This window comes from Paraburkholderia sp. IW21, assembly GCF_041321145.1.
In the GTDB taxonomy this organism is placed as follows: Bacteria; Pseudomonadota; Gammaproteobacteria; order Burkholderiales; family Burkholderiaceae; genus Paraburkholderia.
Window position 1 is genome coordinate 57,672 of sequence record NZ_JBGGWA010000007.1, and the last position, 230,686, is coordinate 288,357.

Here is a 230,686-nt window from a genome sequence, read left to right on the forward strand (position 1 = left end):
CGCGGCCGGATTCGGCGAGCGATGCGAGCCATTCAGGCCAGCCTTCGTTGTCGCGCGCTTCGGCCTCGGTGATGCAGGCGAGGCCCGTCAGCGCTTCGTGCATTTCGTCGGTGCCGCGCGCCTGCGGCCATGCCTCGTCGCGCACGCTGTCGATTGCGTCGGCATCGAGCGCGCCGAGGTCGTCGGCGCTGGAGGGATCGGTCCAGCGCCGGTTCAGCACGGCTTGCGTGCGGCGTTCTTCGATCGGTGCGTCGTCGAGATAGGCGTAAGGCTTTGCGTTGAGGATTTCGGCGGCAAGCGGCGAAGGTGCGGGCAGGTCGCGGGCGATCAGTTGCACGTCGCCCTGTTCGATACGACGCAGCAAGGCAACCCAGCGTTCGCTGTCCATCGCCTCGTGCAGGCAATCGTCGACAGTTTGATCCACTAACGGATGATGCGGCAGTTCGCGCTCGCCGACGATGTTCTCGAGACACGCGGCCTGCTCGGGAAACACGCTCGCCAGCAAATCTTCGCTACGCATGCGCTGCAATTGCGGCGGGGTCTTGCGCCCGCCGGTGTAGCGCGGCAGCCCAAGCGAAGTGGTCGCATTCCAGCGCCAGCGCACGCCGAAGAGCGGCGCATCGAGCACTGCCTGAATCAGCAGACGTTCGGCGCTGTTCGAATGCAGATAACGCCACACTTCGTCGAGCACGAACGAATGGCTGCCGGTCAGCGACAGCACGATCGCGTCTTCGGTGGCGGCGGCCTGCAGTTCGTAGTTGAAGGTTCGGCAAAAACGCTTGCGCAACGCGAGGCCCCACGCGCGGTTCACGCGGCTGCCAAACGGTGCATGGATCACGAGTTGCGTGCCGCCGGATTCGTCGAAGAAACGCTCCATCACGAGCGTGTTCTGCGTCGGCAGGACGCTGAGGGCGGCGCGGGCGCGCGCGAGATAGTCGACGATCTGGCGGCCGGCGGCTTCGTCGAGATGGAGGGTGTCGATGAGCCAGTCGATTGCGCGCTGGATGCGCACGGTCATGACTTCGGAATCGGTCATGATTTCTGCTGCAGGCACTTCGGCGACAGTCGATGATGCCGCGCTCCGTGCGGCGCGCGATTTGGCCACCGCAGGTAATGCTGCCGGTTTGGATTTGCCTCGCGGCGACGGCGGCATGCTGAGCGAAACGACCGCATCCGCATCTTTCCCGTCGAGCAGGCGTCCAATCTGCTCACGCAAGCGCGCGACGCCGAACGACAGTTCATCGCTGCGCCCCGGTGCTTCGCCGAGCCAGAACGGAATATTCGGCGGTTGCCCTTGCGCGTCTTCGACCCGTACGCGGCCGCTCTCGATCCGCAGAATCCGGTACGACGCATTGCCGAGTTGAAACACATCGCCTGCCAGGCTCTCGACGGCGAAATCCTCGTTAACGGTACCGATATTGATCGCCTGCGGTTCAAGGACCACCGCATAGTCGGCGTTCTCGGGAATCGTGCCGCCCGAGGTCACGGCCACCAGTTTGCCGCCGCGCCGGCCGCGCAAGGTACCGCTGACCACGTCGCGGTGGATATAGGCACCACGCGGACCGTTGCGGCTCGTATAGCCTTCGGCGAGCATGCGCAGCACGGCGTCGTATTGCTCGCGTTCCAGGGCGGCGTAGGGCGCGGCGCGTCGAATCATGTCGAACAACGCGTCTTCGCCCCATTCGGCGCTCGATACTTCGGCGACGATCTGCTGCGCCAGCACGTCGAGCGGCGCGCGTGGAATGCGCAACGCGTCGAGTTCGCCGCGCCGCACGCAATCGAGCAGCGCCGCGCATTCGATCAGATCGTCGCGCGAAGCCGGAAAGAGCCGTCCCTTCGGCATGCCGCCGACATGGTGGCCCGAGCGTCCGACGCGCTGCAGGAAGGGCGCGATCGCGCGCGGCGAACCCATCTGGCAGACGAGATCGACATCCCCGATATCGATGCCCAGTTCCAGCGAAGCCGTGGCGATCAGTACGCGCAGCTCGCCGCGTTTCAGGCGCTGCTCGGCGTCGAAACGATGTTCTTTGGCGAGACTGCCGTGATGCGCGGCGACCACCTCCTTGCCGAGCCGCTCGGTCAGATGACGCGCGGCACGCTCGGCCATGCGGCGCGTATTGACGAAAATCAGCGTGGTGCGATGCATCGCGATCAGTTCCGCGAGACGATCGTAGACGCGCTCCCACACTTCGTTGGGCATGACCGCTTCGAGCGGCACGGGCGGAATCTCCAGCGCGAGATCGCGTTCGCGGATGTGACCCACGTCGATGATCGCGCAGTCCGCGGGCATGCCGCTATCGATGCTCGCACCGCCCACCAGAAAGCGCGCGACCGCACTGACCGGCTTTTGCGTGGCCGACAGCCCGATACGCGGCAAACGCCGTTGACACAGTGTGTCGAGCCGTTCGAGGCTGAGCGTGAGATGGCTGCCGCGCTTGCTGCCGGCAAGCGCATGAATTTCATCGACGATCACCGTGCGCACCGTCGACAGCATGCGGCGGCCGGAATCGGAGCCGAGCAGCACGTAAAGCGACTCCGGCGTGGTCACGAGAATATGCGGTGCGCGTTTTTTCAACGCGTTGCGTTCCTGCTGTGTGGTGTCGCCGGTACGCACGGCGGTGCGTATATCGAGCGGTGGCAGGCCGCGTGCTTCGAGTTCTGCTGCGATGCCTTGCAACGGCAGTTGCAGATTGAGGCGGATGTCGTTCGAGAGCGCCTTCAGCGGCGAGACGTAGACCACCAGGGTTTCGTCGGGCAAAACACCGCCGTGGGCGAGGCCTTGCTGGACGAGTTCGTCGAGCGCCGACAGGAACGCGGTGAGTGTCTTGCCCGAACCGGTGGGCGCGGCCACCAGGGTCGAGCGGCCACGGCGAATCGGCGGCCAGGCGGCCACCTGGGCATCCGTGGCGGCGGGAAAGGTTTTAAGGAACCAGCCGGCGACCGCGGGATGGAAGTCATCCAGCGCGGCGGCCGTGAATGGACCTGAAACCGAAGAACCAGAAGCCGCGCCCAGGGCGGCTGCGGAAGTCGAGGCCGAAGTCATGCTTGCGTAGATGGGGGCGCGACGTGCCATATCCAGAGGGCGGCGCAAGCCGGCCTGTTGCGAGGATCAGCAATCAGTCTGGCAGGTTTTCACGGGCTGTGCCGAGGGTTGCGCATTGAAGTTTGCGCAACCCTCGGTGGCAATTTTTGCCGGCGCGGCGCGCAGCCCGCGGTGCAGGAAACTACCAGACCCACCGCACGCCTGCGTCGCCCGTTACCGTTCTCTGATGCGCGCCGCCCAGATTCGTGACCCAGCCGAGCGTCGCAAACACACTGCCGGCCGCGCTGAATTGACCGACCACGCCCGCGCCGAATTGCGCAGCGGTTTGCCCGACGTTGCCGGGAATCACCGTGCCGCCGCCGAAGGTGACTTTATCGTCGGAGCCGAACGAGCGTAGGACGCTGACCCGCAGATAGGGCCGCCATGCCGTCTGGAAAGCATCGAACCGGCCTTGCAGACGCGCGCCGATTCGTCCAACGAAAGTATTGCCGCTGTTGAAGCCGACGCTCGACACGCCGTCGTTGAACTCAGACAGCGCGAGGTGTTGCCACACGAGTTGCGCTTGGGGTTCGAGCGTGAGCCCCGCACCGAGCGGAATCGGCAAGCCGCCTTCGAGCGAGCCGGTCACCGCGTTGCCGTGCGTCGTCGCGCCGATGCCGTCGCGCGAGCGCGGATCGACGGTCAACGAGCTGCCCATCAGCACGGCGTCGGTGTACCAGCCGCTCGGGCCGATATGCGTCCAGTAGCCGCCCAGGCTGTATGCATTGACCGCGAGGTGGCCGACGGCGAGATTGGGCATGCCGAGCGCGAAGCCGTCGACGTCGCCGGTCGCCCGGGCGAAGCCGACGAACAGACCGTAGTGATTGCGCTGGCCGCTCGCGCCGTGATCGGCGTAAAGATCTTGACCGGCCTCGATGCCATAGACCGAGCCGTCGAATTGCGGACTCGCCGCGCCGTCCTGACCCGACACGCTATGCCCGCCCCACACGCGGCCCCATGCGGCAGGCAGTTTGCCGCTGTCGTTCAACAAGGCCTGATCGCCTTGCCGGTCATGAAACGTGTCGATTTGCATCAAGCCGAGTTCACGCGCGACGCCCGGCGCCGCGGCATAGACCGGCACTTCGACGCGATACAGCGGCGTGGCGGCCGAGCCCGCAGGCGGTGCGGCAGGCAAAGGCGGCGTGCCCGCTGCCGCAACCGGCACGCCGGCCACGACTACGGGCAGTTCAGGCTCGCCCGGCGTGCCAGGCGTAGTGTTTGGCTCGCCTGGGATGGTGACAGGTGGTGTAGACGTCACCCCGGGCGGCAGCGGCGCGACCGTATTGCGCAGATACCAATTGTTCTTCGTACCGCTACTCACGCCGCCTTTGGCGAGATAGTAGGAGTACGCCCCGGCCTTCACCGGTGCGGCCAGTGTGAAGGCGCTCGGAGCCGTGGTCGCGCCGTTGGCCGCCTGAATCAGTTGAATACCATCCGCTACCGTTTGCGCGCCCTGGCCGCCGACGTTCGTGACTTGCAGGCGCGTCGAACCGCTGGCCGTTCCGCCGCTCAGCACGAGGCGATCGGAGGCCGCGCCGTCGCCGGCCACGACGGTGTTCAGTCCGATGCTGCCGTTCTGCCCGACATAGTTGCCCGTCACGTTCAGCCGGTTGCCCACGCCCGCATTGGCCGCGCCGCCGATCTGCACGAGCCCGGCATTCACCAGCGAGCCGTTGATCGAGAACGTGCCGTTGCCTTCGCCTGCGCGCGACGGCAAGGCATTCGCCACCGCGAGCGTGCCATAGTTGCTCACCGCGCCGGTTACGCTGCCATAGCCGCCGAGCGTCGCGCCAGAGGCAACGGTCGTGGCGCCGCTACCCGAGAGCGCGGCGTTGGCGTGGGCCGCGTCGCCGATCGCCAGGGTGCCCGCTGCGACGGTGGTTGGGCCGCTATAGGTGCTCACGCCTGTCATCAGCAAGCTGCCGCTGCCGGCTTTCGTCAAGGCGCCGGTTCCGCTCACTGCCTGTGTGAGCGTCGTATCGAACGATTGCGTATCGATCGTGCCGCCACCCGCTGCCAACGTGATCGCGCGCGTGCCGGCCAGGTCGAAGCTCGTATTCAATTGCAGCGTGCCGCTGTTGAACGTGAGCCCGCCCGTGTTCGCGCCGAGCGCATTGTCCGCGCTGACGGCGATCGCGCCTTGATCGATTGTCGTGCCGCCCGAGTAGGTGTTGCCGCTCGCCGCGGACGGCGCGAGCGTCAACACGCCGGCGCCGGTTTTATCGACTGCGCCCGTGCCGCTGATCGATCCCGCGTAGGTGCCCGCATTGTCTTGAGCAAACCGCACGAGCCCGTTGTCGGTCACGGTGGAGGGCAGGTTCTGGGCGTTCGCCTGCAAGGTCGCGCCGTTGTCGACGAGCGCCGTCGCCGTCGAGCCGAGTGTGCCGGTGAGATTGAGCGTGCCGGTCTGTACATGCGCGAGCGTGAAGGTGCCGCTACCGGTCCAGTTCCACAATGCGCCTTGCATCTGCAGGGTCTGAAAGTTGGTAAACGCATTCGACGCTGTGCCCGAGCCTTGCAAGATCACAGTATTCGATCCCGCTCCGCCGTCGGCCGCGCCGTTGATCACGGAGCCGGTTTGCAGAATCAGCGCATCGTTGCCGTTGCCCATCGTGATGGCCGTCCCGATGCCGCTCTGCACCAGCCCCGCGTTGATGATGGTGCTGTTGCCGTTGAGCGTGCGGATGCCGGAACCGTTCTGGCTGATGATGCTGCCGCCCGCGAGGTTCTGGATCGTCGCGAGGAAGCTCGATCCTGCCGTGTTCGAAAACACTGCATCCGAGCCGCTGCCGCTCGCGCTGATCGTGCCGCTGTTGATCAACTGATCGTTATTGCCTTGCAGATAAGCGGTCGGACTGGCCGCGCCCGTGGTGGACAGCGAGCCGCTGTTGTTGATGGTGCCGCTGCCGCCCAGAATGGACGCCGCGCGCGCGTTGCTGCCCGAGGTCGCCACCGTGCCGCTGTTGATCAGCGTGTTGTTCAGTTGGCCGACGTTCGTTTGCCCCCACGCGGCTGTCATGCCGTAAGCGCTCGGGCCGCTGGTGGTGATCGAGCCGCGATTGATCAGCGTGTTGCCGCTGCCGTTGGCGGCCATGCCGTCGTTGAATGCGCCGCTCGTGACGATGATCCCGCCGCTCGCGTTGGTGATCTGATTCGCATTGCCCACGCCGAGCAGGACCGCGCCGCGCGCCGTGCCGGTACCGCCGCCGCCCGTCAGCGTGACGTTGCCGCTGCTGTTGATCGTGCTGTTCTGATTCACGCTGAAAGCGACCGGATTGGCGCTGTGCACGAAACTGCCCGAGGCCGTGTTATCGGCGTTGATCGTCACGCCCGTACTGCCGTTTTGCGCGATGACGGCGGCGAGGCCGCTGCCGGTGCACGTGACTGTCGTATTGCTCGGCGGCGCGGTATTGGTGCACGCAGCCATTGCGGAAGGGGTCAGTGCTTTGGACAACAATACGACGCTGCCCAGGCCGATTCCAAACGTCTTCTTCATGCGCGCGGTCCTTAATGAAGGCATTACATTTTACGAGCGGAATGGTCCGACTTATACACGCCTTACGGCAACTTTCCAAATGGCCGAGCCGCGTCCTGCTGGATCTCGCCAACTGCAGTACTCTCTGTACGTCTTACCCATTCATGAATCCATGACGGAGTTTCAACGATGCGATACAACCAGTTGGGCCGTACCGGTGTGTTTGTTTCAGAGCTATGCCTGGGCACGATGACCTTCGGCGGTGGCGAGGGCATGTGGAAGCAGATCGGCGATCTGCAACAGGGGGACGCGGAACGGCTGGTCGGCCGGGCGCTCGACGCGGGTGTCAATTTCATCGACACGGCCGACGTCTATGCAGAGGGTGTGTCCGAGCAGATCACGGGCCAGGCGCTGAAGAATCTGAAAGTGCCGCGCGACAAGGTGGTGGTGGCGACCAAGGTATTTGGCCCGACCGCGGATGGGCAGAACGCGCGCGGCGCGTCGCGCTATCACATCATCGACGGGGTCAAGGCGAGTTTGAAGCGTCTGCAACTCGATCACGTCGATCTGTATCAGATCCACGGTTTCGACCCGGCCACGCCGATCGAAGAAACCGTGCGTGCGCTCGACACGCTGGTTCAGCATGGCCATGTGCGCTATGTCGGCGTGTCGAACTGGGCCGCGTGGCAGATCGTGAAGGCGCTGGGCATTTCCGAGCGCCTCGGGCTCGCGCGTTTCGAATCGCTGCAGGCTTATTACACGCTGGCGGGCCGCGACCTCGAACGCGAACTGGTGCCGATGCTGCACAGCGAAGGTCTTGGGCTGATGGTGTGGAGTCCGCTAGCGGGTGGCTTGCTGAGCGGCAAATATGGGCGCGAGCAGCAAGGCGAAGCAGGCAGCCGTCGCACGACGTTCGATTTTCCGCCGGTCAATCGCGAGCGCGCGTATGACTGTATCGACGTGATGCGTGGCATCGCCGAAGCGAAGCGCGTCTCGGTGGCGCAGGTCGCGCTCGCGTGGCTGCTGCATCAACGCGCGGTGACCAGCGTGATCGTCGGTGCAAAGAAAATCGAGCAACTCGACGACAACATCGCGGCCACCAGCGTGACCCTGACCGCCGACGAGCTCGCGAAGCTCGATCAGGTCAGCACGCTGCCGGCTGAATATCCGGGCTGGATGCTGGCACGTCAGGGCGAGGCGAGGCGCAAGCAGCTTGAAGAGGTGCGTCATCCGGCATGACGGTATGCAGCGCGCGGCCGATTGCGAACGCGAGACTGGCGGCGCTCGCCCGTGCTGCCCGTCTTGAATCGTCGGGTGAGGTCATCGAATGGGGCGGCCTGTTGCAGCATGACGGTCGCATTCCAGCGACTCCAATTCGCGATGGTTCGGATGCGCGAGGCATACGCGTGATTCGGCGCGACTCGCTAGCTTTCCCTGGTGCGCAGCCTGTGATACCAGTTCATCAAGGGCGTGGCCGAGACGCCGTGAATCACGACCGAAGCCGCGACGACTGCCAGCACCAGCGGCACCAACGGCTTGACATCAGGCGCCGCGCCATATTCGAGCGCGTAAGCCAGATAGTAAAACGAGCCGATCCCGCGTATGCCGAACCAGCTCATTAAACGCCGCTGCGCAGGCGTCGCGCTCGACCCCAGCAGCGATAACTCCACCGACGCCGGCCGCACGAGCACGAACAGCACGACGCTGAGCGCAACCGTCTGCCAGGTGATAAGCGGCACCTGTAGCGTGGCGAGCACATTGCCGACCATCGCCATGACCGCCACTTCGGCGATGCGTTCGAGCTCGATCGTGAAACCGAGCACGGACTCCGTCATATACGCGTGCGCTTTGCTGGGATCCGCCGCTGTCGCGTCGACGTCCTCCGAATCGACCGTGCCGATCGCTTTGCGAGCGGACTTGCCGCCGCTCGCGCGATGCTCGACGCGGCGCATCGCGACGCCCGCCGCGAACACGGCCAGGAAGCCATACGTGTGCACGAGTTGTGCGGCACCGAACGAGAGTTCGATCAGGCCCAGCGCGAAGAAGCCCTCCAGACCCAACGCCTGCGCATGGCGCGTGCGCAGCCACGCGACCGCATGGGTCGTGGCCCAGCCGAGCACGCCGCCGATCGCGATCGCGCCCGCCACGCCCCACACGATGCTGCCGGCAAGCTTCAACGTCAGCACGTCGCCGGCGTGAGCGGCGGGCGCCGCGCATATCGCGAGGCCCAGCATCGCGAAGGGCAGGGCGATGCCGTCGTTCAGGCCGCCTTCGCCGGAGAGCGCGAAGCGCAGCAGGTCGTGGTCGCCGGGGTTGTGCACCTGGACGTCGTGGGCGAGGACCGGATCGGTGGGCGCCAGGATCGCCGCGAGCAGCAGAGACGGTCCCCAGCCGAGATGCAATCCGTACACGCCGAACAGCGTCAGCAGGGGGATGGTCGCCAGCATGGCGAGGAAGCCGAGGCGCAGCGGCAAGGTCCAGAGCTTTTCGAATACGCCGAGCCGCAAACGCAGGCCGATGGCGAACAGCGAGACCAGCAGCGCGACTTCGGTGATCGTGCGCACCACATGCGCGTCGGCGACGATATCGAGGCGCAACAGGCCGATGCCCGGCGGCCCGAGCGCGTAGCCAATGGCGAGATAGAACATGGCGGCGCTAACGGGCAGCCGCCGCAGCGTCGTCGCCGCCACGCCCATGAATACGAGCACCGCGCCGACGATGAGAAACCACAGTGTTTCGTTCATGAGCATCCGGTGTAGGCCGGCATGTGAACGACGCATGCCCAGCCGGTTGAGGGGCGCGCGGCCGGACGCCTCACCTCAAGGCGCGCGTCCGAATGCTTCACGCAACTTGCGTTTGGCTTGTTGCAAAGTGTCCCGGCGTGTCTTGGGCAGATTCCTGCCGGCGCGATTGATGTAGAAATTCAGCATCGACATCGCCGACCGGAACGGCGTGCCCTTGCGGCGGCGGCTGTGGGTCGAAGACTGCTTCAGCGATTTCGCGATCGACTCCGCGCTGCCAGTTTTAAAAACGTCGTGTTCGATATCCATCGCGTCACTGGTTTCCATCACGTGATGCGACCATTTCTGCGAACGCTTCGCGCCGCTTTGGCTGGCGGCTTTCGCGCGATGCGCCGCGTGCGCCTGCGCGTGCCGCTGGCGCGGTGGACGTCCTGACTTGCCACGAGCAACGGGGCGCTTCGATTTGCGGGCGGTTTTTCTGGTTGCCATGATGCCGGCTCCTTACCTTATCGAGTCGTATTCTCGATGATTTTTGCCTACAGGTTCGTTGTACGGATAACGGAAAGCAACCGGCGTTCCTCCAATTTTTGAAACGGCTGGCGCAGCGGTCTAGGCGGGAGCGGGCGCTGGCTCGCGCGCCGTACGGGAACGGCGCGTAAAGGATACTGACCCGTTTGAAACTATTTCGTCTGCATGAACAAGGAGAACTGATGAATGTGCCGCGGGCATGAGACCTGGTGACCTCGCCACGCGACGACGCGTACGTAAGATCGCAAACGGCGGGAAGCCGTGCGAGGCATAGCCCTTGCTGCGTAATTGAGCAGCAGCGCGAGCAACCGTATTTGCTTCGATCGGCGGTGGCGAACGACATCACGTGACGCCATTGGCCTGACATCCTCACGCTGCGGGCGTGAGGCGCTGCTCATTCAACCAGGGAGACTTCAATGAAATATTCAAAGGCATTGCTGGTATCGGCATTCGTTGTCATGTCAGGCGCCGCGTTCGCGCAAGCGGGCGGCGGCAACGGTAACGGCGGGGGCGGTGGGACAGGGGGCTCCGGTAACGCGCATGGCGCGGCAACTGCCGGCCCGACGGCCGGGGGCGACCCGGTATCGGGTGCGATGAGTTCCGGTGCGCCGAAAATGCATCACATGTCGAAGTCAAAGGCGAAAAAGCCGATGAACGATATGACCAACACCCCGGGTTCGGAGTCAAGCAACGCGACCAAGGGCGGACAATAAGCGCTAACAGGCGCCAATGAGAAACGGTGAGGCCGCGCTCGTCTAAGCGAGGCGGTTTCACCTGACCAATCAGGAGGCAAGTGATGAAACTTCTATCCAGCCAGAGCGTGAGCAAGCAGGCACTGATTGTGACGACGATTGTGTTACTGACTGCGACTGCCGGTTGCAAGCGCGCGAATACCGACAATGCGGGCGCGAGTTCTGCGATGGGCAGCAGCGGTGTGATGAACGGCAACGCGGCTACCGGCAGCACTGCGGATACGAGCAGCGGTGCCGCTGCAGCCGCCGCAGGCACCGCAAGCATGCCGGCCGCGGCGTCTGGCGCGAGTCAGTGAAACCCGTAATCAGGTCGACGAACTAGGAGAAGAGCGCGCGGGCGTTTGCGCGCCGGCCTTGGCGCCGGTCTTCGCCGCAGCCTCTTTGCGCACCACGCGCGATTTTTTCAGCAGACGGGTCAGCGATCCGTTGATGCCGTCAGTCACCGTCGACTTACGGCCCTTGGCGCCGGCCTGCCGGGCCAGCTTTGCCGCGCGTTTCTCCGCATGGGCGAGCAACGCGGCAAACGCGACTTCATCCACCCTGAGTCCACGGCGCGCGTGGCCGGACGTCAAGCCTTGTAACTCGTCTGCCTCGAACGCGCTGATCACCACCGGGTGAATGTAGCAACGCCGACAAACCGCAGGCGTATTGCGAAGTAACGCCGCCACGTCCTTGACGGTCGCAACGACATGGCGGCGCGCTTCCGTCGCACTGGTGCACATCAGCCGCCGCAGGGCGGCCAAGGCATAGACGCTGCCGGCCCACGTCCGATAGTCCTTGGCGGTGAAGTCGGCATCGCTTGCGCGGCGCAGGTAATCGTTGATGTCGGCGGAGCCTACGGTGCGGCGCGTGCCGTCCTCGTCGAGATACTGGAACAGGTCGTGGCCCGGCAGTTCGGCACAGCGGCGCACGATGCGTTTGATGCGCGGATTGTCCACCGTCACGTCGTGCTCGATGCCGCTCTTACCGCGAAACTTGAAGCGCAACTGGCCGGCTTCGATCTTTACGTGCTTTTTGCGCAGCGTCGTCAGGCCGTACGACTGGTTCTCACGCGCGTATTCCACACTGCCGATGCGAATCAGCGTGGTATCGAGCAACTGCACGATCGCGGCGATGACTTTGTCGCATGGCATGCCCGGCAGTTTCAAGTCGCGTGCGACGCGCGCGCGGATTTTCGGCAACGCACGGCCGAACTCGGCCATGCGTTCGTACTTGTCGGCGTCGCGCGTCTCGCGCCAGCGTGGATGGTAACGGTATTGCTTGCGGCCCCGCGCGTCGCGGCCGGTCGCCTGGATGTGGCCGCGCGCGTCGGGGCAGATCCACACATCTTCGTAAGCGGGCGGGATGGCGAGTGTGTTGATGCGTTTGATTTCTTCTTCGTCGTCGATGCGCGCGCCGGCCACGTCGAAGTACGCGAAGCCGTCTTTTTCACGCTTGCGCGTGTAGCCCGGTTTCGCATCGTCGGCGTGCCGCAAGCCCGGCGGCATGGCGACGGGAGCCGCTTGCTTCGCGCTGTCGTCAGTGCGTTCGGCGCGGCGTTGCATCGGGTTGGTCGTGGCAGCCATCGTCGCAGGTAGAAGTTTCAAGGGGAGGCGCGGTTTGCGCCAATGTCCGGAGGCAAGCAAAGACGATGCCCAGTGATCCTGCGTGCCCTGCGTCTCCTGCGGGCGGAACGGTCCTTGCGAATAGTCGCTATGGGTACTGGATAAACCAAGGAGAGCGCCATGAGCAGCACGTTGAACCCCGATGAAGAGCCGCAACAGCAAGTGAAGCAAACCTCCGGCACGACGGGCGCGCTGGGCCCGAGCGATTCGTCCGATAGCGGCAGTGATGTCGCAGGGGCGAAGCGTCATGAATTCGATGTCGATTCCGAGCTGGACAACCATGCACTCGAAACCGGCGATACCGAACTTGGCAGCGACACCGATCGTTCCGGCACGGGCGAGCGGGCCGCCGCGGACGGCGACTCGACGCTGGTGGAAAGCGGCGATATCGAACCCGATCGAATCGTCGACCCCTTGGCTACCGACGACGACGGCCTCGACGACGACCCGCAGGGTCGGTAGGCGGCCGGTACGCATGGGCACGCCTTTTGCTGGTTAAGACATCAACATAGGGGCCAAATCGCGCAACTGCGCCGGTCCCTGCACTAACGTGAAGGAGAAATTGCATGGCTAACACGCTGAACGGTTGCAAGGTGGCGGTACTCGCAGTGGACGGTTTCGAGCAAGCCGAACTGGTCGAGCCGAAACGCGCGCTCGTCGAGGCGGGCGCAACGGTGCACGTCATTTCAGCGAAGCCCGGCAAGATCCAGGGTTTCAAGCACGTCGACAAGGGCGACACCGTTGAAGTCGATTCAACCTTCGATAAGGCATCCGTCGGCGACTACGACGCCGTGGTATTGCCAGGCGGTGTGGTGAACGGGGACGCGATCCGTCTGCTGCCGCAGGCGCAGGCCTTCGTCAAAGCCGCCGACAGCGCGAAGAAGCCGATCGCGGTGATCTGCCACGGCGGATGGTTGCTGGTATCGGCAGGGATCATCAAAGGACGCACGGTGACGAGCTGGCCGAGCCTGCAAGATGACATTCGCAACGCGGGCGGCACGTGGGTGGACAAGGAAGTGGTCGAGGACGGCAATCTGATCAGCAGCCGTAAGCCCGACGATATTCCGGCCTTCAACAAAACGCTGATTGCGCAATTGTCGAAGCGTAAGACTGACTAGGCGTGGCGGGATGAACGAGGCGCGCGGAGGCTGTTTTGAAATGCTGCGCCGCGTTGATCCAAGCCGCTTGGGTGGATAAGTCGATCAGGGAGAAAAGCATGAAAATCCGATATTCGCTACAAGTCATGACGGTGGCGCTGGGTCTAGGCGCTGCGTCGATCGGGGCGGTGCACGCGCAAGCCAGTGACGCCCCCGCCAGCGACGCGCCGATGAGCAGCCCGAAGCTTTCGCCGGCGGACCAGCAGTTCGTGCAGGACGCCTCCAAGTCAGACGCCACAGAAATCGCGGCAAGCAAAATCGCGCTCAAGAATTCGAGCGATCCGCACGTCAAGAAATTCGCGCAGCAAATGATCACTGACCATACGAAACTGTCGAAGGGCATGGCTGCGCTCGCGGCGAAGAAGGGGCTCGCCACGGCGCCGTCCGCCGATTCCGCGCTGGTCGGCAAACTGCAAACCCTCAAGGGCAAGGAATTCGATCAGGCCTATGTCGAGCAGATTGGGCTGGAGGCGCATCAGCGAGCGGTCGACCTGTTTCAGCAGGAAAGCCAGAGCGGCACCGATGCGCAACTGAAGGCCGCAGCCATGCACGCCTTGCCGACCATCAAACACCACCTTGCGATGGCGCAGCAACTCGCTGGCGCAATGAAGGGCTCGTCATGAATGCGACCCTGCCGCGGCCGGCCTATGAGGATTCCCTTATGCACATCACTTTTTCCGACGACCAGCCGTCCTTCGACGGCACGAATCTGACTGTGCGCTTCATGGCGCGTGTCGACGGCGAGCCGGTGGTGTGCGCGATCACCGCTGAGGCGCTGGAAGATCATTTCGGTGCGGATTCCGCACTGGAGGCGACGTTGATGGCTGCCTTCGACAAAGGTCGCAACCGCATCCGGTCGGTCTGCGCGGAAGCGCTCGACCAGAACGACGGTGCAGCCGTCGTGTTGCATAGCGGCCTGTTCAGAGTGGAAGGCATGGAACCCGGTCGCGACACCACTGCGTAGTCCCGTTACGTGGTGCCGCCTGCGCGTGCTGGTCAGCGCGACGCCAGGCGGTTGCCCGGGCCGCAAAACGCGACTCAACGACGCAAGGAGGCCTCATGTCACTCATCGTCGCAGCACGGTTTACGACTTTTCCGTTCAGACCCAGAGACGCAGCGCATCGCGTCGCGGCTGCGAGGCACGATCCGCGTGACCTTCGTCGCGCGTCGGTTCACAAGCCGCGGCTGTCAACCCGTCATGTTTGACGCCGCACGACGGCACGGCTTGCGCGCTCGCAGCCGGCGCATCGTGCTGTTCCATGTGCTCACGAATCTGCATCACGGTGGCCGATGTGACGATCGCGACCGCGACGAGAAGTTCTGCGCTCCTGATCTTCATGGTGATGCTCCCTGTCGTTGTTGCCCGCCTATTATTTTCAATTCCTTGCACGTCTTGCAGCGTGTTCATCCCATGCAGGATGCGGCGCGGGCGGAGAGTATTAAGCAACCACCGTGCCATTCATGGAAAGCCTCACGGGTGGGGCTTTCAGACCGATCGGCGGGTAGTTGGGCGAGCAACTTTTACGCGCGTTGGCAAGATTGCGAGTGCTTGGCGCGCTTCGCACAGCGGGTCCGCAATAGTGCGCACCAGGCACGGCTCGTGCGCATAGAGAGATGAACTCCTTGCCACATGAAAGCGTGTGGCGGCGGATTCACGATAACGAAACCCCTTGGAGGTATTGAATGGCTACGAACGTTGTTTCCGTGCTGAACGATCTGGTCGAAACGTCGAAGGATGGCGAGAAGGGCTTTCGCAAGGCGGCTGAAGATGCGCATGATGCGCAGTTGAAGACCATGTTTCTATCGCGTGCCGAAGACTGCACACGTGGTGCGCGTGAATTGCAGGATGCGGTTCAGGCAATGGGCGGCAAGCCCGAAACCGGTGGCACCGTGAGCGGTGCGTTGCATCGCGGCTGGGTCGACGTGAAGTCGGCCGTGTCGAATCGCAGCGACCATGAGATCCTGGCCGAATGCGAAAAGGGCGAGGACGTTGCGAAGAAGCGCTATCACGACGCGCTCGAAAAGGAATTGCCGCTGGACGTGCGCGCTATCGTTGAGCGTCAGTACCAGGGCGTGCTGCAAAACCACGATCGTGTGCGCGATTTGCGCGATCAGTATGCTGCGGCCAAGCGGTAAATGCCGGTGGGCGGCTGGCGTTCTGATGGACGCCGGTCGCCTGAAGCAGGAAAGCAGTGGAGAAGGAATGCAGTAGCGGGCCCGTGTACGGGTGCATCGCAAACCGCCGACGCAGGAAAAAGAAAAGCCGTCCGTTATGCGGGCGGCTTTCTTCATTGTCGTAGCACTCAAGTAGCACTAAAACGACGGAAAGGCCCGGCCGAAGCCGGCGCCTTTTATCGATCGTTGGATCTTATTCCGCAGTGACCTTCAGGTGGTTCCTCACGCTCGAAACGCCCTCTACGCCTTTCACGACTTCTCCAGCCGCAGCCTTGTCGTCAGCTGAAGGCACCGAGCCCGTCAGCCACACCACGCCCTTGCGTGTCTTCACGTGGATATGGGTCGACTTGACGTTCTTCGCGCTGAGCAGTTCGGCCTTGGCCTTGGTGGTGATCGTGCTGTCGTCGACGTGCTGGCTGATGGTTTCGGATGCTGCCGACGGGGCCGACGCGCTGGTTTGCGCCGTAGCGTTCAGTGCGAATGCGACACAAGCGATGCTACCTGCGGTCTTCAGAAGTTGGATGGTCTTCATGGTTTCTCCTTCGGGTGTTGATGAAATTGCGGTCTTGTTGCCTGCGGTCGATCGCGGTCGAAACCGCTGATGACTCACGTGGGGTCGTTGCCGCTACGGTTCCGTCAGGGCCCGTTATCGACACCGGACGACGGCTTAAGCATGCGGTTTCGTCTGCTGCGCTTCGTTCGCGCTTCTTCGATTCGCGTGCAAAGGCCGGCGGCCGTCCACATAGTGATCTCACGCAAGCGGTGTGCCCGCTACGCGCGGCCAGCGCCTCCGCGCCGCGCAAGCCTTTACGGCGCATGCCTTTAGCCTGAGGAATAAGGTGAGGCAAACATCGCTTGCACCGGTTGGCCGGCTGCGGAGCGGACCCCCGGAAATTGCCGGGGGCTTGTAAAAATGGCGCCCGCCGGGTGCGCAATTGGCGGGCCTGAAAAGGCAAAACTTAAAAAAAACAGCATGTTGGGCGCGTTGGTATGACAGTTGCTCTATAGAGGCCACACACCAATCCGCAGCTTTTAATGGGACCTCACTACAATGCCTTCAATTGAACTACGCACGAGGCAGTCTCTCGCACTCACGCCGCGTCTGCAGCAATCAGTGCGTCTGTTGCAGTTGTCGTCTCTGGAGTTCCAGCAGGAGTTGCGCACCGCGCTCGACACCAACCCGTTCCTCGAGTACGACTCCTCGGAAACGGAAGACGTGGCGCTCGCCACCGCTTCGTCAGGCGATGACGCAGGCGCGGCGCCCGCGACGGATACGGTGGCAACCGCCGAACCGGATTCGCTGCAGCCTGAAGCCGGCGGCAGCGACACGCTTGAGAGCGCAGGCCAGGACGACGTGCCCGGCGACTTTTCCGGCGATTACAGCAGCCGCAGTTCGACGCGCCAGAACGGCGACTCCGACAGCAGCGATCCTGCCGAATGGGCGCGCTCCCAACCCACCTTGCGCGAGCAGTTGCACGACTCGCTGCGTCTGTATCGACTCGACGACCGTGATCGCGCCGTGGCCCGCTTCATCATCGAGGCGCTCGACGACGACGGCTATTTGCGTCAGGAACTCGCCGAGCTCGCGGACAGCGTCGACCTCGAACCCGAACTGACCGAAGATGAGTTGCTGGTGGCACTGCGTCTCGTGCAATCGCTCGATCGTCCCGGTCTCGGCGCACGCTCGCTGTCGGAGTGTCTGTCGCTGCAAGTGAATGCCTTGCCCGCCGAGACGCCGGGACGCGAGGTGGCGCGGCAAATCGTCGATCATCATCTCGAACGCCTCGCGCGCCGCGAACAGGCTGAACTGCAAAAGCAGATCGGCTGCAGCGCGGAGGAACTGCGGGTGGCATGCGCGCTGGTGCGCAAGCTCGATCCGAAGCCGGGCAACTGCTACGGCCGTACCGAAGACAACTACGTGGTGCCGGATGTGATCGTGCGTCAGGCGCGCAACAAATGGGTGGTGACGATTAATCCGGCGGTGCAGCCGCGGGCTCGCATCCATCGCATGTATGCGGAGCTGTTCGCGCAGTCGGCCGGTACGAGCCGCTCGCCGCTCGCGCAGCAACTGCAGGAAGCGCGCTGGCTGATTCGCAATGCGCAGCAGCGTTTCGATACGATTCAACGCGTGGCCGAATGCATCGTCGCGCATCAGAAGGCCTTCTTCCAGTACGGCGAAATCGCGCTGAAGCCGATGGTGCTGCGCGATGTAGCCGACGAGCTGGGTCTGCATGAATCCACCATCTCGCGTGCGACGGGCAACAAATATATGGCCACGCCGCGCGGCATTTTCGAGTTCAAGCATTTCTTCCCGCGCGAGCTCGGCACGGAGAGTGGCGGCACCTGTTCGGCCGCGGCTGTGCGCGCGCTGCTCAAGGAGATGATCGCCGCGGAGAACACCCGCGACCCGCTCTCGGATGTGACGCTGGCCAGGATGCTGGCGGATCAGGGCGTGCTGGTGGCGCGGCGCACGGTGGCGAAATATCGGCATCTGATGAAGGTGCCGCCGGCGGAACTGCGCCGCCAGATTTAAGCGCGCCGCCCCCTTTGGGGCACGGGCTTCACTGAAGGGTCACGCGAGACTGGGCGTTCGCGCGACCCTTTTCCGTATCTGGACGTTTCGTGCGCGGGCCATTACATTGGCGGCTCAAGTCGAAACGGGGTGAGTCAATGAAGTACTCGAATCTGGTCGAGCGTTTGCAAGGCAGGCGCACGTCGGCGTGGGAAATCCATCGCGTCGCCCAACAAGCGTTTGCCGACGGCGAAGACGTGATCGTACTGAGCGTCGGCGACCCCGACTTCGCGACGCCCGCGCCGATCGTCGAACGCGCTATCGAGGCGTTGCGCGGCGGTGATACGCATTACAGCGCCGTGTCCGGCCGCGAGCCGTTGCGTGCGGCGATTGCCGACGAACATACGCGCTCGACCGGCCGTGCCGTGAGCGCGGCCAACGTGATCCTGACGGCGGGCGCGCAGAATGGCGTGTTCGCCACCTCGCTGTGTCTGCTGGAGGCGGGCGACGAAGTGATCGTCCCCGAGCCCATGTACCTGACGTACGAGGCTTGTGTGCGCGCTGCGGGCGCCACGCTCGTTCCGGTGCCCGTGGATCCCGAGCGGGCGTTCCACCTCGACTGTGAAGCGCTCGAAGCCGCCGTCACGCCGCGCACCCACGCCATTTTCCTTGCGACACCCTGCAATCCGACCGGCGTGGTGATGCCGCGCGCCGATCTCGAACGCATCGCGCGGCTTGCCTGCAAGCATGACCTATGGGTGCTGTCCGACGAGGTCTATGCGGACCTCACGTTCGAGCGCGAGCACGTGAGCATCGCTGCGATGCCGGGCATGGCGGAGCGCACGGTGACGCTCGGCAGCCTCTCGAAATCGCATGCAATGGCGGGTTGGCGCGTCGGCTGGGCGATCGGGCCTGCCGTGCTGATCGAGCATATGGGGCGGCTCGCGCTGGCGATGCTCTATGGCTTGCCGGGCTTCATCCAGCAGGCCGCATTGACGGCCCTGCGGAACAAGGCGCCGATCGTGGCCGAGATGCGCGAGATTTACCGCCGCCGCCGCGATGTTGTGTTCGAGCGCTTGCATCGCGTGCCGGGCTTGCGTTGCCTGCTGCCCGAAGCAGGCATGTTCATGATGGTCGACGTCAGCGGCACGGGGCTCGATACCGTCGACTTCACCTGGCAGCTGTTTCGCGCGAAAGGGGTGTCGCTGCTCGACGCTAGCGCATTCGGCGAGACTGCGAATGGTTTCGTGCGGCTGGGTTTCGTGGTCGACGAAGCGCGCCTGATCGACGCGTGCGATCGGATTGCCGCGTTCGTGGGCGGATTGAATCACGGAGTTTGATATCATCACTGTATAAACATACAGGTTTCATGAAAGCCCGTGGCGACAGATGCTCCGTCAGACGTTCGGTCTGATGCCCCTTATTACCTGCTGAACTTCGAGCGTGCGCTGGCGTGGCTCGCCGAGCGTTACGGCGACCTGCTGGACGCGCATGAACACGCTTTTCTGCGCGACTTCGCCGCTTTGCCGCAGCCTTCGCGCGCGTTGCTGGTCCGCATGCTGATGCGCAAGGGTGCGCTATTCCGCGCCAGCCGTCTGTCTTATGACGAGATCGGTTGCTCCTTGCAGGCTGCTGCGCCGCTGTCAGCGCTCGGCTGGGTCGACACCGAACCGGCCCTGACGCTGGACAATCTTTTCGCGCTCACCACGCGTCCTGAGTTGCTGCTGATCTTCGCGGACGCCGTCGCCTTGATCCCCGGCGCGAAAGGCTTGCGCAAACCCGACCTGCTCGAAACCCTGCGTCCGTTTTACGAAGGCGAGGGCGACGAATATGTCAGCGCCGCGCTTCCATTGTCCGCGTGGCACAGCCAAACCACCGATTGCGTCCTGCACGTCGTCATCGCGCCGCTTGGTGAGCGTCTGCGCCTGATGTTCTTCGGCAATCTGCAACAGAACTGGTCGGAGTTCGTGCTCGCCGATCTCGGCGTGTTCCAGTACGAGAAGGTTGCGTTCGCACCTTCGTCGCGGGCCTTCCAGTGCCGCGCGGACGTTGACGTCTACCTCGCGCTGCATGCGTGCCGTGAAGCGCTTGAATGGCTGCCTGGCGGCGAGCCGGCGTCGGAGTCCGAGTCGGAGGCGATCGATGAACTCGTCGCCTCCGTCGCCGCGATCGAAATCGCGAACCCGTGGCTCGAAACGCGTCGCGCGAAGCTGCTGTTCCGCATCGGGCAGTATTGCGAGCGTCGACAGAACTGGCCCGCCGCGCTTGCCGTTTATCAGGGGTGCGCGTGGCCCGGCGCGCGCCATCGGCGCTTGCGTGTGCTGGAGCGCAGCGAACGGTTCGACGAAGCCTTTGTCCTGGCCGCGCGAGCCGCCGCCACGCCTGAAAGCGAAGAGGAAGCGCAGCGCCTCGCGCGCATGCTGCCGCGTTTGCAGCGCAAGCGCGGCGAGCCGGCGGCGCGTGTGCCTGCCGCACGGCCGGTCGAGCGCGGCACGCTGGTGCTGCCACGGCCCGAGGCGCCACAACCGGTCGAGTACCTCGCCCGCGATCACCTGACGTGCGGCGAAGCGCCGGTCCATTACGTCGAAAACGCGCTAATCAACTCGCTGTTCGGTTTGCTGTGCTGGGAGCCGGTGTTCGCGGCGCTGCCCGGGGCGTTTTTCCATCCGTTCCAGCGCGGGCCGGCCGATCTGCATGCGCCGGATTTTTATTCCCGCCGTGCCGAACAATTCTGCGCGTGTCTGTCGCAACTCGACAGCAGCGCCTATCGCGAGACGATTTTGCGGCATCTGCAAAGCAAGTCCGGTCTGCAATCGCCGTTCGTGTTCTGGGGTGTGCTGACGCCCGAACTCGTCGCATTGGCGCTGGATTGCCTGCCTGCCGCGCATCTGAAGCTATGGTTCGAGCGGCTTTTGCGCGACATCCGCAGCAACCGCTCGGGCTTGCCGGATCTGATCCGTTTCTGGCCGGCCGAGCGTCGTTATGAGTTGATCGAAGTGAAGGGCCCCGGCGACCGCTTGCAGGACAACCAGATCCGCTGGCTCGCATACTGCGCGCAGCACGGTATGCCGGTGCGTGTGCTCGATGTGCAGTGGGCCGATGAAGACGTCGCCGTGACCGGCGCCCCGGCAGCGTTCACGCAAGAGGCTGCGGCTGACGCCAAACCGGAGGCCACCACAAGCGCTCCCGCCGAGACCGCTACAACCGCCGCAACCCAGGGCGCCGCATGACCTACGTGGTCGCCGTGCGGGCGATGTGCGAATTCACCGCCAGGCGCGGCGATCTCGATCTGCGCTTCACGCCCGCGCCTACCTCGCTGGAAGGCATGGTGGGTCACGTAACGGTCGCCGGGCGGCGCGCGAGCGGCTATGAAACCGAGATCACGCTGACCGGCACGCATCGCGGTTTGACCGTGCGTGGCCGCGCCGACGGTTTCGACCCGGCGGCGAACCGGCTGGAAGAAGTGAAGACCCATCGCGGCGATCTGGAACGGATGCCCGCCAATCACCGCACGCTGCACTGGGCGCAGGCGCTGGTGTACGGCCATCTGCTGTGCCGCGCACGCGGACTCGCCGAATTGACGGTAGCGCTGGTGTACTTCGATATCGGCAGTCAGAAGGAAACGTTGCTGACCGAAAAGCACAGCGCGCGTGAGTTGGAGACGTTCTTTATCGAGCAATGCGAGCGCTTTCTCAATTGGGCCGTGCAGGAGGAAGCGCATCGCGCCGCGCGCAACGCCGCGCTCGGCGCTTTGCAGTTTCCGCATGGACAGTTTCGCAGCGGGCAGCGCGAGTTGGCGGTGTCGGTGTATCGCGCGGCGCGTGACGGCAAGCCGTTGATGGCGCAGGCGCCTACCGGTATCGGTAAGACACTCGCAACGATTTTCCCGCTGCTCAAGGCGTGTGCGTCTGACCAGATCGATCGCGTGTTCTTCCTCACCGCGAAGACGCCCGGCCGCGCGCTTGCCCTCGATGCGATCGAGACGCTGCACCAAGGCGCCGCTGCTTCATCTTCAGCGCGGTTGCCGCTGCGAACGCTCGAACTGGTCGCGCGCGACAAAGCCTGTGAACATCCCGATAAGGCCTGCAACGGCGAGTCCTGTCCGCTCGCACGCGGCTTTTACGACCGGCTCGACGCGGCCCGCAGCATGGCGTTGGCAGGGGCGCGGCTCGATCGCGCGTCGGTTCGCGAAGCGGCGCTCAAGCACGACATTTGCCCGTACTATCTCGCGCAGGAACTGGCGCGCTGGTCCGACGTGGTGGTCGGCGATTACAACTACTACTACGACAGCAGCGCGATGCTATACGCGCTCACGCAGATCAATCAGTGGCGCGTCGGCGTGCTCGTGGACGAGGCGCACAATCTGCTCGAGCGCGCGCGCCGCATGTACACCGCGTCGCTCGATCAGGCGGCGTTTCGGCTCGCACGCAAGACCGCGCCGGCAACGTTGCGCAAGCCGCTTGAACGGCTGCAGCGCGAGTGGAACGCCGGCAAGCGCGCACAGACCGACACGTATCAGGTCTACGCCGACGTGCCCGGCAAGCTACTCTCGGCGGCGCAGAATCTGATCGGCGCCGTGACCGATCAACTCGCCGAAGCGCCGCTCTCAATCGACGAAGCATCGTTGCGGTTTTTCTTCGATGCGATGCATTTCGTCGCGCTGGCCGAGCAATTCGGCGAGCATTCGATCTTCGACATCACGCTCAGCGCCGATCGCTTCGCGCCGCGCGACAAAACCAGCTCGACGCTGTGCGTGCGCAACGTCATCCCCGCGCCGTTTCTCAAGCCGCGCTACGCCGCCGCGCGCACCACGGTGATGTTTTCCGGCACGCTCAATCCGCATCATTTCTATCGCGACACGCTCGGGTTGCCGGAGCAGACCACATGGCTCGACGTGGAGGGCCCGTTCCGCGCCGAGCAGTTGCATGTGCGTGTGGCAGGCAATGTGTCGACGCGCTGGCGTGACCGCGAACGTTCGCTGGTGCCGATCGTCGATCTGATCGCGAAGCAGTATGCGGCGCAGCCGGGCAACTATCTGGGTTTCTTGAGCAGCTTCGAGTATCTGCAGCGGGTTGTGGCGTTGATGCGCGAGCGCCATCCGGACCTGCCGGTCTGGGCGCAGGAACCCGGCATGGACGAAGCCGCGCGCGACGCGTTCCTCGTGCGCTTTCGCACCATGAACCGGGGCGTCGGTTTCGCGGTGCTGGGTGGCGCGTTCTCCGAAGGCATCGATCTGGTCGGTCAGCAACTGATCGGTGCTTTCATCGCCACGCTCGGCTTGCCGCAGATGAACGACGTCAACGAGCAGATGCGCCGCACAATGGACGCGAAGTTCGGCAACGGTTACGACTACATGTATCTGTACCCCGGTTTGCAGAAGGTCGTGCAGGCGGCCGGGCGCGTGATTCGCACGGAGCAGGACGTGGGCGTCGTGCATCTGATCGACGACCGGTACCGGCGGCCCGAAGTGCGGCGTTTGTTGCCGCGCTGGTGGCGGGTACAGTGAGCGCAGCGGCGTTTCGCACAGGTGACGACAGCAGCGACAATAACGGTGACAACAAAAACGACGGGAGCAGCCGTGCAGCGCATCGACTACCAGTTTTCGACGATATGGCGCCTCGATGCGCCGTTGCAGGCCGTATGGGCGGTCATCCACGATTCGGCGCACTGGCCTGAATGGTGGAAGAGCGTCGAACGGGTCGCGCAACTCGAAGCGGGCGACGCGGACGGTGTAGGCGCCGTGCAGCGTTATACATGGAAGGGACTGCTGCCGTACCGGCTCGTGTTCGATATGCGGGTCACGCGCATCGAGCCGCTGGTCGCGCTGGAAGGCGATGCGAGCGGCGATGTCGAAGGCAGCGGGCACTGGCGCTTCTCCACCGATGAGGCCGCTCACACGGTGGTCCGCTACGACTGGCGCGTGCATACGAACCGGGCGTGGATGAATGCGCTTGCGCCCGTCATGCGGCCGTTCTTCCAGTGGAACCACGACATGGTGATGCGTGAGGGCGGCCTCGCGCTCGCGCGGCGGCTCGATGCGCGGCTGATTGCGATGGACCACGGCTGAGGCGGCGCCCTCCGGCGCTCGTCTTCCGCAACGCCATCCCTTTAGCTCAAGGGTAGTCGACCTGCCTACCGCGAGGCGGACCGAAGGCGCTGTGCGGAAGGTCTACAAAAGGCGCGCCCCACGGTTTGTACTTCACGCATGCGGAGAAGCTGAACCAGGCGCTGCCGGCGCTCCTCGCGGCGCCTCGGGCTTAGGCTCGACAGGCGGTTGGCCTTTGGCAGGTGTGTCCGGCGCGTCGGCGTCGGCGGCTGTGTCGTCGGCGAGCGTGGCATCTTTGCGTGCCGCGCCGCCGCCGGTGCGATCGGCGGACTGCGGTGCGTCATGGCCCGTGGCGCCCGCCGGCGCCGTGCCGAAGGGCAGCGCACTCTCCGGATCCCACGTCAGCAGGTGCCGTTGCGGATTCAGAATCTCGATGCCGCGCGCGCTGAACTGGTCAACAATGCGCCGGTTGAATTCGCGCTGGACGCCCCAGCGCGCGCTGTCGCGGCACTGGATCTGGCCGGCCAGCGTCACTGCCGAGCCGTCCACCCCATCCACGCCCCAGAAGCTGAAGTCGGACAAAATGCCGGTTTTGAACTTCTCGTCCTCGCGCAGCGCGGCGCCGATTTCCTTCAGCGTATCGATGGCCAGATCGACGTCCTGGCCGAACACGATATTCACCTTCACGGCCGCATTGCCGAGCCCGCGATTGGTGTTGTTCACCGTCGAGACCGAACTGAACGGCACGGTGTACAGCGAACCGTCGCTGCCGCGCAGCCGCACCGTGCGGATCGACAGATACTCGACGGTGCCGGATACGCTCGCGAGCGTGACCCAGTCGCCGACCTGCATCGCGTTTTCCATCAACAGGAAGATGCCGGTAATGAAATCCTGCACCAGCTTTTGCGAACCGAAGCCGAGCGCCACGCCGAAGATGCTCGCACCGGCCAGCAGCGGGCCGATGTTCACGCCGAGTTCGCTCAGACCCGTGAGTACCACCACCAAGGCGATCACGCAGAAGAGCGCGCTGCGCAGCATCGGCAACAGCGTGCGCAGGCGCGCGGCGCGCACGAGGTCGCCGCTGGTGGTCCAGCGGTCCAGCCGCTGTTCGACCGACACGTTGACGCTTTCCCACACCAGCAATGCAATCACGGCGGCGACCCCGATCGTGACGATCGCTGAAGCCAGCCGATGGCCAACCGAGCCGCTACGGAACAGGTCGGCCACGTGGACGCCCCATACCTGCAACAGCGCCAGCGCGGTGACGATGCCGATGATCCACGAAACGGACCGCCGCAGCAGCGGGTAATAGCGGTAGGCATGCTGATGCACGAGCGACTTCGCCGCGTCGTCCTGAACATGGAAGAGCCGCGCCATCGCACCGAAGATCACGATCGAGACGACCCGTGCGCCCACCAGGATCGCCAGCGAAATGCCGCCGAGATGCAGCAGCGTGTGATAGCCGTTCTGCACGTCGAGTGCCCAGATGAACCACAGCGCCATGACGACGAACGCCGCGACCCATGCCCATGCGTCGGCGAGCGCCTTGCCGAACATTTCCAGCGATGCGCGCGCCGCAAAGCGCTTGCGGATCAATTCGCCGACCGGCTTCGCGCATTGCAGGATCAGGATCGAGATCATGACGTGGCCGGCGAGCGCGACCACCTTCATCAGCGCGAGATGCGCCGCGTCGTTCAACCCGAGCGACTGCGCGATCTCCGCGACCGCCGAACCGGCGCCGACCACGCTGACGATACGCACCATCCAGCGCTGCACGAAAACGGCCCACGCATCGCTCATGCGCAACAGACGCAGGCGCGGCGCGGTGGGTTGCAGGAAAAAGCCGCTGACGATCACGATCATTCGGCACAGCACGTAGATGTCGATCAGCGAGTCGAGGGCGCTGTCTTGCGGCGTGCCGTCGTCGGTGAAGATCGACATCAGCGCGCTTGCCGCGCCGACGAACACCGCCAGCGGCAACACGCGCAGCACCAGCGTCAGCAGCCCGCGTGGCAGACGCTGCAGCAGGGTCCAATGATGCACGGCGCTCTGCTTGCCTTTGACCTCGGTGGCTTTGCCGGTGGCGGTTGGGATTGCGGACGTGGCGGGCGTCGCTGTCTGCGTCGCTGCATCGGGCGAAACAGGCGAAACGGGCAGTGGCGGCGCTGCGTTGGGCGCATCGGCCGGTTGCGGCAGGACGTCGACGGGCAGATCGGCTGGCGGCGCGCTGTCTTCATCGCCACGCTCGCGGCGCGCGGCGAGCGCCGTGTACGCGCGGCGCAACAGGCGGCGTGCGAGCCATTCCAGCACGAGCGCGGGCAGCAGCGCGGCAAGCAGCGACCATGCAACATGGGCGAGCACGCTACGCGCTTGCGGGTTGGTCAATTGCCAGTTCCACCACGCGCGCACCGAAGCAACGTCGAGTAGCGCGGCGACCGACCCGCGCAGCGACATGCCGAGCTGCGCGGCCCAATGCGCGCCTTGTCGGGCGAGTTGCGAGGCGAGGCCGTTGGACTTGAAAGCGGCTGGAACGAGGGCGGCCACGCTGCTGGCCGGCGCCGGGGCTGACGCGCCTGACGCGGCCGCAGCGGCGGCGGGCGGCGCGCTCAGCGCGCCCGCTGCCGCGATTGCTGCGAGCGTGTCGCTGACTTGCGCGCGGCGTTTGGGGTCATTGAGGACGCTGAGGGCCTCGCGGGCCTGCTCGGGCGTCAGGGTAATCGCTGCACCGGATGCCCCTGACGCGGGAGCCGGATGCGCCGCGGCGGCGAAGGCCGGCGAAGCGCCAAGGATGAGAAGAACGAGAAACCAGGCGTGAAATATTTTGCGCATAAGGTGTAAGGCGGGGTACCAGGTGCGGACGGCTGTGCGTGACGCGTGGATCGGTTCGGCAGGACCCTGAACCGACACCGTTTTGGACGTACAAGTTCCTTCGGCGGCGGCTTCGGGTGGACGGGCGCGTCGGCTGGACTCGTGGCGACAGGTAGCAGAAAGCTTGCCTGTCAGACGGCACTGACACGCGCACGTCGATCGCGAGGTCCAGGAATTCGCCCGTCGACGTGGAACGTGACAGGGTACTACGCGCGGACGCAGCGGCGCGAGGCTGCGTAGGCATTGAGGCCCTGCGGCACGGAGGCAAAGGCGCGAAAGCGCAGAGCTCGGCGCCGCAAGGACACGCCGGTCCGGTAAGCCCTAGCCTGCCATCGCACCTGCCGCCGGCAAGCCAAGCGTGCCTTCGACCACCTCGGTGAAGGTTCGCTCTTCACGCAGAATGAAGCGCTTTGTCTGCGCGAGCCTGAAATTGTCCTGCGCTTCGGCATCGGCTCGTAGCCTCGCCCGATAGGCCTCATACGCCGCGAGGCTGTCGAACGCGATCAAGCCCCACGCGATGTCGTTGGTGCCTTCGTTGGGCAGGAAATAGCCGATCAGATGACCGCCGCAACGCGGAATAATGCGTCCCCAGTTGCGGGCGTATTCGTCGAAGGTGTCGCGTTGGAACGGATCGATCTGGTAGCGGATAAAGCAGGTAATCGCCATGTGCAAGCTCCCGGTTGGCTCAGATGCTCAAGCATCCGGGTGCCAGTATGGCGAACGTTCGATTGGAACGTTTCATGGGATTCTGAACTGTGATTGAGCAAGGCACGCTGCGTTCAATGGCCGTACCAAGGCGCTGCACACGAACGACGGGCCCGCTTTCCCGACGACATCGACAAAACGCCGCTCGGCGTGCGCGGCTAGACCAACGACGGCGCCTGCCGCTCCTCCTCTTCGCCGGCATCCGCGCCGCCGTTGGCGTTCGACGCGCGCCCGGCGGCCGGATCCTGATGCAGCCGGTTTGCGTGCATCAGGCGATACAGCGTGGCCCGCGAAATGCCGAGCTCGGCCGCGGCCTCGGACAATTTGTAGCCATGCCGCTGCAACGCGTGCTCGATCGCGTCTTTTTCGGCCTTGCTGCGGATTTCCGCCAGCGTCACGGCCGGCCCGTTCTCGGCTTCCGGCAAGCCCAGATCGCTTGCCGTAATAAAACGCCCCTCGCTCATCACCACGGCGCGACGCACGCAGTTGATCAGCTCTCGCACATTGCCCGGCCACGCGTAGTTCGACATGGCGACGATCGCGTCGCTCGACAGCCCGCGCAGTTTGCGCGCGCCGTCCTGCTTGTACATGCTGAGTGCATAGTTGGCGAGCAGCTTGACGTCGCCACCGCGCTCGCGCAGTGGCGGCTCGACGAGCCGTAGCACGCAGAGGCGGTGATACAGGTCGGAGCGGAACCGGCCGTCTTCGACCGCCTTGTCCAGATCGACGTGGGTTGCCGAAATCACCCGTACGTCGACCTTGATCGGCCCATTGCCGCCCAGCCGCTCGATGGTGCCTTCCTGCAGGAAGCGCAGCAGGACCGCCTGGCACTCATGCGGCATGTCGCCGATTTCATCCAGAAACAGGGTGCCTTCATGGGCGCTTTCGATCCGGCCGATCTTGCGCTGTAGCGCGCCGGTAAAGGCACCGCGCTCGTGGCCGAACAATTCGGCTTGCAGCAGGCTCGGCGGAATCGCCGCGCAATTGATCGCGACGAACGTTCGGGCGGCACGAGGCGACCGCTCATGAATTGCCCGGGCAGTGAGTTCCTTGCCGGTGCCGGATTCGCCGGCGACGAACACAGGCGCGTCGGTCACGCCGCATTTGTCGATGCGCCGGTACAACTGCTGCATGGCCTCGCATTGCCCGACCATGCCATGCCGCCCGAGCGTCGGTTCCGGAGCGACCGGCGCGTGACGCAGGCTCGACAACCCGTGCGCGTGGCCTAGCGCGAATACGAGCCGCTCGTTCAACCACGGCCGGGTAACGAAATCGAAGCAATAGTCGAGGATGAAGCGGCCGACCAGTTCGTTCTCCGCCTGGCCCGGTGCGATCTGGGCGACCCAGTTGGTTTCGACGCGCCGCATGCACGAGGCTAGCGCGGACAGATGCTGGGAGGTGCACTCACTGGGCAATTCGACGAGGCCGACCTTGATATTGCCACGCTCGATCATCCGTTCGGCGACCGCCGTGCTCCTGGCGTGTACTGCTTGCCAACCAGACGCCGCCAGAAAGCTGGCGAGATGCTGATCGGGTGAGTTCGATACATATAGAACGGTGCGTTCGGTGTCTACAAGCGTGCAAGTCGTATTCATTGTTACCCCCGGTTCGTTGCTGCTCTCACCACTACTGTTCGACGTACTGGACAGACCGGCAATGACACCTTCACGGTAGAAGCCATGGCGGGGACATGGAGCGCGCGGTGCGAGCCGCGCAATGTGACAGGTCGGACAGATGGCGGCGCGGCACCCAACGCCGGAACTGCCTACCGATTTCATCCTCGCATCACAAAACCCACAAAAGCTTTTTTACCTGGTTGGCCTGACACTGGCGCTCTATGGGGCGCATGGCTTAACGATAAGCGAAAGTGCTTTCGAGCGCCATACAAACAAATCTGGATTCAGAAACGTTTTGCCGGCCGCACCGCCCGCCTGCCGCTCAAAAATCGCCGGTCAACGCCTGTTATGCGCGGTGTCCCACACAGCAGGGCAATCCGCCATGTGGCAATCGCGTGACGGCTCATGCGTCTTCGCATCGTCATGTTTCAAGCTTGCGACAGATTGGGCAGCCCGCTGGCACGCTGCTTCGTGTCCCGAAACATCGGCATATTTGACCGGGCCGCGGCGTGAACCAAGGCGGGAAGCGGGCCGCGAGGTAACGTGTCAATACCGCAAGCAGGTACGTCCTTCCGAGGTGCGTCAGTGAGTCGGGCAATCGCGTCTCAGATACGAATCAACGTGTGACGCCGAGGGCCGCCCCGAGGCGCGCTGCAGGCGTAAATCACCGTGGAGCAAGGGTTTGAGGGCATCTGGCATAACCATTGCAATAACCCGGTCACAAGCGAATGCATTGCCGCCGGGCTCCAGAAGCACGGGGAGCCGCAGGTAGAACAAGCTGGCGGCAACACAAGCTTCGTAAGCGCGGCCGGGGAAGCCAAGGTGTCTTACGAGGGTGCGGCGGGGCCACTGAAAAACGGATGTCAAAAAAACGGGGTGGATGATCGATACGGGGTATCGGTCATCCATTACCGGACGACGTGAAGCGCTGACCTTGCCACTTTTTTCCGTCAAGCTGGACGGATTCGAAGTCGACGGTCATAGCAACAACGACAGGTACCTTGCTCGTGTCGGTTGCGAGCATGGGGTGCACAGAACAGGGAAGGGGCAGCGCACGGTCCAGGACCAGCCGGCGCGAAGAGGCGGGGAGGAATGGCCTGAGTCTCCATAGAGAGGCGCTCGTTACGAGGTGAACCAGGCGCCGCGTCCGCGAATTTGCGCGGGCGCGGCTCACCTGGTGCAGACCTTGAGAAGACCCGTTATTGGGGGTGTCATGAAAAAGATCAGCAAGCCGGCCCCGCTGCGGCTGGGCCGGCATACCTCGGCTCGAGGTTCCGGTATTTCTTATGAGCGTCATGTCGCGGCGCCACGTGCGGTGTTCGCCGCGCCGTCGGTCGATCTGCGGACGCTGGTGATCGCGGAGGCGATGAAGCGCAAGGCTCAGGCAGAGATTCAGCGCGACGTGCTGCGCGATGCGACGTATGAGATTCCGGTTTCCCCCGAGCGAGGCCACGACCGCGGTGCGGACATCCACCCGTCCGATCCCGACCACTACACGTGAACGCCGACTGTTATTGACGTGGCCTCGCCAACCGAATGGCTCACGCCGGTGGAACCCCGACATGATCGACATCGTCCTGATTTCGTCCAGCGCGGAACGAGCGCCGCACATCATCGCGCGCCTCGAAGAAAGCGGTGTGGCGTATCGGTTGAGTACCGCGTATGGCACGGCGCGGCAACTGCGCATGCACACCCTCGCGATCAGAAGTGCCGATCTGCTGATTGTCGACGATGTCGATCTGAGCGCGCGTGAGCTGGACGGCGTCGAGGAGGCGCTGGCCTGCACACCGAATTTGCATTGCATGCTGGTGACGCCGGCGCCGTCTGCTGCCTTGTTGAGCGCGGCGATGCGCGTCGGCGTGCGCCATGTGCTGTCGTGGCCGCTGGATGGCTACGAGATCGCCGCCGCGCTTATTCACATCGACGAAAAAAAAAGCGCGGGCCCGCGCTGTGCCGGACGCATCGTCTCGCTCGCGTCGTGCAAGGGCGGCAGCGGCACCACGCTGATTGCCGTGAATCTCGCCTATTCATTGGCCGCGCTGCGCAACAGGCGCGTACTGCTGATCGACCTGAGCCAGCAATTCGCCGATGCGAGTTTGCTCATGGCCGACAAGCCACCGCCTATGACACTCGCCGATCTGTGCTCGCAGATCGAACGTCTCGACGCCGCCTTGCTCGAATCATGCGTGATGCATGTACACGCGAACCTCGACGTGCTGGCGGGTGCCGGCGATCCGCTCAAGGCCGCCGAATTACTGCCGGCGCAACTGGAGCGCGTTATCACGTTGGTGCGCGAACGGTACGACGCGGTGCTGATCGACATTGGGCAAAGCCTCAATCCGCTGACCATCCTTGCCCTCGATCACAGCGATGCAATTTGCATGGTGGTGCGGCAGAACCTTCTTTACTTGCACGGCGGGCGCCGCATGCTCGATATTTTCAAGGAACTGGGCTATCCGGCCAGCAAGGTGCGCCTGGTGGTGAATCAATACGACAAGAACGCCTGGATCAACCTGACGACGCTCGAACAAACCCTTGGCGCGAAGGTCGCGCATCAGCTTCCGCGTGACGAAAAGCAGGTTAACGAGGCGCTTAACCGCGGCATACCGCTCGTCACCTCGGCCAGGGACAGCGCACTGGCACAAGGTATCAACCTGCTGGCCGACATGCTGTGGCCGCCTGTCGCCGAGCCCCGCAAAGGGGTTCTGGGCCGCCTGTTCGCGGCGCGGCCAAATGTGCCGCCGCAACTGAAGCCGGGGCGCTGAGCGAAGCCGGCTTGGTGATGCCGGGTGATTGCGGGTGGACTTTGACGGTGTATGGTGTGGTTCTACCTATGGCGTCAACGGTAAGACCTCCCGCCCGCCTGATTACTCTTAAGAGAGCTGCACGAGCGCAGCATCCGTCCATGCAAAACGATCGAGACCGTATCAACGACATGGCGTCGATCTTGTCCAATCCGATCCTCAACACGGATTCGTACAAGGCGTCGCACTACCTGCAATATCCGCCCGAAGCGTCCGCGATGTTTTCGTACATCGAGTCGCGCGGCGGACGCTATGACCGCACGCTGTTCTTCGGCTTGCAGATGCTGATCAAGGAGTATCTGTGCCGGCCCATTACGTCCGCGATGATCGATCAGGCGAAGACATTTTTCACGGCGCATGGCGAGCCGTTCAACGAAGCCGGCTGGCGCTATATCGTCGAACACTGCGACGGCTATCTGCCCGTGCGGATTCGCGCGGTGCCTGAAGGTTCGGTTGTGCCCACACACAATGTGCTGGTCACGGTCGAATGCGACGATCCACACGTGTTCTGGCTGGCTTCGTATCTGGAGACGATGCTGCTGCGCGTGTGGTATCCGATTACGGTGGCGACGCAGAGCTGGCATCTGCGCAAGACTATCCGTGCTTATCTGGAGAAGAGCAGCGACGACCTCGCGCAACTGCCGTTCAAGCTGCACGATTTCGGCGCACGCGGGGTGTCGAGTGCGGAGTCCGCGGCGATCGGCGGCTCGGCGCATCTCGTCAGTTTCATGGGCTCGGATACGGTGCTCGGTGTGGTTGCGGCGAACCACTACTACAACGAACCGATGGCGGCCTTCTCCGTGCCGGCAGCGGAGCACAGCACGATCACTTCATGGGGGCGAGCGCGCGAAACCGACGCGTTCCGCAACATGATTGAGAAGTTCGGCAAGCCGGGAGCCATTGTTTCGGTGGTGTCCGATTCCTACGACCTGTTCGCCGCGCTCGACGTATGGGGCACGGAACTGAAACAGGCGGTGCTCGATTCCGGCGGCACCCTGGTGGTCCGGCCTGATTCCGGCGATCCGCTGACGATCGTGCTGCAGACCATGCGGGCGCTCGAGGCGTCGTTCGGTTCGACGGTGAACGGCAAACGGCGGCGAGTGCTCAATAACGTGCGCGTGATTCAGGGCGACAGCGTGAATGCGAATTCGATCGAGGCAATCCTTGCCGCGATGGACGAGGCCGGCTTTGCGGCGGACAACATCGTGTTCGGCATGGGGGGCGCGTTGTTGCAGCAGATCAATCGCGATACGCAGCGGTTCGCGATGAAGTGTTCAGCGATCCGGCTGGGGGACGAGTGGCACGACGTGCACAAGGACCCTGTTACGGATACGGAGAAGAGGTCGATGAAAGGGCGGCTTACGCTGCTGGTGAATCGTCACACGGGCGAGTATCGGACGGTGACGCTGCCGATTGTGTGGGATGACCGTACCGTTGAAGATGAGTGGGATGAAGCGCTCGTCACCGTGTTTGAGGCTGGAAAATTGCTCGTCGATGTTGCGTTTTCTGAAATCAGGAAGCGGGCTCACGCGGGCGAGAATTCAAATTCCAGACCGAAACGCCGAAGGCATCAAGATTGACCCGGCAACGGTTTCCCTCACGCAAGCGTGCGTCCTCGTTTGCGATATCGAACCTCACCCCCGCGATATTCACGCGGACATACCGCTCGCCGCGTCGTAACTCGACCGCGTCGACCATGCCGGCATAAGCACCATCGGGCGAAATAACGACGGCGTGGGAAGAGACGCGCCACATCACCCGTTGCCCGGCAGGCGTGGCCGCACCACTTTCGCCCGTCCTGATCACCAATCCATTGCCAATCTCTACGTGCCCAGGCGCAGCCATCAAACCTTCGCCGACGTTGTGCAAGCCGAGCAGCTCAGCCACCCGCATCGAAGCCGGCCGCTCGAATACGGCATCGATAAAACCCGCCTGCAGCACGCGCCCTTGTTCGACCACCAGCACCTCGTCGGCCAGCAAAGCCGCTTCATCAGGATCATGCGTGACGATTATCGTCACCGCCGCAATCTCGCGCTGCAGCGCTCGCAGCGACTGCTGCAAACGCCGCCGCCGCGGCGTATCCAGCGCGGCAAACGGCTCGTCGAATAGCAACATTTCGCTATGCCGTGTCAGCGCCCTCGCCAGCGCTACCCGTTGTCGCTGACCGAACGACAATTGGTGCGGCAAGCGCGCGACCAGTTGCGCGAGGCCCAGATGGTCGAGCCAGTAACGCGCGCTAGCCGCATCGGCATCGACGGGAAACGCGAGTTGCTGCGCGACCGTCATGTGCGGAAACAAACCGTAGTCTTGCGGCATATAGCCGATCTGGCGGCGCTCGGGCGGCAGCGTGCTCAATTCGGTCGCGCCGAGCCGCACGGAACTCGACGCATCGGATTCGAGCCCTGCAATCAGACGCAACGCCAACGATTTTCCCGAGCCGGACGGCCCGATAATCGCAAGACGCCGCGTGGCAGGCGCCCACGCTATGTCGAGATCGAATGCGCCTAATCGGCGCCGCAAATGAAAGGCGAGACGAAGATCGGACGTCTCGCCACGGCTCGCAGTCAGATCCGTGCCGGGTTCCAGCGCGTCCTCGCCATTTTCGGTTTGTTCGAGCGCGACTTTCTGCCGAAGGCTATAAATCGACAGCGCCGCGCAGACAATCGCGATCGCGAGCGTCGGCAACAGCAGGGGCATCATTGCCGGCAGGCCTTGGCCGCCGAATACCACGTACGTGTACACCGGCAACGAATACGGGTGATAGGCAACCATCACGGTCGCGCCGAATTCGCCGAACGCGCGCAGCCACGCGAGCGCGAGTCCCGCGCGAATGGCCGGCCAGGCGACCGGCAACATGACCCGAAAGAAGCGGCTGCCGGCATGGTGGCCGAGCGTCGCGGCCACGTCGTCGAGCACCGGGTCGACAGCGGTGAACGCGGACTTCGCGGCGATAATCAGGAAGGGCGCGGCCACGAAGATTTCCGCGAGCACGATGCCGGCAAACGAATCCGTCAGCATGCCGCCGGTGATTTTGCCGACCCAGCTATAGGGGCCGAGCAGAAATAGCAGCAGGATGCCGCTGGTGAGCGGCGGCAAGGCGAGCGGCAACTGCACGACGAAGCCGAGCAGCGCCACCTTGCGTGAGTTCGAGCGCGCGAGGAAATAGCCGAGCGGCACGCCGCCCAGCAGAATCACGAGCGAGGCCACGCTGGCGCTTGCCACCGATACGCCGACCGCCGACCACGTCGCGTGCCAATCGACATTCGGCCAATCGGCCGCGCCGAGTTGCGGCACGCTCGCGATAAACGGGGCACACAAATAGAGGGCGAGCAGCGCCGCCAGCCACAGCAGCGGCCGCGCGGCGGACTGTTGCGCGGCGTTACTGCGCGGCATCGATCACGGCTTGCACTGAAGGCGGCATCGCTTCTACCGAGCCCGCGACGGTGGGTCTGATCACGTCCACGCCATGTTGCTTGAGCAGCGCGCGTCCCTGCGCGCTCAGCAGGAAGTCGACGAAGCTGCTTGCGCCCGCACGGTTCGGTGCATCGTTGAGAATCGTCAGCGTGTAGCTGGCCTTGGCCTGCAATTCGGGCGCCGGACGGATCGCCGGAATCTTCAGGTCGGACGTTTCGGTCGAGTAGAAGAACCCGGCGTCGAGCTGGCCGGATTGCAGGCGGCCCACCAGCGTTTCCTCAGGCAAAACCTGCGCGGGATTTTCCGCGGCGCCCAGCGTCTTCTCGACGAGATCCGGCTGATGGTAGAGCTGCGCGGCCTTCGTCACCATCTCGACGGTGAATGCACCCTTCGGATCGAGTTTCGGATCGGTACGGCCGATGTGGATGCCCGGCTCCTGCAGCACCTGATCCCAGCGCTTGCTCCTGAAGTCCGCCGCGAACCTGCTTTGCGGGTTATAGCCGATCATCAACGGCGATTCGGCGAAATTCACGTACCACGTGACGTGATCGCCGTTTGCTTCGCCCATCAGGCTGCTGTTCACCTTCGGGCTCGCGCTGATGAACACGTCGCCGCGCCGCAGCTTGCCTTTGATTTCGTTGGCGATCTTGTTCGAGCCTGCCGCGTAGCCGCGGAACTGCTGGCCGGTGGCTTTTTCGAACGCCGGGCCGACACTGCGCTCCATCAGATTGACGAGCGAACCGGCGTACAGCACGTTGACGGTATTGTCCTGCGCGAAGGCGGGCGCAGCCGTCACCATTCCGGCGACGACCACGAAAGAGGTGAGCAGCTTGCGAATCATGCGATTAACCCGATACGTTATTAAGAGCGCTATATTACGACGTCATCGCATTGCGCGGTGGGTCGGTGTGCTCAATTGAGCGGGACGACAACCCGTATGGATCGCGCGCTACTGGAGCGGCATTTTGTGCATGCGCACGCAACCATGCCTGCACTGCCGCCAATCGGCCCCGGCGAATACTCGGCGTTCGTCGAAACGCTCCATGCGTTGCATGCTTACGCATGCCGGCACAGCCGTCGATGCGGACGACGCCCACTGTCTCGCCTCGATCATCGCGCATGCATGCTTGCGGCCGGATCACCTGTGGCGCGACCTCGGCGTTGCCGGTCGCGACGGAGGCGGTTCGTGTATGCTTTCGCGCATGGCTGACACCGCGAAAACCAAACCAAGACCCACGACAAAATCCGCGAAACCGCGCCCCGAAGTGCGCTTCAGAATGCGCATCCGCAGCGGCGGGGCCGTCGCGCTCGGGCCCGGCAAAGTCGAATTGCTCGAAGCGGTACGCGAATCCGGCTCGATCTCCGCGGCAGCGCGCAGCCTCGGCATGTCGTACCGGCGCGCATGGCTGCTGATCGACGAGCTGAACCGCTCGCTCAAGGCGCCCGCCACACATTCGGAGCAGGGCGGCCAAAGCGGCGGCGGCTGCATGTTGACGCCGGTTGGCGAAAACATCATTCGCTTGTACCGCGATGTCGAAGTAGAGGCACAACGAAGCTGCGCGAAACAGATCGCCGAGTTGACCAGGCTGATTCGCTGATTCGCGGCTGAGCGGTTGACACCAAGGCAGCACAAGGGCAGCACGGCGCAACACACAGCGCCGGGACTCGGAGCTTACGGCTCACGACCCAGCTCTCGGCCTGCCGCAGGCACAACGCCGAGGGCGGCGGATTGCGCAACTGGGCAAGATGTTCGGTATGCAGGCGCCCCTACTTGCTTCGCGCGAACTCGAGAAACGCCCGCACGGCCGGCGCCCGTTCGAACTTTCGATAGGCCATGGCGATTTCCGAGGCGATGGGTTTGCCGGCGATGCTTCGGTACACGACGCCCGGCAACGCGATGCAACCGGCCAGGGTATGCGGTACGACCGCAACATTGCCGCCTAGCGACACGCACGCGAGCACCGCCGCGAGCGTGCCGGGGCGTGATCCGAGACGCGGCGAAAAACGCCCGCGCCGCGCCACTTCGAAGGTACCGGCTTCCTGCTCCGGCAGCACGAAACACTGGTCGCGCAGCTGCGAGGGCTTGATGCTCGGGAAGGCTGCCAGGGCGCAATCATCCGGCACTGCGAGGACGAATCGGTCGCGATGCACGGTGGTGGCCTGAATGCCGTCGACGAGCGGCATGGGCGGTCGCACATAGGCCGCGTCGAGCAGACCGTCTCGCAGCATCTCGGCGGCGTCGTCCATCGGCACCTCCCGAATCGAAATGTCGACGCCAGGGTGCGTACTGCGAAAGCCGCCGACCGCCCGTTGCAAAACGCCCGCGTACGCCGCCGACGCCACATAGCCGACTTCGATCCGCCCCAGCTCCCCGCGCTCGGCGAGAACCGCGCGCTCTTCGCCGCGCGCGAGGTGGTCGAGCGCGCTGAGCGCTTCGGCGAGATAGGCGTTGCCTGCCGCGCTGAGTGCCACCGAGCGCTTGGTGCGATGAAAGAGCCGCACGCCGAGCAGCCGTTCCGCTTCCTGGATCAGCTTGGTCAGCGACGGTGCGGCGATCCCTAATTCGTCGGCGGCGCGCGAAAAGTGGAGATGCCTGGCGACGCAAACGAATGCGTGGATATGCCGGAGTTCGAGTTGCCGCATGGCTTTCGGTATTTCCGCTGGAACTAATTATTTTATGATTCTATGCCAATGACAGGAAATAGACGTTTCGCTACCATCAAGCGACTTCGATTCGACTCCGTCTGCCTGTATGTCATCCACATCCGCCCGTCACACACTTCCCGCGCAGTCGTCCGGCTCGCAACCCGTCAACGCCGCATTCGTGCTGGCCACCGCATCGGCGACCTGCGCGCTGATCGTTCTCGATACCAATGTCGTGGCTGTCTCTTTGCCGTCGATTGCACGCTCGTTTCACGCAAGTTTCGCCGATGTCGAATGGGTCGTCAGCGCGTATATGGTCGCCTTCGCGTCGTGCCTGCTGCCGGCGGGCGGTCTCGCCGACCGCATTGGCCGCAAGCGGATGCTGCTGTTGGGGCTTGCGGTGTTTTTCCTCGCCTCGCTCGGTTGCGGCGCGGCGCCATCGGCGGCCATGCTGAACGTGGCGCGCGCGGTCAAAGGTGTCGGTGCCGCGATGCTGCTCACCGCGGCACTCGCCGTGATCGCCAATACCTTTCACGAAGGCCCCGCACGCGTGCGCGCATGGGCCGTGTGGGGCACCTGCATGGGTCTCGCGACGACAGTGGCGCCGCTGGTCGGCGGCGTGATTACGCAATGGCTCGGCTGGCGCTGGATCTTTCTGCTCAACCTGCCGGTCTGTGCGGTGCTCGCGTGGTGCGCGTCACGCTCGATTCGCGAGTCGCGCAATCCCGAACCCGGTCCGCTCGATGTCGCCGGCAGCATCCTGTTCGGCCTGGCGCTCGCGCTCGCCATCTGGGCATTGATCGAGGTGCCGACCGACGGACTCGCGAGCCGGACAACCGGCGCAAGGCTCGCGGCGTGCACGCTGCTCTTTGGCGCATTCATCCAGGTGCAACGCACGCGGGCGCATGCAATGGTCGACCTTGCGCTATTCCGCGAGCCACGCTTGGTCGCCGCCGTACTCGCGATGTTCGGGTACGCCGCCTGTGCACAGGTGATGATGACGTTTTTGCCGCTCTATCTGCAGAACGCGTTCGGTCTGTCGGCGGTGGCGGCGGGTGTCGGCATGCTGCCGTTTGCGCTGGCGATGGTGGTTGGGCCATATATCGGCGCGGCGCTCGCGCGGCGTTTGTCTGGCATGACGCTGCTGTCGACGGGGCTGCTGCTGATCGCCGCCGGCAATCTGCTAACGGCGCTGGTGGCCGGCGACGCACGCTATGTGCTGGTGGCGCTCGGCATGGTCGTGACGGGGCTGGGCGCGGGGATCATGAATGGCGATACGCAGAAGGCCATCATGGCGTGCGTGCCGCCTGACCGAACCGGCATGGCGTCCGGCATCAGCACGACGACGCGCTTTACTGCGATCGTCATGTCCGTGGGTGTGCTGGGCGCGGTACTCGCGGCCCGCACCCATGCTGCGTTCGTGGCCGGTACGCAGATGACGCCTGATGTAAAAGCCGCACTCGATGCAGGTTTCATGTCGCACGTGTTGGCCGGCGACGTGGTGCAGGCCACCGCGCATCTGGCGCCCGCGCGGCAGGCCGTGTTGGTGTCGGCCGCGCACGCGAGCTTCGCCAGCGGCTTTGCTGCAGCGCTCTATCTGGCGTCCGCCGTTGGGGTGTCGATCATCGCGGGCATAGGGCTGCTGAATCGCAAAGGCAAAGCTGTTCGCGTGCGTGGAGTTGCGTCGAACGGATAGCGAGTTCGAGGGCCGGACAACGGCACGCCGACGAACCGGCTGCGCGGCCCCGGCCGGCTTATTTTCCGATATTGTGTGCTGCGTGGGCGCGCTCAAACCTCCGCGCGCGATCCTTTCCTGCCCGCTTCCACAAGCGGACAACGCACACCACAAGAAAATGAGCCATCCCAACACCGAATTGATCCAGCGTTTTTACACCGCATTCCAGCAGCGCGACGCCGAAACAATGGCCGCCTGCTATGCCGACGAGGTGGTCTTCAGCGATCCGGCATTCGGCGAGCTGCGCGGAGAGGAAGCGCGCGACATGTGGCGCATGCTGGTTGCGCGCGCGCGGGACTTCTCGCTGACGTTCGAGGGCGTCGAAGCGGACGAGCGCGTCGGCCGCGCCCGCTGGGTAGCCCGCTACACGTTCAGTCAGACGGGCCGCGCGGTGGTCAACCGGATCGACGCCCGCTTCGTGTTTCGCGAAGGCCGCATCATCGAGCATCGCGATACATTTGATCTGTGGCGTTGGGCCCGTCAGGCTTTGGGCATCAAAGGCGCGCTGCTCGGCTGGACGCCTTTCGTGCGGCGCGCAATCAGAGCGCAGGCGAGAAAAGGCCTCGACCTCTATCGACGCCGGCAGCGCCGTACCTAGCAGGGCCGCCCCGCGTCTCGCGCCCAGCCTCTCGCTTGCTATGAGCCGGCCAGTTGAGGCAGTATTTCGTGACACCGATCAACGGGGAGCCCTATGCCTGTAGTGGAAGCATCATGGGAAGCGTGGCTGAGCAGCAACGTAGCGCGCGGATGCAGCATCGATTCGATGATCGACGCGATGGTGCAGGCCGGTTTCGCCACGGAAGCGGCACGCGCGGCGGTGCACAAAGCGTTTGGCAAGCGCTCACTGGACGCGACGAACCCGGTGGCCGCAGCAACCGAGGCCGCCCCGGTAAAAGCCGCGCCGCAAGCGTACCAATACGACGAGTCGCCCGTGGCGCGCGGCAATGTGATTCGCGCGCACGATCGCGACGTCCGCGTGCTGATGCGATGCGAACGGCCTCAGGTGATCGTGTTTGCGGACGTGCTCTCGCCGGAAGAATGCAGCGAAATGATCGAACGCTCGCGTCATCGGCTGAAACGTTCCACCACGGTCAATCCCGCCACCGGCAAGGAAGACGTGATTCGCAACCGTACCAGCGAAGGCATCTGGTACCAGCGCGGTGAAGACGCGTTCATCGAACAGATGGACCGGCGTATCTCGAGTCTGATGAACTGGCCGGTTGAAAACGGCGAAGGCCTGCAGATTTTGCACTACGGGACGACCGGCGAATATCGCCCGCACTTCGACTATTTTCCGCCCGATCAGCCTGGCAGCGCGGTGCATACCGCCCAAGGTGGACAACGCGTGGCCACACTGGTGATCTATCTGAACGACGTGCCCGACGGCGGCGAAACGATTTTTCCTGAAGCGGGCATGTCGGTCGCGGCGAGGCAGGGCGGCGCGGTGTATTTCCGCTATATGAACGGCCAGCGTCAGCTCGATCCGCTCACTTTGCACGGCGGCGCGCCGGTGCTCGGCGGCGACAAGTGGATCATGACGAAGTGGATGCGCGAGCGGGCCTACGGCTGACGCCGCGTTGCTCGGCCGCGTGGCCTGCGGCGGCTTTTGCCGATGCGCCGCGGACAGTTATTTCAATGCGCTGCGCCCACTCACGCGCCCCATGCGCAGAATCATCGGGCCGATCACCGTACCTCGACCGCTCCAGAGTAGGAAATTTCGCGCTTGATGCCGCCTCTTATCCGACGCTGAATGCGCTTCAGGGAGGGCCCGTTTCCGAATCGTCGCGTGGAATGCGCCGGGTTGGGTCCCTATCATCCTTTGCTTTAGTCAGCATCGCCCGGTTGCCCGCGCACTCGGACTGCGTGTGCTGCGCGAGCGAACTCTGGATGTGGGATGAAAAGTATGCCTGTCGTAAATGATGCCGTGAAAACCTGGTTGAACAGTCATGTCGAGCGCGGCTTTAGCCCTGCTGCTTTGGTGGATGCCATGGTCGGCGCCGGCTTCGAGTCGGAACTCGCGCAAGCCACGGTGAATGCTTCGTTCAATGCCGCCGAGACGGCTCGCGCGGCCGTTGCCGCGGCGCCGTGCGGTATCGAGGCGGCTACGGGCGAATACCGTTATGATCCGGCGCCGGTCGCCGCCGGCAATGTGATTCGCGCTTACGATCGCGACGTCAAGGTGCTGATGCGCTGCGAACGGCCGCAGATCGTTGCGTTCGCCGACGTGATGTCGGATGAAGAGTGCGATGAGATGATCGAACGGTCGCGTCCGTTGCTCAAGCGGTCCACCACCGTTAATCCCGAGAACGGGTCGAACGACGTGATCCCCAATCGCACTAGCGAAGGCGCCTGGTATCACCGAGGTGCGGATCCCTTCCTCGAGCGGCTGGAAAAGCGCTTTGCCACGTTGATGAACTGGCCTGTGGACAATGGCGAAGGATTGCAGGTGCTGAGGTATGGGGTTGGCGCCGAGTATCGGGCACATTTCGATTATTTTCCGCCGTCGCAGGCGGGGAGCGCCGTGCATATGGCGCGCGGCGGGCAGCGGGTTGCTACGCTGGTTTTGTATCTCAACGATGTAGCCGCGGGTGGCGAGACTTTTTTCCCCGATGCCGGGGTGTCGGTTGCGCCTAGGCGCGGCGGGGCTGTTTATTTTCGCTATATGAATGGGCTGCGGCAACTCGATGCATTGAGCTTGCATGGAGGCGCGCCTGTTGTGGAGGGCGAGAAATGGATTATGACCAAGTGGGTTAGGGAAGGGGTTTTTGCTTAGCGTGCGAAACCGTCCGAAACCTGGCACCACCGTTTCACCCACTTCAAATTTCCTTCAGGTCCGCTGCGCCATCAGCCCTTCGCCGGGTCTTCGGCGCCGCGCGAGCCACCGCCGATGCTCTGACCGGCATCGCGTGCGAGGCCGAGGTAGCCGATCACGGACGCGAGCGTCAACACGCCGGCAAACAGAAATGCAAGGCGGAAATCGTCGAGAGTGAATACGCGGCCCGTCGTCTCGCCGTTGAAGACCGCGGCAGCCCGCAGCGAGACGGCGCCGAAAGCAATGCCCAAACCGATCGTCATCTGCGCGGCGGCGCTCCATAGCGTGCTCGCCGCGCTCATTTGCGGTTGCGCAACGTCGGCGTAGGCGAGCGTGGCAAGCGTCGAGAATTGCATCGAGCGCGCTACGCCGTAGATGAACACGACAAACAGCACGATCACGAGCGGTACGTTCGGCGTCAGCAACCCGCATGCAACGATGAATACACCGGCCACCACCACATCGATGATCGACACCATCCGGAAACCGTAGCGCTGCAAAATGCGCGTGGTGAGCGCCTTCATGCCGAGGTTGCCTAGCGCGCTTGCGAGCAACAAAAGGCCCGATTTGAACGCGGACAATCCGAAGCCGACCTGGAACAGCAGCGGCATCAGATACGGCACCGCACCTATGCCAATCCGTGTGAACGACCCCGTTACCACCGTCACGGAAAAGGTCGGGATCTTCAGCGTCGATACGTCGATCAGGGGATGCGGGTGGCGCTTCGCATGCTGGAACGCGACCACGCCCATCAGCAATCCGCCGACGATGATCGCCCCAGCCCCCCACGGGTTCTCGCCAGGCTGGCTCGCCAGTTCCGCGCCATACAGGATTGCCGTCAGCGTCGTGGCGCTGAGCAGCAGACCGACGACGTCGAGCGGCTTGCGTTCGCTGCCGCGCAGGTTCGGCACCAGCGCGAACGCAACGGCCATCGCCGCCAGGCCGAACGGTACGTTCAGCAGAAAGATCCAACGCCACGATGCATAGGTGGTGATGAAGCCGCCCACCGGCGGCCCGACCACCGGCGCGACAATCGCCGGCCACGTGATGGTCGAGATCGCCTGCATCATCCGGCTCTTCTCGGTGTTGCGGACCACGATCAGACGACCCACCGGCACCATCATCGCGCCGCCCATGCCCTGCAGCAGGCGCGCGGCCGTGAATTCGGTCACGTTCTGCGACAAGCCGCACAACACCGAAGCCACCGTGAACACGCCGATCGCGCTGAAGAACACCGTGCGCGAGCCGCAGCGGTCGGCGACCCAGCCGCTGGCCGGAATGAAAATCGCCAGCGCCAGCATGTAAGCCGTCATGCCGAGGCTCAGGCTGTTCGGCCCGACGCCGAACGAGTGCGCCATCTGCGGCAGTGCAGTGGCGATCACCGTGGTGTCGAGGTACTCCATGAAGAAGGTGGCCGCGACGATATACGGTAGCCAGCCGACATGTGAATTGCGTGCGCCGCCGGCGGTCATTGCGCCTTCCTCAACGCGTTGCGCGTGGATTCGACGGTGCCTTTAACGTGCTGGCCTGTACCGCGATATCTTGTTGGCTTCATGTTCTTGCGACTACCTTTCGAAAAGCGTGTTTCCGGCATCCCTCAGCCGACGAACAGCGAGGCCGCGACCTGTTTGGCGTTAGTGACGTCATGCGGGGAAGGCCTACTCGTAGCCGTCATGGATGGATCGCGATCGCGTCGCCGACAACGCTTAGCCGCTATTCCTTAGCCGCCGCATGGCCCTTATCCTTGGCCGCCAACCCCGCATCGTAACGCAACAATTCGCGGCGGGCAGCGGCGCGTACCAACGCACGGCGTCAAGCAGCGGTGCACGACGGTACGCAGCAACGCACGGCAGCCACAGCGGCAACAGCGGCAACAGCGGCAACAGCCACGGGTGACCGCATACAGCGGCACACGGCGATACGGCGGCATCAGACCAAAGTACCGCGCCGGGAAACACGGCATTTCTCGCCGCTCAATCCTTCGCGGCGTACTCGCGATCCAACTTGTCGTACAGCGGCTTGTTGACGAGTCGCTGACGTTCGCTGAACGGTGCGACCAGGGTGGCGTCTTCATCGAGCCGGCCGTTGCTCTGCAACGTACCGAGCGCGCGCTGCATGCCGAGCACCGCGCCTTGCAGGGCGGCGTTCGCGTACAGCACGATGCCGTAGCCGAGCTTGGCGAGCGCCTCGCGCGATTGCACCGGCGTCTTGCCGCCGATCACGATGTTGATCAGTTGCGGCTTGTCGAACAGCGACGGCAGCCGTTCGATGTCGGCGAGGGATTCGGTCGCTTCGATAAACAGTATGTCGGCGCCGGCCTCGATGAAACGATGGCCACGTTCGATCGCGTCTTCGATACCGTGGACCGCGGCCGAATCGGTGCGCGCCATGATCTGCAGATTGCCGTCTTCGCGGGCGTCCACCGCTGCGCGGATCTTGCCGACCATCTCGCTCGTGCTGACCACTTCCTTGCCTGAGAAATGGCCGCATTTCTTCGGCATGATCTGGTCTTCGAACTGAATGACGTCGGCGCCGCTGCGCTCAAGCACGCGCACGGTCTGGCGCACGTTCAGGGCATTGCCGAAGCCGGTGTCGGCGTCGACGATCAGCGGCAGCGCCACTGCGTCGCGAATTCGCGCGGTGTGCTCGGCGACTTCGGCAAGACCGATGAAGCCGAGATCGGGCAGGCCGAGCGACATGTTGGTGACGCCCGCGCCCGTGATGTAGATCGCTTCGAAGCCGGCGTCTTCGATCACGCGCGCGCTGAGTGCATTGAAGGCGCCCGGCACGAGCAGGCCCTGGCGTTGGTTGACTTTGGCGCGGAAGGCGGCGCGGCGGATAGCGGAAGTCGTCATGTTTATGTGTCTCCAGATGGAAAAATCGGTGATGGAACCCGGACCTGAATTTGCAGGAAGCATGCCATTGAGCGGCTTCTTGAATTTGTACCTAACAATCAACAGGTTAGACGGAAAATAAGCGTTTCGCAGTTCATGGCAAAATAGCCGCTGTGTTCCATGAAACGTTTCGTGGAACGTTCCAGTTACGAATGGAGCGTCGCAGTGTCCACTTTCACGTCGTCTCTTGCCAATTCCGGCCGCCCCGGCGTTGCTCTGGTCAGTATCAGCCGGCTGCAATCGCTGTGCGAAACTGTCGCGCCGCGTTACGCCGGACGCGCCAAATTCTTTTCTGTCCGGGAAGGCTACGGCGCTGCCGTCACTGCGTTGCAGGCGTACGTCGACGCAGGCGCGGTCGATGTCGTGCTCGCAGCCGGGTCGAACGGCGCCTACTTGCGCGACAACCTGAACGTGCCGGTCGTGATGGTCAAGGTGAACGGCTTCGACGTGCTGAGCGCGATCACCCGCGCCACGACCGCCTGGCCTGGCACACAGATCGGCCTCGTGCTGCATGAAACAATCTCGCACGAACTCGCTGATCTGAGTGCGTGGTTGAACGTCCGCCTGAAACAGCGCGCGTATCGCTCGATCGACGAAGTGCGGCTCGCGGTCGATCACCTGGCCGCCGAAGGGTGCCGCGTCATCATCGGCCCCGGCATGGCTTGCGATTTCGCCCAGCAAGCCGGTCTGGAAAGCGTCTTTCTCTATTCGCTAGGGGCAGTCGAAGAAGCGTTCGAGCGTTCGGTCGAACTTGCGAGCGTGAGCCGTCAGAAGGAATCGAAGCGGGTGCGCCTGAACACGATCGTCGCGCATCTGCGCGACGGCGTCGCCGCCTTTGACGAGGCTGGCCAGGTCGAAGCAGTCAATCCGGCGATGCTCGATCTGCTCGGCGTCGACCGCGAGCAGGACGTCTCCGCGCAAGTGGCACGCGCAGTCGGCCCATTGCTGCGCGAAACGCTCGATCATGGAACGTCGATCGAGGAGCGTATCGAGCAGATCGGCGGTCGCGCGCTGATTGTCAACTGCGTGCCGATCGTCGAGCAGGGTGTGCGTTCCGGCTCAGTGCTGACGGTGCAGGACGCGCTGGTCGCGCAACGGATCGACCGCTCGCTGCGCACCAGCCAGCGGCCGAAGCATCGGGTGGCACGACACCATCTGGATGATCTGGTGGGCAACTCGGCGGCGCTCGAACGGGTGCGGCGGCTCGCGCGCGCAGGCGCGGCCCACGACGCCACCGTGCTGCTGAGTGGCGAAAGCGGCACGGGCAAGGAACTGGTCGCGCAAGGCATCCATAACGCCAGCCGGCGGCGCGGCAATCCGTTTGTCGCCTTCAATTGCGCGGCGCTGCCTGAAGGGTTGATCGAGAGCGAGTTGTTCGGCCATGAGGAAGGCGCGTTCACCGGCGCGCGGCGCGGTGGCAAACCGGGCCTCTTCGAGATCGCCCACACCGGCACGATCTTTCTCGACGAAATCGGCGAAATGCCGGCGGCGCTGCAAAGCCGGCTGCTGCGCGTGCTGCAGGAGCGCGAAGTGATGAAACTCGGCTCCGGGCGTGCGACGCCGGTCGATGTGCGGGTGATCGCCGCCACGCATCGCGATCTGCATGCATTGGTCGAGCAGGGCGCGTTTCGCGCGGATTTGTATTTTCGTCTTAACCTGCTTCAGATAGAATTGCCGCCGCTGCGCGAACGGCGCGGCGACGTCGCGCAACTGGCCCGGCACTTGTTGAGCCACAGCGCGCGCCAATATGGACTGTCGGACGCGGGGCTCGAGCAGGTGCTGGCGTTTCTCACGCCGCTGTTCGAACACTATGCATGGCCCGGCAATGTCCGGGAGCTGGAAAATCTGCTCGCACGCGCTGCAATCTATCTTAGCGATTCGGCCGGCGAGGCCTGGCAGGATCTGCAGGCGGTGTTTCCGGAGTTTGACCGGATGCGGCAGGTGACGGGGGGCAGAATGCCGCAGGCGTCGCCTGAGGCAGCAATAGGAACACCGGTGCGCACGTCACCGACCCGCGAGGACGTCACGCGTGCCCTCGAACAGGCCGGCGGAAACCGCGCCGCGGCAAGCCGGGCATTGGGAATCGGCCGCACAACCCTTTGGCGGCTCATGAAGGACTGATCCGCCGCAATAGCCACAGGAATGTCGTCGAATAGCGTAAAGCTATCATCATCATTAAAACAATCCGCTTTACCTATTAAGCGTCGTCTGACATACTGACTCCACTTTCCAACCACTCAGCAAAGAGGAATCAGTCAATGTCGATCATCAACAGCCAAGTCAAACCGTTCAAGGCACAGGCCTATCACAACGGCGATTTCGTGACCGTCACGGAAGAAAGCCTGAAGGGCAAGTGGTCGGTTTTCGTTTTCTACCCGGCTGACTTCACGTTTGTGTGCCCGACCGAATTGGGTGACCTGGCCGATCGCTACGCCGAATTCAAGAAGCTCGGCGTCGAAATCTACAGCGTGTCGACCGATACGCACTTTACGCACAAGGCATGGCACGACACGTCGGACACGATCCAGAAGATCAAGTACCCGATGCTCGCTGACCCGACGCTGGCAATCTCGCGCAACTTCGACGTGCTGATCGAAGAAGAAGGCCTGGCGCTGCGTGGCACGTTCGTGATCAACCCGGAAGGCGAGATCAAGCTGTGCGAAGTGCACGACAACGGCATCGGCCGTGACGCTGGCGAACTGCTGCGCAAGGTGCAAGCTGCTCAATACGTCGCCGCTCACCCGGGCGAAGTTTGCCCCGCCAAGTGGACGCCGGGCGCCGAAACGCTGACCCCGTCGCTCGACCTGATCGGCAAGATCTAAGTCTCAAAGCCTCTTGCAGTAAGCGCCTCGCGGCGCATTTCCGTGCGGACCGCTTTTTACAGTGGTTCGCGCGTCCCCCGGGCTGTGCGTGTCCTATCCGGATGCAAGCGGCGCCCGGGGACCCAACACCCCTCGTCACGGAATCGAAAGCCATGCTGGATGCCAATCTCAAGACTCAGTTGAAAACCTACCTCGAAAAGGTTAGCAGGCCTATCGAGATCGTCGCGTCGCTCGACGACAGCGCGAAATCGCAGGAACTGCTGGCATTGCTGAACGATATCGCGACGTTGTCGGAACGCGTTACCGTGATCGAACGCCGCGGCGACGATCAACGCAAGCCGTCGTTCTCGATCGGCGAGCCGGGCAAGGCAACGGGCATCCGCTTCGCCGGCATTCCGATGGGGCACGAATTCACGTCGCTCGTCCTCGCGCTTTTGCAGGTCGGCGGCCATCCGGTCAAACTCGACGATGCGGTGATCGAACAGATCCGCAGTCTCGACGGCGACTATCAATTCGAAACGTATTTTTCGCTGTCGTGCCAGAACTGCCCGGAAGTCGTGCAGGCGCTGAACGTGATGGCGTTGATCAACCCGCGCATCCGCCACGTGGCGATCGACGGTGCGTTGTTCCAGACCGAAGTCGAAGCGCGCCAGATCATGGCGGTACCGACCATGTTCATGAACGGCGAAGTATTCGGACAGGGTCGCAGTGGTGTGAAGGAAATCCTCGCGAAGCTCGACACCAATGCCGGTGCGCGTGCCGCGAAGGAACTGGAAAAGAAACCGGTGTTCGATACGCTGATCGTCGGTGGCGGCCCCGCAGGCGCGGCTGCGGCGATTTACTCGGCACGCAAGGGTATTGCGACGGGTGTGGTGGCGGAGCGCTTCGGCGGCCAGGTGCTCGATACGCTGGCGATCGAGAACTTCGTCTCCGTCACGGAAACCGAAGGACCGAAGTTCGCCACGGCGCTCGAGCAGCACGTGAAGAGCTACGAAGTCGACATCATGGACGTGCAGCGCGCTGAAGCGCTGATCCCGGGCCGCATCAACGAAGTGCGTCTGGCGAACGGCGCGGTGCTGAAGGCCAAGACGATCATTCTGGCGACGGGAGCCCGCTGGCGCGAGATCAACGTGCCGGGCGAGCGCGAGTATCGCAATCACGGCGTGGCGTACTGCCCCCACTGCGATGGTCCGCTGTTCAAGGGCAAGCGCGTTGCCGTGATCGGCGGCGGCAACTCGGGCGTCGAAGCGGCGATCGATCTCGCGGGTATCGTCCGTGAAGTGACACTGTTCGAGTTCGGCGCACAACTGCGTGCCGACGAAGTGCTGCAACGCAAGCTGCGCAGCCTCGCCAACGTGACGATCGTCACCCAGGCGCAGACCACCGAAATCACCGGCGACGGCAAGAAAGTCAATGGTCTGGTCTACAGGGATCTGCGTTCGGCCGAAACGAAGAACATCGAACTCGAAGGCGTGTTCGTGCAGATCGGCCTCGTGCCGAACACGGAATGGCTCAAGGGCACGGTCGAGTTGTCGAAGCACGGCGAGATCGTCGTTGATGCACGCGGCGCGACGTCGGTGCCGGGCGTGTTCGCTGCCGGGGACGTGACCACGGTGCCGTTCAAGCAGATTGTGATTGCGGTGGGCGAGGGCGCGAAGGCATCGCTCAGCGCATTCGATCATCTGATCCGTACCAGCGATGTCGACGAAGTGGCGAGCGAAGCTGAAGCGGAAGTAGCAGTCTGATGGTTTCGTTTGAGTCGTGGTCGGCGGCCTTCGGGCCGCCGATTTTGTCTGGTGCACCCATGCTGGGCACACCGTAAAAAAGCCGCCTGGTCGATGCCGGGCGGCTTTTTTACGGAGTACTACGGCGCGGACTTAACGCGGGCCGGGCACTGCCTGTGGCGCTTCCTGCCGCTTATCCGTTGCGGAAAATGAAGCTGGACCCATTCAGGGCAGGCACGCCGCCCAAGTGCGCGTACAACACCCGAACCCGCCGGGAATTCGCCGTTTCTCACCATGTCGATCATGCCGTGCATCGATTTGCCCTGCCACGTCGTGACAATTTCCCTTGTAATCGCCGCCGTCGCGCAAAAAGACGCGCATGCTGTCATAAACCCCTCTCGTGGCCGACTAAGCGTCGAGACCACTCGCGGGCGGCGCAACGAGCGCCTGAACGGGTGAACGGTACGGACTTTCCGGGAAGATCATCATGGCTTGCAGCAGACGGACATTCTTCAGGTTAATCGGCGCGGTGTCGCTCGCCGGCGGCACCGCGGCATGGCGCACGGCACGTGCAGGGGATACGGGCGCCGCAGCAGCCTACGAGGTCGCGCACAGCGACGCCGAATGGCACAAGCTGCTCACGGACGCGCAGTACCACGTGCTGCGCGAAGCGGGCACGGAGCGCCCATTCAGCAGCCCCTTGAACGACGAGCACCACGCAGGCACGTTCGCGTGCGCCGGTTGCAAGCTGCCGCTGTTTTCGTCGAAGACGAAATTCGATAGCGGCACGGGCTGGCCAAGTTTCTGGCAGCCGCTGGACCACGCGGTCATCACGCATACCGACAAGTCGTTCGGCATGAGCCGTGACGAAGTGCTGTGCCGGCGCTGCGGCGGCCATCTGGGGCACGTATTCGACGACGGCCCTAAACCGACCGGTCTGCGCTATTGCATGAACGGCCTCGCGCTCACTTTCACGCCCGCATCGCGCGGCACGAGCTGATCGAATCAGGATGGACATCATGAACATCGAGAAACGCATTATCGGTAAACCGGCCCGCTCGCGCGCGGCGGCCATCGCGCTTTCGTTTGGGCTCGGTGCCCTCGCGCTGCTGCTGGCGCAGCGCGTGGCATTCTCGTCGGAGGCCGCGGTGGTGATTGCGCCGCCCGCGCTTGACGAGCCGATTTCCGCCACGACCGCGCACGAAGAAACCGCTATATTCGCGGGCGGCTGCTTCTGGGGCGTGCAGGGCGTGTTTCAGCACGTGCGGGGTGTCACCAAGGCGGTATCCGGTTATTCAGGCGGCCAGCGCGACACCGCGCAGTACGAGACCGTCAGTGGGGGCGACACCGGCCACGCTGAATCCGTGCAAGTCACGTTCGACCCCACCAAGGTCACCTACGGGCAGTTGCTCCAGGTGTACTTTTCGGTGATTCAGGACCCGACCCAGTTGAACCGCCAGGGGCCGGACAGCGGTACGCAATACCGCTCGGCGGTGTTCCCGCAGAACGAGATGCAGAGGCGCGTCGCGCAAAGCTACATCGCGCAACTGGATAAAGCGCACGCCTTCCCGGCGCCGATCGTCACGAAGACGGAGCCGTTCAAGGGCTTCTATCCGGCCGAGTCTTACCACCAGAACTACCTGACGCTGCATCCGAACTCCGCCTATATCGCAATCAACGACATGCCGAAGGTCGCGAACCTGAAGCGTCTGTTTCCGAACCTCTATCGCGACAAACCGGTGCTGGTGCAAGCGGCTCAGTAAGCCCTCAAGCGAAGCTTGCGCAGCAAGCTCTCTTTTCCCGGCGCCGCGTTGCGTGGCGCCGGTGGCCTTTTCCCGGTTCTCTTCCGGGTTACCTCCTGCCTTCCATCATCGCCACGGCACGCTTGCCAGCGGCCGCTGGTCCGTCCGCCCGACTGTCCTTGTATTTTGCCGATCTGATCCTGCGCGCCAGCGTTCAGGCCCACATTTTGCACAGATGCGTCCGTCGGCAAATCTTCCGCACGGTTCTGTTCGTACAAAAGCCGCCATGTGCGCGCGGTCATCAGGTTCTAGCCGAGCGGAGTGCCGGGCAGTGCGTGCCGTCTGCTGAAAAAATTACATGCCGCGCGTTGCAATGCGGTGCTCGTCTGGATGTTTTAAAAGTCCATTGCCGACGTCGGGCTAGAGACATAAACCTCTTCGCGATACGCGAGAAATGGAGGCTTCTGGTGTTGAACAGCCGTAGAAAGCGGAACGGCAAGCTCCGCAATAAACAAACAGGCCTCGCGGCAACTTCGCTGGTCGCCGTGACGCTCGGCGGTATCGCCGCTTTGCCGGGCACGGCCTTGGGCCAAACGCCTTCGCCGTTGGCCGAATGGCAGTACTCCGCCGGCATTTCGTTGCAGAAGATGTGGCAGCCCAATATTCCGGACTGGCAGGTGCGCGTGGGCGCGGCGACGTCGTTCCAGCCCCGCTACGAGGGTTCCAACCGGTATCACCTGATGGCCGGTCCAAGTGTCGACGTACGCTACAAAGACCTGTTCTTCTTTTCGAGCGGCGAAGGTCTCGGGGTCAACTTCGCACAAGGGCAGAATTGGCGCGCGAGTCTCGCCGCCGTCTACGACCTCGGGCGTCGCGGACATGACGATCCGCAGGAACTGAACGGCCTTGGCAACATCAATCCCGCGCCGGGCGTCAAACTGTCCGGCGAATATGTTGTCTCGAAGGATTTCCCGCTCGTGCTGCGCGCGGACGTCAGGCGCTATTTCGGCGGCTCGAACGGCTGGATCGGCAATCTCGGCGCCTATCTGCCCATGCCGGGCAGTTCGCAAAAGTTCTTCTGGTTTGCCGGGCCGAACGTGACCCTCGCGGACTCGACCTACATGAACAGCTGGTTCGGCGTGAATCAGAATCAGGCGGCGCACTCCCAATACTCGCAGTATCACGCAAGCGCGGGCTTCAAGTCGGTGGGCTTCGGCATCAGCGCGGTGTGGCTGTTCGACAAGCACTGGTTTGCCACGGCGGACGGTGCATTTGAACAACTGGTCGGCAGTGCGGGTAATAGTCCGATTACGCACAGCAGGGCCAACGGCGTGGCCGATATATCCATCGACTATCGTTTCTGATAACGCGTTGCTCGGCTTGACAGTATCGGCACACGGCTCTGGCGCGCCGTCTATTAGTCCATCAGCCTGGTCGGTTAGAAACGGGAATGCGCGACCAGGCGTTTGCGGGTACATCGTTTGCTGCCTCCTTCGGGTGCGTTAGACCGGATATCCTCCGGCGCGCCCGAACGCAAGGAGCAGATTCCCATGGCAGGTAAAACGAATGCGCAGAAGCCCGCAGCGAAGCCCGCGCACGCTAACGATCCGAAATCGAAGGATCTCGAACAGTTTCGAGTCAGCCCCGACGGTCAGGCGCTGAGAACCAATCAGGGCCTGAAGATCGCCGACAATCAGAACAGCCTGCGCGCCGGTCCGCGCGGCCCGTCGCTGCTTGAAGACTTTATCCTGCGTGAAAAGATCACGCACTTCGACCATGAACGCATTCCTGAGCGCGTCGTCCATGCGCGCGGCTCCGCGGCGCATGGCGTGTTTCAGGTGTACGAGTCGATGAGCGAGTACACCAAGGCGGCATTCCTGCAGGATCCGAACGAGCAGACGCCGGTCTATGTCCGTTTTTCGACGGTGCAGGGCCCGCGCGGTTCGGCCGACACCGTGCGCGACGTGCGCGGCTTTGCAGTGAAGTTCTACACGCAGGAAGGTAATTACGATCTGGTCGGGAATAACATGCCGGTGTTCTTTATTCAGGATGCCATCAAGTTTCCCGACTTCGTGCATGCGGTCAAACCAGAAGCGCCGAATGAAATGCCAACCGGCGGCTCCGCCCACGATACGTTCTGGGACTTCGTCTCGCTCGTGCCCGAGTCCACGCATATGGTGCTGTGGACTATGTCGGACCGCGCGATTCCGCGCAGCCTGCGCACCATGCAAGGCTTCGGCATTCACACGTTCCGCTTCGTGAACGCGCAAGGCAAGGGGCGTTTCGTCAAATTTCACTGGCGCCCGGTGCTGGGCGCGTATTCGCTGTTGTGGGACGAAGCGCAGAAGCTGGCCGGCAAAGACCCCGATTTCCACCGGCGTGACTTGTGGGAAGCGATCGAAAAGGGCAACTTCCCTGAGTTCGAACTCGGCGTGCAGATCGTCGAGGAACAGGACGAGCACACGTTCGACTTCGACCTGCTCGATCCGACCAAGCTGATTCCGGAAGAGCTGGTGCCGGTGAAGATCATCGGCAAGATGACGCTCAATCGCAATCCGGACAATTTCTTCGCCGAGACCGAACAGGTCGCGTTCCATCCGGGGCACATCGTACCGGGTCTCGATTTCTCGAACGATCCGCTGTTGCAAGGGCGTTTGTTTTCGTACACCGATACGCAGATCAGCCGCCTGGGCGGCCCGAACTTCCACGAGATTCCGATCAACCGGCCGGTGGTTCCGTTTAACAACAATCAACGCGATGCGATGCACCGTCAGGCCATTCACGTCGGGCAAGCGTCGTACGAGCCGAATTCGGTGAGCGGCGGCTGGCCGAAGGAAACCGATCCGGCGCCGTCCGACGGTGGCTTCGAAAGCTATCAGGAACGCGTGGAAGGGACCAAGATTCGCGTGCGCAGCGAGTCGTTCGCGGATCATTTCTCGCAGGCCGCGCTGTTCTACAACAGCATGTCTCAAACCGAGAAAGATCATATCGTCTCGGCTTATCAGTTCGAACTCGGCAAGGTGACGAGGCCGGAGATTCGCGCGCGCGTGGTGAACGAGATTCTGGCTAATTTCGATGCGGGGCTTGCAGCGAAGGTTGCCGAAGGTCTTGGCTTGCCGGCGCCGAAGAAAGGCACGGCAAAGCTTTCAGGTCCGAAAGCGTCGCCGGCGCTGAGTCTGCTCAATTGCGGTAAGCCCGGCCTCAAGACCCGCAAGATCGCCTTGCTGGCGGCGCCAGGCTCCGATGGCGCCGCGATCAGGAAGCTGCAAGAGACGCTGCAAGGCGAAGGCGCGACGCCAATGCTGATCGCGCCGACGCTTGCTGCCATTGACGGCATGGCGCCGGACGCAACGATTGCCGGCTTGCCGTCGATCATGTTCGACGCCGTGATCGTGGTGGGGGGCGAGGCCGGCGCCAAGATGCTGGCGCAATCAGGCGATGCACGGCATTTCGTGCTCGAAGCGTTCAAGCACCTGAAGGCGATTGCGGCCATCGGCGCGGGGCGTGACGTGCTGGCTGCGGCTCACCTGCCGGCCAATGCCGACGGCGTGGCAACCGGCGACGACAAGCAGGCTGCCGAAGTGCTGAAGACGTTCATCCAGGCCGCTGAACAGCATCGCGTGTGGTCGCGCGCCGCGCAGGCGGAGACGGTGCCGGCGTAATCGCGTCGTGAGTTAAGCAGTCGAGTGGGTCGCAGTCGAGTGGGTCAAGCAGAACTGGCCGGTGAGAACCGGCCAGTTTTTTTTGTGAGTGCGCTGAAGCCGAATGCTACGGATTTACCCCGCGTTCCACTGCGCCGATGCCGGTTTCCCCGCTCTCAAAAGGAATACCCGGAATACCCGGAATACCCATCCTGTATGATTACGCCCGTCGCGTGGCGATATAAAAACCACAAAAACGGCGAAAAAAATTCCGAATTCATTCGATCCACCAAGCCGAAGACAGAAAAAATGACCGTATCTCAGGCCGTCGACCAGAATCGTTTTCGCAGCATCATCCGCCGCAACATTGCACTGCCCTTAGGCGTCGGTGTTCTCACGATGGCCGTGTTCGTCGCGCTGATCGCCTACCTCGTTTCAACGATGAACTGGGCCGAGCACTCCGAGCGTGTCATCGGCCAGGCCAACGAAATGCTGCGTCTTGCGGTCGATCGCGAATCGTCGATGCGCGGCTTCCTGATCACCGGCGACGAAAGCTTTCTCACGCCCTATGAAACCGGTGGCCCGAAGTTCAAGACGCAGATCGAAGCACTGCAGGGGATGGTCTCCGACAATCCGCCACAAGTCGAAAGACTCAAGCAGATCGAAGCGGTTCAGGAACGCTGGAGCCACTTCGCCGAGGACATGATCGACGCGCGCCGCAGGCATCTGGATTTCGAAAACGCGGTGGCGAGCGGTCGCGGCAAGTTCGAATTCGACGAAACGCGCCGCGAATTCGGCGATTTTCTCGATGTCGAATTGGGCCTGCGCGAGCAGCGCGCCGAGGCGACCCGCCGCGTGACCACCACGTTGGTGAGCGTGTTCCTGCTTTTCAGCCTGAGCTTGAGCGGCTTGCTTGCCTGGGTGGGGCGCCGTGAACTGATGAGCCTGTCGTCCACCTACGATGGCATGCTGAGCCAGCAGGCAGAACAGACCGACAGACTGCAAGGGCAGGTGTGGCTGCGCTCCGGCCAGCGCCTGCTTGCCGAAAAGGTCGTCGGGCAGGCGTCCCCGCAACTGGTCGGCCGCGCGATGCTCGACTTCCTCGCCCAATACCTGGATGCCGCCGTCGCCGCGCTCTACGTGCGCGACAAACAGCACGGCACGTTGCGCCGCATCGCCACCTATGGTTTCAGCCGCGAAAGCGAGCAAGCCGCCGCGCGCAACTTCGAAGAGGCGGAAACGCTGATCGGTCAGGCGGCCGTCGCACGCCGCACGCTAGTACTGCGCGATGTGCCGGACAACTACATACAAGTGGTGTCCGCCACGGGCAAAAGTGCGCCGAGAAATCTGCTGGTCATGCCGATCGAAAACGACGGGCAGGTCAACGGTGTCGTCGAACTGGGCTTTATTCGCGAGCTGACGGCGCGCGATCAGGAGTTCATGGAGCTGATCGGCAACAGCATGGGCGACTTCGTCGAAGCGGCGCTGTATCGCGAGCGTCTGCAGGACGCGCTTGCCGAAACCCAGCAGTTGAACGAAGAACTTCAGGTTCAGCAGGAAGAGTTGCGCGTCTCGAATGAAGGCCTGGAAGAGCGCGGCCGCGCGCTGATGGAATCGCAAACGCGCCTTGAGGCGCAGCAGGCTGAGCTTGAGCAGACCAACGTACAGCTCGAAGAATATGCGCAGCGTCTCGAGCGGCAGAAGTCGGACCTGCTGCGCGCGCAAGACGACCTGGCCGCCAACGCGGCGCGCCTTGAGCAGTCGAGCCGCTACAAATCCGAGTTCCTCGCGAACATGTCGCACGAATTGCGCACGCCACTGAACAGTTCGCTGATTCTCGCCAAGCTGTTGCAGCAGAACCGCACCGGCAATCTGTCCGAAGAGCAGGTGCGTTACGCCGAGACGATCCACGCGTCCAACAGCGATTTGCTGGTGCTGATCAACGACATCCTCGATTTGTCGAAGGTCGAGGCCGGTCAGGTCACGGTCGAACTCGAAACGGTATCGATCGACGCGACTCTGCAGTCGTTGCAGGAAATGTTCAAGCCGTTGGCCGCGACCAGGCATTTGAGCCTCGCCTTCGACCGTCTGCCGGGCACGCCCGACACGTTCGTCACGGATGGCCAGCGGGTCACGCAGATCCTGCGTAATCTCCTCTCGAATGCCGTGAAGTTCACCGAACATGGCGAGGTGGCGCTCTCGGTCGCGCCGGCTGAAGACAAGATGCTGCGTATCGACGTTCGAGATTCCGGCATTGGTATTGCAGCGGACAAGCTGGACATGATCTTCGAGGCGTTCCAGCAAGCCGACGGTTCCACCAGCCGCCAATACGGCGGCAGTGGTTTGGGCTTGTCCATTTCGCGCGAGTTTTCGCGTCTGCTCGGTGGCCGGATCACCGTCGCCAGCGAAGTGGGCAAAGGCAGTGTGTTCACGCTGTGGTTGCCGCTCGATGCCGAGGCGGCATTGGCGGGCGGCCAGCATGCGCAAACGGCGGCGCCGGTCTTCGCACAGACTGAGGCGCAGTCGGCCCGGCAGGTGGCCGTCGAGACCGCGTCGGAGCCGCTGCTGATCCGCACACCGTTCAACAGCAGCCAACCGGCCGTGATAACGGCCGCCAACGGCCTGTCCGAGGACAATGCATCGGAAACCGCAAACGGCCCCATCGCAGACGACCGCGACAACCGCACCCGTACCGGCCGCCTGATCGTCGCGGTCGAAGACGATCCCGTGTTTGCCGAGATTCTCCGCGATCTGACGCACGAGCTCGATTTCGATTTCGTTCACGCCAGCACCGCCGCCCACGGCCTCGCGCTGGTGCGTGACATGCGCCCGGCCGCAGTGCTGCTCGACGTCGGCTTGCCCGACCGTTCCGGCCTGACCGTGCTGGAGTGGCTGAAGAACGATCCGCTCACGCGCCACATTCCGATCCATATCGTTTCGGCCACCGACCACGCCGCCAAGGCGCTGCACCTCGGTGCCATCGGCTATACGCTCAAGCCCACCGCGCGGACCACGATGGAAGCCGCGATCCGCCGTCTGGAAGCGCGCCTGCAACAGCGCCTCAAACGCGTGCTGGTGATCGAAGACGACACACCGATGCGCGAAAGCATCCGCGCGCTGCTGCAAAGCGAGAACACCGAAATCGTTGCGGTCGCAACCTTGGCGGAGGCGCTCGAGTACCTGTCTAAGTTCACCTTCGACTGCGTGGTGACCGACCTCGCGCTGCCCGACGGCACCGGCTACGATCTGCTCGAAAGGCTGGCCGCGAACACCGCGCACGTGGCGCTGCCGGTGATCGTCTACACGGGCCGCATGCTGTCCGATGAGGAAGAGCACCGCCTGCGCCGCTATTCGAAATCGATCATCATCAAGGGGGCGAAATCGCCGGAGCGTCTGCTCGATGAAGTCACGCTGTTCCTTCATAGCGTGGAGTCGTCGCTGGCGCCTGAGCAGCAGCGCATGCTGCGCACCGTGCGGCAGCGGGACAATGCCTTCGAGGGCCGCACCATCCTGTTGGCCGAAGATGACGTGCGCAATATTTTTGCGCTCTCGCACGTACTGGAGCCGCTCGGCGCGAAACTTGAGATTGCGCGCAACGGGCGCGAAGCGCTCGACGCGCTGGCTAATGGCCCTGAAGTGCACCTGATCCTGATGGACATCATGATGCCGGAGATGGACGGGTTGACGGCAATGGGCGAGATCCGCCGCAATCCGCGTTTTGCGCATCTGCCGATCATTGCGCTGACCGCGAAGGCGATGGCGAACGACCGCACCCGCTGCCTCGAAGCCGGCGCCGACGATTACGTGTCCAAGCCGATCGACGTGGACAAGCTGGTCTCGCTGTGCCGCGTGTGGCTGCGGCAACGGTAGTTGGGAAACAGGAACAGGATGAGCCAGTCCGAATTTGACGCGCCGCAACGCATCAGCGATTTCGACATCGAGTTGAAACTGCTGCTGGAGGCGATTTACCTCAAATACCAGCACGATTTCCGGCACTATGCCATGTCGTCGCTGCGGCGCCGCCTGTCACAGGCGCTCGAGGAGTTCGGACTGAGGACGCTGTCGCAGTTGCAGGACCGCATCATGCGTGACGGCGACGAGTTTTCGCGGCTGTTCCAATACCTGACGGTGCAGGTCAGCGACATGTTCCGCGATCCGTCGTATTTCCTCGCGCTGCGCGAACATGTGGTGCCGCGTCTGCGCACGTATCCGTCGATCAAGGTGTGGGTGGCCGGGTGCAGCACGGGCGAGGAACTATGGTCACTGAAAATCCTCTTCGACGAAGAAGGCCTGACTGAGCGCACCCTGTTCTATGCGACGGACATCAGCCCCGATGCGTTGGCCCGCGCCGAGTCCGGCATCTACGCGCTCGAGCGGATTCAGGGCTTCACGCAGAATTACCTGGCGGCGGGCGGCAAGCGTTCGTTGTCGGACTATTATCATGCGGCGTATGGCGGCGCGCGCTTTGCCGGTTCGCTGAAAGACCGCGTGGTTTTCGCCGACCACAGCCTGTCTACCGACGAAGTATTTCTCGAAGCCCACCTGGTGTCGTGCCGCAACGTGCTGATCTATTTCGATCGAGGCTTGCAGGATCGCGCGCTGGGTCTGTTTGAAAACGCGCTGGTGCGGCGCGGTTTTCTCGGTTTGGGCAGCAAGGAAAGTTTGCGTTTTTCCCGTCATTACGAAGCGTTCGACGAGTTCCGTTCGAGCGAACGCATTTATCAGAAGCGCTAGCACGGTCATCATGTCTCGCTCAACCGACAAGCCAGCCGTCGAAGCCCAGCCGGGTGCTGTCGAAGCACACGGCTTCGAGCTCGTGGTAATCGGCGGCTCAGCCGGCGGCGTAGAAGTGTTGAACGTGCTGCTCGGTGCGCTGCCCGCGAGTTTTGCGCCGGCCGTGATGATCGTCACGCACCTGCTGCCGGATTCACCGAGCTACCTCGTGCAAGCGTTCGCGCATCGTTGCGCGTTGCCGGTGCTCGAACCGGACGCAGGCGAGCGCATCATGCCGGGCCGCGTACATGTTGCACCGCCAGGCTATCACATGCTCGTGGAAGTGGATCGCACTGTTGCTCTCTCGACGGATGCCGCCGTGCGCTTTTCGCGGCCGTCGATCGATGTGTTGTTCGAATCCGCGGCCTCAGTGTATGGGGCGCGTTTGCTGGCGATTCTGCTCTCCGGCGCCAACGACGACGGCGCGCAAGGCCTGAAGCGCGTGCGTGCGCTCGGGGGCACCGCGTGGGTGCAGGCGCCGGATAGCGCAAGTTCTCCTGAAATGCCGCGTGCCGCGATCGAACGCGGCGCGGCCGATCACATTTATTCTCCCGAAACCATGGCCCGGCGGCTTGCCGCATTGCCGGCCTACCTCTGATCCGATGCTATGACGAACTCACCCGTGAACATCCTGATCGTCGACGACATCGCCCACAACATTACCGCGCTCGAAGCCTTGCTGGTGCGGCCGGACGTTGCCGTGCTGGTGGCGGACTCGGGCACGGCGGCACTCGATCTGCTGCTCAAGCATGAAGTGGCGCTGGCGATTCTCGACGTCAACATGCCGGGCATGAACGGCTTTGAACTGGCCGCCTTGATGCGCGGCAGCCCGCGAACCTCGCACGTGCCGATCATCTTTCTGACCGCTACGGCGCAGGACGCATCGCGGACGTTTCGCGGCTACGAGGCCGGCGCGGTCGATTTCCTTTACAAGCCGTTCGACCCACGGATTCTGCAATCGAAGGTCGATGTGTTCGTGCAGCTCGAGCAGCAGAAGCGCCAGCTCGCGGCGCAGCTCGTGACGACGCGGCAGATGCTGGAAGCCAACGAGATGTTGATGGCGGTGTTGAGTCACGATTTGCGTACGCCGCTTGGGGCGGTGCTGGCGTCGGCGGAATATTTGATGCGTACGGCGGCCGACGAGCAATCGGTGACGGTGGCGGCGCGTGTCAAGAACAGTTCGCTGCGGATGGCGCGGATGGTCGATCAGTTGCTCAATCTTGCCCGTTTGCAGGGTGGGCGTTTGCCCTTGCAGCCGCGCTCGATTGAATTGGCGACGTTGTGCAGATCGGTGATCGACGAATTTGCTTCGCGGGAGAATGGCAAGCGGATTGTGTTCGCCAGCAGTGGGAATACCGCGGGTGCGTGGGATGCGGATCTGATTTGGCAGGCCGTTTCTAATCTGGTGAGCAATGCGTTGCATCATGGCGCGCAGGGCGGGGATATTAGCGTCGAGGTGGATGGCCAGTCTGTTGAGTCGGTGCGGTTGAAGGTCGCTAATCGCGGGACGATTCCTTCTGAGGTGTTTCCTCATCTGTTCAAGGCCTTTGGGCCGAATATCGGTGGGGCGCGGCCGCGCGAAGGTTTGGGGCTTGGCTTGCATATCGTGCAGGAGATTGCGCGCATGCATGGGGGGAATGTTTGTGTTAATTCCGACGAGGCTGTAGGGACTGTTTTTACTATTGAATTGCCGAGGATGGTGACGTTGGTTAGGGGGTCTTTTACTGGGCGTGGTAGGTAGTCGGGGGTCCGGTTCAGACTAATACGAATAAACGGGCTGAATCCTGTGATGTCCAGAATTCAGCCCTCGCGGCCCTAGCCAAGAACTGTCTGACTTTGCGGGGTCAGTTCAATTTCTTGCGCTTCTATTTTAATCGCTGCGGTCGCGTTACCAATCCTCCCCGCTGGCGAGGACTTCTGCGTGATAAGCGCGAGCGCGCCTTGAAATCTCGTCCCATTGTTCAACAGTCAGGGACCGGTCCCTGCTGGTTTCGTAGACAGTAAGTACCAGATTGTTGTCCTTCTCAACGGCAAGCTCCATGAATGGATTGAACTTGCCGGGGTCGTAAGACTCGCCATCTTCAAAAAGATGGACAGCAATGTATGGGTGCGCGGCGGTGACGTCAGCGAATAACTCAAAATATAGCGTGGCCAATTTATTTCCTGAATCCGATAAAGTCGCCGTTTGGGTAGAAAGATGCTGAAGGTCCGGTAGGAGGAGTATAGGTCACCCATCCATCCTTGTAACGGCCACCTATCCCTGTTGTGCGCACGCCATTTTCCAATGCGTTTCTTACTGCGTTAGATGCCAGTCCGTTTAGCTGATCTGTGGTCCTGTAAACCTGACGCAAATCCTCGGCGGAATTGAACCCAAAATACTCCGGGTGCTTGGTGGCCGCTCTGCCAGCCGCAGATACGGCTTGTCCTTCCTTGAAGGGCTTATTCGCCGCCGCCAGTAGTTCGTCTTTGCTGACCTGCGTCGCCTTGCATTGTGGGCCACCAACCCCGTTCACCCACCCCCGAATCGTGCCAGCAACCCCGAGTATCCCGAACGGATCATCGTTATCCGAGGATATAGCCCATCCATAGCCGAGAGCGGGATTGAACATGCACTCGATACAGATCGGAACCAGCCCCGCCTCCCGTGACGCGCCGAGCAAAGACTGCACCCGCACCAGTCGATTGGCCGGGGGCGAGACCGGGTTCGCGCCGCGCTCGTAATTACCCAGCCATAGATCAAGCTCGTCGTCGCTGATGGTGCTCGGAGTACCGATAGGCGTAGACCCGCCGCTGTTCTGTGCGAGCGTGCCTGCCCGGGAAACGAGTTGCCCATCGGCCGCATAGCCGTAGTTGACGGTCAAGAACCGGTAGAGGCTCCCATTCGCCGGAGTCGGGAACTCGTTATAGACAAAACGCGTTACCTGCCCGCGTGCGTCGTAAGCGGTGGCTGCTTCGCGGTTGTCGCCGGCCATGGAAGTGGGGCGGTGTGCAGCGTCCCGCTGCACGACACCCCACGACCAGCCGGATTTCTGCTCAATAGCGAATCGCAGATTGCCTGTCGCATCGTAGATATACTGCCACCGGGCAATGTTTTCTCCGTCGGCGAAATCCAGCCGGGTGTCGATCCGATTTGATCCGTCGTAGTGCACACCGATTGATTTTTTCTGCCCCGTTGCAATCGCATCGAATCCAGCTTCACCGGTTTGATCGCTGGTTCTGAATTCACTAGAGCCGGTGACGTTGCCGTTGGCGTCATACACGAATGACTGGACCTTGCCGGGCATGGCAATCGTCGAGGCACGAAGGCTGGTTGCGTCGGCATACCTGACCGAGAAAACCGCGGTGCCTCCGGAGGAGCGTACGGCTCGCTTTATAGGACGACCTGCATCGTCGTAACTGTATTCGACGGTGCCCCCACTTGCCGTCACGTCCTTCAGCAAGTTTCCCGATCCGTCATAAACGGAACTGGTCGTCGCAGACGGCGAACTGGTACCGGTCGGTCGCAGCATTCCGGCGACAGATGAAAACTTCAACTTAGTCGTGTTCTGGCCAGTGGTTACCGCAGTCGATTTGTCACCGTATGCGAACTGCACGTTGCGCGATGTGTCAGGGTGACTGACCGAACTCGCTCGTCCCTGAGCGTTATAGGCCCACGTGGCTATGCGGGTGCCTGTCTCGTCAATCTCTCCAGTGATCGCGTTTTTTAACCGCGAATCGTCATAGACGTATCGATGCACGTTACCGTCAGGCCACGTGACGGACACCAGATTGCTATTGGTGTCATAGGCGTATTGCGTCATTCCGCCCAAGGGATCGTTCAGACGTGAGAGACGGCCCTTGTCGTCATACTCAAGACGGAGCGTTATGTCCGAGTTTGCGCTGGTCCCATCGGCGTGCTGCGTGATGGTCGCAAGCTGTCCGGTGCCGCTGTAAGCCAGCGTTCTGGTGAAGCCGACTCTGTTTCTCTCGGTTTTCAGAATGCCTTGCGACGAGTACGTCTCTACTACACCTGTAGTCGTGTCTGTGAACGTCCAGTCATTCCCGCTCTGCGACAGTACCAAGCCGCTATAGGCCACTGTTTTCCAGTAGCCACCCGACCAGTTAAACGTTACTGGGTCGCCGTTTTCACGATACGCAAGCACCCTGGATGAACTACCAGCATTTGCATTGCCGAGATCGAGCTTGCGCTGCCAGTTATGAAACCAGACCGGCCCCATCGCGCTCACGTTTTTGACTGGCGGCCTGGACCGGTAGCTGCGAGTGAACAGCATCGGCGTATCGTCGCCGCTTCTGAAGTCAGTAGAGGTCAGCGAGACGGCACCGCTACCCGGAAAAACAGGATCGGCTACCGGGCAACTTTGTTCAGGTTCTTCAGCGGAGGGCGTTGCACACGATGCGGTGATTGCGTCGATGTCATTCCTGCACCCGTAACTCCCCATCCCACTGGGGGTGTTGCTTGCCACAGTGAGGACGCACTGTGAGGTCCCAGGAACCCCGCCGGATTTTGCGTATAGGTCTATGCAACTGCTTTGAGCGTTCACGCTGAAGGCGAACGCAAGCAGCACGAACGCGGTCAGCAAGCGGATTATGTTCGGCACAGGGCCGTTAAAGAAACTGCGTGGCTTCATGAGTCTCCCGGTTGTAAAGCGTCGTCATAAATTCGTAAAAATCACGACACTTCAACACCGAGAACTGGGGCAAAAATAGGAGAATTCGGAAATCCGATATCGAACTTTCGATTTGGAAAATTCGTTATGGAATGCACGCTTGGTCCTATGGCGTCAGTTGTCCGCTCCGACATAGCTCGGTGGAAGTCTGTCGGAGGAAACCATCTACAAGCCGGTCGATCATTCATTTAGTCGGCCGCAATACTCAACGGCATGCATGCAAGCTCATCGATGAGCTTGCCCGTTACGTTGCGGGCCATGCGATATGCACGCGTCGGGTCGCTGGGTTCGGAGCTAAAGTCGGAACCGGTGTGTGGGAGATTTGAGGGGGGAGATTGAAAGCGGTGACGATTTCAGCTGAGAATCTGATTGTCCTGGTCTGTGCTGCTGTATGGAGCAGAGTAGGACACATTAAAGTGTAGTCAGCCGGATTTGACTCGACAGACAGTGTCAATTTATTTCGTCATTCCCGACTTGATAGCCGTCTTTCCGGGGTGAGGAAAAGATCAAGCCCAAAGCCGCGAAGCGGTGCGCCAGAGGGGCATACGGCGAACTCCGCCGCCAAGGCAAAGCAGCAGAGGCAATGTCCTGTTGTGCTACGCTTCTCAGACCACAACCCAAGCACCGCGACCCGGCCTCATCATGCGTTCCTGGCGCATATCACCCCCGTCCCGCAGCGGACAAATCAACACTGCGCGCGTTACCGATCTCGTCATGTCGATCTCACATGCCGACCCGGACGCGCTCGCTGCAAGCATTCTGAAAACCGCCGGCGACACGCTTCCCGTTTCGCAGTGCACCATCTTCGCGTACGAATTCGACGCGAGACCGCGCACCGTCTCGGCCGCCGACCATCGCGGCGGCCGTTTTTTGCGCGATGTCGCCGACCGCTATGCCGCGTATTTCTATGCCCTCGACGGCAATCGCGCCATCATCGGCCGGCCGCGAGCGAAGCAACCCCGCGATGTACTAGTGCTGCATCAGCAGCAAAGCGTGGAGATCGAAAACGAAGCCTATCGCGCCGCCTGCTACGCACAACCCAACGTGTCAGACCGGCTATCGTTGCTCGTGCAACCAATGGAAAGCGTCTGGCTCTCGATCAATCTGTATCGCGACAGCGCCTACGGCATGTTCCAGCCTGGCGAACTGGAATACATTGAAAGCGTCGCGCATCTGTTCGCGCACGCCGCGAAAAATCATTACGCGCTCAACGGACAGCATCAGCGAGGTACGGCGGCTGCGATGCTGGCACGCGTCCGACGAGCCTGCCCGGCACTCACGCCACGCGAGCTCGACGTACTGCGCGGGACGCTCGAAGGCGCAAGCGCTGTTGAGATCGCAGAGCAAATGGGCGTGAAGCCCACCAGCGTGATCACGTATCAGAAGCGCGCTTACGCGCGGCTCGGTATCTCCAGCCAGCGCCAGTTGTTCGCGCTATGTTTGCAGGCCGAGCGGTCCTGATCCGGCGCGCCGAAGACGGAGCAATGGTTCAACTGCGGTCCAGCCTCAAGCGGCCAAAGAACGGCAAAAACGCACCTGAAATCGCGCCGAAAATCATCCACGCTTAGCTCGCGCATCGGCTTGCGTCTCACGATCCCAGCGCTTGAGCCACGGCACGATGAATTCCGCGAAACCGTCCGCGGGCGGCGACAGCGCACGTTCCTTCGAGCGATACACGCACACCTCGCGGATCGTTTCAGGATCGACGATCCGCTTCATCACCAGCCCGAAGGTTCGCGCGAGCGGCGCAACATAGGCGGGCGCGAGCGTCACGGCAAGCCCCTGGGAGGCCAGGCCGAACGCCGTGGTGACGTTGTCCACCACGTCCACCGGAATGATGCGTGCCTCCACCGGCAAATTGGCCAGCATCTGCGCGACCGCGCGCTCGTGATCGCGTCCGGTGGCGACAATCGGCACGTCGCGCACATGCTGCCACAGCACCCGGCGCCGCGCGCTCAGCGGGTGCGTCGGCGCGCACCACATCACCCACGGGCTCGCGAAGGCCGGATCGCAACGCACCCGCGTGCCGCTTTGACGGTCGGGGCCGATGGCCAGATCCACGTCGCCGCTTTCCACGCGCTCCACCAGTTGTTCGACGACGGTGTCGCAAATGCGCACGACCACCTTCGGTTTGTCGCGCGCATATTCGGCGATGGCCGCGGGCAGCGCGGTCGCCGCAAGCACCAGCGGTGCGCCGACTCGCACGATGCCGGCGGCGCGATTGCGGATGTCGTCGGCGGATTGGGCGGCGGCGCGCACATAGCGCAGCACCGACTCAGCCGATGACAGAAAATCTTGCCCCGCGCTAGACAGATTGACGCGCCGCGTCGTACGGTCGAAGAGACGAAAGCCCAGTTCCGTTTCCAGTTCGGCCAGTAACTGACTGACTGCCGACGAGGTCAGCCCGAGCCGTTCCGCCGCAGCGCCGATGCTGTGCAAATCGACGATGGCGAGAAACGCTTCGAACTGACGAATGGTGACCCGTGTAAGTGGCATCAGGCGATTCTAAAGAAAAACTTACTAATCGTGAAAAATCGATTGATTGTATGCGACGAGCCGTTGGTGGACACTCATCCTGAATCTTGAACGACGCGAGCCTCGAAACTCGCTTAGACTTTTTTCCCCAAGCGGTTATGCCCGGGCTGCAACCCGATCGCAACCCGGCCACATGCAGCCCCTCGTAGGGGCCCACTCAAGGAATTGCCATGTTCGACCACATTCCCGCCTATCCCGGCGACCCCATTCTGAGCCTGAACGAGGACTTTCAAGTCGATCCGCGGCCCAACAAGGTCAACCTGAGCATCGGCATCTATTTCGACGACTCTGGCAAGCTGCCGGTGATGGATGCCGTGCGGCGCGCCGAAACCGCGCTGCTCGAGTCGATCGGCCCGCGCTCGTACCTGCCGATGGCAGGGCTGCCGCTCTACCGCGACGCGGCTCAGGCTCTGGTATTCGGCGCGACCAACGAAGCGCGCGCCGCAGGCCGGATCGCGACCTTGCAGACCATCGGCGGCTCGGGCGCCCTCAAAGTCGGCGCGGATTTTCTGAAGCGCTATTTTCCGGGCTCGCAGATCTGGATCAGCGATCCAAGCTGGGAAAACCATCGTGTGGTGTTCGAGGGCGCGGGACTCACGGTGAACACGTATCCGTACTACGACGAAAATACCGGCGGCTTGCGTTTCGCTGACATGATCGAGGCGCTCGGCCGTTTGCCGGAACAGAGCATCGTGCTGCTGCACGCGTGCTGCCACAATCCGACCGGCGTCGATCTGAGCCCGGCGCAATGGACGGAACTGGTGCCGGTATTGCAGCGCCGCAAACTGATCGCGTTCGTCGACATGGCCTATCAAGGTTTCGGCGCGGGCCTCGAAGAGGACGCCGCATGCGTGCGCCTGCTAGCGGATGCGGGCGTGCCGTTGATTGCCGCCAATTCTTTCTCGAAGAATTTCTCGCTGTACGGCGAGCGCTGTGGCGCGTTGAGTGTGGTCTGCAAGAGCGCGGAAGAGGCGGCCCGCGTGCTCGGTCAATTGATGTCGACGGTGCGCGCGAACTACAGCAACCCGCCGACGCATGGCGCACGCGTTGTGGCCAATGTGCTGTCCGATGCTTCGTTGCGTGCTTCGTGGGAGGCCGAACTTGCCATCATGCGCGAGCGGATTCTGGCGATGCGCGGCACGATCCACGACGGCCTCGCAGGCCGCGTCGATGAAGTGATGCGAGCGCGTTACGTCGCGCAGCGCGGCATGTTCACGTACACGGGCTTGACCGAAGCCCAGGTCGAGCGCTTGCGCAGCGAATACGCGGTGTACGTGCTGCGTTCGGGACGCATGTGCGTTGCCGGCTTGAATGCGCGCAACGCTGGCTATGTGGCGTCGTCGATAGCGGCGGTGGTGGCGAGCGCATAACGGCTGTTACCCGCCATAGCCGAACGACAACCAACGACAACAACGGAGACCCTGATGACCCAGCTTGAAACGCACCCGGCGAGCCCGCCGTCGTCCGCCGGAATGCATCCCGATGAATGGCACGCGCGCGTGCAACTGGCCGCGTGCTATCGCATCTTCGACATGCTCGGCTGGACCGAGATGATCTATAACCACATCACGTTGCGCGTGCCGGCGAGCGTCACTGGCGGCGAGCGCCACTTCCTGATCAATCCATTCGGCTTGCACTATAGCGAAGTGACGGCAAGCAATCTCGTGAAGATCGACGCGCAAGGACGCGTGCTCGACAACTCGCGGTATCCTGTGAATCCCGCCGGCTTCGTCGTGCATGCGGCGATTCACGAAGGCTTGCCCGACGCACACTGCGTGATGCACACGCACACCACGGCCGGCGTCGCGGTGGCCTGCCTCGAAGACGGTTTGCAGCAAACCAATTTCTATAGCGCCCAGTTGCACGACCGCATCGCGTATCACGACTTTGAGGGCATCACGGTGCATGCGGAAGAAGGGCCGCGCCTGCTTGAACATATCGGCAATAAACAGGCGGTGATCTTGCGCAATCACGGCCTGCTTGCGTGGGGCCACACCTTGCCGCAGACTTTCGCTGTTCTGTGGACGCTCAATCGCGCGTGCGAAATCCAGATGGCGACGTTCTCGATGGGCCGCGCACGACCGGTGCCGGAAGAGGTTGCGATCCGCTGCTCACGCGATGCGTTGCAGTTCGACCCGCGTCACGGTGCGGGACAGGATGTATTCGATGCGTTGGTGCGGCGGGTGGATCGCATCGACGCCAGCTACCAGGATTAAACGCGAAGTTTGACCCGCGGATTAACGCAAGGATTGAGGCGATGAAAGTAGGCATCTACGGTGCAGGCGCGATCGGCGGCTGGATGGGTGTAAAGCTCGCACAAGCCGGCCACGACGTGAGCGTGGTAGCGCGGGGCGAGACGCTCGCCGCGTTGCAGCAGCACGGCTTGCGTCTGATCGAAGGCGGCGTGACGCACGCCGTGAACGTGAAGGCGAGCGCACAGCCGGCGGATCTCGGCGTGCAGGATCTCGTCGTGGTGGCAGTCAAAGGTCCGTCGATGGCGTCGGTGGCCGCGCATATCGCGCCGCTGCTGAACCCGCAGACGATTGTGCTGACCGCGATGAACGGCGTGCCGTGGTGGTTCTGCGACGGGCTCGGCCGCGATTTCGCCGGCAAACGGCTAAAGTCCATCGATCCCGAAGGCGCGATCGCCGCCGCGATTCCCACCGCGCAGACGGTGGGTTGCGTGGTGCATGCCAGTTGCCTGGTCGAATCGCCGGGCGTGATCAGGCATCATCAGGGCAATGGGTTGATCGTCGGCGAGGCGTCGGGGCAGTCGAGCAAACGCGTTCAAGCGCTGACCGCCACGCTGGCCGCAGCGGGCTTCAACGCGTCGATGTCCGAGCAGATTCAGCGCGACGTCTGGTACAAACTGTGGGGCAACATGACGATGAATCCGATCAGCGCCATCACGGGCGCGACCACTGACCGGATTCTCAGCGACGAACTGGCGCGCAACTTCGTCACGAGCATCATGCTGGAAGCCAAGGAGATCGGCGCGCGTTTCGGTATTCCGATCGACCAGGCACCGGCGGATCGCCACGAGGTCACGCTCAAACTCGGCGCGATGAAAACCTCGATGCTGCAGGATGTGCAGGCGGGCAAGGCGGTCGAACTTGATGCGCTGGTCGCCGCGGTGCGTGAACTGGGGCAATTGACTGAGGTGCCGACGCCGTACACGGACGCGTTGCTCGGCCTCGCGCGCTTGCATGCGAGCACTTTGGGGTTGTATCCACGGCAGTGAAGGTTGCTAGGAAAAACCGCCTCGCGTTATAAACGGGGCGTTTTTTCGCCTTGCGCCTTACGCAGTTGCTGCAGGCGAGGACGGCACCCTGGCCGCCTCGATCAACGACAAAGCCCGCTGCGTGTCGCCGAGTTCCGTCATGCAAAGCAACGCAAGACGGGCCAGATATAAGGGCGCTTGCGCTTCGCCTTCGGTGGTCAGGGTCTTGCAGAGCGTCGTGTAGACGAGGTCGAGATCGCTATCGGTCATGATTGGGGTTCCCCTTGCGTTAGATCGTCAGACTGGCCGTCACGGCGCTTTGCGTCGCCGTCGCGCTGCCGTTGCGCCAGCGGGCCAGCACATGGCCGTCGGGGCGGATCAGATAGACCGTGCCGGCAGTGGCGTCGAGCATCTCGTGCAAGCGGCCCGTAGGATCGCATGCATGCGGGCCGGTGGCGAGCGGCGTGTCGGCCGTCGTCAGCGTGACCGCTTTGAAAGGGATGCTTTGCTCGCCCAGCGTACGTTGCACTTGCTGCCACGCGTCGTCTTGCGCTGCGTCCGCGCCGAAACGCAGCGCCGTGAAGCACACCCCAAGCAGATCGGTGAGATGGATATCGACCGCAACGCCGTCGCAAATGCGTTTAAGGCGGCATTCCGGCAATACGGTGCCAGGCCCCGGGCCTCTGGCGAACATGCCCGCTGCGTCTGCCGCGACCTGATTGAGCGGCGATTGAACATACGCAATCGCATGCGTCTGCCGTGGGTTGATCAGCGGCCGCACGGCGGCGTGGCGCTCTGCAAGTCCGAGCACTGCACGGCGCATCAGGTCGAACGCGAACGAGGGCGGCGCCATGAATTCAGTGCTCTTCATTCCGTAGCTCAGGTTTTCACGAGCCGCGAAAACGCGCTCGTCGCTGTAGGTGTCGAGCAGACGCGGCGACGCAATGCCGTTGACCACGCAACCGAGTTTCCAGCCGAGATTATCGGCGTCGTCGATGCCGGAATTCGCGCCGCGCACGCCGAAAATCGGCACGAGATGCGCGGCGTCGCCGGCGAATAGCACCGAGCCGTGACGGTAGCGCTCGAGTGTCAATGCGTTGGCTTTGTAGACGGTGATCCAGATCGGCGACCATTCGCCCGTTTCGCCCATCGCGTCGAGCACGCTTTGCACGCGCGGCATCACGTTTTCAGGCTGAACCGCGGCCTCGGGGTCTTCGTCGTCGCGAAGCTGGTAGTCGATGCGCCAGACGTTGTCGGGTTGCTTGTGCACCAGCACCGTCGAGCCGGGGTTGGACGGCGGATCGAAATAGGCGAGACGCTCGGTGGCGCGCGCGCTCTTCAGTTCGATATCGACGATCACGTAGCGGCCTTCGTACGTGGTGCCGGTGAGTTTGAGGCCGAGTGCCTCGCGAATCGTGCTGCGGCCGCCGTCGCACGCGATTACCCAGTCGGCGTGCATTTGCCATGGAGTGTCGCCGGTGCGCAGATCGAGCGTGGCGGCGGCTGCACCGTCTTCAGCATGTTGCTCGATTCCTGTTACGCGGGTTTGCCAGTGGATGTCGATCAGATCGGCGTGCTGTTCCACTTCGTCGAGCAGCAATTGCTCGATCTGGTATTGCGCGATGTTGATCATCGGCGGCAGCGATTGCTCGTCGTCGTGATGCATCGCGAAGCGGAACACTTCAGCGTCGCGGTAGAAGCTGCGGCCGCCTGCCCACGGCAAGCCTTTCTGCAGAAAGCCGTCCACTACGCCCAATCGTTTGAAAATCTCCAGGCTGCGTCGTGAAATGCAGATTGCGCGGCTGCCGGTGCACACGCCGTCGTCGGCTTCGATCAGCACCGAGCGCACGCCTTGACGAGCCAGCGCGAGCGCCAGCGTCATGCCCACCGGACCGCCGCCGACAATCGCCACGGCGCGCCGCACGGGGTCGCAGCCGTCGACCAGCGGCGGCACGGTGCCTGCGTACTGACGAGGCGTGAATGGATAGGGTTTGAAGCTGCGGCCCATGCGTGTCTCCTCGAACTTCAATACAGGTGGATTGCCCGCCGGGGCCTGGATGCTTGTCGGAGGCGGTGCGAATCGATACGCGAAGTATGAAGGAGGGCTGCGCGTGGCTGTCCTCATTTTGGGTACGGGGGCGCAAATCGGTGGGCCACAAATGGATAGGCCGCGGGTCGCTCACGCACCCCACGGCCTTTCTCATTCGATCACGCAGGACGGCTAAGACTAGCTCAATCCGCCCCACCCACATGCGGAGGATGGCGCGTGTGATGCAGGCTCGCCGCCACCTGGCATTCCTCGATCATCGCGCGGAACGTCGGGCTCGCGTGCGACGCGCCCGTCGCACCCATTTCCGGTCCGCCTTCCGGCGCTCCGCCGACGCCGACCACCACCGTCGCCCTGGGCCGCCATTCCCGCGTGCGCCGCAGCATATTGCGCAGATAGGGCGGCGACTCGGGCGCGTCGAGCGAGACGATGCAGATGATCGGTGCGTCCTTGAAGCTCGGTTCGTCGGCACGCGCGCTGCGATAACCCGAGTGCGTCGCCATCATCGGCGCGAGCCCCTGGTGCCCCAGCAATTGCACGGCGATCGCGGTCGTGACCTCGTCGAACGCGCCGCGCCCAGGCACGCACAGCACCGAGGTCTTTTCGCTTTCGTGGCGCAACGGCGGGCGGGCCGAAATGTGACCGTCGTGGCGCTCCGAAAGATCGGCTGAAGCCGAAGCCAATAGCGCCTCGGCCGCCTCGGCCGATTCGGTGGGTGAGAGGCGGTCAGGGAGCCCCTCGGCGATTTCCAGGTTTTCGACGATATCGACCAGCGCATCGTTGACCCGCGCCAACTGGTCGGGCATCAACACGCCGCGCATCGCATCGTTGCGCGCGAGTTTGAGCGCCTCCAGCGCGACCTTGTCGTAGTAATCGATCAGCGACATCTCGCGCAGCAGGCGCTCGGCCTGCACGATGGCTTCATGCGGATCGTCGGCCAGCAGCCGCTGATAGAAGTTCTGCGCGGGCGTGAGCGCCGGCTGATCGCCCAGCAACACCGTGAGGAAGTTCAGACGGTCGGCGTAACGGCCCATCGTGACGACGCACAGCGTGAGCGGCGTGGATAGCACGAGGCCGATCGGCCCCCACAGCCAGCTCCAGAAAATCGCCGCTACTACGACCGCGAGCGGCGATAGCCCCGAGCGATGGCCGTATAGCAGCGGCTCGGCGATCTGCCCCGCGACCACGTCGACGACGATGAACAGGATCAGCGTATAGACCGCCATGGTCCATTGCGGCTGGATGGCGGCGGCGAGAAACACGGCGAGGATCGCGGCGATCCAGATGCCGATGTACGGCACGAAGCGCAGCAAGGCGGCGATCACGCCGAACAGCAGCGCCCCCGGCACGCCGATGATCGCAAGGCCAATGGCGATGATGCCGCCCGCGCTGAGGTTCACGCCCAGTTGTGCGACGAAATAGCGGCTCAGGCGCACGGCGGCGTCGTTGATCGCGGTGGTGGTGCGGTGCAGATCGCGTGAACCGAAAAGACTGATCAAACGGTCGCGCAGATCTTCGCGTTGCAGCAAGATGAAGATCGTGACGACCAGCACGATGAAGGTGGTCTCGATTGGCGCGATCGCCGGCGACAGCGCGCGTTGAGCGAGTTGTAAAGGCGTGGGCGAAGGCTCATGGACTTCGACGGGCTGCGGTACGGCAGGTGCATTGCGCGCCGCGCGACCGGTGGGGCGCGGTGGAGTCGGTTTGGTCGGCGCGACGCGTTGCAGCGCGGCGGCGGCGCGGCTCATCAGCGAATCGGCCCGGCCGACGGTTTTCTCCTGCACGGTCTCGATCTTTTGCTCGATGGCGAATTGATACTGCGGCAGATCGCCCGCCAGTTGCACCAGTTGCGCGCCGATCAGCGCGCCCACGGCGAGCAACGTGGAGAGGGCGAACAGCACGGCGATGAATATCGACGGCAACTGACCCATGTGCAGCCGACGCAACGCCTGCACCAGCGGTGCGAGCAGAAAGCTGAGCAGCACCGAGAGCGTAATCGGGATCAACACCGCGCGGCCGAAGTACAGCGCGCACACCACCGCCACGCCGGTGATGACCGAAGCCAAACCATGCAGACTGGGCGTGCCTGGCGGGTATACGCGGTTCGGCCGCCCATGCGGCGGTAACGATATTTTCATGAACACACTTCTCGATGTTGTGGCGCTGTTGCTTTTATGGAGGGCGCGCGCGGATGAAACGTCGTCGATCAGGCAAAGCGCCGAAGCAATTCATATGCCTGGATTGTAGGCGTTTTGATGGACGCCGGTTTTATCGTTGGCTCGATTTCTCATCCCATGTGCAAACGCAACAGCTCGAACAGCTGCGAACTCGCATACAGCAGCAAGCCAATAAAGCCGCCGACAATTGTTCCGTTGATGCGGATGTACTGCAAATCCTTACCAATGTTCAGCTCGATTTGCCGGGACATTTCGCGCGAATCCCAGTTCTTCACTGTATCGCTGATGTGACGCGTGAGGAACTGGGCGAAATCCGGCGCCATGGCGCGCGCGGCTTCTTCGAGGTGGTCGTTCAGCGATTGACGCAGTGCGGGATCGTGCGCCAGTTCGCGGCCCACCCATTGGCCCATCGCCACCACTCTCGCATGCAAGGCCGAATCGCTACTGTGCAGATCGCGCTTGAGCCATGCGCGCAATTCGCCCCACATGTCCTTCACATACGTGCCGAGTGCTTCGCCTTCCACCAGATAACGTTTGAGTTCCTCGCCTTTTTGCAGGAACGCCGGATCGGTCTTGAGTTTGACGATCAGCTTCTGCGCGGCGTCGTCGAATTTCTGACGAAGCTGATGCGTGGGGTTCTCGCTGATCTGCTCAAGCATCCGGTTGACCGCGTTGGCGATTGCTTCGGCGCCTTTCTCGCCGAGCCACGCCGACGGCAGGATCATCTCCATCTTCGGATATTCGCTCTTCACCCAATCGACGATGCGTTCAGCGATAAACTCGCGCGCCTGCGGTTCGTGCAACAGTGCCACCACCTGTTCGATGCCGGCGTCGAGCAATTCCTGATGCCGGCCGTCTTTGGTGAGCGTATCGAGAATCGCGCCCATGGATTGCGACAGATCGACTTTGGCCAGCACGTCGCGCAGCGCGTCCTTGATGAAGACCTGGATGCGCACGTCGTCGGTCAGTTCGAGAATGCCGCCCGTCAGTTTAACGACGTAGTCGCCCAGACGCGCGGTGTTGGCCGGCGTGGTCAGCCAACCGGTGATGCTGTGCGCCGGGTCGTGTTTCTGGATCAGGCCGACCAGCGACGGTACGTCCAGAAACTTGTCCTGCACGAATACCGCCAGATTGTCGGCGATCTTGTGCTTGTTCCTTGGAATGATCGCGGTGTGCGTGGAGACGATCGGGATCGGCACGCGGCGAAACAATGCGACCACCGCGAACCAGTCGGCGAGCGCGCCGACCATCGCGGCCTCGGCCACCGCTTTGATGCCGTCCACCCAGATGCCGCGCGGCATGAAGGCCGTCACGACGAAAACGCAGGCGGCGGCCGCCAACAGCAGCAAGGGGGTGCGCTTGGCTTTCTTGAGTTCGATCTCTTTGTTCATCGGCGGCAGGGCAGCGGGGTTCAATTCGAGTTTAATGTTGCGGCGCGATTGATGCGCGCGTCCAGAAACGCGAGTGTAGCGCCGCTGTTCGGGCAGTGCGGCACTTGCTTTGGACATTCTTTGTCCCGCTGGCGCGGTAACATCTGCGGTTAGACTGCGAAGCGATGCGTGGGCCGGCGGCGCGGGCGAGCGTTAAAAGAACGTCGAGTGGGCGCTGAATGAGCGCTGAATGACGATGCAATTGAACGGAATGGAGGCACAGTGATCAGGTTTCTGCATACGGCGGACTGGCAGATAGGCACGCAATTCGGCCAGTTCGAGCCGGACGAAGCCGCGCACCTCGCGGAAGCACGCTTCGAAACCGTGCGCCGGATCGCCGAGGAAGCGGCGGCGCGCAAGGTCGACGCCGTGCTGGTCGCCGGCGACGTGTTCGATCTGCAGACCGTATCGGACACCGTGATCCGCCGTTTGTTCGGCGCGCTGCAGGCGTTCTCCGGTCCGTGGATCATGCTGCCGGGCAATCACGATGCCGCATTGGTCGAGAGTGTCTGGACCCGTGCGCAGCGCCTGAATTGCATTGCGCCGAACGTTCGGGTGGTGCTCGAACCCGGCGTGGTGGCGCTCGACGCTTGCAAGTGCGCGTTGCTCTGCGCGCCGCTCACGCAACGTATCACCTACGACGACACCACGGGATTCTTCGACACAACGGAGAGCCCGCCTGGTTATCACCGAGTCGGGCTCGCGCACGGCAGCGTGAGCGGGATTCTGCAGGAGGGCATCGATTCGTCGAACCCGATCGTGCCGACGCGTGCCGCGAGCGCGCGTCTGGACTATCTCGCGCTGGGCGACTGGCACGGTCATTTGCGCGTCGACGAACGCACCTGGTATGCCGGCACGCACGAACAGGATCGGTTCCGCGGCAACGATCCGGGCTTCATGCTCGAGGTCACGCTGACTGAGCCCGGTGCAGCGCCGGCCGTCGAAGCGGTGCGGGTCGGCAAATATCAATGGCATCGCTGGGAAGAGACGATTTCGGTGCCGACCGATGGGGATTCGCTGAAGGCGCGTCTCAGCGCGTTGGGCGGTAACGACGTGCTGCGGCTAACAGTAAGCGGCACGACCGCGCTGGCCGAAGCCGAAGCGATTCGCGTCGCGGTGGAAGAGACTCGCGCGCGAGTGCGCGCCCTACGGGTCGATCTGAGCGGCCTGCAAGTGTTGCCCACCGCCGACGACCTCGCCGAACTCGGCGCGCAGAGCGGCTACCTGGCCAAGGTGGTGGCGCGTCTGCGAGGCTTGCAGGAGGACCCGCAGTCCGACCCGCAACAGGTCAAGCGCGCGGCGGAGGCGTTGTTGCTTCTGGCGCGTTTTCAACGTGAGTTGCCGCGCGAAGCGAGGTCCGCATGAAGCTGGAAAGTATCGCGATTCAGGAGTTCAAGCAGTTCACCGGACGGCTCGTGATCGACGATCTAGAGCCCGGACTCAATCTGTTCACCGGCCCGAACGAGGCCGGCAAGAGCACGATCGCCGAAGCCGTGCGGGCGGTGTTCCTCGAACGCTACAAGGCCTCGCATCTGAAAGATCTGCTGCCGTGGGGTAAGGCGAGCGGGCAGCCGTCGGTCGAAGTGACGTTCGATATGGACGGCACCGGCTGCAAGCTGTCGAAGCAGTTCGTCACTCGGCAGCGCTGCGAGCTGAAAATCGGTCAGGCGGTGTTCGGCGAGGATGAAGCAGAAGACAAGCTCGCCGCATTGCTCGGCTTTTCGCGTCCTGCGCGTGGACCGCTCAAGGCCGAAAACGCCGGCGTCCCTGGTTTGTTGTGGGTGCAACAAGGCGGCACGCAGGAGGTGCGCGATTCCACGGGACACGCGGCGCAGTATCTGCGCGATGCGTTGTCGCAACTGTCGGGCAGCAGCGAATCAGCGGGCGAGGATGCGCTGATTGCCGCCGTGCAGCGCGAGCTTCGTCAACTGCTCACTGCGCGCACGCAGAAGTCCACCGGGCCGCTGGCCGAAGCCGAGCAGACCTTGGCTGCGCTGATTGAAGAGCGCGACGATCTGGAGCAGCAGCGCCAGCAGTTCGACGAGAACATCGTGCGGCTTGCCACGCAGCAGGAAGCCTTCGACGATGCGCAGCGCAAGCGCCCCTGGGCGCTTCATGAGCAGAAGGCCGTGCAGGCGCAGCAACGCGCCGATGCCGCGGCGGAACTCGAACGCAGTTTTCAGGGCCTCGTGCAGTCGCTGAAATTGAGCGATGCGGAACTGGCGCTGTCGGTGCAGCAGGAGCAGCGCGCGACCGAACTGGAAGCGGCCGTGGCGCGCGAGCGTCAGCAACTCGACGTCGCGCGAGCCAACGTGTCGGCGCTGCAGAACGAACATGCGCAGGCTCAGGCGAGCGTGGCGCAATTCGAACAGGTGTACGCCGACGCGAACCGCGCGCACGAACTCGCTAACGCTGCGGTGACCGCGGGCGATTTGCGCAGCCAGATCGCGCTGCATCGCGCCGAGAGCGAGCGGCTTGAAGCGGCGATCGCCGCTGCGGGCAAGGCGAACGAGGCCGTGCTGGAGGCGACGCGCGCCGCTGCCGCGCTTGAAATCGACGGCGCGCAATTGAAGCGGCTCCAGTCGCTCGATGCCGAGTTGACCGTGCTGCGCGCGCGGACCGAAGCGGCGATGACGCGTATCGAATACCGGCTGAATGGTGCGATTACGATCGGCGGTGCAAAGGTAAGCGGCGAGGGCGTGCTGCCGCTCGACGAGGAGAAGCTGATCGGCCTGGGCGAACTAGGCGAATTGCGTGTGATTCCGGGCGTTTCGGATCTGTCCGCGCAATTGTCGGAGCGGGTGTCGCTCGAAACCCGGCATGCGCAGGTGTTGCAGACGCTGGGCGTGGCATCGCCGGGCGAAGCCGAGGCTAGGCAGGAGCAATGGAAGGCGCTGGTCGCACAGCAGAAAAGCCAGGCGAAGATTCTTGAGGTGCATGCACCGCAAGGTATCGACGCGCTGCGTGCAGCGTTGGCTTCGGCCGCCGCACGGCTGCAAACATCGAATGAGCGGCTGGCTCTATTGCCTGACGCGTCCACCGCGTTACCGCTCGACGAGGCTCGCCGGAATGCCGACATCGCGCGTGATGCATTGGAGTCCGCCAGAAAAGTACTGACGCAGGCGGCGGAAAGCAAATCCACCGCGACGGCCACGACGGAATCGCTCGCCACGCAGTTGCAACGCAAGGAAGCGCAACTGGGCGACGAAGCGTTTTGCCGCAACCGTGCGCAGTGGCAGACGAAAATCGTCGAGCAGCGCGTGCAGGTCGAGGCGATGAAGAAGCAGCTCGAAGGACGCGAGCGTGAGTTGGAAGCGGCGCGTCTGGACGATCCGGCGGCTGAGGCGAAACGCTATCGCGCGTCGGCGGAACTCGCGCGCAACGAGCAACACGAACGGCAATTGCGGATCGCGCATGTGCGCAGTCAGTTGGAGACGGTCGGCGCATCAGGACTCGGGGAGCGTCTTGCCTTGCTGAAGGCATCGGTGGAGCAGGCCACGCGCCGCCAGGACGAACTTGGCTTGCGGGCAAGTGCGTTGAGTTTGCTCGACGAGGTGCTCGTCGACGAACGCGATGCGGCCGTGGCGCAACTGCGTGCGCCGTTGACCGAACGGCTTGGACACTACCTCAAGCGGATTTTCCCGCAGTCGACGATTGCGCTTGGCGACGATCTGAGTCCCGCGACGTTGGATCGTTATGGCCGTGCGGATACGCTCGATGCGTTGAGCTTCGGCACGCGGGAACAACTTGGTATTTTGACGCGGCTGGCCTATGCGGATCTTTTAAAGGCGTCGGGCCGCCCGACCTTGCTGATGCTCGACGATGCGGCCGTGCATACCGATGCGGCGCGGCGCGATGCGATCAAGCGCGCGCTGATCGATGCGGCTACGCGGCACCAGATTCTGGTTTTTACGTGCCATCCGGAGCTTTGGGATGATCTGGGTGTCAGGCAGCGCGCGATCGAGGATTTGAAGGCGGCGGCTTAGGAGATGCATGCGGCAGCGATCGGCCGGCGCGCTTCGATTCACTCATACCATCGCGGCGTATAAACCCACTCACCACCGTCGACGCCGTTAGCAAACCCTCGCGTCGTCGACGATCCGACGATCACCATCGTCCGCATATCCACATCTGATGAGCGCAGTTCACCGAGCGTAATCGTACGCAGCGTACTGCCCGGTCTGCCGATATCGCGCCCGAGCACCACTTTGGTAACCGCAGCGCGATATTGCCGAACGATATCCAATGCCTTGTCGAGTTGCCACGGTCGCGCGCGGGAGATCGGGTTATAAAACGCCATCACCAGATCCGCTTCGGCCGCATGCCGGAGGCGTTTTTCGATGATCGTCCACGGCTTCAGGTTATCGGACAGCGACAGCATGCAGAAGTCATGGCCCAACGGCGCGCCGGCTTGAGCCGCGGTGGCCATGGCCGCTGACACGCCCGGCACGATCGACAATTCGACTGCGCGCCAATCCGGGGCGTGCGAGCCTTCCAGCGCTTCAAGCACCGCAGCCGCCATCGCAAACACGCCGGGGTCGCCCGACGACACCATCACCACGGACCGTCCCGTGCTGGCCAACTCGAACGCGTGACGCGCGCGTTGCATCTCCTCGCGATTGTCCGTGCCGTGTACGCGTTGATCCGCGCGAAACGGCCCGGCCATTTTTACGTAGGTTTCGTAGCCGAGGATATCGGTGGCTTCGTTCAGCGCTGTGCGAGCGGCGGGCACCATGAGTTCCGCACTGCCGGGGCCGAGGCCGATCACAGTCAATCGGCCGCGCGGACGACCGATCGTCTCTGGATCGATTGCCAAAGGCGCCAATGCCAGCGCAACGCCTGAATCTGAATCCTTGTGGAGCGTTTCGTAGGGGATGCGTAACGCAGCATGCAGCAAGCTGCCTGGCGGCTCGCCATCTTCGGGACGTGTCTGTGCGAAGCGCAGCGGCACGTTCAAGCTCGCTGCGGCCTCGGCAAGCACCGGGTCTGCCATTCGTTCTGCCGAAGCCAGGAGTGCCGCCAGTGAAAGCGCCGCAAGACCATGCGTGTCCAATGCCTCGCGCACGCGTGCTGCGATCGCCGCACCCGCACCCGCACCCGTCACCGCCGCCACCACACTCCGCGGATGAATCACCAACTCGTCATCACGCCCATCCCACACGCGCGGCGTCACGCGAATCGCGAGACGCGCCGACGCAGAGCGAGGCAGTTGCGCATCGTCGAGCCACGGTGCGTCGCCTTCGATCCGCGTGTTTTCGCCCGCCAGCAGGTCCGAAACGAAGCGCTTGCCTTGCGCTATATCGGCGAGAGCATAGCCTTCAGGCGGATTCAGCACGCACGTGCCGAAGCGCAATTCTCCGCTCGTCGTAATCGCCGGCGATACAGCCAACGCAGCCGCAATCTCACGCGCCATCACGTTGACGCCGGCTAGTCCGCCGAGCAAAGGCACAACCGCGCTGCCGTCTTCGGCAACCGCGAGTACCGGCGGCTCGACGCCCTTGTTCGACAACAACGGCGCGACGCAACGAATCACGATCCCAGCCGCGCACAACGCGACGATCGGCGTGCCGCGCGCATACAAACCACGCAGATGCGCGCCGAGCTCCGTGTACGAGACATCAGCCTCGACACGCCCATGCAAAGCATGCACCTGGGAACCCGCATACAGGGCCTGGATACGCCTCGCAGTCGTCAACGCGCCCACGCCGAGGATCACAATCGCGGGCGGCGTCATCCTTGCCATTTTTCCCCCGGCACGACGAGCAGCGAAAAGTACGGCGACGCCATCGGATCGACGTCGGCGAGCGGCACGATGCGCTGATTGCCCATCGTCGCGCGTTCCACGTAAAGCGCGCGATGCGCGAGACCGAGTTCGCCGAGCACGCGCCGCACCTTGTCGAAATTGCGGCCGAGTTTCATGATGACCGCGGCGTCCGCATCGGCGAGACGCCGGCGCAATTCGTCCTCAGGCAACACGCCGGAGAGCACCGACAAACTCTGATTGCGATACACCAGCGGCGAACCGAGCACAGCCGCACCGCCGAGCATCGAGCACACGCCGGGCACGACTTCGGCCTCGAAGCGCGCCGCGAGCCGGTCGTGCAAATACATATACGAGCCGTAGAAAAACGGGTCGCCTTCACAAATCACCGCGACGTCGCGGCCTGCACCGAGATGGCCGGCGACGATCTCCGCAGCGGTGTCGTAGAAATCGGCGATGATCGCTTCATAGGAAAGCGGCGGCTCGAGCGCTTCGGTGGTGACCGGATAAACGAGCGGCAGATGCTGCTGAGCGTCATGCAAATGCGTTTCAATGATGCTGAACGCGTTGCCCTTCTTACCCTTCGCGACAAAGTACGCGACTACGGGCGCCGCCTTCAGCAAACGCAGCGCTTTCAGTGTGATGAGTTCCGGGTCGCCGGGGCCGACGCCGAGGCCGAATAAACGTCCTTGCACGGTCATTTACTCGACCTCCGTGGCCAGCGCGTTCACCGCGGCGGCGGCCATCGCGCTGCCGCCGCGTCTGCCGTGCACCACGACGTAGGGCACGCCGCGACTGTCTTCGGCCAGCATTGCTTTCGATTCGGCCGCGCCGACAAAGCCCACTGGAAAGCCGAGAATCAACGCGGGTTTTGGCGCGCCGGCGTCGAGCATGTCGAGCAGATGAAACAGCGCGGTCGGCGCGTTGCCGATCACGACGACACTCCCGGCCAGATGCGGTCGCCACAATTCGAGCGCCACGGCCGAGCGCGTATTGCCGAGTTCGCGCGCCAATCCAGGCACGTCTTCGTGCGTGAGTGTGCAGATCACTTCGTTGTTAGCGGGCAATCGCGCGCGCGTGATGCCTTGCGCCACCATGCCGGCATCGCACAGAATCGGCGCGCCTTGCGCGAGTGCCGCGCGGCCTGCAGCGCCTGCGCCTTCAGAAAACCGAAGATCTTCAATCACGTCGACCATGCCACACGCGTGGATCACGCGCACGGCGAGCTTTTCGAGGTCGGCGGGGATGCGCGAGAGGTCGGCCTCCGCGCGTATCGTCGCGAAGGATTGGCGATAGATCTCCTGACCGTCGCGAATGTAATCAAGCATCTGAAGGGCTCCGGACCAGGTGTTCGAGCATGTCGGCGGCCTGTTCGATCGTGAGTTGGTGCGCGACGCAGTCACCGAAACCCGGTGAGGCGTCACGTCGGTAAAGGTCGTATGCGCCGGGGGCCACCGCCAGCAGCGTGTAGGGCGCGCGGTGCGCGGCGGCACAAGAGCGTTGGCATCCGCTTAGATGGACGTCGACACCGTCGGGCAGGCGATCCGCTAAAAGCAGCGCGTCGGCCTTGGTATCGGCGAGGCTTTTTGCACAGCCTGTAGAGCCGGCGCAGGCGATCAAGCGCGTACCAGGCTGCGCGGGGTCACAGGCGAGGCCTAGCGCGTTCATTGCGGCGAGCACGGCAGGCACCGCGTCCGATGCGATATCGGGCAGCAACACGCTTTGCCAGGGGGTCATGCGAAGCGTACCGTTGCCGCGCTGTTGCGCGAGCGTGGCAACGCCGCGCAAGGTCGCGGTGTCGAGGCGTCCGAGCGGCGGCTGGCCGCCTACGTGCCACGTTCCCACTACCCGTTGCGCGTGCGCGCCGAGTCGCAGCGTGGCGTCGGCTGGCGTGGCGCGTCGCCAGTTCGCGAGCGATGGGTCACGTGACAGCGGAAAATCGACATACGTTTGAGCGTGCTGCAATACGGCGTCGACGGAATGTGCGGCCAGCAGGTGACGCATACGCATGGCATCGGCTGCAGCCAGATCGAGGAACGTGTGCAGCAGTGCGCGGACAAGATCAGGGACTTGCGAAGGCAGTACAGCGGCAAGCGCACCCGCACCCGCGTTCGTCACCGCAGCTGGGCATCCCCCCAAACCGAACACAAATCGCACACCGTCTTCAGTTTGCGTCGCCGCCAACCAGACATCATGCGGATGATCCACCCGGGCAAGACGCTCACCGCCGTCGAGCGACAACGCGAATTTCGGCGATAGCCCCGCGAAACGCGCTTCGGTTTGCAGCAGCGTGAGCAGTTCGGCGCTGAGCTGCGTGGTGTCGAACAGCGCAAACGGATCGCGTCCGGCAGCAGGGCTCACCATCACATTGCGCACATCGTCTGCAGCGGATGCCGGTATCAAGGTTGACGCTTGCCTTGCGCCGGTCGCCGGAGCGGGGCCAAGGCCCGCATCGATCAGCGCCGCGATCAACGCCGCTTCATGGCCGACCCGCACCCCACGCACTTGCAGATTCGCGCGATTGGTCAGCTCGATCACGCCGGCCGCGTGCTGCTCGCTCGCGTCGGCGATCACGGCAGCCTGCGCCGCGCTCAACTCGCCGCCGGGCAATTTGATCCGGCAAATCCCACCGTCGCGCGCGGCGACGATGCGCAGCAGCCCCGGGCATGCCGACGGCCGCAGCGCAAGGGCTGCGTCAGGTAAAGCGGTGGAGGGCGAAGCTTGATTCAAGACGGACACCGGGTTTAGCGTCGCGCGACGGCCCGAGCAAGCCGCGAGGGGCATTACTGCGGCATCGGTACACCCCGCCCGATGTAGGCTGGCACGAACAGTCTCGCCGGCAGGTCTCCTGGCTGGCAGGTCATGGTCCGCCGCTGCCTTCCCGGTTGAACCAGTGGCGCGGAGCGCAGGCGGACTCGCTGCATACAGTTGCGGGGGCAGCCACAGTGACACTGTGTTCCCTCTTCGGCCCCGAAGGGCACCGGCGGCTGTATTATGCCTTTTTTCGAACAGCACAACGAGGCTGGACGCTTTGATCGGCGTGGCACAGCGCACTATTTGAAGATACAGAATGAGGATGGATGCATGCCGGCGTGGCTGACCGTGGTGGGCATAGGCGATGACGGCTTCGCCGGCTTGGGGAGGCCCGCGCGGCGTGCTTTGCTGGAAGCGTCGGTGGTTTACGGCGGCGAACGTCATCTGGCGATGTTGCCTGCGCGCCTCGCCGCGCGCCGTGCGGCATGGCCGCGTCCGTTCGATCTCGCGCCGTTGCTGGCGGAGCGCGCGGCCCCCGTGTGCGTGCTGGCGAGCGGCGATCCCATGCTGTTTGGGGTCGGTGCGACCTTGGCGCGGCAGCTGCCGCCAGGCGAGTTGCGGGTGCTGCCCGCGCCGTCGTCGTTGTCGCTGGCGGCCGCGCGGCTCGGCTGGCCATTGCAGGATGTCGCGACGGTCTCGCTGGTAGGCCGGCCGCTTCCGACGTTGAATACCCATTTGCATGACGGCGCGCGCGTGTTCGTGTTGAGCGCTGACGGACGCACGCCTGCTGCGCTGGCCGAATGGCTCGACACCCGCGGTTTCGGCGCGACCCGGATGACCGTACTGGAGCATTTGGGCGGCGATCTCGAGCGGCGCATCGACGGCCGAGCGGATCAATGGTCCACGGGCGAAGTGGCGGCGCTGAACCTGATTGCGCTCGAATGCTGTGCAACGGAAGGCGCTCCGCGTCTGCCGCTGACTTCCGGTTTACCCGACGACGCCTTTCGCCACGACGGTCAGTTGACCAAACGCGACGTACGCGCGATCACGCTGGCGCGCCTTGCGCCGACGCCGGGTGAATTGCTGTGGGATGTGGGCGCGGGTAGCGGTTCGATCGGCATCGAATGGATGCGCGCGCACCCGACCTGCCGCGCTATCGCGATCGAAGGGCACGCGGAGCGGCAGCGTTTTATCGAGCACAATCGCGATGCGTTGGGCGTGCCCGGTTTGCAACTGGTGGCCGGCCGCGCGCCTGATGCGTTGGCGGGGCTGCCGGTGCCGGATGCCGTGTTCATCGGCGGCGGCGCGACGGTGCCGGGCGTGCTCGACGCTTGCTGGGCGCGTCTGCGTGAGGGCGGCCGGCTGGTCGCCAACGCGGTCACCTTGCAAGGCGAGGCGGCCCTGACGGCGTGGCGTGAGCAATATGGCGGCACGCTGACCCGCATCGCGCTCGCCGACGCGCAGCCGCTTGGCGGCTTCGATACGTGGCGCCAGGCGCTGCCGATCACGCTGCTTGAAGTCACCAAGGCCGCCGACTCACCTGCTCAACCGTAATGCGCGAAGAAACGCCCGAACAACCCGCGCCGCTGCGTAGCGGCTACACGACCGGCAGTTGCGCCACCGCGACGTCGCTCGCGGCGGCACGCCTGCTGCTTGCGGGTGTCGTCAGCGAGGTCGCGGAGATCGTGTTGCCGAAGGGCCAGCATGTGCCGATGCCGCTGGTGTTTTGCCGCCTGAGCGCCGACGGCGCGGAAGCCGGCACCGTCAAGGATGCCGGTGACGACCCCGACGTGACGCACGGCGCAATCGTGTTCGCCCGCGTGCGGCTTTGCGCTGAACCGGGCGTGATTTTTCGGGCGGGGCCGGGTGTCGGCACGGTGACGCGTGCCGGCCTCACGCTGCCGGTCGGCGAACCGGCGATCAATCCGGTGCCGCGCAAGATGATGACCGCGCATCTGACCGATCTCGCGGTGGAGCATGGATACCACGGCGGTTTCGAAGTGACGATCGGCGTCGAAGGAGGCGAAGAACTCGCGCTGAAAACGATGAACCCGCGCCTCGGCATTCTCGGCGGCTTGTCGATTCTCGGCACCACCGGCATCGTGCGGCCGTTCTCGTGCTCGGCGTATATCGCGTCGATTCATCAGGGCATCGACGTCGCGCGTGCGAACGGCTACGTGCATCTCGCCGCCTGCACCGGCAACGCGAGCGAAGACGCGATGCGTGCGCATTATGGTCTGCCGGATATCGCGCTGATCGAAATGGGCGACTTCGTCGGCGCGGTGCTCAAGCATATGAAACGCGCGCCGGTCGAGCGCTTGAGCGTGTGCGGCGGCTTCGGCAAGCTCAGCAAGCTGGCGGCGGGACACCTCGATTTGCACAGCCGGAATTCGAGCATCGATCTGCAACGGCTTGCGGCGTGGGCCGCCGAACATGGCGCGGATGATGCCTTGCAGACGGCAATCCGCACGGCCAATACGAGCCAGCAGGCGGTCGCATTGGCGCGCGCGCAAAACGTGCCGCTCGGCGATATCGTCTGCCAGCATGCGCTCGCGGTAGCACGCGATATCGTGCCGCCGCAGGTCGCCGTCGAAATGTTCGCGATCGACCGCCAGGGCAATCTGATCGGAGCCGCGCAATGATGCGGGTGTTGCTGCTCGGGGGCACCGGCGACGCGTTGCAGATTGCACGGCAGTTCGGACCCGAGCACGTGTACAGTCTCGCGGGCCTCGGCAAGGTGCCGGAGGATCTGTCATGCGTGGTGCGTGTAGGCGGCTTCGGCGGCAGCGAAGGCACGGCGCGCTATATCGAAGACGAACGTATTGGGTTGGTGATCGACGCCACGCATCCGTACGCCGCGCAGATCAGCGCGAACGCCGCGCAAGCGAGCCGCGCGGCACGTGTACCGTGCTGGGCACTGCGTCGCCGGGGCTGGCAGCCGCAATCCGGCGACGACTGGCGCATGGTCGACGACTGGGCCGAACTCACGCAGATACTTGCCGCGTTCAGGCGGCCACTGTTCACGCTCGGCCGCGAACCACTCGCGCATCTCGACGAAATCCCGCCGCATCAGTGCTGGACCGTGCGCTGTCTCGATCCGCACGAAGGCAATGCACGTGCGCGGATTCTGGCGACACGCGGCCCATTTACGCTCGAAGGCGAACGAGCGCTATTCGGCACGGAAGCATTCGATGTCGTCGTCAGCAAAAACAGCGGCGGCAGCGCCACCGAAGCGAAACTCGAGGTCGCGCGCGAACGCGGCTTGCCGGTTGTCATGCTGCGGCGCCCCGAGTTGCCCGCAGTCGATCGCGAGTTCGAGCATGTGGCTGACTTGCTGGACGCGTTGCAAGCGTTGCCTTGAACCGCGCGTGCATGACATGCCGGCCCAATGAATCATGGAGTATTGAATGACGGTGTTTTTTATCGGCGCGGGTCCCGGCGACCCGGAACTGATCACGGTGAAAGGGCAGCGCCTAGTGCGCGGCTGTCCGGTGATCCTGTACGCCGGCTCGCTGGTGCCGGCCGCTGTTTTAGCGGGGCATAGTGCGGAGCAAGTCGTGAATACCGCCGACCTCGACCTCGATCAAATCGTCGCGTTGCTTAAAGCAGCACACGACAAAGGCCAGGACGTGGCGCGCGTGCATTCCGGCGATCCGTCGTTGTATGGCGCGATTGGCGAGCAGATCCGCAGACTTCGCGAACTTGACATTCCCTACGAGATCGTGCCCGGCGTGACGGCGACCGCGGCATGCGCGGCGACGCTCGGCTGCGAACTCACGCTGCCGGATATTTCGCAGACGCTGATCCTCACGCGCTTCGCGAGCAAAACGACCATGCCCGAAGGCGAACAACTCGCCGACCTCGCGAGGCATCGCGCGACCATGGCGATTCACCTCGGCGTGCGCCACCTGGCGCGCATCGTCGATGAATTGCGGCCGCATTACGGCGGCGATTGTCCGATCGCGGTGATCTATCGCGCGAGCTGGCCGGATGAAGAAAAGCTCACCGGCACGCTCGACGATATCGTCGCGAAAGTACAGTCGACAAATATCGAGCGCACGGCGCTGATTCTGGTGGGACGAGTGCTGGCTCCTGAAGGATTTGCGGAATCGACTTTGTACGCGAAAGGCGATTGAAGTCCTGGTAGCAGGCGCCGAATCAGTGGGCTAATTCAGGCTGCTTTGCCGCCAGCTTCACCCTCAACGCTTTCGCGGCTCGAACCATATTGTTCAACGCCGCTTCTGTCTCCGGCCAGCCACGCGTTTTCAACCCGCAATCCGGATTGACCCACAGCCGCTCGGCAGGAATCACTTCACACGCACGTTCCAGCAGCCGCTGCATCGCTTCCGTGCTCGGCACGCGTGGCGAGTGGATATCGTAGATGCCCGGGCCAATCTCGTTCGGATAGGCGAACGCACCGAAGCCGTCGAGCAGTTCCATCGCCGAGCGCGAGGTTTCGATGGTGATCACGTCGGCATCCATTGCGGCGATCGACGGCAGAATGTCGTTGAACTCCGAATAACACATATGCGTGTGAATCTGCGTCTGATCGGCGGCGCCGGCCGCCGAAATACGGAACACGCGCGTCGCCCATTCCAGATAGGTGGCCCAGTCGGCTTTGCGCAACGGCAAACCTTCGCGGAAAGCCGGTTCGTCGATCTGAATGATGCGGATGCCGGCCTTTTCGAGGTCCACCACCTCGTCGCGGATCGCGAGCGCGAGTTGCAGTGCCGTGGTTGAACGCGGCTGGTCGTCGCGTACGAAGGACCATTGCAGCATCGTCACGGGGCCGGTCAACATGCCTTTCATCACGCGATGCGTGAGCGATTGCGCGTAACGGGTGGTCTCGACCGTCATCGGCTCAGGGCGATAGACGTCGCCGTAAATGATCGGCGGCTTCACGCAGCGCGAGCCATAACTTTGCACCCAGCCGTTTTCCGTAAACGCATAGCCCCACAACTGCTCGCCGAAATACTCGACCATGTCGTTGCGTTCGGCTTCACCATGCACCAGCACGTCCAACCCCAGCTCTTCCTGCTTGCGCACGGCGATTTCGATTTCGGCGCGCATCCGCTGCAGGTAGTCGAGCGCGCGCAATTCACCACGCTTGTAGGCGGCGCGCGCGTGACGGATCGCAGGTGTTTGCGGGAACGAGCCGATCGTGGTGGTCGGCAGGAGCGGCAGGTCGAGCGCTTCGCGTTGCACGCGATTGCGCTCGGCGAACGGGCTGTTACGTTCCGCCATCGCAGTGCTCACAGCGGCCACGCGTTTTTGCACCAGTGCATTCACGACCGCGCTTGAGTGACGGCGCGCTTCCAATGCGAGGTCCGCGGCGGCGAGCTTCGGTTCAGCGGCGGCAGGATTGCGCAGGGCGAGCGCGATTGTGCCGACTTCGTCGAGTTTTTCTGTGGCGAAGGCGAGCCAGGATTTCAGATCGGCATCGAGTTTCTTTTCCGCGTCGAGTGACACCGGCACATGCAGCAGCGAGCACGACGACGCAATCCATAAACGGTCGCCAAACTCCGCATGCAGCGCCTGCAACGATTCGACGATATCGCCGAGATCCGCACGCCAGATATTTCGGCCATCGATCACCCCCGCCGACAGCACGGCATGCGCGGGCAATGCGGCGCGCCATGCATCGAGCTGTTGCGGCGCACGCACGAGATCGAGATGAACGCCGGCAATCGGCAGCCTCGCGACGCGCTGCGCGTGGTCTGCTGCGGTTTCGAAGTAGGTCGCCAGCAACACCTTGACGCCCGACGTGCCGAGCACCTCGTACGCTGCAGAAAACGCGTCGAGCCATTCGGGCGGCAGATCGAGGCACAGCGCCGGTTCATCCAGTTGCACCCATTCAATGCCGCGTTGCCTGAGCGTTTCCAGAATGCGGTTGTAGCGGATCACGAGCTTCGGCAGTAGGGACAAGCGGTCGAAACCGGCGACATGACTCTTCGACAGCCATAGATAGGTAATGGGTCCGATCAGCACCGGCTTGACTGGCAGATTCAGCGCGAGCGCTTCATTGATCTCGTCGAGCATCCACTCGATGCCGCCATCAAACGTTGTAGTCGGTCCCAGCTCCGGCACGAGGTAGTGATAGTTCGTATCGAACCACTTGGTCATTTCCATCGCCGGCTGCGCGTGATTGCCGCGCGCGAGTTCGTAGTACTGGCCGAGCGAGAGCGCCTTCGGATCGAAGCCGAAGCGCTCCGGTAACGCGCCGAGCAGCGCGCTCAGATTGAGCATCTGATCGTAGTAGGCGAAATCGCCGGCGGTGACGAAATCCAGTTTGGCGTCTTGCTGCAACTGCCAATGGCGCTCGCGCAACGCCTTCGCGACACCACGCAAGTAAATCTCGTCGGTTTCGCCGCGCCAGAACGATTCCTGCGCGAATTTCAGTTCGCGCTGCGCGCCGATGCGCGGAAAGCCGGGGATGTGCGTGCGGGCCATGTGGATTCCTTCTGTGCGTTGTCTGAATTGGCGCTCAGTGTGAAAGTCGCGCTATGATTCAACAAGCGACATGTTTTCACCAATGTATGAGCCACATTCATATCCACACGAATTCGTCCAAAGCGGAGCACCTGCATGCTTGAGCTTCGCCACTTGCGTTCGCTGATCGCCATCGCCGATTCCGGCAAGCTGGTGGCAGCCGCCGAACGCGTTCATCTGAGCCAGTCCGCGTTGTCGCATCAGATCCGCGATATCGAGTCACATTACGAGGTGTCGTTATTCGAGCGCACCAGGCAGGGCTTGCGCTTCACCGCCGCGGGCGAGCGGCTACTCGCACTTGGGCGGGAGACGATTGCCGCGGTCAGCGCGGCGGAGCGCGATCTCGTGCGTCTGAAAGGCGACACGCGCGGCGAATTGCGGATCGTGCTGGAATGCCATACCTGCTTCGACTGGCTGATGCCGGTGATGGACGAGTTCCGCCGCCGCTGGCCCGAAGTCGAAGTCGATCTGGTCGCGGGTTTTCATGCGGACCCGCTGCGTCTGTTGAGCGACGGCAAGGCCGACGTGGTGATCGGTTCGAAGCCCGCCACCAAGCGCAGCCTGCATATCGCGCCGCTGTTCCGCTTCGAGATTCTGGTGGTGATGGCGAACGAACACCGGTTGCGCAATAAGCGCCGCGTGGTGTCGGACGATCTGCGCGACGAGACGTTGATTACTTATCCGGTGCCTGAAGCGCGTATCGATCTGATTCGCGAAGTGCTGGAGCCGGCCGGCATCAAACTCGAGCGGCGCACGGCGGAGTTGACCATTGCGATCATGCAACTGGTGGCAAGCCGCCGCGGGATTGCGGCGCTGCCGAACTGGGGCGTAAAAAACTACGTCGACCACGACTACGTTCTCGCCAAGCGAGTCGGCGCCCAGGGCTTGTGGAGCGAGCTTTATGCGGTGGCTGCGAAAGGCTTCGCGAGCCGGCCTTACTTCGACGATTTCGTCACCATCGTGCGCGATATCTGCGCGGTGCAGTTAGACGGAATCGAACTGCTCGCAGCGCAAGCCTAAGCCTTGGCCTGGGCGACCCATGCGGCCACCCAGGCGCACAGCAATCCCTCTATCCTCCTGTCTTCAACTGCGCCCACAGCCGGCCTTCCAGGCGTTTGATCGGCGCCGGCAACGGCTTCAGCAAAAACAGCGTCTTCAATACCGATTCGGGCGGGTACACGGTCGGATCGTTGAGAATTTCCGGTCGCACGAATTTGCGCGCAGCCGCATCCGCGTTCGGATAGAACACCGCATTGGTGATCCCCGCGTGAACTTCAGGGCGCTCGATGTAGTTGATCCAGTTAAGCGCCGCTTCTGGATGCGGCGCATCTTTCGGTATCGCCATCATGTCGAACCAGACCGGCGCGCCGCCTTGCGGAATAAAGTATTTGACCTCGTAGCGCTTGTTGGCTTCGCGTGCACGATGGCTCGCCATCGACACGTCGCCCGACCAGCTCAGCGCGAAACAGATATCGTCGCCGGCGAGATCGTTGATGTAACTCGTCGCGTTGAACTGGGTGATATACGGGCGGATTTTCTTCAGTGCTTCATAGGCGGCCTGATAGTCGGCCGGATTCGCGCTGTTCGGATCGCGGCCGAGATAGTGCAGCGTGACCGCGAACACATCCGTCGGCGCATCGAGCACGGACACGCCGCAACGCTTCAGCTTGCTCAGATATTCGGGCTTGAAGAGGATGTCCCAGCTATCGAGCGGTACATCATCGCCAAGAATTTTTTTGACCCGCGTGACGTTGTAGCCGAGACCCGTAGTGCCCCATGCCCACGGCACCGCGTATTGATTGCCGGGGTCCGCGTCGGCCACCAGGCTTAGCAGAGTGTGGTCGAGATTCACCAGGTTCGGCAGTTTCGATTTGTCGAGTTTCTGGTAGATGCCGGCTTCGATCTGCCTGGCAAGAAAGTTCGAGGTCGGCACCACAACGTCGTATCCGGTCGAGCCGGTCAGCAGTTTGGCCTGCAAGGTTTCGTCGCCGTCGTAGACGTCGTATTGCACGTGAATACCGGACTCTTTTTCGAAGTTCGGCACCGTATCTTTCGCGATGTAGTCGGCCCAGTTGTACAGGTTGAGCTGCTTTTCGTCGGCGTGCGCGGTGGTGCCGAACGCGCAGAACGCGCCGAACAATAGCGCTGCCAGCATCGGTGCGGGCGGCCTCGTCTTCGTGGCAGTGTGGAGCATGGTGGTCGTCCAGTGAGGTTTCAACAGAGCGGTCGCGGCCTTACATGCGCTGATGGCGTTGCAGTTTCTGATTGCGCATCAGGCACAGCATGTCGGCGGCAAGGTGGGCTGCGGCAAGCGCGGTCACGTCGCTGTGGTCGTAGGGTGGCGAGACCTCCACCACGTCCGCGCCCACCAGATTCACGGGGCCCAGCGCGCGAACGATTTCCAAAGCCTGCGCGGAGCTGAGACCGCCCGCCACCGGCGTCCCCGTGCCAGGTGCGAAGGCCGGATCGAGACAGTCGATGTCGAAGGTGAGGTAGGTGGGCGCATCGCCGACGATCGACAGTACCTCGTCGATCGTCGCCTGCGCGCCGTTGCGATGGACCCACGGCGCGTCCAGAATGCGCACGCCCATGAAGTCGTCGTTCCAGGTGCGAATGCCGACTTGCACCGAATGGGCGGGATCGATCAGTCCTTCACGGATCGCCTTGTAGAACATCGTGCCGTGGTTCAGCGAGTCGGGGTTGTCGTCCGGCCAGGTGTCGCAATGTGCGTCGAAATGAATCAGGCTCAGCGGTTTGCCGTATTTTTCAGCGTGCGCGACCAGCAGCGGGTAGGTGATGTAGTGGTCGCCGCCGAGTGTCAGCATGCGGGTGCCGGTCGCGAGAATCTCGCGGGCGTGAGCGATGATCGCGTCGCGAATGCCGAGCGGGTTGTGGGCGTCGAACCAGCAGTCGCCGTAGTCGACCACGTTCAGATGATCGAACGGATCGATACCCCATGGAAATGCACCCAGTTCGGCCAGTTGCACGGAGGCGGCGCGCATGCCCGCCGGCCCGAAGCGCGTGCCGGGGCGGAAGGTGGTCGCGAGGTCGAGCGGAATGCCCGACACGGCAACGTCGACGCCGGTGAGGTCGCGCGTGTAGGGCCGGCGCATGAATGACAGCACGCCGGCATAGGTCGGGGCAGGGTGTTGCTCACCAGCGCTGGCGGCCAGCGTGGCGGCGACGGGTTGCAAAGCGTTCAGGTTCAGGGTCATACAGGTCGGTCCGGTCGGTTTGAACGAGCGTCGTCACACAAATATTTCTCATGTCTGCCGAAGCGGCAGGCGGCGTGTAACGGGCAACTGGCGCTATCATTGCGGGGCAATATTCCGGCGAAAAGCGAAGAATCTTGCTGGAAGTATCGATATTTCTAATATCTGAGCCCGACGATCCGATGCGTAGACTTCCGCCTCTGCAGGCTTTGCTTGCTTTCGACGCCGCCGCGCGCCTGGGCAGCTTCACGCGCGCCGCGCAGGAACTGGCACTGACTCAATCCGCGATCAGCCATCAGATCCAGCAACTCGAGGAGTGGACCGGGCAGCCGCTATTCCGGCGGATCGGACGCGGCGTCGCGCTGACGGCCGCCGGCGCGTTGTATGCGCAAACCGTGATGACGGCGCTCGCCACCCTGGCCGACGGGCGCGATCGCATCGAGCCGTATGGCAATCCGGATTCGGTGATCGTGGTGTGCGCGCCGCAGTTTGCCTCCGGCTGGCTGATGCCGCGCATGCGGGCGTTTTCCGAGGCACTGCCGAACCTCGAAATCTGGCTCGTCACGGGCGAAGAGGTCAACGAGATCGATCGCGTCGACGTCGATCTGGTGGTGTCGGCGAGGGAGATTCGCACGCCGGAAGTGGTGTGCGAGTTGCTGCTCGAAGAAGCAGCGGTTGCTATCTGTGGGCCCATGACCGCGCAGCGTCTGCGCTCGGCGTCATTTCCAGAGGTCCTGACGCAGGCGCCTTTGCTGGTTCAGGAGGCACGGCCCGAGTGGGCGCCGTGGCTGCCTGAATTAAGGCGAGGCGGGGTGCGTACGCGACGTGCGATGACGGTCAGCGACCCGCGCTTTCTCGTGGCGGCCGCCGAGCAGGAGGCGGGGATCGCGATGGTGTCCCGGCTCACTGCCGGCGACGCATTGACGAGCGGGCGCGTCGAGATCTTGCCGCAGGTGCCGGGCTTCGCGCTCGCGCCGCTCTGGTTGATGCGCTCGGCCCAACCGGCGCGCTCCGCGGCGGTGGATGCGGTTTATGCGTGGATGATGAGGCTCTGCCGGGACGGTGATTGACGCACAGCGGGTTCAGTCCTCAAGCGGCGACAACGCTTCAAGCGGCATCGTCTTCCCTGTTCCAATGTTGACTGAGGGCACGAACCCTAACAGCACGACCACAAAGATCGCAATCGCAAAGATCGCAATGAAGGTCAGGTGCAGCGACTGATGCAACACCATGCGAATCATGTTGCTATCGGCGAAACTCGCCGCCTGATTCTGCAGCAGTGATTTGAGCTGATCCGAGGTGACGACGGCGACGCCCTGCGAGTGACTGAGGCCGAAGTTGAGCACCGCGCCGAACAGTGTCGCGCCCAACGTGCTGCCGAGATTGCGCGAAAAGAGATTCGATGCGGTCGCGCTGCCGCGCTCGTCCATTTTGACGATTTCCTGGATCAGCACCAGCGAACTGACGCTCGACGTGCCCATGCCGAAGCCCATGATGAGCGAACCGAACGCCGCGATGAGCGGCGAGCCGCCCGGCGCCAGGAACAGCAGCAGCACCGCGCCGATCGGCACGAACGCGCTGCCGCCGATCAGGATGCGCCGTAAGCCGATCCGTTGAAATGATTTCGCCGCGAGCGTCGCGCCCACCGGCCAGCCCACCATCATCATCGTGAGCGCAAGACCGGCGACCACGGGCGAGCGGTGCAGCACGCCCTGAACATACATCGGCAGGAAGGTGGTGGCGCCCATCAGGATCATGCCGGACAGCACGGTCGCGGCATTGCACGCGGCAATCGGCCGGCGGCTCCAGAGCGAGAACGAGATCATCGGTTCAGCCGCGCGGCGCTCCTGAAACACGAACAACAGCAGGCACAGCATGAACGCGCCACCCGCGAGCGATGCTTTGGCAATCTCGTTGTCGCCCGCGTAAGTCAGCGCCATCATCAGTGCGGCAATCGCCGCCATGAACAGCGCTGCCCCGGCGAAATCGATCGACGGATGCGTGTGCCGCTCCGTTTCGCGCAGGAACGCGATGAAGCCCGCCGCGGAGGCCAGGCCGATCGGCACGTTCATCCAGAAGATCCACGCCCATGAGAGATTGTGAATGATGAAGCCGCCCACCATCGGCCCCACCACCGCTGAGATGGCCCATACGCTGGCAAGATAGCCTTGCACCTTGCCGCGTTCGTGCGCCGGATAGAGGTCGGCGACGATGGTCAGCGTAACCGGCTGGATCGCGCCTGCGCCGATGCCTTGAATGAGGCGGAACATGATCATCGCCGGCATTGACCAGGCGAAGCCGGCCAGCACCGAGCCGATCAGAAAGATCGCGATGCCCGCGAGCATGACCGGCTTGCGCCCATACAGATCGGCGAGTTTGCCGAAGACCACGGTCATCGCGGTCTGGGTGAGCAGGAACGACGAAAAAACCCAGCTATACAAATGGAGATCGCCCAGTTGCGCGACGATCTGCGGCATGGCGGTGGAAACGATGGTGGCTTCGATGGCGACCATCGCCATCGAAGCCATGACGGCGGCAATGATTAGAGGACGCGACGATTGCGGGCTGCGGGACATGGAGCGGTAGTATTAGGATGTTGGAAGCGTCTCACGGCGGGCGAGGTGACATGCACGCCGCGACGCATAAGCGCGGCCGCTCAAAGGCGGCCGATGTCGAGTATGCACCTTGCTGGGAATGTGTGCTGGACGCGCCCCGCCATGCCAAGGCTAAACGGGCTTGGCACAGGGCTTGCACGTTCAACGTATCTTTCGACAAATGGAGAGTCATTATGAGGATCGAATTCACCGGACGCCGCGAAGTGGTGGCAGCAGCGCGCGTCGCCTTCGAAGCCAATGTCGATGGGGCAGACGTCTGGTGCAGCGTGTCGCTGGATGCGCTAAACGACCATTTCGGCAACGGGGGGCCATCGGCGCACAATCTGGTCGGTACCTTCGAGGCAAACCGCGCGCGGATTGAAAATGCTACGCGACGGGTACTTGAAAAGAACGGGGGAAAGTCCGTGGAACTCGAAACCGGAGATTTCAACTGAGGCGCCGGTGACCGCGATTCACGCGGGAAGTCGGGCAACCGTGGCGGCCGGCGGCTGTGCGTCTTGACCGCGTGACAACAAGAATTGAGGTGCTCGATGCAGACGCATACGCTTGATCATCGTGGCTACGAGATCGCCGTGCAGCCCGAGAAGAATGAGTTCGGCGCGTGGCGCGCGATAGTTAGCGTGCGCCACGCGACCGACCCCGTGGCGCAATTCCGTCCCGAGACGGTTCAGCCGGAATGGCTCACCGAGGAAGAGGCGGTACGCGATGGATTCGAGTGGGCCACGCGCCTGATCGACCACAAGCTCACGTCGTCGTCCGACGAGATATGAGGCGACGCGTGATGATCTGGAGAACGTCGTGCAGGAAATCATAGAAGGGTTCATCCGCTTTCAACGCGAGGTCTTCCCGCAGCAGAGTGCATTGTTCAAACGTTTGTCGGCCGCGCAAAATCCTGGCGTGCTGTTCGTGACCTGCTCGGATAGCCGTGTCGTTCCCGAGTTGTTGACGCAGACGGAGCCCGGGTCGCTGTTCGTGATTCGCAACGCGGGCAACATCGTGCCGTCTTATGGCCCGGAACCGGGCGGGGTATCGGCCACCGTTGAATATGCGGTGGCGGTGTTGGGCGTGCGGGATATCGTGATTTGCGGTCATTCCAATTGCGGGGCGATGACGGCGATCTGCACGTGCAAGAACCTCGAACACCTGCCGGCAGTCGCGGGCTGGCTCCGGCACGCGGACGCGGCGAAAGCGATCAATGCCTCGCGAACTTACCAATCGGATGCCGAGCGCCTCGACGCATTGGTCAAAGACAACGTGATTGCTCAACTCGCGAATATCCGCACTCATCCATCAGTGGCCGTGGGGTTGGCGAACAAAACACTGCAACTGCACGGCTGGATTTTCAATATCGAAAGTGGCGCAATGCTTGCGCTCGATGGGCGCACAGGGACGTTTTTGCCGTTGGCGGACAACCCTGAAATTTACGCCGTCTAATGTGACGTTTCGATGTGGGGGCGGCCCCGCGATTGCCGGGGCGCCTTTCACAGCGCTGTATTTTCCTCAAGGGAACCCTATGTCAACTCAATCCCCGCATATCGATAGTTACCTGTTCGAGCCCGTCAAGCTTGGACCGCTGCAGTTGCCGAATCGCATCGTGATGGCGCCACTCACCCGCAGCCGCGCGAAGGAAGCGGATGTGCCGAGCGAACTGGCTGTCGAGTACTACGTGCAGCGCGCAACGGCAGGGCTCATCATTGCGGAGGCGACGCAGATTTCACCGCAAGGCAAGGGCTATGTGTTCACGCCCGGTATTTATGACAGGGCCCAGGTGCAAGCATGGAAACGCATTACGGATGCCGTGCATGCGAAGGGCGGCCATATCTATCTGCAGTTGTGGCACGTCGGCCGCATTTCGCATCCGTCGCTGCAACCGGACAATGCCTTGCCGGTAGCGCCGTCGGCGATCAAACCCGAAGGCCAGGCTTACACCGACGACGGCTTCGTGCCGCTCGTCACGCCGCGCGCGCTCGAAACCCCGGAAATGGCGGGCATTGTCGAGCAATATCGCGTGGCCGCGGAAAACGCGAAGGCGGCGGGCTTCGACGGCGTGGAGATCCATGCAGCAAATGGCTACCTGCTCGATCAGTTCCTGCGTGACAAGACCAATCAACGGACCGATCAATATGGCGGCTCGATCGAAAATCGCGCACGTCTGCTGCTGGAAGTTGCCGACGCCGTATCGGATGTGTGGGGCGGCGAGCGCGTTGGTGTGCGTATTTCGCCGCTCAGCAGCTTCGGCGATATCGCCGACAGCAATCCCGAAGCACTCTTCAAGTATGTGGTGACACAGCTCAATGCCCGCAAACTCGTCTATCTGCACGTGATCGAAGGCGATACAGGCGGCACGCGCGACGTGCCGGGCGGCTTCGATCTACAGGTCTTGCGCGAGGCATTCGACGGCCTGTTCATGGCGAACAATGGCTACGACATAGCCCTGGCGCAGAAGACGCTCAAGGCGAAACGCGCGGATCTGATCGCGTTCGGCCGGCCGTTCATTTCGAATCCCGATCTGGTCGAGCGACTCAAGGCCGGCGCGCCGCTGAACGAACCGGATCAGGGCACGATGTACGGCGGCGGCGCAGAAGGGTATATCGATTACCCAACAATGGATGAGGAAGGGAAGCGCTGAGTTGCTCGATACCTGCTCGCCCGGGTTATAGAGGTCGAGTAGGTAAGCGCGAGCCTGCTCGCAGTTCCGGCAATCATCAGATGAAACGCCTGTCGGCAAGCCGGCTTTTTCGGACAACATTCCCTGCGAGAGCGGACGAATCGAAGCCTGCGGGCTATTACGAGCAAATAGCACGCATCCAGCTTGCCCTCATCTTCGTAAGTGACGCTACCGGCCCGAATTCGCGGTCGTTGCGGCGATATCATTTGATGCACTGCCAACCCTCTGATGAATTCGGACACGCTTGCGTCACCGCAAGCGTGCATGTCCACGATTTGAGGGAAGACGTCATGTATAGCGAACCGAGGAAGATTGTTCTAACAAGCCTGTTTGTGGGCGCGGCGGCGATTGCGACTTATGTATCGCAGTCGGATAAAAACTGGTTGTCGGTCGACGAATTCGGCCCTGAGCGTGGCGATACGTCGGCTCACCAGATGCGTGGCGACACGATGACGGGCTCGGTGAGTTCCGGGCCGGTCGCCGCACACAGCGACTCAACGGCCGCCGTTGCCGGCGACCTGCAGGCGGCGCGCAATAGTCTGCAACGCAACGATCTAGTCGCCGCCCAGGCGCAACTGGACGCGGTGCGGTCGGTACACGAAGACGACGAACAGATTCGCGTCCTGCAAAGAGAAGTGCGGGCTCGCACGGAGAAGGCGCAGCATGCGCTGGCGGACACGCATGCGGAAAACACGGCGCGACAGGCATCGAAATCGACACGATCTTCGTCGACGTCGCCGGTAAGCAGCGTCCGCTCCCACGAAAACCACGCCGCGGCGCGTGAGCATTCGAACCACGCATCCCGTGACGCGAAGAGCCGGCGTGCACCGGAAACCTTCGTGGCGGGCGTTAATACCAACGCTTCGAGCGGGCAAACAACGGGCGCTGGCGCACCGGTTGTTGCGAGCGAACCTTCTTCCACGCCGGCCGAACCGAAGGTTGTGGCGAACGTAAACACCGTGCCTGCCGCGTCACCGCGCACCCAACAAGCGGCGGCGCCGAATTCTCCGGCGCAGACCGTGCCGATGCCGGCTGCAGGTCAACTCGCGCCGCCGGCCGGCACCCTGTTGAAATCGGACGCGGGTCAAAAAACGCGCGCACAGGTGCGCGCGGAAATCGCCCGCGCCCGCGACGACGGCAGCCTTCCACCCTTCGGCAATCCGGATCCCGCCGGTCCCGGCGGGGCGCCGAGCCTTACCACCGCGCCGCGACCATGAAGCCGCGCATGCAGACGGTTATCGCAACGATGCAGCGAACCACCCGAAAGTGCATTCTTCCGTGCGAGAGACTGCAAGCGGGGTAACCGACGGGCAACCCATGTCGATGTAGACGCGGCGATGGGCGATGGGTGCTTCCGCAAACGCGCAGCAGTCAGGTAACTTGTTCACGCAAACGCCGGAAGCGCCCGCCCTTGCCGCGTAACTTCGACCTGCCGAAAGCCGATTGACGGGACAGCGTTGTGTCTTGCTGTCTTTTGGCGGAAAGGCAATGCTCGGACGTGAAACGATAGTACATACCTGATACCTGCGCCCCGGTTCATACAACGCCATCGCCGCAGATCAGCTTACCCGGCTCGTGTGTGACGCCATGACGGCACGAGTTGCGGCTCGACAGCTCGCGCATCGTGCGGGCTTCTGGATTGCTCCACGAAAGAACATGTGGATCAAATCTACGGATAATAACGGCAGCGCTGAGAAAAGCGAACTGTCTCGCACGCTCGGTGAGGAGCAACTTGAATCTTTTTCCTTGCACGCTGGTTTATGTGGATGTCGATGCGAGGCCGGGTGCGAACTCGACGAATCGCGATCCACTGTCATATGTGAGTCAGGCGATCTGCCTGAACAACAGTTTGCGGAAGGTCGGCATGCCGACGCTGACCATCATGACAAACGCACCGGTACTGGTTGCGAAACGGCTCGAAAGCATGGCGCCGGAGCACCGGCCCGCGCTGATGACTTTGAATGCAACGATCGAGTTGCCGAAGAACACGCCGTTCTACGCGGCGCATTTCAAACTCGATTTGATGGACCAAATGGCCGATTCGCTGCCTGCCGACACGATGCTGTTGCTGCTCGATGCCGACATGGTGGCGCTGCTTCCGCTCGACCGCGAGTTGATCGAACGGTGCGCCGAAGCGGGCCTTGGCGCGTTCGATATTTCGGATCAGGTATTTCCGGCATACGGCAGTGATCGTGTCGTCGCGGATCTGGAAATCGTCGCGAATCGGCGGCTCAGAAATCCGCGCTGGTACGGCGGCGAATTTCTGCTCGCAACGGCCGACTCATTGCGCCGGTTGGTGCCCTGCGCGCGCGCCACGTACGAGCGCTATATCAGCGAAAGCGAGCGCGTGAAGCATCACGGCGACGAAGCGTTCATTTCCGCGGCGCTCAATGTGCTGATCGACGAAGGGCACGGCCTGATCGAGGTCGGCGCATATCAGGCGGTTGGCCGTCATTGGCCCGGCAATAATTATCGGGACGTGCGATGGTTTCGCTGCTGTTCGTTCGTTCATTTGCCGGGCGGCAAGGCGTTGCTGGAAAAGGAGGCGCGTTTTGTCGATTTCGCTCCGGATCGCTTCTGGCGCCGTCTGCGCATGGCGCACCTGCGCGGCCGCGTGCGCCATGCGGTGAAACGGATCGCCAGGTGGCTAAGTATCGAGCGCCTCGCAATGCGGTCCGCTTACGCCTTGCGCAGCGAAAAGAGTTAGGCGCTAGCGCAGGCCGCTTACTGCAAGTCCCGGTCCGCGCCGCGTGGTGATGCAGCGCGAGTGCGCGTCCGGCGTTTCGCCGCGAACCCGCGCCTGCGCTGTTCAGATTTTCACATTTTCACGTCAATGCGCCCATAAACCCCGTCTGCTTCCTCATTAGGCCCCGCAGCGAAAAACAGCGTGTTGGTCGGCTGATTATCGAGTCCGTTGCCGAACGCGATACCCCAAAGCCCGTGTTGCACGAACGTGGTTCCGTCCGACAGACTGACGGCACCGAGGGATTTGCCGCTTGCCGGATCGAAAGCGTTGATCGTGCCGTCGCCGAAATTGCCGATCAGCACGTCACCGCTGAACCTGCCGAAATTGCCTGGCGCCTGGGCGACGCCCCACGGTGCATTCAGCGGACCGGCCGACGCGAAGTGCTGCAACAGATTGCCGGCCGTATCGAATACGTCGACGAAGCCCAGACCCGGGCCGTCGAGGTTGTCGTGCGCGGCAGCGTTCTGTTTGGCGTAGGTGACGAAGAGCTTCGTGCCGATCGCCTGGATGCCGAACGGCGCAAAGCCTGCGGGCAGTGAAGTGTCCTGAAACTTGCCGGGCATCGCGATCTTCGCGAAGTTCTTGTCGAACACATCGATCTTGTTGTTGTGAAAGTCGGTTGCATAGAGGAAATTCGCCGTGCCGTTGCTGGCGAGCGCGAGACCCTTGTAGACCGCGCCGCCGCTGCCGTCGTCGAACATGACGATCGCGGCCGTGGGAGCGACCGCCGGCGCCCATGCGGTGATCGTGCCACCTTCGCCGGAAAAGATAAATGCACCCGCGCCGGACTTGCCGCCCTGGGTGACGGTGAAATCCGTGGTGCCGTTGAACACGATGCCGGTGGGATTCGCGGGTCCGCTGATTCCATTCGGAATGCTGACGACAAGGGATTGCGGCACGCCGTTGCCGTCATAGAGCGTCGCGACCGATGTTCCATTGTCGGCGACCCAGACGAAGCCCTTTGGATTGAACGCGATACCCCACGCGTTTTTCAGATTCGCGTCGGTGTGCGGCGCAGGGACCGCACCATCGGAAACCAGCGCGGTCGTGGTGAACGGCGGCGAGCTGATCGACCCCGAACCTCCTCCGCACGCGACGAGACCCGTCAACGCCACGCCGCCCACGACGACGCTCAATACCTTAAGCACAGACTTCATGACCGCACCTCTCTCATGACCGATGGTCGTTGCGGTTATTGAACGTGCGGTGTCGAGCGTTTATTCCTTTGCCGGTGAACAAAATTTGATCTGAAGCGCTCGCGCTGGCGCGATCGTTTGAGAACGCGCGAGGCGCTATCAGATCGTCCCGAACAGTGCCCGAGGACGCTCCTTGAGCGTGCCCGTCAACAGCCGCAGCGCATCCTCACGCGAGGTGGACCGCGGCATATCGAACGGATTTCTGTTCCTGGAATAAAACCGGCGGCACGACAGTCTTCCTGATGAACCGACTCGTGAGGCCCGCCGGATGATCCCGCGGTTTGCCTGCGAATCCTTATCGCGAGGTCAACATGTCGTCACATCATTCATTCGATCCTGCATTCGACCCATCACGTCGTGGCGCGCTGAAATGTCTCGCTTTCGGTGGCGTAGGCACAGTGTTCGTTCTTGCCGGCGGCATACTCACGCCCGTGGAATTGGCCCTCGCGGCAGACGCGAAATCATCCTCGGTGACCAGGGGAGTACCGCTTTTCCTGCAGATCAGCGACTCGCATATCGGCTTCAATAAGGAGGCGAACCCGGACGTCGCAGGCACCCTCATGCAGACGATCGACTATGTCAATGCCATGCCCGTCAAGCCCGCGCTGACCATCCATACGGGCGACATCACGCATCTTTCCAAGCCGGCAGAGTTCGATCTCGCGGCGCAGTTGATGTCGAGGCTGAATATCACGGAGCTCCATACCGTGCCGGGCGAACACGACGTCACGGACGGCTCAGGGACCGAGTACTTCAGCCGCTTCGGCCAGGCCTCGGAGAATAAAGGCTATTACAGCTTCGATCACAACGGCGTGCACTTCATCGCGCTCGTCAATGTGATGCATTTCAAGCCGAACGGTTTGGGCAACCTGGGCGACGATCAACTGGCCTGGCTTGAACACGACCTGAAGAGCCGTTCCTCCAGCACGCCGATCGTCGTATTCGCGCATATGCCGATGTGGACGATCTACGAGCCTTGGGGGTGGGGCACCGGCGATGCCGGACAGGCAATGAATTATCTGAAGCGTTTCGGCTCGGTGACGGTGCTGAACGGCCATATTCATCAGATCGTGTCGAAGGTCGAAGGCAATATCACCTTCCATACCGCACGCTCAACGGCCTATCCGCAGCCGAGCGCCGGCCAGGGCCCCGGCCCCGGTCCGCTTACGGTAGCGAGCGATCAGCTACCCAGGATGCTCGGGGTGACCAGCATCAAGATCGTACGTCATCCGCTCAAGGCGACGCTTGCCGATACGACACTCGTTTGATTTCGGATTTTTTTTGCTCTCAGGAGATCAGTTATGCAAACGAATGCAATTCGTCAGACTTTATGTGTGCTGCTCGCGAATTCAGCGCTCATTGTGGCATCGGCCAGTCCGTTGGTTGCGCAAGCGGAAACGCCTAACACCGTGGTGATAAAAAATTTCATGTTCTCACCCATGGCGCTGACGATCAAAGCCGGCTCGACGGTGACGTGGAGAAATCTCGACGGCGAACCGCATACGGTCGTGAATGATGCGGGCATGTTTCGCTCCGCCGCGCTCGATCAGAACGATACGTACCAGTTCAAGTTCGATAAGCCGGGTGTCTACAAGGTGTTCTGCGGCATCCATCCGAATATGAGGGAGACGATCACGGTGCAATAGGTGCGGAATCGGGCGGGGCGCGCTACGCCCCTGAACGGTGCGCAGAACACGCAGTGCGGCTTAACCGGAAGGCGCATAGCAGCGGGTTCTGCGCGGGCGTGTTTGTTGCATACCAGATAGCGCCCGGCGCGATGCTCGCATCGCCACCCCGGGCCCAGCGTGCAGACTCAGCCTGTGGGGTTTCGCGGCACTGCCTGTTGCTACACGCGGCGTTGAATCTTTTACCTGTTTCTCCGATGTGCAGCGAACTCGCAAAGCTGGCGTTTAAAGCGCAGCATTGTCATAGTGTCTCTACCCGCGAGTGACTACATTCTTCTAACAATTCCAGATTGACCCGCGCGAAATCGTGTGAACAAAGTCTGCCGACATGTCAGACGTAAGGATTCCGGAGCGTATTGCGATGTTCGACGATACCGAGTTGCCAAAATCTGTTGTAGATGGTCCAGATGCCGGTTTCGATGCTGGCTCCCCGCCGTCGGCTACGCCACCGCCTGTGCGATTCGGACGTCTTGCACTCTGTGTCGCGGCCGCAAGCGCGCTGACTTTGGGCGTGGTGGGCACCATCGCGTACGGCGTCTGGTTCAATCACGATCAGCAAGCGTATGCCGCGGCTATGACCGGGGCGCGGCAAGCGCTCGGAACGGCTGCATCGGGAGCGGTAGGGCCGGTGTCGGCGAAATCGACTACAGCGCCGAGACCGGCAACCCGGGTGGCAGCGCCCCGATCGGGAGTAGTTGCCGCCACGGGGGCGACGGGAACGCAAGCAACAGCACGTACACCGGTGACAACAGGAGCGCAATCGGTAGCAGCCGTACCGGCATCCTCGTCAACACGTGAAGATGAGGAAGGCGGAAAACAGGCCTCCTGGTCCGGCCCGGTCATGCGACCCGCGACGCCCGTGTCTCGTCAAAGCAACGTCGCCGACGCAACGCCCGCAGCGTCCGAGTCTTCTGTCTCTCCCGGTCGCCGTGCGGCGACCCCCTCCAATGCTTCTGCGCAGCAGTTGGCAACCGGGCGCCCGGGCCGGGATGCGCATCTCGCGCAACAGGATCGCCGGCCTTCTTCAGCGGTAAATCCCAAGCACAAGGGCAATCTCTTCGCGCGGGTGAGTTCGTTCTTTCGTCGCGTAAGCTATCGGCAGCATGGCCACGGAAACCGGCAGGACATCTACTCCCACCCCTGAGCGGCTTCGCATCGGGCGCGCCATTCCCGGGCGCGACCTCGCGATCCGCTTCAGGCCTGGGCCGGCTACGATCGCTGCGGCCTCGATGCTTTGTCTGTTGATTGGTCTTCTGTATCTTGCCCTGCAAATCAGGACGATCTTCTCCGACCAGTTGAAGCAGGAATATGCGGGGCTTGTTCTTGACGCGGTTGAACGGGCTGAAAGCGCCCGCAGTCTGGTCGGCGTTTGGCAGCAACTGCCCGACGCTACCGAAGCCCGCGCAGTTGGGTATCGGCAAGCGCGAACCGAACTCGCCTATCGCCTCACTTCACTTGCTGCGCTGGTGAATGCGAGTCCGTCCGCGGTGCCGCTTCTGCCTCCCTCCGCGCTCACACCTAAGGCCGATCTGCGCGATACGGATGCCTTGCTCCGCACGGTGTCGGCCTATTGGCGAGCGCAGCGCGACGCCGACAGCGCCGACGTACACGTGCGGATTACTCACGTCGCGCGCACGTTGATCGCACTGGCAGCGCTACTATTCTGCATGCTGATCACCGCGCTGGGGATGTATGCCAGGCGGCATCGGCTGCTGGCAGGTCAGTCGCATGAATTCGAGCACGCGGCACTGCACGACCCGATGACCGGCTTGCCGAACCGGCGCAAGCTTTTTGCCACGCTGGAAGAGGTCGCGACTCAGCCATCCATCGGCTCGATACCGCACAAAATCGCCGTGCTATATGTCGATCTGGACGGATTCAAGCAGGTCAACGATTCGCTCGGTCACCGCGTCGGCGATGAATTTCTGATTGCGGTATCGCGGCGCTTTCGTGAGTCGGTGCGTAAAGTCGATGTCGTCGCCCGGATCGGCGGCGACGAATTCGCGGTACTCGTTCGGGAATATTCGACAGATGCCGAGCTGGCCGAAATTGCCCGGCGACTCATCGCCTGTGTGGTTCAGACAGACGAGCAGTTGGGGATCGGACTGGTGCGCGCCAGCATCGGCATTGCCAGTTTTCCTGATCTCGTCGACGATTATCATCGCCTCGTGGCCGCGGCCGATGAAGCGATGTACCGGGTAAAGCGCAGCGGCAAGAACAGTTACGCGTTCGCGGACCGGGCAAACCGGCCGTCGGGCTTACCGTCAAGCTTATGAGGCCGGCGTCTGTTGCTGTTCTTGCGTCTCTGATTTCAGCTTCGTCTTGCGGCGCGAGCTGTCATTGATGACCTGATGGCGGCGGTGGTCAGTCATGTTTTTCCACTCGCGAATTTCGTCGCGAGTGCGCAGGCATCCGATACAGAAGCCCGTTTTACCGTCGATTTTGCAAATGTCGACGCAGGGCGATTGAATTGCCATATTCAGACCATGACTTCCATCGGGTTGACTTCGACTGTGACGTGCGACAGGCCGTTGAAACGTTGAAGCAGGGCGTGATAGAAACGCGAATCACGGCGCGCTTCGGGGGTCGCGACGGATATGACCGCGCTCATATGCCCGGGCCCGACGCGCCAGACGTGCAGGTCGAGCACCTTATCGCCGGAATCTTCGATCGCGTGACGCACGTTCTCGGTCATGCGCTGGTCGGGGCTCATATCGAGCAGGATTGCGCCCGTGTCGCGCATCAGTCCATATGACCAGTTTGCAATCACCGTCGCGCCGATGATGCCGGCGAGCGGATCCATCCAGAGCCAGCCGAATTCACGCGCGAGAACGAGACCGATAATGGCCAGCACCGACACCGCGGCATCCGCGATGACGTGAATATAGGCCGACCGGATATTGTGGTCGCGGTGGGCCGCGGTATCGGCATCGTGGTGGGCTGCGTGAGCATGATTGTCGTGCGCATGCTCCTCGTGAGCGTGTTCCTCATGGTCATGATCGTGAGCGTGATCGTTGTGAGCATGGCCGTGACCGTGACCATGCCCATGGCTGTGTCCGTGATGATCGCCACGCAGAAGCCACACGCTCGCCAGATTCACCAGCAGGCCGACCACGGCAATCGGAATCGCTTCACCGAAATGAATGGGTACCGGCGAAAGAAAGCGTGACACGGCTTCGTAACCGATCAACAAGGCAATCATCGCGAGCGCAATGGCACTCGTGAACCCCGCGAGGTCGCCCAGTTTGCCCGTGCCGAAAACGAAGCGTGAATCGCTCGCATGCTTGCGCGCGTATGTATAAGCGAGCGCCGCGATCAGCATTGCGCCGGCATGGGTGGACATGTGCAGACCGTCGGCGACGAGCGCGAGCGAGCCGAACAGGCTGCCGCCGACGATTTCGGCAACCATCATCGCAGCACACAGCCCGATCACCGCCCATGTTCTGCGCTCGTTTTTTTCATGGGCCACGCCCAGAAAAATATGGTCGTGTCCCGCGCCGAACGCAGCGTTTTTGAAGTCACTCATTGCCTGCTCCGGTTTACTTGAAATAACTGTGAACGACTTCGATGAGTTGTTCAGTGGCACTGCCGGCATGTTCCTCACCGGTATCCGCATCCACAAGATGATTTCGGATATGGTCCTCGAGCACGACGGCCAGTAGACCGTTCATCGCGCCGCGGCAGCTGGTGATCTGCTGGAGTACATCGGCGCAGCCGCGCTCGTCTTCGAGCGCGCGTTCTATGGCCTCGACCTGCCCCTTGATGCGGCGGACGCGGTTGAGAAGCTTCTGTTTTTCCCGAATCGTGTGACCCATGAATGCGCTCCTAGATACCCTAGGGGAGTATATCTCATTTGGCAAACGGTCAGCGGTCACTCGCCTGGACTTGCCCGCACTTTCACATGGCGATTTGTTTCGTGTTAAAAATTCGAGGCTTGCCGATATGGAAGTAAATGTGCCGGCAGGGCCGCAGTTGTTCCAAATTCATTCGCAGCGGAAGGGTTAATGTCCAGATATTCATTGATGCGCGCCGTGAGGCGCACAAGCTGGCCTGAGTGGATCGTTGCCGTCCTGACGGCATCACTTGTAGCCTGTGCGCCGCTGCTGCCGGCCGCGAATCAAGCCGCAAATCAATCAGCGAATCAAGTTGCGGATCAACCCCCGCATCAAACAGGAGCGGCGAGGAGGGCGCGCCCAGCCGACGGACCGCTGCCCGTTCCTCCGAATCTTGTCGCGCTGACTCAGCCGGCTGGCCAAAAGCGGCTGCTGGGGTCCGCCTACAATCAGTCTTATTGGCCGCTCTCCGAATACTTCGAAACGCAGCGCAACGAAGCGTACTGTTCGGTCGCGACCTCGGTGATGGCGCTCAATGCATTGGGCATCCGCCGGCCCGAATCCACGCAGTACCCGGATTTCCCGTACTTCTCGCAAGAGGATTTTTTTCGCGGCGTCGATCCGCAGGTGGCCAACGCGGCGCAGGTATCGAGGGAGGGCATGACACTCGACCAGCTCAGCGCGACCTTGAGCGCATTTCCGATCGACGTGAGGAAATTCCACGCGGCAGATCTGACGCTCGGTCAGTTTCGCGATCTGATCCGCGACACCACGGGCCACAGCGATCGCTTCGTGCTATTGAACTTCAGGCGTGTGGAAATAGGTGAAGCGGGTGGTGGGCACTGGTCGCCGCTCGCTGCCTACGACGCCGCGAGCGATAGCGCGCTTCTTCTTGATGTCGCGCGCTACAAGTATCCGGCTGTCTGGGTGCCGGTCACGCAACTGTACGCGGGGGCGCAAGCGGTCGATGACGTAAGCCGGCTATCACGGGGACTCGTGATCGTTGGCAAGCGGGCGAACTGATGCGTTCAGCACGTGTGACTAGCAGCAGGCGCATTCGGGGCGCAACCACGCGCGGCTTGTCGCCGCGAGGCGCGAGCGTTACGCACTGCGCGCCATCTTCCCCACACTTGCGTTAAATCCCTCGTCCGGGCGAGCCCTGCGTGTCGCGCCCGAGGCCGTCGACCGCGCACGAACCGGCGTCTTGCGGAGACGCGCATCGCCGGGAGCAGGCCGTGCATCGACCAGATCCGCATACAACGAAAGATAGTTCGACGTCGACGTTTCCCAGCCGAAGTCGCGGCTCATCGCATTACGCTGCAACGCATGCCATGACGACGGTTGCACGAATGCCGCCAGCGCGCGTCCGAGTGCATGAACGACGTCGTCCGTGCTCTCGCCGTCGAACAGGAAACCCGTTGCGAGATCGTCGCTCCTGCCGTCGTGCGGCGCGTAGTCCACGATCGTGTCCGCAAGACCGCCCACCCGCGACGCCACCGGAATCGTGCCGTAACGCATTGCATAGAGTTGGGTGAGTCCGCACGGTTCGAAGCGGCTGCCGTGCAACAGGATATCGGCGCCGGCATGCAGCATGTGCGCGCGCCGCTCGTCGTAGCCGATCTGCACGCCGACACGCCCGTGCCATACGGCCGCCAGTTCCTGCAGCGCGTGTTCGAGTCCGGGTTCGCCTTGGCCGAGAACCGCAAATTGCAGGCGCGGATGTCGTTCGAGCAGCGAAGGCAGCGCGCGCACGACGACGTCCGCGAGCTTCTGCTCGGTCAGGCGGCTGCCGATCGCGACCAGCGGCGCGAACGGATCGCGCGCGAGGCCAAAGGCCTGCTGAAGTTCGCGCTTGCAGGCCTGCTTGCCGGCGGTGTCGTCGACGGAATAGGACCGTGCGATGAGCGGATCGGTTGCCGGATTCCACGTCGTCGCGTCGATTCCGTTGACGATGCCGGACAGCTTGCCGGCTTGCGCCTGAAGGACGCCTTCCATGCCGTGTCCGAAATGCGGCGTCAGAATCTCGCGTGCATAGCGTTGGCTGACGGTCGTGACGCGATCGGCGTGCACGATGCCGGCTTTCATCATGCTGAGCGAGCCGTAGAACTCGATGCTGCGTTCATCGGTCAGGGCCGGCGCCAGCAACTCGGGCGGCACGCCGATCCAGCCGCCCATCGCGAGCGGGTGGTTGCCCTGGAAGGCCAGGTTGTGAATCGTGAAGACGCTTCTGGCGGCGACACCCGCGAGGCGCATATAGAGCGGCGTGAGTCCTGCATGCCAATCGTGCGCGTGCACGATGTCGGGGCGCTTCACGCCGCGCACGCCGCGCGCTACGCGGGCGGCGGCTGCCGCGAGCGATGCGAAACGGGTCAGATTGTCCAGATAGTCGCGTCCTTGCGGGTCGCGGTAAAGGCCTTCGCGTGCGAACAGGTGATCCATCTGCAGCAGCAGCACGGGTATGCCGGTGTCGGGCATCGAGGCGCGCAGCAATTTGGCGTCGCCGCCGGGCAGGCCGGTCATGCGTGCCACCGAGGTCACATCGGTCGCGCCCTCGAGCGCGGCCGGGTAAGCAGGCATCAGGATCGATACGTCGACACCGGCCTCGCGCAGGGCGGCGGCGTAGGCACTGACCATGTCGCCGAGGCCGCCGGATTTGGCGAGCGGCAAGGCTTCGGAAGCGACAAGAAGAACGTTGAGCGACAAATTGGCCCCCCAGGGACGCGTTTTTTGCACTTGCACAGTGCGGTGGAGTTCGCTAGCGCGAAGCTACAGCAAGGGTTGTGCCTGGGGGCAGGATCGCGTTTTGGCTGGAGCGCGGGTTTGTGTTGCGGTGCGGGCGCGGGCTTTTTCCGTGATGCCCTCGCGAGGTGGAGGCGTTTTTTCAGGCGTGTGTAGATTTGACGAGCAAGGCAAAAAACAGGAAAGGGGCTGACGCCGCAGGCGACCAGCCCCTTCCACCGCTACGCCGAAAAACTTTAATGCACAGACGCTTGAGTCTGCTCAGCCGGACGCGGCTGCGTGAGAGCACTGACAATAACAAAAACAATCACATTCACAGCCAACGCCAAAAACCCAATATTGATGTCCTTAAGCGCATCGGGCAAAAATGGCATCAATTGCGCAAGCGTCAAATGCATGATGGTGATTACCGCCACCACGGCAACGCCGGCAAGAATCCCACAAAATGCACCTTGCTTGGTCGCCCGATTATTCGGCCGCAAACTGCAAATCACCGCCGGAAACAGTTGCGTCACAAAGCTGTAGCCCATCAGCAGCAAGGCCACGATCGTCTCGCCGCCTTGCAGCGTAAAGCCCACCGCCACCAACGCCACCACCGGCACCAGAAACCGCGCCAGTTTCGCGACTGTCGCATCCGGAGCATTGCGGTTCACCATGCCGCGATACACATCGTTGGCCAGCAGCGTCGACGCCGACGTCAAAATCATCGACCCCGGCACCAGCGCCGTGAGAATCCCCGCCGCGCCGATCACGCCGACGAACCACGGGTCGAAGGTCTGCAATGACAGGCGGAACAGCGACAGATCGATGTCGCCACCCTTCAGGCCGGGCACCTTGAGCGTCGCCGCAAAGCCCACGAAGAACACGAACAGCAGGATCAACTGGTACAGCGGCAGCACCATTGCATTGCGGCGGAAAATACGTTCGTCCCTCGCGGTAAAAATCGAACCGAACGTATGCGGCCACATGAAGAAGCCCAACGCGGTCAGCAGCACCGTCGACTGGAACCAGGTCACGCTTGAACCCTTGGCCGGGAAGGTCAGGAAGCCCGGGCGTGCGGCGGCGATTGCGTGGAACATGTCGCCAAAACCGCCGTAGTAGTGCAGCGGCAGGTAGATCCCGAGGAACAGCACGATGGCGAGAATCAGCATATCCTTCACCACCGAGTTCCACGCGGAGCCGCGCACGCCGGAAACGATCACGTAGGACGTCACCACCGCGGCGCCGATCCACACCGCCGCCGTCGACGAAATCACGCCATACGAGGCGGTCGCCACGATGATGCCAAGCCCCTTCAGTTGCAGCACGAGGTAGGGAATCAGCGCGGCCACGCCGACTAGCGCCACCAAGGTGCCGAGCGCCGGGCTGTCGTATTTGCGCGCGAAGAAGTGCGGCTGGGAAACGAGGCGGTGACGCTTCGCGTAACGCCAGATGGGCGGCAGCATCCAGTACGAGAGGATGTACGCCAGCGTGCCGTACGCAAGAATGTAGTAGACCGGCGCACCCTTGCCATAAGCAAAGCCGCTGCCGCCGAGGAAGGTGAAGGTCGTGTAGATTTCGCCCGCCATCAGCAGGAACACGAATGCGGTGCCGAAACTGCGGCCGCCCACAGTCCATTGTTCAAGACTCATGTCGTGGCCGCGCCGCGCGCGCACGCCCAGATACAGTGCGAACAGCGTAATGGCCGCAATGATGACGAGTGCGCTCATGATTGGGCCTCCTCGCCGTCCACGGCGAGCTGACGGTTAGTCGGGTCCAGACGGTAGATGATCGCCATGATGATGGCACTCAACACCACCCACATGACGATCCAGGCCAACACAAACGGCATGCCGAGCACGAGCGGCTCGACACGATTCACAAACGGTACGCCGAGCAACATGCCGATGAACGGCAGCGCGGCGAGTACACGAAGCAACATGGGGGACTCCTCGAACCGTTAAGTAGGTTTTGTTGAAAATGCAGCTTCGGGGAGGACTGTATGCCTGATGCTTCGGTTACGTAAAGCAAGTCAAAAAAGTGTAGGCTTTCTGAAAGTTGCGCGCGCATCTTTCGACACCCCTCTGCTGCGGTGCAATGCCTCGCGCTGCTTGCATTGCCACCCTTTTTTTCGAATTTGCATGCCGCGCCGCGATATCATCTCGCAAAGGCAAAGCGAGCACCAATCGGGACAGCCAGAAAGGTGTCCAGTACTTCAACTCAGCGCGGCGCTCCGGCGCGTGGTCAGGCAGTCAGCCCGCCCGAGCCGCTGCCCGAAACGGATTGCATATGGTCGAAAGTCTGATCTCGGATATCCTGTTTGGCTTCACCGGGCTGATCAGTATCATCAACCCAATCGGCATGGCGTTCGTCTTTCTCGACCGGACCGCGTCGCTCACCACGGAAGACCGCACCGCGCTCGCCAGGAAAATCGCCTTCAACGTCATGTGCGTCATGCTCGTTGCCTTCTTTGTCGGTACCCCGATCCTCCATTTCTTCGGCATCTCGATGGAGGCACTGCGTATCGGCGGGGGCCTCGCGGTTGCTGTCGGCGGCTGGCAGATGCTCAATGCGCCCGACACCCAACCGGCCGACCAGCCGGCCGTCAAGCGCGTGGATTCGGACACCGCCATGTCGAAGGCGTTTTTCCCGCTCACCATTCCGCTCACCACCGGACCCGGTTCGATCGCCACCGCGATCGCACTGACCGCGAACCGCACGCATAAGCTGTCGGCGTTCGTGCTGTCGAGCATTGCGTCGGTCGTGATCTCCGTTCTCGTGGCTGCAACCGTCTACCTGATCTACAGTCGTGCAGGGGTTTTCGCCAGATATCTCGGCGCGGACGGCACCAAGGTCGCGATGCGCGTCTCGTCATTTCTGCTGCTGTGCATCGGCGTGCAAATTATCCTGACGGGTTTCTCCGAGTTCCTGATACCGATTGCGCAGATGCAACCCGTGGTCAAATAGCGATCGGCTCCGGCAGCGTGCCCGCGCGGATATTGATCTGGATGGCCGGCAGAAGCCAATGGCGTGCGCTATCTGAAGATTCCATTGAATGCGTTCTAATCAGTCAGCGCTAGCGCGTCAGCAGCATCGAGCTCATTGGTGGGCAAAATAATTCATGCATCGCATTGGGCCAGGAAAGCAAGGTGACTGTGGAAACCTGCGATCTAAAAGTAACGCACAGTCGTTCATTTATGACCAGTACGGTCGATAGCGGATATATTCAGCAAGTAGCTCATTCGGACATTGGCAGTGCCTGCATGACTTACTTGCAGGCACTGCCGATGCGGGACTGGTTCGATTCGTCGTCGTCAGACTGCGGCCTCCCTGATCACCGCCGATTTGCGCAAGCGCACCGGAATCGACTTCGACGCCGGCACCAAGCTCGATTTCGCGTGATGCGAGAGCGGGATCAGCCGGTTGCATTCGGGGTAATAGCCCATGATGCAACCGGTTGGAATGTCGAATGCATGCACACGCATGCCTTCGACCTCGCGCGTCACGCCATCGTCCGAGACGGTCGAGATGCACACGGCGTCGCCCTCCGCGAAGCCGAGACGCGTGAGGTCGTCAATATGCATCAACAATACTTCTCGCGTCCCGAACACGCCGCGAAAGCGGTCGTCGAGACCGTAGACGGTCGTGTTGAACTGACTGTCGCCGCGCGTCGTCATCAGGCGCAGCACGTCGGGGCCGGCGGCCGGCATATCCGCGTCTTCGTCGAGCGTGTCCGGCACGATGAAATTGGCCTTGCCGTTTTCCGTTTTCCATTCGCGTTTGCATGCCGGCAATGGCCTGTGAAAACCGCCAGGCTGCTTGAAGCGCTGATTGAAATCGCGGAACTGCTCGGGATAAGTGCGCTCGATCGCATCGCGCACCAGCGCGTAGTCGCCAACCCACGCATCCCAATCCAGCTTCGGGTTGCGAGGCAGTAATGCCTTGGCGATACCCGCGACGATCGCCGGTTCCGATAACAGCATGTCACCAGCCGGCTCGGCCAACCCGTGCGAGCCATGGATGCAAGCCGTGCTGTCTTCGACGCTGACCCATTGTTCGCCGCTCGCCTGCCGGTCGATTTCGATGCGTCCGCGGCACGGCAACAGATAGGCAACCTCGCCGTGCAGCAGATGGCTGCGGTTGAGCTTAGTGGCAATCTGCACGGTCAGTCTGAGCTGCCGCCACGCCGGGTCCATCACGTGATGGTCGGGGATCGCCACCTGAAAATTGCCGCCGAGGCCGATGAACGCTTTGACCTTGCCATCGAGCACGCCCTGGCAGGCTTCGACGGTGCTCATGCCCTTCTCGCGCGGCGGCTCGAAACCGTAGAGTTCTTTCAGCTTGTCGAGCGGTGCGAGTTCGGGCTTTTCAGTAATGCCGACCGTGCGCTGCCCTTGCACATTCGAATGACCGCGAATCGGGCAAATGCCGGCGCCCGGCTTGCCGATATTGCCGCGCAGCAGCAGCAGATTCGACAACATCTGGACGTTGTGCACGCCGCTGCGATGCTGCGTGATACCCATGCCGAACAGCACCATTGCCGCGTTCGCTTGTGCATATACGCGTGCGGCCGCTTCGAGCGCCGCACGCGTGAGTTGCGAGTGATGCTCGATCTCTTCCCATGTCGTGGCGCGCATGGCGGCGGCGAACGTTTCGAAGCCGTGTGTATGTTCGGCGATGAAAGCGGCATCGAGTACCCGTTGCGTGCCGTCGCGCTGCGCGTCGTCGTCCCATTCGATCAGTAGTTTGCAGAGTCCGGCGATTGCCGCGGCATCGCCGCCGATCTTTACCTGGTGATATTGCGTGCTGATCTGCGTATCGTTCGGAGTGAGCATGTCGACCGGCGACTGCGGGTTCGCGAAGCTGACGAGCCCAGGCTCCCGGATCGGATTGAAGGTGATGATTTCCGCGCCGCGCTTACGCGCATCCTGCAACTGATGCAGCATGCGCGGCGCATTCGTGCCGGTGTTGTGGCCGAAGAACAGCATGCAATCCGTGTGCTCGAAGTCGTCGAGTTGCACTGTGCCGACCGGCGCGCCGATCGTCTTCGGCAAGGCGACCGAGGTGCTCTCATGACACATGTTCGAACTGTCAGGCAGATTGTTGGTACCGTACATGCGGGCCAGCAGCGCATACATGTATGAGGTTTCGAGAGAGGCGCGCCCCGAGGCGTAGAACACCGCTTCGTTCGGGTCGAGCGCTTGCAATTCCCTGGCGATTTCGGCGAACGCGTGTTCCCACGTGGTAGGCACGTAGCGATCCGTGGCGGCGTCCCACCGCATCGGCGCGGTGAGCCGGCCGCGCGATTCCAGTTCGAAGCCGCTCCACGATTGCAGTTCGCTCACCGTGTGGTCGTCGAAAAATGCTGCGTCGATACGTTTGTTGGTGATTTCCCACGCGGTGGCCTTCGCGCCGTTTTCACAAAACTCGAACAGGTGAGGGTCCGCGGGCTTGGCCCACGAGCAGCTGACGCACGCAAAGCCGTCCGCCTTGTTCTGATGCGACAGGATACGGCTGCCGTTCAGCGTGACGTGTTCCTGCACGAGGATCGACGCGACCGCTTTCAGCGACCCCCAGCCGCCTGCGGGGTGGCGGTATGGCTTGATGGGGGTGGTGTCGGTTGTGCTGTCGGGGGTGTCATCGTTACTCATGCTGGCTCCTGGCGAGTAGGTCGGCGGTTCACGCCGGTTTTTCTTGGGAGCCCGCAATTAACGGACCAGTGTATTAATTTTCGCTTACGCCGCTCGGCGCTGCGAAGCGACGGATTTCAAGTCTGCCGCTTTTGCGCCCCTTAATGGGCTGTTTATCTCGCGCCGTGCCCATCGCGCCTCCTGTGGAACAGGTATTGCTCGACGTCGGCACGCGCGTGCTGCCATGCCGGGACCTGACGACGCAGGGCGACACCGGAAATTGACGCACCGAAAGTGCAGGATAAGGGATATCACACATGGCGCGACACAAGGCCGACGTTGCCGACGACGACTTCGAGATTTACGCCAGCTACCACGGAACAGGCGACGGCCGTTACGTAGGTGGACTGAAAGTCGTCAGAAAGGCAGACAGGAGGATCCTGTTTCCGTTCGATGGCGCTCCGGAAATCGGGCCTTACGCGACCGCGGACGAGGCGCGCCGGGCCGCAATCGACTACGGCCGCGAGATCGTGGCGGCCGACCGCGCGGCCCCGGAGAAGTAACGCGGTGTCGACATGCGGATAGTCGTGATCGTCATGACGTTCTCGTTTTTACAAAATATGGGTTGAACTCCGCCGTCGGTGGCGCAACGGCCATGCCCCGACACGGCCATTTGCTTTTCGGGCAGAGGCGGTCCAGTTGTTGCTGGAAGCAACGAGTAGCCGAATTCAAGGAGAGCGACATGCAAGACAGCCAACCCGGCGAAGACGTCAACGCGCAAAGCGCGACACCGGACACCAAACCGCGCAGCAAGCCGAGCGGAACCCACTACGTCGAGCCCAGTCCGCTTGGCATCGAACCTGTCGAACAAACCGACGTCGCGGCGCAAACGAACCCGAAGCGATCGAGCGAGCGACCGGAGCAGACGGCCGAAGTGCCGCTAGGCAGCGGTACGCACGCCGAGCCACCGGGCGGCGGGGGACGCGAGTCCCAAAGCAAGGACCAACACTAAGGCGCGCGGCGCCACGCAGTACGGGCTAAGGCGCGCTATGCCACACAATACGGGACTCTCGTCATATGTTTGAAAAATTCGTCCGTGGCCGCAGCGCCGCGCGCCTTGCGGTCCAGGATCGCGCCCGTGCGAAGGCCGGCGCGCTTCATACGGCATTGTCCAACTCGCCTCAGGCAGCACGTGCGTCTCAGGAGCCGGCCGCAACGACGCCGGGAGACGGCCGCCCGACGCAGCGTCAAGCATCATCCACAGCGGGGGATCACCACGCGCATCTGCAAGGCCAGGAGCTAACCATGTACAACGATTCGAAGCATGGATTCGACGCGGCCCAAACCGAGTACGAAGCATTCATGCTGGAACCGCACGAATGGGTGCCGAACAACCGCACGTTGCCAGTCGTGATCTACCGTCGCGCGCTCGCGCCGGATAGCGGCGACCTTGCGGCCGCGTTCGAGATCCTGTTCGAGCGAAACGAGTGGCCGCCGCAGTGGCGCGACGGCATTTTCGACTACCACCATTTCCATGCGACCGCGCATGAAGTGCTCGGGGTGACCGACGGTTCCGCGGAAGTGATCGTAGGTGGTCCCGGCGGAAGGGTAGTGACGATATCCGCTGGCGACGCATTGCTGTTGCCCGCGGGCACCGGCCATTGCCTGCAATCGTTCGCCCGTCACTTCCAGGTGGTCGGGGGCTATCCGGCGGGCCAACAGTGGGATATCCGCCGGGAAGCGCTGACCCCGACCGAGCAGGCAGCAATGGAAGCGTTGCCGTTCCCCGCACTGGATCCGATCGACGGCACGCAGGGTCCGCTGATCGAACACTGGCTGCATGCGGCGTGATTTGAGCGGAAGCGCTTTATTGCTCGGGGTTGTGGGGCGGTTCCAATCCAAACCGCAAGCTGTCTGAAAGACCCGCCTTCGATCAGGAGTACACCGCAGCGCCGTATGTAAAGCGCCGTGCAGACTTGCACGCATCGGCGCATCATCGATGAGGCTGACTGCGGTTCGTCACGCGTTCTTCCATACAAACACGGTTCGCCGGGCGCGCTGATGTACTGCATCCCGGCGCTGTCCCCACCGCCGAACAAGGAGTGTCCCCATGCAAAACGATCCCGCCCTCGATCAGTTGTGCATCAACACGATTCGCACGCTATCGATGGACGCTGTGCAAAAGGCCAATTCCGGTCACCCCGGCACGCCGATGGCGCTGGCGCCGGTCGCTTACCATCTGTGGCAAAACCACCTGCGTTATGACCCGGACGAACCGCTGTGGCCGAACCGCGACCGCTTCGTGCTCTCGGTGGGGCATGCGTCGATGCTGTTGTACTCGTTGCTGCATCTGGCGAGCGTCAAGGCCGTGGACCACGACGGCAACCCCACCGGCTCGCCCGCCGTCTCGCTTGACGACATCGAGCATTTCCGCCAGCTCGGCAGCAACACGCCGGGCCACCCCGAATACCGTATGACCACCGGCGTGGAAACCACCACCGGGCCGCTCGGCCAAGGGCTGGGCAACAGCGTCGGCATGGCGATGGCGGCACGCTGGTACGAGAGCCACTTCAACAAGCCGGATGCCCCGCTGTTCGATTACCGCGTCTATGCACTGTGCGGCGACGGCGACATGATGGAAGGCATCTCGCATGAGGCGGCTTCGCTCGCCGGCCATCTGAAGCTGTCGAATCTGATCTGGATCTACGACAGCAACCGGATAACCATAGAAGGTCACACAGACCTCGCTTATAGCGACGACGTGGAGAGCCGCTTTCGCGGTTACAACTGGCACACGCTGCATGTGAACGACGCGAACGACGCCGCCGCGCTGGAAGCCGCGATAGTCGAAGCGAAGAGCGTGACGGACCGGCCGACGTTGATCGTGGTCCATAGCATCATCGCCTGGGGCGCGCCCCATAAGCAGGACACCGCTGCTGCGCATGGCGAACCGCTCGGCGTCGAGGAAGTCGCGCTTGCCAAGAAGTTCTACGGCTGGCCTGAAGACAAATTCTTCTACGTGCCGGACGGCGTGCACGAACGCTTCGCCCAGGGCATCGGTGCGCGCGGCAAGGCGGCGCGCGAGGAATGGCAAGCGAAGTACGATGCGTACACGAAGCAGTATCCCGAGCTCGCGCGCGAATTCGCGCAGATCGAAGCGCACGAATTGCCGGCGGGCTGGGACAGCGACATCCCCACTTTCGACGCTGACCCGAAGGGCATTGCCTCGCGCGAATCGTCAGGCAAGGTGCTCAACGCGATTGCAGCGCGCGTGCCGTGGATGATCGGCGGTGCGGCCGATCTCTCGCCCTCCACCAAGACCAATTTGAAATTCGAAGGCGCGGGCAGCTTCGAACATGACAGCTACGGTGGGCGCAATCTGCACTTCGGCATTCGCGAGCATGCGATGGGCGCTGTCGTAAACGGCCTCGCGTTGTCGAATTTGCGGCCGTTCGGCTCGACATTCCTGATTTTCAGCGACTACATGAAGCCGCCGATCCGCCTCTCGGCGATCATGGAAGTGTCGGCCATTTACGTGTTCACGCACGATTCGATCGGCGTCGGCGAGGATGGGCCGACCCATCAGCCGATCGAGCAACTGGCATCGCTGCGTGGCGTGCCGGGGCTGACCGTGCTGCGTCCGGGCGACGCGAACGAAGTCGCCGAGGCGTGGCGCGTGGCGCTGGCGTATCGGCAGCGGCCGTCGTGCATTGTGGTGTCGCGCCAGCCATTGCCGACTTTCGACCGCACTCGCTATGCATCGGCCAAAGGCGTGCAGAAGGGCGCTTATGTGCTCGCCGATGCGCCTGACGGGCAGAAGCCCGAGGTATTGTTGCTGGCCACGGGCAGTGAAGTGTCGGTATGCGTCGACGTCTACGAGAAGCTCAAGAGCGAAGGGATCGCGGCGCGGGTGGTGTCGATGCCGTCGTGGGATATCTTCGAGCGTCAGGACAAGGCGTATCAGGATTCGGTGCTGCCGCCTGATGTGGATGCACGTGTCGCGGTCGAACAGGCGGCTTCGCTGGGTTGGGACCGCTACGTCGGACGGCTGGGCGAGCTGGTGGTGATGCATACGTTCGGCGCGTCCGCGCCGCTCGCCGATCTGAAGAAGAAGTTCGGCTTCACGCCCGAGCACGTGTATGACGCGGCGAAGCAGCAGATCGAGCGGGTGAAGCGGAAGCGCAGCCAGGAGTAAGGCGTCACGGCGCGTGGATGGCAAGAGTTACAAAAGCACGCGCCGTTATCCCGGCTGTGCGGCAGTCTGCGCGGCAATCCCCGCCACGTCTGCTGAGCGCTCGGCGCCATCCAGTGTGCTGCGATAGCTGCGCGATTGCATTTCGGCGAGCCGGCTCAGCGTTCTCGACAGATCGTGCGCGCCTTCGAGACCGCTGAGGGCCGTTTCGATCGGCCGATCGGACGCAATGAACAGCGTGCGTTTGCGGTCATAGAAGATATCGACGAGCCATATGAGCCGTTGCAACGTATGCGACCCGGCGAGCCACTCGGTGTGCACCTTGTCGAGAATCAGACCGCGCCATTGCTCGGCGAGATCGAGGTAATCAAGGTGTGAACGGCTCGCCACACACAGGCTCTCGAAGTCAGCCCAGAGCAAAGCGGCACCCACCGCGCGTGCAACGAGCGGCCGGCCGGCTGCGCTGACGGTGGCGGGCTCCAGCGTCTCGTCGCCTTCATAGCGCCGGAAAATTTGCAGGAGTGCGTCGCCGGTTGCCGCGTCGAGCGGGGCAAAGAAATGCGGCAGCGGCGCTTCTTCGCCGCCGAAACGGTAATCGCGTGCACCGTCGAAGTGAATCACCGTGAAGCAACGTTTGATCTGTTCGATCGTCGGCAGGAAACGTTCGTGGAACTCCGGGTCGGCCAGCAGGGCATCCGGCGCGTAGTTCGAAGTCAGCACGATGCGCGTGCCAAGAGCAATTGCGGTATCGAGAAAGCGGCCCATCAGGAACGCATCGGCGATATCGTGCACGTGGAATTCGTCGAAGCACAGCAGCTTCACGCCATCGAGCCATTGTCTCGAGACCGATCCCAGCCGATCGTCGCCGCGTGGTTCGCTCACCAGACGCCGGTTCATCTCGCGCAGGAATTCGTGAAAGTGCAGGCGCCGCTTCCGGCAGCCTGCCAGCTCGAACACCGTATCGACCACCAGACTTTTGCCTCGCCCAGGCAGGCCATGGCAATAAACGCCCTGATGCGCAAGCACGGTGCCGGGCTTCGTGTATCGCCCGCTAGCACCGAGTAAAGCGACGAGCGACGCGATTGTCTCGCGCTGGGTTACGTCGGGGACGATGTCGCGCGCAGCGAGGGCACTGATTACCTGAGCCTCATTGAGCATGGGCAAAAGTCTCCGTCCGTGGGGAAAATGGGATGAACAGGATACGCGCGAATTCCTATCGGCTCGGCCGCATACTCAGATCGGCACGCGGTAGCCGTAGAATTCGTGATCCTCATTGTAGCCACCTTCACCCGCGCCGAGGTCGGCGAAATCGTGCACGAACTCGATGGCCGCAATCCACTTGACCATCTTGAAGCCGAGCTCGTTCTCGCAGCGCAGCCGCAACGGCGCGCCATGCAGCACGCTGAGGGGCGCGCCGTTCATCTCGTAGGCGAGGATCGTCAACGCGTGCCGCATGTTGGCGATGCTGTGCACGTCGTAGTAGCGCCCACCGTCGCCGCCGTCGGCCAATGAGTAGAACACCGCGTAGCGGGCATCGGCTGTCGGTTTCACCAGATCGAGGAGATGACGCATCGGAACGCCGCCCCATTTGGCGACGCCGGACCATCCCTGAATGCAGAAATGCGTGGTGATCTGTTCCTGCTTCGGCATGGCTCTCAGTTCGACGTACGAGAACTCCGCGGGCTTTTCGACCAAGCCGCCGATCCTCAGCCGGTAATGCGCAAAGTTGTCCTTCACTAGCCGGTCGAACTCGGCCGATGCCGGCATCGTACCGTTGGGCCAGAAGTACGGCGAGATATCCTTCGCGGTGAGCTGGCTCGTCGGGTCCCACCACTGCGTCACGCTATTGAATGGCCGGGCCATGAACGCTCCGATCCGCTGAACCCGACGCGCATGACGGAGTGTGAACGGAGATGCCAGCCACCAGGTGACGGCCACGAGCACCATGGCCGGGACGAAGACCAGCACGCCGCTCCAGGTGTCGCCGTTCACGCCGGCGAACATCATGTTCAGATTCACGCGGGCACCGGTGATGAACACCAGCGTCACGTGCGCCAGGATGTAGAACAGGAACCAGCACAACGCGATGAAATGGATCGAACGCGCCCGCTGCCGGTTTAACGCCCGGCCGACCCAGCCGAGCCGGTTGGAAATCGCCGGGCTCTGCATGAAGCCGGTCAGGATGGAGGTGGGCGCCGCGATGAACACCGTGATGAAATAGCTGATCTGTTGCAGGCTGTTGTAGCGCAGCCAGCTGTGATCGGCGGGGAACGTGAGCGACAGGTACTGCAGGGCGGTCGAGGCCGCATTGGGGATCACTTCCCATGTCGTCGGCACCAGCCGCAGCCACTGGCCGGTCGTGAACAGCAATGCATAAAAGACGATGCCGTTGATCATCCAGAGCAATGTGATCGAAAAATGCCACCATCTGGCAAGACCGATGGAGTGACGGATTCCCGGAATGCCCAGCCACCCGGGAAGCGTGACCGAATCGTCCTTCGCAGTCCACACCCGGCCGGTGGCCACCGCCTTCTGGAAGCGAAACCATTCGGTGCCGGGCGTGCAGTCGCGTTTCCAGTACAGCCGCGGATGATCGGCGAGAATCTGGATTCCCGCGCGAATGATGAACGCCATGAAAAACAGGTTCAGGAAATGCTGCAGCCTGAGCCAGGCGGGGAATCCCGTGATGACGGACGCCGCGGACGGAGGGATGCCCGGGTAGCGCACGAGGAATTCCTGCACCGCCGGGACTTGCCGCAGTGCCTGCGCGATAGCCACGCCGATAACCAGCAGCACGAAAACGAGCGGCAATGCCCACAGCACGTTGACCCAGTGCTGACCGATCCGGATCCGGGGCACGACGCCTGCCTGTGGCGGCAGCCAGTGATTCAGGCGAACCCGGTCGTCCGCGGGGCTCAGACTTGCCTCCACAGGGTCATGCGGCGGCGCCGGGTGAATGTGTGCCATCCCATCTCCTCTTTGCAATCGCGCGACCTGATGGGTCGGTTCGCCAGCCACGCATACACGCGTGCCTGGCGCAAGCGAACGAAGTGGGAACGATCCCTGAAGGGGCAATGCGCACCGCGTGCAGCGATAGCGTCTCACCTTCGTCAGCGGCTCGTCTGTACGGTAGCCGTCACCCTCGCTCAGGAATGAATCTTTTTCAGCGCACCCCCTTTGTGCAACGCGACATGGTCGGTCTTGTCACTCCTGATCTCGTACTGTGGATCGTCCACGCTGGCGTGATGGATGTACCCCTTGTAATCGGTGTCTTTCGTGTGCACCTTGATGATCTTGCCGCTCACATGGCCGGCCTCCGAATTCCAGGTCACGTGATCGCCAACCTTGAATCTCGTTGTCATGATGGATGCCCTCCGTTCGTTGCTACGCACAGTGCAGTGATGTGGGGCGCGCGATCGCTGCCGGACATTCAACGGCACACTTTCATGATGATCCAGTGCATTTCACTATAAATCACGTTGTGACATAATTTAAATTTAATTGAATTGCCGAAGTTCTCGCGTTCGAAGTACCCGATAAGCCGAATCGAAGGAGTAGCACATGCAAGTCGAACATATGGAATTCGAAGTGGAGAAGATGACCGGCGATGGCGACGCACAGACGCTCGCCCAAGCCATCGGCGCGGTCGACCCTGATGCAAAAATCGATGTCGACGTGGATGCCAGAACCGTCAAGGTCGACTCGTGGATGATGGCCGAGGAATTCCTGGTGGCGTTCGAGGACGCAGGCTACAAGGCGAAGATCAGCAAAGGTTGATCCGGAGTCCGGACGCGTGCTGGCGCGGCGTATGCGCATTCGGCGCCGGGACTCGACACAGCTGTGGGCACTCAACCCCGTTGCCGGCTCAACACGCGCTGCAATTCGCGCGGATCGACAGGCTTGGTGAAATGATGATCGAAGCCGGCTTCTTCGGCGATCCGCTTGTCCTGCTGCTGGCCCCAGCCGGTGACGGCGATCAGTAGAATGCCGGCGGCAGGGTAATCGCGGCGAATGCGCCGCGCCACTTCATAGCCGTTCAGGAGCGGCAGGCCGATATCGAGAATCACCGCCTGCGGTGCGAATTCGTCGATCAACGTCAGACCCGCAATGCCGTCACCCGCTGTGCGCACGTCGTGGCCTTCGAGTTCGAGCACCATGGCGAGGCTATCGGCGGCGGCCGCATTGTCGTCGACGATTACGACACGCAGGCCCACCGTGAGCGGCTCCTCGGAGGGCGCACTACCCGACGGTACCGGAATCGTCTTCGAGAGCGGCAGGCGGATCACGAACTCGCTACCCTTGCCGGGGCCGCCGCTGAACGCGGCGACGGAGCCGCCGTGCAGTTCGGCGAGGCCGCGCACCAGCGCGAGACCGATGCCGAGGCCGCCTTGCGAGCGCTCGAGCGCGGGCGCAAGCTGCGAGAACATTTCGAACACGCTGTCCAGATGCTCGCGGGGAATACCGATACCGGAATCGCGCACGGCGATCACCGCTTCGTCGCCTTCGCGCTGCGCGGCGAGCGAGATGCTGCCGCCCGGCGGCGTGTACTTGGCGGCGTTGTTCAGGAGGTTCAGGATCATCTGTGAGAGGCGGGTAGGATCGGCGTCGAGATAGAGCGGCTCGCGCGGCAGCGTGACGCTGAGATGATGCGCCGACGCCTGCACAGAAGGGCGCGCCGCTTCCATGGCGGATTGCATCGCGCGCGCGAGTTCAAGCCGCTGTTTGCGCAATTCGAGCTTGCCTTGCGTGATGCGCGACACCTCCAGCAGATCGTCGACCAGATGCGTCATGTGTTGCAATTGCCGATCGAACACATCGCGTGACCACCTCAGTTGCGGGTCGTCGAATTCCTTCAGGCGCAGGATTTCGAGCACATTGCGCATCGGCGCGAGCGGATTGCGCAGTTCATGGGCGAGCGTGGCGAGGAATTCATCCTTGCGGCGATCGGCCTTCGAGAGTTCCAGATTCAGACGCTGCAATTGTTGTTCGGCGCGCCTGCGCTCGGTGATGTCACGGCTTACGCTGACCGCGCCGTAGATATCGCTGCGCGCGTTCGCCAGCGGTTTGACGACCGTTTCGCACACGCCGCGCGAGCCGTCGTGCCGCACGAAGGTCAGTTCGCTGCGCCATGTGCCGTCGGCGGCTAGGCTGGCGAACGCTTCCCGCCGGATGCGCAGCGCGTCTTCCGGCGGATGGAACATCGAGATCGGCTTGCCGAGAATCTCGCGCATGCGATAACCCAGCATGCGCTCGCCGCCGACGTTGAAATCGGTGATATTGCCCTTGAGGTCGGTGATGACGATCGCATCGCGCAGATGCTCGAAAATCGCCGCCTGACGCAGCAGCACGGTCTGCGCTTCCTTGCGCTCGGTGACGTCGATGCCGAGGCCGTAGATCATCAGCGGCTCACCGTGGCGGTCGTAAGTGGCGCGGCCGCGGCCTTCCATCCAGCACCAATCGCCGCTCGCATGCAGGAAGCGGAATTCCGCGACGTAATCGTCGCCGCTTTCCACGGCATGGCCGACTGCCTCGTTGAGCGCAAGCAGGTCACCCGGATGAATCAGTTCGAAAAAGCCGCGCGACGTTTTCGCGAAGTGTCCCTCCGCATAACCCGCGAGCGCTTCGAGTTCGCGGCTCCACCAGAACTTACCCGACTTCGGCTCGTGCGACCATGCACCCATGCGCGCGCCGCGCATGGCGAGGCTCAGCACGTCGCGGCTTTCCTGCAATTCTTTCTGCGCGAGTTGATGTGCGGCGACCGATGCCTCCGCATTGCGGCGCGCAAGCAGTAATTCCTGCTCGTACTTATGCCGATCCGCGACGATGAGTACCGCCACTTCGAGGTAGCTGACTTCGCCATGACGGCGGCGCACCGCGTTGAGCAGCATCGGCACCATACGGCCGTCGCGATGCATCATGTTCAGCTTGACCTCGGCCACCGAGCCTTGCATTTGCAGGAGCGGCGACCAGTGTGTCTGATAGAACACCTTGCCGCCGGCGGTCAGCAGGTCCTGGATGCGTTTTGTCTCCGCGAGCTCCGTCGCGCTATAGCCGAGCCAGCCGCAGAAGGTCTCGTTCACGCGGCGAATCCGGCCGTTGGCGTCGGTCACGAGCAGGCCGCAAGCGGCATGCTCGAACAAGGCATCGGCCGACGGTAGCGAGCGATCCGTGCTTTGCATTGTTTTACAGGCTCATCGGGCCGAGAAAGTCGCGCATGGCCGCGGCGCTCGCGCTGGGCGCACTCAGGTGCGGGCAATGGCCGACGTTTTCGATGATGTGCAGCGTGCTGACGGGCATCATCCGTTGCATGTATTCGCCAACCGTGCGTGGCACGATGATGTCGTCGCTGCATTGCAGGATCAGTGTGGGCGTCGTGTTGCGCGGCAGGATGGCGCGATGATCCGAAAGAAACGTGACGCGAGCGAATTGCCGCGCGATCTCGGGATCGGTGCGGCAGAAGCTGTTGGTCAGTTCGACACCGAGCTCTGGCTGCTCCGGGGCGCCCATGATGGCCGGCGCCATTGTGCTCGACCAGCCGAGGTAGTTGCTTTCCAGCGTAAGCAGCAGGTCTTCGATATCCTCGCGCGTGAATCCGCCGATATAGTCGCCGTCATTGACGTAGCACGGCGACGGACCCACCATGACCTGCGCCGCAAAGAACGCCGGTGCGTCGAGGCTGGCGATCAGCCCGATCATCGCGCTCACCGAGTGGCCGACGAACACCACCGGGCCGTCGGCGATTTCCTTGACGATTTCGACCAGGTCGTCGGCATAACCCTGAAGCGAATCGTATTTGTCGCGATCGTAGGCGGACAGGTCCGACGCGCCGCTGCCGACGTGATCGAACAGCACGGTTCGGTACTCGCCGTGGAACGAAGGCACGAGGTAGCGCCACATGCTCTGATCGCAGCCGAAGCCGTGCGCCAACACCATGGTCCGTTTGCCGCTACCGGAAATTCTCACATTGTTGCGCTTGCTGATGGTCATCACCGAGTCCTGAGCGTGCCGTGATTGAAGCGAGGAATACGCCGCGCCCGGCATCTCCCGGGAATGGTACCGCAGTCTTGCCGCCAGGCCGAGGCCGCGCATGGCTGACCGCCCGCCAGCGCGATCATGGCGCACGGTAGCCGACGCCCGAGCGCGCCGGAGCCGGAGATGGCTAGAGAGTGGCGCAAGGCGTGTTCCTTGTCTGTTGGGCGAAGGTTTCAGGCCGTTTTGATTTCTTGCGGCGGCGTCTTGGCTGGTTCGAGTCCGAATCGTTCGTATTGCGAAATCACCTGCGCGCCGAACAGGAGCAGGGTGGCTAGCCACTCGAAGCTGAACAGGATCACAATCGCCATGGTCAGCGAGCCATACACGACGCTGACCTGCGAAAGCGTTGCGAAGTACCAGACCAGCACGTGCCGTGTAATTTCCCACAGCACGGCGGCAACAATTCCGCCGAACAACGCGTGTTTGAGGGAAGGCCGTCCAACCGGCATGACCATATATATCGACGTCAATACGAAAATCTCGCCAGCGACCCCGAGCAGATACAACACGAAGCGCGACAATCCCTGCAATGAAACATGTAATCCAAAGAGTTCCATACCCTCGGCCCCGACAGCCTCCAGCCCGCTGGACACGAACGTCACGATCAATAATCCAATGCCAAGAAAGAGGATGTAGAAGTAGGGCAGCAGCGCGGAGAGCAAAAAATGCCGTCGCCGCACCACCACGCGGTGCACGAAGATCAATGACATCGCGTTCTCGAGCACCGTGAATGCAAGCGAGCTGAAAAAGATCATCGTCAGCAGCAGGACCCAGCCGATCACCGCGCGATGCGCGAGAAAATTCGTCAGTTCGTGCACGAGCGCATTGGCTTGCCCCGGTACCAGCCACTGCAACAAATGACCCAGCGCCGCCAGCAAAACGTGCTGCGGCACGATACGCGACAACACGATCACGATCAGGATCATCAGCGGCACAATCGACAATAACGCGTAATACGCGACCGCTCCCGCGAGCAGCAAACCCTGGTTCGCGCGGAATGCTTTCAACGTCTGCAGAAAAAACGCGCCGGGATGTTTCGCCACATACAGCGCGTGCTTATCGATGATGGTTTGCATGGTTCATCACGCCGCGCGTGGCCGGATCGGCCGGAAAGGCAGCCGGTTTTTCAGCGCTTACCCAGAACCTCAAGCAAGAACGCAGCCACCCCCGGATAGGCGGCAGATTGCATGGTTCCCGCAGCGGGAACGCAGTTTGCTTTTCAACAGCGCGGTTCGCTTTTCATCGTTAGCAGGATGGTGTATCAAATCACAATGAACAACGCGACTGACAAAGCGGAACTCGCAGACCTCGTGGTCGCGCGGCCGGAGGGGCTGTATTGCCCGCCCGGAGATTTCTACATTGACCCCTGGCAACCGGTCGAGCGAGCCGTGATTACGCACGCGCATTCCGATCATGCGCGCTTCGGGCACCGGCACTATCTTGCGTCGCAGGCGGGCGCGAACGTGCTGCTTTCGCGGCTGGCCGGCATCACGCTGCAAACCCTCGCGTATGGCGAGCGGCTCGATCTCGGTGGCACGACGGTTTCGCTTCATCCCGCGGGACACGTGCTGGGTTCGTCGCAACTCAGAATCGAGCACAAGGGCCGCGTGTGGGTCGCATCCGGCGATTACAAGCTCGATCCCGATCCGACCTGCGAGGCGTTCGAACCGGTGCGCTGCGATACCTTCATTACCGAATCGACCTTTGGATTGCCGATCTATCGGTGGGATGCGCCACAAACGATATTCGACGGCGTCGATTCATGGTGGCGTCATAACGCGTCGGAAGGGCGCGCGTCGGTGCTGTTCTGCTATTCGTTCGGTAAAGCGCAACGCGTGCTGGCAAGCATCGACGCGGGTATCGGACCGATTTTCTGTCACGGTGCGATTGAACCGCTCAATCGGGCGTACCGGCAAGCCGGGGTGAGCTTGCCGCCCGTGCGTCTTGTCAGCGAAATTCCGGTGAAAGAGAAGGCGGTGTTCCAGCACGCGCTCATCGTGGCGCCGCCGTCCGCGCAAGGCAGCGCCTGGCTGAAGCGTTTTGGCGACTATAGCGATGCGTTCGCTTCGGGCTGGATGCGTCTGCGCGGCGCGCGGCGCAGACGCGGCGTCGACCGCGGCTTCGTGTTGTCGGATCACGCGGACTGGCCCAGCCTGCAAACCGCCATTCAGGCGACAGGCGCTGAGCGCGTCATCGTTACGCATGGTTCGGTCGAACCAATGGTGCGCTGGCTGCGCGAGCAGGGCCTCGAGGCGGGCGCGTTTGAAACGCAATACGGCGACGACACAGTTGAAGCGGATGCTGCCGGTGCGGACGAAACAGACGAAGCGGGCGCGCCGCGTAGCGCGTCGATCAGCATTCCCGAATCCGGCGAGCGCGACGAAGCACGCGTCGCAGCGAATCCGGAAGCAAGCGAAACCGGCAACGCAGCGAGTGACACATGAAACGCTTCGCCGCGCTCTATACCGCCCTCGATGCGACGACCTCCACGCACGACAAACTCGAGGCGCTCATCAGCTATTTCTCCGCAGCAGAGCCAGAGGACGCCGCGTGGGCGTCGTACTTTCTCGCCGGCGGCAAGCCGCGTCAATCGGTGCCGACGCGCCTTCTGCGGGACATTGCCCGCGAGCGTGCAGGGCTGCCGGAATGGCTATTCGAAGAGTCGTATCACGCGGTCGGCGATCTGGCCGAAACCATCGCGCATATCCTGCCGCCCGCGCAATGCAGCTCCGAACTCGGCCTCACGCAGTGGATCGAGCAACGCGTGCTGACGCTGCGCGGGGTAGCGCCGGAAGAATTGCGCACGCGTTTGCTCGGCTATTGGGACGAACTAGATTGGGGCGGCCGTTTTCTGCTGACCAAGCTGATCGGCGGCGGCTTTCGGGTCGGCGTCGCGCGGCAACTCGTGGTGCGTGCGCTGGCGGCAGTGGCGGGCGTCGATCATAAGCGGATCGCACAACGCATGGTCGGCTGGACCGACTCGCAACAGAAGCCGGACGCGGCACGCTACCTGCGTTTGATCGCGCCGGAAGCCGCCGATGAAGACGCGCTGCGCGGCCAGCACGCACACGAGAGCGATCTCGGTTTGCCTTACCCTTTCTTTCTCGCTCATCCGTTGCAGGCCGACCCGGCGACGCTCGGCGAGCCGTCGAAATGGCAAATCGAATGGAAGTGGGACGGCATTCGCGCGCAACTCGTGAAACGGGCGGGACGTGTGTGGCTATGGTCGCGCGGTGAGGATCTGATTACGGACCGCTTCCCCGAGGTCGCGGCACTCGGCGAAGGGTTGCCCGACGGCTTCGTGATCGACGGTGAAATTCTCGCGTGGGAACCGGGCGCCTCAGCGCCATTGCCGTTTGCGCGACTGCAACCGCGGATCACGCGCAAAACACTGACAAAAAAAATTCTCGCTGATTCGCCGGCCACACTGCTCGCCTACGACCTGCTCGAAGCGCACGGCAAGGATCTGCGCATGACCCCGCTAGCAGAGCGGCGCGCGCAACTCGACACACTGGCGACTTCAGTAGACGGCACGCTTGCACGCGACCTGTTGCGCGTTTCGCCGCTCATTTGCGCGGCGGATTGGCAAACCCTCACTGCGCTGCGTGAAGAGAGCCGGGCGCGCGGTGTGGAAGGCATGATGGTGAAAGCGCGCGATTCGATGTACGGAGTGGGCCGCACCAAAGCCTCCGGCACCTGGTGGAAATGGAAGATCGATCCGTATGCGGTGGATGCGGTGCTGGTCTACGCGCAACGCGGTCACGGCCGACGCGCCAGCCTGTATACCGACTTCACCTTCGCGGTATGGGACGAGGCGAACGGCGTGCGCACGCTTGTGCCGTTCGCCAAGGCCTATTCCGGGCTCACGGACGAAGAAATGCGCCAGGTGGATGCGATCGTGCGCAAGACCACAGTCGAGAAGTTCGGCCCGGTGCGCAGCGTGACGCCGACGCTGGTGTTCGAAATCGGCTTCGAGGGGATTCAGGCGAGCCCGCGTCACAAGTCGGGGATAGCGGTGCGATTTCCGCGCATGCTGCGTTGGCGCACCGACAAACATATCGATGACGCTGATACGCTGGCCACGTTGAAGGGTTTCATCGACGACCGTGCGGGATAACCCGTAAGCAGGATTCCTTAACGCGATTCCAGGTTTCCCACAAATTTCGCATTTTCCTTCAACCGAACTTTGCGTGTTTTCCCGAACTCGGGGTACCTATATCCGTTCGTATACAGCGAGCCGATGATGTTACGGTGAACACGAAGTTATGTGCAATGCACGCCGCAAGGGCGCCATGCGCGAGGGAAGTGCGTTTCAACCATACTTCGACGCAACATTCCGTGCATGCGACAGTGTATCGGGATGCGTCAAGACAGCATAAATCAGGAAGCGGCGATCGACCCGGTGAGCTATGGTGGTGAGGTAACGCATGTGCGGCGGCGCATTGGGCACAGCGTGGCGAAAAATTGAAGCGAACGTCTGGCAAGCAATGAGCGCTCGCTGCGCGGCGGGAGCGAATCTTGCGGACAAGTTTCCCACTGCCCGAAAATAGCGCTGCGAAGAAGCAAAGGAGAAGATGGTGACGTTCGACGACCGAATGGACGATAACGATGACGTCGTAGTATGGCGGCCGATCCCCTATGCAATGGCATCGCACCGTCGCGTACTCGTGGTCGACGATTACCCGGAAGCGGCCGACGCATTGCAGATGCTCCTGAATGCCGACGGCTTCGAATGCCGCGCGCTCGACGATCCGCTTGCGGTCTGCGGAATGGCTTGTGAATGGCAGCCGTTCGCCATCGTCCTCGACATCAAGATGCCCGGCCTTGACGGGCTCGAACTGGCTCGCCGCCTGCGGGCTGACCCGTTGACCGCCGACATGCTGCTGGTCGCCTGTACCGCTTTTGCTTCGAGCGAAGACCGGGTGCGGGCCAAGGCTGCCGGCTTCGACGCACACTGTGCCAAACCCCTCACGCCGCAGCGTCTCTTGCGCGTGCTCGAATCGGCTGCCGCGCTGCATGCCGTCGGGCCGCAGTAAAAACGGCGAAACCCCCTGCGTAAGCCTTAGCCATTCTCGCAAGCCGGCGTGCCTGGTGGCACGTCGCTTGCGCCAGCCGTTTGTGCTGCGCGTGACTTATCGTCAGGAGAAAACCCATGGACACCCCCATTGCAGAAACGGCGCTTGACCTCGTGCCGCCCGGCGTCGAGCGTGTGCCGGTGACGTTCGAAATCAACGGTAAAACCCAACAGTTCAAGGTGGAAGCCTGGACCACGTTGCTCGACCTTCTGCGCGAACACTGTCATTTGAGCGGCACCAAGAAAGGCTGTGACCACGGCCAGTGCGGCGCGTGCACGGCGATTGTCAACGGCCAGCGCATCAACACCTGTCTCGCGCTCGCCGCCGTGCGCGACGGCGCAGCGATCACGACGATCGAAGGCCTCGCCGACGGCGACACACTGCACCCGGTTCAACAGGCCTTCATCGACCACGACGCCTTTCAGTGCGGCTACTGTACGCCGGGGCAGATCTGCTCCGCCGTTGCCATGCTCGACGAGGGCCACGTGAAAACCGCCGACGACATCCGCGAACAGATGAGCGGCAATCTGTGCCGCTGCGGCGCGTATACCAACATTGTCGCGGCGATTCTGGACGCGGCGGATTTGAGCGATCAACGATCGCCAACACCGGGAGCGCGCCCATGAACCGCTTTTCCTATGCTCGTGCGAGCGCTGTCGCTCAGGCGATCGACCAACATCGCGCGAACGCCACGGCGGCGTTTATCGCGGGCGGCACCAATCTCGTCGACCTGTTGCGCGAAGACGTGGCGCGTCCCGCGGTGCTCGTCGACATCAACCGACTGCCGCTTAAAAGTATCGACGCGACGCCGAACGGCGGCCTGAAAATCGGCGCGCTGGTAACCAATAGCGCCGTGGCTTATGACGACACCGTGGTCATGCGCTACCCGCTGCTTGCGCAGGCGATTCTGGCGGGTGCGTCGGCGCAGATTCGCAATGTGGCGACAGTCGGCGGCAATCTGCTTCAACGGACCCGCTGCCATTATTTCTACGATGCCGGCACGCCGTGCAACAAACGCGACCCCGGCACAGGATGTCCGGCCAAGGAAGGCATCAACCGCATCCACGCGATTCTCGGCGCGAGCGATCAGTGCATTGCCGTGCACCCGTCGGACATGTGCGTGGCGCTGGCGGCGCTCGATGCGACCGTGCACCTGAGCGGTACGGACGGCACGCGTACCTTGCCGTTTGCCGACTTTCACCGTTTGCCCGGCGATACGCCGCATATAGACAGCAATCTGCGCGCCGACGAACTGGTGACGGCGATCGAGTTGCCTGAAGAAGGTTTCGCCGCGCATCACGCTTATGTCAAAGTGCGCGACCGGGCCTCGTATGCGTTCGCGTTGGTGTCGGCCGCGGTCGGTGTGGAACTCGACGGTGACATGATCGTCGACGCCCATTGCGCACTCGGCGGTGTCGCGCACAAGCCATGGCGCGATCCTGAAGCCGAGACCTTATTGCGTGGTGAGCCATTGAACGCAGCCACTGTGCGCGGTTTTGCGCAAGCGCTGCTGCGCGGCGCGCAGGGCCGGCGCGGCAATGCGTTCAAGATCGAACTGGCGGCGCGCGTCATCATGCGTGCATTCGAACTTGCGACGCAGCGCTCGCTTGAGGAGGTCGCACCATGAATCGCGCCGAAACATTGCCTGGTTTGCGCGCCACCGGCGTGCCTCACAAGCGCGTCGACGGCAAGCTGAAAGTCACCGGCGCCGCGCACTACGCTGGCGATTTTGGAGCCGAGGGACTCACTTACGGCTTCGTCGTATCGAGCACGATCGCGACCGGCCGTATCGTTTCGATCGATGCGTCGTCCGCGCTCGACACACCCGGGGTGCTGCGGGTACTGACGCATGAAAATCGCTCGGCACTCCCGCTCGCCGATAAGCCGTACAAGGATCAGGTTGCACCGGGTGGCAGCCCGTTCAGGCCGTTGTGGGACGAGCGCGTGTGGTACAGCGGGCAACCGGTCGCGCTGGTGGTAGCCGAATCGCTGGAGCTGGCGCGCTATGCGGCGTCGCTCGTGAAGGTGCGTTACGAACCCACGCCTCATCAGACGGATATGAGCGAAGTCGTGATGGACGCCGTGCCGCCATCGACGGAAAAGGGCGGCTTCGAGCCGCCTCCATCAGCACGCGGAGACGCGGATACGGCCCTTGCGAGCGCGGTGGTCCGTGTCGATGCGTTCTACAGCACGCCGGCGGAGTATCACAATCCGATGGAAATGCACGGCTGCACCGTGGTGCCGGATGAACAAGGACGGCTGACTGTGTATGAAAAGACCCAGGGCGTCGGCAACACCAAGACGTACCTGACTAACGTATTCGGCCTGAAGGACGACGACCTGCAAGTGGTGTCGCCGTTCGTCGGCGGCGCGTTCGGTTCCGGGCTGCGTCCGCATTATCACCTGGCGCTTGCGGTGATGGCCGCACTCGATCTGAAGCGGCCGGTGCGGGTGACCCTGACGCGGCAGCAGATGTTCACCTTCGCGCATCGTCCGCAATCGATCCAGCGTGTCGCGCTGGGTGCGGCGGCAAACGGCAAATTGCAAGCCGTAATTCACGAGGCCGTGTCGGAGACCTCGCAATACGAGGACTACTGCGACGTGGTCGTGAACTGGGCCGGTCAGCTGTACCAATGCGACAACGTCACAATGGGCTACAAGGTCGCCCGGATCGACGTGCCGACGCCAGCCGATACGCGAGCGCCGGGCGCGGCTCAAGGCCTCTTTCCGCTCGAAATGGCGATGGACGAACTGGCCGAAGCCCTGCAGATGGATCCGCTCGAATTGCGTTTGATCAACTACGCCGAGCGCGACGCCAACAAGAATCTGCCGTTCTCGAGCAAGGCCTTGCGCGAGTGCTATCGCGAAGGCGCGGCGCGCTTCGGCTGGGACCCGCGGCCGCTCGCGCCGCGTGCGAAACGCGAAGGGAACGAACTGATCGGTTGGGGCATGGCGACGGGATCGTGGGACGCCCTGCAGAACGAAGCGGCCGCGCGCGCGGTGCTCACACGTGACGGTCGCGTGAAAGTGTCGAGTGCGACCGCCGATATCGGTACCGGCACGTACACGGCGATGAGTCAGATCGCAGCGGATGCGCTCGGCGTATCGATCGAAGACGTCAGTTTCGAACTCGGCGATACGCGCTTGCCGAAGGCGCCGATCGAAGGCGGATCATGGACGGTGTCGTCGGTCGGCAGCGCAGTCGACGTCGCGTGCAAGCGGCTGCATAACCGGCTTGTCGAGTTGGCGCGGCAGCACGGCGGCGAGCGCTTTGCGACCGTTGCGCGTGAAGATATCAGGCGCTCGGGCGAGCGGCTCGTGTGCGGTCCTGATGCGGACGATGCCGTGCGTATCGACGCATTGTTCGATCGAGCCGGACTGGACACGCTGGAAGAACAGGCGAGCGTCAAGCCGCATGAAAAGCAGCAGGCGTATTCAATGGGCACGCATTCGGCGGTCTTCGTCGAAGCGCGGGTGGACGAAGCGCTGGGCACCGTGCGCGTGACACGCGTGGTGAGCGCGATCGCGGCGGGCCGCATCATCAATCCGAAGACCGCGTCCAACCAGATTGCCGGTGGCGTGGTGTGGGGCATCAGCATGGCACTGCACGAGCATGGCCAGTTCGACCATGCGCTTGGGCGGCAGATGAACCACAACCTGTCCGAGTATCACGTCCCCGTGAATGCGGACATCCACGCTATCAACGTGCTGTTCGTGGACGAACCGGACGACATCGTCAATCCGCTGGGTGCGAAGGGCGTCGGGGAAATCGGCGTGGTGGGCGTGGCGGCAGCGGTGAGCAACGCGATCTGGCATGCAACGGGCAAGCGGGTAAGGGACTTGCCGATTACGTTGGATAAGCTGTTCGGCTAAAGCATGGTGTGAAGTGCGGAGCGTGGTGAGAAGCGCTCCGCGCGTCTGCCTCGAACAGAAAGGACGTGCATGGTTCTACGGGCGGTGGCGCCAAATGGCCACCTCAGGCCACCTCAGGCGGCGAGCCGGTGCTGCTCGATTTGTCTGAGGGTCTCTTCGCCGATCTTTTCGCGTGCCATTTCCGTGTCGAAATGGGTTTGCAGATTCATCCAGCTCTGCGCGTCCGTGCCGAAGAATGCGCCGAGACGTACTGCCGTGTCAGCCGTGATCGCGCGTTCGCCTTTTACGATTTCATTGATGCGGCGCGCCGGCACGCCGATTGCCTTGGCGAGCGCATACTGGGTAACTTGCATCGGCTCGAGCCATTCCTCTGCGAGGATCTCGCCCGGCGTTGCGAGTGGTACTTGGCGGGACATGAAACTCTCCTTCAATGGTAGTCGACGATTTCAACATCGCTTGCGTGCCCCGCCTCGAACTGGAAGCAGACTCGCCATTGATCGTTGATCCGGATGCTGTAGTGGCCAGCCCGATCGCCTTTTAGCAACTCAAGCCGGTTCGCCGGCGGTATGCGCAAAAATTCAAGCGTTGCCGCCGCATGAATCTGCTGCAGCTTGCGCATTGCCACCTTTTCGATATTAGCGAACCGGGCAATACGAGTGCCCTTGAAAAGGATCTCTGTGTCGCGGCAGGCAAACGAAATAATCGTCCCGACATAATAACGCAACGCGTTATTAACGTCAAGCGTTATTAGTTGATATTGACCTGCTTCAGTCTGGGGCGTACTTGAATTCAGGCAGCGCTTCCAGCGACTTTTTCGTCGCATCGGGCAGGACCACGCGGCGGTTGTTGATTTGCAGGTCTGTGAACGGCACGGCGACCAGATGCTTGCCTATGCCAAGGAAGCCGCCCACTGACAGGATCGCATACGTGCTGCGGTCCGCGCTCGGCGAAACGATCAGATCGTCCAGCGTGCCGAGCGTGTCCTTGTTCTTGTTATAGACGTCCACGCCGGCTAGCTTCGACGCGCGATACCCGCTAGCCAGCTGAACGACGTCGGTGCGTTTCTCCGTGATTGCCTGCGGGGCGCCTTGGGCGTACGTGGTAGTGGAGGCCGCGAGCGTGCCGAAAAGCAGTGCGGCTGCAACGAGCGGCTTGGTTGACATGGTTCGCATGGTGAGTGTTCTCCCTGTTGTCTGGTGTGGACGCGTGTTTAGGCTTACGCACGGGCCAAAGGTCGTCTTTCACCTTGGCCGCAGCAAGCGTTGTGCCTTGGCGCCGTCGTGCCGTGCGCGCAGCGCTTGGGCCCGGAATTTGCTGGTTCAGCAAGCTTGCATACTCAAACATGCGCGCCAGCGCGCCCAGCTTCCACAGGAACCCCTATGTCATTCCAGGCCAATTACTCGACGCGCATCGCGGAAGGCACACCTTTCCCGCTTGGCGCGACATGGAACGGAAGCGGTGTCAACTTCGCGCTGTTCTCAGCGCACGCCACCAAGGTCGAACTCTGTCTGTTCGACGAAACCGGCGAGACGGAAATCGAACGCATCGAGTTGCCGGAGTACACCGACGAGGTATGGCACGTGTTCGTGCCGAATCTCAAACCGGGTGCGGTGTACGGCTATCGGGTCCACGGGCCCTATGAGCCGGAAAAAGGACATCGCTTCAATCCGAACAAGCTTCTGCTCGACCCCTACGCCAAAGCCCATATCGGCGAGCTCAAATGGGCCCCGGAAATCTTCGGCTATACACTCGATTCGGAAGAAGGCGACCTGTCATTCGACGAGCGCGACAGCGCGCCCTTCGTGCCGAAGTGCAAGGTGGTCGACGCCAATTTCTCGTGGACGCATCCGGAACGCAATGCGCAGCCTTGGGAGCGCGTGATCTTCTACGAAACCCATGTGCGCGGCTTCACCAAACGCCATCCCGAAGTGCCCGAAAATTTGCGCGGCACCTTCGCGGGACTCGGCCAGCAAGTCGTGCTCGACTACATCAAAGGTCTCGGCGTCACGTCGGTCGAATTGATGCCGATCCAAACCTTTGTCAACGACAGTTATCTGCTCGACAAAGATCTCACCAACTATTGGGGCTACAACACGATCGGCTTCTTTGCGGCCGATCCGCGTTTCTTTGCGTCGGCGACCGACTCGGTCGGCGAATTCAAGGAAATGGTGGACCGCTTTCATAACACCAACCTCGAAGTGATTCTCGACGTGGTCTACAACCACACCGCCGAAGGCAACGAGCGCGGCCCGACGATTTCCTTTAAAGGCATCGACAACGCGTCCTACTACCGCCTGATGCCCGACGAGCCCCGCTACTACATCAACGACACCGGCACCGGCAACACGCTGAACCTGTCGCATCCGCGCGTGTTGCAAATGGTCACCGACAGCCTGCGCTACTGGGTGACGGAAATGAAAGTCGACGGCTTCCGTTTCGACCTTGCGACGATTCTCGGCCGCGAGCCGCACGGCTTCGACGAAGGCGGCGGCTTCCTCGACAGTTGCCGGCAGGATCCGGTTCTCTCCAGCGTACGGCTCATCGCGGAACCGTGGGACTGCGGCCCGGGCGGCTATCAAGTGGGCGGTTTTCCGCCGGGCTGGGCCGAATGGAACGACCGTTTTCGCGACACCGTGCGCGAATACTGGAAGGGCGACGAAGGCGCGGTGGGTGATCTCGCCAAACGCCTGACCGGCTCGGGCGACAAGTTCAATCATCGTGGGCGCCGCCCGTGGGCCAGCGTGAATTTCATCGCCGCGCACGACGGCTTCACGCTCAACGATCTGGTCTCGTACAACGACAAGCACAACGACGCCAACGGCGAAGACAACAAAGACGGCCATTCCGACAACAAGTCATGGAACATGGGCGTCGAAGGGCCGACCGACGACCCGGAAATCCGTCAGCAACGCGAACGCCAGAAACGCAATCTGCTGGCCACGCTGCTGCTCTCGCAAGGCACGCCGATGATCCTCGCGGGCGACGAATTCGGCCGCACGCAGAAGGGCAACAACAACGCGTATTGCCAGGACAATGAAATCAGCTGGGTCGATTGGGAAGGCATCGACGACGACGGGCGCGCGCTAACCGAGTTCGTCAAGAATCTGACGACGCTGCGGCATCGCCTGCCGGTGCTGCGCCGCGGGCGCTTTCTCTCCGGCGAATACAACGAGGCGCTCGACGTGACCGACGCGCGTTGGCTCGCACCGGACGGTAGTGATCTTTCGCACGAACAATGGGACGATCCGTCAATGCGCTGCTTCGGCGTGGTGATCGACGGGCGCGCGCAAGCGAGCGGCATTCGCCGTCCCGCGTCGGATGCGACCTTGCTGCTGGTGTTGAACGCGCATCACGACGTCGTCAATTTCACGCTGCCCGATATTCCCGAGGGCGACCAGTGGACTTGCCTGCTGGATACCAACATGCCCGTGCGAGCCGAGCTGCCTCAATTCGCCGCCGGCGACGCGTATCAGGTGACAAGCCGCTCATTGCTGCTGTTCGCACTCGAAGCACCGAGCCACGCGACGCAACGCGTGTTCGATCGCCTGGAAGAGCAACTCACCACGGATGAAAGCGAACGTCCTGCCGCAACGTGAGATACGCGGGTGTGGGCCGGGCGTGAGCGCTAACCGCCAGGTATAGCGCTTGCTCGCTTTCGAATAGCCGCGCGTTTGCCGCATTTCGCGGCACGTGCGTGGCGCCGCCGGTGTCGGTCTGTGCCGGTCCAACTGAGGATGGTCAAATGGAACAGGAACAAGCGTCTCGAGAAGAACAGATTCGTACACGCGCCTACTACCTCTGGGAGCAGGCCGAAGAGCCGAAGGGAACGCCTGATGAATACTGGGAGCAGGCGCGCGACGAAATCGAGAAGGAAGCGCCGCCGATAGAAAGTGGGCCGGTTGCTGAAGCGCCGAAAAAGTGAAAATGCGAATTTGCGAAGGTGTGTCGGCTCGCCGGCCGTCGCGGAAGTAAAGAAGGAGTAGTGGAACAGAACACCGGGGTGCAGCGGCGAGTTGCATCGTCGACGCGCGGAATAATGGCCGCAATGCAGCCGCGCTGGCAGCTCGAATGATCTGTCACGCCTGACGAAATGGAACCGGACAGATCTGCAAAATGAAGGAATTCCCCGACCCGCGTGACGCGAGGCCAGCCGCCCGCATTCAGGCGCCGCCTCCCGCATTTGGCATTGACGGCTTGATCGCGATTGCGGTCGGCGTCACGGTGGTTGCTTGCCTGTATTTCGCACGTGCCGTGCTGATTCCGATCACGCTCGCGATTCTGCTCAGTTTCCTCGTCGCGCCACTTGCCAATTCGCTTGGACGATTGAAACTCGGACATGTGGCGTCCGTGTTCGCCGCGGTGACAATTTCGGTGTCGGTGATCGTGATGCTCGGCGCGGTGATCGCCATGCAGTTGAGCGATCTTGCAGCGGGCGTGCCCCGCTATCAGGCGACCATCGAACGCAAGATGGACGCAGCGCACAGCCTGACCATCGGCAAACTGAACCGTCTTGCCGGCGTGGCCGGCCAGGCGCTGCAACGCGCGACCATCGAGCCGCCGCAAGCACAAGCGCCGCGCGATGCCTCAACGCACGCGAGCACCCATCTGCCTGCCGCCGTACCCGTCGAGGTGCGCGAACCGGTGCCGACGCCGTTCGAACTCGCGCGGCGCGTGCTGTCGCCGGCGATCAGTCCGTTGGAAACCGCGTTTATCGTGTTCGTCGTGATGGTGGTGATCCTGCTGCAACGCGACGACCTGCGCGACCGCGCGATCCGCCTGTTCGGTTCACGCGATCTGCACCGCACGACCACCGTGATGGACGAAGCCGCGCGGCGCTTGAGCCGGTACTTCGTTTCACAACTCGGTGTGAATGCCGGCGTCGGCGTGGTGATCGGCGCGGGATTGTTCTTCATCGGCGTGCCGAGTCCGATTTTGTGGGGCATTCTCGCCGCGTTGCTGCGGCTCGTGCCGTACGTGGGCATCTGGATATCCGCGACGCTGGCCACTGCGCTCGCCGCCGCTGTGAGTCCTGAATGGACGATGGCGATCTGGTCGCTCGTGCTGTTCGGCACGGTCGAGTTACTGGTGGGGCAGGTGGTGGAGCCGCTGCTATACGGACACAGCACTGGGCTCTCGCCGTTTTCGGTCGTGGTGGCGGCGATTTTCTGGAGCTGGATCTGGGGGCCGATAGGGTTGATTCTGTCTACGCCATTGACGCTGTGCCTGCTGGTGCTGGGACGGCATGTGAGACGCCTGGAGTTTCTCGACGTACTACTGGGCGACCAGCCGGCGCTGACGCCGGTAGAAAACTTTTACCAGCGAGCGCTCGCGGGTGACCCGGACGAAGCGATCGAGCAAGCTGAGGTGCTGTTGCGCGACCGCTCGCTGTCAGCCTACTACGACGAAGTGGCGATCAAGGGCTTGCAGCTCGCCGCCATTGACGTGATGCGTGGCAGCGTGACGGCCGTGCAACTCGCGCGGATCGAGGCAACCACGAACGATCTGGTCGACGGGCTGGACAGCTATGAAGATCGCGAACCCTCGCCGCCGCAGGCGGAAGAGAACTGGAGCGCGGTGGGGCCGATGGCCGCTTCTTCAGAGACGGAAGGGGCAGTGCGGGCGGAGCCGGCTGCGTCGAACGTCGAAACGACGGATGAGGGCAACGGGGAGGGGGATGCTGCTGCGAAGCGGGTGTTGTGCATTGCTGGACGCGGGCCCGTCGATCCGCTCGCTACGACGATCTTGTTGCAGTTGCTGGGCAAGCATGGGTTTGTTGGGCGGGCGGTGCCGCATGAGGCCGCTTCGCGGGCATCGATCGATAGTCTCGATGCCGATGACGTGGGGATCGTCTGTATTCTTTATTTGCAGATCGATGGGATTCCTTCGCATCTGCGCTACCTGGTTCGGCGTATTCGGGCGAGATTGCCGAAGGTGTCTATTGTTGTGGGGCTGTGGGCCGCGGAGGACACTGAAAAGTGGAGTGCGGATTTGCAAAGTGCGATGGGAGCGGAGTGTTATGCGAGTTCCTTGCAGGAGGTTTTGGGGGCCTGTCGGAGGATTGAAGCTAGCAGGATGGATCAAGGCTTGGCTGTTGTGAATGGGTGAGAGGGGCCTGGCGGCGGTTTCGGGTTTCTGGGCTCTTTGCTCTACTGAAAACGTACTTCCTGGGCCAAGACCTAGCAATCGCATTCCCGTATGACGCCTGCCATTCTGCTTTTCTCCCTTACTCAATGCATGCCGGCATGCGGCTGCCGGCTCGAACACCCTTCAAAAACCCATTGCGGGTCGCGCACCGGGCCCGTTCGATAGCCGGTCCACGCGTTGCGCATTGCGATCGTCTGCCGCGCGCTGCCTGGCTTCCTTCTCGATGTCGCTTTTGCCGAACGTATCGGTTGCGCGCGTCTGGAAGTAGAGCGTCGATGACAGGATGTGGTCGTGCCAGCTGGTCAGCATCGTGTCGTGCACAAGCAGGTCGAAAAGCGCCATGACCTGCGGCGGAAGCGGCGTTTTTCCACTGGCGCCGTCTTGCCAGGCTTTTGCAAGCGCTACCTGCTCAGGTGTCAGCATCTCAGCCTCGATGATGCCCGCAGCTGCGCCGGTAATGTCCGGGTCGTAAGGAAGATCCAGGCTGGTATCCCGGGCCCGGATGCGCTTGAGGGTCGCCTCCAGTTCGGGTTGCTTCGAGAGCCGCCGGGTCAGTTCGGCGGATTCGCTGTCAATGCGTTCCCAGACGTGCACGACAGGCCTCGAGAGCGCCTCGGAGGTCGGGATCAGATCGCGTTGCCGCTGCGCGTCGAGCTGCTTGTAGCGAGCGAGCAGGCTGTCGAAATAGGCGCGGTTCGCCGGCGTGTTGCGCTCGCTTGCCGGCAGGCTTTCCAGCCGTTCGTGTTCGATGCGCAGCTTCTGTTGTGTATCGCTTTTCTCGGCTAGCAATGCCTGCCAGTCGGCTAACTTATGCTTGGCCGGGGAGGTGATCGAGGCGCGGAATGCGGGGTCCTTATAGCGCACTGCGAGCCAGCGCAGGAATACCTCCATGTGGGACTGGAAATCGAGTCCTTTTTTGTGGGGCACCAGCGTGCGGTATGCGGCGATCAGGTCGGGGACCTTGTAGCTTGTCGTGCCGACGGAGATGGGGTGGGCGAGGGTGAATTTGCGATAGGTGGGGCCTTTGTATTTGAACAGGTCCTCCATCATGTCCACCGCCGCGCCCGCCATCAAGGCCTCGTTCAGCATATCGCGCAGTGCAACGCGCTGGAGTTCCGCGCGGAACCCCATCGAACCTTCCGGTGCCCCGCCTGTGATGTCCTCACTGGTGCCCGGATACAGGTACTGGTCGCCACGCGTCTTTTCGAGGCTGTCAAGCCGTTGATAGAAACGCAACTCGTGCGCGGCTGCAAAATGAACGCACTTCTGAACGGCCTGCGGCACGCCCAACGGCCGGTCGCCGTAGTTCTGCCTGATCATGTTCACGAGCGGCACGAAATCAAGCAGTTTGTTCTCGGCCATGATCGACGAAACAGCGTCGAGCAGACCCAGAAACTTGATCTCAATCGGGTCACCCTTCTCCGGCGCATCGCCGATCCTCAGGTCGACGTCGTCGCGTCGCTTGTATCTGCGCACCAGTTCATTGACGAATATACGCGCCAGCACGCCACCGCGATCAGCGCCGAACACGGAGACTTCAATACGCTGGACTTTCGACATCTGCGCCTTCGCATCGCGATAGGCGGCGTCGAACTGCTTCAACGCCGCGTGCAGCCGATCCTCGACGCCCGTGCCGAACAGGCCTGATACGGCTGCGTTATCGCGTACCTGCGGAATCGAGTCCATCGCGACGTCGACGAAGACTCCTTTGGCGACAGACCAACCTGCCTTGAGCGGGTTTTTCCGGAGGTCATACAACGTTGCCCGAACGGCCGCCTTGCCGCGCGTCACCCAGCGGTCGTCGCGGGCCATCGTCAGCACGCGGCCCAGTTTGGCAGGAGCCCTCTTCGCTTCTGCGATCAGGTCGGCGTAGGCTTTGGCTACCGGACGGAAAGACATCTCGTCAAGTGCTTCCGCTACCGCGCTCTTTGCCGCTTTGCCTGGTGCCTTTTTCAGGTCCAGCAACTTGTCGACACCGACAACCTTCTGCGCGGTGGATTTCGCCGAGTTCGCAGCCGATTTGCCGACGGCGGTCGCCGTTTTAACTGCGGCGGAGACGATTTCATTGTTGGCCGCGTCCTTGTTTAGCTCCGTGCCCAGCCCGGAATAATAAAAGCGGTACCAGAACTGGTTGGGCATACGCTGTTGCCGACGATCGCGCATGTCTCGGTGCGCTTCCCACAGTCGACAGATGTTCGAATAGCGTGAAGTCGACGGATCGTCGTGGTCACGATTGCGGCCAAACCCATCGAAGAAGAAGCCCATCTTGATCACCGCACCACACGGGATGCAGTCATCGTGCCTGTAGGGCTTGTGCGCCGCCAGCATTCCGTCGAGGACCTTCATCGGGGTCCGGTCTGCAGCATCGAGTTGCGTAGGGTCAGCCATGAGTCGCTCCTGTCTGGATGTGTTCAAATGTGTCGCGCTTCAGTTGCTCGACAATCGGCGTTGGCAGCTTTTCCATTGCGGCACCGAACGCACCGGGCTTGCCCTTCGTATCTGCCAGAATTCGCTGAATGGCAGGGTGCTTGTCGAAATCAGGATTTACCAGCAACCTGTAATACACGTACTGTTCAAGATCCTGTGTGTTGGTGAGGCGATACTTCAACCAGCCTTCCGACGCCACACGGGCCGTTCGGCGGAATGCGACAGCATCGTCGTACGAGGACGGGTCGAATGTCTTGCCTTGCTTCTTGTCCAGCCAGTCATCAATCTCTGCGTAAAAGATGCGCGTACCCCTCAGGTCGTGACGGAACTCGAACTCGATGTGATCATCCGGGTAGAAGTGCAGACCGAGAATGCGCTCGCCCGCTCCGCCATCAAGTTTTGTTGGCGGGAAATGCACGCGAGTAACTTTGTGGATCTCCTGAAGCGGACCATAAGGATCCTTCAGAAATTCATCCTGATCCATGACATACCAGTCGACCGTAAAGTCGGTCCCCTTCAGCTTGTAGCAACAACTGAGGCTTCCCTCGCCTGACCCAGGCATCAGATCGCCCCCACCACCGGCCTTGTTTCCGTATTTGTCGGTGATGACGAACCGGTCGAGGTTATAAGGCGTGTAGTTGAAACCTTCAATGCTCAGTCCGCCATACGTCGGCTCCGACGAAAGCGCATCGCACCCTGCGACGAACGTCAGGGAAAGAAGCAGTGCGTAAAGAAATCTGTTTTTCATGGTCGCTTTGCCCGACGGTTTAGATGGTGAAGACCAGAGTTGTCGTGGACACGATCGTGGCCAAATCCATCGAAGAAGAAACCCGTCTTGACGACCGCACCACATGGAATGCAGTCATCGTGCCTGTAGGGTTTGTGCGCTGCCAGCATTCCGTCGAGCACCTTCATCGGTGTGCGGTCAGCGGCATCGAGTTGCGTAGGGTCAGCCATGAGTCGCTCCTGTCTGGATGTGTTCAAATGTGTCGCGCTCCAGTTGCTCGACGGTCGTTGCCGGTAACTTCTCCATCGCGGCACCGAACGCGCCGGGCTGGTCTTTTGTTTCGCTGAGAATTTTCTGAACGGCGGGATGCTGGTCGAACTTCGGATTAACGAGCAACGTGTAGTACACGTACTGTTCAAGGTCCTGTGAATTCACAAGTCGGTATTTGAGCCAGCCTGTGGAAGCTATGCGAGCCGTGCGTCGAAAAGTAGTCCATTCATCCAAAGCGTCTGGATTCGCCCGCTTTCCATACTTTTGATTAAGCCAATAGTCGATCTCGGCATACTCTATGCGCGTGCCCCTCAGGTCGCGACGGAACTCGAACTCGATATGATCGTCCGGGTAGAAGTGAAGGCCGAGGATGCGCTCGCCCGCACCTCCCGGAACTTTCGTCGGTGGCAAATGGACTTCAGTAACCTTGTGAATCATATTGATCGGCGCGTAGGGATTTATCATCGCCTTGTCCTGATCATAGACGTCCCATTTCACCTTAAAGTCCGTTCCCTTCAGCGCGTAGCAGCAACTGAGACGACCCTGACCTGACCCAGGCATCAGATCACCACCCCCACCGGCCTTGTTTCCGTATTTGTCGGTGATGACGAACCGGTCGAGGTTATAGGGCGTGTAGTTGAAACCCTCAATGCTCAGTCCGCCATACGTCGGCACGGATGAAAACGCATCGCACCCTGCGATGAACGTCAGGGAAAGAAGCAGTGCGTAAAGAAATCTATTTTTCATGGTCGCGTTGCCCGACGGTTTAGATGGTGAAGACCAGAGTGTCGTGGTCACGATTGCGGCCAAACCCGTCGAAGAAGAAGCCCATCTTGATCACCGCACCACACGGGATACAGTCATCGTGTCTGCAGGATTTGTGCGCTGCCAGCATTCCGTCGAGGACCTTCAGCGGGGTCCGGTCAGCGGCATCAAGTTGCGTAGGGTCAGCCATGAGTCGCTCCTGTCTGGATGTGTTCAAATGCGTCGCGCTTCAGTTGCTCGACAATCGGCGTTGGCAGCTTTTCCATGGCGGCACCGAACGCGCCGGGCTGGTCCTTTGTTTCGCTGAGAATTTTCTGAACGGCTGGATGCTGGTCGAACTTCGGATTGAGCAACCAGAAATAGACGTACTGTTCCAGGTCCTGGGTGTTCGTCAGGTGGTATCGGATCCAGCCGTTGGCGGCAACACGGGCCGTCCTTCGAAATACAACCATGTCATCCTCGCTCTCTGGATTGAGAAGCTTTCCGTGGGTCTTGCGCAGCCAGTCCCACACGTCTGCATAGAGAATGCGCGTACCGCTCAGGTCGCGACGGAACTCGAACTCGATATGATCGTCCGGGTAGAAGTGCAAGCCGAGGATGCGCTCGCCCGCACCTCCCGGAACTTTCGTCAGTGGCAAATGGACTTCAGTAACCTTGTGAATCATATTGATCGGCGCGTAGGGATTTATCATCGCCTTGTCCTGATCATAGACGTCCCATTTCACCGTAAAGTCCGTTCCCTTCAGCGCGTAGCAGCAACTGAGACGACCCTGACCTGACCCAGGCATCAGATCACCACCCCCACCGGCCTTGTTTCCGTATTTGTCGGTGATGACGAACCGGTCGAGGTTATAGGGCGTGTAGTTGAAACCCTCAATGCTCAGTCCGCCATACGTCGGCACGGACGAAAACGCGTCGCACCCTGCGACGAACATCACGGAGAGCAGTAGTACGTAAAAAAATCTGCTTTTCATGATCACGTTGTTCGACGCTTTAGATGGTGAAGACCAGAGTTGTCGTGGTCACGATTGCGGCCAAACCCGTCGAAGAAGAATCCCATCTTGATCACCGCACCACACGGGATACAGTCATCGTGCCTGTAGGGTTTGTGCGCTGCCAGCATTCCGTCGAGCACTTTCATCGGTGTCCGGTCAGCGGCGTCGAGTTGCGTAGGCTCAGCCATGAGTGGCTCCTGTCTGGATGTGTTCAAATGTGTCGCGCTTCAGTTGCTCGACAATCGGCATTGGCAGCTTTTCCATTGCGGTACCGAACGCGCCGGGCTGATCTTTTGTCTCGCTCAGGATCTTCTGGACGGCGGGATGCTGGTCGAATTTCGGATTAACGAGCAACGTGTAGTACACGTACTGTTCAAGGTCCTGTGAATTCACAAGTCGGTATTTGAGCCAGCCTGTGGAAGCTATGCGAGCCGTGCGTCGAAAAGTAGTCCACTCATCCAAAGCGTCTGGATTCGCCCGCTTTCCATACTTTTGATTAAGCCAATAGTCGATCTCGGCATACTCTATGCGCGTGCCCCTCAGGTCGCGACGGAACTCGAACTCGATATGATCGTCCGGGTAGAAGTGAAGGCCGAGGATGCGCTCGCCCGCACCTCCCGGAACTTTCGTCGGTGGCAAATGAACTTTGGTAGTCTTGTGAATCATATTGATGGGCGCGTAGAGGTCCTTGACAGCCTCATCTGCGTCGTAGACATCCCATTTCACCGTAAAGTCCGTTCCTTTGAGCTTGTAGCAACAACTCAGACTGCCTTCCCCGGACCCTGGCATCAGATCACCGCCACCACCAGCCGTATTGCCATACTTGTCATAAACAACGAATCGACTCAGGTTGTACGGCGTGTAGTTAAAGCCCTCCATACTCAGTCCGCCATATGTCGGCACGGACGAAAACGCATCGCATCCTGCGACGAACATCACGGAGAGCAGTAGTACGTAAAGAAATCTGTTTTTCATGGTCACGTTTCTCGACGGTTTAGATGGTGAAGACCAGCGTGTCGTGGTCACGATTGCGGCCAAACCCGTCGAAGAAGAAGCCCATCTTGATGACCGCCCCGCACGGAATCCAGTCATCGAGCCTGTAGGGTTTGTGCGCCGCCAGCATTCCGTCGAGTACCTTCATCGGTGTCCGGTCAGTGGCATCGAGTTGCGTAGGCTCAGCCATGAGTTGCTCCTGTCTGGACGTGTTCAAATGCGTCGCGCTTCAGTTGCTCGACGGTCGTTGCCGGTAACTTCTCCATCGCGGCACCGAACGCGCCGGGCTGGTCTTTTGTTTCGCTGAGAATTTTCTGAACGGCTGGATGCTGGTCGAACTTCGGATTGAGCAACCAGAAATAGACGTACTGTTCCAGGTCCTGGGTGTTCGTCAGGTGGTATCGGATCCAGCCGTTGGCGGCAAGACGTGCAGTGCGCCGGAACACGACGCTGTCGTCCTCGGCGTGCGGATTAAGAAGCTTTCCGTGGGTCTTGCGCATCCAGTCCCATACGTCCGCATAGAGAATGCGCGTACCCATCAGGTCGCGACGGAACTCGAATTCGATATGATCGTCCGGGTAGAAGTGCAGGCCGAGGATGCGCTCGCCCGCCCCACCAGCGACTTCGGTAGGAGGAAGATGAACCTGGGTCACCTTGTGAATGTCCTGAATCGGCTGTTGTGCATCAATCGCCTTGATCGCAAGATCGGCATCGTAGACATACCAGTCCACCGTAAAATCAGTCCCCCTCAGCTTGTAGCAGCAACTGAGGCTTCCCTCACCTGACCCCGGCATCAGATCGCCCCCACCACCGGCCTTGTTTCCGTATTTGTCGGTGATGACGAACCGGTCCAGGTTATAAGGCGTGTAGTTGAAACCCTCAATACTCAGTCCGCCATACGTGGGCACGGATGAAAACGCATCGCACCCCGCGATGAACGTCAAACAAAGTACTAACAACCAAATCGTTTTCTTATTCACGTTCACGCGCCTTGACGGAGAGCGAAGTTCTCGCGGAACGCGTCGTCAATCTGCGAAAGCGCGTCGCAAGTCCGGTACGGCGCGCCCATGCGCCCGGTCGCCTCGAACGACACAATCGACAGATTCTTGCGTTGGTCGTGCCCGGCACGTCGACGAAGTACGACTGCCGTCTGGTCATCGCCTTACTCCGATTCGCGTACGTTCTGACTTTCCTGGGCAGACCCGCCATCGTCTCATCTCCGGTTTTCATCGCAACCGACGGGACAAGAGGGCGTATGCCTATGTCGATTCGGTGCTTGTGTTTGGGGTCAGGAAGGTAAACATTTTTCGGATTCCTGTGAACTACCTTCAAAGCTTTTTTCGACATTCGACAAAAAACAGTTTTTTCCTACAAACGCGCTCCCCACTCTTGCGTTATTAACTACGTCAACTTGAGTTGGAGGCGCGCATTGCAACAAAATTTATGCGCGATGTTGATATAAGAAGATGTACTACTCGATGCCCGAATCGCGTTTTTCTATCCACGTATATAGAAAACGGGAAAGACTTCGCCCCGTGGGGCCATCACAAGCTCATAGTTTCTGAATTCAATACAGACCGACTACGAGCGAGCATCGAAGATGAACGGATGGAACGATAGGCGGGATGCTTACGCGAAGCACGATGCAGCTTTGCCGCGCGGCGCACCAGAAAACTGTAGATGGCCTACCCAACGAACGCGTGATTGGCATTGGCGCATGCGCATCATGCAACATGCCGCCAACAATTGAAGAGACATTGCGATGAGCGTGGCGCTCGCCGTACTGAATAGCGGAAGTTCAACGGATCGATTGAAGAGACCAACGCCAGATGATCTTCTCGCGGCGCAGTTACCGCGATCCGGATTCGAATGGAGCGTGGCGTCGGGTCGCGCCGAAGAAGACGCTCCCGGCGGATACACCACTGAAGCTGGAACGGGTCGACCGGGAACGGGTGGTAACGACTGATCCCGTCAAATCGAATCCGGAATGATCAAAATGGCGCACTTAACCGGAACGGTCTTTGAAAAGAACGCCATTGGCGGAAGGAAACCGCGTGACATCCAGGACTAAAGCGACAACGACCGTTGCGACTTCCGCGTAGTCGACCCGGGTTCTCGCGCAGTTCCTAACCTAAAAGACATCACGCCGAGGCTGAGCCGGTGCCCCCGTGCATCGGCCTAGTGGCCGGCCGGCTTTCCGGTCGAGGGCTTGTCCTTGGCGGCGGTGTCCTTTTCGGGGACGATCTTCGTCGTGCCGCCTGTGGAGGGCGGATCGCTGGCCGGGAAGCTGTCTTCACCCTCCTTGTCGATCTGCTTTTCACTCTTGTCGGCGTTGGGGTGTTGTTCTTTGTGCTGGGTCATAGCAACTTCTCCTTCAGATAAGCGCGAAAAACCGCGCGGGCACACTCGTGTTTTACATGCGCATGGACTTGGGCGAGGTTTGGCCGAGCGTGCTTCACTCGTCCAACGCCTGCGCGCTATTCGCTTTTGATGATCTTCAAGGCGTCGGAGCGTGACAAGCCACGGCTCATCGCCTCGATTAAATGCGCCGTTTGAGCTTCGCGTTCGCAGGCGAGCACGGCGGCCACCTTGTCGTCCTTTACATACAGCGCAACGAATTGCTGGTGATCGAGTTCGCCGTCGATTACGACGTCGTCCCACTCGCTCGCATGGCCGAGGTATTCAAAGCGCTTGCCGACGTGATAGGTCCAGAAATACGGCACGCCAACGTAACGATGGCGCGCGCCACACATGTTTTCCGCTGCTATGCGTGCCTGTTGCTGCGCGACGCGCCAATGTTCGACGCGCACGGGTTCCTGATCTTCATGCAACGAAAACACGGCGATGTCGCCGGCTGCGTAAAGTCCAGGCGCGGCTTGCATGCCCGCGTTGACGATCACGCCTCCATCCTTTTGCAGCGGCAATCCTTCGACAAAGCCCGTAGCAGGCGTAACACCCGTGCCGAGGAGCACGATGTCGGCGGCGACGTGGTTGCCACTTTCGAGCATCACTTCATGCACGTTGCCTTCCTCGCCTTCGAGCGAGGCGACCTTCGCTTCGAGACGGAACACGACGCCATTGCGTTCGTGCAGTTCGCGCAACATCGTGCCGGCGCGCTCGCCGAACTGCCTCGCGAACGGCACTTTTTCCGGCGAGATGACGGTGACGGAGATGCCACGTTTGCGCAGCGAGGAAGCCGTTTCCAGACCGATAAAGCTGCTGCCGAGAATGGCGACCTGAGTATCTTCGCCGATCGCTTCGACGAGCGCGGCGGCGTCGGCGAGATTGCGCAGGACGTGCACGCCGCCGAGTTCACGACCAGGAATGGATGGGATCTTCGGCACGCTGCCGGTGGCGAGCAGCGCGGTGTCGTACACCAGTTCGCTGCCGGTTTCAAAATGGATCGTGCGCCTGGGCACATCGAGCCGCGAAACCTTCGCGACGATACGTTCCACGTCGTGCCGATCGAACCAATCCGTCGCGAGAAGAGGCGGCACATCGCCTGGCGCCATCTCGCCGGACGGCACGAATTTGCTCAACGCGGTGCGATCGTAGGGCGCATGCGGCTCTTCGCCGATCAGCGTGATGCGTCCGGCAAAGCCGCATTCGCGCAACGCCGCGCAAGCCGCGGCACCCGCCGCGCCCGCGCCGATCACCACGTAGTGGGGCTCGCGCGCGGATGCGTCGTGGACTGGCTGTGGCAGTTTTTCCGGCGTGACCATCACGTCGTCGCCGCTCACTACCACCGGATAACGGTCGAGCGCGACCAACGCGGGCGGTTCGAGCACGTTGCCGCTGGCGACGTCGAAAGTACCCTTGTGCCACGGACAGATAATCCTGCCGTTACATAGCGCGCCCTTTTCCAGCGGGCCGCCGGCATGCGGACAATCCGCGGCGTAGGCGTGCACCGTATCGCCATCGCGCACCAGCAGAATGTTTTCGCCATCCACCACGATGCGTTCGGCGCGGTCCGCTCGCAGTTGTGACAGCTGGGCGACGCGTCGGGCAGGCGTTGGCATGGTCGATTCCTCGCGGAAGGTAAGGGGCAGCCGGGTCATTCGGAAATCCGCGCTCGTCGGTCGATACCTCGATACTTCGACGGACGCCTCTTCGATAGCAATCCATGTGCCTGACTAAACGCGCCACACGTGTGGCGTTTTCGTCGTTGGCCGCCCTATGGAGAACAGCTGAAGTGCGGTAAATTCCGGGAACGGGAATTAGCGCGCGAACAATGCGGGGCGCCTTGTGGATTGCCATCCTCGACCTGTGTTTATCTTTCATGGAGATCGTGACCGTGCAACGTGCGGAGCGTGACGCAGTCGATTTCCCTATGCCGTCGCGCAATTTCGCGGCGACGCGGCGCGTGCTTCTGATCGTGCTTGCTGTTTCGATTGTGTTTCCCCTGGCCTGTCTCGCGGGTTATGGCTATTTCGATTATCAGCACCGGGTCGCCGATTCGAACGACATGATCGACCGGCTCGCGCGCGTGACCGAGGAACAGGCCGTCAAGGTGCTGGACCTCAATCAGCAGGTGGCTTCGCGCATCGTCGACCTGCTCGGCAACGACGATGACGCGCGGATTCGCGCGCACGAAGCTGCGTTGCACGACCGTTTGCGGCAGATCGGCGGTGACTTCCCGCAGGTCGCGTCGATTTTCCTGCTAGGCGTGAGCGGCAATTTGCTGGTGTCGAGCCGCGTTTATCCGGCGCCGGTGCTGTCGACGACTCACCGCGACGATTTCAACAGCGCCAAAGCAATGCGGCCGCGGCCGTTCTTCTCGGAACCCGTGTTCGGAGCGCTGTCGCACACCAATGTGTTCAACACTGCAATCGGCCGGTCGGGCGCGTATGGACAGTTCCTCGGCGTGGTGTCGGTGGCGCTGCGTACCGACTACTTTTTGCGTTTCTATCGTGAGTTGACGAATGGCGATGCGTCGCTCTCGTTGGGGCTGTACCGTCAGGACGGCACCTTGCTGGTGCGTTATCCGGCATGGCCGGCGGGCGCCAAGCCCACCCAGAAGAGCCCGTTCACCGCGGCAATGCGCGATAAAGAGTTGTTTGGTCACATTCGTATGAATTCGACCGTCGACGGCGTCGAACGGCTGTTGGCGTTTCGCCGTGTCGGCGACTATCCGCTCTATGTGACGAGCGCCTATGCAACGGCCTCGATCGCCGACGCGTGGCGCCGGCACTTCGTGTTGATCGCCGCGATCACCGCCGTGCCTTGCGCCGCGATCTGGCTGCTGGTGTTTTTCTGCTTGCGCCAACTCGCGGACGAGCGCCGCGCATGGGAACGCTGGCAAGGCGAAGTCGCCATGCGTCTTTCCGCGGAGGCAGCGGGCCGGCAATTGCAGCGCATGGGGGCGCTCGGCAATCTCGTCGCCAATGTCGCGCACGATTTCAACAATCTGCTGATGGTGGTGTCGGCCAACACCGAACTCGCGCGTCTGAAGCGCTATAACAACCTGGAAAAAGAAGTGCTGGCCGTTGAGCGCGCCACCGCGACGGCGGAATCGCTGACGCGGCGCCTCTTGAGCGTGGCGAAAAAGCAGCCGCTCAAACAGGAACCGATCGATCTTGCCCGATGGCTGCCCAGCGCCGCACCGTTGATCGATGCAGCGCTCGGCGACAACGTCGAAATGGCCTTGAACGTGGTCGACAATGTGTGGCAGGTGCTGGCCGATCCGACCGACCTCGAATTCGCGATCATGAATCTGGCCGTCAATGCGCGCGATGCGATGCCGCGCGGCGGCCACTTCGTGATCCGTTGCCAGAACAACCGGCTGGTGAGCAGCGACACCTTGCTGCCCGACGGCGAATATGTGCTGATTGCGTGTTCCGACGACGGCGAGGGTATGCCCGAAACGGTCGCACGGCGTGCGTTCGAGCCGCTGTTCACCACCAAGCTGCGCGGCTCGGGTACCGGCCTTGGCCTCGCTCAGGTCCTCGCCATGTGCGAACAGGCGGGCGGCACAGCCAAAATCGACAGCGTGCCAGGCAGCGGCACGACGGTCAGACTTTATTTGCCGCGCTATCGTGATCGCCGGAAGGCGTCGGCGCCGAACGTGGAAATGTCGCAACAACCGGCGTCGACTTCAAGCGGCGTGGTGCTGCTGGTAGAGGACAACGATGACGTGGCGGCGGGTGTGGCCGCCGTGCTGGAAAGTTTCGGCTGCGAAGTGCGGCACGAACTGACCGCCGACCAGGCGCTCGACATACTCACCGGCGGCGCGAAGTTCGAACTCGTGCTGTCCGACATCCAGATGCCGGGCAAGCTCAACGGCATCGACCTGGCGGAGAAAGTACGCAGTGCGTGGCCGGGGCAGAAGATCGCGTTGATGACGGGCTACGCCGACGAACTCGAACGCGCGCGCCGCCTTGGCATAGCGATACTCGCCAAGCCGTTCAATATCGATGAACTGCACGCACTGGTGGCGTGCGAACCGTAAAGCGCGCTGAGCGCCGTTCGAAGCGTGTCAGGATGCGCGGCACACTCCTTGCTGAAGGATCGATGAGGCATGCGTATCTGGCTGGACCAGCCGGCGCAACCCGCTTCTTTTTCGACACAGGAGAAAAAGTCATGAAGATCAGAAACGCATTGCTCATCTCGACGCTGCTCGCCGCTTCGTCGCTTGCGATGGCCCAAGGCAGTGGCGGCGGTGGTGGCGGAGGGCCGGCCGGGAATGACCCGAGCGCAGGCACCAACGCCGGCGCCACGCGCGAAGGCGGCGACATGCAGGCTTCCGGCGCTATGGCTCATTCGAAGTCGATGAAAAAACATCACATGAAGTCGTCGAAAAAGTCGTCCATGGACAGCACCAACATGCCGGGCGCCGACGCCAGCAGCGACACCAAGGGCCAATAAGCAGAAGGCGCGCATCGCACGACAGCGCATTGTGCGAAGCGCCTTTGGCTAACGAACGTGGCGGTCCCACCGAAGCCGTACAAATGCCCGGAGCGGCTCCGTCCTCCGGGCATTTGTACGTCCTGCCGCGCGCGGGAGACGGGCTGGCCGATAGGGTGGCATTCGGGAACACGCCCGGTCATGCGGCAAAGCCGCGCGGTTAAAGGCGTACCGGCCTTTGCAACCCGGCGCAACACACGCGACAATGCGGGCGGAACCAGCAAGAGCCCATCGTCGTACGAAGATGAGGCGGGCTAAGACGCAGCGCAGTGCACAAGGGATCGATATGGCGGGCAGTGAAGCAGGGGCGTCTTCAACGAATACGCAGTCGACTGTGCAGACGAGCACTCAAGCAGGCACCCAAAGCGCCGATGTCAACGCAGCGGTCCCACGTGCGCCTCGCGCTGCCCCCCTGGACTTCCCGGTGGTCGGCATCGGCGCGTCGGCGGGCGGCGTGCAGGCACTTCTGCGCTTCTTCGAGAACGCGCCGGTCGATATGGACATGGCCTTCGTGGTCGTGCTGCACCTCTCGCCCGACCACGCCAGCAGCGCCGACCAGGTGCTGCAACACGCCACCGGCATGCCGGTGCGCCAGGTGCGGCACGCCATGCAGGTCGAAAAGAACCACGTGTATGTGATTTCGCCCTCGCACGATCTTTCGCTCGACGACGGCCATCTCACGCCCATCGACGCCGCGCGGCCGCGCGGCCGCCCGATCGCCATCGACCTGTTCTTCCGCAGCCTCGCCGACGCGCACCGCGAGCGGGCGATCGCCATCGTGCTCTCGGGCACCGGCGCGGACGGTGCGACCGGCATCGGCCGCATTAAGGAGCAGGGCGGCGTGACGATCGCGCAGGACCCGGCGGACGCTGAATACCCGGAAATGCCGCAGAACGCGATGGCGACCGGCATGATCGACCTGACGCTGCCGGCTGCGGACATGCCGCGCAAACTTCGCGAGCTGGCTGACAACGCCCGCGCGATCCGCCTGCCGCCCGCGGACGACGAACCTGAAACACTCGCTGTCAGGCGGTCCGATCCCGTTTCGTCTGCCGAACGGGCGTTGCTCGGGGTGCTGGCCACCTTGCGCGCGCGCACCGGGCACGATTTCCGGCACTACAAGCGGGCCACGATCCTGCGGCGGATCGAGCGCCGTCTCCAGGTCAACGGCATTCCCGATCTGCAAACCTATCAGGACTATGTCCTCACGCATCCCGACGAAACACCGGCGTTGCTCAAGGACATGCTGATCGGCGTGACCAACTTCTTTCGCGATCGGGAAACCTTCGAGGTGGTCGAGCAGGAAATCGTGCCGAAGCTGTTCCAGAAGAAATCGGAGGACGATCCGGTGCGCGCCTGGATAGCCGGCTGCGCGAGCGGTGAAGAAGCCTATTCGCTGGCAATGCTGCTCGCCGATCATCCGGAACGGCACGAAGGGATTCCGGTTCAGCTGTTCGCTACCGACATCGACGAACGCGCGATCGCTTTCGCCCGTGCGGGCCTCTATCCCGAGTCGATCACGGCGGACGTCTCCGCGCCACGCCTGCGCCAGTTCTTCACGCCGGAGCGCGCCCACTTTCGCGTCTCCAAGGCCATCCGCGAAAAGGTGTTGTTCGCGGTGCATAACGTGCTGCGCGATCCGCCGTTTTCGCGCGTCGACCTGGTGTCGTGCCGCAATTTGCTGATCTATCTCGATCGCAGCGTGCAGAGCCAGGTGCTGCAAATGTTTCACTTCGCGTTGCAACCTGGCGGCTATCTGCTGCTCGGCAGCTCGGAATCCGCCGAGGCTGCGGGCGACCTGTTCACACCGGTCGATAAAAAGAATCGCATCTATCGCGCGAACGTGGTCACCGGCGCGGTGCGCCCGCCCCTCAGCATGCCGGTCGTGCAGCACGGCGGCGTGGTCGCCGCCATCAGCGCCGGTCCCCCGTCACCGCTGCCGCAGACTTTGCCGTTCTCGGCCTTGCATCACCGGATTCTCGAGCTGTATGCGCCGCCGAGCGTCGTGGTCGATAGGGATGCGAACATCCTGCATATGTCCGAGCACGTGGGACGTTTCCTGCGGTTCGTGCGCGGCGAGCCGTCGTACAACCTCATCACGCTGGTGAATCCGGCGTTGCGCCTGCAATTGCGCGCGTCGCTGTTCCAGGCCATGCGCGCCGATACCGAAGTGGCGACCGCTCCAATCGAATTCACCTCCGAGGCGCACGTGCGGATCATCGTGCGCCCTTATCGCCGCACCGAAGATGCGCCGGAGTTCGCGCTGGTGCTGTTCGAGGAGAGCGCGGCCGGCGCGGCCGTGGCGCACATCCAGCCGGCCAGTCCGGCCGGGCAGGACTCGCTGCTGGGGCACCTCGAAGACGAACTGCATCGCACAAAGCAGGAATTGCGCTCCACGGTCGAACAGTCGGAGGCTTCGACTGAAGAGCTGAAAGCATCGAACGAAGAATTGCAGGCGATCAACGAAGAATTGCGTGCGGCCACCGAAGAACTCGAGACCAGCAAGGAAGAACTGCAATCGTTGAACGAGGAGTTGTTTACCGTCAACGCCGAGTTGCAGGCCAAGATCGAGGAAACCGGCAAAGCCAAAGACGATCTGCAAAACGTGATCGCCTCGACCGGCATCGCGACCGTTTTCGTCGATCGCGAGATGCGCATCAAGCGCTATACGCCGGCTGCGACCGAACTGTTCAACGTGATTCCCTCCGATGTGGGCCGTCCGTTGCACGACCTCACGCACCGGCTCGAATACCCGCAAATGGCTGAGGACACGGTCACTGTTTTCGACTCGCTGCAACTGATCGAGCGCGAGATTCGCGGCATTGACGGGCGCTATTTCCTGACGCGCCTCTCGCCGTATCGCACTACCGACGATCACATCGACGGCGCGGTGCTGACCATCGTCGACGTCTCCGCGTTGCGGCGCGCCGAGCAGCAGGTGCGTATCAGTGAAGCGCGCTTGCATCTCGCCGCGCAAAGCACCAACGACTTCGCGATCATCGTGCAGGATCGGGATGGCCGCGTGGTGACGTGGAACAAAGGCGCGGAGCGAATTTTCGGCTACAGCGAGAGCGAGATGACGGGGGAGTTGCTCGATCGACTCTATCTGCCGGAACAGCGCGAAGCGAACGAACCCGCTGGCGAGCGGCGGCGCGCGCTGAACGACGGCCGCGTCGAAGACGAGCGCTGGTACATCCATAAAGACGGCGCGCGCCTGTATTGCAGCGCTGTGATCACGCCGGTGTCGTCGGAAAGCTTCAGCGGCTTTGCCAGGATCGTGCGCGATCTGACGGAACGCAAAGGTACTCAGGCGCTCGAATAGTCGAGCATCGCCACGATCAGGGCGCGGCGCATGCGTTCTTCGGCATGGCCGCGATGGGGCAGGCGGCGCTCGACGCGCAGCCTAGCTCTTTTCCTGCGCCGCGTCGTACTTGCCGAGCGCGGCTGCGCTGTTCAGACGCGCGCGCTTGAGCAATGCCTGCTGTGCATCCTGCACGTTGCTCGCCTGACCCTTCCACGCTTGCAGCGGCGGTTCCTGCAACGCTCGGCCATACGAAAAGCTCAGATTCCATGGCAGCGGTCCGAGGCGGTTCATCGCATCGAGATTGGCCGTTGCTTCTTCCGGCGTTTGACCGCCGGAGAGGAACACAATGCCCGGCACCGCCGACGGCACCGTGCGTTTGAGCACCCGTACGGTGTGCGAGGCAATCTCCGAGGTGGTCGATTGCTGGGCGTGTTCGGCGCCCGCGAGGACCATGCTCGGCTTCAGGAGAATGTGTTCAAGCACCACGCGATGCCGGTACAGCGCGTTAAACACCTCGTGCAAAACCGCCTCGGTGACTTCCGCGCTGCGCCCGATGGTGTGGTCGCCGTCCATCAGCACTTCCGGTTCGACGATCGGTACGATGCCCGCTTCCTGCGAGATCGCCGCGTAGCGCGCCAGCGAGTCCGCATTGGCTTCGATGGCGAGACGGCTCGGCAAACTCGCCGTGATGTTGTAGACCGCGCGCCATTTGGCGAAGCGGGCGCCTTGCCGTTTGTAGTCGACGAAGCGCTTGGCGAGGCCGTCGAGACCTTCGGTGATTTCGTCGCCCGGGGCGAGCGCGAGCGGAATCTTGCCGAGGTCCACCTTGATACCGGGCACGATGCCGTTGCTGGCGGCGAGTTGCGGAAAAGGCGTGCCGTCGTCTGCTTTCTGGCCGAGTGTCTCTTCGTAAAGGATCACGCCACTCACGAACTCGCCGAGGCCAGGGGTGGTGAGCAGAAGGTTGCGGTAGGCGCGGCGGTTCGCCTCGCTGGATTCGAGGCCGATCGTCTTGAAGCGTTTGGCAATGGTCGGGCCGCTTTCGTCGGCGGCGAGAAGACCTTTGCCGGGTTGGACCATTGCGTTGACGGTGGCTTGCAGCTCGCTACGGGTGTCCATGATGTGTGCTCCCTTTGGCTTGTCGCATGATGGTTGGCCGGTGTAACTGGAGTGCCTGCATGCCCGCTTGCACGGGGAGGGGGGCGCCTCGATCGCGCTCGCGCCACACCCGGCTCAGAGCGATGCAAAGGCTTCTGAAATCTCCGTCGCGCTGGTGGGACGCACGACGCGTGCGACTTCGGCGCCGTCGCGCATGAAGATCAGCGTGGGCCAAAGCTTGACCTTGAATGAGCGGCCCAGCGGCCGGCCGGGGCCGTCTTCGATTTTTAGATGCCTGATGCCGGCATGAGGTTCGAAAGCTTTTCCGATCGATGCTTGTGCGCCCTGGCAGTAGCCGCACCAGTCCGTGCCGAATTCGATGACGGTGGCGCCTGGCAGGACGTCGAGCTCGGCTCGCGAGGGGGCTTGCGAAGAATAGGCGGTGTGGGTTGCCATTGCTGCTCCGGTGCTTTTTACCTGCGTAGCAGGGTTTCCGCTGCTCGGGAGTCCTGCTGCCTTTGGATTGGGGTAAGAGTAGCAGCTATGGTCGGGGTCGTCAGCGACGGCGACTTCCACCGCGGTGCCTGGCGGGCGCCTCGTCATGCAAATTTCACGCAAATGCACATGCTTGCCTGCGTGCCATGTTAAACATCATCATTCGCCGTAGAGAGGCGTCATCGCATTCAGGAAAGGAAATGGCGGAAAGGACCTACCTGCAGCACCCCGGCAAGAACGAAACCGTCGTGGTCGCCACCGGCTTCAGTTGGGGCGCGTTCCTGCTCGGCTTCGTCTGGGCTTTGTCGAAGAGAATGTGGTTTGCCGCCTTCATCATGCTGGCCGTCACGACGTTGCTGTTTTTCGCGGGCTTGTGGGGTGAGACGATCGGTACGATCGGATTGATACTGTCGGTGCTGTTCGGCGTTGCCTGTGGTGTCTATGGCAACCAGTGGCACCGCCGGACGCTCGAGCAACGCGGCTACGTCGTCGTGCAACCGGCAGACGAGGGTGGGGAGGCAGGAATGGATCGCGCCGCCGGTTCGTCCGCCAAGGCGCGCAACACACATTTGGGATGAGGCGATACGGGTTTACGCGCCCGCAAGCGAGGCCGATAATGCCCCAGTCGTTCCGGCCACGAAGTCTTCGGCGCGCATCGCGCATCGCTGGCTCGCTTTCCCTGACCCACTGCCACCCGTGTTGAAAACCTCACGTTTTTTCGACCTGCTGCGCATTCCTGGCTTCAAGCCGCTGGCCGCCGCCACCCTCATGCTCGGTGTGGCGATGTCGTTCACCGCTCCGTATCTGTCGCTGTTCGGCGTCGAGCGCGCCGGCATGACGCCGCTCAAGCTCGGGCTGTTCATGACGCTGATTGCGGCCAGCGGGGTGCTCGCCAGCACCTTCGCCGGCCGTTGGAGCGATGCGAGCGGACGGCATCGGCCGCTGTTGCTGGCGGCCCTGGTGGCCGCCGCGCTCGGCTATCTATGTCTATGCGTGGTGCGTGACTACCGGCTGTTGCTCGCGGTCGGCATTGTCTTTATCGGCGCGGGCGGCTCCGCGATCTCGATGGTTTTCTCGTTCAGCCGCGCGGCGCTGCCGGTGCCGGACCCCGCGGAGCGCGCGTTCGCCAGTGCGAGCTTGCGGACGATTCTCTCGGCGGCGTGGGTGTTCGGTCCGTCCGTGGGTGCACTGGTGCTCGCCGGCACCGGCTTCTATGGGCTCTTCCTGTTCGCCGCCGCCAGTTTCGCGGCCTGCGCGACCATCGTCTGGCGCATGCGGGAGCCGCAAGGCCATCTGGGCGATCACACGGTGGAAGACACGGCATCGGAGCCGTCAGCCTCGATCACCGTGCCGCCGCTTACCGCACTCGGCGAAGACGCCCACGAGGATCTGCCGGGCGTCGCTTCGCAGAACGACATCCGCCGCGCAGTGGCCGCGCTCACGTTGATCGGTCTCGCCGCGAACGCCACCATGATCGTGCTGCCGTTGTACATCGTGCATGGCCTGAACGGCACGCATCTGGACGTCTCGGTCATGCTCGGCCTCGGCGCGCTGATGGAGATTCCGATGATGCTCGCGCTCGGCGCGAAGTCATCGACGCTGCATAAGCCCAACTGGCTGGCTGCCTGCGCGGCGGTTCACGCGGTGTATTTCGTCGCGATGTCGCTGGCGGGAAACGTCCACATGCTGATCCCGATGCAGATGCTCAACGCGTTCGTGGTCGCGGTGACCTCCTGTTTGGGCATGATCTACGTGCAGGATCTGATGCCGCACGCGCCGGGCCGCGCGACTGCGCTGTTTTTCAACGCGGCGCGGGTAGGCTCGATCCTCTCCGGCATTTTGTCGGGTTTGCTGGTGCAGGCGTTCAGCTATCGCGGCACGTTCCTGTTCTGCGGTTTGCTGGCGCTTTGCGCGCTGGTGCTGTTCGCGGTGCCCGGTGAGCGCTATCCGCTGATGTGGCGCGCGCTGCAGCGTTTTGCGCGCACGCAATACGGGAAGCTTCAGGCACGGCGGCGATCGGCTCGCGATTTCTGAATCTCAACGGTTGGCTTCGCCAGTCAGTCTCTTGCGAATCGACGCGCTTGAATAGCCGGTTCTGCATGACCAGAAGTGTAAGAAGACAGTCAGCTGAATCGAAGCATGCATTCGGGCACGGCCTCGCGCTAATACGCGGCCGGAACTTTACGCTGCGCAAAACCTCTGCAAAGAGGGGTATCGTCTTTTATCCAGCCGGCGACGCCCCATTCGCTGCACGGCCGACCCGAGGCTGCTACCGTATGTCCGGCAGACGCAGATATACGACACTGGCGTGAGCGGCGCCGCCTGCCGTGAGTGAAACGCGCGGCACGGCCGCAGTACACCGGATCAGATCGAGCAGCGCAACGAAGCACTTTCCGGAGCGAGATATGCAGCTAGGCATGATTGGATTGGGACGCATGGGCGCCGACATGGTGCGACGCCTGACGAAGGGCGGTCAGCAATGTATCGCTTACGACGTGCAACCGGCAGCAGTAGAGAAGCTCAAGCAGGACGGCGTCGCGGGTGCGGCATCGCTCGAAGACCTCGTCGCGCAACTGCAGAGGCCGCGCGTGGTGTGGCTGATGGTACCGGCAGCCGTGGTCGATAAAACGCTCGATAATCTCGTGCCCCTGCTGGAACCCGGCGACATCGTGATCGACGGCGGCAATTCCTATTATCACGACGACATTCGCCGCGGCGCCGATCTCGGCAAGCGCCAACTTCATTATGTGGACGTCGGCACGAGCGGCGGCATCGCGGGACGGGAGCGCGGCTACTGTCTGATGATCGGCGGCGAAGCCGAGGTCGTGAAGCGGCTGGAACCGATTTTCTCGACGCTTGCGCCGGGCGCGGCCGCGGCGCCCCCCACGCCGGGGCGTACCGAAAGCGCCGGCACCGCCGATCAGGGCTTCCTGCACTGCGGACCGCAGGGCGCGGGGCACTTTGTGAAGATGGTCCACAACGGCATCGAATACGGAATCATGGCCGCGTACGCCGAGGGCTTGAACATTCTGCGCCACGCCGACGCCGGCAAGCACGCGCGCGAAGCCGATGCCGAAACGTCGCCGCTGCGTCGCCCTGAGTTGTACCAGTACGATCTCAATCTTGCCGAGGTCACCGAAGTCTGGCGGCGCGGCAGCGTGATCGGTTCGTGGCTGCTGGACCTGATAGCAGGATCGCTCGTCAGCGACGCCGATCTGCAAAACTACGCGGGACGCGTATCGGATTCGGGCGAAGGACGCTGGACGGTGGCGGCGGCGATCGACGAAGGTGTGCCGACGCCGGTGCTGAGCGCAGCGCTATTCGCGCGTTTCAGTTCGCGCGGCGACGCGGATTTTGCGAACCGGGTGTTGTCGGCCATGCGGCATGACTTTGGCGGTCATGTCGAGAAAGCGGCCACGCGGGCCGACGGTCAGAAGCGCTAATTCACGGGAGCCGCGATGGAACTCACCAACGCCACGCCTCACGACGTCGTCTTTCTGTTCGATTGCGATAACACGTTGCTGGACAACGACCATGTGCTGGCGGATTTGCGCACGCATATGACGCGGGAGTTCGGCGAGCAGAACAGCGCGCGGTACTGGGAAATCTTCGAAGACTTGCGGCGGGAACTTGGCTACGCCGATTATCTCGGGGCATTGCAGCGTTATCGGCAGGAGCACCCGCGGGACACGCGCTTGTTGTTGATGTCGTCGTTTCTGATTGACTATCCGTTTGCGAACCGGCTTTATCCGGGGGCACTGGATGCGATCCGGCATGTGTCGAAGCGGGGGCCTGCGGTAATTCTCTCCGACGGGGATGTGGTGTTCCAACCCAGGAAGATTGCCCGTTCGGGCTTATGGGACGAGGTCGAAGGGCGGGTTTTGATTTACATCCATAAAGAGCGGATGCTCGACCAGGTGATGGAATGCTACCCGGCCCGGCAGTATGTGATGGTGGATGACAAATTGCGGATTTTGACGGCCATGAAGAAGAGTTGGGGGGAAAGGCTGACCACCGTATTTCCTCGCCAGGGGCATTACGCTTTTGATCCCAAAGAGATTGCGAGTAATCCGCCCGCGGATGTGACGGTTGAAAGGATAGGGGAATTGGCCGAGATCGATCTGGATGGGTTGATGAGCGGCGGCACGACGGGCGGGGCTTAGGTTTTTTCAGCCTGGGAACCCGCTTTCTTCAACTGCGCGGGGGTATCCGTCGCTCCCATCTTGTTGGCGGCATCCAGCGGGGTGAAGCCGCTCGCGTCTCGCGCTTGCGGATTCGCACCGTGCTCGATCAGCAAGTCGACGATTTCCGTGCGGTTGAACATCGCCGCGATCATCAACGCGGTGCGGCCGTCGGGCGAGGCGCCTTCGACATCCGCGCCGTGCGCGAGCAAGGTTTCGATGACCGCGTTGAAACCTTTGAAAGCGGCGCCCGCAATGGGTGTCTGCCCATTATCGTTGCGCAGATCCGGATTTGCCCCGCGTTCGAGCAAGGTACGCACCGCATCCACGTGACCGTGATAGCTCGCCAGCATGACAAGGCTGTCGCCCTTATCGTTGCGCAAATTCGGCGGCACGCCTTTTTCGATTACCGCGGCGAGCATGGCGGCATCGCCGCGCCGTGCGAGATCGAAAACTTCATGCGCCAGTTCGAGCAACGCCGGATCGATCTCCGGTTTGGAGGGTGGGGAGGGTTCAGCGTGGTCCGTCAATGCAATCTCCTTGCGATCAACCTGGCCGCCAGGGGGCACCGGGAATATCGCTCAGGATACACATTTTGTGCCGCGGACGCCCACCCGGTGGCGCGTTACAGTTTGTCGGCCAGCGAGACCAGTAACCCGAACACGCCGACCAGAACGGCGACGCCGGCGCTCAACAGCACAAGTGAAAGAACAAGAATCAGGGGCGCTTTGAGGCGGCTGGGTGTCGACATGGTGGCCGTTCAGTTAGGGGCGGGAAGTACCGGATGCGCCAGATGCGGTCCGCCGGTGCGCATTTAGCATGAAGAGCTTAATCGCATTCACTTAATGTGCGCTTAAAGTCTAGCGCAAGACCGGCAGCCTCTGCCGCGCCGACTGTCCAACAACGTACAGACACGCCGCCCAATTGAGCGCATGATCCTTGCTTGGCGCCTCGTGTAAGGTGGATTCAGTCAACCTCCGCGATCGGCGCAGTCGATTGCCCACCCTCACGTCACCGGCGATCAATCGCGGCGCGGCCGGCGGGCCAAAGGAAAAATCATGACATCCGCAATCTGGGGCATCGTGGCCGGTATGGCACTGCTGTTTGGCGCTTCGATGTATCTGCGTCAAATCCGTCTTCTACGCCGCCCGGATCGCCGCTGGACAGGCAACGGCAAAAAACGTTGATTTCACTACACCTACTTGATAAAGGAGGCTCCATGTCACCCCCACCTTCTCAGCGTCGCGCCCCGTCACCGCTGCGTCAAGCCGACTCTCCCAGCGCCGTGCGCGACCGGCGGTCGGAACTCAGTCGCGCCGATGAAGCGCGCGCCGAGCAACGCGAACTAGACGACACGCGCAACGATCCCAATGCCAGCAAATGGCGCTACCGGCCGCCGCAACGGACCGATAAAGAGCCGGAGTAAAGGGCTCGCGAACACTAGCGAACGAACAGTCGAACGGTTGAAAGTCGACGTTCGGGCCGGCAATCGAATCGGCCGCCACCTACGTATTCATGCAAACGACGCACGAGCGTCGCAAGATCAGGGTTTGGACGATCGCGTCGAACCATGACGTCCACTTCCTGTCACACCCCTGACGATCGCCGGCCCGGTTCCGGAAAGCCGTGTGCAACGGACCTTTGCCGCTACGCCTTCGTCATGTCACCCGCATGTCGAGACGGCTGGCCCCGCTGTTTTTTCTGCGCCGGCCGCGTCACGAACAATCGCTGCAGCACCCGCTAACCTGCCTGACAGTCCTTTTTGAGGAGTGACGCCATGGCCGAAGCAACCTCCCGTCCAACCCCGCCCAAAACATTAGAGCCCGACACGTTGCGCAAGATGGATCGCTATTGGCGCGCCTGCAACTACCTCTCGGCCGGCATGATCTACCTGCGCGACAATCCGCTGTTGCGCGAACCGCTCAAACCCGAACACATCAAGAACCGCCTGCTGGGCCATTGGGGCTCGGACCCAGGGCAAAGCTTCCTGCTGGTGCATCTGAACCGGCTGATCAAGAAGCTCGATCTGAACGTGATCTATATCGCCGGTCCGGGCCACGGCGCGCCCGCCACGTTGGCCCATTGCTACCTCGAGGGCCACTACTCGGAAATCTATCCCGACCGCAGCGAGGACGAAGCCGGCATGCGGCGCTTCTTCCGGCAGTTCTCGTTTCCCGGCGGCATCGGCTCGCATTGCACGCCGGAAACACCGGGTTCGATTCACGAGGGCGGCGAGCTTGGCTATAGCCTCTCGCACGGCTATGGCGCTGCATTCGACAACCCCGATCTGATCGTCACGGTGATGATCGGCGACGGCGAGGCGGAAACCGGTCCGCTCGCCACCTCATGGCACTCGAACAAATTTCTCAACCCGATTCGCGACGGCGCGGTGTTGCCGGTTCTGCATTTGAACGGCTACAAAATCGCCAATCCGACCATCCTTGCGCGGATTCCCCGTGAGGAACTCGAAGCCTTGCTGACGGGCTACGGCCACAAGCCGTATTTCGTCGAAGGCGACGATCCGGACACCATGCATCAACACATGGCCGCAACGCTCGAACAATGCGTCGGCGAAATCCGCGCGATCCAGCAGCACGCGCGCGCGACCAATGACGCGACACGTCCGCGCTGGCCGATGATCGTGCTGCGTTCGCCGAAAGGCTGGACCGGTCCGAAAGAAGTTGACGGCCACAAGGTGGAAGGCTCGTGGCGCGCGCACCAAGTGCCGGTGCTCGATCCGGTCACCAATAGCCAGAGCCTGAAGCTGATCGAAGGCTGGCTGCGCAGTTATGAACCCGAGTCGCTATTCGACAAGGCAGGGCGTCTGGTCGAAGAACTGCGCGAACTCGCACCCGAGGGCGCGCGCCGCATCAGCGCCAATCCGCATGCGAATGGCGGCATCCTATGCAAAACGCTCGACCTGCCGGCATTTCGCGACTACGCGGTGGCGGTGAAAAAGGCCGCCGGCTCGTACACGTCGCCCACCGAGGTGTTGGGCAAGTTCTTGCGCGACGTGATGCGCAACAACATGACGAACTTCCGTGTATTCGGCCCTGACGAAACCGCCAGCAACAAACTGACGGCGATCTACGAGGCTTCGGAGAAAACCTGGCTGGCCCAAACTGAGCCAGGCGACGCGGACGGCGGCGCGCTCGCGGTCGATGGCCGCGTGATGGAGATGCTCAGCGAGCACACGCTAGAAGGCTGGTTCGAAGGTTACGTGCTGACAGGACGCCACGGGCTTTTCGCTACCTACGAAGCGTTCGTCCACGTGATCGATTCGATGTTCAACCAGCACGCCAAGTGGCTGGAGAAGGCAAAGCGTGATCTCGGCTGGCGGCAGCCGGTGCCGTCGATCAATCTGCTCATCACGTCGCTGGTGTGGCGCCAGGATCACAACGGCTTCACACACCAGGACCCGGGCTTTCTCGACGTGGTGACAAACAAGAGCCCGGACGTGGTGCGTATTTATCTGCCGCCTGACGCCAACTGTCTGCTGAGCGTCGCCGATCATTGTTTGCGCTCCCGCGATTATGTCAACGTGATCGTCGCCGACAAGCAGCCGCATCTGCAATATCTCGACATGGAGTCGGCCGTCACGCATTGCACCAAAGGCATCGGCATCTGGGATTGGGCGTCGACCGACCAGGGCGTCGAGCCGGACGTGGTGATGGCTTGCGCGGGGGATATCGCGACCATGGAAGCGCTCGCCGCCGTGCAGATTCTGAAGGCGCGCTTTCCCGATCTGAAGATCCGCTTCGTCAACGTGGTCGATCTGTTCCGCCTGATGCCCGAGCAGGCGCATCCGCACGGCCTGTCCAGTCGCGACTTCGATTCGCTGTTCACCACCAGCAAGCCGGTGATTTTCAACTTCCATTCGTATGCATCGCTGGTGCACAAGCTCACCTATAACCGCACCAATCACGCCAATCTGCACGTGCATGGTTATCACGAGAAGGGCAACATCAACACGCCGCTCGAACTGGCGATCATCAACCAGGTCGACCGCTTCTCGCTGGCGATCGACGTGATCGATCGCGTGCCGGCTTTGCGCGGCGTCGGCGATCACGCGAAAGAGTGGCTGCGGGGGCAGGTCATCGAGCATCTTGCGTATGCGCATGCCGAGGGCATCGACAAGGAAGAGATCCGCAACTGGACGTGGAAAGACTGAGCGAGGCCTGATATGGAGACACAAAAGCAGACCCGCGACCAGACTGACAAACCGACGATCCTCGTGTTGAACAGCGGTTCGTCATCGCTGAAATTCGGGCTGTTCACGCACTCGGACGATGACGAATCGTTGCTGCTGGAAGGAAGCGCCGAAGGCATCGGGCGAGGCGACGGCAGCTTGCGGATCATGTCGTCCGACGGCCGCGTGCTGGTGAAGCAGGAGCAGGTACTTGAGTCGCAAACCGATGCGTTGCAGGCGCTCTCGCGCGTGCTGGCGGAACAGAAGCACAAGCGGCCTACGGCGGTGGGGCATCGCGTGGTGCATGGCGGCCCGCATCTGCGCACGCACCAGCGATTGACACCTGAAGTCCGGCAACGCCTGCAGGACGCCGTGCACTTCGCGCCCCTGCATATCCCCCCGGCGCTGGCCTTGATCGACGAGGCAGCGAAGATTTTTGCCGACGCACAGCATTTCGCCTGCTTCGATACGGCGTTTCATGCGACGCTGCCGCCACGCGCGGCACAGCTTGCGTTGCCGCGCCGCTATGTGGATGCCGGTGTGATTCGCTACGGCTTTCACGGGCTGTCGTATGAATCGCTGGTGGTGCGGCTCGGCGCCGATTTGCCGCCGCGTGCGGTGTTCGCGCATCTGGGCAACGGTTCCAGCTTATGCGCGTTGCAGTACGGCAGATCCGTCGATACGTCGATGGGTTTGACACCGACGGGCGGCGTGCCGATGGGCACCCGCAGCGGCGACCTCGATCCGGGTGTGCTCCTCTATCTGATGCGCGTGGAGAAGCTCGATGCCGACGCGCTGGAGATACTCCTGAATCGCCAGAGCGGCCTCGCTGGTTTCGCCGATGGCGAGAGCGATATGCAGGCGCTGGAACGGCGCGCTGCGACGGGCGATGCGAATGCGTCGCTGGCGCTCGATGCGTTTGCCACTGCTGTGCGCAAGACGATTGGCGCTTACGCGGCTTTGCTGGGCGGGATTGATTTGCTGGTGTTCACGGGCGGCATCGGCGAACACAGTAAGGAGATTCGCCAGCGAGTGTGCGAGGGACTTTCGTTTTTGGGGCTATCGGAAGCGGATTCGGCGGGGAAGGTAAGGGCGCTTCATACCGAGGAGGAGAAGCAGATTGCGAGGCATTGTCGAGCGATGCTGGCTCAGGCCGGCTCCGGTTGAGCTTATTCTGCCTTGATCGTGGTGTGGTCGGCGACGCCTGTTACGCCGAACAGGCGCGCGACGTCTTCAAGTACCGCGCTTCTTTGCCGCTCACGTTGAAGCTCGCCGAGCAGCGTGATCCGGCCACGGGAGACTTTGATTTTTATCGCCTCGTTGGGGACAGCGGCGTCCCACGCCAGCCGCGTTCTGGCTTCCGTGGCGATTTGGGCATCACTCAGGCGTGTGCTTGCTGAACTGCGCGCGGTGGAGTGGAATTTAGGCATGCGGGCTCGCCGGTAAAGCGGGTATGGGATAACACTAGCAGATGTAGCGGGCTTTGCCCTCGGCGTTGAAGGGTATCTGTGTGCCGGCGCCGCTGGCACACAGACATCAAGCGACACGAAAAGCGCGGCGTAGGCTAATTCAATTTATTGGATTGCACCTGCCACGGCTTGCGCAGTAGCCGCCGACAATGTCCACCCCAAATGGCCATGCCCAGTGTTATAAAAAACGCCGCGCCGTTTCCCACGCCCCACCTTCGGCAACATACTCGGCAGCATCGGCCGCAATCCCGCCCATGGAATCACCCGCGAGGTCGAGACCTCAGGAAAATAGCGCCGCGTCCAATCCACCAGTGGCGCAATCCGATCCGACCGGATATCCCGATTGAACCCATTGATCTCCGCCGTGCCCGCCACGCGAAACCGATCCACGCCGAGCCGGCTCGTCACGATCTTCGCGCTGTCATCGAGCAAGCTCACCCAGGGCGCGCGCTGCTGACTGACTTCATCGTCGAGACACACCGTGATCGAATAGCCCTTGACCGGGTACACATTCACGTGATCGCCGAGCATCGCCGCGAAATCCCGGCTCTTTACGCCGGCACACACCACGATCCGCTCGAAAGCAAAACGCTGCGACTCACCTTCGAGATTGACCATCAGCGAAAATTGCCCATCGGCCGGCTGCTCGATCGACGTAATCTCCGCATCGTAATGAAACTGCACTCCGTGCCGCACGCACGCCTGAGCGAGCCCACGCGTAAACTTGTGAATATCACCCGTGGAATCGGACGGCGTAAAGAAGCCGCCGAAAAAATCGCCGTGCAGCGTGGGCTCGATCCCGTGCAACTCGCTCGCTGTCACCGCATTGCGATCAAGTCCTCCCTCACGCAACAATTCGTTTACCTTGCTCGCCGCATCGAATTCCTTGCGTGTCTTATAGATGTGCAAAATGCCGCGCCGCTCCAGATCGAAGTCGATCCCTTCGCTCTCCGCAATCGAAAACAGATGTTCGCGGGCCGCAATCGCAAGCCGCACCGTTTCGACGGTATTCGCGCGGTAGCGCGGGATTTGCCGTAAAAATTCGCCCATCCACGAATACTTGTGCCACGTGGGGGTGGGATTGAGCAGGAGCGGGGCGTCGCGCGTGAGCATCCAGCGCAAGCCCTTCAGCACGGTGGCCGCGCTGTTCCAGACTTCGGCATTGCTGGCGGACAGCTGGCCGCCGTTGGCGAACGAGGTCTCCATGCCCGCGTAGCGATGACGTTCGAACACGGTGACGTGGTGGCCGCGCTGCGCCAGGGCGTGAGCAGTCGTGACGCCGGTAATCCCGGCGCCGATGATGGCGATTCGTGACATGACATGATCCAGAGTAGTTGAGCATCACCGGGGTCGATTTCATATCGAAACCGGCGTCGATGCCCCATCTGTCCATGTACCTGAGAGTTTCTTCCCGCCCGCCGGCGAGCGTGACGCGAGCCGTTTGCAGGGAATCCCCTTCGGTGGGCGCGCACGGCGCCGCTCTCCAGATGTTCCCGCTGCGCGGTCCTTTTGCCTGAGAGTTTCCGGGGCGGTTGCTCCGTCGGCGCCGTCACAATTCTCTGACGATCTCTCCCGCGCTGCATTGCAGAACGGCTCGACGATACCGGGCAAATTATTTGGCCGCAAGTGTTTCTTGCGCGCAGCTTTTTTAAAGCCCGAATCAAGGGCCGAATCCTTTACATCGGCTATATTTGGCGGCATTGCCCGATTTCAATTCACAAAGGAGAATGCCGTGCCCGCTGTCACAACGCTGCTCGCCTTCGCTCTGGTCTCGCTCGGCATGGTGCTTACACCCGGGCCGAACATGATTTATCTGATCTCGCGATCGCTCTGTCAGGGGCGGCGCGCGGGGCTCGTGTCGCTCGGCGGGGTCGCGCTCGGCTTCGTGTTCTACATGTTCTGCGCCGCGTTCGGTATCACCGCGCTACTGTTGACGGTACCGTACGCCTATGACGCATTGCGTTTCGCCGGCGCGCTCTATCTGCTGTATCTGGCATGGCAGGCGGTCAAGCCGGGTGGGCGCTCGCCGTTCCAGGTGCGCGATCTGCCGCACGACAGCCGCCGCAAGCTGTTCACGATGGGCCTCGTCACGAACCTCGCGAATCCGAAGATCGCCGTGATGTATCTGTCGCTGCTGCCGCAATTCATTTCACCTGGGCACGGCAGCGTGCTCTCGCAGTCGATCGCGCTCGGCTGCGTGCAGATCGTTATCAGCGTCACGGTCAATGCGCTGATTGCCATCATGGCGGGTTCGATCGCCGGGTTTCTCACGGGACGGCCGGTGTGGCTGCGGGTGCAACGCTGGCTGATGGGCACGGTGCTCGCCGGCCTTGCGGTGCGGATCGCACTCGATCCGCGTCGTTGAAATCAGCGCGGGCGGTAACCCGGCAGACCCAGTGCCAATTCGCTGTGGGCGAGTTCGACGCCGCGCTTGACCCGCGCGTCGAACTTGTCGTCCTTGCCGCCAAGCCTCGGCAAGTGGTGCCGAAAGAAGTCGGCCCAGCGAAACTCCTCTAGCGCAACCGTGGTTTTTTCATAGCCACCGGCGTCGCGCACGAATGCCGCGAGGCTGCGATTTTCGTCGTCAGTCGTTTGGTGGATGTGTTCGGGCATCGTGTTGAACGGCTGGCGCTCGCCTTTTGCATCGTAGGGATGAGCCCAGCGACGGTTCTCGAGTTCGAGCCAGAACCCGGCCGGATCCATCGAACTGAAGTCGCATAGCAAAACCACCGGCGCGCGATCGATGCCCGCGCGGTGCAACGCCATCGCAACGTGATGATGGTCGGTGGCAAACGGCGCTCCTTTGGGACCGAGCACGATCGGGATCGGTTTCTCGGCGATCGCCATCTGCAACGCATGGCCGGTCAGTGCCGCGTATTCTTTGCGCTTGCGCTCGACCTCGCGTTCACCATGCGTGAATTGAGTGGGGCGCAAGTCTTCGAGTTTGACGTCCTTCACGGTGCCTCCCTGGATTTCGTGGCCTTCGTGGCGCAAGCGCGTTTGGGACGCGCCCACGCTGAAGGCGATGTGCTGGCTAGTCATGCTGGGTGGTGCGCAGCATCGACGTGTCGTAGCCGAGGGCGCGGACCCGGTCGATCAGTGCGGCTTTCACGTCCGAAGCCGGCTTGGCCTCGCGCGTGAGAATCCACAGATAGCGCCCGCCCGGCTCGCCGACGAGCGACCAACTGTAGTCATCCGCGTGATCCAGGACCCAGTAATCGCCGAAGAAGAGCGGCCCGAAGAACGAGACTTTCAGCTTTGCATTGCCCGAGCCGGCGACGATTTTCGCGCGGCCTTTGGCCACGTCAAGTGGGCCGTCCACGCCGCCTTTGTGGCAGCTGTTCGTTACGTCGATAAGGCCATCGTCGCGCGCGGCATAGTCGGCGGTGACGGCTTCGCAATTCCGTTCGAAGCCGTTTTCATAACGCGCGAGTTCGTACCAACGACCGGCATAGCGGCTCAGGTCGACGGGTTTGGCGGGTTCGGGCACGCGGGCGTTGCCGCTTTTGCCGGCAGGGCTGAGCGCGCAGGCGCCGAGCAGACATACCGTACCGACCATGAGCGAGATGGCGCTCACGCGCAGGACTGACTGACGGCGAACAGGCATTGAGACACTCCATGGGGAAGGCGCTTCTTACGGCAGCACGTGCCGTACCACCTCGCACCGCACGCGCCCGGCCATTGCGGAGATTCGTACACCGCGTGGGGCCGACGCGTTTATCATAGTGCCCACAAACTAACACCCGCCGCCCGGCTGTGCAACGGTGAGGCACACCATTCACGAGACCCGGCGGCCCATGCCGCGACATCATCCATGAACTCCACGCCCGACGCTTTTTCCCGCCCCTCCATCCGCGCCTTGACGTTGCTCGAAGGGCGCGTGCTCGGCGTGCTCGTTGAGAAGCAGCACACCGTGCCGGACAGTTATCCGCTTTCGCTGAACGCGCTGACCTTGGGCTGCAACCAGAAAACCGGCCGTGCGCCGGTGATGAATGCGACTGAAGCGGAGGTGCTCACCGCTGTCGATGGGTTGAAGCGGCTTAGTCTGGTGATGGAGGGCAGCAGCAGCCGTGTGCCGCGGTTCGAGCACAACATGAATCGGGTGCTGGGGTTGCCGAGTCAGTCGGCTGCGTTATTGACGACTTTGCTTCTGCGTGGTCCGCAGACTGCGGCTGAGTTGCGGCTGAACAGTGCGCGGCTGCATGGGTTTGCCGATATTTCGTCGGTGGAGGCGTTTCTCGATGAGTTGGCTACTGGCGATCCATCGCGGGTGGCGAAGCTGGCCCGTACGCCGGGTGAGCGTGAGAATCGATGGATGCATTTGCTATGCGGCGAGGTCAGCGCGAGTGAGATTGCTCAGCCAGGCGAGGAGGATGGGAATGTGCCGCTGTCTGCGTTCGAGGCTGTGAAGGCCGAGCAGAAGCGGCTGGCCGACGAGGTGAGTCGGCTTCAGGTGGTGGTGCGCAGGATGGCCGGGGAGTTGGGGATGGATGTAGGGGAGCTTTGAGCGCTTTCTGGCGTTCGGTGGCGGCAATGGCAATGGTGGTCCGCTTGTGGCGGCGCCTTGCCTTGCCTTGCCGTGGCACGGGCTAAAACCTAAAACCGATAATTCACTGATGCGAGCGTATTCAGCTCGAACTTTTTTTCGGTGATCGGGCTGTTCGCCGCGTCATGCTCGAGCCTGCCGAATGTGGCGGAGACCGAGGCGTTCCAGTGCTTCGAAAAATCGTACGTCACCATCGCATTCATGTGAATGTCCCGCACACCGGCACTCGTGCTGTACGCCGGCAGTCCCGATGCCGCACTCTGCTGCCCGGACACGCCAAAAAACGTCCGCGTATAAGTACCATTCGCCCAAGTGAACCCCGGCCCAACCGAAAACAACCAGCCGCCGACAGGCGCCGAAGCAACCAGATCAGTGCTCACCGTCGTACCCTGGTGATGTCCGGCTATATCCTGGTACAACGCCACCGACCCCGTAAACGCCCACCACGTGTAGTCCGCGAACAGTTTCAGCTTAGGGCCGCCATACACGTTGCCAAGCCCATGCAAGCGGGGGTCGTCCGACTCCTTGCGAGTCTGGAAATCGAAACTCAACGCAGTGCCCACGTGATAGGCAGGCCCGCGCAGCACATTGACGCCAAGCACGTCGGGGCCCTGCGAGAAAATCCGATCGTCGTAAGAGATGTCCAGCGCAGGGAACGGGAATACGGTCAACTGCCGCGACCCGGGGTATTTGGGCGTGATCACCACGCCCGGCCCCACACCGATCTTCCATTTGCTGTCGGTGCTCGCGTTGGCACTCGCACCGGCAGTCGCGTCTGAACTTGCCTCGTTCGCGTAGACAGCGCGCGCCGCGCAAACGCCGAGCGCGGCGGCGAGCAGCAGCGACATGCGCGCGGGTCGGCCGAACCTGTGCTTCGTACGCGCCGTCATGCGTGCTCCTTGCCAAGCGCCGCGAGCTGCCTGAGGCGTCGCGCTAACGCCTTCGAGACGACCTGTTGCTTGCCGCCATCGTCGCTATGGGCGGCTTCGCTCTCGCGCAAGAACAGCGCGGTTTCGCGCGCGACGATTTCGCGCTCGTTGTCCGACGTAATCATGTGATACGAATCATCCAGCCAGATCGTGCGTAAAAAGGCGGCGCCGATATTCCCAGCGACAAACAGGGCATTACGTGGGCTCGAGGTCTCGTCGTCGATCGCATGGACAATCAGGCAATCGGTCTTGATGCCGCGCACCAGCGTGCGCACGCTGGCGGCGAGGCGGCTCGCCTGGTGCAACGCCGGCAACGAGATCGTCGACGGCCCGACTTCGCTGAAGTCGCTGCGCTGCATCGCGCGGGCAATCTTCGCTCGAAGCGCTTCGTTACGCAGGCCGAACGGCGCTTCCTCGCGGTAGCGCCAGCGTTTGCGCAGCGGCGTGAAGTACGCCCAGTTGAGCAGGAAACGATACCAGGGAATCGCCCAGCCGTCGTACGAGAGCGTCAGCGACAACAGCACGAGCGACTGAGCCTGTGGACGGCGATGCGCCAGCGCCAGCGCCAACGTGGCGCCGATCGACAGCCCGCAGATCGAGACGCGGGCAAAGCGCGCGGCCAGCGCGTCGTATTCGCGCACGGCGGCGTCGAGCCATGCTTCCATTGCCGCTTCCTTCGACCCGGCACTGTAACCGGGCAGCAGAGGCGCGCAGGCGGTGAAGCCTTCAGCGTTCAGATAGCGCGCGAGAAAACGCAATTCGAGCGGCGAACTCGACAGGCCGTGCAACATCAGCACGGCGTGCTCGCCGCCGTCAAATAAGAGACTCGTGGGTTGGCTCACGGATTACGCTCCGATCCGCAGCACGAGAAACTCGCCGGCATGCGTGGTGAACCGTTCGCACACGCAGTCAGTGAGCCTCGACACACCGTCGCCGCTTTTCAGCCGCACGCGATGACTGCCGGGCCACAGTGCCTTGCTGAGCCGCTGGATGTCTTCGGGATCGACATCGGCAAAGCGCGGGCCCGGCGCAATCTCATTGGGCAGACGCGGCAGGGGGCCTTGCGGCTTGACGTCGTCTGCCGGTTGCAGGGCGTTGCGCTCGAGTGCCTGAATGAAGATGAAGGTCTTGTGATGATGCGACAGATGCCGCAACAGCCGGTGCGTTTCGTCGACGCCGCGGCGCGCGAGCATCCGTTCGTTGTCGTGACGCAGCAGCATTTCATAGCGCGATTTCGCAACCGATGCGATCAGCTCCGCGCGAAACTGCGAGCGGCGCAGGCGTTCGATCAGCATGATGACGAGCAGCGTCACCAAAGGGTAGGAGATCAGCAAGACCAGGTCGGCGCGATCGAATACGGCAATGGTTGCGTAGGGCGGGACGAACAGATAATCGGCGATACCGAGGCCGAGCAGCATAACCGTGAGCGCCGGAGCCAGTCCGCAAAAATATTCGACCAACGACGCCGCGATGCAAAATGCGGTGCCTGGCATGATTGGTCCGATTAACGGATGGAGCAACATGCGCGCACCGCTGGCGATCGCCAATGCGGCAGCGGCGGTGAGCCAGACGCGTGTTCCCCGTGGTGCCCAACGGCGGGCGTTTTGAACTTCCATAATCTTTTTTATAGGGAGCGGTTGCGCTTCCCGATTGAATGTGGCAATGCGCATTTAAGCGCAAGTCGGACAATATCATAATCGGGCCGCGGCAAAGGCCGGGAAAGACCGGGAAAAATGCAAATACCGGACTGCCGGAAAGGAATATCGTGTCTGGTATGGCTGGCGGAAAAACTTGCCGATGAAGGAGCGTATGCTCACCACCGTGAATTATGTTGGAGGCGAGCTTAAGTGACGCTTAAGGAGCTTTAACCGGTTCCAAGCGGCCCTTGCGTGATCTTTCAAGGTTACATGCCTATAAAAGCATGCAGCGGCGCTCTAATTTCAGTTAAAGCAATTTACCCATGACACAGAACATTTGTTTGTCCTTCTAACGCAGAGGGCACCTACGCATCGCGGCTTCGTTGCGGGTCGTCGGAGAGGGTTCGCTGGGTGCGATAAAAGACGCGGGGCGGCACGTTCGGCGAATCTTCCGCGAGCCGGTCGAGTTCGTCGCGAATGGCGGTGAGATAGTGGCCGTCACGCGCATCGGCGTCGCCTGCGAAGATCGCTTCCAGCCTGCGCCGCACCGCGCCATAGCGCGCGCCTGCGGCGCGGTGCTTTTCCGCACGCTCGGCGTATCTGAGGAAAGTTTGCAGCGCGGCGGAGACCGCAGCGGTGACGCTCACGAGGCCCACGACAATCCTCAGCGCCGGCGAGACGGCGGCCGCATTCAAAGACGCAAATACCGCCGTACCCACAAAGGCAGTCAATGCCGTCACCAGCCAGCCGACCCGCCGGTCGCGTGCCGATAGCAGATCGGCCATGTCGTAATGGCTCATCTGGGATTCACGCGCGCGCCGGATCCATTTCAGCAGAAGCTGGTCTTCGTCGACCGGCGGCTCGTACGCAGTCAGGTTCTTCATATCGCTCCGAGATGCGTGGCAACACAACCGTCACGCCACTTTCATTCGTAGGAAAAAGCCCCGCCGAATTTATCCATCCGCTCCAGCGCCATGCCCGAGCCGCGTACCACGCAGGTAAGCGGAGCTTCGGCGACGAACACCGGCAAGCCGGTTTCTTCGGCAAGTAGCCGGTCCAGATCGCGCAGCAATGCGCCGCCACCCGCCAGCATGATGCCGCGCTCGGCGATGTCCGCGCCGAGTTCGGGCGGCGTCTGTTCGAGCGCGATCTTCACCGCGGAAACGATCTGATTCAGCGGATCGGTGAGCGCTTCGAGAATCTCGTTGCTGGACACCGTGAAGCTGCGCGGAATCCCTTCCGACATATTGCGGCCTTTGACTTCCATCTCCTTGACTTCGGAGCCTGGAAACGCGGAGCCGATTTCCTTCTTGATCGCCTCGGCGGTCTGTTCGCCGATCAGCATCCCGTAGTTGCGGCGAATGTAGTTGACGATCGCATCGTCGAACTTGTCGCCGCCCACGCGCACCGAGCCTTTGTAGACGACGCCGCCAAGCGAGATCACACCCACTTCGGTCGTGCCGCCGCCGATGTCGACCACCATCGAGCCGGTCGCCTCGGACACCGGCAAACCCGCGCCGGTGGCGGCGGCCATGGGCTCTTCGATCAGATAGACCTGGGAGGCGCCCGCGCTATGCGCGGCTTCCTTGATCGCGCGCCGCTCGACCTGGGTCGACCCGCACGGCACGCAGATAATGATGCGTGGCGACGGCGCGAACATCCGCGATTCGTGCGCCATCTGGATGAAGCGCTTGATCATCTGCTGGGTGATGTTGAAGTCGGCGATCACGCCGTCCTTCATCGGGCGAATCGCCTCGATATTGCCCGGCACCTTGCCGAGCATCTGTTTTGCTTCCTTGCCGACGGCCAGAATGATCTTCTTGCCGTTCGGGCCGCCTTCCTGACGGATCGAGACCACCGATGGCTCGTCAAGCACGATGCCCTTGCCGCGCATGTAGATGAGGGTGTTCGACGTGCCGAGGTCAATCGCCAGATCGTTGGAAAAATAGCCGCGCAGAAAACCGAACATGCAAATTCCTGTCTCGCTGATGCCGGGCGCGTGAACGCGCCGTTTAGGAATGCCGCCCGGGGGCGGCAGGCGACCAGTTGACGGTCGGGAGAGAGAGCGAAGAATAACAGCTTCGAGCAGGGGAGCTAGTGTGGGGCGCGTGGCCGCAGCGAGTTCTCGGCCTGCCATTTGATGCGCTCGCAATTGCTTTTGACCCGCGCTGCGAAATCCGCGGGGGAGTTGAGTTGCAGCGAACGCATCTGGATGGCGTCGTTATCCCCGCGCCGCCAACCCGCTTGCCAGCGCATATCGAACTGGCTGGCCTCGGTGAGAACCTTTCTGAGCTTCTCTTTGTACTCTGTCACGTCCTGCGCGGACCCTCCGCAGAACGCCTCTACAAAATGGGCGCGCTGGCCGGCCGCTTCGGCGCTGGCATTCGCGCTGTCCTCGCTGGCCAGCGCGGGTCGCGGCTGCGTCAGCAGCACAAGCAGCAGAGGTGCTGCCGTGAGCAGGGCGTGATAGCAAGACCAGTTTTTATACACGATTGCCTCCTTGAAGGATGTCCTTGTTCAACGGTACGGCAGCCGCTTACGCCTCGCCGCCCTGCTAGCAGCTACATTACCGGATCGTAATCCTATGCGCTCCGCTTGCCGGTATGATTTGGTCGTCGAGCACAGCGGAGCACTCCCCATGCGAATCCTGGTGATCGAGGACGAGCTCAAAACAGCGGCTTACCTGAAGAAAGGCCTGGAAGAATCCGGCTACGCGGTCGATGTAGCGAACGACGGCCCGCAAGGGCTGATTCTCGCGCAGGAAGAAGAATACGACGTGATCGTGCTTGACGTGATGCTGCCCGGCATGGACGGCTGGACTATCGTCAAGACCCTGCGCCGCACGCGCACGACCCCGGTGCTGTTCCTCACCGCCCGCGACGACATCGACGACCGCGTGCGTGGCCTCGAACTCGGCGCGGACGATTATCTGGTCAAGCCCTTTGCCTTCGTCGAATTGCTGGCGCGCGTGCGCACGCTGGCGCGCCGTGGGCCGCCGCGCGAAAGCGAACTGATCAAGGTGGGCGATCTGGAAATGGACGTTAACCGCCGGCGCGTGAAACGCGGCGGCACGCGTATCGATCTCACGCCACGCGAGTTCTCGCTGTTGCAATTGCTTGCTCGCCGCCAGGGCGAAGTGCTGAGCCGCACACAGATCGCGTCCTATGTGTGGGACATGAATTTCGATAGCGACACCAATGTCGTCGAAGTCGCGATCCGCCGGCTGCGCACCAAGATCGACGATAACTTTCCCGTCAAGCTGATTCACACGGTGCGGGGCGTCGGCTATGTGCTCGAACTGAAGGATGCCGCTTGATGCGCGGCCGCTCGCTCGCCGCGACGCTCGCGCTTGCGTTCGGTGTCACCACGCTGGCGGTTTTCGTCCTGGTGGGGAGTTTTCTGTATCTTGCGCTGGAGAAGCAGATCAAGGCCCAGGACGATCTCGACATCGTGCTCGCCGCGCGCCATGCACGGCGGCTCGCAGAGGAGCTCGATACGTCGAAAGGCATTCGCGAGCACGGCGACCGTTTGAGCAGCATCGTGCTCGGTAATGAAGCGATGTCGATGGCGATGTTCGATCCCGATGGGCGCAGGGTGATCGAACACAATGCCGCGGAGACGTTCGCGGCGCCGGGCGCGGCCAGTGGGACGGCTGGGGACGATGCGCGCTCCGCGCTGCCGCCGCTCACGCGCATTCCCGCTTCGGCGCGCATCACCGAGGCGGCCATCGGTGACTGGACCGGACGCAACGGCGCGCCGATCCGCGGCATCCTCACGGACACGCAGTTGCACGACGGCGAAGTGGCCAGCGTGCTGGTGGCGCGCAATATGAGCGACCGCTGGCTGCTGCTGGACCGCTATCGCGACAGGCTCAATATGGCAGGCGCGGCCGGTGTGATTCTGGCAATGCTGCTGAGCTATCTGCTGATTCGCGCGGCCATGCGGCCGTTGCGTGATATCGCGGCGAGTGCGAGCCTTGTCACGGTCAATCGCCTGAATACGCGGATCACGGTGGCGCGCGTGCCGAGCGAGCTTGAGGCGCTGGTGGCAGCGTTGAATGCAATGCTCGAACGCGTCGATCACGGCTTTCAGCGCCTGTCGCGTTTCACCGCCGACCTCGCGCACGACATGCGCACGCCGCTTGGCAATATGCGCGGCGCCGCCGAAGTCGCGCTCGCCCGGCCGCGCTCCGTCGACGAATACGAGTCGCTGCTCGCATCGAATCTGGAAGAGTGCGACCGGCTCTCGCGAATGATCGAAAACGTGCTGTTTCTCGCACGCGCCGAACATCCGCAGTTCGCCAAACACATGCGCGAGTTCGATGCGGGGCAGGAACTGACGCGCATCGCCGAATACTTTGAAGGCATCGCCGACGAAGCGAACGTCAGGCTGCCGGTCACCGGCGCGGCGACGCTAACGGCGGATCTTGAACTGTTTCGCCGCGCCGTCAGCAATCTGCTCGCCAACGCGATCCGCTATACGCCACGCGGCGGTGAAATCGTGCTCGACGCCAGCGCATCGGCCGACGAGGTGCGCGTCACTGTGTCGAACCAGGGGGAGCCGATCGCCCCCGAACATCTCGAACGGATCTTCGACCGTTTCTATCGCATCGATCCGTCGCGCAGTTCCTTGCCTTCTTCCGGTTTGTCGCAAGGGTCCACGGGTTCGACGGGGCTCGGGCTTGCCATTGTCCGCACGATCATGGAACTGCATGGCGGCACGGTGCATGCGGAGAGCGATGCAAAGAGCACGCGTTTCATTCTTACGTTCCGGCGGGTTTAGGGGTGGCGCGAGGGGCGAGCTATCGACGCGGCCGCCAAGCCAATCCAATCCAGCCAATTGCGCACCATTAAGACGGAGATCCGTCACGACTGCCTAAGGGCGCCACGTTGTGCGCCGCCGAACCATCGCCCGGCCCACGCCACGTCCCGCCCAACGCCTTCAACAACAACACACTCGATTCCAGCTGCCGTGCGGCAATCTGGTCCGCCGTGCGCTGATTCGTCAACGCAATCGTCTGCGCGGTCACCACGTCGAGGTAGCTCACTGCGCCCGCGTTGAAGCGGTTCGTCGTGAGCCGCAATGAAAGGTCGGCGGCCGTGGCCGCGCGCTGCTGGCTGGCGGCTTCGTCGGCGAGTGAATGCAGCGCGGACAGGTTGTCCTCGACCTGCTGGAAGGCCACCAGCACCGACTGCCGGTAATCGGCGACCGCGCCGTCGTACTGCGCCGTCGCGCCATGCAGGCCGGCCTTGCGCCTGCCGCCGTCGAACAGCGTGCCGACCAGTTGCGGTCCAAGCGACCAGAACAGACTAGGCGCGCTCAGCCACGGCGCGAAGAAGGTGCTTTCCAGCCCGGCGCTCGCCGTCAGAACCAGGTCCGGGAAGAACGCCGCGTGCGCCACGCCGATCTGCGCATTCGCCGACGCCACGCGCCGTTCGGCAGCAGCGATATCAGGGCGCCGTTCGAGCAATTGCGACGGCAAGCCGACCGGAATCGCCGGCGGCGTCACCGCCGAGCCGTTCGGCGGCAGCGTGAAGGTCGAGGCCGGCTCGCCGATCAGGGTCGCAATCGCATGCTGCATCTGCGCGCGCGTTACGTCGATGTCGGTGTCTTGCGTGCGTGCCGCTTCGAGTTGGGTGGTGGCCTGGGCGACCGCGGAGGCATCAATCGCGCCATTTTTCAGTTGCTGCTGCAGCAGTTTCAAAGCGGCGGCGTAAGCGGTCACGCTGTCGTCGAGCAACTTCTTCTGCGTATCGAGCGAGCGAAGGGCGAAATAGTCGACGGCGAGATCGGCGCACATCGACAGGCGTACGGCTTCGAGATCCGCCGCGCTCGCCGCGGCATCGGCTCGCGCGCCGGTCACGGTATCGCGCACCCGGCCGAACAGATCCGGCTCCCAGCTCGCCGACACGCCGGCTGAATAATCAGGCACGGTCTTGCCCGCGAGCGATTTCCCCTCGACGTTCTGCGAGGTCCGCGAGCGATCCTGGGCGGCGCCCGCGGTAATGGTCGGGAAAAAACCGGCGCGCTGATAATCCACCATCGAACGCGCTTGCTGCAGTTGGGCGACTGCCTTGCGCACGGTCTGATTCGAGACGTCGACGCGCGCTTCGAGTTGATTCAGCACCGGATCGTTGAAGAGGGTCCACCATGGGCCGCGCGGCGCCGCGTCGGCAGGCGCGGCCTGCACCCAGCCAGGCGCCGCGCCCGCGTATTGCGCCGGGATTTCGGCTGTGGGGCGCTGGTAAGGCGGCAGTGTCGAGCAGGCGCTCAGCAACGCGCCGATCAGCGTGGCGACAAGCGAACGGCGCAGCAATGGGCGAGAAGGAGACATTGGAAACATCGGCAGATCCTTTCGATGACTGACGCTCAGCTGTGCATGACCGGCGCGACCTGCACGGCCTGACCGGCGCTTAGCGAATCGCCGGGGTTGTCGATCACGCGGTCGGTGGCCGCGAGGCCCGTGGTGATTTCCACGTGCGTGCCGAAATCGCGCCCGATATGCACTGCCTTGAGCGCCGCGTGGCCGTTGCTGCCGACCACGGCGACCATGACGCCGGCCGGACGAAAGAGCAGGGCGCTGACCGGCAGATCGAGCGCCGTGGACGTCGACTGCAACTGCAGATGCACTTGAGCGTAGGCGCCGGGCATCAGCGCGCCATCCTTGTTATCGACGTCGACCTCGACGCGCAACGTGCGGCTCGTCGGATCGATCGAGCCGGTACTGCGCGCGACCCGTGCGGCGATGTGCCGGCCCGGATACTGTTGAGCGGTCAGATACACGCCGGTGTCGGGCGTGACGTAGGGCGCGTCGTTCTGCGGCACGTCGACAAAGACGCGCAGCACGCCGGTCTGCTGGAGATGGAACAGCTCGCCCGACATGCCCGCGGTGCCGGGCGTGCCGCCCGCTGTCACCAAAGCGCCGACGTCGACATTGCGAGCGGTGATGACGCCGTCGAACGGCGCAGTGATTTTCTCGTACGAGACCATCTCGGCCAGATGCGCGACGTTGGCCTGCGCCGACGCCAGCATCGCGCGGCGCGCTTCCATGTCGCTGACTTTCGTATCGGCGTCCTGCTGCGCGACCGATTGCGTTTTCAGCATCTCCTGCCAACGCTGTGCCGTGGTCTTCGCGAAGTCGAAGTTGGCCTGCGCGGTGGCTTCGTCGGCGCGCGCCTGGCGGAGTTGCGCGTCCAGCTCGGGGGCTTCGATCGTGGCTAGCGTCTGGCCGCTCCTGACTTGTGCGCCGATGTCGGTGTTCCAGTGCGCCAGATAGCCGCTCGTACGCGCGTAGATCGACGCTTCGGCGAACGGTGTCACCGCGCCGGGCAGCAGCAGTTCGTGGACGGCCGGTGCGGCGCGCGGCGTAATCACCGAAACGCTGAGTACGCTTTGCGCTTGCGTTTGTTGCGTCAGTGCGGCGCTTGCATGCAGACGTGGCACGATGCCGACGATCAGCAACGCCGCGGCGAGACTAGCCAATCCGAGCGGCCACACGCGGCGGCGCAGCTTCGTGCGTGTGGTCTTGTCGGCGGAGCGTGCGGTTCCGGCGGTGTCGGCGTGCGGGTCTTCCTTGTCGCTAGCGGGTCGAGTGGACGAAGCGGCTTGAGCGGTCTCAGCGGCAGGCGCGTTGTCTGCGGCACGGGCCGCTTCGTCGGCCTTGGCGGGCTCAGCGGCTCGATCAGCCTCGACGGCCGGTTCAGACCTGTCGCCGAGGTCGCGCGGAAGTGATGGATTGTTCATGAGCAAGCTCTTGTCGGAGTCAATGTGTGCGGGCCGGAACGCCGGATTCGTGGGTGTGAGTGCGAGCCGCGCGGCGCTTGTCGAGCCACGCATGCACCATTCCGTAGACGACCGGGACGAACAGCAAGGTGGACACCGTGCCGAGCGCGAGGCCGCCGATCACCGCACGGCCGAGCGGCGCGTTCTGTTCGCCACCGTCGCCGAGACCGAGTGCCATCGGCAGCATGCCGATCAGCATCGCGAGCGCGGTCATCAGCACCGGACGGAAGCGGCTGAAGCCGGCTTCGAGCGCGGCCTGCAGCGGCGGCTCGCCGCCGTGGTGGAATTCACGCGCGGTGTTGATCACGAGAATGCTGTTGGCCGTGGCAATGCCAATGCAGAGAATCGTGCCGGTCAGCGCCGGCACGCTCAGGCTAGTGCCGGTGCTGAACAGCATCCACGCAATCCCCGCGAGCGAGCCTGGCAGGCCGCTGATGATGATGAACGGATCGAGCCACGACTGAAAATTGACAACCATCAGCAGATAGACGAGGGCGATCGCGAACACGAGACCGCTCGCGAGACCGCTGAACGACTCGTGCATCGCCTGCACCTGGCCGCGCACCACGATCGACGCGCCGGGCGGCAATTGCGGCCGGATCCGATCGACGAGGCGTGTCACGTCGGCCGCCACACCATCGAGGTCGCGCCCTTGGGCCGACGCGAAAATATCGAGCACCGGCTGAACGTTGTAGTGCGAGACGACGGCTTGCTGGGTGCCGCGTGTCAGCGTGCTCAGTGCGCCGAGCAGATTCTGTGGCCCGGGGCCGTTTCCGTTTGCCGCAGCGGACGCCGTCACCCCGCCCGTACCTGCGCCACCGCTCTGGGCGACCGGAATATTGGCTAGCGCCTGCAGCGAGTTGACGTCGTACTGAGGCATCATCGCCATCAGCGGATAGCTGACGCCGTTGCGCGGATCGAGCCAGAAATTCGGCGAGGTCTGCGAACTGCCTGAGAGCGCGATCAGCAGGTTCTGCGACACGTCGCGTTGCAACAGGCCGGCCTGAATTGCCCGTGTGCGGTCGACGTTCACGTTGATCGCCGGCGCATCGCCCGGCTGCTGGATACGCGCGTCGACGAGACCGCGCACGCCGCGCAGTTGTGCGAGCAAGCGGTTCGCCACGACGCGATTGGCGTCGAGCTGGTTGCCGACGATCTGGATATCGATCGGCGCGGGCAGGCCGAAGTTGAGAATCTGGCTGACGATGTCGGCGGGTAGAAATGCAAACGTGACGCCAGGAAAATCCTTGGACAGCGTCGTGCGCAGCGTCGCCACATAGGCGGCGGTGGGCTTGTGTCCGGCCGCGAGCGTGATCATTACGTCGGCGTCTTCCGGGCCGATCGGGTCCGACGAATCGTAGGTCAGGTTGATACCGCTCACCGGCACGCCGATGTTGTCGAGCAGGGCCGCGAGCTCCTGTTTCGGAATCACGCTGCGTACACGGGCTTCGACTTCGTCGGTGATGCGGGCGGTGTCTTCAATACGCGTGCCGGTCGGCGCCCGCAAATGCAGGCGAATCTCGCCGGTATCGACAGCAGGAAAAAAGTCGCGACCGGCAAACGGCACCAGCGCGAGCGAACCGATACACAGCAGCAGGAAGATGGCGATGAACCGGCGTGGTCTCGTGATCGCCGAGCCGAGCACGGCGCGATAACGTTCGCGCAGCATCTCGAAGCGATGTTCGAAGGCGGCCTGGAAGCGGATCAGGCGCGCAATCGGCCCATTGCCCGTGACCGGCGTGTTGCTGCGCGCACGCATCAGGTACATCGCAAGGGTCGGGACCAGCGTACGCGAGAAGAAATACGACGCGATCATCGCGAACACCACCGCTTCGGCGAGCGGCACGAACAGATAGCGGGCGACGCCGGAAAGCAGAAACATCGGCACGAACACGATACAGATCGACAGCGTCGAGACAAAAGTCGGTACGGCGATTTCGCCCGAGCCGTTCAGAATCGCGTCGTGCAGCGGTTCGCCATTCTCCAGATGGTGCGTGATGTTTTCGATCGCGACGGTCGCGTCGTCGACGAGAATCCCCACCGCGAGCGCGAGGCCGCCGAGCGTCATGATGTTGATGGTCTGGCCGAGCGCGGGCAGCGCGATCAGCGAGGTCAGCACCGCGAGCGGAATCGATACCGCGATGATCAGCGTGGCGCGCCAGCTGCCGAGAAACAGCAGGATCATTAACGCGGTCAATGCGGCGGCAATCACCGCCTCGCGCGCCACGCCCACCACCGCCGACTTCACGAACACCGACTGATCGGACAGCGCGCTGATATGCAACGCGCTCGGCAATCCGGCCGCGATATGCGGCAGCATCGCCTTGACCTGCTGGATGATTGTCAGCGTCGACGTGCTGCCGGATTTTTCGACGGTGAGCAGCGCGGCGCGTTTTCCGTCACTGCGTACGATGTTGGTTTGCGGCGCATAGCCGTCGCGCACATGGGCGACGTCGCGCACATACACCACGCCGCCGGCCACCGTCCTGATCGGCAGGTCGTTCAGCGCGGCCACGGTGTCGGTGCTGCCGTTCATCTGCACGTTGTATTCTTTCTGGCCGATTTTCGCGGTGCCGCCAGGCAGAATCAGGTTCTGCGCGTTGACGGCATTGACCACGTCGAGCGGAGCGAGGCCTTTTGCCTGCAGCGCGCGCGGATCGATATCGACCATGATCTGCCGCACCTTGCCGCCGAACGGCAACGGCACCGAGGCGCCTTGCACCGTCGCCAGTTGCGTGCGGATCTGGCTGTTGCCGAGGTCGTAGAGCTGCTGTTCGGACAAAGTGTCGCTGGAAAGCCCGAGCTGCAGGATCGGCACCGTCGACGCGTTGTACGTAATGATGTTCGGCGGCAGCGTGCCCGGGGGCAGCACGCGCAGGATCGATGCGGAATTGGACGCCGCCTCGGCAATCGCGCGATTGATGTTGGCGCCCGGATGGAAAAAGATCTTCACCACCGACACGCCGTTCAGCGATTGCGACTCGATATGTTCGATGTCGTCGACGTCGGAGGTCAGCGCGCGCTCGTAATTCGACGTGATCCGGTTGGCCATGTCCTGGGCGGAAAAGCCGTTATACGTCCAGACGATGCTGACCACCGGGATGTCGATATTCGGAAAGATATCGGTCGGCGTGCGCAGTATCGCGAGTGGGCCGACGATAAAGATCAACACCGCGAGAACCACGAATGTATAGGGGCGGCGCAGCGCGAGCTTGACGATCCACATGACGATTTCCTGAAAAGAGGCAGATGGAAGCGCGGGGCGTTTGACGTGCCAGGCGGCGCGTGCCGGGGGCTTCGCGAATCAGGAGTGTGGGGGTTTGGCCCTTACGTGCCGCGGTCCGGTACATTACCGTTCTGTTATCTGGTTTTTCTTTTAACGGCGGTGCGTAGATAACCAAACGGTAATCCGCAGGTCAGTGCTCCGACAGCTGAAATGACAAGAATAGGAAGCGTGGTTCAGGCCACGCATTTCTTGCACATCATCGGAGAGACATCATGAAACTGCTTGCCGCTATTGCTGTTGCCGCCCTCAGCCTGCCGTTCGGCGCGAATGCTTTTGCTCAAACTCAAACCAACCCATCGGGACTGACGCGCGCCGACGTCATGGCTCAGTTGCAACAGGCTCAAGCTGAAGGGCTTGTGCCGACGCGTAGTAACGACTATCCGCCATCGGCGTCGGAGATCGCCCGCAACCGGGAAATCTACGCGATTCAGCACGGCACGGATGGCGCTGGCGCGGTTAAAAGTGCTGGAGCAGATGCCACGGATGCTGCGGCGGCTTCAAATTGAGGCCAGCAGGTTGTCACCGTTACGGCCGGTCGCGGTTGCGCGCGCGTGTAGCGCCCGTGATGACCGCGACGCCGAGCATGATGACCGCCACGATCGCGATCGTATGCTGAGCGACGTGGAGCGCCATCAATCCCCACGCCACGCCGCCTATGAGAATGATCCAACCTACGAGATAAATGAGCAGGGTCATCGTTTTTTCTCCTTTTTCCATTCGACGGACGAGACCAGCTTGCCTGTGATGGAAAGCGCTGCCGGTCGCCCCGATTGAGCCGCTGAACTTGCCTGCGCGGACTGGCGTTGCCGCTACGGATCCAGCCCAGGCAATCACCGGGTCTAACGAGCAGCAGATTCCGCGCCTGGCGCCGATGAGCGCCCCCACAAAGTCCGTCCGCCGCAGTAGCTGATGCCGCTGCCTGATGATTTCGGGCCGTATTCGCAGCCGAAGGCGGGGTGTTTACCCTGGAGCGCTTGACCCTCGAAATTTCTTCAATTAACGTGGTTCGCATATCTGCAACACGTTCCTATATATGAACGATTCGGTTAGGTCCGCTGCGCGGGCCCTCGATCTTCTCGAGTATTTCGCGGCCGCAACGGAAGGCGTGGCGCTCACTACCGTCTCCGCGCTCTTCGGCATGCCAAAGAGCAGCACGCTCGCCCTGTTGCGCACGCTTCTTTTGCGCGGCTACCTGGTTCGCGACGAGCACGGCCTGTATGGCCTGAATGAAGCATTTCGCAGCCGGGGATTTGGCTGGGGCGGCGACCCGCTCGCGCGGCTCGTCGCGATGATCCGCCCCGTGATGGACCGACTCAGCGAGGATCTCGGCGAAACCGTGATCCTCGGCGCGCTTGGCGACAACGGCTGCATCCGCTTCATTGCCAAGTCGGTGGCCAATACCGTCGTGCGTTATGACGTCGACCTGAGCAGCGTCAGCCCCGCTTACTGCACCGCCATTGGCCGGGTGCTGCTGTCGCGCCTGCCGCGCGAGCGCCGCGACGAGATCCTCGCCGCGCAGCCTCGCACACAACTCACCAGCCACACCGTAACGGGTCTCGACGCGGTCCACGCGCGCATCGAGCGCGCCGCCGAAGACGGCTATTGCATCGTCGAGGAGGAATACGCGCTTGACGGCATCGGCGTGGCGATGCCCGTTTGCGGGTTGGACGGCACCCCCATCGCCGCGCTTGACGTGGGCTGCGTCCTGAGCCGCTTCGCCGCGAAGCGCGAGCTGATTCTCGAAACGCTCAAAGCTGCGATCGCCGGATTGCCACCGCAGTTTTTTACCCAGCCATCGACGTCAGTCGCGACAACCGGAGGCGCATCAACCGGGGAATCCGAATTGGAGTCGGTGCCCGCGTCGTCCTTGAGGAAAAATCGGAAATGAATCAAGCAGACCTCTCCGCCGCACCGGCGCCCTTCGTCGCCGATGCGCCGCCGCGCTTTCACGCTCGCCGCCAGTTGATGGCGGCGATGATTGGAAACGTTCTGGAATACTACGATTTTATTGTCTACGCATTTCTCGCGGCGACACTCGCCCGCAATTTCTTCCACGCCGGCGAACTGCGCGGCCTGCTCGCGAGTTTCGCGGCGTTCGGGGTAGGTTTTCTCGCACGCCCCGTCGGCGGCGCATTGATCGGCCGGATCGCCGATACGCAGGGCCGGCGCGTCGCGCTGCTCGTCACCATTTTCGGCATGGCGCTGGGCACCGTCGGTATTGGCCTGTTGCCGACCTACGACAGCATCGGCGTGGCGGCGCCGATCATGCTGGTGGCGCTGCGGTTGATTCAGGGGCTGGCTGCTGGCGGCGAATGGGGCAGCGCCACGTCGTTCATCATCGAATCCGCGCCGGCGGAAAAGCGCGGCCTGTACGGTGGCTTGGGGCAGGCGTCGATCGCCGCATCGTCGCTCGTGAGCAGCATTGTCGTGGGCCTCGTGAGCGCGTCGTTCACGACAGCGCAAATGGATGCGTGGGCATGGCGCTTGCCGTTTCTGATCGGCGGCTTGCTGTTGCCTATCGGCATCTACATGCGCCGCAACATCGACGAGACGCCGGCCTTCACGCAGGTCCAGGTCCAGGTCCAGGGCGAGGCCGCGAAGCCTGCGCCGCTCTCGCGCGGCGCGGCAATCGCGATGATGGGTAAGGCGTTCGGGTTCACCATCATCTGGACGGTATCGTATTACGTGATGTTGAGCTACATGCCGACGTTTCTCACCAAATACGCGGGGCTCACCACGACGCAGGCGCTCATGTCGAATTCCGGCGCGCTCTTCGTGCTGGTGCTAGCCACACCCGGGTTTGGCTGGCTGTCGGATCGTATCGGCCGCAAGCCGCTTCTGCTGGGCTGTTGCGTGGGCTTCGCGCTGCTTTCCTATCCGCTGTTCCGCCTGATTCTCGGCGGCGTGTCCTTCGGCGCCATTCTTGGCGTGCAGATTTTCTTCAATCTGTTCATCGCGGCCTTCTCGGGCGCGGGGCCGGCCGCACTGTGCGAAATTTTTCCGACGCACTCGCGCACGACGCTGCTGTCGATCGGCTACAGCCTGTCCACCGCGATCTTCGGTGGCTTTGCGCCGTTCCTTTCGACCTGGCTGATCGGCGTCACCGGCTCGCCCATTTCGCCGTCGCTGTATGTGATGGCCGCCGCGGTGATTTCCGGTGTCGTCATCTTCTTCTTCCGCGAAACGGCCCACGAGCGGCTTCGCTAACCATGCAGGAACGTCAACCGATGGAACAAGCAATCTTGATCTGGGGTGCCGGCGCGATCGGCGGCACGATAGGCGCGTATCTCGCCCGTGCGGGCCAGGCCGTCACATTCGTCGATGTGGTGCCGGCGCACGTCGAGGCGATTCGCGATCCGTCTCGCGGGCTACGCATCACCGGCCCGGTCGACAGTTTCGTCGTCAACGCGCCGGCTTTCCTGCCTGAGGAACTGGTGGGGACCTTCGATCGCATCTATCTGGCGGTCAAGGCGCAGGACACGGAACGCGCATGTCGCGCGCTCGCGCCGCATCTTGCCGCGAACGGCTACGTCGTCTCCTTGCAGAACGGTCTATGCGAGCGGTTGATCGCCCAGATCGTCGGACCCGAACGCACGGTCGGCGCCTTTGTGAATTTCGGCGCGGACTGGATCGAACCCGGTGAAATTCTCTATGGCAATCGCGGCGCGGTCGTGGTCGGAGAAATCGATGGCGCATTGACGCCGCGTGCGCATGCGCTTCACGCAACCCTGCGCGCATTTGAGCCGGACGCCATTCTGAGCGAGGACATCTGGTCGTATTTGTGGGGCAAGCTCGGCTACGGATCGCTGCTTTTTGCGCAGGCGGTCGGGCAGCTCGGCATCGCGGACTGCCTCGGGCGCGGCGAATTGCTGGCGTTGTGGCGCTCGCTCGCAGGCGAAGCCATGCAGGTGGCGCAGGCTGAAGGCGTAAATCCGCGCGGCTTCAATGGTTTCGATCCGGCCGCGTTCCAGCGCGGCGCGACTGAACAGCAGGCGCGCGCGAGCGTCGCGGCGATGGTCGACTTCAACCGCCCGAATGCGAAGACGCACTCGGGCGTGTGGCGGGACCTTGCAATCAGAAAGCGCCGCACGGAAGTGGATATGCAGATTGCGCCGGTCGTCGCGATCGGACGCACGCACGGCATCGAGTGCGCGAAGCTTGATGCGCTGGTGCGCATGATTCACGAGATCGAGGATGGCGCAAGGCCGCTGTCGGATAGCAACCTGAACGAGTTACTCGCCGCATGAACATTTCTTTCGAAGGGAAAGTGGTGGCCGTGAGCGGCGCCGCGATCGGTTTCGGCCGTTCCATTGCGGAGCGCTTTGCATCGCTCGGCGCGCGCGTGTTCGTCTGCGACGTGCGTGCCGACGCGCTCGCGGAACTTGCGAGCCAGAGCATCGCGACGGACGTCGTGGACCTTACCGACCGGGCCGCGGCAGCGGCCTGGATCAGAAGCGTCGAATCGCGGGCAGGACAGCCGCTCGACGTGCTTGTCAACAACGCGGGCGGCGTGGCGGGACAGGCACATCGTCCATTGGAAGACGTGAGCGACGAGGACTGGGACCGCGTGATCGACGTCAATCTCGGCGCCACCTTCGCGCTCTGTCGCGCCGCCGCGCCCGGGATGAAACGCGCAGGCCGCGGGGCGATTATCAACATCAGCTCGGGCGCGGCGTTGCAGGCGTCGCTCACCGGGGTGCAGGCGTATTGCTCGGCCAAGCACGCGGTGCTCGGTCTCACGCGGCAACTCGCGCACGAACTCGGACCTCACGGTATTCGCGTCAACAGCGTGGCACCCGGTTTCGTGCGTACCAACGATGCCACCGAAAAGCAGTGGGCGGCATTCGGCGCTGAGAAACAGCGCGCGCTGATGAACGGCATCGCAATGCGTCGGCTCGGCACGCCCGACGAGATCGCCGATGCGACGGTCTTTTTCGCGTCGGAGCTCGCGAGCTTCGTCAACGGACAGATTCTTTCGGTAGACGGCGGCCGTTAATCCACACCCCTAATCATCAAGGAAACGATCATGAACAAGCCGGAAACAGCAGGTCGGACAGCAGAGCCCTGGCAATGGGAGGAACAGACCTGGCGCGAGGCCGTGAACCAGGCGCGCGCAGGCCGCAGGCTGCGCCCGAAGTCATGGCCCGGTGGCGCGCGCTGCGCGGTGGCGCTTTCTTTCGACAGCGACCATGAGACCAATGAATTGCGCGACGGAGGCAAATCGATCAGCAGGATGAGCTGGGGGCAGTACGGCAATCGCGTGGGCATGCCGCGCATTCTCGAAATCCTGGCGCGCCACGACGTGAAGGCGAGCTTCTACGTGCCGGCCGTCGCGGCATTGTTGCACGAGGACGAGCAACGCCGCGTCGTGGAAGAGGGACACGAAATTGGCATTCACGGCTGGATTCACGAATTGAATTCGGTGCTCCCCTACGAAGCCGAGCGCGACCTGATGTTGCGAGCCGCCGATACGCTCGAGAAGATCACCCGCGTGCGGCCAATCGGCCTGCGCACGCCTTCATGGGACTTCAGTCCGAACACCCTCGCCATTGCAAAGGAGATGGGTCTGCTGTACGACTCATCACTGATGGCCGACGAGGATTGCTACGAGTTGCTGCTGCACGGCGAACCGACGGGGATCGTCGAATTGCCGGTGGAATGGATTCGCGACGACGCTGTCTACTTCAGCATGCATCGCTTCCAGTCGCTGCGGCCTTACACGCCTCCCACGGATGTGTTCGACATTTTCCGTCGCGAGTTCGATTACGCCTACGAAGACGGCGGCCTGTTCCAGCTGACGATGCATCCGCACGTCATCACGGCGCGCTCGCGTATCTGGATACTCGAAGAGATCATTCGTCACGCGAAGTCGAAGGACGTCTGGTTCGCGACGCACGCGGAAGTGGCGGCCTATGTAAAGACGCATTGCGACTGAACGCTCGTCGCTCGACACCTTGCCGATCAGGCAGGTCTGGTAGAAGCCGACGCCAAAGGGGGGCGAACAGTCCGATGCCCATGGCCAGGATGGCGACGATGCCGTACTGCACCAGATGAAGCGGGACACGCAGCCGAAGGATGTTCGCAAGGTGGTCTCGAAGCCGGGACCCGGGCGTTTTCCGGCTGCGATCGAGAGGACATTTAGGGGTTTGCCATATGGAACAATTGATCGCGCATTTGTTCTATTGACCGAACAATATGACACTTCTACAGTGGTCGCATGGAAACGACGCTACCGCTGCCGAAGTACCACCAGATCTACCTGGTGCTACGCGAGCAACTGCAGGAAGGACGCTTCGACAATGAAGGCGTACCGGGCGAACATTTGCTTGCCGACCAGTTTGCTGTCGCGCGCATCACGATCCGCAAGGCGATGGAAATGCTGGTCGCCGACGGGCTCGTGACGCGCCGGCCCGGCGTGGGCACATGGCCGCTGCGCGCGGATGCAGGCAGGAAGCAGGGCGGTCCGAACGCGAAACCGGTGTCGCGCGAGAAGGCGCATCTCACCGGCCTGCTCGAAAACATCGTCAACATGGGTTTGCGCACGACCGTCGAAGTGATCGACAGCACGGTGGTGCTGGCGTCCGAGGCGGTGGCCGAGGCGCTGCACCTGGCGGTGGGTGATCCTGTGTACAAGAGCATTCGCGTGCGTAGCACCTCCGCGGGGCCGGTGTCCTTCATCACGACTCACGTGCCGCAGGCGGTCGCCGAAATCAATCGCAAGGACCTGAAGCGCAAACCGCTGCTGATGCTGCTCGAAGAGGCGGGCGTCGAGCTGGGCGGCGCCACGCAAACTATCTCCGCGCGCCTCGCGGACGCGGTGGTGGCACGCCACCTCGAGATCGCGGTGGGCTCGGCGCTACTGGCAGTCACGCGGCTCGTGCGCGATACCGGCGAGCGTCCTGTGCAACTGCTGCAAGGCTTGTACCGGCCCGATCGCTACCAGTACCAACTGCAACTGTCCCGTATTGGCGATATCGACGCCAGGGTGTGGGTCAGCGAAGAACTGTCAGCGTCGTTCAATTAAAGCATTTCCTACGGAGATCCCATGAGTTCTCGTCGCACATTCCTGCGTCAGTCTACTGCCGCGGCCGCGCTGGTTGCGGCACCCTGGGCCGCTCGCGCGGCGAGCGCCAAAGCCATCAAGGTCGGCGTGCTGCATCCGGTGACCGGCGCGTTGGCGTATTCGGGGCAGCAATGCCGATTGGGCGCGCTGCTGGCGATTGAAGACATCAACAACGCGGGCGGCATCAAATCGCAGGGCGGCGCGCTGATCGAGGCGGTGCTGGGCGACGCGCAGTCCCGTCCGGAAGTCGGCTCGGCTGAAATCGAACGCATGAACGAGGCGGCCGTCTCGGCGGTGGTGGGCGCTTACGCTTCGGCGATCTGTCTCGCCACCACGCAAACCGCCGCGAAATACGGGCTGCCGCACGTGGTGGATGTTGGCGTGGCCGATCAGATCGTCGAGCGCGGTTTGACCAATACGTTCCGTTTCGGGCCCGGCTACAAGACTTGCAGTTCGCGGGCGGTCGAGAATCTCAACGCACTGAACACCGCGGCCGGCAAGCCCGCCAAAACGGTGATGATCGTGCATGAGGAATCGTTGTTCGGTACCGGCACGGCCGCCTTGCTCAGCAATGAATTGCCGAAGTACGGCTTCGAGATCAAGGAAGTCATCAAGCATCCGAATCCGACGCGCGACTTCAACAACATCGTATTGCGCATGCGCGCGGTGAATCCCGACATCGTGATTCCGGCCAACTACTACAACGAATACGCGCTACTGCTGCGCGCGATGAAGCAGCAGAACGTTCGTCCGAAAGCGATCTATTCGGTATTGGGCGGCGCGGCGTCGAGCTATAAATTCCTCAAGGAATTTCCGGACATCGCCGGCGGCATCATCGACTGCAACCATTGGTTCAATCCGAAAGACCCGCGTGTCGCACTGTTGAAAAAGCGTGTGGAAGCCAAGGGCGCGTACTTCTCATATGAAGTGTTCATGACCTACACGGCCATGATGCTGCTCGCCGATGCGCTCGAACGCGCCAAATCATCCGATCGCGCCGCGATCAACGCCGCACTCGCGGCCAGCACGTTCAAGAATCACCTGATGCCGTATGGCCCGACCCATTTCGTCAACGGCCAGAACACGGGTGCGCAACCACTGCTTACGCAAGTGGTGGACGGCGATATCAAGGTGGTGCTGCCGGAGGCCTACCGTCAGGTGGCGCCCGTGTTTCCGCTACGGAGCTGAGGGGCGGTATGTTCGATCCCGTCATCCTTTTATCAGCGCTGTTGAACGGCCTGACGACCGGCGCGGTTTACGCGCTGATCGCCCTCGGCCTGACATTGATCTACGGCGTGTTGCACATCATCAACTTCGCGCACGGCGCGGCGTTGATGGTGGCACTGTATGCGGTCTATCTGCTCAAGGATCGGCTGGGAATCGATCCGTACCTGGCTTTACCCATCGTCATGCTCGGCATGTTTGCATTCGGCTATGCGCTGCAGCGTTTCGTGATCAATCGTGCGAGCCACGGCAAGGACGAGAACATTCTGCTGGTCACGCTCGGGATCGCCATCGTGCTCGAGAACCTGGCGCTGGTGTGGTTTCACTCCGACACCCGCAACATCGACACGGCCTACACGTTGTCGATGATCGGAGTCGGTCCTGTGATGATCGCACTGCCTAAAATAATTGCCTTTTTCGGCGCGCTGGTCGTGGCGGCCTTGCTGTTCCTGATCATGCGCATGACGGATCTGGGCCGTGCGATTCGCGCGGTGTCGCGCGAGAAGCATGGCGCGAAGCTGATGGGCATCAACGTCGAGAAGGTCTATGCGCTGTCGTTCGGCATCGGCATGGCATGTGTCGGCGCCGCCGCCTGTTTCCTGCTGCCCACTTACTACGTCAATCCGCAAGTGGGCAACGGCTTCGTGCTGGTGGCGTTCACCGTGGTCGTGCTGGGCGGCATGGGCAGCTTCGTCGGTGCGCTGGTCGGCGGTTTGCTGATCGGCGTGGTGGAGTCGCTCGGTGGTTTGTGGTTCGGCGATTCGCTGGGGCAGATGGGCATCTTCGCGATTTTCATCGTGGTGCTGCTGATCCGCCCGCAAGGCCTCTTCGGCGCGAGGGTCTAGACGATGCGCGATCTTCGTTCGATCCTGATCTTTGGCCTGCTGGTGGCCGTGGCCGCCACGGTGTTGCAGTCCGGTGTGCTGCTCACGTTTCTGATGATGTCGTTGTACGCAGCGCTGCTGTCGCAGTCATGGAACATTCTCGGTGGCTACGGCGGTCAATTGTCGTTCGGGCATGCGCTGTTTTTCGGCGTAGGTACCTACGCGCAGGCCATCGCGCAATTGAGCTGGGGATGGAATCCGTGGCTCGCACTGCCGGTGGCGATCATGTCCGGTGTGGTTGTGGCGGTGGTCGTCGGGGCGTTGACTTTCCGCGGCGGCTTGAAGGGCTCGTACTTCGCACTGGTGACGCTGGCCTTTGCGGAAGTCGCACGCATTCTCGCCGTGTCCGTGCCGTTCACCGGCGGCGGCGTGGGCTTGATGGTGCCGCTTCATACGAGCGTCGCCAATCTGCAGTTCGGCTCGCGACGCGGCTATGTCTATTTGTTGCTGTTCTTCGTGCTCGCCGCGCTGTGCGTGACCGCATGGCTGCGTCATTCGCGTTTCGGTGCATACCTGCAAGCGGTACGTGATAACGAAAACGCCGCACGGGCGATCGGCGTCGACCCGGTGCGCGTGAAACTGGGGGCGATTGCGATATCCGCGGCGGTGATGAGCGTCGCCGGCGCCTGCTATGTGCAGATGTTCCAGTACATCGACCCCGGCATCGCGTTCGGCTCGACAATTTCAATTGAAGCACTGGTGGGCGTGATCGTCGGTGGTGCGGGCACCTTGTGGGGTCCGGTGCTAGGCGCCGTGCTGCTGTATGGCCTGGGCGAATTGACCCGCAACCTGTTCGGCGAATTGCCCGGCCTCAGCATGGTGATCTATGGCGTGGTGCTGGTCGTGATCGTCATGTATTTGCCGCGCGGCATCACCGGTGCGGGCATGTCGGTACGGCGCATGACCGGCCGCTCGCCGGCACCGCAGGACGCGCCCAGGCCGTCCGACGAGCGTAAGGAGAAAGCCCGTGTCTGAAGCGCTTTTGCAGGCTCGCGGCCTGTCCATCACGTTCGGCGGTCTGAAGGCCGTGCAGGACGTCACGCTCGACGTGATGCCGAACACGTTGACGGCGCTGGTCGGACCGAATGGCGCCGGGAAGACGACCCTGTTCGCTCTGCTTTCCGGATTTCTGAAGCCGGGCGCGGGCCGGGTGCAGTATCTCGGCCGCGATATCACCGGCATGGCGCCGCACCAGTCGGCAAAGCTGGGTCTGACGCGCACGTTTCAGATCGTGCAGCCGTTCGGAGCGCAGACCGTGCGCGAGAACATCGCGGTGGGCGCCCATTTGCATGAGCCGAACCGGCGTGCGGCGCTGGCCGCGGCCGACGACGTCGCGCGGCGCGTGAATCTGCAGGACTACCTCGACAAACCCGCGGCGGACCTGACCGTGGCCGGCCGCAAGCGCCTCGAACTCGCGCGCGCGCTTGCCGCCAGGCCGCGCCTGCTGTTGCTCGACGAAGTGCTCGCGGGTCTGAACCCGAGTGAAATCGACGAGATGATTCCGGTGATTCGCGGCCTCGTCGACGGCGGCGTTACTGTGTTGATGATCGAGCACGTGATGCGAGCCGTGATGAGCCTCGCCGAACATGTCTGGGTGCTGGCGCAGGGGCGCCTGATCGCGGGCGGCGCACCGCGTGAAGTGACCTCCAATCCCATGGTGATCGAAGCGTACCTGGGTCACGGCACGGCCGAGCGGCTGGCACGTGACGGCGCGAAAAAAAGCGCGAGTGAAGGAGGCCGCCCGTGAGCGCCTTACTGGAAATACAGTCGCTGCGCACCGGCTACGGCCGCACCGAAGTGCTGCGCGGCGTGGACCTCGATGTCGACGAAGGCGAGATTGTGGTGCTGCTGGGCAGCAATGGCGTGGGCAAATCCACGCTGAACAACACCGTCTGCGGGATCAATCCGATCTGGGAAGGCAGTGTGCGTTTCGACGGCCATGAGCTGGCCGGGCGCCACTACCGGGACGTCGTGAAAGCAGGGCTGATTCAGGTGCCGGAAGGCCGGCGCATTTTCCCCAACCTGAGCGTGCGCGAAAACCTGGAACTCGGCTCGTTCTCGCGCGGAACAGCAAATCGTCAACGCAATCTCGCCCGTATGCTGGAGATTTTTCCGCGCCTCGGCGAACGGATCGACCAGGCGGCCGGCTCGATGTCCGGCGGCGAGCAACAGATGCTGGCGATTGGCCGCGGTTTGATGGCGGAGCCGCGTCTGCTGATTCTCGATGAACCGTCGTTGGGATTGTCGCCGCTATTGGTCGAAGAGATGTTCGCACTGATCGGGCGTTTGCAAGGCGAGGGCCTCGCCATTCTGCTGGTGGAGCAGAACGTCGGACAGTCGCTCGAGACCGGGCAGCGCGGCTACGTGCTGGAAAATGGGCAGATCCGCTACTCGGGCACGTGTGCGGAATTGATGGCGAGCGACGCGTTGCGTCGCGCCTATCTGGGGATGTAGTCGATGGCAGTGATACAAACGCTTGCGCAAAAACTGATTGCCGCGGCCTGCGGGCGGCCGGCGGTCGAAGTAGGTGAAATCGTCACCTGCGATGTCGATCTGGCCATGTTCCATGATTCGAGCGGACCGCGCCGCCTGCAACCGATGCTCGACGAACTCGGGGCGTCGCTGTGGGACAAGTCGAAAATCGTGCTCGTGATCGACCACTACGTGCCGGAAAGCGACGACGAATCGCGCCGCATCGTGCGCATCGCGCGAGACTGGGCCAGCGCGCAGCGCTTGCCGAACGTCTATGACAGTGTCGGTATTTGCCACGTGGTGCTGCCTGAACGCGGCCATCTGCGTCCCGGCATGTTCTGTGTGGGCGGCGATTCGCATTCGCCGACCGGCGGCGCGTTCGGCGCCTATATGTTCGGGATCGGCAGTACGGAGATGCTTGGCGTGGCCGTGTCCGGACAAATCTGGGTCAAGGTGCCGCAAACCTTGCGGATGAACTGGCGTCGCCGCCTCGCGCTCGGCGTCACCGCGAAAGACATGATGCTGCATATGATCGGTCGCTTCGGGATGAACGGCGGCCGTTATCAGGCAGTCGAATTTTGCGGCGAAGCGGTCACCGCGTTGTCGATGCAGGAGCGCATGACCTTGTCGAACATGAGTGCGGAACTCGGCTCGCAAGTCGGGCTCGTTGCGCCGGACGCCGTCACGCTCGAGTATCTGCGCCGCGTCGGCGTGCAGGACGAGATCGATCTGGCGCGCTGGCAAAGCGATCCGGACGCGCAAGCCGAAACGCACGATTTCGACGCCGCAGTACTCGCTCCTCAAGTGGCCGCGCCGCATAGCCCCGCGAATACGCGCGACGTGAGCGCGTTCAGCGGCGTGCCAGTCGATGTCGCCTATATCGGCGCCTGTACCGGCGCGAAACTGGAAGATTTGCGCGCGGCAGCTAGCGTGCTGCGCGGCCGGCGCATCGCCGCGGGTGTGCAACTCGTGGTGGCGCCCGCGAGCGTGCGCGACCAGGCCCAGGCCGCAAGCGAAGGCGTGATGGCCGTACTTGAACAGGCGGGTGCTCAACTGCTCGCCACCACCTGCGGTGCCTGTGCCGGTTATGGCGGCTCGATTCCCGAGGGCAGCACGGTGATTTCGAGCACGGCGCGCAATTTCAAAGGGCGCATGGGCGCGACGTCCGCGCAGGTCTACCTGGGCTCGCCGTACACCGTCGCGGCGTCCGCGTTGCGCGGACGTATTGCCGATCCCCGGGAGGTGCTTGCATGAGCGATCGATCCATCAACCGGGCGGCGTCCGCGGTCGGGCAGCCCGCCGGATTGCATCGTGTATGGCGGGTCGGCGCGGACATCGATACGGATGCGCTGGCGCCTGGCGCCTACATGAAATTCGGCATCGACGAAATCGCGCGGCACTGCCTGGAGAATCCGCGCCCTGATTTTGCGGCCGGCGTGCAGGCCGGCGACGTGCTGGTGGCCGGACCGAACTTCGGAATCGGCTCGTCGCGCGAACAGGCCGCCGCAGCGCTGGTGCACCTCGGCATCCGCGCGGTGATCGCGCCGGCTTTCAACGGCCTGTACTTCCGCAATGCCTTCAACGTTGGTCTGTTGCTGCTGACTTGCGCCGACGCCGAATCGATCGGCGAAGGCGAAATCATCGCGATTCGTCCGCATGACGGCCAGATCCTGGCGGCCGACGGTCGCGCGTTGTCCTGCGAGCCCGTGCCGGCGTTCCTGCTCGACATGGTCGAGGCAGGCGGCCTGCTCAATCTGCTCAAGCAGCGCTACCCCACACCCCACGGAGTCACCTCATGCTAGATCCGGTCACGCTGGCGGTCCTCAAAGGCCGGCTGGAACAGATCGCCGACGAAATGGACGCGACCCTGTACCGCAGCGCTTTCAATCCCATCATCGCGGAGGCGCACGACGCCTGTCACGGCATCTACGACGGCGTCTCGGGCGCTACGCTGGTGCAGGGCAAGTCGGGCCTGCCGGTGTTCGTCGGCGCGATGGCTTTTGCGGTACAGGCGGCGATGCGTGTCGCCGCGGAGCGCGGCGGCATGGTCGACGGCGACGTGTGGCTCTTCAACGATCCGTACGAAGGCGGCACGCACGCGAACGATTTCAAGCTGGTGCGCCCGGTGTTCCGCGGCGGCAAGCTGTTCTGCTTCCTGGCCTCCGCCGCGCACTGGCACGACGTGGGCGGCGCGGTGCCCGGCAACTACAATCCGGCCGCCACCGAATGCTGGCAGGAAGCGGTGCAGATTCCGCCGGTGCGCATCATCCGGCGCGGCGAGCTCGAGCTGGACGTGCTCGCGATCCTCAAGGCGAATACGCGCCTGCCGGATAGCCTGTGGGGCGACCTCAACGGTCAGCTCGCGGCGCTCGAACTGGGTGCGCGCCGTCTGAACGATCTGCTCGACGACTACGGCGACGCCACCGTGCTCGAATCGCTCGCGTCGCTGCGCGAACGCGCGGTCAGGCTGATGCGCTCGCACGTGGCGGCGTTGCCCGACGGCGATTATGTGTTCGACGACATGCTCGACAACGACGGCGTACGTGACGAGCCCTTGAAGATCGCGCTGCGCATGCAGGTGAAGGGCGACACGTTGACGCTCGACTTCACCGGCACTTCGCCGGCCTGCGCCGGTCCGGTGAACATCTCGCGCGCCACGGCAATTGCGGCGTGCTATGTCGCGCTCAAACACCTGTTCCCCGACGTGCCCGCCAACGCCGGTGTCCTCGACGCCGTGTCGTTCATCCTGCCGGACGGACTGGTGATTTCGGCCGACCGGCCGCGGCCCGTCGGCGGCTATACGGAAACGATCCTGCGCATGATCGACGTGATCTTCTGCGCGATGGCGCAGGCCGCGCCGGAGCGTGCCATGGCCCAGGCGTACGGCACGATCAACGCGCTCTCGATCGCCGGTCATCGCAGCGAGGGTGCGCGCAAGGGCCAACGCTGGGTGATGTTCAGCTTCTTCGGCGGCGGTCACGGCGGTCATTCGCAAGGCGACGGCCTGAGTCACGGCAACGCGCCGATTTCCACGGCGACCATTCCGCCTTTGGAGATTCTCGAAGCCGCCTATCCGATCCGCTTCACGCAATGGGCGTTGCGTCCCGATTCGGGCGGCGACGGCAAGCATCGCGGCGGCCTTGGCGCGATCTATGAAATTGAATTGCTGGAAGACCATGCCGAGGCGTTTATTTTCGGCGAGCGCGGCCGGTCGGCGCCGCAGGGGATCGCGGGCGGCAAGGCGTCCGTGCGCAATGTGTTCCGCTATCAGCACGACGGCCAGTGGCATACGCCGCCGATGGCGTCGAAAATGCTCGGCATCCAGCTGAAACGCGGCGAACGCGTGCGGCTCGAAACGCCCGGCGGCGGCGGTTACGGCGCGCCGTCCGAGCGCGCGGACGCGGCGCGCGAACACGATCTCGCGATGGGTTATGTCACGGCAGGTCTGAAGGAGCAATCAGCATGAAGTCTGCTGCACACCGGTCACTCGTCGTCGGCGTCGACGTGGGTGGCACGTTTACCGATCTCTTCGTTCTCGATGAAATCGCCGGCACGGCGCGCGTCGTCAAGGTCCCGTCCACGCGCGGCGAGGAAGCGCTCGGCTTCATGAACGGTATCGAACGGATCGGCGACCAAGGCCAGGAGGGCGCAAGCGGTGGGGCAGGCGCGATCGCGACGATCGTGCACGGCACCACCGTGGGTACGAATGCGCTACTTGAGCGCAAGGTGGCGCGCACCGGCATCATCACCACGGAAGGCTTCCGTGACGTGCTCGAAATGCGCCGCCGCGACCGGCCGCGCACCTGGGGTTTGCGAGGCGGTTTCGAGCCGGTGGTGCCGCGCGATCTGCGCCTTGAAGTTAGCGAACGCGTGCTGGCCGACGGCACCTTGCATACGCCGGTGGATTTGGACCAGGTGAGGGCCGCGGCGCGCCATTTGCTCGAGCAAGGCTGCGAAGCGGTGTGCGTGTTCTTCGTCAATGCCTACGCGAATCCGTTCAACGAGGCGCAGGCCGTCGAGGCGGTACGCGCGATCTGGCCGAATTCACACGTGACGGCGGCGACCGAGGTATTGCCCGAAATCCGCGAATTCGAACGCTGTTCCACCGCCACGCTGAACGCGGCTTTGCAGCCGGTGGTAGGGAGCTATCTGACACGGCTGGAACGCGATTTGAAGGCGAATGGCTTCGGCGGCGAACTGCTGGTGGTGCAGAGCAACGGCGGCATCATGTCGCGTCAGACGGCCTGCGATGTGCCGGTGCGCACGGCGCTGTCGGGTCCGGCTGCCGGCGTGATCGCCTGTGCGGCGATCGGGCGCGCGGCGGGCTATCCGAACCTCGTGACCGGCGACATGGGGGGTACCTCGTTCGACGTGTCGCTGGTGACCAATGGCGAAGCGTCATTGTCCGCGCAAACCTCGATCGACTTCGGCATGGTGGTGCGGGCGCCCATGATCCAGATCGAGACGATCGGCGCGGGCGGCGGCTCGATTGCTTCCGTCGACGCGGGCGGCTTGCTGCAAGTCGGTCCGGAATCGGCGGGCAGCGTACCGGGGCCGGCTTGCTACGGCCGGGGCAACACCCGTCCTACGGTGACCGACGCCAATGTATTGCTCGGGCGGATCGCTGCGGATCGGCCGTTGGGCGGTGGCCTGCTGGCGCGCATGGACGCTGGCAAATCGCGCGAGGCGATCGACCTGCACGTCGCAGCGCCGCTCGGTCTCGACACCTATGCGGCGGCTGAAGCGATTCTGACGGTGGCCAACGCGAAGATGGCCGGCGCGATCCGGCTGGTCTCGATCGAACGCGGTCATGATCCGCGTGAGTTCGCCTACATGCCGTTCGGCGGCGGCGGCGCGTTGCACGTCTGCGCGATGATGCGAGAAGTCGGCGCCACGACGGGTATCGTGCCGCGTTTTCCGGGCGTGACGTCGGCGATCGGCTGCGTGATCGCCGACATGCGCCACGACGCGGTTCAAACGCTCAATCGCGCGCTGGCCGATCTCGACGTCGAAGACCTGCGCGCGCGCGTCGCGAGTATGGCGGCCGCCTGCCAGCAGCGGTTGGACTCCGCCGGCGTCTTCTTCGAAGCAGTCCGCGAGCGTATCGAACTGGACATGCTGTACGTCGGACAGAGCCATACGGTGCGGGTGGACGTGGCGCGCGACGCGCTCGATCGCGAGTCCATCGGCCGCGCTTTCGAGGCGGCCTACCGGGCATCGTTCGGGCGTGCGCTCGACGGCATCGCGGTGCGCATCATGAACCTGCGCTACGCGCGGATCGGCGTGCGGCCCAAGTTCGACCTCGCCGTGCTGGCGCCGAAAGCAACGGCGATGCAGGAATCGCTCGGTACACAAGCCGTTTTCCATGCCGGGAAATGGTGGGAAGCGGTGCGTTTCGCACGTCTCGACTTGCCGGTGGATGCCACGGTCGACGGCCCGGCGATTCTCGAACAGGCGGATACGACGATCTGGCTCGAGCCAGGCTTCAGCGGGCGCGTGGATACGCTCGGCAATCTGTTGATCACGCGTGAGCCGGATTGAGGAGACGCCCATGACCACTTCCGAAGCGGTACTCGACGCGCGGCACACGGCGCTGATCATTGTCGATCTGCAGAACGACTTTGTGAGCGATGGGGGCGCCTACCATCGCGGTGGCGCGGCGTCGGAAGCGGCGCGTGCGTTGGCCGCGCGCGTCGCGCCGGTCGCTCGCGCGCTGAAGCAACGGGACGGCTTTGTCGCGGCGAGCCAGTTCACGTTGTGGCCGGATGCGCACGGCGAGCCGATGATCTCGCCGCATCTGAAACAACTGCGGCCGTTTTTACGGCGCGGGGATTTTGTCGCGGGCTCGCACGGTCATGCGACCGTTGCCGCGCTCGAGTCGCTGATCGACCTGTCCGTGTGGAAGGTCGCCTACTCGGCTTTCTTCAACACGCAACTCGACTGGGTGCTGCGGCGCGCGGGCATCGAGACCGTGGCGATCTGCGGCATCGTCACCAACGGTGGGGTCGCCAGCACGGCGCGCGATGCGCATATGCGCGACTACAGGGTGATCGTACTTGGCGACGGCTGCGCCGCGTCGACCGAGGCGGCTCACGACCTGGCGCTGGCCGATCTTCGCACGGTGGGCGAGGTGATGACGTGCGAAGCCTTTGCGCACCGTCTCGAGGCGGGTCAGCCATGAGCGCGCCCTATCACGCGATCAAGGTCGCGGGCGCACTGTTTCACGCGCAAGGCGGACTCGACATTGACGCGGACTGTCGCGTGCCGGGCGGCAACGGCTCACCATTTTCCAACCTGTTGGCCGCGGGCGGCGCGGCACGCGGCGTCTCCGGCAACGCGGTTTCGCGCTACCTCTCGGGGAATGGCCTGCCTGGCGCGGTAGCCGGCGGACACCTCGCCGCGCGGCCGGCGGCATTGCTGCCTGGCCGAGCGCTGAACCGGCCTTCTGAATCGAAGGAATGACATCCATGACAACCGAATCCAGACAACTGGCAACACTGCTTGAAAAGGGCGCCGTGCTCGCACCGGGCGTATTCGATGCGCTGAGCGCGCTGGTCGCGGAACAGGCCGGATTCGAGGCGCTGTATCTGTCGGGCGCGTCGATCGCTTACTCGCGGCTGGGGCGTTCGGACGTCGGCTTGACGACCTTCCCCGAAGTCGAAGATACGCTCGCGCGTATCACCGAGCGCGTGGACTTGCCCGTGATCGTGGATGCTGATACGGGTTTCGGCAACGCGCTGAACGTCAAGCGAACGGTGCGCGGCTTTGAGCGCGCGGGCGCTGCAATGATCCAGCTCGAAGATCAGACCTTCCCGAAACGCTGCGGGCATCTGAACGGCAAGTCCGTGATTGCCGCGGATGAAATGTGCGGCAAGCTGCGGGCGGCCCTCGATGCGAGGCGCAGTACCGATACGCTGCTGCTGGCGCGCACCGACGCGGCCGCGGTTGAAGGCCTGGACGCCGCGCTCGAACGTGCCGAGCGCTACCTGGAAACGGGCGTGGACGCGTTGTTCATTGAAGCGCTGCGCTCGCTCGACGAGATGGAAGCCGTGTGCAAGCGCTTTGCGGGCCGCGTGCCCTTGCTGGCGAACATGGTCGAAGGCGGAAAGACGCCGGTGCAGAGTGCCGAAACGCTCACCCAACTTGGTTTTCGCATCGTGATTTTCCCCGGCGGCACCGCGCGAGCGGTGACGCATACGCTGAAAGGGTATTACGGAAGCTTGCGTGAGCATGGGACCACGGTACCGTGGCGGGACCGAATGCTCGATTTCGATGGCATCAATGAGGTGATCGGTACGCCGGCCCTGATGGCGGAAGCGCAGTCGTACGAATAGAAGGTCGATCCACGCGGGTTGAAAGCGGCGCAGCCCACTCAGGCGCTGCGCCGGTATCGTTAAGGTGCAGGAACGTTGATAACCGTGTTTTTGTGAGGCATAGGCAAGTGGTTCGGCTTTGCCGTTAAGGCGTAGCGCTCAACGTCAGGCCATCCCGGCTACTGCCTAACGACTGGAACAACGCCGCTGTATCGCTTAAACGGGCAGCCTGCGCGCGTGTCTGGTCCAGTGCAGTCTGCAATGCCTGACGTTGCATGTCGAGCAGGCTCGAACGACTGATGCCCCCCGCTGAATATTGCGCATGCGCGATATCGAGGTTGACCTGTGCCTGCAAGGCGGCGTCTTTGCGGGCACGCAGTTCAGGGGCGTCGTTGCGCAGTGCCGTGAGCGCGTCGGCGACCTGCTGCAGCGCCTGCAATACGGTTTGCTGATAGCTGGCGAACGCCGCGTCATAAGCGGCTTGCGCCGCGCGCTTTCTCGCGTGCAGTTCGCCACCGTGAAAAATCGGCTGTGTCAGATTCAGGCCGATATTCCAGATGTTCAGACCGCTCACGATGTCCTGAATACTTGTGCGCTCCGAACCCATACCTGCCGACAACGAAAACCGCGGATACAGGTTCGACGTTGCGACGCCCACATTCGCGCTCGCCTGATGCAGCAGCGCTTCGGATGCGCGAATGTCGGGACGCTCCCGCGCGAGCGTGGAGGGGAGCGTGACGGGTATGTCATCGGGCAGATGAAAGGAGTCCAGCGTGAGTTCGTCGAAATCCGCCGCCGACGGCACGACCCCAACCAGGATCGCGAGTTGATGATCCGCCTGCGCAAGCTGGGTCGCGAGGGGCGGCAGCGACGCACGCGTCTGCGCGAGCAGCGTGCGCTGGCTGTTCACGTCGAGTCGCGCGACGCCGCCGGCGGCGAACCGGGCCTCGATAATAGCCAACTGTTGCGCCTGCGCTTCGGCGAGACGTTGCGTCAGCGCGATCTGTTGCTGTAACGAGGCACGCTGCACAGCCGTCGACACCACGTTGCCGGCGATCGAAAGTCGCGCCGCGTCGAGCTGGAATGACTGATAGTCGACCTGCGCCAAGGTCGCTTCGAGCGCGCGACGATTGCCGCCAAAAATATCGAACGCATACGACACGCTGACCGACGCGTTGAACAGCGAAAACGGTCCCGGGTTCTCGATATGCGGAATCCCGAAAGCAGCGAGGTCGACTTGCTGCCGTACCCCGGAAATGCCGGCGTCGACACTCGGAAATCTTGTCGCGCCCGCTTGAGCATTGTAGTTTTCGCGTGCTTCGATCAGCTTTGCGCGAGCTTGCGCCAGTGTCGGGCTTCGACTCAGCGCCTGCTCGACGAGACGATCCAGTTCCACCGATTGGAACTGCCGCCACCACATCGGTATTGCCGTGTCTGCGGCGGTGAACGTTTGCGCGTCGCCATCCACGTCGCCGTCCACTACAGTGCCGGACGGCTCTGCGTTGCGTGTATAGGTTTGCGTGTCCGGCGCCGCAGGCGTATGAAAATCCGGTCCCACCGCGCATCCGCACAGCACGAGCGAACACAGGAAAGCGAGTTGTTTCATGATGGTGGGCTCCTAGTCCAGCGTGCGGCGATAGAAACGCAACGCAATGGCCATGACGATGACCGTGAAGAGCGCCATGGGCCATACCGATGGCCACAAGTCGGTCCAGCCGTTGCCCTTGAGCAGGATGCCGCGAATCAACCGGTTGAAGTAGGTCAGCGGTAACAGGTTGCCGATAAACTGCGCCCATCGCGGCATGCCCGCGAAAGGGAACATGAAACCGGAGAGAAGAATGTTCGGCAAAAAATAAAAGACGGCGAGCTGCATCGCCTGCAACTGGTTTTGGGCAAGCGAAGACAGCGTGATGCCCACCGTCAGATTCGCGGCAATGAAGAGCAGGGCACTCAGATAGATGGCTACCGCGCTACCGACAAACGGGATGTGAAAAACGTAGCGCGTCGCGGCAAGAATGATCGATGCCTGAATAAGACCGATCACAACGTATGGCACGATCTTGCCGGTCATGACTTCGACCGGCAGGACCGGCGTCGCCAGCAGGTTTTCCATCGTGCCGCGCTCGCGTTCGCGCGTCACGGCGAGACCCGTCATCATCACCAGGGTCATCGTGAGGATCACGCCCATCAGCCCCGGTACCACGTTGTACTGCGTATTGCCCTCCGGGTTGTACAGGTTATGAACCTGCACATTGAACGCACTTTGAGTGCCATTCAGATGCGCGAGCGGACCCTTGAGGTCTTTGTCCGCGACCGGTTGGACGAGGCCGGGAAGGGCGCTGACGGCGGTACTCGTTGCGATCGGGTCGGTAGCGTCGGCTTCGACCAGCAGCGAAGGATGTTCACCGCGGAGCAATTTTCGCGAGAAATCGACCGGTACGTTAAGCACGAATTGCACTTGGCCCTGCGCCAGTGCACGACGGCCGGCTTCTTCATCGGGCAACGTTTCGACGATGTCGAAATAGGCGGAGTTCGTCATCGCCGCGACAAAGCTGCGGGAAAACGCGCTCTGGTCGTGAATGATGACCGCTGTCGGCAGATGCTTCGGATCGGTGTTGATTGCGAAGCCGAACAGCGCAAGCTGGATAATCGGTAGTCCGACAATCATGCCGAACGTGACACGGTCGCGCCGCAACTGCAGAAACTCTTTCAGGACGATGCTCCACCATCGCGCCACGGAAAATACGTTGCGTTTCTTCACGATGGCGCTCCGAAGTTGTCTTTCGAATGGCTCATCAGGTAGATGAACACGTCTTCAAGGCCGGTGCTGACAGGTTCGATGAGGAGCGAGGTGCCTGCGGTTGCGTGTCGGATCGCCGCTTCGAGCGCGGCATGATCGCGCCCGCTCGCGTGCAGCGAGGAACCGAACACGACGGTCTGGTCGACGCCCGGCGTCGCCCGGAGCTGTTCGGACAGCTTGCTCAGGTGCTCGCCATGGATCGACCATGTCGCGAGGCCCTGCGATTCGATGATCTCGCTCGACGTGCCGTTGGCGAGCAGCTTCCCGTAGGCGATATACGCCAGCTTGTGGCAACGCTCCGCTTCGTCCATATAGTGGGTGCTGACGAGCACCGAAATGCCGCGTGCAGCGAGCCGGTGCAACTCTTCCCAGAAGTCTCGCCGTGCCGTGGGATCGACGCCCGCAGTGGGTTCATCCAGCAGCAACAGTTTCGGTTCGTGCAGCATGCACGCGGCGAGCGCGAGCCGCTGCTTCCAGCCGCCCGATAGCGAACCTGTCAGCTGGTTTGCGCGCGTTTGCAGCCCGAGCGATTCAAGCGAACGATCAACCGCTTCACGCCGGTTCCGCATCTGATAGATGCGCGCCACGAAGTCGAGATTCTCGCGAATGGTCAGGTCTTCCCAATACGAAAAGCGCTGCGTCATGTATCCGACATTGCGCTTGATCTGTTCGCTCTCGCTCCGAATGTCGTAACCGAGACAAGTACCGGTGCCGGAATCGGGCGTGAGCAAACCACACATGAGCCGGATCGACGTGGTTTTGCCACTGCCATTCGGTCCGAGGAAACCGAAGATTTCGCCGCGCGCGACTTGCAAGGAGACGTTGTTGACGACATGCTTGTTGCCGAAGCGCTTGTTCAGACCCTGTACGTCGATGACGTACTTCTGCACGTCGCCGGTCATTGCAGCGCCACCGAGACGGGCTGGCCCGGATGAAGCTTCGTTGCATCCGCAACGGACGGGCGCGCTTCGACCATGAACACGAGCTTGGCGCGGCTCTCGTTGCTGTAGATGACTGGCGGCGTGTATTCGGCCTCGCTCGACACGTAGGTGATCCGCGCGGGCACGTCGGCTGCGCAGCCGTCGCAATGTAGGGTTACGCGGCGATCGGGCGTCAGTTGACCGAGGACCGTCTCCGGAGCGAAGAAGCGCACCTTGACGTTCTGCGGCGGCAGAATCCGCACGATCGGACTACCCGCCGGCACCCACTCGCCTTCGCGATAGAGCGTGTCATAAACAAGGCCTTTTGCCGGGGCGGTGACGCGCTTCTGATCCAGCTTCCATTGCGCCTGCGCGACAGCCGCTTCGGCCGCCGCCACTTGCGCCTGCTGTTCGACAATCTGTTGAGAACGAGCGGGAAGGCGAGCCACTTCGACCTGACTGGTGAGTGCGCGGACTTGTGCCGCCGTGGCGTCGGCATTGGCTCGCGAATCGTCGAGCTGGGCTTTTGCAATGCCGCCCGCGCTGTACTGTGCTTCATCTCGCGTGAGTTGCAGCGACGCTTTGCGGGCATGAGCTACGGCCTCGGCGAGTTGGGCGCGGTTGACGTCGACCTCGGGTAGGCGCTTGCCGGTCTGGATATCCGTGAGTTGTGCGCGGGCTGCTGCGAGTTGCTGCCGGGCCTGCACAAGCGCGTGGCTTTCATCGTCCGATTCCAGGGAAAACAGGGGGGCGTCTGCCGCTACTGTTTGTCCGCGGGTTACTGACAATTGCTTAAGCTTGCCGGATTGCGACGAACCAAGATAGACGAACTCGCCCTCGACATAGCCCTGGTAGGTGACAGCGTCGTGGCGCGAGCAGGCTGGCAACAGGGCGACGAGCAGCACGGACAATGCGATGCCTGGCAATCGGCTCATGACTGGCTCCGCAATGAAGGGCAACGAACGGAGCGTCCGCGCAACCGCGCTTGCGCAGGGGTACACCGATTCGCAGGAAGCAATGTATTTAGTAAGTAACCCATAATTACCGACGTGTAATCTGACGATCGGGAGACGTGGCGGCTTTGCTCGACACAATCGAAAGGGTGTGCCGGCCAGAGATGAAGTAGAATGGATAATATGTGAATTTGAATTCAAATTCAAACTATTTTGTTGAGCCGATCTCTTTTGCCCATGCCGCCCCCCACGAAAAAGACCGCCACCTCGAAGCCAAAACGGGCCTCGCGTCCCGACGGCGCAGCCACACGCCAACATTTGCTCGAGACTGCGGGGCGGGTGTTCGCTGAACGTGGATTCGCGGATGCCACAAGCAAGGAAATTTGCGAACGTGCCGGTACGCCGATGGCGTCGGTCAACTATCACTTCGGCAGCAGGGAGGCGCTGTATGAGGCTGCACTCGTCGAGGCGCACCGCCAGATCGTGGGCCTCGACGAACTTGCGGCACTCACTGCGGACCTGAGCGATCCCAGGGAAAAGCTTCGCGTGGTGCTATCCCGTTTCATCGGTCTTTCGACTAGATCGGGCACACCGTGGGGCTTCATGCTGATGCTGCGCGAGGTGCTTTCCCCGTCGACGGCCATTCCGGCGCTCATCGAAAAAGCCGTGCGGCCCAAAGCTGCATTCCTGCTGAAAATAATCGGCGAGGTGCTGGAACTGAACCCGGAAGCTCCGGTGGTGCAGCGGGCTTTGATGTTTACGGTACTCCCCTGCATCGTGATCATGATCGCGCCAAAGCAGATGCAGTCGACCCTTCTACCCGCTGTCGCAAAGGACACGGATGCGCTTGCGGCGGATTTTGTGCGCTTCGTGATGGCCGGGCTCGATGCGATCGCGCTCGCTCATCGTTCGGAAAAACCATTGCGGCGCAGAGGAACGTCATCGGTCGATACTCCGCCGGCTTCCTCGAAGGGCGGTTGACGCAGAAACCCGGTGTTCGGCGATGTCTTTCACCGGCTCAAAACGCAGCGCCCGTCTGAACGGGCACAGCGTGTGCTGAACAGTCATCGGCAGTCGATGCCATGCACGGCAATATGGCCGTACATTTCGCCAGATCAATTTTGTTCTGAGAACCGGGCGCCCATTCTGGGTGCGGTGCGGCTTCGTGTCCGCGCTGCTGTCCGGTTTTACATACGGCTGCGAAAGCTTCCCGGATGCCGGGCAATAGTTGCGCGTGCAGCGCCGCTACGGCGACTAAGGATGGCATCGCGCCGGCCACCGGAGAAGTGCCATGTTTATCCACAATAAACGTCTGCAGTACACCGTGCGCGTCGCGGCGCCCAATCCAGGACTCGCCAATCTTCTGCTCGAGCAGTTTGGCGGCCCCCAGGGCGAGTTAGGTGCGGCATGCCGCTACTTTACCCAGGCAGTCGGCGAGGAGGATCCCGGCCGCAAGGATCTGCTTTTCGATATCGCGACCGAAGAGCTTAGCCACCTTGAAATCGTCGGATCGATCGTCGCGATGCTCAACAAGAGCGCGAAGGGTCAACTGGCCGAGGCGGTGGAAGCGGAGGCAGAACTGTACCGTTCAATGACCGGCGGCGGAAATGATTCGCACACCACTGCATTGCTATACGGCGGAGGGCCGGCGTTGACGAACTCGGCTGGCGTACCGTGGTGCGCATCCTACGTGGACACGATTGGCGATCCCACTGCTGATCTCCGTTCGAACATCGCGGCCGAAGCACGCGCCAAGATCGTCTATGAACGGCTGATAAACGTTACGGATGATCCGGGCATCAAGGAAACGCTGGGTTTTCTTATGACGCGCGAAATTGCCCACCAGAAATCGTTCGAGAAAGCGCTGCATTCGATCCAGCCGAACTTTCCGCAGGGCAAGCTCCCCGGCGTGCCCGAATACACGAGCGTGTATTACAAGATGTCCCAGGGCGACAACGCGCCGCGTGGTCCCTGGAACGAAGGGCCGGAGTGGCAATTCGTCGAGTCGCCGCAACCGGCAGTCGACGGCGGAGACGGCATGGCGACGGTCAATGTGTCAAAAAAGGACGTCAAGGTATTGCAGGCAATGGCGTCGCGAACTGCATCCGATACCGCTTCCGATCCCACCACGGGTGCTGATCTCGGTTCGGGTCAGTCGGAATAAGCCTCAGCTCCAAGGTGCGGCCGGCGGCTTTGCCGTGGCCGCCTCACGCTGATATAGACCCGTGGAGTACGAACTCGCTGCGGCCGGCTTCGAATTGAGGTCCGCGACGAAGAACAAGGAAGAAACATGCTCGCCGTCGTCATTCCGGCCCATAACGAGGCCCACTTTATCGGTCCGTGCATCCGCTCGGTCATTCTTGCGTCGCGCCATCCGGAGCTTGACGGCGAGGAGGTCAGGATTTTCGTGGTGATGGACAGTTGTACCGACGAAACAGGGCTGATTGCCGCCGCGCTCGGCGCACAGGTTTTATCGGTCGAGATGCGCAACGTTGGCGTGGCGCGCGCAACCGGCGCACAGACAGCGCTGGCGCAGGGCGCCCGATGGCTAGCGTTCAGCGACGCCGATACAACGGTCGCAGCAGACTGGCTGGTGCAGCAGCTTCAGTGTGGCGCCGACGCGGTGTGTGGCGTCATCAGCATCGAGAACTGGACAGGACACGGCGCGGCAGTCCGGCAGGATTTCATTTCGACCTACCGGGACAGAGAGGGGCACCGGCATGTTCACGGCGCGAATCTGGGTGTGTCTGCCGAGGCCTACCAGGCGGTTGGCGGATTCAGGCCGCTCCCGTCAAACGAGGACGTGGCGCTCGTCGAAGCGCTGATTGCCGCGAACGCATCGGTGGCGTGGAGCGCCGCAGCGCGAGTGGTGACCAGCGCCCGTCTTGATTCACGGGCGCCTCAGGGCTTCGGCGCGGCGCTGCGGGCCGTCAGTCTGCGGCTGGCTGCGCCGGATGGGACGGCGAATGCCGCACTGTCGCAGTCGTACGAGATGGGCCCGGGAAGTCCATGACATTCGCGGGCTGGCGAAGTGCATCGGGCCCGGCGTAAGGACTGCGCGCCGCCGAGCAATTCGAAGTCCTGATGTCTCGCGGGCGCATCAACGTTGTGCAATCAATTGCAAAATGTCGCGAGGATTGGCGGGCTTAGTCAAGTGATGGTCAAAGCCTGCCTCTCTCGAACGCGCGCGGTCCTCTGGCTGACCGTACCCGGTGTGCGCGATCATCAGGGCCTCCTGGCATCCCGGAAGCGAGCGAAGTCTGGACGCCAGGCTGAAACCGTCCATGTCGGGCATGCCGATATCGAGAATAAAGACGTCGTATTGGTCCTTCCCCGCTTGATCGAGGGCGCTCGCCCCCGAATACGCGATCGTGACGGAATGACCTTCCATCTCCATGATGATCTTCAATGACACCGCGGCGTCTTCGTTATCATCGACGATCAAAATGTGGCGGTGCGGGACGCTCGGTACAGCGGCCGGGGTGCCCCCCGAGCCTCTCTCATCGGCGGTGGTCGTCCTGTACCGCGGAAACGTGGCGGTGAACGCGCTGCCGCGGCCCGTCCCGCCGCTCTCCGCGAAGACCGATCCGCCGTGAAGCTCCACGAGGTTCCTGACGAGCGCCAAGCCGATACCCAGGCCTCCGTTGGCCCGGTCGAGAGAGCGTGCCGCCTGTGTGAAAAGCTCAAATATGCTCGGCAAGAGCTGGGCGTCGATTCCCATTCCGTCGTCTGCGATCGTCATGCGGATAGCGGCGTCGTTCGCGACAACGGTAACGTCGATATGCCCTCCGTCGGGCGTGTATTTCGCCGCATTGTCCAACAGGTTTGCCGCGATCTGGGTCAGACGGTCAGCGTCGCCCCGGATAAGGCCGAGATCAGGCCCGCTTGTAATAGTCAGGCGCTGGCGTTTCCTGTCGACGAGTTCGCGCACCTGTTCGACCGCACGCTGTATGAACGTGGCCGGCGAAATCGCCTTCATGTCCAGTTGTATGAGGCCGCGGGTAACCCGCGAGACGTCGAGCAGATCGCCTAGGAGGCTCGACATGTGTTCGGCCTGGCGCGAAATGAGTTCGCCCGCCTGGCGGATCCGCTCATCTTCCCCGCCGAGCATGCGCAACATCTCGCCGGCGTTGCGAATCGGCGCCAGTGGATTGCGCAATTCGTGGGCAAGCATGGCAAGGAACTCGTCCTTGCGGCGATCGGCGACCCTTGCCTGAGCCTCAAGCCGACGTTGCTCGGTCACGTCGCGCATGATGACGGCAACCCCCGTTACGATCTCATCCTCGCGCACGATCGCCGCAAAAATCGCGTCGGCCACTCGCGGGTCCGCTTCGAGGCCACTGCAGAGATCACGGCGTACGGTTTCGCCCGAGATCACGAGGCGCAGCGCCTCGTCGACAATGTGGGGGTTGATGAAAAACTCGCGCAAAGGTCGACTGATCGCCACGGCCGCGCTCGCCGCCAGCATGGTTTCCGCGGCACCGTTCCACGAGATCACTTCGCCCACGGGGGTAACCGACACGATCGCGTCGTGGGCATAGTGCAGCAGGTTTGCCAGGTAGTGGTCAGACGCGACGAGACGTCGGTATTCCGGCTCTTCTACCTGAGTGGTCTTCGCCAACTGCAAGGCAATCCGGCCTACCGTCGAGCGAAAGCGCTTTTGCTGGGTAGCCGCCCGCAACGACGCCCGGATCTGTGCCGCCAGGTCAGGGCTATCGGCACCGAGAATGGCCCATCGGCCGCCCGGGGGCGCGCCGTACACCATCTCGTGCCTGAGCGCCGCTTCTGCCTCACCTGAAACAACGAACACAAAGAACGCGTAGGGGTGTTGGGCCGCCACAGTGCGTGCAACGTTCAACGGCTCGCCGACTGTTGCAGAGGTCACGACGACGAGTGCTTCGTTGCGCACGGCGCTGTCCATCAACCGGTCGAACAGTTGCCGGACAGTGGCGACTACTGCATCAGGCGCCTGAGGCCCGCGCCGCAGAGCCGCAGCCGCACATTCGAACGCCTTGGGCGCAGTCCGCGCGTCGTCGCAAATCAGGAAAACGTGAGCGCTCATCGATCAGATCAAGGAAAGGCCCAAGGCGCTCCGGCCGGTCCACAAGGTCAGCAGATCCGTGGTGGGCGACATGACGTGGCTTGCGCGCGCATCGCGAAGCAGGCGGGCAAGCGTGCTGTCCTCTCTGTAGGCAATGCCGCCGCATAGCGACATGGCTTCATTGGCGATATGGACTGCTGTTCGCGCAACGTCGGCCTTTGAGGCAAGGAGATACGTCAGCGCATCGGGATTCCCACTGTCGCCAAGACGCGCGGCCTCATACGCTAGCAGACGGGTTTTCTGCAACCCGGTCCAGAGTTCGCCAACCCGGTGCTGGATGATCTCGACGTCGCTCAGCGACGTTTCCGAATGCGAGTGACGGCGAGACTTCAGATGGTTCAGCGTCAGGCTCAGCGCTGCATGTGCCACACCGAGATAGGTGCCCGCCATCGCCATCAGGAAAAACGGCGCGACAACTTCAAACACGAACCAGACCTGATCGCCCTCCTCGCCGAGGAGGCGGTCTGCGGGGACTTCCACCCCTTCGAGATGCATCGCCCTCGATGCGTTGCCGCGCATGCCGAGGCCTTTCCACGCTTTCCCCCACGTCAGCCCCTGCGTGTTCCCGTCCACCATGAGACAACTGAAGTCGCCGACAGAAGAGGGCACGCTTGCGACCGTTGATACGACGTACGAATCGGCGTGTCCGCCATTCGTAACAAACTGCTTGATGCCGTCCACGACGAGGTGGTCGTTCCTGCGATGAAGCTTCGCTTCCGGCACGAAGAAGAACGATCCGCTGCCCGACTCGGACAACGCGAGCGTTGTCAGGTGTTCGCCGGCCGCGATGGGCGCGAGATACCGGCTGTCGAGGCGGGTGTTCGCTTTGGCGGCGATCACCGCCGTCGCGACGCAGTGCATCCCGAAGCACATGGCGGTCGATGCGCAGCCTTTGCCCAACGTTTCGGTCACCGCAACCACGCCCAGAAGCCCCTGGCCGTGACCGCCGACGCGTGTCGGCGCAGTCAGGGCGGTGAGCCGCGCGCGCTGCAGACGTTCGATGCCCTGGCGTGGCCACTCAGCATGCTCGTCAGTACTCTGCGCCGCCGGGGCGATGGTTTCGCGGCAGATTCTCCCGGCTTCGAGGTTTATCGCCTGCAACTGCGGAGAGAGAAGATGGTCCAGCATGCTAATGCTCCAGGTAAAAAAACGGCCGTCCTCGAATCCACCTTGCCGCGTCATAGCGGGCTCGCCGTCGGGCACCTACCAGCGGCCGTGTCGAAAATTTCGCCGCTGCATTCGACTTACGTTCAGATCGGCCGTTCGGATGAAGCAAACAGGTTGCGTCGGTCAAAACACTGGCGCGTTCCGACCCGCGTCGGTCTTCATCGATAGCAAATAGAAGGCCTGACTTCACATGGCCATGGCTCAACGTGCCGCGCAAAGCGCTCCGTCAACCGACAAGCCAGGCTCGCGAACTCTATCTGATAAGGACTTGCTGATGCTGCGATTCGGCAATAACTGCCGCTGGCGGGGCGCATCGTTGTTTTTACCTTTGTCCGTGCAATTCCATTGCCGGTGCTCGTTTGCGCTGGCGCGCGAGCGTCTCGCGATAGATGCCGGGTATGGCTGCCAGCTCAGCCGGCGAGCCGTCTTGCACCACTCGGCCCCGATCGATCACCACAATGCGATCGAAGGTCTGAAGGGTGGAGAGGCGGTGAGCGATGGCCACGACCGTGCGGTTTTTCATCAGCCTTTCAAGGGCTGACTGAATGGCGAGCTCGGAGGCGGTGTCGAGCGCCGAGGTCGCTTCATCGAGCAACAGGATCGGCGAGTCTTTGAGAATGGCGCGCGCGATCGCGATCCGCTGCCGCTGGCCTCCCGACAGCTTCGCGCCCCGATCGCCCGCTATCGTATCGAGGCCGCCCGGCAGGGTAGCGAGGAAGTCCATGCAGTTCGCGTCCTCGCACGCGCGGCGTACTTCAGCGTCGGTCGCGTCGGGACAACCGTAGCGGATGTTATCCAGCAACGACCGGTGAAACAGGGACACGTCCTGCGGCACGACCGATATCGCGGCCTGCAGACTTTGCAGGGTGACCTGCGAGATATCCTGCCCTGAAATGCGCACGCAGCCGGACTGTGGTTCATAAAAGTACTGGATCAAAGCGAAAAAGGTCGATTTGCCGGCACCGGAAGGGCCGATCAGGCCGACCCGCTCGCCGGCGCGAATGTGCAGATTGAGTTCGCTGAGAATGGGCCGTCGTCCGGAATAGGCGAAGGTGACGTTGTCGAAGTCCAACGTCGCTTTCTCTATGAGCAGCGGCTCCGTGTTGCCGCGCTCTGCCATCTCGTGCGGTATGAGCAGCGTCTGCGTCGCCTCGCCGAGACGGGCAACGTGCTGGGTCAGGTCGACCAGCGCGACGGCCAGATCACGGGTGCCATGAAGTATGGCAAAGCCGAGCGACCCAACCAGCACGACGTCGCCGGTAGTTGCGCGACCCTGGCTCCACAGCAGCAGAGTCCAGCCAAGCAACCCGGCAGAGAGCAGCGTAGTGGCAGCAGAGTGCAGCAGCCGCAGCTTTTCGAGGTACCGCAGGCTCTGCGTGCGGGCAGCGCCTTCCGTTTTCAGATATTCGTCGAGCCGCCGGCACTCCATGGGCACGGCCGAGAAGGTACGCACGAGACCGATATTGCCGATGACGTCCACCGGTTCGCCGTCGACCGACGCGGCTCGCGCGGCGAACGCCTGATGCCGCGCCGTTCCTTTGCTCGCCAGCAAAAACAGCCAGAAGGCGAGCGCGCCGGAAATCGACACCAGCGAGAGGCTCATGGGGACGCTGACAACGGCGATCATGGCGATGGCGCCCACGACGGTAAGGCACGGAGGCAGCGCGGTCCACGCGACGGTATTTTCGATAATGTAGGCGGCGTTGGCCATCGCTGACACTCTGCTTGAGAGCACGCCGGGTTGCTTGTCCGCGAAAAACACCGGCGCGTGCGCCGTCAGATAGCCGAACATTTCGTTTCTGATATCGCCCGTGACCGCAACGAATGCGCGCGCGGCGATCCAGCCCCCGACTCGCCAGAAGAGATTGTCGGCGAGGATCAATACAACCAGTATCGCGAAGGCCCGAATCACCGTGACCGGATGCGCGCGCCCGGTGGGCAAGGCGTCGATGAGATTTTTGATTCCATACTGCGATGCCAGCGCGCAACCGACCGCAATCAGAACGCTCGCGAGCACAACGACGTGCGCGAGTTTACGCCGGCCTACATAGCGCCACAGCAGCCGGATCGGCTTTCCGGCATACCGTGAGATCTCGCGTGAGCGCCGACGCCGGCGCACACGCCCAGCGCGACTCATGTCGGCATCGTCTGCAAGTTGCATCGCTTCGCGCTCCGTGACGGGGACAGGAGCGATGCCCTGAGTGCGCGACCAGATTTTTTCCAGTGCTAACGAGGGATTGGGACGATTCGCTCCCGAAGCGGAAGTGCGCAACCGCCGTGCCACAAAATCGCCCCCGTCGCGAAGGCCACACGCCGGGCGCCCGCGATCAGACCGAAAACGCCGGGCAGGGCATCGATGCATCCGGCGCCGCCCAGATGGCGCTCGGAAAGTGCCCGCGTTCGGCCCAATACGACCGGAAGCCGACAGCGGGTCTTCACACGGGCGCGTCGGTCAGGCCGTCTTCACTGGCCGTAGACGTCGAAGTCGAAATACTTCTTCGCGATCCTGTCGTACGTACCATCCGCACGCGTGTCGGCGATCGCCTTGTCGATCTTCGCCTTCAGGTCGGTGTCTTCCTTGCGCAAACCGATCGCGGTACCGCTTCCCAGCGTCTTCGCGTCGTAAAGCGCATTGCCGGCAAACGCGAAGTCCTTGCCTCGCGGCGTCCGCAGGAATCCGACGTCAGCCTGCACTGCGTTCTGCAGCGATCCGTCGATGCGGCCGGCGATCAGGTCCGAGTACACGAGATCCTGATCCTGGTAAGCAACGATCACCGCGCCGGCCGGCGCCCAGTATGTCTTCGCATAAGTTTCCTGGATCGAGCCCTGCTCGACACCGATTCGCTTGCCCTTCAGCGCTTCCGGCGTCGGCATGATGGCCGCCCCCTTCTTCGCGACGAGGCGGGTCGGGATACGGAACACCTTCGACGAGAACGCGATCTGCGCCTGACGCGCCGGCGTCATCGACATCGTCGATAGCACGCCGTCGAACTTGCGCCCCTTCAGCGCGGGAATCATCCCGTCGAAGGAGTTTTCAACCCACACGCAATTTGCGTTCAGGCGACGGCAGATCTCGTTGCCCAGGTCGATGTCGAAGCCGACGAGCTTGCCGTCGGCGGATTTCGATTCGAACGGCGGATAGCTCGGATCGACACCGAACCGCACGGTTGACGCATCCTTCGCCATTGCGCTGCAGGAGGATACGGCCAATAGCGCAATCGTCAGGTTTGCAAGCAGGGATTTCATGTTTCTCCTTTGTCATTTTTTTGAACAAATGCGCGGCGTGAACGAACAAGCCTACAAATCGGCGGTAAACACCCCAGCTCGCCGGGACCCCGTTGCCGGAGCCGCACCCGGCGCGCAGCGCCCGACATTCGACCGCAATTCGCCTGGTCTTACAAATTCATAAAACAAATCACTTCATGCATACGGCGCATGTCAACCCGCGCCGTCAGCGGGCGTTGCCGTAGAGCGGCAATATGTTGGATTCGATCATCGCGATCGCCTGGATCGCCAGTCGTGACAACGTGTGCTTGCTGCTGGTCGCGATCGCAAGACGGCTCAATAGCGTCGGCTCGGTAATGCGGATCACCTGAAAGCGGCGCTTGAGTACATCGCTAGCGGTCGCGTTAAGCGAAAGCACCGCGTAGCCGATGCCTTCGTTCACGAGATCGAGAATCGAAGTCACTGCATCGACCTCCAGTTCGATCCGCAATCGCACGCCTTGCTCCGCGGCGGCCGCCTCGATCATCCGCCTGATCGCGTGCATGCGGCCGGGAATCACAAGCGGATAACGCGTGATTTCCCGCAGCGGGATCGCGGCTAGCGGGGCGCGCGCGGTCTCGTCGTGGGGGGCGCCGCCCGCCTCGTTGTCCGGGCCGATCAGAAATAGTTCTTCGGTGAAGATGGTGCGCTTGTCGATCAACGGCGTATCAAACGTGTCGTACAGAACGGCCACGTCGATGCGGCCCATCATCAGCCACTCGACCAGGTAGGTCGACAGGCCTTGCGCCACCGAGATCGTCGCGCCCGGAAACGAAGTGCGAAAACGCCGCACCAACTCAGGCGTGGCGACCCTGGCAAAACTCGGCGTGGCGCCAATGGCGAAATGCCCGCCAGGTGCGCCATGCAACTCGTCCAGATCCTGCGAAGCGCGCTGCACCTGCTGCAGGATGCCCTTCGCATGCGCGAGCATGCGCTGACCGGCGGGCGTTAGCGTGACGCCGCGGCCATTGCGCTCCAGCAGCGTGTGCCGCAGTTCGACCTCCAGATATCGCACCAGGCGGCTCAAGGCAGGCTGGTTGGTGTCGAGCGTAATCGCGGCGCGCGTAAAGCTTCCAAGTTCGGCGACGTGAACGAAGGCTTCGAGTTGCTTCAGGTCCATTTGGCGTCAGTCATGCGAAATTCACATATCAGCTAGTTGGGTATCGCGATTGTAGCGAGCCACGCTCGCGGCCACAATGCGGGCAACCAGAGAAAGCTGCGCGCTGCGGCAACGACATCGAGACGACGCCTCATGAAATCCTGCCTGCCGCCAGATCCGCATCCCCTACGCCCCGCCCAGCGCCTGCCCGTCGGCGCCTGCGACGCGCACTGCCACGTGTTCGGGCCGGCCGACGTCTTTCCGTATGCGCCGGAGCGCAGCTATACGCCGCCGGACGCGCCTTTCGAGCGCCTTGTTTCGCTGCACGATTTCCTCGGCGCGAGCCGCGGCGTGATCGTGCAGGCAAGTTGCCACGGCACCGACAACACCGCGATGCTGGATGCGATTGCACACGGCAACGGCCGCTATCGCGGCGTCGCAATCGTCGACGGCGCCGTTACCGACGAACAATTGGCCGATCTCGATGCGCGCGGCGTGCGCGGCGTGCGCTTCAATTTCGTCGCTCATCTGGGCGGTGCGCCCGATCTCGACGTATTCGACCGTGTGCTCGAACGTATCGAGCGGCTCGGCTGGCACGTCGTCCTGCATCTCGACGCGCAGGACATTCTGCAATACGCCGAGCGGATTGCGCGCATCAAGGTGCCGTTCGTGATCGACCACATGGGCCGCGTGCGCGCGGAAGCCGGACTTGAGCAGCAGCCATTCAGGCAACTGCTCGAACTCATGCGCAATCCGCTCGCATGGGTCAAAGTGTGCGGGGCCGAGCGGGTGTCCGCAGGCCGCCGTCCTTTCGACGATGCGATCCCGTTCGCGCGCACGCTGATCGAAGCCGCCCCCGACCGCGTGCTGTGGGGTACCGACTGGCCGCACCCGAACATCAGCAAGGACATGCCGAATGACGGCGAACTGGTCGATTTGCTGTTCCGCTTCTGCCCGGACGCGGCGCTGCGCGAAAAGCTGCTCGTCACGAACCCGGCACGGCTTTACGGATTCTGAGCGAGCCGTGCGCTTCACTAACTTTTGAACTGCCACGCCACGAATGGCAGTCAGGCGGAAATCCGGAACCGACTGGTTTTCCGCCCATCGTTCAAATCAGGAGACAAGCATGACCGAAATGCATCGCCACGCGGCCAATGCGGCCCCTTCGGCCGCCCGGAGAGCCGCGCCATGAACGAGAGCGCCGTCATGACGCCGCCCGCGCGCACTTCGAAGAAGCCTTTCTACCGCGCGCTGTATTTCCACGTGCTCATCGCCATTCTTCTCGGCGTGGTGCTCGGCCATTTCGATCCTAAGCTCGCCGTACAGATGAAGCCGCTTGGCGACGCGTTCATCAAGCTCGTCAAGATGGTGATCGGCCCGATCATCTTCTGCACCGTCGTCACCGGTATCGCCGGCATGGGCGACATGAAGAAGGTCGGGCGGGTCGGCGGCAAGGCGCTGCTGTATTTCGAAGTGGTGTCGACGCTGTCGCTCGTGATCGGGCTCGTGGCCGGGCATCTGTTTCATCCTGGCACCGGCTTCAACCTGGATCCTGCGACGATCGATACCAAAGCGCTCGCCGGATTCACGACCGCCGCGCATCATCAGAACACGGTCGAGTTTCTGATGCACATCATTCCCGATACCGTCTTTAGTGCATTCTCGACCGGCAACGTACTGCAGATCCTGCTGATCTCGGTACTGTTCGGCGCTGCGCTTGCAGCCACGGGAGAACACGGCCGCCCACTGGTCCGGATGATCGACCACTTTGCGCAGACTTTTTTCGGCATCGTCCACATCATCATGAAGGTCGCGGCGATCGGCGCGTTCGGGTCGATCGCGTTCACGATCGGCACCTATGGCATCGGCGCCGTGCTGCCTCTGCTGAGGCTGATCGGAACGTTTTACCTGACGCTCGCCTTCTTCGTGCTGGTGGTGTTCGGCATCATCTCCCAGTTGCTCGGCTTTAGCCTCCTGCGTTTCCTGAGCTATATCCGCGAGGAAATCCTGATCGTGCTCGGCACGAGTTCGTCCGAGGCCGCGCTGCCGCAGATGCTCGAAAAGCTCGAAGGGCTCGGCTGTTCGAAATCGGTGGTGGGTCTCGTGATTCCAGCCGGCTATTCGTTCAATCTCGACGGCACCAACATCTATCTGACAATGGCCGTGCTGTTCATCGCGCAGGCCTTCAACATCGAACTCAGCCTGACCCAGCAACTGACGCTCGTGGGTGTCGCGATGCTGACGTCGAAAGGCGCGAGCGGCGTGGCCGGCGCAGCCTTTGTGATGCTGACCTCGACGCTGCTGGTGTTCCCGATCATTCCCGTGTCCGGCATGGTGCTGATTCTCGGCATTCACCGCTTCATGGGGACGGGGCTCGCGATCACCAACACCATCGGCAACGGTATCGCCACCCTGGTGGTGTCGGCGTGGGAGCGAGAACTCGACCGTTCGAAACTGAACGCAGCCATGTCGCGCCGACGCGTGGACTGAACGGCGAGCAGGCAAGGAAAAACCCGGGTGTTCTGCTGTCTGCGTGCGCATTCGCCCACGCAGCGGGAGGCGCTCGCGCATAAAAAATTACGAACTGGTTTGGAGATAAAACATGATGTCAACAAAGAACAGCGCGGGGATCCGCAGGCTCCCGAATCTCAATGCCGCCTGCGTGGGCACGGTATTGCTCGCCGCAAGCGGGCTCGTCGCACGTCCCGCTTACGCGAACGATTCGCAGGCAGCGGCCGGCGCAACGTCGGTTTCAACCTCATCCGTGCAGCTGTATGGCTTGATCGGTATGTATCTCGACAGTTCGAAACTGAGCACGGCGCGAGCGAGCACTGTCCAGCTAGCCGGCGGCGGGATGAAAACGTCGTTCTGGGGTCTGCGTGGCCGCGAGGATATTGGCGGTGGCAATGCGGTGATCTTCGCGCTCGAAAGCTTTTTCAGACCCAACACGGGGCAGATGGGCCGCAATACGACCGACGGCCTGTTCTCGCGCAATGCCTATGTCGGCCTGACTGGCGCATACGGCACGTTCAAGTTCGGTGAGCAAACCAATCCAACGTATCTCAATCAGCAACGCGTCAACCCGTTCGGCTCGTCGGTGGTGTTCTCGCCGTTGATCGTGCAGTCGTACATCGCGAGCTACAACAACACGGCAATCGGCGACACCGTCTGGGCAAACTCCGTCGAGTATGTTTCGCGGAATTATGGCGGACTGACCGGAACGGCGATCTATGGCGTCAGCAGCGCGACCGGACATCAGGGCCGCGACAACATCGGTCTGCATCTTACCTATACGAAGGGACCGTTTACGGCCGTGTTCTCGGCGCAGCGCGCAAGGGCGGCGGCGGTCGCGCCCTCGACCGGGCAAGATCTTTACCTCGCCGGCGCCACCTACGACTTCAAGGTGGTCAAGCTCTATGGGGCCGCGCAGATGACCAGCAACAACAATGTCGAGACCGGTTCGCATACGTATGAACTGGGCGTTTCCATTCCGTTGTCGCCGTCGAACGTAATCCTCGCCGAGTGGGCGCGCACCAAACACAGCGCGCCGCTTAACGGCAGCAGCGTGCGCAATACCGAATCCATCGCGTACGACTATATCTTGTCCAAGCGCACGTATGTGTATGTGGTCTATTCGCTCGACAAGCTGACGGCCAATCCGTCGGGGAGTACATACGGCGTTGGCCTGCAGCATACGTTCTAGGGCGAGGTGACTGTGCAGCCGAACAAGGCTTGTTAGCGAAGTCGGCGCATGGCACCAGGGTAACCGCGCCGGTAATTCAATCAGTTGTTGGGAGCAACGATGATCATCGACATTCACGGCCACTACACCACCGCGCCGAAAGCGCTGGAGACGTGGCGCAACCGCCAGATTGCGAGCATCAACAGTCCGTCCGGGATGCCGAAGGCGTCTGAGCTACACATCGGCGACGACGAGTTGCGCGAGTCGATCGAAGGCAACCAGTTGCGGCTCATGCGCGAGCGTGGTCTGGATCTGACGATCTTCAGCCCGCGCGCCAGCTTCATGGCGCATCACATTGGGGACTTCCAGGTGTCCAGCACGTGGGCGGCGATCTGCAATGAACTCTGCTATCGCGTGAGCCAGCTGTTCCCCGATCATTTCATTCCGGCGGCGATGCTGCCGCAAAGCCCCGGCGTGGATGTCGCCACCTGTATCCCCGAACTCGTCAAATGCGTGGAGGAGTACGGCAACGTCGCGATCAATCTCAACCCGGATCCCTCGGGCGGCCACTGGACCAGCCCGCCGCTCTCGGACCGCTACTGGTACCCGATCTACGAGAAGATGGTCGAGTACGACATCCCGGCGATGGTTCACGTCAGCACGAGCTGCAACGCGTGCTTCCACACCACCGGCGCGCACTACCTGAACGCGGACACGACCGCGTTCATGCAGTGCCTGACCTCGGACCTGTTCCGCGACTTTCCGACCCTGCGCTTCGTGATCCCGCACGGCGGCGGTGCCGTGCCGTATCACTGGGGCCGGTTCCGCGGGCTCGCGCAGGAACTCAAGAAGCCGTTGCTGAAAGATCATCTGCTGAACAACGTGTTCTTCGACACCTGCGTGTATCACCAGCCCGGCATCGATCTGCTCACGCGCGTCATTCCCGTCGACAACATCCTGTTCGCGAGCGAAATGATCGGCGCCGTGCGCGGCATCGATCCGGAGTCGGGTCACTATTTCGACGACACGAAGCGCTACATCGAGGCGGCGCATATCGATGCGGACGAGCGGTACAAGATCTACGAGGGTAACGCGCGACGTGTCTACCCGCGCCTCGATGCAGCGCTCAAAACGAAGAGGCCTTGAACATGTATGAACTTGGAGTCGTGTATCGCAACATTCAGCGGGCGGACAGGGACGTCGCTGTAAAGCTCGGTGCGCTCGGGTCCGCTACCGTCCACGAGGCAATGGGACGCGTGGGCCTGATGAAGCCGTATATGCGCCCGATCTTCCAAGGCGCGCAGGCAGGTGGCACGGCGGTCACGGTTCTGCTGCAACCGGGCGACAACTGGATGCTGCACGTCGCAGCCGAGCAGATCCAACCGGGCGACGTCGTCGTGGCCGCGGTCACGGCGGACTGCACGGACGGTTACTTCGGTGACCTGCTGGCGACGAGTTTCAAGGCGCGGGGTGCACTCGCTCTGATTATCGATGGCGGCGTGCGCGATGTGCGCGTGCTGGCCGAGATGAACTTCCCGGTATGGAGCAAGGCGATCTCGTCCAAAGGCACGGTCAAGGCGACGCTCGGGTCCGTGAACATTCCCGTGGTCTGCGCCGGGGCGCTGGTGAGCCCGGGCGATGTCGTCGTCGCGGACGACGATGGTGTGGTTGTGGTGCCTGCGACTTCGGCGCAGAAGGTTCTCGAGAAGGCGGCCGCGCGCGAAGCCAACGAAGGTGAGAAGCGGGCGAAGCTGGCCTCCGGCGTGCTCGGCCTCGATATGTACAACATGCGCGAGCCATTGCAACAGGCCGGACTGCGTTATATCGATTGAAAAGGGCAGCGGACATGATCATGGGTCGAACAATGAGTCAACAGATCTCCGGCATCTCATCGATGGCCACGCGCCAAGTGCTGGCCCAGCTGGTCGAAGACTACGAGCGACTGTCGGGGCACCCGGTGGTCATCGAGTCGGTCGGCGGCGTCGCCGCTGCCCAGCGGGTTCAGGAAGGCGAGCCGTTCGATATCGTCGTGCTTGCGGCCGACGCGATCGATCGCCTGGCCGCAGCCGGCCGGATCGATCCGGACAGTCGGGTCGACCTGGCCCGTTCCGGCGTGGCGATTGCGGTGGCAGCCGGGGCGCCGCGACCCGAAGTCGGCACTGAAGCGGCCGTTCGCGACGCCATTCTGGCCGCACGCAGCATCGGCTATTCGACGGGGCCCAGCGGTTCTCACCTGACTCGCTTGTTCGAGCGCTGGGGCATTGCCGAGACTATTGGGCCACGTCTCGTACAGGCGCCGCCTGGCGTTCCGGTAGGCACGCTGGTCGCGCGCGGGGATGTCGAGCTTGGCTTCCAGCAATTGAGCGAGTTGATACATCTGCCGGGCATCGATGTCATCGGCGCTTTGCCCCCCGAAGTTCAGATCATCACGGTCTTTTCGGCTGCCATATGCACAGCATCCAGACAAAAGGACGCCTCGGGCGCGTTGCTCTCATTTCTGGCCTCATCCCAGGCGAACTGCGCCAAGCTTCGTCATGGGATGGAGCCGACATGACAACTCAAAGAACAAAGGTTGCATGAAACTCGCCACCAAACTCTGGATTTCAACTGCGTTGCTGCTGGTGCTGATTTTCGGCATCGTTGGCTTGTCGATGTGGCGGTTCACAAGCATGGAAGTGCAACGGGAGAGCTCGCTGAAAATGCTGTCAGGGAAGGTGAGTGTTGCCTACGCCTGGTCGAAACTCGCGGACATTGCGGCAGTGCGCACGCAGGCAATGATTATTA

The 230,686-nt window shown here is 62.5% G+C and carries 198 protein-coding genes, 3 pseudogenes and 2 riboswitches (2 of these 203 only partly in view); of the genes and pseudogenes, 114 read left to right on the forward strand and 87 right to left on the reverse strand.

All coding sequences use genetic code 11. The annotated features are described in order from the left end of the window. Together ACAX43_RS17930 and ACAX43_RS17935 are read right to left on the reverse strand one after the other, a co-directional pair. On the reverse strand, positions 1-3,043 hold the 5' portion of the coding sequence (locus ACAX43_RS17930) for a DEAD/DEAH box helicase (RefSeq protein ID WP_370709762.1). Its footprint begins 1,580 nt before the window's first position; the window shows 3,043 of its 4,623 coding nt (coding positions 1-3,043); the start codon lies at positions 3,041-3,043; its stop codon lies off the left edge, out of view. A 181-nt stretch (positions 3,044-3,224) separates the two neighbouring features. Next, positions 3,225-6,578 (reverse strand): autotransporter outer membrane beta-barrel domain-containing protein, encoded by a 3,354-nt coding sequence (locus tag ACAX43_RS17935; protein WP_370709763.1) that lies wholly within the window; start codon positions 6,576-6,578, stop codon positions 3,225-3,227. Between the two features lie 168 nt (positions 6,579-6,746). On the opposite strand from ACAX43_RS17935, the gene ACAX43_RS17940 reads away from it, so the two are divergent. Then, complete coding sequence (locus tag ACAX43_RS17940) at positions 6,747-7,796, forward strand: aldo/keto reductase (protein ID WP_370709764.1); 1,050 nt, start codon at positions 6,747-6,749, stop codon at positions 7,794-7,796. A 185-nt stretch (positions 7,797-7,981) separates the two neighbouring features. Here the strand turns inward: ACAX43_RS17940 and ACAX43_RS17945 are convergent, their stop codons facing one another. Then, complete coding sequence (locus ACAX43_RS17945) at positions 7,982-9,301, reverse strand: cation:proton antiporter (RefSeq protein ID WP_370709765.1); 1,320 nt, start codon at positions 9,299-9,301, stop codon at positions 7,982-7,984. A 75-nt stretch (positions 9,302-9,376) separates the two neighbouring features. Next, positions 9,377-9,787, reverse strand: a complete 411-nt coding sequence (locus tag ACAX43_RS17950) for a DUF3175 domain-containing protein (RefSeq protein ID WP_370709766.1) — start codon at positions 9,785-9,787, stop codon at positions 9,377-9,379. Between the two features lie 455 nt (positions 9,788-10,242). On the opposite strand from ACAX43_RS17950, the gene ACAX43_RS17955 reads away from it, so the two are divergent. Then, positions 10,243-10,539 carry a hypothetical protein gene (locus ACAX43_RS17955; protein ID WP_370709767.1) on the forward strand — a complete coding sequence of 99 codons (297 nt, stop codon included), beginning with the start codon at positions 10,243-10,245 and terminating at the stop codon, positions 10,537-10,539. A gap of 83 nt (positions 10,540-10,622) precedes the next feature. Further along, entirely contained in the window at positions 10,623-10,874 is a 252-nt protein-coding gene (locus ACAX43_RS17960) for a hypothetical protein (protein WP_370709768.1), read from the forward strand. A 9-nt stretch (positions 10,875-10,883) separates the two neighbouring features. Here the strand turns inward: ACAX43_RS17960 and ACAX43_RS17965 are convergent, their stop codons facing one another. Beyond that, the gene (locus ACAX43_RS17965; protein WP_370710024.1) at positions 10,884-12,143 is read right to left on the reverse strand and encodes a DNA topoisomerase IB; all 1,260 of its coding nucleotides are present in this window, start codon (positions 12,141-12,143) and stop codon (positions 10,884-10,886) included. Between the two features lie 159 nt (positions 12,144-12,302). On the opposite strand from ACAX43_RS17965, the gene ACAX43_RS17970 reads away from it, so the two are divergent. The 4 genes from ACAX43_RS17970 (at position 12,303) to ACAX43_RS17985 (ending at position 14,303) form a co-directional block, all read left to right on the forward strand. After that, positions 12,303-12,644 carry a chemotaxis protein gene (locus tag ACAX43_RS17970; protein WP_370709769.1) on the forward strand — a complete coding sequence of 114 codons (342 nt, stop codon included), beginning with the start codon at positions 12,303-12,305 and terminating at the stop codon, positions 12,642-12,644. Positions 12,645-12,748: 104 nt separating this feature from the next. Continuing rightward, entirely contained in the window at positions 12,749-13,300 is a 552-nt protein-coding gene (locus tag ACAX43_RS17975) for a type 1 glutamine amidotransferase domain-containing protein (protein WP_370709770.1), read from the forward strand. Positions 13,301-13,398: 98 nt separating this feature from the next. Beyond that, on the forward strand, positions 13,399-13,962 hold the full coding sequence (locus ACAX43_RS17980; RefSeq protein ID WP_370709771.1) for a DUF4142 domain-containing protein: 564 nt from the start codon (positions 13,399-13,401) through the stop codon (positions 13,960-13,962). Beyond that, the gene (locus ACAX43_RS17985; RefSeq protein ID WP_370709772.1) at positions 13,959-14,303 is read left to right on the forward strand and encodes a DUF1488 domain-containing protein; all 345 of its coding nucleotides are present in this window, start codon (positions 13,959-13,961) and stop codon (positions 14,301-14,303) included. Before ACAX43_RS17980 ends, ACAX43_RS17985 begins: the two co-directional genes overlap by 4 nt. A gap of 135 nt (positions 14,304-14,438) precedes the next feature. Here ACAX43_RS17985 and ACAX43_RS17990 read toward each other — a convergent pair whose 3' ends face one another. Further along, positions 14,439-14,678 (reverse strand): hypothetical protein, encoded by a 240-nt coding sequence (locus ACAX43_RS17990; RefSeq protein WP_370709773.1) that lies wholly within the window; start codon positions 14,676-14,678, stop codon positions 14,439-14,441. Between the two features lie 344 nt (positions 14,679-15,022). Here ACAX43_RS17990 and ACAX43_RS17995 point away from each other — a divergent pair, with 344 nt between their 5' ends. Next, positions 15,023-15,475: a PA2169 family four-helix-bundle protein gene (locus ACAX43_RS17995; protein WP_370709774.1), complete on the forward strand. Its 453-nt coding sequence runs from the start codon at positions 15,023-15,025 to the stop codon at positions 15,473-15,475. A 232-nt stretch (positions 15,476-15,707) separates the two neighbouring features. Here ACAX43_RS17995 and ACAX43_RS18000 read toward each other — a convergent pair whose 3' ends face one another. Next, positions 15,708-16,046 (reverse strand): BON domain-containing protein, encoded by a 339-nt coding sequence (locus tag ACAX43_RS18000; RefSeq protein ID WP_370709775.1) that lies wholly within the window; start codon positions 16,044-16,046, stop codon positions 15,708-15,710. Between the two features lie 519 nt (positions 16,047-16,565). Here ACAX43_RS18000 and ACAX43_RS18005 point away from each other — a divergent pair. From ACAX43_RS18005 to ACAX43_RS18025, 5 genes are all read left to right on the forward strand, one after another. Further along, positions 16,566-18,047: an RNA polymerase factor sigma-54 gene (locus ACAX43_RS18005; RefSeq protein ID WP_370709776.1), complete on the forward strand. Its 1,482-nt coding sequence runs from the start codon at positions 16,566-16,568 to the stop codon at positions 18,045-18,047. 137 nt (positions 18,048-18,184) lie between these two features. Continuing rightward, positions 18,185-19,366, forward strand: a complete 1,182-nt coding sequence (locus tag ACAX43_RS18010; protein WP_370709777.1) for a pyridoxal phosphate-dependent aminotransferase — start codon at positions 18,185-18,187, stop codon at positions 19,364-19,366. A 39-nt stretch (positions 19,367-19,405) separates the two neighbouring features. Then, positions 19,406-21,256, forward strand: coding sequence for a VRR-NUC domain-containing protein (locus ACAX43_RS18015; protein ID WP_370709778.1), 1,851 nt, complete (start codon positions 19,406-19,408; stop codon positions 21,254-21,256). Further along, positions 21,253-23,532, forward strand: a complete 2,280-nt coding sequence (locus ACAX43_RS18020; protein WP_370709779.1) for an ATP-dependent DNA helicase — start codon at positions 21,253-21,255, stop codon at positions 23,530-23,532. Before ACAX43_RS18015 ends, ACAX43_RS18020 begins: the two co-directional genes overlap by 4 nt. A 72-nt stretch (positions 23,533-23,604) precedes the next feature. Beyond that, positions 23,605-24,093 (forward strand): SRPBCC family protein, encoded by a 489-nt coding sequence (locus ACAX43_RS18025; protein ID WP_370709780.1) that lies wholly within the window; start codon positions 23,605-23,607, stop codon positions 24,091-24,093. Positions 24,094-24,225: 132 nt separating this feature from the next. Here ACAX43_RS18025 and ACAX43_RS18030 read toward each other — a convergent pair whose 3' ends face one another. The 3 genes from ACAX43_RS18030 to ACAX43_RS18040 form a co-directional block, all read right to left on the reverse strand. Then, positions 24,226-26,901, reverse strand: coding sequence for a mechanosensitive ion channel family protein (locus ACAX43_RS18030; protein ID WP_370709781.1), 2,676 nt, complete (start codon positions 26,899-26,901; stop codon positions 24,226-24,228). 360 nt (positions 26,902-27,261) lie between these two features. Then, the gene (locus tag ACAX43_RS18035; protein ID WP_370709782.1) at positions 27,262-27,606 is read right to left on the reverse strand and encodes an NIPSNAP family protein; all 345 of its coding nucleotides are present in this window, start codon (positions 27,604-27,606) and stop codon (positions 27,262-27,264) included. Positions 27,607-27,803: 197 nt separating this feature from the next. Then, entirely contained in the window at positions 27,804-29,240 is a 1,437-nt protein-coding gene (locus tag ACAX43_RS18040; RefSeq protein WP_370709783.1) for a sigma 54-interacting transcriptional regulator, read from the reverse strand. 1,234 nt (positions 29,241-30,474) lie between these two features. Here ACAX43_RS18040 and ACAX43_RS18045 point away from each other — a divergent pair. The 3 genes from ACAX43_RS18045 to ACAX43_RS18055 all read left to right on the forward strand — a co-directional run bounded on the left by ACAX43_RS18045 (position 30,475) and on the right by ACAX43_RS18055 (position 33,645). Further along, positions 30,475-30,762, forward strand: coding sequence for a hypothetical protein (locus ACAX43_RS18045; protein ID WP_370709784.1), 288 nt, complete (start codon positions 30,475-30,477; stop codon positions 30,760-30,762). A gap of 61 nt (positions 30,763-30,823) precedes the next feature. Further along, a complete protein-coding gene (locus ACAX43_RS18050; protein WP_370709785.1) occupies positions 30,824-32,026 on the forward strand; it encodes a CpaE family protein in 1,203 nt (400 codons plus the stop codon). 140 nt (positions 32,027-32,166) lie between these two features. Next, entirely contained in the window at positions 32,167-33,645 is a 1,479-nt protein-coding gene (locus tag ACAX43_RS18055) for a nicotinate phosphoribosyltransferase (protein WP_370709786.1), read from the forward strand. Here the strand turns inward: ACAX43_RS18055 and ACAX43_RS18060 are convergent. After that, entirely contained in the window at positions 33,578-35,458 is a 1,881-nt protein-coding gene (locus tag ACAX43_RS18060) for an ATP-binding cassette domain-containing protein (RefSeq protein WP_370709787.1), read from the reverse strand. The two genes, ACAX43_RS18055 and ACAX43_RS18060, sit on opposite strands and share 68 nt — an antisense overlap. Then, the gene (locus ACAX43_RS18065) at positions 35,445-36,320 is read right to left on the reverse strand and encodes an extracellular solute-binding protein (RefSeq protein WP_370709788.1); all 876 of its coding nucleotides are present in this window, start codon (positions 36,318-36,320) and stop codon (positions 35,445-35,447) included. Before ACAX43_RS18065 ends, ACAX43_RS18060 begins: the two co-directional genes overlap by 14 nt. A 130-nt stretch (positions 36,321-36,450) precedes the next feature. Between ACAX43_RS18065 and ACAX43_RS18070 the strand changes: the two are divergent. Together ACAX43_RS18070 and ACAX43_RS18075 are read left to right on the forward strand one after the other, a co-directional pair. Continuing rightward, positions 36,451-36,645: pseudogene (locus ACAX43_RS18070) on the forward strand (nitrogen fixation protein NifQ); the annotation flags it as partial. 111 nt (positions 36,646-36,756) lie between these two features. Beyond that, complete coding sequence (locus ACAX43_RS18075; protein WP_370710025.1) at positions 36,757-37,077, forward strand: winged helix-turn-helix domain-containing protein; 321 nt, start codon at positions 36,757-36,759, stop codon at positions 37,075-37,077. A gap of 169 nt (positions 37,078-37,246) precedes the next feature. Here the strand turns inward: ACAX43_RS18075 and ACAX43_RS18080 are convergent, their stop codons facing one another. After that, a complete protein-coding gene (locus ACAX43_RS18080) occupies positions 37,247-38,122 on the reverse strand; it encodes a LysR family transcriptional regulator (RefSeq protein ID WP_370709789.1) in 876 nt (291 codons plus the stop codon). A gap of 109 nt (positions 38,123-38,231) precedes the next feature. Here ACAX43_RS18080 and ACAX43_RS18085 point away from each other — a divergent pair, with 109 nt between their 5' ends. The 4 genes from ACAX43_RS18085 to ACAX43_RS18100 all read left to right on the forward strand — a co-directional run bounded on the left by ACAX43_RS18085 (position 38,232) and on the right by ACAX43_RS18100 (position 42,630). Further along, positions 38,232-39,818, forward strand: a complete 1,587-nt coding sequence (locus ACAX43_RS18085; RefSeq protein ID WP_370709790.1) for an MFS transporter — start codon at positions 38,232-38,234, stop codon at positions 39,816-39,818. 157 nt (positions 39,819-39,975) lie between these two features. Beyond that, positions 39,976-40,455, forward strand: a complete 480-nt coding sequence (locus tag ACAX43_RS18090) for a nuclear transport factor 2 family protein (RefSeq protein WP_370709791.1) — start codon at positions 39,976-39,978, stop codon at positions 40,453-40,455. A gap of 93 nt (positions 40,456-40,548) precedes the next feature. Then, positions 40,549-41,427, forward strand: coding sequence for a 2OG-Fe(II) oxygenase (locus tag ACAX43_RS18095; RefSeq protein ID WP_370709792.1), 879 nt, complete (start codon positions 40,549-40,551; stop codon positions 41,425-41,427). 333 nt (positions 41,428-41,760) lie between these two features. Beyond that, a complete protein-coding gene (locus ACAX43_RS18100; RefSeq protein ID WP_370709793.1) occupies positions 41,761-42,630 on the forward strand; it encodes a 2OG-Fe(II) oxygenase in 870 nt (289 codons plus the stop codon). A gap of 71 nt (positions 42,631-42,701) precedes the next feature. On the opposite strand, the gene ACAX43_RS18105 is transcribed toward ACAX43_RS18100, so the two are convergent. Together ACAX43_RS18105 and ACAX43_RS18110 are read right to left on the reverse strand one after the other, a co-directional pair. Next, a complete protein-coding gene (locus ACAX43_RS18105; protein ID WP_370709794.1) occupies positions 42,702-44,141 on the reverse strand; it encodes an MFS transporter in 1,440 nt (479 codons plus the stop codon). Positions 44,142-44,642: 501 nt separating this feature from the next. Then, complete coding sequence (locus tag ACAX43_RS18110) at positions 44,643-45,524, reverse strand: oxaloacetate decarboxylase (protein ID WP_370709795.1); 882 nt, start codon at positions 45,522-45,524, stop codon at positions 44,643-44,645. Positions 45,525-45,728: 204 nt separating this feature from the next. Between ACAX43_RS18110 and prpR the strand changes: the two genes are divergently transcribed. From prpR to ahpF, 3 genes are all read left to right on the forward strand, one after another. Beyond that, positions 45,729-47,684, forward strand: a complete 1,956-nt coding sequence (gene prpR / locus ACAX43_RS18115) for a propionate catabolism operon regulatory protein PrpR (protein WP_370709796.1) — start codon at positions 45,729-45,731, stop codon at positions 47,682-47,684. Between the two features lie 137 nt (positions 47,685-47,821). Continuing rightward, positions 47,822-48,385, forward strand: a complete 564-nt coding sequence (gene ahpC, locus ACAX43_RS18120) for an alkyl hydroperoxide reductase subunit C (protein WP_370709797.1) — start codon at positions 47,822-47,824, stop codon at positions 48,383-48,385. A gap of 152 nt (positions 48,386-48,537) precedes the next feature. Continuing rightward, positions 48,538-50,130 carry an alkyl hydroperoxide reductase subunit F gene (gene ahpF, locus ACAX43_RS18125; protein ID WP_370709798.1) on the forward strand — a complete coding sequence of 531 codons (1,593 nt, stop codon included), beginning with the start codon at positions 48,538-48,540 and terminating at the stop codon, positions 50,128-50,130. Positions 50,131-50,302: 172 nt separating this feature from the next. On the opposite strand, the pseudogene ACAX43_RS18130 reads toward ahpF, so the two are convergent. Further along, positions 50,303-50,438 (reverse strand): annotated as a pseudogene (locus ACAX43_RS18130) (aminocyclopropane-1-carboxylate deaminase/D-cysteine desulfhydrase family protein); the annotation flags it as partial. Between the two features lie 158 nt (positions 50,439-50,596). On the opposite strand from ACAX43_RS18130, the gene msrB reads away from it, so the two are divergent. The 8 genes from msrB to ACAX43_RS18170 all read left to right on the forward strand — a co-directional run bounded on the left by msrB (position 50,597) and on the right by ACAX43_RS18170 (position 62,006). After that, positions 50,597-51,109 (forward strand): peptide-methionine (R)-S-oxide reductase MsrB, encoded by a 513-nt coding sequence (msrB, locus tag ACAX43_RS18135; RefSeq protein WP_370709799.1) that lies wholly within the window; start codon positions 50,597-50,599, stop codon positions 51,107-51,109. Between the two features lie 19 nt (positions 51,110-51,128). Continuing rightward, positions 51,129-51,872 carry a peptide-methionine (S)-S-oxide reductase MsrA gene (msrA, locus tag ACAX43_RS18140; protein WP_370709800.1) on the forward strand — a complete coding sequence of 248 codons (744 nt, stop codon included), beginning with the start codon at positions 51,129-51,131 and terminating at the stop codon, positions 51,870-51,872. Positions 51,873-52,318: 446 nt separating this feature from the next. Beyond that, a complete protein-coding gene (locus ACAX43_RS18145; RefSeq protein WP_370709801.1) occupies positions 52,319-53,215 on the forward strand; it encodes a MipA/OmpV family protein in 897 nt (298 codons plus the stop codon). A gap of 147 nt (positions 53,216-53,362) precedes the next feature. After that, on the forward strand, positions 53,363-55,513 hold the full coding sequence (gene katE, locus ACAX43_RS18150) for a catalase HPII (RefSeq protein WP_370710026.1): 2,151 nt from the start codon (positions 53,363-53,365) through the stop codon (positions 55,511-55,513). A gap of 288 nt (positions 55,514-55,801) precedes the next feature. Beyond that, positions 55,802-59,362 (forward strand): response regulator, encoded by a 3,561-nt coding sequence (locus tag ACAX43_RS18155; RefSeq protein WP_370709802.1) that lies wholly within the window; start codon positions 55,802-55,804, stop codon positions 59,360-59,362. 18 nt (positions 59,363-59,380) lie between these two features. Next, the gene (locus ACAX43_RS18160; protein WP_370709803.1) at positions 59,381-60,226 is read left to right on the forward strand and encodes a protein-glutamate O-methyltransferase CheR; all 846 of its coding nucleotides are present in this window, start codon (positions 59,381-59,383) and stop codon (positions 60,224-60,226) included. Between the two features lie 10 nt (positions 60,227-60,236). Further along, the gene (locus ACAX43_RS18165) at positions 60,237-60,863 is read left to right on the forward strand and encodes a chemotaxis protein CheB (RefSeq protein WP_370709804.1); all 627 of its coding nucleotides are present in this window, start codon (positions 60,237-60,239) and stop codon (positions 60,861-60,863) included. A gap of 9 nt (positions 60,864-60,872) precedes the next feature. Next, on the forward strand, positions 60,873-62,006 hold the full coding sequence (locus ACAX43_RS18170) for a response regulator (protein WP_370709805.1): 1,134 nt from the start codon (positions 60,873-60,875) through the stop codon (positions 62,004-62,006). Positions 62,007-62,153: 147 nt separating this feature from the next. Here ACAX43_RS18170 and ACAX43_RS18175 read toward each other — a convergent pair whose 3' ends face one another. Both ACAX43_RS18175 and ACAX43_RS18180 read right to left on the reverse strand, forming a co-directional pair. Next, the gene (locus ACAX43_RS18175) at positions 62,154-62,420 is read right to left on the reverse strand and encodes a hypothetical protein (protein ID WP_370709806.1); all 267 of its coding nucleotides are present in this window, start codon (positions 62,418-62,420) and stop codon (positions 62,154-62,156) included. 1 nt (position 62,421) lies between these two features. Further along, positions 62,422-64,893 (reverse strand): DUF6531 domain-containing protein, encoded by a 2,472-nt coding sequence (locus ACAX43_RS18180; RefSeq protein ID WP_370709807.1) that lies wholly within the window; start codon positions 64,891-64,893, stop codon positions 62,422-62,424. Between the two features lie 681 nt (positions 64,894-65,574). Here ACAX43_RS18180 and ACAX43_RS18185 point away from each other — a divergent pair. Continuing rightward, positions 65,575-66,393 carry a helix-turn-helix transcriptional regulator gene (locus ACAX43_RS18185; protein WP_370709808.1) on the forward strand — a complete coding sequence of 273 codons (819 nt, stop codon included), beginning with the start codon at positions 65,575-65,577 and terminating at the stop codon, positions 66,391-66,393. Positions 66,394-66,486: 93 nt separating this feature from the next. Here the strand turns inward: ACAX43_RS18185 and ACAX43_RS18190 are convergent, their stop codons facing one another. Further along, positions 66,487-67,428 (reverse strand): LysR family transcriptional regulator, encoded by a 942-nt coding sequence (locus ACAX43_RS18190; RefSeq protein WP_370709809.1) that lies wholly within the window; start codon positions 67,426-67,428, stop codon positions 66,487-66,489. A 209-nt stretch (positions 67,429-67,637) separates the two neighbouring features. Here ACAX43_RS18190 and ACAX43_RS18195 point away from each other — a divergent pair, with 209 nt between their 5' ends. The 3 genes from ACAX43_RS18195 to ACAX43_RS18205 are packed head-to-tail and all read left to right on the forward strand — an operon-like array spanning position 67,638 to position 70,708. Next, positions 67,638-68,837: an aromatic amino acid transaminase gene (locus ACAX43_RS18195; protein ID WP_370709810.1), complete on the forward strand. Its 1,200-nt coding sequence runs from the start codon at positions 67,638-67,640 to the stop codon at positions 68,835-68,837. 54 nt (positions 68,838-68,891) lie between these two features. Continuing rightward, entirely contained in the window at positions 68,892-69,683 is a 792-nt protein-coding gene (locus ACAX43_RS18200; RefSeq protein ID WP_370709811.1) for a class II aldolase/adducin family protein, read from the forward strand. Between the two features lie 41 nt (positions 69,684-69,724). Further along, entirely contained in the window at positions 69,725-70,708 is a 984-nt protein-coding gene (locus tag ACAX43_RS18205; RefSeq protein WP_370709812.1) for a 2-dehydropantoate 2-reductase, read from the forward strand. A 57-nt stretch (positions 70,709-70,765) separates the two neighbouring features. On the opposite strand, the gene ACAX43_RS18210 is transcribed toward ACAX43_RS18205, so the two are convergent. From ACAX43_RS18210 to ACAX43_RS18225, 4 genes are all read right to left on the reverse strand, one after another. Then, positions 70,766-70,957: a hypothetical protein gene (locus ACAX43_RS18210; protein ID WP_370709813.1), complete on the reverse strand. Its 192-nt coding sequence runs from the start codon at positions 70,955-70,957 to the stop codon at positions 70,766-70,768. A gap of 19 nt (positions 70,958-70,976) precedes the next feature. After that, on the reverse strand, positions 70,977-72,695 hold the full coding sequence (locus ACAX43_RS18215) for an FAD-dependent oxidoreductase (RefSeq protein ID WP_370709814.1): 1,719 nt from the start codon (positions 72,693-72,695) through the stop codon (positions 70,977-70,979). A gap of 224 nt (positions 72,696-72,919) precedes the next feature. Then, complete coding sequence (locus ACAX43_RS18220; protein WP_370709815.1) at positions 72,920-74,872, reverse strand: AI-2E family transporter; 1,953 nt, start codon at positions 74,870-74,872, stop codon at positions 72,920-72,922. A gap of 149 nt (positions 74,873-75,021) precedes the next feature. Next, entirely contained in the window at positions 75,022-76,302 is a 1,281-nt protein-coding gene (locus tag ACAX43_RS18225; RefSeq protein ID WP_370710027.1) for a DUF445 domain-containing protein, read from the reverse strand. 261 nt (positions 76,303-76,563) lie between these two features. Between ACAX43_RS18225 and ACAX43_RS18230 the strand changes: the two genes are divergently transcribed. Next, positions 76,564-77,706, forward strand: a complete 1,143-nt coding sequence (locus ACAX43_RS18230) for an exonuclease SbcCD subunit D (RefSeq protein ID WP_370709816.1) — start codon at positions 76,564-76,566, stop codon at positions 77,704-77,706. Further along, a complete protein-coding gene (locus ACAX43_RS18235) occupies positions 77,703-80,327 on the forward strand; it encodes an AAA family ATPase (protein ID WP_370709817.1) in 2,625 nt (874 codons plus the stop codon). The genes ACAX43_RS18230 and ACAX43_RS18235 overlap by 4 nt, the downstream gene beginning before the upstream one ends. Positions 80,328-80,365: 38 nt before the next feature. Here the strand turns inward: ACAX43_RS18235 and cobJ are convergent, their stop codons facing one another. Genes cobJ through cobG form a run of 4 tightly spaced genes read right to left on the reverse strand, consistent with a single transcriptional unit; the run spans position 80,366 to position 84,841 of the window. Next, positions 80,366-82,075, reverse strand: coding sequence for a precorrin-3B C(17)-methyltransferase (gene cobJ / locus ACAX43_RS18240; protein WP_370710028.1), 1,710 nt, complete (start codon positions 82,073-82,075; stop codon positions 80,366-80,368). Next, entirely contained in the window at positions 82,072-82,803 is a 732-nt protein-coding gene (locus tag ACAX43_RS18245; RefSeq protein WP_370709818.1) for a precorrin-2 C(20)-methyltransferase, read from the reverse strand. Before ACAX43_RS18245 ends, cobJ begins: the two co-directional genes overlap by 4 nt. Next, positions 82,804-83,430, reverse strand: a complete 627-nt coding sequence (locus tag ACAX43_RS18250) for a precorrin-8X methylmutase (protein WP_370709819.1) — start codon at positions 83,428-83,430, stop codon at positions 82,804-82,806. Further along, positions 83,423-84,841: a precorrin-3B synthase gene (gene cobG / locus ACAX43_RS18255; protein WP_370709820.1), complete on the reverse strand. Its 1,419-nt coding sequence runs from the start codon at positions 84,839-84,841 to the stop codon at positions 83,423-83,425. The genes ACAX43_RS18250 and cobG overlap by 8 nt, the downstream gene beginning before the upstream one ends. 81 nt (positions 84,842-84,922) lie before the next feature. Next, positions 84,923-85,102: riboswitch (cobalamin riboswitch) on the reverse strand. An 84-nt stretch (positions 85,103-85,186) separates the two neighbouring features. Between cobG and cbiE the strand changes: the two genes are divergently transcribed. Genes cbiE through cobM form a run of 4 tightly spaced genes read left to right on the forward strand, consistent with a single transcriptional unit; the run spans position 85,187 to position 88,992 of the window. After that, positions 85,187-86,410 (forward strand): precorrin-6y C5,15-methyltransferase (decarboxylating) subunit CbiE, encoded by a 1,224-nt coding sequence (cbiE, locus tag ACAX43_RS18260; RefSeq protein WP_370709821.1) that lies wholly within the window; start codon positions 85,187-85,189, stop codon positions 86,408-86,410. Then, positions 86,410-87,498: a cobalt-precorrin-5B (C(1))-methyltransferase gene (locus ACAX43_RS18265; RefSeq protein ID WP_370709822.1), complete on the forward strand. Its 1,089-nt coding sequence runs from the start codon at positions 86,410-86,412 to the stop codon at positions 87,496-87,498. Before cbiE ends, ACAX43_RS18265 begins: the two co-directional genes overlap by 1 nt. Then, positions 87,495-88,217, forward strand: coding sequence for a cobalt-precorrin-6A reductase (locus tag ACAX43_RS18270; protein ID WP_370709823.1), 723 nt, complete (start codon positions 87,495-87,497; stop codon positions 88,215-88,217). Before ACAX43_RS18265 ends, ACAX43_RS18270 begins: the two co-directional genes overlap by 4 nt. 46 nt (positions 88,218-88,263) lie before the next feature. Then, a complete protein-coding gene (gene cobM / locus ACAX43_RS18275) occupies positions 88,264-88,992 on the forward strand; it encodes a precorrin-4 C(11)-methyltransferase (RefSeq protein WP_370709824.1) in 729 nt (242 codons plus the stop codon). 22 nt (positions 88,993-89,014) lie between these two features. Here the strand turns inward: cobM and metE are convergent, their stop codons facing one another. After that, positions 89,015-91,306, reverse strand: coding sequence for a 5-methyltetrahydropteroyltriglutamate--homocysteine S-methyltransferase (gene metE, locus ACAX43_RS18280; protein ID WP_370709825.1), 2,292 nt, complete (start codon positions 91,304-91,306; stop codon positions 89,015-89,017). A gap of 135 nt (positions 91,307-91,441) precedes the next feature. On the opposite strand from metE, the gene ACAX43_RS18285 reads away from it, so the two are divergent. Beyond that, positions 91,442-92,365, forward strand: coding sequence for a LysR family transcriptional regulator (locus ACAX43_RS18285; RefSeq protein WP_370709826.1), 924 nt, complete (start codon positions 91,442-91,444; stop codon positions 92,363-92,365). Between the two features lie 49 nt (positions 92,366-92,414). Here ACAX43_RS18285 and ACAX43_RS18290 read toward each other — a convergent pair whose 3' ends face one another. Together ACAX43_RS18290 and speB are read right to left on the reverse strand one after the other, a co-directional pair. Further along, positions 92,415-93,500, reverse strand: coding sequence for a polyamine ABC transporter substrate-binding protein (locus ACAX43_RS18290; RefSeq protein ID WP_370710029.1), 1,086 nt, complete (start codon positions 93,498-93,500; stop codon positions 92,415-92,417). Positions 93,501-93,579: 79 nt separating this feature from the next. After that, on the reverse strand, positions 93,580-94,560 hold the full coding sequence (speB, locus tag ACAX43_RS18295) for an agmatinase (protein WP_370709827.1): 981 nt from the start codon (positions 94,558-94,560) through the stop codon (positions 93,580-93,582). 179 nt (positions 94,561-94,739) lie between these two features. Here speB and ACAX43_RS18300 point away from each other — a divergent pair, with 179 nt between their 5' ends. After that, on the forward strand, positions 94,740-95,627 hold the full coding sequence (locus ACAX43_RS18300; protein ID WP_370709828.1) for a LysR substrate-binding domain-containing protein: 888 nt from the start codon (positions 94,740-94,742) through the stop codon (positions 95,625-95,627). Between the two features lie 12 nt (positions 95,628-95,639). Here ACAX43_RS18300 and ACAX43_RS18305 read toward each other — a convergent pair whose 3' ends face one another. Further along, positions 95,640-97,133: an MDR family MFS transporter gene (locus ACAX43_RS18305; RefSeq protein ID WP_370709829.1), complete on the reverse strand. Its 1,494-nt coding sequence runs from the start codon at positions 97,131-97,133 to the stop codon at positions 95,640-95,642. Between the two features lie 212 nt (positions 97,134-97,345). Here ACAX43_RS18305 and ACAX43_RS18310 point away from each other — a divergent pair, with 212 nt between their 5' ends. The 6 genes from ACAX43_RS18310 (at position 97,346) to ACAX43_RS18335 (ending at position 102,547) form a co-directional block, all read left to right on the forward strand. Further along, positions 97,346-97,606 carry a DUF1488 domain-containing protein gene (locus ACAX43_RS18310; protein WP_370709830.1) on the forward strand — a complete coding sequence of 87 codons (261 nt, stop codon included), beginning with the start codon at positions 97,346-97,348 and terminating at the stop codon, positions 97,604-97,606. A 96-nt stretch (positions 97,607-97,702) separates the two neighbouring features. Then, positions 97,703-97,942, forward strand: coding sequence for a DUF6566 family protein (locus tag ACAX43_RS18315; RefSeq protein ID WP_370709831.1), 240 nt, complete (start codon positions 97,703-97,705; stop codon positions 97,940-97,942). 28 nt (positions 97,943-97,970) lie between these two features. Next, positions 97,971-98,606: a carbonic anhydrase gene (locus tag ACAX43_RS18320; protein WP_370709832.1), complete on the forward strand. Its 636-nt coding sequence runs from the start codon at positions 97,971-97,973 to the stop codon at positions 98,604-98,606. Between the two features lie 79 nt (positions 98,607-98,685). Beyond that, a complete protein-coding gene (locus ACAX43_RS18325; RefSeq protein WP_370709833.1) occupies positions 98,686-99,801 on the forward strand; it encodes an alkene reductase in 1,116 nt (371 codons plus the stop codon). A gap of 329 nt (positions 99,802-100,130) precedes the next feature. Beyond that, complete coding sequence (locus tag ACAX43_RS18330) at positions 100,131-101,057, forward strand: hypothetical protein (RefSeq protein ID WP_370709834.1); 927 nt, start codon at positions 100,131-100,133, stop codon at positions 101,055-101,057. Between the two features lie 515 nt (positions 101,058-101,572). Further along, positions 101,573-102,547, forward strand: coding sequence for a hypothetical protein (locus ACAX43_RS18335; RefSeq protein WP_370709835.1), 975 nt, complete (start codon positions 101,573-101,575; stop codon positions 102,545-102,547). 110 nt (positions 102,548-102,657) lie between these two features. Here the strand turns inward: ACAX43_RS18335 and ACAX43_RS18340 are convergent, their stop codons facing one another. Then, positions 102,658-103,743 (reverse strand): TIGR03118 family protein, encoded by a 1,086-nt coding sequence (locus ACAX43_RS18340; protein ID WP_370709836.1) that lies wholly within the window; start codon positions 103,741-103,743, stop codon positions 102,658-102,660. Between the two features lie 350 nt (positions 103,744-104,093). Here ACAX43_RS18340 and ACAX43_RS18345 point away from each other — a divergent pair, with 350 nt between their 5' ends. The 3 genes from ACAX43_RS18345 (at position 104,094) to ACAX43_RS18355 (ending at position 107,743) form a co-directional block, all read left to right on the forward strand. Next, positions 104,094-105,050, forward strand: coding sequence for a metallophosphoesterase (locus ACAX43_RS18345; RefSeq protein WP_370709837.1), 957 nt, complete (start codon positions 104,094-104,096; stop codon positions 105,048-105,050). Positions 105,051-105,083: 33 nt separating this feature from the next. Beyond that, on the forward strand, positions 105,084-105,428 hold the full coding sequence (locus ACAX43_RS18350) for a cupredoxin family copper-binding protein (RefSeq protein WP_370709838.1): 345 nt from the start codon (positions 105,084-105,086) through the stop codon (positions 105,426-105,428). A 1,142-nt stretch (positions 105,429-106,570) separates the two neighbouring features. Continuing rightward, positions 106,571-107,743: a diguanylate cyclase domain-containing protein gene (locus tag ACAX43_RS18355; RefSeq protein WP_370709839.1), complete on the forward strand. Its 1,173-nt coding sequence runs from the start codon at positions 106,571-106,573 to the stop codon at positions 107,741-107,743. Here the strand turns inward: ACAX43_RS18355 and ACAX43_RS18360 are convergent. From ACAX43_RS18360 to ACAX43_RS18370, 3 genes are read right to left on the reverse strand one after another with little or no spacing between them, the layout of a single operon-like run. Beyond that, on the reverse strand, positions 107,738-107,944 hold the full coding sequence (locus ACAX43_RS18360) for a DUF1289 domain-containing protein (protein ID WP_370709840.1): 207 nt from the start codon (positions 107,942-107,944) through the stop codon (positions 107,738-107,740). The genes ACAX43_RS18355 and ACAX43_RS18360 overlap by 6 nt on opposite strands. Positions 107,945-107,946: 2 nt before the next feature. Further along, the gene (gene dmeF / locus ACAX43_RS18365; RefSeq protein WP_370709841.1) at positions 107,947-108,993 is read right to left on the reverse strand and encodes a CDF family Co(II)/Ni(II) efflux transporter DmeF; all 1,047 of its coding nucleotides are present in this window, start codon (positions 108,991-108,993) and stop codon (positions 107,947-107,949) included. 13 nt (positions 108,994-109,006) lie between these two features. Further along, entirely contained in the window at positions 109,007-109,282 is a 276-nt protein-coding gene (locus tag ACAX43_RS18370; protein WP_370709842.1) for a metal/formaldehyde-sensitive transcriptional repressor, read from the reverse strand. Positions 109,283-109,489: 207 nt separating this feature from the next. Here ACAX43_RS18370 and ACAX43_RS18375 point away from each other — a divergent pair, with 207 nt between their 5' ends. Further along, complete coding sequence (locus ACAX43_RS18375; RefSeq protein WP_370710030.1) at positions 109,490-110,323, forward strand: phytochelatin synthase family protein; 834 nt, start codon at positions 109,490-109,492, stop codon at positions 110,321-110,323. A gap of 78 nt (positions 110,324-110,401) precedes the next feature. On the opposite strand, the gene glgA is transcribed toward ACAX43_RS18375, so the two are convergent. From glgA to ACAX43_RS18390, 3 genes are all read right to left on the reverse strand, one after another. After that, positions 110,402-112,003, reverse strand: coding sequence for a glycogen synthase GlgA (gene glgA / locus ACAX43_RS18380; RefSeq protein WP_370709843.1), 1,602 nt, complete (start codon positions 112,001-112,003; stop codon positions 110,402-110,404). A 272-nt stretch (positions 112,004-112,275) separates the two neighbouring features. Continuing rightward, on the reverse strand, positions 112,276-113,748 hold the full coding sequence (locus tag ACAX43_RS18385) for a sodium:solute symporter (protein WP_370709844.1): 1,473 nt from the start codon (positions 113,746-113,748) through the stop codon (positions 112,276-112,278). After that, on the reverse strand, positions 113,745-113,960 hold the full coding sequence (locus ACAX43_RS18390; RefSeq protein WP_370709845.1) for a DUF3311 domain-containing protein: 216 nt from the start codon (positions 113,958-113,960) through the stop codon (positions 113,745-113,747). Before ACAX43_RS18390 ends, ACAX43_RS18385 begins: the two co-directional genes overlap by 4 nt. Before the next feature lie 347 nt (positions 113,961-114,307). Here ACAX43_RS18390 and ACAX43_RS18395 point away from each other — a divergent pair, with 347 nt between their 5' ends. Further along, the gene (locus tag ACAX43_RS18395) at positions 114,308-114,985 is read left to right on the forward strand and encodes a MarC family protein (protein WP_370709846.1); all 678 of its coding nucleotides are present in this window, start codon (positions 114,308-114,310) and stop codon (positions 114,983-114,985) included. A 347-nt stretch (positions 114,986-115,332) separates the two neighbouring features. Here the strand turns inward: ACAX43_RS18395 and ACAX43_RS18400 are convergent, their stop codons facing one another. Then, positions 115,333-117,669: an FdhF/YdeP family oxidoreductase gene (locus ACAX43_RS18400; RefSeq protein WP_370709847.1), complete on the reverse strand. Its 2,337-nt coding sequence runs from the start codon at positions 117,667-117,669 to the stop codon at positions 115,333-115,335. A 296-nt stretch (positions 117,670-117,965) separates the two neighbouring features. On the opposite strand from ACAX43_RS18400, the gene ACAX43_RS18405 reads away from it, so the two are divergent. The 4 genes from ACAX43_RS18405 to tkt all read left to right on the forward strand — a co-directional run bounded on the left by ACAX43_RS18405 (position 117,966) and on the right by tkt (position 121,843). Beyond that, a complete protein-coding gene (locus tag ACAX43_RS18405; RefSeq protein WP_325044486.1) occupies positions 117,966-118,211 on the forward strand; it encodes a DUF6723 family protein in 246 nt (81 codons plus the stop codon). A gap of 179 nt (positions 118,212-118,390) precedes the next feature. After that, positions 118,391-118,660 (forward strand): hypothetical protein, encoded by a 270-nt coding sequence (locus ACAX43_RS18410; protein WP_370709848.1) that lies wholly within the window; start codon positions 118,391-118,393, stop codon positions 118,658-118,660. A 293-nt stretch (positions 118,661-118,953) separates the two neighbouring features. Next, positions 118,954-119,499: a cupin domain-containing protein gene (locus ACAX43_RS18415; protein ID WP_370709849.1), complete on the forward strand. Its 546-nt coding sequence runs from the start codon at positions 118,954-118,956 to the stop codon at positions 119,497-119,499. A gap of 259 nt (positions 119,500-119,758) precedes the next feature. Next, positions 119,759-121,843: a transketolase gene (tkt, locus tag ACAX43_RS18420; protein WP_370709850.1), complete on the forward strand. Its 2,085-nt coding sequence runs from the start codon at positions 119,759-119,761 to the stop codon at positions 121,841-121,843. Positions 121,844-121,888: 45 nt separating this feature from the next. Here tkt and zapE read toward each other — a convergent pair whose 3' ends face one another. From zapE to ACAX43_RS18435, 3 genes are all read right to left on the reverse strand, one after another. Continuing rightward, complete coding sequence (gene zapE / locus ACAX43_RS18425) at positions 121,889-122,998, reverse strand: cell division protein ZapE (RefSeq protein ID WP_370709851.1); 1,110 nt, start codon at positions 122,996-122,998, stop codon at positions 121,889-121,891. 75 nt (positions 122,999-123,073) lie between these two features. Further along, on the reverse strand, positions 123,074-124,807 hold the full coding sequence (locus tag ACAX43_RS18430; protein WP_370709852.1) for a molybdopterin-dependent oxidoreductase: 1,734 nt from the start codon (positions 124,805-124,807) through the stop codon (positions 123,074-123,076). Positions 124,808-124,986: 179 nt separating this feature from the next. After that, positions 124,987-125,202 carry a DUF2945 domain-containing protein gene (locus ACAX43_RS18435; RefSeq protein WP_370709853.1) on the reverse strand — a complete coding sequence of 72 codons (216 nt, stop codon included), beginning with the start codon at positions 125,200-125,202 and terminating at the stop codon, positions 124,987-124,989. Between the two features lie 199 nt (positions 125,203-125,401). On the opposite strand from ACAX43_RS18435, the gene ACAX43_RS18440 reads away from it, so the two are divergent. Then, positions 125,402-125,617, forward strand: coding sequence for a heavy-metal-associated domain-containing protein (locus ACAX43_RS18440; RefSeq protein WP_370709854.1), 216 nt, complete (start codon positions 125,402-125,404; stop codon positions 125,615-125,617). Between the two features lie 71 nt (positions 125,618-125,688). On the opposite strand, the gene ACAX43_RS18445 is transcribed toward ACAX43_RS18440, so the two are convergent. From ACAX43_RS18445 to ACAX43_RS18455, 3 genes are all read right to left on the reverse strand, one after another. Next, entirely contained in the window at positions 125,689-128,019 is a 2,331-nt protein-coding gene (locus ACAX43_RS18445) for a PAS domain S-box protein (protein WP_370709855.1), read from the reverse strand. Between the two features lie 4 nt (positions 128,020-128,023). Next, the gene (locus ACAX43_RS18450) at positions 128,024-128,827 is read right to left on the reverse strand and encodes an alpha/beta fold hydrolase (protein WP_370709856.1); all 804 of its coding nucleotides are present in this window, start codon (positions 128,825-128,827) and stop codon (positions 128,024-128,026) included. Positions 128,828-129,045: 218 nt separating this feature from the next. Continuing rightward, positions 129,046-129,948, reverse strand: coding sequence for a YihY/virulence factor BrkB family protein (locus ACAX43_RS18455; protein ID WP_370709857.1), 903 nt, complete (start codon positions 129,946-129,948; stop codon positions 129,046-129,048). Positions 129,949-130,143: 195 nt separating this feature from the next. Here ACAX43_RS18455 and ACAX43_RS18460 point away from each other — a divergent pair, with 195 nt between their 5' ends. From ACAX43_RS18460 to ACAX43_RS18485, 6 genes are all read left to right on the forward strand, one after another. Beyond that, positions 130,144-131,316 carry a ligase-associated DNA damage response exonuclease gene (locus ACAX43_RS18460; protein WP_370709858.1) on the forward strand — a complete coding sequence of 391 codons (1,173 nt, stop codon included), beginning with the start codon at positions 130,144-130,146 and terminating at the stop codon, positions 131,314-131,316. Continuing rightward, positions 131,313-132,989 carry an ATP-dependent DNA ligase gene (locus ACAX43_RS18465; RefSeq protein WP_370709859.1) on the forward strand — a complete coding sequence of 559 codons (1,677 nt, stop codon included), beginning with the start codon at positions 131,313-131,315 and terminating at the stop codon, positions 132,987-132,989. Before ACAX43_RS18460 ends, ACAX43_RS18465 begins: the two co-directional genes overlap by 4 nt. Positions 132,990-133,449: 460 nt before the next feature. After that, positions 133,450-133,908, forward strand: coding sequence for a response regulator (locus ACAX43_RS18470; protein ID WP_370710031.1), 459 nt, complete (start codon positions 133,450-133,452; stop codon positions 133,906-133,908). A 116-nt stretch (positions 133,909-134,024) separates the two neighbouring features. Continuing rightward, on the forward strand, positions 134,025-134,573 hold the full coding sequence (locus ACAX43_RS18475) for a (2Fe-2S)-binding protein (protein ID WP_370709860.1): 549 nt from the start codon (positions 134,025-134,027) through the stop codon (positions 134,571-134,573). After that, on the forward strand, positions 134,570-135,574 hold the full coding sequence (locus ACAX43_RS18480) for a xanthine dehydrogenase family protein subunit M (protein ID WP_370709861.1): 1,005 nt from the start codon (positions 134,570-134,572) through the stop codon (positions 135,572-135,574). The genes ACAX43_RS18475 and ACAX43_RS18480 overlap by 4 nt, the downstream gene beginning before the upstream one ends. Further along, positions 135,571-137,820, forward strand: coding sequence for a xanthine dehydrogenase family protein molybdopterin-binding subunit (locus ACAX43_RS18485; RefSeq protein ID WP_370709862.1), 2,250 nt, complete (start codon positions 135,571-135,573; stop codon positions 137,818-137,820). Before ACAX43_RS18480 ends, ACAX43_RS18485 begins: the two co-directional genes overlap by 4 nt. Before the next feature lie 113 nt (positions 137,821-137,933). Here ACAX43_RS18485 and ACAX43_RS18490 read toward each other — a convergent pair whose 3' ends face one another. From ACAX43_RS18490 to ACAX43_RS18500, 3 genes are read right to left on the reverse strand one after another with little or no spacing between them, the layout of a single operon-like run. Next, positions 137,934-138,236, reverse strand: coding sequence for a HigA family addiction module antitoxin (locus tag ACAX43_RS18490; RefSeq protein WP_370709863.1), 303 nt, complete (start codon positions 138,234-138,236; stop codon positions 137,934-137,936). Positions 138,237-138,247: 11 nt separating this feature from the next. Beyond that, positions 138,248-138,544, reverse strand: coding sequence for a type II toxin-antitoxin system RelE/ParE family toxin (locus tag ACAX43_RS18495; protein ID WP_370709864.1), 297 nt, complete (start codon positions 138,542-138,544; stop codon positions 138,248-138,250). A gap of 43 nt (positions 138,545-138,587) precedes the next feature. Next, positions 138,588-138,992, reverse strand: coding sequence for a PRC-barrel domain-containing protein (locus tag ACAX43_RS18500; RefSeq protein ID WP_370709865.1), 405 nt, complete (start codon positions 138,990-138,992; stop codon positions 138,588-138,590). 207 nt (positions 138,993-139,199) lie between these two features. Between ACAX43_RS18500 and glgX the strand changes: the two genes are divergently transcribed. The 3 genes from glgX (at position 139,200) to ACAX43_RS18515 (ending at position 143,925) form a co-directional block, all read left to right on the forward strand. Beyond that, on the forward strand, positions 139,200-141,416 hold the full coding sequence (gene glgX, locus ACAX43_RS18505) for a glycogen debranching protein GlgX (RefSeq protein WP_370709866.1): 2,217 nt from the start codon (positions 139,200-139,202) through the stop codon (positions 141,414-141,416). A 146-nt stretch (positions 141,417-141,562) separates the two neighbouring features. Further along, positions 141,563-141,742, forward strand: a complete 180-nt coding sequence (locus ACAX43_RS18510; protein ID WP_370709867.1) for a DUF2934 domain-containing protein — start codon at positions 141,563-141,565, stop codon at positions 141,740-141,742. 191 nt (positions 141,743-141,933) lie between these two features. Further along, entirely contained in the window at positions 141,934-143,925 is a 1,992-nt protein-coding gene (locus ACAX43_RS18515; protein ID WP_370709868.1) for an AI-2E family transporter, read from the forward strand. Positions 143,926-144,087: 162 nt separating this feature from the next. On the opposite strand, the gene ACAX43_RS18520 is transcribed toward ACAX43_RS18515, so the two are convergent. The 12 genes from ACAX43_RS18520 to ACAX43_RS18575 form a co-directional block, all read right to left on the reverse strand. After that, positions 144,088-146,352 carry a hypothetical protein gene (locus tag ACAX43_RS18520; RefSeq protein WP_370709869.1) on the reverse strand — a complete coding sequence of 755 codons (2,265 nt, stop codon included), beginning with the start codon at positions 146,350-146,352 and terminating at the stop codon, positions 144,088-144,090. Beyond that, complete coding sequence (locus ACAX43_RS18525; protein WP_370709870.1) at positions 146,345-147,139, reverse strand: hypothetical protein; 795 nt, start codon at positions 147,137-147,139, stop codon at positions 146,345-146,347. The genes ACAX43_RS18520 and ACAX43_RS18525 overlap by 8 nt, the downstream gene beginning before the upstream one ends. Beyond that, on the reverse strand, positions 147,136-147,348 hold the full coding sequence (locus ACAX43_RS18530) for a hypothetical protein (protein ID WP_370709871.1): 213 nt from the start codon (positions 147,346-147,348) through the stop codon (positions 147,136-147,138). The genes ACAX43_RS18525 and ACAX43_RS18530 overlap by 4 nt, the downstream gene beginning before the upstream one ends. Next, positions 147,341-148,135 (reverse strand): hypothetical protein, encoded by a 795-nt coding sequence (locus tag ACAX43_RS18535; protein WP_370709872.1) that lies wholly within the window; start codon positions 148,133-148,135, stop codon positions 147,341-147,343. Before ACAX43_RS18535 ends, ACAX43_RS18530 begins: the two co-directional genes overlap by 8 nt. A 19-nt stretch (positions 148,136-148,154) precedes the next feature. Then, entirely contained in the window at positions 148,155-148,343 is a 189-nt protein-coding gene (locus ACAX43_RS18540) for a hypothetical protein (protein WP_370709873.1), read from the reverse strand. Continuing rightward, on the reverse strand, positions 148,336-149,127 hold the full coding sequence (locus tag ACAX43_RS18545; protein ID WP_370709874.1) for a hypothetical protein: 792 nt from the start codon (positions 149,125-149,127) through the stop codon (positions 148,336-148,338). Before ACAX43_RS18545 ends, ACAX43_RS18540 begins: the two co-directional genes overlap by 8 nt. A gap of 2 nt (positions 149,128-149,129) precedes the next feature. Continuing rightward, on the reverse strand, positions 149,130-149,336 hold the full coding sequence (locus tag ACAX43_RS18550; protein ID WP_370709875.1) for a hypothetical protein: 207 nt from the start codon (positions 149,334-149,336) through the stop codon (positions 149,130-149,132). Continuing rightward, a complete protein-coding gene (locus tag ACAX43_RS18555; RefSeq protein ID WP_370709876.1) occupies positions 149,329-150,123 on the reverse strand; it encodes a hypothetical protein in 795 nt (264 codons plus the stop codon). The genes ACAX43_RS18550 and ACAX43_RS18555 overlap by 8 nt, the downstream gene beginning before the upstream one ends. A gap of 19 nt (positions 150,124-150,142) precedes the next feature. Continuing rightward, on the reverse strand, positions 150,143-150,331 hold the full coding sequence (locus ACAX43_RS18560) for a hypothetical protein (RefSeq protein WP_370709877.1): 189 nt from the start codon (positions 150,329-150,331) through the stop codon (positions 150,143-150,145). Further along, positions 150,324-151,121, reverse strand: coding sequence for a hypothetical protein (locus tag ACAX43_RS18565; protein WP_370709878.1), 798 nt, complete (start codon positions 151,119-151,121; stop codon positions 150,324-150,326). The genes ACAX43_RS18560 and ACAX43_RS18565 overlap by 8 nt, the downstream gene beginning before the upstream one ends. 1,198 nt (positions 151,122-152,319) lie before the next feature. After that, the gene (locus tag ACAX43_RS18570; RefSeq protein ID WP_370709879.1) at positions 152,320-152,502 is read right to left on the reverse strand and encodes a hypothetical protein; all 183 of its coding nucleotides are present in this window, start codon (positions 152,500-152,502) and stop codon (positions 152,320-152,322) included. A 116-nt stretch (positions 152,503-152,618) separates the two neighbouring features. Beyond that, on the reverse strand, positions 152,619-154,160 hold the full coding sequence (locus tag ACAX43_RS18575; protein ID WP_370710032.1) for an FAD-dependent oxidoreductase: 1,542 nt from the start codon (positions 154,158-154,160) through the stop codon (positions 152,619-152,621). Between the two features lie 275 nt (positions 154,161-154,435). On the opposite strand from ACAX43_RS18575, the gene ACAX43_RS18580 reads away from it, so the two are divergent. From ACAX43_RS18580 to ACAX43_RS18590, 3 genes are all read left to right on the forward strand, one after another. After that, positions 154,436-156,589, forward strand: coding sequence for an ATP-binding protein (locus ACAX43_RS18580; protein ID WP_370710033.1), 2,154 nt, complete (start codon positions 154,436-154,438; stop codon positions 156,587-156,589). Between the two features lie 131 nt (positions 156,590-156,720). Next, positions 156,721-157,005, forward strand: a complete 285-nt coding sequence (locus tag ACAX43_RS18585) for a hypothetical protein (RefSeq protein WP_370709880.1) — start codon at positions 156,721-156,723, stop codon at positions 157,003-157,005. Positions 157,006-157,378: 373 nt separating this feature from the next. Next, on the forward strand, positions 157,379-160,366 hold the full coding sequence (locus tag ACAX43_RS18590; RefSeq protein WP_370709881.1) for a CheR family methyltransferase: 2,988 nt from the start codon (positions 157,379-157,381) through the stop codon (positions 160,364-160,366). A gap of 81 nt (positions 160,367-160,447) precedes the next feature. Here the strand turns inward: ACAX43_RS18590 and ACAX43_RS18595 are convergent, their stop codons facing one another. Together ACAX43_RS18595 and ACAX43_RS18600 are read right to left on the reverse strand one after the other, a co-directional pair. Beyond that, entirely contained in the window at positions 160,448-161,467 is a 1,020-nt protein-coding gene (locus ACAX43_RS18595; protein WP_370709882.1) for a class I fructose-bisphosphate aldolase, read from the reverse strand. Positions 161,468-161,581: 114 nt separating this feature from the next. After that, the gene (locus ACAX43_RS18600; RefSeq protein ID WP_370709883.1) at positions 161,582-161,902 is read right to left on the reverse strand and encodes a thioredoxin family protein; all 321 of its coding nucleotides are present in this window, start codon (positions 161,900-161,902) and stop codon (positions 161,582-161,584) included. Between the two features lie 239 nt (positions 161,903-162,141). Here ACAX43_RS18600 and ACAX43_RS18605 point away from each other — a divergent pair, with 239 nt between their 5' ends. The 4 genes from ACAX43_RS18605 (at position 162,142) to ACAX43_RS18620 (ending at position 166,104) form a co-directional block, all read left to right on the forward strand. Continuing rightward, positions 162,142-162,519 carry a DUF2628 domain-containing protein gene (locus tag ACAX43_RS18605; protein ID WP_370709884.1) on the forward strand — a complete coding sequence of 126 codons (378 nt, stop codon included), beginning with the start codon at positions 162,142-162,144 and terminating at the stop codon, positions 162,517-162,519. Between the two features lie 118 nt (positions 162,520-162,637). Next, the gene (locus ACAX43_RS18610) at positions 162,638-163,975 is read left to right on the forward strand and encodes a sugar efflux transporter (protein ID WP_370709885.1); all 1,338 of its coding nucleotides are present in this window, start codon (positions 162,638-162,640) and stop codon (positions 163,973-163,975) included. Between the two features lie 329 nt (positions 163,976-164,304). Next, positions 164,305-165,384: a phosphogluconate dehydrogenase (NAD(+)-dependent, decarboxylating) gene (gene gnd / locus ACAX43_RS18615; RefSeq protein ID WP_370710034.1), complete on the forward strand. Its 1,080-nt coding sequence runs from the start codon at positions 164,305-164,307 to the stop codon at positions 165,382-165,384. Between the two features lie 15 nt (positions 165,385-165,399). Beyond that, positions 165,400-166,104, forward strand: a complete 705-nt coding sequence (locus ACAX43_RS18620; RefSeq protein WP_370709886.1) for an HAD family hydrolase — start codon at positions 165,400-165,402, stop codon at positions 166,102-166,104. Here the strand turns inward: ACAX43_RS18620 and ACAX43_RS18625 are convergent. Both ACAX43_RS18625 and ACAX43_RS18630 read right to left on the reverse strand, forming a co-directional pair. After that, a complete protein-coding gene (locus ACAX43_RS18625; RefSeq protein ID WP_370709887.1) occupies positions 166,101-166,652 on the reverse strand; it encodes an ankyrin repeat domain-containing protein in 552 nt (183 codons plus the stop codon). The genes ACAX43_RS18620 and ACAX43_RS18625 overlap by 4 nt on opposite strands. Before the next feature lie 95 nt (positions 166,653-166,747). Continuing rightward, positions 166,748-166,873, reverse strand: coding sequence for a hypothetical protein (locus tag ACAX43_RS18630; RefSeq protein WP_370709888.1), 126 nt, complete (start codon positions 166,871-166,873; stop codon positions 166,748-166,750). A 307-nt stretch (positions 166,874-167,180) separates the two neighbouring features. On the opposite strand from ACAX43_RS18630, the gene ACAX43_RS18635 reads away from it, so the two are divergent. The 4 genes from ACAX43_RS18635 (at position 167,181) to ACAX43_RS18650 (ending at position 171,478) form a co-directional block, all read left to right on the forward strand. Then, positions 167,181-167,309, forward strand: coding sequence for a hypothetical protein (locus tag ACAX43_RS18635; RefSeq protein ID WP_370709889.1), 129 nt, complete (start codon positions 167,181-167,183; stop codon positions 167,307-167,309). A gap of 32 nt (positions 167,310-167,341) precedes the next feature. Further along, positions 167,342-167,548 carry a hypothetical protein gene (locus ACAX43_RS18640; protein ID WP_370709890.1) on the forward strand — a complete coding sequence of 69 codons (207 nt, stop codon included), beginning with the start codon at positions 167,342-167,344 and terminating at the stop codon, positions 167,546-167,548. 351 nt (positions 167,549-167,899) lie between these two features. Next, complete coding sequence (locus ACAX43_RS18645; RefSeq protein ID WP_370709891.1) at positions 167,900-170,293, forward strand: phosphoketolase; 2,394 nt, start codon at positions 167,900-167,902, stop codon at positions 170,291-170,293. Between the two features lie 12 nt (positions 170,294-170,305). Then, positions 170,306-171,478: an acetate/propionate family kinase gene (locus ACAX43_RS18650; protein WP_370709892.1), complete on the forward strand. Its 1,173-nt coding sequence runs from the start codon at positions 170,306-170,308 to the stop codon at positions 171,476-171,478. Between the two features lie 2 nt (positions 171,479-171,480). Here the strand turns inward: ACAX43_RS18650 and ACAX43_RS18655 are convergent, their stop codons facing one another. Then, positions 171,481-171,741 (reverse strand): BON domain-containing protein, encoded by a 261-nt coding sequence (locus ACAX43_RS18655; RefSeq protein WP_370709893.1) that lies wholly within the window; start codon positions 171,739-171,741, stop codon positions 171,481-171,483. Positions 171,742-171,885: 144 nt separating this feature from the next. Next, positions 171,886-173,097, reverse strand: coding sequence for a D-amino acid dehydrogenase (locus ACAX43_RS18660; RefSeq protein WP_370709894.1), 1,212 nt, complete (start codon positions 173,095-173,097; stop codon positions 171,886-171,888). A gap of 174 nt (positions 173,098-173,271) precedes the next feature. Continuing rightward, a riboswitch (glycine riboswitch) is annotated at positions 173,272-173,365 on the reverse strand. Between the two features lie 147 nt (positions 173,366-173,512). Here ACAX43_RS18660 and ACAX43_RS18665 point away from each other — a divergent pair. Next, positions 173,513-174,145, forward strand: a complete 633-nt coding sequence (locus ACAX43_RS18665) for a LysE family translocator (RefSeq protein ID WP_370709895.1) — start codon at positions 173,513-173,515, stop codon at positions 174,143-174,145. 2 nt (positions 174,146-174,147) lie between these two features. Here ACAX43_RS18665 and ACAX43_RS18670 read toward each other — a convergent pair whose 3' ends face one another. Then, positions 174,148-174,738, reverse strand: a complete 591-nt coding sequence (locus tag ACAX43_RS18670) for a ParB-like protein (RefSeq protein WP_370710035.1) — start codon at positions 174,736-174,738, stop codon at positions 174,148-174,150. A 76-nt stretch (positions 174,739-174,814) separates the two neighbouring features. After that, positions 174,815-175,387: a lipocalin family protein gene (locus tag ACAX43_RS18675; protein WP_370709896.1), complete on the reverse strand. Its 573-nt coding sequence runs from the start codon at positions 175,385-175,387 to the stop codon at positions 174,815-174,817. Between the two features lie 207 nt (positions 175,388-175,594). Between ACAX43_RS18675 and ACAX43_RS18680 the strand changes: the two genes are divergently transcribed. Continuing rightward, on the forward strand, positions 175,595-176,287 hold the full coding sequence (locus ACAX43_RS18680; protein WP_370709897.1) for a YceH family protein: 693 nt from the start codon (positions 175,595-175,597) through the stop codon (positions 176,285-176,287). Positions 176,288-176,376: 89 nt separating this feature from the next. Here ACAX43_RS18680 and ACAX43_RS18685 read toward each other — a convergent pair whose 3' ends face one another. The 6 genes from ACAX43_RS18685 to ACAX43_RS18710 all read right to left on the reverse strand — a co-directional run bounded on the left by ACAX43_RS18685 (position 176,377) and on the right by ACAX43_RS18710 (position 181,382). Then, positions 176,377-177,216, reverse strand: a complete 840-nt coding sequence (locus ACAX43_RS18685; RefSeq protein WP_370709898.1) for a MipA/OmpV family protein — start codon at positions 177,214-177,216, stop codon at positions 176,377-176,379. Next, positions 177,213-178,046, reverse strand: a complete 834-nt coding sequence (locus tag ACAX43_RS18690) for an alpha/beta hydrolase (RefSeq protein WP_370710036.1) — start codon at positions 178,044-178,046, stop codon at positions 177,213-177,215. The genes ACAX43_RS18685 and ACAX43_RS18690 overlap by 4 nt, the downstream gene beginning before the upstream one ends. Before the next feature lie 54 nt (positions 178,047-178,100). Beyond that, entirely contained in the window at positions 178,101-178,871 is a 771-nt protein-coding gene (locus ACAX43_RS18695; protein ID WP_370709899.1) for a DUF4118 domain-containing protein, read from the reverse strand. 386 nt (positions 178,872-179,257) lie between these two features. Further along, positions 179,258-179,776, reverse strand: coding sequence for an SLATT domain-containing protein (locus ACAX43_RS18700; protein WP_370709900.1), 519 nt, complete (start codon positions 179,774-179,776; stop codon positions 179,258-179,260). Between the two features lie 41 nt (positions 179,777-179,817). Next, positions 179,818-180,861, reverse strand: a complete 1,044-nt coding sequence (locus tag ACAX43_RS18705; RefSeq protein WP_028194510.1) for a rod shape-determining protein — start codon at positions 180,859-180,861, stop codon at positions 179,818-179,820. A 125-nt stretch (positions 180,862-180,986) separates the two neighbouring features. After that, positions 180,987-181,382, reverse strand: a complete 396-nt coding sequence (locus ACAX43_RS18710; protein WP_370709901.1) for a hypothetical protein — start codon at positions 181,380-181,382, stop codon at positions 180,987-180,989. Between the two features lie 148 nt (positions 181,383-181,530). On the opposite strand from ACAX43_RS18710, the gene ACAX43_RS18715 reads away from it, so the two are divergent. Further along, the gene (locus tag ACAX43_RS18715; protein WP_370709902.1) at positions 181,531-182,208 is read left to right on the forward strand and encodes a heavy metal response regulator transcription factor; all 678 of its coding nucleotides are present in this window, start codon (positions 181,531-181,533) and stop codon (positions 182,206-182,208) included. After that, complete coding sequence (locus ACAX43_RS18720; protein WP_370709903.1) at positions 182,208-183,674, forward strand: heavy metal sensor histidine kinase; 1,467 nt, start codon at positions 182,208-182,210, stop codon at positions 183,672-183,674. Before ACAX43_RS18715 ends, ACAX43_RS18720 begins: the two co-directional genes overlap by 1 nt. A gap of 67 nt (positions 183,675-183,741) precedes the next feature. On the opposite strand, the gene ACAX43_RS18725 is transcribed toward ACAX43_RS18720, so the two are convergent. The 3 genes from ACAX43_RS18725 to ACAX43_RS18735 are packed head-to-tail and all read right to left on the reverse strand — an operon-like array spanning position 183,742 to position 189,900. Beyond that, positions 183,742-185,226 carry an efflux transporter outer membrane subunit gene (locus ACAX43_RS18725; RefSeq protein WP_370709904.1) on the reverse strand — a complete coding sequence of 495 codons (1,485 nt, stop codon included), beginning with the start codon at positions 185,224-185,226 and terminating at the stop codon, positions 183,742-183,744. A gap of 35 nt (positions 185,227-185,261) precedes the next feature. Further along, on the reverse strand, positions 185,262-186,635 hold the full coding sequence (locus tag ACAX43_RS18730; RefSeq protein WP_370709905.1) for an efflux RND transporter periplasmic adaptor subunit: 1,374 nt from the start codon (positions 186,633-186,635) through the stop codon (positions 185,262-185,264). Between the two features lie 19 nt (positions 186,636-186,654). Beyond that, positions 186,655-189,900, reverse strand: a complete 3,246-nt coding sequence (locus ACAX43_RS18735) for an efflux RND transporter permease subunit (RefSeq protein ID WP_370709906.1) — start codon at positions 189,898-189,900, stop codon at positions 186,655-186,657. Between the two features lie 272 nt (positions 189,901-190,172). On the opposite strand from ACAX43_RS18735, the gene ACAX43_RS18740 reads away from it, so the two are divergent. Then, positions 190,173-190,466, forward strand: a complete 294-nt coding sequence (locus ACAX43_RS18740) for a DUF4148 domain-containing protein (RefSeq protein ID WP_370709907.1) — start codon at positions 190,173-190,175, stop codon at positions 190,464-190,466. Between the two features lie 19 nt (positions 190,467-190,485). Here ACAX43_RS18740 and ACAX43_RS18745 read toward each other — a convergent pair whose 3' ends face one another. Continuing rightward, positions 190,486-190,656 carry a hypothetical protein gene (locus tag ACAX43_RS18745; protein WP_370709908.1) on the reverse strand — a complete coding sequence of 57 codons (171 nt, stop codon included), beginning with the start codon at positions 190,654-190,656 and terminating at the stop codon, positions 190,486-190,488. Between the two features lie 337 nt (positions 190,657-190,993). Between ACAX43_RS18745 and ACAX43_RS18750 the strand changes: the two genes are divergently transcribed. The 18 genes and pseudogenes from ACAX43_RS18750 (at position 190,994) to ACAX43_RS18835 (ending at position 208,937) form a co-directional block, all read left to right on the forward strand. Further along, entirely contained in the window at positions 190,994-191,848 is an 855-nt protein-coding gene (locus tag ACAX43_RS18750; RefSeq protein ID WP_370709909.1) for an IclR family transcriptional regulator, read from the forward strand. After that, positions 191,845-193,167 carry an MFS transporter gene (locus tag ACAX43_RS18755; protein ID WP_370709910.1) on the forward strand — a complete coding sequence of 441 codons (1,323 nt, stop codon included), beginning with the start codon at positions 191,845-191,847 and terminating at the stop codon, positions 193,165-193,167. The genes ACAX43_RS18750 and ACAX43_RS18755 overlap by 4 nt, the downstream gene beginning before the upstream one ends. 20 nt (positions 193,168-193,187) lie before the next feature. After that, the gene (locus tag ACAX43_RS18760) at positions 193,188-194,207 is read left to right on the forward strand and encodes a ketopantoate reductase family protein (protein WP_370709911.1); all 1,020 of its coding nucleotides are present in this window, start codon (positions 193,188-193,190) and stop codon (positions 194,205-194,207) included. Further along, on the forward strand, positions 194,204-194,956 hold the full coding sequence (locus tag ACAX43_RS18765; protein ID WP_370709912.1) for an SDR family NAD(P)-dependent oxidoreductase: 753 nt from the start codon (positions 194,204-194,206) through the stop codon (positions 194,954-194,956). Before ACAX43_RS18760 ends, ACAX43_RS18765 begins: the two co-directional genes overlap by 4 nt. 30 nt (positions 194,957-194,986) lie before the next feature. Continuing rightward, entirely contained in the window at positions 194,987-195,895 is a 909-nt protein-coding gene (locus ACAX43_RS18770) for a polysaccharide deacetylase (protein ID WP_370709913.1), read from the forward strand. Positions 195,896-196,177: 282 nt separating this feature from the next. Then, entirely contained in the window at positions 196,178-196,984 is an 807-nt protein-coding gene (locus ACAX43_RS18775; protein ID WP_370709914.1) for a GntR family transcriptional regulator, read from the forward strand. 21 nt (positions 196,985-197,005) lie between these two features. After that, entirely contained in the window at positions 197,006-198,211 is a 1,206-nt protein-coding gene (locus tag ACAX43_RS18780; protein WP_370709915.1) for an ABC transporter substrate-binding protein, read from the forward strand. A gap of 8 nt (positions 198,212-198,219) precedes the next feature. After that, positions 198,220-199,092 (forward strand): branched-chain amino acid ABC transporter permease, encoded by an 873-nt coding sequence (locus ACAX43_RS18785; protein ID WP_370709916.1) that lies wholly within the window; start codon positions 198,220-198,222, stop codon positions 199,090-199,092. A 3-nt stretch (positions 199,093-199,095) separates the two neighbouring features. Further along, positions 199,096-200,106, forward strand: coding sequence for a branched-chain amino acid ABC transporter permease (locus tag ACAX43_RS18790; RefSeq protein ID WP_370709917.1), 1,011 nt, complete (start codon positions 199,096-199,098; stop codon positions 200,104-200,106). Next, on the forward strand, positions 200,099-200,878 hold the full coding sequence (locus ACAX43_RS18795) for an ABC transporter ATP-binding protein (RefSeq protein ID WP_370709918.1): 780 nt from the start codon (positions 200,099-200,101) through the stop codon (positions 200,876-200,878). Before ACAX43_RS18790 ends, ACAX43_RS18795 begins: the two co-directional genes overlap by 8 nt. Further along, positions 200,875-201,585, forward strand: a complete 711-nt coding sequence (locus ACAX43_RS18800; RefSeq protein ID WP_370709919.1) for an ABC transporter ATP-binding protein — start codon at positions 200,875-200,877, stop codon at positions 201,583-201,585. Before ACAX43_RS18795 ends, ACAX43_RS18800 begins: the two co-directional genes overlap by 4 nt. 3 nt (positions 201,586-201,588) lie before the next feature. Continuing rightward, a complete protein-coding gene (locus tag ACAX43_RS18805) occupies positions 201,589-202,857 on the forward strand; it encodes a 3-isopropylmalate dehydratase large subunit (RefSeq protein ID WP_370709920.1) in 1,269 nt (422 codons plus the stop codon). Continuing rightward, complete coding sequence (locus ACAX43_RS18810) at positions 202,854-203,405, forward strand: 3-isopropylmalate dehydratase (protein ID WP_370709921.1); 552 nt, start codon at positions 202,854-202,856, stop codon at positions 203,403-203,405. Before ACAX43_RS18805 ends, ACAX43_RS18810 begins: the two co-directional genes overlap by 4 nt. Then, the gene (locus tag ACAX43_RS18815) at positions 203,399-205,069 is read left to right on the forward strand and encodes a hydantoinase B/oxoprolinase family protein (RefSeq protein ID WP_370709922.1); all 1,671 of its coding nucleotides are present in this window, start codon (positions 203,399-203,401) and stop codon (positions 205,067-205,069) included. Before ACAX43_RS18810 ends, ACAX43_RS18815 begins: the two co-directional genes overlap by 7 nt. Beyond that, on the forward strand, positions 205,066-207,144 hold the full coding sequence (locus ACAX43_RS18820; protein WP_370709923.1) for a hydantoinase/oxoprolinase family protein: 2,079 nt from the start codon (positions 205,066-205,068) through the stop codon (positions 207,142-207,144). Before ACAX43_RS18815 ends, ACAX43_RS18820 begins: the two co-directional genes overlap by 4 nt. Before the next feature lie 10 nt (positions 207,145-207,154). Continuing rightward, a complete protein-coding gene (locus tag ACAX43_RS18825; protein WP_370709924.1) occupies positions 207,155-207,784 on the forward strand; it encodes a cysteine hydrolase family protein in 630 nt (209 codons plus the stop codon). After that, a pseudogene (locus ACAX43_RS18830) lies at positions 207,778-208,065 on the forward strand (FAD-binding protein); the annotation flags it as partial. The gene ACAX43_RS18825 and the pseudogene ACAX43_RS18830, both read left to right, overlap by 7 nt. A gap of 5 nt (positions 208,066-208,070) precedes the next feature. Then, positions 208,071-208,937 carry an oxaloacetate decarboxylase gene (locus ACAX43_RS18835; RefSeq protein WP_370709925.1) on the forward strand — a complete coding sequence of 289 codons (867 nt, stop codon included), beginning with the start codon at positions 208,071-208,073 and terminating at the stop codon, positions 208,935-208,937. Between the two features lie 124 nt (positions 208,938-209,061). Here the strand turns inward: ACAX43_RS18835 and ACAX43_RS18840 are convergent, their stop codons facing one another. Genes ACAX43_RS18840 through ACAX43_RS18855 form a run of 4 tightly spaced genes read right to left on the reverse strand, consistent with a single transcriptional unit; the run spans position 209,062 to position 213,571 of the window. Further along, entirely contained in the window at positions 209,062-210,522 is a 1,461-nt protein-coding gene (locus ACAX43_RS18840; RefSeq protein WP_370709926.1) for an efflux transporter outer membrane subunit, read from the reverse strand. A 12-nt stretch (positions 210,523-210,534) separates the two neighbouring features. Next, entirely contained in the window at positions 210,535-211,677 is a 1,143-nt protein-coding gene (locus tag ACAX43_RS18845; RefSeq protein ID WP_370709927.1) for an ABC transporter permease, read from the reverse strand. Next, positions 211,674-212,618 carry an ABC transporter ATP-binding protein gene (locus ACAX43_RS18850; protein ID WP_370709928.1) on the reverse strand — a complete coding sequence of 315 codons (945 nt, stop codon included), beginning with the start codon at positions 212,616-212,618 and terminating at the stop codon, positions 211,674-211,676. Before ACAX43_RS18850 ends, ACAX43_RS18845 begins: the two co-directional genes overlap by 4 nt. After that, positions 212,615-213,571: an HlyD family secretion protein gene (locus tag ACAX43_RS18855; protein ID WP_370709929.1), complete on the reverse strand. Its 957-nt coding sequence runs from the start codon at positions 213,569-213,571 to the stop codon at positions 212,615-212,617. The genes ACAX43_RS18850 and ACAX43_RS18855 overlap by 4 nt, the downstream gene beginning before the upstream one ends. 255 nt (positions 213,572-213,826) lie before the next feature. On the opposite strand from ACAX43_RS18855, the gene ACAX43_RS18860 reads away from it, so the two are divergent. The 3 genes from ACAX43_RS18860 to ACAX43_RS18870 all read left to right on the forward strand — a co-directional run bounded on the left by ACAX43_RS18860 (position 213,827) and on the right by ACAX43_RS18870 (position 216,602). Next, entirely contained in the window at positions 213,827-214,570 is a 744-nt protein-coding gene (locus ACAX43_RS18860; protein ID WP_370709930.1) for a TetR/AcrR family transcriptional regulator, read from the forward strand. A 310-nt stretch (positions 214,571-214,880) separates the two neighbouring features. Beyond that, positions 214,881-215,753, forward strand: a complete 873-nt coding sequence (locus ACAX43_RS18865) for a manganese catalase family protein (RefSeq protein ID WP_370709931.1) — start codon at positions 214,881-214,883, stop codon at positions 215,751-215,753. Between the two features lie 126 nt (positions 215,754-215,879). After that, positions 215,880-216,602 carry a glycosyltransferase family 2 protein gene (locus ACAX43_RS18870; protein WP_370709932.1) on the forward strand — a complete coding sequence of 241 codons (723 nt, stop codon included), beginning with the start codon at positions 215,880-215,882 and terminating at the stop codon, positions 216,600-216,602. An 87-nt stretch (positions 216,603-216,689) separates the two neighbouring features. Here ACAX43_RS18870 and ACAX43_RS18875 read toward each other — a convergent pair whose 3' ends face one another. From ACAX43_RS18875 to ACAX43_RS18895, 5 genes are all read right to left on the reverse strand, one after another. Continuing rightward, a complete protein-coding gene (locus ACAX43_RS18875) occupies positions 216,690-218,651 on the reverse strand; it encodes an ATP-binding protein (protein ID WP_370709933.1) in 1,962 nt (653 codons plus the stop codon). Between the two features lie 3 nt (positions 218,652-218,654). Beyond that, complete coding sequence (locus tag ACAX43_RS18880; RefSeq protein ID WP_370709934.1) at positions 218,655-219,818, reverse strand: acyl-CoA dehydrogenase family protein; 1,164 nt, start codon at positions 219,816-219,818, stop codon at positions 218,655-218,657. Positions 219,819-220,179: 361 nt separating this feature from the next. Then, entirely contained in the window at positions 220,180-222,018 is a 1,839-nt protein-coding gene (locus tag ACAX43_RS18885; protein ID WP_370709935.1) for an ABC transporter ATP-binding protein, read from the reverse strand. Positions 222,019-222,320: 302 nt separating this feature from the next. After that, positions 222,321-223,103 (reverse strand): ABC transporter substrate-binding protein, encoded by a 783-nt coding sequence (locus tag ACAX43_RS18890; protein WP_370709936.1) that lies wholly within the window; start codon positions 223,101-223,103, stop codon positions 222,321-222,323. Between the two features lie 205 nt (positions 223,104-223,308). Then, a complete protein-coding gene (locus tag ACAX43_RS18895; RefSeq protein ID WP_370709937.1) occupies positions 223,309-224,241 on the reverse strand; it encodes a LysR family transcriptional regulator in 933 nt (310 codons plus the stop codon). Positions 224,242-224,373: 132 nt separating this feature from the next. Here ACAX43_RS18895 and ACAX43_RS18900 point away from each other — a divergent pair, with 132 nt between their 5' ends. From ACAX43_RS18900 to ACAX43_RS18930, 7 genes are all read left to right on the forward strand, one after another. Then, on the forward strand, positions 224,374-225,237 hold the full coding sequence (locus tag ACAX43_RS18900) for an amidohydrolase (RefSeq protein WP_370709938.1): 864 nt from the start codon (positions 224,374-224,376) through the stop codon (positions 225,235-225,237). A 171-nt stretch (positions 225,238-225,408) separates the two neighbouring features. After that, positions 225,409-226,710 (forward strand): dicarboxylate/amino acid:cation symporter, encoded by a 1,302-nt coding sequence (locus ACAX43_RS18905; protein ID WP_370709939.1) that lies wholly within the window; start codon positions 225,409-225,411, stop codon positions 226,708-226,710. Between the two features lie 115 nt (positions 226,711-226,825). Further along, on the forward strand, positions 226,826-227,923 hold the full coding sequence (locus ACAX43_RS18910; protein ID WP_370710037.1) for a porin: 1,098 nt from the start codon (positions 226,826-226,828) through the stop codon (positions 227,921-227,923). A 99-nt stretch (positions 227,924-228,022) separates the two neighbouring features. Then, on the forward strand, positions 228,023-229,048 hold the full coding sequence (locus ACAX43_RS18915) for an amidohydrolase family protein (protein WP_370709940.1): 1,026 nt from the start codon (positions 228,023-228,025) through the stop codon (positions 229,046-229,048). Positions 229,049-229,050: 2 nt separating this feature from the next. After that, complete coding sequence (gene ligK, locus ACAX43_RS18920) at positions 229,051-229,734, forward strand: 4-carboxy-4-hydroxy-2-oxoadipate aldolase/oxaloacetate decarboxylase (protein WP_370709941.1); 684 nt, start codon at positions 229,051-229,053, stop codon at positions 229,732-229,734. A gap of 32 nt (positions 229,735-229,766) precedes the next feature. Next, on the forward strand, positions 229,767-230,456 hold the full coding sequence (locus ACAX43_RS18925; protein WP_370709942.1) for a substrate-binding domain-containing protein: 690 nt from the start codon (positions 229,767-229,769) through the stop codon (positions 230,454-230,456). Positions 230,457-230,478: 22 nt separating this feature from the next. Beyond that, positions 230,479-230,686, forward strand: the 5' portion of a protein-coding gene (locus ACAX43_RS18930) for a methyl-accepting chemotaxis protein (RefSeq protein WP_370709943.1). Its footprint extends 1,352 nt past the window's final position; only the first 208 of its 1,560 coding nucleotides appear in the window; the start codon lies at positions 230,479-230,481; the stop codon falls past the right edge of the window.

Bases quoted from the DNA above. Each gene is read 5' to 3' on its own strand.
- ACAX43_RS17935 (WP_370709763.1), bottom strand. From the start codon at position 6,578: ATGAAGAAGACGTTTGGAATCGGCCTGGGCAGCGTCGTATTGTTGTCC.
- ACAX43_RS17940 (WP_370709764.1), top strand. From the start codon at position 6,747: ATGCGATACAACCAGTTGGGCCGTACCGGTGTGTTTGTTTCAGAGCTA.
- ACAX43_RS17945 (WP_370709765.1), bottom strand. From the start codon at position 9,301: ATGAACGAAACACTGTGGTTTCTCATCGTCGGCGCGGTGCTCGTATTC.
- ACAX43_RS17950 (WP_370709766.1), bottom strand. From the start codon at position 9,787: ATGGCAACCAGAAAAACCGCCCGCAAATCGAAGCGCCCCGTTGCTCGT.
- ACAX43_RS17955 (WP_370709767.1), top strand. From the start codon at position 10,243: ATGAAATATTCAAAGGCATTGCTGGTATCGGCATTCGTTGTCATGTCA.
- ACAX43_RS17960 (WP_370709768.1), top strand. From the start codon at position 10,623: ATGAAACTTCTATCCAGCCAGAGCGTGAGCAAGCAGGCACTGATTGTG.
- ACAX43_RS17965 (WP_370710024.1), bottom strand. From the start codon at position 12,143: ATGGCTGCCACGACCAACCCGATGCAACGCCGCGCCGAACGCACTGAC.
- ACAX43_RS17970 (WP_370709769.1), top strand. From the start codon at position 12,303: ATGAGCAGCACGTTGAACCCCGATGAAGAGCCGCAACAGCAAGTGAAG.
- ACAX43_RS17975 (WP_370709770.1), top strand. From the start codon at position 12,749: ATGGCTAACACGCTGAACGGTTGCAAGGTGGCGGTACTCGCAGTGGAC.
- ACAX43_RS17980 (WP_370709771.1), top strand. From the start codon at position 13,399: ATGAAAATCCGATATTCGCTACAAGTCATGACGGTGGCGCTGGGTCTA.
- ACAX43_RS17985 (WP_370709772.1), top strand. From the start codon at position 13,959: ATGAATGCGACCCTGCCGCGGCCGGCCTATGAGGATTCCCTTATGCAC.
- ACAX43_RS17990 (WP_370709773.1), bottom strand. From the start codon at position 14,678: ATGAAGATCAGGAGCGCAGAACTTCTCGTCGCGGTCGCGATCGTCACA.
- ACAX43_RS17995 (WP_370709774.1), top strand. From the start codon at position 15,023: ATGGCTACGAACGTTGTTTCCGTGCTGAACGATCTGGTCGAAACGTCG.
- ACAX43_RS18000 (WP_370709775.1), bottom strand. From the start codon at position 16,046: ATGAAGACCATCCAACTTCTGAAGACCGCAGGTAGCATCGCTTGTGTC.
- ACAX43_RS18005 (WP_370709776.1), top strand. From the start codon at position 16,566: ATGCCTTCAATTGAACTACGCACGAGGCAGTCTCTCGCACTCACGCCG.
- ACAX43_RS18010 (WP_370709777.1), top strand. From the start codon at position 18,185: ATGAAGTACTCGAATCTGGTCGAGCGTTTGCAAGGCAGGCGCACGTCG.
- ACAX43_RS18020 (WP_370709779.1), top strand. From the start codon at position 21,253: ATGACCTACGTGGTCGCCGTGCGGGCGATGTGCGAATTCACCGCCAGG.
- ACAX43_RS18030 (WP_370709781.1), bottom strand. From the start codon at position 26,901: ATGCGCAAAATATTTCACGCCTGGTTTCTCGTTCTTCTCATCCTTGGC.
- ACAX43_RS18035 (WP_370709782.1), bottom strand. From the start codon at position 27,606: ATGGCGATTACCTGCTTTATCCGCTACCAGATCGATCCGTTCCAACGC.
- ACAX43_RS18040 (WP_370709783.1), bottom strand. From the start codon at position 29,240: ATGAATACGACTTGCACGCTTGTAGACACCGAACGCACCGTTCTATAT.
- ACAX43_RS18045 (WP_370709784.1), top strand. From the start codon at position 30,475: ATGAAAAAGATCAGCAAGCCGGCCCCGCTGCGGCTGGGCCGGCATACC.
- ACAX43_RS18050 (WP_370709785.1), top strand. From the start codon at position 30,824: ATGATCGACATCGTCCTGATTTCGTCCAGCGCGGAACGAGCGCCGCAC.
- ACAX43_RS18055 (WP_370709786.1), top strand. From the start codon at position 32,167: ATGCAAAACGATCGAGACCGTATCAACGACATGGCGTCGATCTTGTCC.
- ACAX43_RS18060 (WP_370709787.1), bottom strand. From the start codon at position 35,458: ATGCCGCGCAGTAACGCCGCGCAACAGTCCGCCGCGCGGCCGCTGCTG.
- ACAX43_RS18065 (WP_370709788.1), bottom strand. From the start codon at position 36,320: ATGATTCGCAAGCTGCTCACCTCTTTCGTGGTCGTCGCCGGAATGGTG.
- ACAX43_RS18075 (WP_370710025.1), top strand. From the start codon at position 36,757: ATGCGCATCCGCAGCGGCGGGGCCGTCGCGCTCGGGCCCGGCAAAGTC.
- ACAX43_RS18080 (WP_370709789.1), bottom strand. From the start codon at position 38,122: ATGCGGCAACTCGAACTCCGGCATATCCACGCATTCGTTTGCGTCGCC.
- ACAX43_RS18085 (WP_370709790.1), top strand. From the start codon at position 38,232: ATGTCATCCACATCCGCCCGTCACACACTTCCCGCGCAGTCGTCCGGC.
- ACAX43_RS18090 (WP_370709791.1), top strand. From the start codon at position 39,976: ATGAGCCATCCCAACACCGAATTGATCCAGCGTTTTTACACCGCATTC.
- ACAX43_RS18095 (WP_370709792.1), top strand. From the start codon at position 40,549: ATGCCTGTAGTGGAAGCATCATGGGAAGCGTGGCTGAGCAGCAACGTA.
- ACAX43_RS18100 (WP_370709793.1), top strand. From the start codon at position 41,761: ATGCCTGTCGTAAATGATGCCGTGAAAACCTGGTTGAACAGTCATGTC.
- ACAX43_RS18105 (WP_370709794.1), bottom strand. From the start codon at position 44,141: ATGACCGCCGGCGGCGCACGCAATTCACATGTCGGCTGGCTACCGTAT.
- ACAX43_RS18110 (WP_370709795.1), bottom strand. From the start codon at position 45,524: ATGACGACTTCCGCTATCCGCCGCGCCGCCTTCCGCGCCAAAGTCAAC.
- ahpC (WP_370709797.1), top strand. From the start codon at position 47,822: ATGTCGATCATCAACAGCCAAGTCAAACCGTTCAAGGCACAGGCCTAT.
- ahpF (WP_370709798.1), top strand. From the start codon at position 48,538: ATGCTGGATGCCAATCTCAAGACTCAGTTGAAAACCTACCTCGAAAAG.
- msrB (WP_370709799.1), top strand. From the start codon at position 50,597: ATGGCTTGCAGCAGACGGACATTCTTCAGGTTAATCGGCGCGGTGTCG.
- msrA (WP_370709800.1), top strand. From the start codon at position 51,129: ATGAACATCGAGAAACGCATTATCGGTAAACCGGCCCGCTCGCGCGCG.
- ACAX43_RS18155 (WP_370709802.1), top strand. From the start codon at position 55,802: ATGACCGTATCTCAGGCCGTCGACCAGAATCGTTTTCGCAGCATCATC.
- ACAX43_RS18160 (WP_370709803.1), top strand. From the start codon at position 59,381: ATGAGCCAGTCCGAATTTGACGCGCCGCAACGCATCAGCGATTTCGAC.
- ACAX43_RS18165 (WP_370709804.1), top strand. From the start codon at position 60,237: ATGTCTCGCTCAACCGACAAGCCAGCCGTCGAAGCCCAGCCGGGTGCT.
- ACAX43_RS18170 (WP_370709805.1), top strand. From the start codon at position 60,873: ATGACGAACTCACCCGTGAACATCCTGATCGTCGACGACATCGCCCAC.
- ACAX43_RS18180 (WP_370709807.1), bottom strand. From the start codon at position 64,893: ATGAAGCCACGCAGTTTCTTTAACGGCCCTGTGCCGAACATAATCCGC.
- ACAX43_RS18185 (WP_370709808.1), top strand. From the start codon at position 65,575: ATGCGTTCCTGGCGCATATCACCCCCGTCCCGCAGCGGACAAATCAAC.
- ACAX43_RS18190 (WP_370709809.1), bottom strand. From the start codon at position 67,428: ATGCCACTTACACGGGTCACCATTCGTCAGTTCGAAGCGTTTCTCGCC.
- ACAX43_RS18195 (WP_370709810.1), top strand. From the start codon at position 67,638: ATGTTCGACCACATTCCCGCCTATCCCGGCGACCCCATTCTGAGCCTG.
- ACAX43_RS18200 (WP_370709811.1), top strand. From the start codon at position 68,892: ATGACCCAGCTTGAAACGCACCCGGCGAGCCCGCCGTCGTCCGCCGGA.
- ACAX43_RS18205 (WP_370709812.1), top strand. From the start codon at position 69,725: ATGAAAGTAGGCATCTACGGTGCAGGCGCGATCGGCGGCTGGATGGGT.
- ACAX43_RS18210 (WP_370709813.1), bottom strand. From the start codon at position 70,957: ATGACCGATAGCGATCTCGACCTCGTCTACACGACGCTCTGCAAGACC.
- ACAX43_RS18215 (WP_370709814.1), bottom strand. From the start codon at position 72,695: ATGGGCCGCAGCTTCAAACCCTATCCATTCACGCCTCGTCAGTACGCA.
- ACAX43_RS18220 (WP_370709815.1), bottom strand. From the start codon at position 74,872: ATGAAAATATCGTTACCGCCGCATGGGCGGCCGAACCGCGTATACCCG.
- ACAX43_RS18225 (WP_370710027.1), bottom strand. From the start codon at position 76,302: ATGAACAAAGAGATCGAACTCAAGAAAGCCAAGCGCACCCCCTTGCTG.
- ACAX43_RS18235 (WP_370709817.1), top strand. From the start codon at position 77,703: ATGAAGCTGGAAAGTATCGCGATTCAGGAGTTCAAGCAGTTCACCGGA.
- cobJ (WP_370710028.1), bottom strand. From the start codon at position 82,075: ATGACGCCGCCCGCGATTGTGATCCTCGGCGTGGGCGCGTTGACGACT.
- ACAX43_RS18245 (WP_370709818.1), bottom strand. From the start codon at position 82,803: ATGACCGTGCAAGGACGTTTATTCGGCCTCGGCGTCGGCCCCGGCGAC.
- ACAX43_RS18250 (WP_370709819.1), bottom strand. From the start codon at position 83,430: ATGCTTGATTACATTCGCGACGGTCAGGAGATCTATCGCCAATCCTTC.
- cbiE (WP_370709821.1), top strand. From the start codon at position 85,187: ATGCCGGCGTGGCTGACCGTGGTGGGCATAGGCGATGACGGCTTCGCC.
- ACAX43_RS18265 (WP_370709822.1), top strand. From the start codon at position 86,410: ATGCGCGAAGAAACGCCCGAACAACCCGCGCCGCTGCGTAGCGGCTAC.
- ACAX43_RS18270 (WP_370709823.1), top strand. From the start codon at position 87,495: ATGATGCGGGTGTTGCTGCTCGGGGGCACCGGCGACGCGTTGCAGATT.
- cobM (WP_370709824.1), top strand. From the start codon at position 88,264: ATGACGGTGTTTTTTATCGGCGCGGGTCCCGGCGACCCGGAACTGATC.
- metE (WP_370709825.1), bottom strand. From the start codon at position 91,306: ATGGCCCGCACGCACATCCCCGGCTTTCCGCGCATCGGCGCGCAGCGC.
- ACAX43_RS18285 (WP_370709826.1), top strand. From the start codon at position 91,442: ATGCTTGAGCTTCGCCACTTGCGTTCGCTGATCGCCATCGCCGATTCC.
- ACAX43_RS18290 (WP_370710029.1), bottom strand. From the start codon at position 93,500: ATGCTGGCAGCGCTATTGTTCGGCGCGTTCTGCGCGTTCGGCACCACC.
- speB (WP_370709827.1), bottom strand. From the start codon at position 94,560: ATGACCCTGAACCTGAACGCTTTGCAACCCGTCGCCGCCACGCTGGCC.
- ACAX43_RS18300 (WP_370709828.1), top strand. From the start codon at position 94,740: ATGCGTAGACTTCCGCCTCTGCAGGCTTTGCTTGCTTTCGACGCCGCC.
- ACAX43_RS18305 (WP_370709829.1), bottom strand. From the start codon at position 97,133: ATGTCCCGCAGCCCGCAATCGTCGCGTCCTCTAATCATTGCCGCCGTC.
- ACAX43_RS18310 (WP_370709830.1), top strand. From the start codon at position 97,346: ATGAGGATCGAATTCACCGGACGCCGCGAAGTGGTGGCAGCAGCGCGC.
- ACAX43_RS18315 (WP_370709831.1), top strand. From the start codon at position 97,703: ATGCAGACGCATACGCTTGATCATCGTGGCTACGAGATCGCCGTGCAG.
- ACAX43_RS18325 (WP_370709833.1), top strand. From the start codon at position 98,686: ATGTCAACTCAATCCCCGCATATCGATAGTTACCTGTTCGAGCCCGTC.
- ACAX43_RS18330 (WP_370709834.1), top strand. From the start codon at position 100,131: ATGTATAGCGAACCGAGGAAGATTGTTCTAACAAGCCTGTTTGTGGGC.
- ACAX43_RS18340 (WP_370709836.1), bottom strand. From the start codon at position 103,743: ATGAAGTCTGTGCTTAAGGTATTGAGCGTCGTCGTGGGCGGCGTGGCG.
- ACAX43_RS18345 (WP_370709837.1), top strand. From the start codon at position 104,094: ATGTCGTCACATCATTCATTCGATCCTGCATTCGACCCATCACGTCGT.
- ACAX43_RS18350 (WP_370709838.1), top strand. From the start codon at position 105,084: ATGCAAACGAATGCAATTCGTCAGACTTTATGTGTGCTGCTCGCGAAT.
- ACAX43_RS18355 (WP_370709839.1), top strand. From the start codon at position 106,571: ATGGCCACGGAAACCGGCAGGACATCTACTCCCACCCCTGAGCGGCTT.
- ACAX43_RS18360 (WP_370709840.1), bottom strand. From the start codon at position 107,944: ATGGCAATTCAATCGCCCTGCGTCGACATTTGCAAAATCGACGGTAAA.
- dmeF (WP_370709841.1), bottom strand. From the start codon at position 108,993: ATGAGTGACTTCAAAAACGCTGCGTTCGGCGCGGGACACGACCATATT.
- ACAX43_RS18370 (WP_370709842.1), bottom strand. From the start codon at position 109,282: ATGGGTCACACGATTCGGGAAAAACAGAAGCTTCTCAACCGCGTCCGC.
- ACAX43_RS18375 (WP_370710030.1), top strand. From the start codon at position 109,490: ATGCGCGCCGTGAGGCGCACAAGCTGGCCTGAGTGGATCGTTGCCGTC.
- ACAX43_RS18385 (WP_370709844.1), bottom strand. From the start codon at position 113,748: ATGAGCGCACTCGTCATCATTGCGGCCATTACGCTGTTCGCACTGTAT.
- ACAX43_RS18390 (WP_370709845.1), bottom strand. From the start codon at position 113,960: ATGTTGCTTCGTGTACTCGCCGCGCTGCCGTTCATCGGCATGTTGCTC.
- ACAX43_RS18395 (WP_370709846.1), top strand. From the start codon at position 114,308: ATGGTCGAAAGTCTGATCTCGGATATCCTGTTTGGCTTCACCGGGCTG.
- ACAX43_RS18400 (WP_370709847.1), bottom strand. From the start codon at position 117,669: ATGAGTAACGATGACACCCCCGACAGCACAACCGACACCACCCCCATC.
- ACAX43_RS18405 (WP_325044486.1), top strand. From the start codon at position 117,966: ATGGCGCGACACAAGGCCGACGTTGCCGACGACGACTTCGAGATTTAC.
- ACAX43_RS18410 (WP_370709848.1), top strand. From the start codon at position 118,391: ATGCAAGACAGCCAACCCGGCGAAGACGTCAACGCGCAAAGCGCGACA.
- ACAX43_RS18415 (WP_370709849.1), top strand. From the start codon at position 118,954: ATGTACAACGATTCGAAGCATGGATTCGACGCGGCCCAAACCGAGTAC.
- tkt (WP_370709850.1), top strand. From the start codon at position 119,759: ATGCAAAACGATCCCGCCCTCGATCAGTTGTGCATCAACACGATTCGC.
- zapE (WP_370709851.1), bottom strand. From the start codon at position 122,998: ATGCTCAATGAGGCTCAGGTAATCAGTGCCCTCGCTGCGCGCGACATC.
- ACAX43_RS18430 (WP_370709852.1), bottom strand. From the start codon at position 124,807: ATGGCACACATTCACCCGGCGCCGCCGCATGACCCTGTGGAGGCAAGT.
- ACAX43_RS18435 (WP_370709853.1), bottom strand. From the start codon at position 125,202: ATGACAACGAGATTCAAGGTTGGCGATCACGTGACCTGGAATTCGGAG.
- ACAX43_RS18440 (WP_370709854.1), top strand. From the start codon at position 125,402: ATGCAAGTCGAACATATGGAATTCGAAGTGGAGAAGATGACCGGCGAT.
- ACAX43_RS18445 (WP_370709855.1), bottom strand. From the start codon at position 128,019: ATGCAAAGCACGGATCGCTCGCTACCGTCGGCCGATGCCTTGTTCGAG.
- ACAX43_RS18450 (WP_370709856.1), bottom strand. From the start codon at position 128,827: ATGACCATCAGCAAGCGCAACAATGTGAGAATTTCCGGTAGCGGCAAA.
- ACAX43_RS18455 (WP_370709857.1), bottom strand. From the start codon at position 129,948: ATGCAAACCATCATCGATAAGCACGCGCTGTATGTGGCGAAACATCCC.
- ACAX43_RS18460 (WP_370709858.1), top strand. From the start codon at position 130,144: ATGAACAACGCGACTGACAAAGCGGAACTCGCAGACCTCGTGGTCGCG.
- ACAX43_RS18465 (WP_370709859.1), top strand. From the start codon at position 131,313: ATGAAACGCTTCGCCGCGCTCTATACCGCCCTCGATGCGACGACCTCC.
- ACAX43_RS18475 (WP_370709860.1), top strand. From the start codon at position 134,025: ATGGACACCCCCATTGCAGAAACGGCGCTTGACCTCGTGCCGCCCGGC.
- ACAX43_RS18480 (WP_370709861.1), top strand. From the start codon at position 134,570: ATGAACCGCTTTTCCTATGCTCGTGCGAGCGCTGTCGCTCAGGCGATC.
- ACAX43_RS18485 (WP_370709862.1), top strand. From the start codon at position 135,571: ATGAATCGCGCCGAAACATTGCCTGGTTTGCGCGCCACCGGCGTGCCT.
- ACAX43_RS18490 (WP_370709863.1), bottom strand. From the start codon at position 138,236: ATGTCCCGCCAAGTACCACTCGCAACGCCGGGCGAGATCCTCGCAGAG.
- ACAX43_RS18500 (WP_370709865.1), bottom strand. From the start codon at position 138,992: ATGCGAACCATGTCAACCAAGCCGCTCGTTGCAGCCGCACTGCTTTTC.
- glgX (WP_370709866.1), top strand. From the start codon at position 139,200: ATGTCATTCCAGGCCAATTACTCGACGCGCATCGCGGAAGGCACACCT.
- ACAX43_RS18510 (WP_370709867.1), top strand. From the start codon at position 141,563: ATGGAACAGGAACAAGCGTCTCGAGAAGAACAGATTCGTACACGCGCC.
- ACAX43_RS18515 (WP_370709868.1), top strand. From the start codon at position 141,934: ATGAAGGAATTCCCCGACCCGCGTGACGCGAGGCCAGCCGCCCGCATT.
- ACAX43_RS18520 (WP_370709869.1), bottom strand. From the start codon at position 146,352: ATGGCTGACCCTACGCAACTCGATGCTGCAGACCGGACCCCGATGAAG.
- ACAX43_RS18525 (WP_370709870.1), bottom strand. From the start codon at position 147,139: ATGAAAAACAGATTTCTTTACGCACTGCTTCTTTCCCTGACGTTCGTC.
- ACAX43_RS18530 (WP_370709871.1), bottom strand. From the start codon at position 147,348: ATGGCTGACCCTACGCAACTCGATGCCGCTGACCGCACACCGATGAAG.
- ACAX43_RS18535 (WP_370709872.1), bottom strand. From the start codon at position 148,135: ATGAAAAATAGATTTCTTTACGCACTGCTTCTTTCCCTGACGTTCATC.
- ACAX43_RS18540 (WP_370709873.1), bottom strand. From the start codon at position 148,343: ATGGCTGACCCTACGCAACTTGATGCCGCTGACCGGACCCCGCTGAAG.
- ACAX43_RS18545 (WP_370709874.1), bottom strand. From the start codon at position 149,127: ATGAAAAGCAGATTTTTTTACGTACTACTGCTCTCCGTGATGTTCGTC.
- ACAX43_RS18550 (WP_370709875.1), bottom strand. From the start codon at position 149,336: ATGGCTGAGCCTACGCAACTCGACGCCGCTGACCGGACACCGATGAAA.
- ACAX43_RS18555 (WP_370709876.1), bottom strand. From the start codon at position 150,123: ATGAAAAACAGATTTCTTTACGTACTACTGCTCTCCGTGATGTTCGTC.
- ACAX43_RS18560 (WP_370709877.1), bottom strand. From the start codon at position 150,331: ATGGCTGAGCCTACGCAACTCGATGCCACTGACCGGACACCGATGAAG.
- ACAX43_RS18570 (WP_370709879.1), bottom strand. From the start codon at position 152,502: ATGACCCAGCACAAAGAACAACACCCCAACGCCGACAAGAGTGAAAAG.
- ACAX43_RS18575 (WP_370710032.1), bottom strand. From the start codon at position 154,160: ATGCCAACGCCTGCCCGACGCGTCGCCCAGCTGTCACAACTGCGAGCG.
- ACAX43_RS18585 (WP_370709880.1), top strand. From the start codon at position 156,721: ATGAAGATCAGAAACGCATTGCTCATCTCGACGCTGCTCGCCGCTTCG.
- ACAX43_RS18595 (WP_370709882.1), bottom strand. From the start codon at position 161,467: ATGGACACCCGTAGCGAGCTGCAAGCCACCGTCAACGCAATGGTCCAA.
- ACAX43_RS18600 (WP_370709883.1), bottom strand. From the start codon at position 161,902: ATGGCAACCCACACCGCCTATTCTTCGCAAGCCCCCTCGCGAGCCGAG.
- ACAX43_RS18605 (WP_370709884.1), top strand. From the start codon at position 162,142: ATGGCGGAAAGGACCTACCTGCAGCACCCCGGCAAGAACGAAACCGTC.
- ACAX43_RS18620 (WP_370709886.1), top strand. From the start codon at position 165,400: ATGGAACTCACCAACGCCACGCCTCACGACGTCGTCTTTCTGTTCGAT.
- ACAX43_RS18630 (WP_370709888.1), bottom strand. From the start codon at position 166,873: ATGTCGACACCCAGCCGCCTCAAAGCGCCCCTGATTCTTGTTCTTTCA.
- ACAX43_RS18635 (WP_370709889.1), top strand. From the start codon at position 167,181: ATGACATCCGCAATCTGGGGCATCGTGGCCGGTATGGCACTGCTGTTT.
- ACAX43_RS18640 (WP_370709890.1), top strand. From the start codon at position 167,342: ATGTCACCCCCACCTTCTCAGCGTCGCGCCCCGTCACCGCTGCGTCAA.
- ACAX43_RS18645 (WP_370709891.1), top strand. From the start codon at position 167,900: ATGGCCGAAGCAACCTCCCGTCCAACCCCGCCCAAAACATTAGAGCCC.
- ACAX43_RS18650 (WP_370709892.1), top strand. From the start codon at position 170,306: ATGGAGACACAAAAGCAGACCCGCGACCAGACTGACAAACCGACGATC.
- ACAX43_RS18655 (WP_370709893.1), bottom strand. From the start codon at position 171,741: ATGCCTAAATTCCACTCCACCGCGCGCAGTTCAGCAAGCACACGCCTG.
- ACAX43_RS18660 (WP_370709894.1), bottom strand. From the start codon at position 173,097: ATGTCACGAATCGCCATCATCGGCGCCGGGATTACCGGCGTCACGACT.
- ACAX43_RS18675 (WP_370709896.1), bottom strand. From the start codon at position 175,387: ATGCCTGTTCGCCGTCAGTCAGTCCTGCGCGTGAGCGCCATCTCGCTC.
- ACAX43_RS18680 (WP_370709897.1), top strand. From the start codon at position 175,595: ATGAACTCCACGCCCGACGCTTTTTCCCGCCCCTCCATCCGCGCCTTG.
- ACAX43_RS18685 (WP_370709898.1), bottom strand. From the start codon at position 177,216: ATGACGGCGCGTACGAAGCACAGGTTCGGCCGACCCGCGCGCATGTCG.
- ACAX43_RS18690 (WP_370710036.1), bottom strand. From the start codon at position 178,046: ATGTTGCACGGCCTGTCGAGTTCGCCGCTCGAATTGCGTTTTCTCGCG.
- ACAX43_RS18695 (WP_370709899.1), bottom strand. From the start codon at position 178,871: ATGGAAGTTCAAAACGCCCGCCGTTGGGCACCACGGGGAACACGCGTC.
- ACAX43_RS18700 (WP_370709900.1), bottom strand. From the start codon at position 179,776: ATGAAGAACCTGACTGCGTACGAGCCGCCGGTCGACGAAGACCAGCTT.
- ACAX43_RS18705 (WP_028194510.1), bottom strand. From the start codon at position 180,861: ATGTTCGGTTTTCTGCGCGGCTATTTTTCCAACGATCTGGCGATTGAC.
- ACAX43_RS18715 (WP_370709902.1), top strand. From the start codon at position 181,531: ATGCGAATCCTGGTGATCGAGGACGAGCTCAAAACAGCGGCTTACCTG.
- ACAX43_RS18720 (WP_370709903.1), top strand. From the start codon at position 182,208: ATGCGCGGCCGCTCGCTCGCCGCGACGCTCGCGCTTGCGTTCGGTGTC.
- ACAX43_RS18725 (WP_370709904.1), bottom strand. From the start codon at position 185,226: ATGTCTCCTTCTCGCCCATTGCTGCGCCGTTCGCTTGTCGCCACGCTG.
- ACAX43_RS18730 (WP_370709905.1), bottom strand. From the start codon at position 186,635: ATGAACAATCCATCACTTCCGCGCGACCTCGGCGACAGGTCTGAACCG.
- ACAX43_RS18735 (WP_370709906.1), bottom strand. From the start codon at position 189,900: ATGTGGATCGTCAAGCTCGCGCTGCGCCGCCCCTATACATTCGTGGTT.
- ACAX43_RS18740 (WP_370709907.1), top strand. From the start codon at position 190,173: ATGAAACTGCTTGCCGCTATTGCTGTTGCCGCCCTCAGCCTGCCGTTC.
- ACAX43_RS18745 (WP_370709908.1), bottom strand. From the start codon at position 190,656: ATGACCCTGCTCATTTATCTCGTAGGTTGGATCATTCTCATAGGCGGC.
- ACAX43_RS18750 (WP_370709909.1), top strand. From the start codon at position 190,994: ATGAACGATTCGGTTAGGTCCGCTGCGCGGGCCCTCGATCTTCTCGAG.
- ACAX43_RS18755 (WP_370709910.1), top strand. From the start codon at position 191,845: ATGAATCAAGCAGACCTCTCCGCCGCACCGGCGCCCTTCGTCGCCGAT.
- ACAX43_RS18760 (WP_370709911.1), top strand. From the start codon at position 193,188: ATGGAACAAGCAATCTTGATCTGGGGTGCCGGCGCGATCGGCGGCACG.
- ACAX43_RS18765 (WP_370709912.1), top strand. From the start codon at position 194,204: ATGAACATTTCTTTCGAAGGGAAAGTGGTGGCCGTGAGCGGCGCCGCG.
- ACAX43_RS18770 (WP_370709913.1), top strand. From the start codon at position 194,987: ATGAACAAGCCGGAAACAGCAGGTCGGACAGCAGAGCCCTGGCAATGG.
- ACAX43_RS18775 (WP_370709914.1), top strand. From the start codon at position 196,178: ATGGAAACGACGCTACCGCTGCCGAAGTACCACCAGATCTACCTGGTG.
- ACAX43_RS18780 (WP_370709915.1), top strand. From the start codon at position 197,006: ATGAGTTCTCGTCGCACATTCCTGCGTCAGTCTACTGCCGCGGCCGCG.
- ACAX43_RS18785 (WP_370709916.1), top strand. From the start codon at position 198,220: ATGTTCGATCCCGTCATCCTTTTATCAGCGCTGTTGAACGGCCTGACG.
- ACAX43_RS18790 (WP_370709917.1), top strand. From the start codon at position 199,096: ATGCGCGATCTTCGTTCGATCCTGATCTTTGGCCTGCTGGTGGCCGTG.
- ACAX43_RS18805 (WP_370709920.1), top strand. From the start codon at position 201,589: ATGGCAGTGATACAAACGCTTGCGCAAAAACTGATTGCCGCGGCCTGC.
- ACAX43_RS18810 (WP_370709921.1), top strand. From the start codon at position 202,854: ATGAGCGATCGATCCATCAACCGGGCGGCGTCCGCGGTCGGGCAGCCC.
- ACAX43_RS18815 (WP_370709922.1), top strand. From the start codon at position 203,399: ATGCTAGATCCGGTCACGCTGGCGGTCCTCAAAGGCCGGCTGGAACAG.
- ACAX43_RS18820 (WP_370709923.1), top strand. From the start codon at position 205,066: ATGAAGTCTGCTGCACACCGGTCACTCGTCGTCGGCGTCGACGTGGGT.
- ACAX43_RS18825 (WP_370709924.1), top strand. From the start codon at position 207,155: ATGACCACTTCCGAAGCGGTACTCGACGCGCGGCACACGGCGCTGATC.
- ACAX43_RS18835 (WP_370709925.1), top strand. From the start codon at position 208,071: ATGACAACCGAATCCAGACAACTGGCAACACTGCTTGAAAAGGGCGCC.
- ACAX43_RS18840 (WP_370709926.1), bottom strand. From the start codon at position 210,522: ATGAAACAACTCGCTTTCCTGTGTTCGCTCGTGCTGTGCGGATGCGCG.
- ACAX43_RS18850 (WP_370709928.1), bottom strand. From the start codon at position 212,618: ATGACCGGCGACGTGCAGAAGTACGTCATCGACGTACAGGGTCTGAAC.
- ACAX43_RS18855 (WP_370709929.1), bottom strand. From the start codon at position 213,571: ATGAGCCGATTGCCAGGCATCGCATTGTCCGTGCTGCTCGTCGCCCTG.
- ACAX43_RS18860 (WP_370709930.1), top strand. From the start codon at position 213,827: ATGCCGCCCCCCACGAAAAAGACCGCCACCTCGAAGCCAAAACGGGCC.
- ACAX43_RS18865 (WP_370709931.1), top strand. From the start codon at position 214,881: ATGTTTATCCACAATAAACGTCTGCAGTACACCGTGCGCGTCGCGGCG.
- ACAX43_RS18870 (WP_370709932.1), top strand. From the start codon at position 215,880: ATGCTCGCCGTCGTCATTCCGGCCCATAACGAGGCCCACTTTATCGGT.
- ACAX43_RS18875 (WP_370709933.1), bottom strand. From the start codon at position 218,651: ATGAGCGCTCACGTTTTCCTGATTTGCGACGACGCGCGGACTGCGCCC.
- ACAX43_RS18880 (WP_370709934.1), bottom strand. From the start codon at position 219,818: ATGCTGGACCATCTTCTCTCTCCGCAGTTGCAGGCGATAAACCTCGAA.
- ACAX43_RS18885 (WP_370709935.1), bottom strand. From the start codon at position 222,018: ATGCAACTTGCAGACGATGCCGACATGAGTCGCGCTGGGCGTGTGCGC.
- ACAX43_RS18890 (WP_370709936.1), bottom strand. From the start codon at position 223,103: ATGAAATCCCTGCTTGCAAACCTGACGATTGCGCTATTGGCCGTATCC.
- ACAX43_RS18895 (WP_370709937.1), bottom strand. From the start codon at position 224,241: ATGGACCTGAAGCAACTCGAAGCCTTCGTTCACGTCGCCGAACTTGGA.
- ACAX43_RS18900 (WP_370709938.1), top strand. From the start codon at position 224,374: ATGAAATCCTGCCTGCCGCCAGATCCGCATCCCCTACGCCCCGCCCAG.
- ACAX43_RS18905 (WP_370709939.1), top strand. From the start codon at position 225,409: ATGAACGAGAGCGCCGTCATGACGCCGCCCGCGCGCACTTCGAAGAAG.
- ACAX43_RS18910 (WP_370710037.1), top strand. From the start codon at position 226,826: ATGTCAACAAAGAACAGCGCGGGGATCCGCAGGCTCCCGAATCTCAAT.
- ACAX43_RS18915 (WP_370709940.1), top strand. From the start codon at position 228,023: ATGATCATCGACATTCACGGCCACTACACCACCGCGCCGAAAGCGCTG.
- ligK (WP_370709941.1), top strand. From the start codon at position 229,051: ATGTATGAACTTGGAGTCGTGTATCGCAACATTCAGCGGGCGGACAGG.
- ACAX43_RS18925 (WP_370709942.1), top strand. From the start codon at position 229,767: ATGAGTCAACAGATCTCCGGCATCTCATCGATGGCCACGCGCCAAGTG.